This window comes from Aeromonas sobria (assembly GCF_050266975.1).
GTDB classification, from domain to species: Bacteria; Pseudomonadota; Gammaproteobacteria; order Enterobacterales; family Aeromonadaceae; genus Aeromonas; species Aeromonas sobria_B.
On sequence record NZ_JBKISU010000001.1, the window covers coordinates 1 to 227,418 of the forward strand.

At 62.2% G+C, this 227,418-nt stretch carries 195 protein-coding genes, 7 tRNA genes, 8 pseudogenes and 2 other annotated features (1 of these 212 only partly in view); of the genes and pseudogenes, 119 read left to right on the plus strand and 91 right to left on the minus strand.

The window, feature by feature from the left end; genetic code table 11:
* Positions 1-139 precede the first annotated feature (139 nt).
* Positions 140-232, minus strand: a pseudogene (locus ACLHZ1_RS00005) (hypothetical protein); the annotation flags it as partial.
* 80 nt (positions 233-312) lie between these two features.
* Between ACLHZ1_RS00005 and ACLHZ1_RS00010 the strand changes: the two are divergent.
* Entirely contained in the window at positions 313-2,721 is a 2,409-nt protein-coding gene (locus ACLHZ1_RS00010; protein WP_427260427.1) for a nitric-oxide reductase large subunit, read from the plus strand.
* Between the two features lie 416 nt (positions 2,722-3,137).
* Positions 3,138-3,299 (plus strand): annotated as a pseudogene (locus tag ACLHZ1_RS00015) (transposase); the annotation flags it as partial.
* Positions 3,300-3,526: 227 nt separating this feature from the next.
* Here ACLHZ1_RS00015 and ACLHZ1_RS00020 read toward each other — a convergent pair.
* The 19 genes and pseudogenes from ACLHZ1_RS00020 to ACLHZ1_RS00110 all read right to left on the minus strand — a co-directional run bounded on the left by ACLHZ1_RS00020 (position 3,527) and on the right by ACLHZ1_RS00110 (position 14,189).
* Positions 3,527-3,907: a type IV toxin-antitoxin system YeeU family antitoxin gene (locus tag ACLHZ1_RS00020; protein WP_427260428.1), complete on the minus strand. Its 381-nt coding sequence runs from the start codon at positions 3,905-3,907 to the stop codon at positions 3,527-3,529.
* Positions 3,908-3,909: 2 nt separating this feature from the next.
* Positions 3,910-4,224, minus strand: coding sequence for a hypothetical protein (locus ACLHZ1_RS00025; RefSeq protein ID WP_427260429.1), 315 nt, complete (start codon positions 4,222-4,224; stop codon positions 3,910-3,912).
* A gap of 49 nt (positions 4,225-4,273) precedes the next feature.
* Complete coding sequence (locus tag ACLHZ1_RS00030; RefSeq protein WP_427260430.1) at positions 4,274-4,669, minus strand: hypothetical protein; 396 nt, start codon at positions 4,667-4,669, stop codon at positions 4,274-4,276.
* A gap of 1 nt (position 4,670) precedes the next feature.
* Entirely contained in the window at positions 4,671-5,213 is a 543-nt protein-coding gene (locus ACLHZ1_RS00035) for a hypothetical protein (protein WP_427260431.1), read from the minus strand.
* A gap of 78 nt (positions 5,214-5,291) precedes the next feature.
* Positions 5,292-5,654 carry a hypothetical protein gene (locus ACLHZ1_RS00040; protein ID WP_427260432.1) on the minus strand — a complete coding sequence of 121 codons (363 nt, stop codon included), beginning with the start codon at positions 5,652-5,654 and terminating at the stop codon, positions 5,292-5,294.
* A gap of 215 nt (positions 5,655-5,869) precedes the next feature.
* Positions 5,870-6,379 (minus strand): hypothetical protein, encoded by a 510-nt coding sequence (locus ACLHZ1_RS00045; protein ID WP_427260433.1) that lies wholly within the window; start codon positions 6,377-6,379, stop codon positions 5,870-5,872.
* Between the two features lie 119 nt (positions 6,380-6,498).
* Positions 6,499-6,837: a hypothetical protein gene (locus ACLHZ1_RS00050; RefSeq protein WP_427260434.1), complete on the minus strand. Its 339-nt coding sequence runs from the start codon at positions 6,835-6,837 to the stop codon at positions 6,499-6,501.
* Between the two features lie 25 nt (positions 6,838-6,862).
* Positions 6,863-7,054 (minus strand): hypothetical protein, encoded by a 192-nt coding sequence (locus ACLHZ1_RS00055; protein ID WP_270809190.1) that lies wholly within the window; start codon positions 7,052-7,054, stop codon positions 6,863-6,865.
* Complete coding sequence (gene radC, locus ACLHZ1_RS00060) at positions 7,051-7,548, minus strand: RadC family protein (protein ID WP_427260435.1); 498 nt, start codon at positions 7,546-7,548, stop codon at positions 7,051-7,053. Before radC ends, ACLHZ1_RS00055 begins: the two co-directional genes overlap by 4 nt.
* 118 nt (positions 7,549-7,666) lie before the next feature.
* Positions 7,667-7,948, minus strand: coding sequence for a hypothetical protein (locus tag ACLHZ1_RS00065; protein WP_427260436.1), 282 nt, complete (start codon positions 7,946-7,948; stop codon positions 7,667-7,669).
* A gap of 9 nt (positions 7,949-7,957) precedes the next feature.
* Positions 7,958-8,383 carry a DUF2787 family protein gene (locus tag ACLHZ1_RS00070; RefSeq protein ID WP_427260437.1) on the minus strand — a complete coding sequence of 142 codons (426 nt, stop codon included), beginning with the start codon at positions 8,381-8,383 and terminating at the stop codon, positions 7,958-7,960.
* A 25-nt stretch (positions 8,384-8,408) separates the two neighbouring features.
* A complete protein-coding gene (locus ACLHZ1_RS00075) occupies positions 8,409-8,753 on the minus strand; it encodes a YkvA family protein (protein ID WP_060586614.1) in 345 nt (114 codons plus the stop codon).
* A 249-nt stretch (positions 8,754-9,002) separates the two neighbouring features.
* Entirely contained in the window at positions 9,003-9,338 is a 336-nt protein-coding gene (locus ACLHZ1_RS00080; RefSeq protein WP_193001956.1) for a hypothetical protein, read from the minus strand.
* Positions 9,339-9,403: 65 nt separating this feature from the next.
* Positions 9,404-10,180: a hypothetical protein gene (locus ACLHZ1_RS00085; protein WP_427260438.1), complete on the minus strand. Its 777-nt coding sequence runs from the start codon at positions 10,178-10,180 to the stop codon at positions 9,404-9,406.
* Between the two features lie 199 nt (positions 10,181-10,379).
* A complete protein-coding gene (locus tag ACLHZ1_RS00090; protein WP_427260439.1) occupies positions 10,380-10,817 on the minus strand; it encodes a hypothetical protein in 438 nt (145 codons plus the stop codon).
* Between the two features lie 25 nt (positions 10,818-10,842).
* Positions 10,843-11,391 (minus strand): recombinase family protein, encoded by a 549-nt coding sequence (locus ACLHZ1_RS00095; RefSeq protein ID WP_411595061.1) that lies wholly within the window; start codon positions 11,389-11,391, stop codon positions 10,843-10,845.
* A 331-nt stretch (positions 11,392-11,722) separates the two neighbouring features.
* Positions 11,723-12,672 (minus strand): annotated as a pseudogene (locus ACLHZ1_RS00100) (DUF932 domain-containing protein).
* Between the two features lie 236 nt (positions 12,673-12,908).
* Positions 12,909-12,985, minus strand: a tRNA-Arg gene (locus tag ACLHZ1_RS00105).
* Positions 12,986-13,034: 49 nt separating this feature from the next.
* The gene (locus tag ACLHZ1_RS00110) at positions 13,035-14,189 is read right to left on the minus strand and encodes a flagellar assembly protein FlgT (RefSeq protein WP_427260612.1); all 1,155 of its coding nucleotides are present in this window, start codon (positions 14,187-14,189) and stop codon (positions 13,035-13,037) included.
* A 163-nt stretch (positions 14,190-14,352) separates the two neighbouring features.
* Between ACLHZ1_RS00110 and ACLHZ1_RS00115 the strand changes: the two genes are divergently transcribed.
* Positions 14,353-14,973: a FlgO family outer membrane protein gene (locus ACLHZ1_RS00115; RefSeq protein ID WP_427260440.1), complete on the plus strand. Its 621-nt coding sequence runs from the start codon at positions 14,353-14,355 to the stop codon at positions 14,971-14,973.
* 41 nt (positions 14,974-15,014) lie between these two features.
* A complete protein-coding gene (locus ACLHZ1_RS00120) occupies positions 15,015-15,443 on the plus strand; it encodes an LPP20 family lipoprotein (protein ID WP_427260441.1) in 429 nt (142 codons plus the stop codon).
* Positions 15,444-15,551: 108 nt separating this feature from the next.
* On the opposite strand, the gene ACLHZ1_RS00125 is transcribed toward ACLHZ1_RS00120, so the two are convergent.
* A complete protein-coding gene (locus ACLHZ1_RS00125; protein ID WP_427260442.1) occupies positions 15,552-16,721 on the minus strand; it encodes a chorismate mutase in 1,170 nt (389 codons plus the stop codon).
* Positions 16,722-16,758: 37 nt separating this feature from the next.
* Positions 16,759-16,881: a sequence feature (Phe leader region), on the minus strand.
* Positions 16,882-17,132: 251 nt separating this feature from the next.
* Here ACLHZ1_RS00125 and ACLHZ1_RS00130 point away from each other — a divergent pair.
* The 19 genes and pseudogenes from ACLHZ1_RS00130 (at position 17,133) to galE (ending at position 33,579) form a co-directional block, all read left to right on the plus strand.
* Positions 17,133-17,978, plus strand: coding sequence for a hypothetical protein (locus ACLHZ1_RS00130; protein WP_427260443.1), 846 nt, complete (start codon positions 17,133-17,135; stop codon positions 17,976-17,978).
* 86 nt (positions 17,979-18,064) lie between these two features.
* The gene (locus ACLHZ1_RS00135; RefSeq protein ID WP_427260444.1) at positions 18,065-18,631 is read left to right on the plus strand and encodes a DUF3157 family protein; all 567 of its coding nucleotides are present in this window, start codon (positions 18,065-18,067) and stop codon (positions 18,629-18,631) included.
* Between the two features lie 188 nt (positions 18,632-18,819).
* Positions 18,820-18,906: pseudogene (locus ACLHZ1_RS00140) on the plus strand (autotransporter); the annotation flags it as partial.
* A 177-nt stretch (positions 18,907-19,083) separates the two neighbouring features.
* Positions 19,084-20,028 carry a YbgA family protein gene (locus ACLHZ1_RS00145; RefSeq protein ID WP_427260446.1) on the plus strand — a complete coding sequence of 315 codons (945 nt, stop codon included), beginning with the start codon at positions 19,084-19,086 and terminating at the stop codon, positions 20,026-20,028.
* A 200-nt stretch (positions 20,029-20,228) separates the two neighbouring features.
* Positions 20,229-21,116: a MerR family transcriptional regulator gene (locus tag ACLHZ1_RS00150; RefSeq protein ID WP_427260447.1), complete on the plus strand. Its 888-nt coding sequence runs from the start codon at positions 20,229-20,231 to the stop codon at positions 21,114-21,116.
* Positions 21,113-22,546 (plus strand): deoxyribodipyrimidine photo-lyase, encoded by a 1,434-nt coding sequence (gene phrB, locus ACLHZ1_RS00155; RefSeq protein WP_427260448.1) that lies wholly within the window; start codon positions 21,113-21,115, stop codon positions 22,544-22,546. Before ACLHZ1_RS00150 ends, phrB begins: the two co-directional genes overlap by 4 nt.
* A gap of 1 nt (position 22,547) precedes the next feature.
* A complete protein-coding gene (locus tag ACLHZ1_RS00160) occupies positions 22,548-22,976 on the plus strand; it encodes a nuclear transport factor 2 family protein (RefSeq protein ID WP_427260449.1) in 429 nt (142 codons plus the stop codon).
* Entirely contained in the window at positions 22,973-23,707 is a 735-nt protein-coding gene (locus tag ACLHZ1_RS00165; RefSeq protein WP_427260450.1) for an SDR family NAD(P)-dependent oxidoreductase, read from the plus strand. Before ACLHZ1_RS00160 ends, ACLHZ1_RS00165 begins: the two co-directional genes overlap by 4 nt.
* Positions 23,704-24,963 (plus strand): NAD(P)/FAD-dependent oxidoreductase, encoded by a 1,260-nt coding sequence (locus tag ACLHZ1_RS00170; RefSeq protein ID WP_427260451.1) that lies wholly within the window; start codon positions 23,704-23,706, stop codon positions 24,961-24,963. The genes ACLHZ1_RS00165 and ACLHZ1_RS00170 overlap by 4 nt, the downstream gene beginning before the upstream one ends.
* Positions 24,960-25,709, plus strand: a complete 750-nt coding sequence (locus tag ACLHZ1_RS00175; RefSeq protein ID WP_427260452.1) for a DUF1365 domain-containing protein — start codon at positions 24,960-24,962, stop codon at positions 25,707-25,709. The genes ACLHZ1_RS00170 and ACLHZ1_RS00175 overlap by 4 nt, the downstream gene beginning before the upstream one ends.
* 109 nt (positions 25,710-25,818) lie before the next feature.
* Positions 25,819-27,075: a class I SAM-dependent methyltransferase gene (locus ACLHZ1_RS00180; protein ID WP_427260453.1), complete on the plus strand. Its 1,257-nt coding sequence runs from the start codon at positions 25,819-25,821 to the stop codon at positions 27,073-27,075.
* 2 nt (positions 27,076-27,077) lie between these two features.
* Positions 27,078-27,557, plus strand: coding sequence for a DUF2878 domain-containing protein (locus ACLHZ1_RS00185; RefSeq protein ID WP_427260454.1), 480 nt, complete (start codon positions 27,078-27,080; stop codon positions 27,555-27,557).
* Positions 27,554-27,772, plus strand: a complete 219-nt coding sequence (locus ACLHZ1_RS00190) for a TIGR02450 family Trp-rich protein (protein ID WP_427260455.1) — start codon at positions 27,554-27,556, stop codon at positions 27,770-27,772. The genes ACLHZ1_RS00185 and ACLHZ1_RS00190 overlap by 4 nt, the downstream gene beginning before the upstream one ends.
* Positions 27,729-28,247, plus strand: coding sequence for a chalcone isomerase family protein (locus ACLHZ1_RS00195; protein WP_427260456.1), 519 nt, complete (start codon positions 27,729-27,731; stop codon positions 28,245-28,247). The genes ACLHZ1_RS00190 and ACLHZ1_RS00195 overlap by 44 nt, the downstream gene beginning before the upstream one ends.
* A gap of 121 nt (positions 28,248-28,368) precedes the next feature.
* Complete coding sequence (locus tag ACLHZ1_RS00200) at positions 28,369-28,926, plus strand: DUF3833 domain-containing protein (RefSeq protein ID WP_427260457.1); 558 nt, start codon at positions 28,369-28,371, stop codon at positions 28,924-28,926.
* Between the two features lie 114 nt (positions 28,927-29,040).
* Positions 29,041-29,508, plus strand: coding sequence for a Dps family protein (locus ACLHZ1_RS00205; protein ID WP_427260458.1), 468 nt, complete (start codon positions 29,041-29,043; stop codon positions 29,506-29,508).
* Between the two features lie 201 nt (positions 29,509-29,709).
* On the plus strand, positions 29,710-31,359 hold the full coding sequence (gene hcp, locus ACLHZ1_RS00210; RefSeq protein ID WP_427260460.1) for a hydroxylamine reductase: 1,650 nt from the start codon (positions 29,710-29,712) through the stop codon (positions 31,357-31,359).
* Between the two features lie 127 nt (positions 31,360-31,486).
* Complete coding sequence (locus ACLHZ1_RS00215) at positions 31,487-32,476, plus strand: FAD-binding oxidoreductase (protein WP_427260461.1); 990 nt, start codon at positions 31,487-31,489, stop codon at positions 32,474-32,476.
* 83 nt (positions 32,477-32,559) lie between these two features.
* Positions 32,560-33,579: a UDP-glucose 4-epimerase GalE gene (galE, locus tag ACLHZ1_RS00220; RefSeq protein WP_427260462.1), complete on the plus strand. Its 1,020-nt coding sequence runs from the start codon at positions 32,560-32,562 to the stop codon at positions 33,577-33,579.
* A 64-nt stretch (positions 33,580-33,643) separates the two neighbouring features.
* Here the strand turns inward: galE and ACLHZ1_RS00225 are convergent, their stop codons facing one another.
* Entirely contained in the window at positions 33,644-34,396 is a 753-nt protein-coding gene (locus ACLHZ1_RS00225) for a DsbA family protein (protein WP_427260463.1), read from the minus strand.
* A gap of 195 nt (positions 34,397-34,591) precedes the next feature.
* Here ACLHZ1_RS00225 and ACLHZ1_RS00230 point away from each other — a divergent pair.
* Positions 34,592-34,679: transfer RNA gene (locus ACLHZ1_RS00230), tRNA-Ser, on the plus strand.
* A gap of 257 nt (positions 34,680-34,936) precedes the next feature.
* On the opposite strand, the gene ACLHZ1_RS00235 is transcribed toward ACLHZ1_RS00230, so the two are convergent.
* Together ACLHZ1_RS00235 and ACLHZ1_RS00240 are read right to left on the minus strand one after the other, a co-directional pair.
* Entirely contained in the window at positions 34,937-35,230 is a 294-nt protein-coding gene (locus ACLHZ1_RS00235; RefSeq protein WP_427260464.1) for a transposase, read from the minus strand.
* A gap of 17 nt (positions 35,231-35,247) precedes the next feature.
* Positions 35,248-35,462: pseudogene (locus ACLHZ1_RS00240) on the minus strand (transposase); the annotation flags it as partial.
* A gap of 523 nt (positions 35,463-35,985) precedes the next feature.
* Here ACLHZ1_RS00240 and nosR point away from each other — a divergent pair.
* The 8 genes from nosR (at position 35,986) to ACLHZ1_RS00280 (ending at position 44,435) form a co-directional block, all read left to right on the plus strand.
* Positions 35,986-38,097 (plus strand): transcriptional regulator NosR, encoded by a 2,112-nt coding sequence (gene nosR, locus ACLHZ1_RS00245; protein WP_427260465.1) that lies wholly within the window; start codon positions 35,986-35,988, stop codon positions 38,095-38,097.
* A gap of 64 nt (positions 38,098-38,161) precedes the next feature.
* A complete protein-coding gene (gene nosZ / locus ACLHZ1_RS00250) occupies positions 38,162-40,069 on the plus strand; it encodes a TAT-dependent nitrous-oxide reductase (protein WP_427260466.1) in 1,908 nt (635 codons plus the stop codon).
* Positions 40,070-40,128: 59 nt separating this feature from the next.
* On the plus strand, positions 40,129-41,448 hold the full coding sequence (locus ACLHZ1_RS00255; RefSeq protein WP_427260467.1) for a nitrous oxide reductase family maturation protein NosD: 1,320 nt from the start codon (positions 40,129-40,131) through the stop codon (positions 41,446-41,448).
* Positions 41,445-42,371 (plus strand): ABC transporter ATP-binding protein, encoded by a 927-nt coding sequence (locus tag ACLHZ1_RS00260; protein WP_427260468.1) that lies wholly within the window; start codon positions 41,445-41,447, stop codon positions 42,369-42,371. The genes ACLHZ1_RS00255 and ACLHZ1_RS00260 overlap by 4 nt, the downstream gene beginning before the upstream one ends.
* Complete coding sequence (locus tag ACLHZ1_RS00265) at positions 42,368-43,198, plus strand: ABC transporter permease (protein ID WP_005324386.1); 831 nt, start codon at positions 42,368-42,370, stop codon at positions 43,196-43,198. The genes ACLHZ1_RS00260 and ACLHZ1_RS00265 overlap by 4 nt, the downstream gene beginning before the upstream one ends.
* A gap of 63 nt (positions 43,199-43,261) precedes the next feature.
* A complete protein-coding gene (locus ACLHZ1_RS00270) occupies positions 43,262-43,768 on the plus strand; it encodes a nitrous oxide reductase accessory protein NosL (RefSeq protein ID WP_427260470.1) in 507 nt (168 codons plus the stop codon).
* A 64-nt stretch (positions 43,769-43,832) separates the two neighbouring features.
* Positions 43,833-43,982, plus strand: coding sequence for a twin-arginine translocase TatA/TatE family subunit (gene tatA / locus ACLHZ1_RS00275; protein ID WP_427260471.1), 150 nt, complete (start codon positions 43,833-43,835; stop codon positions 43,980-43,982).
* Between the two features lie 135 nt (positions 43,983-44,117).
* The gene (locus tag ACLHZ1_RS00280) at positions 44,118-44,435 is read left to right on the plus strand and encodes a c-type cytochrome (protein WP_427260472.1); all 318 of its coding nucleotides are present in this window, start codon (positions 44,118-44,120) and stop codon (positions 44,433-44,435) included.
* Between the two features lie 497 nt (positions 44,436-44,932).
* Here the strand turns inward: ACLHZ1_RS00280 and araA are convergent, their stop codons facing one another.
* Genes araA through ACLHZ1_RS00295 form a run of 3 tightly spaced genes read right to left on the minus strand, consistent with a single transcriptional unit; the run spans position 44,933 to position 48,833 of the window.
* Complete coding sequence (gene araA, locus ACLHZ1_RS00285) at positions 44,933-46,432, minus strand: L-arabinose isomerase (RefSeq protein WP_427260473.1); 1,500 nt, start codon at positions 46,430-46,432, stop codon at positions 44,933-44,935.
* Between the two features lie 14 nt (positions 46,433-46,446).
* A complete protein-coding gene (locus ACLHZ1_RS00290; RefSeq protein ID WP_427260474.1) occupies positions 46,447-47,145 on the minus strand; it encodes an L-ribulose-5-phosphate 4-epimerase in 699 nt (232 codons plus the stop codon).
* Positions 47,142-48,833, minus strand: coding sequence for a ribulokinase (locus ACLHZ1_RS00295; protein ID WP_427260475.1), 1,692 nt, complete (start codon positions 48,831-48,833; stop codon positions 47,142-47,144). Before ACLHZ1_RS00295 ends, ACLHZ1_RS00290 begins: the two co-directional genes overlap by 4 nt.
* A 360-nt stretch (positions 48,834-49,193) precedes the next feature.
* On the opposite strand from ACLHZ1_RS00295, the gene ACLHZ1_RS00300 reads away from it, so the two are divergent.
* From ACLHZ1_RS00300 to ACLHZ1_RS00380, 17 genes and pseudogenes are all read left to right on the plus strand, one after another.
* Positions 49,194-50,177 carry an arabinose ABC transporter substrate-binding protein gene (locus tag ACLHZ1_RS00300; protein WP_427260476.1) on the plus strand — a complete coding sequence of 328 codons (984 nt, stop codon included), beginning with the start codon at positions 49,194-49,196 and terminating at the stop codon, positions 50,175-50,177.
* 66 nt (positions 50,178-50,243) lie between these two features.
* Positions 50,244-51,740, plus strand: coding sequence for an L-arabinose ABC transporter ATP-binding protein AraG (gene araG / locus ACLHZ1_RS00305; protein ID WP_427260477.1), 1,497 nt, complete (start codon positions 50,244-50,246; stop codon positions 51,738-51,740).
* A gap of 48 nt (positions 51,741-51,788) precedes the next feature.
* A complete protein-coding gene (gene araH / locus ACLHZ1_RS00310) occupies positions 51,789-52,790 on the plus strand; it encodes an L-arabinose ABC transporter permease AraH (RefSeq protein WP_427260478.1) in 1,002 nt (333 codons plus the stop codon).
* A 132-nt stretch (positions 52,791-52,922) separates the two neighbouring features.
* Positions 52,923-53,834, plus strand: coding sequence for an arabinose operon transcriptional regulator AraC (gene araC, locus ACLHZ1_RS00315; RefSeq protein WP_427260479.1), 912 nt, complete (start codon positions 52,923-52,925; stop codon positions 53,832-53,834).
* Between the two features lie 364 nt (positions 53,835-54,198).
* Positions 54,199-54,921, plus strand: a complete 723-nt coding sequence (locus ACLHZ1_RS00320) for a hypothetical protein (RefSeq protein WP_427260480.1) — start codon at positions 54,199-54,201, stop codon at positions 54,919-54,921.
* A 77-nt stretch (positions 54,922-54,998) separates the two neighbouring features.
* A complete protein-coding gene (locus tag ACLHZ1_RS00325) occupies positions 54,999-55,490 on the plus strand; it encodes a hypothetical protein (RefSeq protein ID WP_427260481.1) in 492 nt (163 codons plus the stop codon).
* A gap of 97 nt (positions 55,491-55,587) precedes the next feature.
* Positions 55,588-56,727 (plus strand): hypothetical protein, encoded by a 1,140-nt coding sequence (locus ACLHZ1_RS00330; protein ID WP_427260482.1) that lies wholly within the window; start codon positions 55,588-55,590, stop codon positions 56,725-56,727.
* A gap of 65 nt (positions 56,728-56,792) precedes the next feature.
* Complete coding sequence (locus ACLHZ1_RS00335; protein ID WP_427260483.1) at positions 56,793-58,265, plus strand: SrfA family protein; 1,473 nt, start codon at positions 56,793-56,795, stop codon at positions 58,263-58,265.
* A gap of 18 nt (positions 58,266-58,283) precedes the next feature.
* The gene (locus ACLHZ1_RS00340) at positions 58,284-61,352 is read left to right on the plus strand and encodes a virulence factor SrfB (protein WP_427260484.1); all 3,069 of its coding nucleotides are present in this window, start codon (positions 58,284-58,286) and stop codon (positions 61,350-61,352) included.
* On the plus strand, positions 61,349-64,063 hold the full coding sequence (locus ACLHZ1_RS00345; RefSeq protein ID WP_427260485.1) for a putative virulence factor: 2,715 nt from the start codon (positions 61,349-61,351) through the stop codon (positions 64,061-64,063). Before ACLHZ1_RS00340 ends, ACLHZ1_RS00345 begins: the two co-directional genes overlap by 4 nt.
* Complete coding sequence (locus ACLHZ1_RS00350; protein ID WP_427260486.1) at positions 64,057-65,136, plus strand: hypothetical protein; 1,080 nt, start codon at positions 64,057-64,059, stop codon at positions 65,134-65,136. The genes ACLHZ1_RS00345 and ACLHZ1_RS00350 overlap by 7 nt, the downstream gene beginning before the upstream one ends.
* Complete coding sequence (locus ACLHZ1_RS00355; protein WP_427260487.1) at positions 65,133-67,106, plus strand: vWA domain-containing protein; 1,974 nt, start codon at positions 65,133-65,135, stop codon at positions 67,104-67,106. Before ACLHZ1_RS00350 ends, ACLHZ1_RS00355 begins: the two co-directional genes overlap by 4 nt.
* Entirely contained in the window at positions 67,106-67,816 is a 711-nt protein-coding gene (locus tag ACLHZ1_RS00360; RefSeq protein ID WP_427260488.1) for an ABC transporter ATP-binding protein, read from the plus strand. Before ACLHZ1_RS00355 ends, ACLHZ1_RS00360 begins: the two co-directional genes overlap by 1 nt.
* A gap of 184 nt (positions 67,817-68,000) precedes the next feature.
* Positions 68,001-69,017, plus strand: a complete 1,017-nt coding sequence (locus tag ACLHZ1_RS00365; protein ID WP_427260489.1) for an ABC transporter permease — start codon at positions 68,001-68,003, stop codon at positions 69,015-69,017.
* The gene (locus ACLHZ1_RS00370) at positions 69,007-70,548 is read left to right on the plus strand and encodes a formylglycine-generating enzyme family protein (protein ID WP_427260490.1); all 1,542 of its coding nucleotides are present in this window, start codon (positions 69,007-69,009) and stop codon (positions 70,546-70,548) included. The genes ACLHZ1_RS00365 and ACLHZ1_RS00370 overlap by 11 nt, the downstream gene beginning before the upstream one ends.
* A gap of 45 nt (positions 70,549-70,593) precedes the next feature.
* Positions 70,594-70,857 (plus strand): annotated as a pseudogene (locus ACLHZ1_RS00375) (helix-turn-helix domain-containing protein); the annotation flags it as partial.
* A 270-nt stretch (positions 70,858-71,127) separates the two neighbouring features.
* A complete protein-coding gene (locus ACLHZ1_RS00380; protein ID WP_427260491.1) occupies positions 71,128-72,036 on the plus strand; it encodes a DMT family transporter in 909 nt (302 codons plus the stop codon).
* A gap of 135 nt (positions 72,037-72,171) precedes the next feature.
* Here the strand turns inward: ACLHZ1_RS00380 and ACLHZ1_RS00385 are convergent, their stop codons facing one another.
* From ACLHZ1_RS00385 to uxaC, 7 genes are all read right to left on the minus strand, one after another.
* The gene (locus ACLHZ1_RS00385) at positions 72,172-73,911 is read right to left on the minus strand and encodes an SWIM zinc finger family protein (protein ID WP_427260492.1); all 1,740 of its coding nucleotides are present in this window, start codon (positions 73,909-73,911) and stop codon (positions 72,172-72,174) included.
* Positions 73,912-74,563: 652 nt separating this feature from the next.
* A complete protein-coding gene (locus ACLHZ1_RS00390) occupies positions 74,564-75,184 on the minus strand; it encodes a bifunctional 4-hydroxy-2-oxoglutarate aldolase/2-dehydro-3-deoxy-phosphogluconate aldolase (RefSeq protein ID WP_408796409.1) in 621 nt (206 codons plus the stop codon).
* Positions 75,177-76,142 (minus strand): sugar kinase, encoded by a 966-nt coding sequence (locus tag ACLHZ1_RS00395; RefSeq protein ID WP_427260493.1) that lies wholly within the window; start codon positions 76,140-76,142, stop codon positions 75,177-75,179. The genes ACLHZ1_RS00390 and ACLHZ1_RS00395 overlap by 8 nt, the downstream gene beginning before the upstream one ends.
* Before the next feature lie 21 nt (positions 76,143-76,163).
* The gene (locus tag ACLHZ1_RS00400; protein WP_427260494.1) at positions 76,164-76,712 is read right to left on the minus strand and encodes a YgjV family protein; all 549 of its coding nucleotides are present in this window, start codon (positions 76,710-76,712) and stop codon (positions 76,164-76,166) included.
* Positions 76,709-78,196: a UxaA family hydrolase gene (locus ACLHZ1_RS00405; RefSeq protein ID WP_427260495.1), complete on the minus strand. Its 1,488-nt coding sequence runs from the start codon at positions 78,194-78,196 to the stop codon at positions 76,709-76,711. The genes ACLHZ1_RS00400 and ACLHZ1_RS00405 overlap by 4 nt, the downstream gene beginning before the upstream one ends.
* 9 nt (positions 78,197-78,205) lie before the next feature.
* Positions 78,206-79,669, minus strand: a complete 1,464-nt coding sequence (locus tag ACLHZ1_RS00410; protein ID WP_408796405.1) for a tagaturonate reductase — start codon at positions 79,667-79,669, stop codon at positions 78,206-78,208.
* A 132-nt stretch (positions 79,670-79,801) separates the two neighbouring features.
* On the minus strand, positions 79,802-81,214 hold the full coding sequence (gene uxaC, locus ACLHZ1_RS00415) for a glucuronate isomerase (protein ID WP_427260496.1): 1,413 nt from the start codon (positions 81,212-81,214) through the stop codon (positions 79,802-79,804).
* Positions 81,215-81,638: 424 nt separating this feature from the next.
* Here uxaC and ACLHZ1_RS00420 point away from each other — a divergent pair, with 424 nt between their 5' ends.
* The 4 genes from ACLHZ1_RS00420 (at position 81,639) to exuR (ending at position 85,405) form a co-directional block, all read left to right on the plus strand.
* A complete protein-coding gene (locus tag ACLHZ1_RS00420; protein ID WP_427260497.1) occupies positions 81,639-82,628 on the plus strand; it encodes a TRAP transporter substrate-binding protein in 990 nt (329 codons plus the stop codon).
* A gap of 45 nt (positions 82,629-82,673) precedes the next feature.
* Complete coding sequence (locus ACLHZ1_RS00425) at positions 82,674-83,195, plus strand: TRAP transporter small permease (RefSeq protein ID WP_408796402.1); 522 nt, start codon at positions 82,674-82,676, stop codon at positions 83,193-83,195.
* Positions 83,195-84,496: a TRAP transporter large permease gene (locus ACLHZ1_RS00430; RefSeq protein WP_427260498.1), complete on the plus strand. Its 1,302-nt coding sequence runs from the start codon at positions 83,195-83,197 to the stop codon at positions 84,494-84,496. The genes ACLHZ1_RS00425 and ACLHZ1_RS00430 overlap by 1 nt, the downstream gene beginning before the upstream one ends.
* A gap of 114 nt (positions 84,497-84,610) precedes the next feature.
* Complete coding sequence (exuR, locus tag ACLHZ1_RS00435) at positions 84,611-85,405, plus strand: transcriptional regulator ExuR (protein WP_408796400.1); 795 nt, start codon at positions 84,611-84,613, stop codon at positions 85,403-85,405.
* Between the two features lie 230 nt (positions 85,406-85,635).
* On the opposite strand, the gene ACLHZ1_RS00440 is transcribed toward exuR, so the two are convergent.
* Positions 85,636-86,892: an adenylosuccinate synthetase gene (locus ACLHZ1_RS00440; protein WP_427260499.1), complete on the minus strand. Its 1,257-nt coding sequence runs from the start codon at positions 86,890-86,892 to the stop codon at positions 85,636-85,638.
* Between the two features lie 149 nt (positions 86,893-87,041).
* Between ACLHZ1_RS00440 and ACLHZ1_RS00445 the strand changes: the two genes are divergently transcribed.
* Positions 87,042-87,989, plus strand: a complete 948-nt coding sequence (locus ACLHZ1_RS00445) for a LysR family transcriptional regulator (RefSeq protein WP_427260500.1) — start codon at positions 87,042-87,044, stop codon at positions 87,987-87,989.
* A gap of 80 nt (positions 87,990-88,069) precedes the next feature.
* On the opposite strand, the gene ACLHZ1_RS00450 is transcribed toward ACLHZ1_RS00445, so the two are convergent.
* Positions 88,070-89,278, minus strand: coding sequence for a TAXI family TRAP transporter solute-binding subunit (locus tag ACLHZ1_RS00450; protein WP_427260501.1), 1,209 nt, complete (start codon positions 89,276-89,278; stop codon positions 88,070-88,072).
* 45 nt (positions 89,279-89,323) lie between these two features.
* Positions 89,324-90,466 (minus strand): MalY/PatB family protein, encoded by a 1,143-nt coding sequence (locus tag ACLHZ1_RS00455; RefSeq protein ID WP_427260502.1) that lies wholly within the window; start codon positions 90,464-90,466, stop codon positions 89,324-89,326.
* Positions 90,467-90,710: 244 nt separating this feature from the next.
* Between ACLHZ1_RS00455 and ACLHZ1_RS00460 the strand changes: the two genes are divergently transcribed.
* Positions 90,711-91,883 (plus strand): MFS transporter, encoded by a 1,173-nt coding sequence (locus ACLHZ1_RS00460; protein WP_427260503.1) that lies wholly within the window; start codon positions 90,711-90,713, stop codon positions 91,881-91,883.
* 82 nt (positions 91,884-91,965) lie between these two features.
* On the opposite strand, the gene ACLHZ1_RS00465 is transcribed toward ACLHZ1_RS00460, so the two are convergent.
* Positions 91,966-92,844, minus strand: coding sequence for a LysR family transcriptional regulator (locus ACLHZ1_RS00465; protein ID WP_427260504.1), 879 nt, complete (start codon positions 92,842-92,844; stop codon positions 91,966-91,968).
* Positions 92,845-92,932: 88 nt separating this feature from the next.
* Complete coding sequence (locus ACLHZ1_RS00470; protein WP_427260505.1) at positions 92,933-93,688, minus strand: YciK family oxidoreductase; 756 nt, start codon at positions 93,686-93,688, stop codon at positions 92,933-92,935.
* Positions 93,689-93,915: 227 nt separating this feature from the next.
* On the opposite strand from ACLHZ1_RS00470, the gene sohB reads away from it, so the two are divergent.
* Entirely contained in the window at positions 93,916-94,923 is a 1,008-nt protein-coding gene (gene sohB, locus ACLHZ1_RS00475; RefSeq protein WP_427260506.1) for a protease SohB, read from the plus strand.
* A gap of 221 nt (positions 94,924-95,144) precedes the next feature.
* Here the strand turns inward: sohB and astB are convergent, their stop codons facing one another.
* Complete coding sequence (astB, locus tag ACLHZ1_RS00480; protein ID WP_427260507.1) at positions 95,145-96,482, minus strand: N-succinylarginine dihydrolase; 1,338 nt, start codon at positions 96,480-96,482, stop codon at positions 95,145-95,147.
* A gap of 362 nt (positions 96,483-96,844) precedes the next feature.
* Between astB and topA the strand changes: the two genes are divergently transcribed.
* A complete protein-coding gene (topA, locus tag ACLHZ1_RS00485; RefSeq protein WP_427260508.1) occupies positions 96,845-99,466 on the plus strand; it encodes a type I DNA topoisomerase in 2,622 nt (873 codons plus the stop codon).
* Between the two features lie 104 nt (positions 99,467-99,570).
* A complete protein-coding gene (locus ACLHZ1_RS00490; RefSeq protein WP_167335482.1) occupies positions 99,571-99,732 on the plus strand; it encodes a hypothetical protein in 162 nt (53 codons plus the stop codon).
* On the opposite strand, the gene ACLHZ1_RS00495 is transcribed toward ACLHZ1_RS00490, so the two are convergent.
* From ACLHZ1_RS00495 to ACLHZ1_RS00550, 12 genes are all read right to left on the minus strand, one after another.
* Entirely contained in the window at positions 99,729-100,079 is a 351-nt protein-coding gene (locus ACLHZ1_RS00495; RefSeq protein WP_427260509.1) for an MGMT family protein, read from the minus strand. The genes ACLHZ1_RS00490 and ACLHZ1_RS00495 overlap by 4 nt on opposite strands.
* 549 nt (positions 100,080-100,628) lie before the next feature.
* Positions 100,629-102,182 (minus strand): methyl-accepting chemotaxis protein, encoded by a 1,554-nt coding sequence (locus ACLHZ1_RS00500; protein WP_427260510.1) that lies wholly within the window; start codon positions 102,180-102,182, stop codon positions 100,629-100,631.
* A gap of 228 nt (positions 102,183-102,410) precedes the next feature.
* Positions 102,411-104,276, minus strand: a complete 1,866-nt coding sequence (locus tag ACLHZ1_RS00505) for a beta-N-acetylhexosaminidase (protein ID WP_427260511.1) — start codon at positions 104,274-104,276, stop codon at positions 102,411-102,413.
* On the minus strand, positions 104,261-105,151 hold the full coding sequence (locus ACLHZ1_RS00510) for a BadF/BadG/BcrA/BcrD ATPase family protein (protein WP_427260512.1): 891 nt from the start codon (positions 105,149-105,151) through the stop codon (positions 104,261-104,263). The genes ACLHZ1_RS00505 and ACLHZ1_RS00510 overlap by 16 nt, the downstream gene beginning before the upstream one ends.
* A complete protein-coding gene (locus tag ACLHZ1_RS00515) occupies positions 105,144-106,850 on the minus strand; it encodes a glycoside hydrolase family 9 protein (RefSeq protein ID WP_427260513.1) in 1,707 nt (568 codons plus the stop codon). The genes ACLHZ1_RS00510 and ACLHZ1_RS00515 overlap by 8 nt, the downstream gene beginning before the upstream one ends.
* 85 nt (positions 106,851-106,935) lie before the next feature.
* The gene (locus ACLHZ1_RS00520) at positions 106,936-107,928 is read right to left on the minus strand and encodes an ABC transporter ATP-binding protein (RefSeq protein ID WP_408772242.1); all 993 of its coding nucleotides are present in this window, start codon (positions 107,926-107,928) and stop codon (positions 106,936-106,938) included.
* A gap of 10 nt (positions 107,929-107,938) precedes the next feature.
* Positions 107,939-108,964, minus strand: coding sequence for an ABC transporter ATP-binding protein (locus tag ACLHZ1_RS00525; protein ID WP_408772241.1), 1,026 nt, complete (start codon positions 108,962-108,964; stop codon positions 107,939-107,941).
* Positions 108,961-109,875, minus strand: coding sequence for an ABC transporter permease (locus ACLHZ1_RS00530; protein ID WP_427260613.1), 915 nt, complete (start codon positions 109,873-109,875; stop codon positions 108,961-108,963). The genes ACLHZ1_RS00525 and ACLHZ1_RS00530 overlap by 4 nt, the downstream gene beginning before the upstream one ends.
* Positions 109,876-109,921: 46 nt before the next feature.
* Positions 109,922-110,905 (minus strand): ABC transporter permease, encoded by a 984-nt coding sequence (locus ACLHZ1_RS00535; RefSeq protein ID WP_041999795.1) that lies wholly within the window; start codon positions 110,903-110,905, stop codon positions 109,922-109,924.
* 116 nt (positions 110,906-111,021) lie between these two features.
* The gene (locus ACLHZ1_RS00540; protein ID WP_427260514.1) at positions 111,022-112,704 is read right to left on the minus strand and encodes an ABC transporter substrate-binding protein; all 1,683 of its coding nucleotides are present in this window, start codon (positions 112,702-112,704) and stop codon (positions 111,022-111,024) included.
* A 980-nt stretch (positions 112,705-113,684) separates the two neighbouring features.
* Positions 113,685-115,376 (minus strand): ABC transporter substrate-binding protein, encoded by a 1,692-nt coding sequence (locus tag ACLHZ1_RS00545; RefSeq protein ID WP_427260515.1) that lies wholly within the window; start codon positions 115,374-115,376, stop codon positions 113,685-113,687.
* 575 nt (positions 115,377-115,951) lie between these two features.
* Positions 115,952-119,389: an ATP-binding protein gene (locus ACLHZ1_RS00550; protein ID WP_427260516.1), complete on the minus strand. Its 3,438-nt coding sequence runs from the start codon at positions 119,387-119,389 to the stop codon at positions 115,952-115,954.
* Positions 119,390-119,641: 252 nt separating this feature from the next.
* Between ACLHZ1_RS00550 and ACLHZ1_RS00555 the strand changes: the two genes are divergently transcribed.
* Both ACLHZ1_RS00555 and ACLHZ1_RS00560 read left to right on the plus strand, forming a co-directional pair.
* A tRNA-Gly gene (locus tag ACLHZ1_RS00555) sits at positions 119,642-119,717 on the plus strand.
* Between the two features lie 58 nt (positions 119,718-119,775).
* A tRNA-Cys gene (locus ACLHZ1_RS00560) sits at positions 119,776-119,849 on the plus strand.
* Between the two features lie 174 nt (positions 119,850-120,023).
* Here ACLHZ1_RS00560 and ACLHZ1_RS00565 read toward each other — a convergent pair.
* Positions 120,024-120,308 (minus strand): hypothetical protein, encoded by a 285-nt coding sequence (locus tag ACLHZ1_RS00565; protein ID WP_427260517.1) that lies wholly within the window; start codon positions 120,306-120,308, stop codon positions 120,024-120,026.
* A 209-nt stretch (positions 120,309-120,517) separates the two neighbouring features.
* On the opposite strand from ACLHZ1_RS00565, the gene ACLHZ1_RS00570 reads away from it, so the two are divergent.
* The 7 genes from ACLHZ1_RS00570 to ACLHZ1_RS00600 all read left to right on the plus strand — a co-directional run bounded on the left by ACLHZ1_RS00570 (position 120,518) and on the right by ACLHZ1_RS00600 (position 125,463).
* Positions 120,518-120,718, plus strand: a complete 201-nt coding sequence (locus ACLHZ1_RS00570; RefSeq protein WP_408796379.1) for a YbfA family protein — start codon at positions 120,518-120,520, stop codon at positions 120,716-120,718.
* A 240-nt stretch (positions 120,719-120,958) separates the two neighbouring features.
* Positions 120,959-121,222, plus strand: coding sequence for a BufA1 family periplasmic bufferin-type metallophore (locus ACLHZ1_RS00575; RefSeq protein WP_408796483.1), 264 nt, complete (start codon positions 120,959-120,961; stop codon positions 121,220-121,222).
* 59 nt (positions 121,223-121,281) lie between these two features.
* The gene (locus ACLHZ1_RS00580) at positions 121,282-122,124 is read left to right on the plus strand and encodes a DUF692 domain-containing protein (RefSeq protein ID WP_427260518.1); all 843 of its coding nucleotides are present in this window, start codon (positions 121,282-121,284) and stop codon (positions 122,122-122,124) included.
* The gene (locus ACLHZ1_RS00585) at positions 122,117-122,980 is read left to right on the plus strand and encodes a DNA-binding domain-containing protein (protein WP_427260519.1); all 864 of its coding nucleotides are present in this window, start codon (positions 122,117-122,119) and stop codon (positions 122,978-122,980) included. Before ACLHZ1_RS00580 ends, ACLHZ1_RS00585 begins: the two co-directional genes overlap by 8 nt.
* Positions 122,977-123,426, plus strand: coding sequence for a DoxX family protein (locus ACLHZ1_RS00590; protein WP_408796376.1), 450 nt, complete (start codon positions 122,977-122,979; stop codon positions 123,424-123,426). The genes ACLHZ1_RS00585 and ACLHZ1_RS00590 overlap by 4 nt, the downstream gene beginning before the upstream one ends.
* 91 nt (positions 123,427-123,517) lie before the next feature.
* The gene (locus ACLHZ1_RS00595) at positions 123,518-123,979 is read left to right on the plus strand and encodes a GNAT family N-acetyltransferase (RefSeq protein WP_427260520.1); all 462 of its coding nucleotides are present in this window, start codon (positions 123,518-123,520) and stop codon (positions 123,977-123,979) included.
* Between the two features lie 188 nt (positions 123,980-124,167).
* Entirely contained in the window at positions 124,168-125,463 is a 1,296-nt protein-coding gene (locus ACLHZ1_RS00600) for a methyl-accepting chemotaxis protein (protein WP_427260521.1), read from the plus strand.
* Positions 125,464-125,655: 192 nt separating this feature from the next.
* Here ACLHZ1_RS00600 and mobA read toward each other — a convergent pair whose 3' ends face one another.
* Positions 125,656-126,288: a molybdenum cofactor guanylyltransferase MobA gene (gene mobA, locus ACLHZ1_RS00605; RefSeq protein WP_427260522.1), complete on the minus strand. Its 633-nt coding sequence runs from the start codon at positions 126,286-126,288 to the stop codon at positions 125,656-125,658.
* A gap of 258 nt (positions 126,289-126,546) precedes the next feature.
* Between mobA and ACLHZ1_RS00610 the strand changes: the two genes are divergently transcribed.
* From ACLHZ1_RS00610 to ACLHZ1_RS00625, 4 genes are all read left to right on the plus strand, one after another.
* Positions 126,547-128,262, plus strand: a complete 1,716-nt coding sequence (locus ACLHZ1_RS00610; RefSeq protein ID WP_427260523.1) for an NAD-dependent malic enzyme — start codon at positions 126,547-126,549, stop codon at positions 128,260-128,262.
* A gap of 301 nt (positions 128,263-128,563) precedes the next feature.
* Positions 128,564-129,802: a uracil-xanthine permease family protein gene (locus tag ACLHZ1_RS00615; RefSeq protein WP_427260524.1), complete on the plus strand. Its 1,239-nt coding sequence runs from the start codon at positions 128,564-128,566 to the stop codon at positions 129,800-129,802.
* Positions 129,803-130,339: 537 nt separating this feature from the next.
* On the plus strand, positions 130,340-131,080 hold the full coding sequence (locus ACLHZ1_RS00620) for a dienelactone hydrolase family protein (RefSeq protein ID WP_427260525.1): 741 nt from the start codon (positions 130,340-130,342) through the stop codon (positions 131,078-131,080).
* A gap of 102 nt (positions 131,081-131,182) precedes the next feature.
* Positions 131,183-131,752: a hypothetical protein gene (locus ACLHZ1_RS00625; protein ID WP_427260526.1), complete on the plus strand. Its 570-nt coding sequence runs from the start codon at positions 131,183-131,185 to the stop codon at positions 131,750-131,752.
* Positions 131,753-131,786: 34 nt separating this feature from the next.
* Here the strand turns inward: ACLHZ1_RS00625 and ACLHZ1_RS00630 are convergent, their stop codons facing one another.
* The gene (locus ACLHZ1_RS00630) at positions 131,787-132,833 is read right to left on the minus strand and encodes a beta-propeller fold lactonase family protein (RefSeq protein WP_427260527.1); all 1,047 of its coding nucleotides are present in this window, start codon (positions 132,831-132,833) and stop codon (positions 131,787-131,789) included.
* Between the two features lie 124 nt (positions 132,834-132,957).
* Positions 132,958-133,713: a helix-turn-helix transcriptional regulator gene (locus ACLHZ1_RS00635; protein WP_427260528.1), complete on the minus strand. Its 756-nt coding sequence runs from the start codon at positions 133,711-133,713 to the stop codon at positions 132,958-132,960.
* 652 nt (positions 133,714-134,365) lie between these two features.
* On the opposite strand from ACLHZ1_RS00635, the gene ACLHZ1_RS00640 reads away from it, so the two are divergent.
* The 5 genes from ACLHZ1_RS00640 (at position 134,366) to ACLHZ1_RS00660 (ending at position 137,071) form a co-directional block, all read left to right on the plus strand.
* Positions 134,366-135,466: a glycoside hydrolase family 3 N-terminal domain-containing protein gene (locus ACLHZ1_RS00640; protein WP_427260529.1), complete on the plus strand. Its 1,101-nt coding sequence runs from the start codon at positions 134,366-134,368 to the stop codon at positions 135,464-135,466.
* A 113-nt stretch (positions 135,467-135,579) separates the two neighbouring features.
* A complete protein-coding gene (locus ACLHZ1_RS00645) occupies positions 135,580-135,768 on the plus strand; it encodes a hypothetical protein (RefSeq protein WP_427260530.1) in 189 nt (62 codons plus the stop codon).
* Positions 135,765-136,253, plus strand: a complete 489-nt coding sequence (locus tag ACLHZ1_RS00650) for a hypothetical protein (protein ID WP_427260531.1) — start codon at positions 135,765-135,767, stop codon at positions 136,251-136,253. Before ACLHZ1_RS00645 ends, ACLHZ1_RS00650 begins: the two co-directional genes overlap by 4 nt.
* Before the next feature lie 26 nt (positions 136,254-136,279).
* Positions 136,280-136,414: a hypothetical protein gene (locus ACLHZ1_RS00655; RefSeq protein WP_427260532.1), complete on the plus strand. Its 135-nt coding sequence runs from the start codon at positions 136,280-136,282 to the stop codon at positions 136,412-136,414.
* Positions 136,415-136,540: 126 nt separating this feature from the next.
* The gene (locus ACLHZ1_RS00660; RefSeq protein WP_427260533.1) at positions 136,541-137,071 is read left to right on the plus strand and encodes a carbohydrate-binding protein; all 531 of its coding nucleotides are present in this window, start codon (positions 136,541-136,543) and stop codon (positions 137,069-137,071) included.
* Positions 137,072-137,246: 175 nt separating this feature from the next.
* On the opposite strand, the gene mscK is transcribed toward ACLHZ1_RS00660, so the two are convergent.
* The 7 genes from mscK to ACLHZ1_RS00695 all read right to left on the minus strand — a co-directional run bounded on the left by mscK (position 137,247) and on the right by ACLHZ1_RS00695 (position 146,864).
* Positions 137,247-140,549 (minus strand): mechanosensitive channel MscK, encoded by a 3,303-nt coding sequence (gene mscK / locus ACLHZ1_RS00665; protein WP_427260534.1) that lies wholly within the window; start codon positions 140,547-140,549, stop codon positions 137,247-137,249.
* A 142-nt stretch (positions 140,550-140,691) separates the two neighbouring features.
* Positions 140,692-142,104, minus strand: coding sequence for a pyruvate kinase PykF (gene pykF, locus ACLHZ1_RS00670; RefSeq protein WP_427260535.1), 1,413 nt, complete (start codon positions 142,102-142,104; stop codon positions 140,692-140,694).
* A 290-nt stretch (positions 142,105-142,394) separates the two neighbouring features.
* Entirely contained in the window at positions 142,395-143,600 is a 1,206-nt protein-coding gene (locus ACLHZ1_RS00675) for a transporter (protein WP_427260536.1), read from the minus strand.
* A gap of 69 nt (positions 143,601-143,669) precedes the next feature.
* A complete protein-coding gene (locus tag ACLHZ1_RS00680; protein WP_427260537.1) occupies positions 143,670-144,347 on the minus strand; it encodes a hypothetical protein in 678 nt (225 codons plus the stop codon).
* A gap of 7 nt (positions 144,348-144,354) precedes the next feature.
* Complete coding sequence (locus ACLHZ1_RS00685) at positions 144,355-145,032, minus strand: C39 family peptidase (RefSeq protein ID WP_427260538.1); 678 nt, start codon at positions 145,030-145,032, stop codon at positions 144,355-144,357.
* A gap of 54 nt (positions 145,033-145,086) precedes the next feature.
* Positions 145,087-146,190 (minus strand): hypothetical protein, encoded by a 1,104-nt coding sequence (locus ACLHZ1_RS00690; RefSeq protein ID WP_408797577.1) that lies wholly within the window; start codon positions 146,188-146,190, stop codon positions 145,087-145,089.
* 92 nt (positions 146,191-146,282) lie between these two features.
* The gene (locus ACLHZ1_RS00695) at positions 146,283-146,864 is read right to left on the minus strand and encodes a hypothetical protein (RefSeq protein WP_408797580.1); all 582 of its coding nucleotides are present in this window, start codon (positions 146,862-146,864) and stop codon (positions 146,283-146,285) included.
* Between the two features lie 366 nt (positions 146,865-147,230).
* Here ACLHZ1_RS00695 and ACLHZ1_RS00700 point away from each other — a divergent pair, with 366 nt between their 5' ends.
* Together ACLHZ1_RS00700 and ACLHZ1_RS00705 are read left to right on the plus strand one after the other, a co-directional pair.
* A complete protein-coding gene (locus tag ACLHZ1_RS00700) occupies positions 147,231-148,532 on the plus strand; it encodes a sigma 54-interacting transcriptional regulator (RefSeq protein ID WP_427260539.1) in 1,302 nt (433 codons plus the stop codon).
* Between the two features lie 77 nt (positions 148,533-148,609).
* Entirely contained in the window at positions 148,610-148,834 is a 225-nt protein-coding gene (locus ACLHZ1_RS00705) for a hypothetical protein (RefSeq protein WP_427260540.1), read from the plus strand.
* A 62-nt stretch (positions 148,835-148,896) separates the two neighbouring features.
* Here ACLHZ1_RS00705 and ggt read toward each other — a convergent pair whose 3' ends face one another.
* Positions 148,897-150,678, minus strand: a complete 1,782-nt coding sequence (gene ggt / locus ACLHZ1_RS00710; RefSeq protein WP_427260541.1) for a gamma-glutamyltransferase — start codon at positions 150,676-150,678, stop codon at positions 148,897-148,899.
* A 134-nt stretch (positions 150,679-150,812) separates the two neighbouring features.
* Here ggt and ACLHZ1_RS00715 point away from each other — a divergent pair, with 134 nt between their 5' ends.
* A complete protein-coding gene (locus tag ACLHZ1_RS00715; protein WP_408797587.1) occupies positions 150,813-151,409 on the plus strand; it encodes a GDSL-type esterase/lipase family protein in 597 nt (198 codons plus the stop codon).
* 68 nt (positions 151,410-151,477) lie between these two features.
* On the opposite strand, the gene rdgC is transcribed toward ACLHZ1_RS00715, so the two are convergent.
* Positions 151,478-152,389: a recombination-associated protein RdgC gene (gene rdgC, locus ACLHZ1_RS00720; protein WP_408797589.1), complete on the minus strand. Its 912-nt coding sequence runs from the start codon at positions 152,387-152,389 to the stop codon at positions 151,478-151,480.
* Positions 152,390-152,570: 181 nt separating this feature from the next.
* Between rdgC and ACLHZ1_RS00725 the strand changes: the two genes are divergently transcribed.
* The 3 genes from ACLHZ1_RS00725 to ACLHZ1_RS00735 all read left to right on the plus strand — a co-directional run bounded on the left by ACLHZ1_RS00725 (position 152,571) and on the right by ACLHZ1_RS00735 (position 158,070).
* Positions 152,571-152,999, plus strand: a complete 429-nt coding sequence (locus ACLHZ1_RS00725; RefSeq protein WP_408772181.1) for a GNAT family N-acetyltransferase — start codon at positions 152,571-152,573, stop codon at positions 152,997-152,999.
* A gap of 89 nt (positions 153,000-153,088) precedes the next feature.
* Positions 153,089-154,315, plus strand: a complete 1,227-nt coding sequence (locus ACLHZ1_RS00730; RefSeq protein WP_427260542.1) for an exonuclease SbcCD subunit D C-terminal domain-containing protein — start codon at positions 153,089-153,091, stop codon at positions 154,313-154,315.
* Positions 154,312-158,070 (plus strand): AAA family ATPase, encoded by a 3,759-nt coding sequence (locus ACLHZ1_RS00735; protein WP_427260543.1) that lies wholly within the window; start codon positions 154,312-154,314, stop codon positions 158,068-158,070. The genes ACLHZ1_RS00730 and ACLHZ1_RS00735 overlap by 4 nt, the downstream gene beginning before the upstream one ends.
* Positions 158,071-158,230: 160 nt before the next feature.
* On the opposite strand, the gene crr is transcribed toward ACLHZ1_RS00735, so the two are convergent.
* From crr to cysK, 4 genes are all read right to left on the minus strand, one after another.
* Complete coding sequence (gene crr, locus ACLHZ1_RS00740) at positions 158,231-158,740, minus strand: PTS glucose transporter subunit IIA (protein ID WP_041999928.1); 510 nt, start codon at positions 158,738-158,740, stop codon at positions 158,231-158,233.
* 43 nt (positions 158,741-158,783) lie between these two features.
* Positions 158,784-160,511, minus strand: coding sequence for a phosphoenolpyruvate-protein phosphotransferase PtsI (gene ptsI, locus ACLHZ1_RS00745; RefSeq protein ID WP_408797595.1), 1,728 nt, complete (start codon positions 160,509-160,511; stop codon positions 158,784-158,786).
* A 45-nt stretch (positions 160,512-160,556) separates the two neighbouring features.
* Positions 160,557-160,814, minus strand: coding sequence for an HPr family phosphocarrier protein (locus ACLHZ1_RS00750; protein WP_041999934.1), 258 nt, complete (start codon positions 160,812-160,814; stop codon positions 160,557-160,559).
* 440 nt (positions 160,815-161,254) lie between these two features.
* The gene (cysK, locus tag ACLHZ1_RS00755; protein WP_427260544.1) at positions 161,255-162,223 is read right to left on the minus strand and encodes a cysteine synthase A; all 969 of its coding nucleotides are present in this window, start codon (positions 162,221-162,223) and stop codon (positions 161,255-161,257) included.
* Between the two features lie 266 nt (positions 162,224-162,489).
* Here cysK and ACLHZ1_RS00760 point away from each other — a divergent pair, with 266 nt between their 5' ends.
* Positions 162,490-163,611: a beta-ketoacyl-ACP synthase III gene (locus ACLHZ1_RS00760; protein ID WP_427260545.1), complete on the plus strand. Its 1,122-nt coding sequence runs from the start codon at positions 162,490-162,492 to the stop codon at positions 163,609-163,611.
* A gap of 96 nt (positions 163,612-163,707) precedes the next feature.
* Here the strand turns inward: ACLHZ1_RS00760 and tsaA are convergent, their stop codons facing one another.
* Complete coding sequence (gene tsaA / locus ACLHZ1_RS00765) at positions 163,708-164,412, minus strand: tRNA (N6-threonylcarbamoyladenosine(37)-N6)-methyltransferase TrmO (protein ID WP_427260546.1); 705 nt, start codon at positions 164,410-164,412, stop codon at positions 163,708-163,710.
* Between the two features lie 175 nt (positions 164,413-164,587).
* On the opposite strand from tsaA, the gene ACLHZ1_RS00770 reads away from it, so the two are divergent.
* Positions 164,588-164,977 carry an MAPEG family protein gene (locus tag ACLHZ1_RS00770; RefSeq protein ID WP_427260547.1) on the plus strand — a complete coding sequence of 130 codons (390 nt, stop codon included), beginning with the start codon at positions 164,588-164,590 and terminating at the stop codon, positions 164,975-164,977.
* An 8-nt stretch (positions 164,978-164,985) separates the two neighbouring features.
* On the opposite strand, the gene ACLHZ1_RS00775 is transcribed toward ACLHZ1_RS00770, so the two are convergent.
* From ACLHZ1_RS00775 to cydD, 4 genes are all read right to left on the minus strand, one after another.
* The gene (locus ACLHZ1_RS00775) at positions 164,986-165,147 is read right to left on the minus strand and encodes a DUF488 family protein (RefSeq protein ID WP_427260548.1); all 162 of its coding nucleotides are present in this window, start codon (positions 165,145-165,147) and stop codon (positions 164,986-164,988) included.
* A gap of 95 nt (positions 165,148-165,242) precedes the next feature.
* Positions 165,243-165,614, minus strand: a complete 372-nt coding sequence (gene rcsF, locus ACLHZ1_RS00780; protein ID WP_427260549.1) for an Rcs stress response system protein RcsF — start codon at positions 165,612-165,614, stop codon at positions 165,243-165,245.
* Positions 165,615-165,724: 110 nt separating this feature from the next.
* Positions 165,725-167,455, minus strand: a complete 1,731-nt coding sequence (gene cydC, locus ACLHZ1_RS00785; RefSeq protein WP_427260550.1) for a heme ABC transporter ATP-binding protein/permease CydC — start codon at positions 167,453-167,455, stop codon at positions 165,725-165,727.
* Positions 167,448-169,217, minus strand: coding sequence for a heme ABC transporter permease/ATP-binding protein CydD (cydD, locus tag ACLHZ1_RS00790; protein ID WP_427260551.1), 1,770 nt, complete (start codon positions 169,215-169,217; stop codon positions 167,448-167,450). The genes cydC and cydD overlap by 8 nt, the downstream gene beginning before the upstream one ends.
* Before the next feature lie 201 nt (positions 169,218-169,418).
* Here cydD and ACLHZ1_RS00795 point away from each other — a divergent pair.
* Positions 169,419-169,492, plus strand: a tRNA-Gly gene (locus ACLHZ1_RS00795).
* A gap of 76 nt (positions 169,493-169,568) precedes the next feature.
* Positions 169,569-169,643, plus strand: a tRNA-Gly gene (locus ACLHZ1_RS00800).
* 144 nt (positions 169,644-169,787) lie between these two features.
* Here the strand turns inward: ACLHZ1_RS00800 and arcA are convergent.
* Positions 169,788-170,507 carry a two-component system response regulator ArcA gene (arcA, locus tag ACLHZ1_RS00805; RefSeq protein WP_041999962.1) on the minus strand — a complete coding sequence of 240 codons (720 nt, stop codon included), beginning with the start codon at positions 170,505-170,507 and terminating at the stop codon, positions 169,788-169,790.
* A 386-nt stretch (positions 170,508-170,893) separates the two neighbouring features.
* On the opposite strand from arcA, the gene ACLHZ1_RS00810 reads away from it, so the two are divergent.
* Together ACLHZ1_RS00810 and ACLHZ1_RS00815 are read left to right on the plus strand one after the other, a co-directional pair.
* Positions 170,894-171,295: a DUF3293 domain-containing protein gene (locus ACLHZ1_RS00810; protein ID WP_427260552.1), complete on the plus strand. Its 402-nt coding sequence runs from the start codon at positions 170,894-170,896 to the stop codon at positions 171,293-171,295.
* 135 nt (positions 171,296-171,430) lie between these two features.
* Positions 171,431-171,910, plus strand: a complete 480-nt coding sequence (locus ACLHZ1_RS00815; RefSeq protein ID WP_427260553.1) for a putative 4-hydroxy-4-methyl-2-oxoglutarate aldolase — start codon at positions 171,431-171,433, stop codon at positions 171,908-171,910.
* 3 nt (positions 171,911-171,913) lie between these two features.
* On the opposite strand, the gene ACLHZ1_RS00820 is transcribed toward ACLHZ1_RS00815, so the two are convergent.
* Entirely contained in the window at positions 171,914-172,393 is a 480-nt protein-coding gene (locus tag ACLHZ1_RS00820) for a hypothetical protein (RefSeq protein ID WP_427260554.1), read from the minus strand.
* Positions 172,394-172,549: 156 nt separating this feature from the next.
* Between ACLHZ1_RS00820 and ACLHZ1_RS00825 the strand changes: the two genes are divergently transcribed.
* On the plus strand, positions 172,550-172,945 hold the full coding sequence (locus ACLHZ1_RS00825; RefSeq protein WP_427260555.1) for an META domain-containing protein: 396 nt from the start codon (positions 172,550-172,552) through the stop codon (positions 172,943-172,945).
* A gap of 131 nt (positions 172,946-173,076) precedes the next feature.
* Here the strand turns inward: ACLHZ1_RS00825 and aceK are convergent, their stop codons facing one another.
* A complete protein-coding gene (gene aceK, locus ACLHZ1_RS00830) occupies positions 173,077-174,849 on the minus strand; it encodes a bifunctional isocitrate dehydrogenase kinase/phosphatase (protein WP_427260556.1) in 1,773 nt (590 codons plus the stop codon).
* Between the two features lie 156 nt (positions 174,850-175,005).
* Between aceK and ACLHZ1_RS00835 the strand changes: the two genes are divergently transcribed.
* The 7 genes from ACLHZ1_RS00835 to ACLHZ1_RS00865 all read left to right on the plus strand — a co-directional run bounded on the left by ACLHZ1_RS00835 (position 175,006) and on the right by ACLHZ1_RS00865 (position 183,626).
* Positions 175,006-175,701 carry a tRNA/rRNA methyltransferase gene (locus ACLHZ1_RS00835; protein ID WP_427260557.1) on the plus strand — a complete coding sequence of 232 codons (696 nt, stop codon included), beginning with the start codon at positions 175,006-175,008 and terminating at the stop codon, positions 175,699-175,701.
* Positions 175,702-175,777: 76 nt separating this feature from the next.
* Positions 175,778-175,911, plus strand: a sequence feature (Thr leader region).
* Positions 175,912-175,936: 25 nt separating this feature from the next.
* Complete coding sequence (thrA, locus tag ACLHZ1_RS00840) at positions 175,937-178,396, plus strand: bifunctional aspartate kinase/homoserine dehydrogenase I (RefSeq protein WP_427260558.1); 2,460 nt, start codon at positions 175,937-175,939, stop codon at positions 178,394-178,396.
* A gap of 13 nt (positions 178,397-178,409) precedes the next feature.
* Positions 178,410-179,390 (plus strand): homoserine kinase, encoded by a 981-nt coding sequence (thrB, locus tag ACLHZ1_RS00845; protein WP_427260614.1) that lies wholly within the window; start codon positions 178,410-178,412, stop codon positions 179,388-179,390.
* Complete coding sequence (gene thrC, locus ACLHZ1_RS00850) at positions 179,387-180,676, plus strand: threonine synthase (protein ID WP_427260559.1); 1,290 nt, start codon at positions 179,387-179,389, stop codon at positions 180,674-180,676. The genes thrB and thrC overlap by 4 nt, the downstream gene beginning before the upstream one ends.
* 267 nt (positions 180,677-180,943) lie before the next feature.
* A complete protein-coding gene (locus ACLHZ1_RS00855) occupies positions 180,944-181,345 on the plus strand; it encodes a YybH family protein (protein WP_427260560.1) in 402 nt (133 codons plus the stop codon).
* Positions 181,346-181,514: 169 nt separating this feature from the next.
* Positions 181,515-182,465 carry a transposase gene (locus ACLHZ1_RS00860; protein WP_427260561.1) on the plus strand — a complete coding sequence of 317 codons (951 nt, stop codon included), beginning with the start codon at positions 181,515-181,517 and terminating at the stop codon, positions 182,463-182,465.
* A gap of 210 nt (positions 182,466-182,675) precedes the next feature.
* Positions 182,676-183,626: a transposase gene (locus tag ACLHZ1_RS00865; RefSeq protein WP_427260562.1), complete on the plus strand. Its 951-nt coding sequence runs from the start codon at positions 182,676-182,678 to the stop codon at positions 183,624-183,626.
* A 907-nt stretch (positions 183,627-184,533) separates the two neighbouring features.
* Here the strand turns inward: ACLHZ1_RS00865 and ACLHZ1_RS00870 are convergent.
* Together ACLHZ1_RS00870 and ACLHZ1_RS00875 are read right to left on the minus strand one after the other, a co-directional pair.
* Positions 184,534-186,555, minus strand: coding sequence for a BCCT family transporter (locus ACLHZ1_RS00870; RefSeq protein WP_427260563.1), 2,022 nt, complete (start codon positions 186,553-186,555; stop codon positions 184,534-184,536).
* Between the two features lie 220 nt (positions 186,556-186,775).
* Complete coding sequence (locus ACLHZ1_RS00875) at positions 186,776-187,666, minus strand: LysR substrate-binding domain-containing protein (protein WP_427260564.1); 891 nt, start codon at positions 187,664-187,666, stop codon at positions 186,776-186,778.
* 103 nt (positions 187,667-187,769) lie between these two features.
* On the opposite strand from ACLHZ1_RS00875, the gene ACLHZ1_RS00880 reads away from it, so the two are divergent.
* On the plus strand, positions 187,770-188,750 hold the full coding sequence (locus ACLHZ1_RS00880; RefSeq protein ID WP_427260565.1) for a TDT family transporter: 981 nt from the start codon (positions 187,770-187,772) through the stop codon (positions 188,748-188,750).
* A gap of 202 nt (positions 188,751-188,952) precedes the next feature.
* Here ACLHZ1_RS00880 and ACLHZ1_RS00885 read toward each other — a convergent pair whose 3' ends face one another.
* Complete coding sequence (locus ACLHZ1_RS00885) at positions 188,953-191,049, minus strand: TonB-dependent siderophore receptor (RefSeq protein WP_427260566.1); 2,097 nt, start codon at positions 191,047-191,049, stop codon at positions 188,953-188,955.
* Between the two features lie 169 nt (positions 191,050-191,218).
* On the opposite strand from ACLHZ1_RS00885, the gene ACLHZ1_RS00890 reads away from it, so the two are divergent.
* The 5 genes from ACLHZ1_RS00890 (at position 191,219) to ACLHZ1_RS00910 (ending at position 195,840) form a co-directional block, all read left to right on the plus strand.
* The gene (locus ACLHZ1_RS00890) at positions 191,219-192,136 is read left to right on the plus strand and encodes a Fe(3+) dicitrate ABC transporter substrate-binding protein (protein WP_427260567.1); all 918 of its coding nucleotides are present in this window, start codon (positions 191,219-191,221) and stop codon (positions 192,134-192,136) included.
* Positions 192,136-193,107: an iron chelate uptake ABC transporter family permease subunit gene (locus tag ACLHZ1_RS00895; protein WP_427260568.1), complete on the plus strand. Its 972-nt coding sequence runs from the start codon at positions 192,136-192,138 to the stop codon at positions 193,105-193,107. The genes ACLHZ1_RS00890 and ACLHZ1_RS00895 overlap by 1 nt, the downstream gene beginning before the upstream one ends.
* On the plus strand, positions 193,104-194,066 hold the full coding sequence (locus tag ACLHZ1_RS00900) for an iron chelate uptake ABC transporter family permease subunit (protein ID WP_427260569.1): 963 nt from the start codon (positions 193,104-193,106) through the stop codon (positions 194,064-194,066). Before ACLHZ1_RS00895 ends, ACLHZ1_RS00900 begins: the two co-directional genes overlap by 4 nt.
* Positions 194,066-194,830: a Fe(3+) dicitrate ABC transporter ATP-binding protein FecE gene (gene fecE / locus ACLHZ1_RS00905; protein ID WP_427260570.1), complete on the plus strand. Its 765-nt coding sequence runs from the start codon at positions 194,066-194,068 to the stop codon at positions 194,828-194,830. The genes ACLHZ1_RS00900 and fecE overlap by 1 nt, the downstream gene beginning before the upstream one ends.
* A gap of 245 nt (positions 194,831-195,075) precedes the next feature.
* Positions 195,076-195,840 carry a hypothetical protein gene (locus tag ACLHZ1_RS00910; RefSeq protein WP_427260571.1) on the plus strand — a complete coding sequence of 255 codons (765 nt, stop codon included), beginning with the start codon at positions 195,076-195,078 and terminating at the stop codon, positions 195,838-195,840.
* A 10-nt stretch (positions 195,841-195,850) separates the two neighbouring features.
* Here the strand turns inward: ACLHZ1_RS00910 and ACLHZ1_RS00915 are convergent.
* A pseudogene (locus tag ACLHZ1_RS00915) lies at positions 195,851-196,050 on the minus strand (IS4 family transposase); the annotation flags it as partial.
* A gap of 207 nt (positions 196,051-196,257) precedes the next feature.
* Here ACLHZ1_RS00915 and ACLHZ1_RS00920 point away from each other — a divergent pair.
* A pseudogene (locus ACLHZ1_RS00920) lies at positions 196,258-196,641 on the plus strand (hypothetical protein); the annotation flags it as partial.
* Positions 196,642-196,961: 320 nt separating this feature from the next.
* Here the strand turns inward: ACLHZ1_RS00920 and ACLHZ1_RS00925 are convergent.
* Positions 196,962-197,963, minus strand: coding sequence for a DUF481 domain-containing protein (locus ACLHZ1_RS00925; protein ID WP_427260572.1), 1,002 nt, complete (start codon positions 197,961-197,963; stop codon positions 196,962-196,964).
* A gap of 8 nt (positions 197,964-197,971) precedes the next feature.
* Positions 197,972-198,883 carry a L,D-transpeptidase family protein gene (locus ACLHZ1_RS00930; RefSeq protein WP_427260615.1) on the minus strand — a complete coding sequence of 304 codons (912 nt, stop codon included), beginning with the start codon at positions 198,881-198,883 and terminating at the stop codon, positions 197,972-197,974.
* A gap of 279 nt (positions 198,884-199,162) precedes the next feature.
* Between ACLHZ1_RS00930 and ACLHZ1_RS00935 the strand changes: the two genes are divergently transcribed.
* Positions 199,163-199,252, plus strand: a tRNA-Ser gene (locus ACLHZ1_RS00935).
* Positions 199,253-199,391: 139 nt separating this feature from the next.
* Here the strand turns inward: ACLHZ1_RS00935 and ACLHZ1_RS00940 are convergent.
* On the minus strand, positions 199,392-199,916 hold the full coding sequence (locus ACLHZ1_RS00940; RefSeq protein ID WP_427260573.1) for a DUF2937 family protein: 525 nt from the start codon (positions 199,914-199,916) through the stop codon (positions 199,392-199,394).
* Positions 199,917-200,061: 145 nt separating this feature from the next.
* Here ACLHZ1_RS00940 and ACLHZ1_RS00945 point away from each other — a divergent pair, with 145 nt between their 5' ends.
* Positions 200,062-200,778, plus strand: coding sequence for a hypothetical protein (locus ACLHZ1_RS00945; protein ID WP_427260574.1), 717 nt, complete (start codon positions 200,062-200,064; stop codon positions 200,776-200,778).
* A 462-nt stretch (positions 200,779-201,240) separates the two neighbouring features.
* Positions 201,241-201,933 (plus strand): B3/B4 domain-containing protein, encoded by a 693-nt coding sequence (locus ACLHZ1_RS00950; protein WP_427260575.1) that lies wholly within the window; start codon positions 201,241-201,243, stop codon positions 201,931-201,933.
* Positions 201,934-202,073: 140 nt separating this feature from the next.
* Here the strand turns inward: ACLHZ1_RS00950 and ACLHZ1_RS00955 are convergent, their stop codons facing one another.
* The gene (locus ACLHZ1_RS00955; RefSeq protein ID WP_427260576.1) at positions 202,074-202,844 is read right to left on the minus strand and encodes an SDR family NAD(P)-dependent oxidoreductase; all 771 of its coding nucleotides are present in this window, start codon (positions 202,842-202,844) and stop codon (positions 202,074-202,076) included.
* A gap of 121 nt (positions 202,845-202,965) precedes the next feature.
* On the opposite strand from ACLHZ1_RS00955, the gene ACLHZ1_RS00960 reads away from it, so the two are divergent.
* On the plus strand, positions 202,966-203,880 hold the full coding sequence (locus ACLHZ1_RS00960) for a LysR substrate-binding domain-containing protein (protein ID WP_427260577.1): 915 nt from the start codon (positions 202,966-202,968) through the stop codon (positions 203,878-203,880).
* A gap of 81 nt (positions 203,881-203,961) precedes the next feature.
* Here ACLHZ1_RS00960 and ACLHZ1_RS00965 read toward each other — a convergent pair whose 3' ends face one another.
* The 5 genes from ACLHZ1_RS00965 to recN all read right to left on the minus strand — a co-directional run bounded on the left by ACLHZ1_RS00965 (position 203,962) and on the right by recN (position 211,844).
* Positions 203,962-205,374 carry an efflux transporter outer membrane subunit gene (locus tag ACLHZ1_RS00965; RefSeq protein ID WP_427260579.1) on the minus strand — a complete coding sequence of 471 codons (1,413 nt, stop codon included), beginning with the start codon at positions 205,372-205,374 and terminating at the stop codon, positions 203,962-203,964.
* 14 nt (positions 205,375-205,388) lie between these two features.
* Entirely contained in the window at positions 205,389-207,323 is a 1,935-nt protein-coding gene (locus ACLHZ1_RS00970; protein WP_427260616.1) for a MacB family efflux pump subunit, read from the minus strand.
* An 11-nt stretch (positions 207,324-207,334) separates the two neighbouring features.
* Positions 207,335-208,498, minus strand: coding sequence for an efflux RND transporter periplasmic adaptor subunit (locus tag ACLHZ1_RS00975; protein WP_427260617.1), 1,164 nt, complete (start codon positions 208,496-208,498; stop codon positions 207,335-207,337).
* A 144-nt stretch (positions 208,499-208,642) separates the two neighbouring features.
* Positions 208,643-209,539, minus strand: coding sequence for a DHHA2 domain-containing protein (locus ACLHZ1_RS00980; protein ID WP_427260580.1), 897 nt, complete (start codon positions 209,537-209,539; stop codon positions 208,643-208,645).
* 640 nt (positions 209,540-210,179) lie between these two features.
* Positions 210,180-211,844 carry a DNA repair protein RecN gene (gene recN, locus ACLHZ1_RS00985; RefSeq protein ID WP_427260581.1) on the minus strand — a complete coding sequence of 555 codons (1,665 nt, stop codon included), beginning with the start codon at positions 211,842-211,844 and terminating at the stop codon, positions 210,180-210,182.
* A gap of 278 nt (positions 211,845-212,122) precedes the next feature.
* On the opposite strand from recN, the gene ACLHZ1_RS00990 reads away from it, so the two are divergent.
* Positions 212,123-213,286 carry a diguanylate cyclase gene (locus ACLHZ1_RS00990; protein WP_427260582.1) on the plus strand — a complete coding sequence of 388 codons (1,164 nt, stop codon included), beginning with the start codon at positions 212,123-212,125 and terminating at the stop codon, positions 213,284-213,286.
* Between the two features lie 75 nt (positions 213,287-213,361).
* Here ACLHZ1_RS00990 and nadK read toward each other — a convergent pair whose 3' ends face one another.
* Positions 213,362-214,246, minus strand: coding sequence for an NAD(+) kinase (gene nadK / locus ACLHZ1_RS00995; RefSeq protein ID WP_427260583.1), 885 nt, complete (start codon positions 214,244-214,246; stop codon positions 213,362-213,364).
* Between the two features lie 264 nt (positions 214,247-214,510).
* Here nadK and grpE point away from each other — a divergent pair, with 264 nt between their 5' ends.
* The 11 genes from grpE to ACLHZ1_RS01050 form a co-directional block, all read left to right on the plus strand.
* Positions 214,511-215,086 carry a nucleotide exchange factor GrpE gene (gene grpE, locus ACLHZ1_RS01000; protein ID WP_427260584.1) on the plus strand — a complete coding sequence of 192 codons (576 nt, stop codon included), beginning with the start codon at positions 214,511-214,513 and terminating at the stop codon, positions 215,084-215,086.
* Positions 215,087-215,354: 268 nt separating this feature from the next.
* Positions 215,355-217,280, plus strand: coding sequence for a molecular chaperone DnaK (dnaK, locus tag ACLHZ1_RS01005; protein ID WP_427260585.1), 1,926 nt, complete (start codon positions 215,355-215,357; stop codon positions 217,278-217,280).
* A 269-nt stretch (positions 217,281-217,549) separates the two neighbouring features.
* The gene (dnaJ, locus tag ACLHZ1_RS01010; protein WP_427260586.1) at positions 217,550-218,689 is read left to right on the plus strand and encodes a molecular chaperone DnaJ; all 1,140 of its coding nucleotides are present in this window, start codon (positions 217,550-217,552) and stop codon (positions 218,687-218,689) included.
* 262 nt (positions 218,690-218,951) lie between these two features.
* Complete coding sequence (locus tag ACLHZ1_RS01015) at positions 218,952-220,442, plus strand: carbohydrate porin (protein ID WP_427260619.1); 1,491 nt, start codon at positions 218,952-218,954, stop codon at positions 220,440-220,442.
* Between the two features lie 112 nt (positions 220,443-220,554).
* Positions 220,555-221,511: an aminoimidazole riboside kinase gene (locus tag ACLHZ1_RS01020; protein ID WP_427260587.1), complete on the plus strand. Its 957-nt coding sequence runs from the start codon at positions 220,555-220,557 to the stop codon at positions 221,509-221,511.
* A gap of 83 nt (positions 221,512-221,594) precedes the next feature.
* Positions 221,595-222,959: a sucrose-specific PTS transporter subunit IIBC gene (locus ACLHZ1_RS01025; protein ID WP_427260588.1), complete on the plus strand. Its 1,365-nt coding sequence runs from the start codon at positions 221,595-221,597 to the stop codon at positions 222,957-222,959.
* On the plus strand, positions 222,959-224,374 hold the full coding sequence (locus ACLHZ1_RS01030) for a glycoside hydrolase family 32 protein (RefSeq protein ID WP_427260589.1): 1,416 nt from the start codon (positions 222,959-222,961) through the stop codon (positions 224,372-224,374). Before ACLHZ1_RS01025 ends, ACLHZ1_RS01030 begins: the two co-directional genes overlap by 1 nt.
* Before the next feature lie 27 nt (positions 224,375-224,401).
* Entirely contained in the window at positions 224,402-225,412 is a 1,011-nt protein-coding gene (locus ACLHZ1_RS01035; RefSeq protein ID WP_408797965.1) for a substrate-binding domain-containing protein, read from the plus strand.
* Between the two features lie 220 nt (positions 225,413-225,632).
* Positions 225,633-226,046 carry a YeeE/YedE family protein gene (locus ACLHZ1_RS01040; RefSeq protein WP_427260590.1) on the plus strand — a complete coding sequence of 138 codons (414 nt, stop codon included), beginning with the start codon at positions 225,633-225,635 and terminating at the stop codon, positions 226,044-226,046.
* A gap of 12 nt (positions 226,047-226,058) precedes the next feature.
* Positions 226,059-226,478, plus strand: a complete 420-nt coding sequence (locus tag ACLHZ1_RS01045) for a DUF6691 family protein (RefSeq protein ID WP_427260591.1) — start codon at positions 226,059-226,061, stop codon at positions 226,476-226,478.
* A 75-nt stretch (positions 226,479-226,553) separates the two neighbouring features.
* Positions 226,554-227,418, plus strand: partial view of a lipoate--protein ligase A gene (locus tag ACLHZ1_RS01050; protein WP_427260592.1) — the 5' portion only. It continues 152 nt past the right edge of the window; the window shows 865 of its 1,017 coding nt (coding positions 1-865); it begins with the start codon at positions 226,554-226,556; the stop codon falls past the right edge of the window.

Consider the following 227,418-nt stretch of genomic DNA (forward strand, 5'->3'; position numbering starts at 1 on the left):
GGGATATCAGCTATTACCTGATGGATTACTACAACTGGCGGCGTCCACATCAACATAATGATGGGATACCGCCAGCAGAGGCCGAAAATCGGCTTAACTGTGTGTCCGGATTTAGTTGACCACTACAATGGCTAACATTGAGTCGTCTACCGATCTCTCTATAACTTAAATGTTGGCTCAGATAGGCTTGAATCTGGTATCGTTGTCCTTCGATCAACTGCTTGTAGCTCATGGTAATACTCTAATTGTTTGGCGACGTTAGAATACCACCTATGGGCAGTTGATCTCTCGCCACCTACTCAACCATGAGTGGTGCACTTATTATCTGAATTTGCGGTTAAAAACTGGCCTAACTCTTGTATTGCTGCTAGAGTATTAGATAGCTATCTAATGCATTGTTACAATAATAATAGGAGTTTTAAATGGCTTGTTGGCGCTTTATTAGTAGTTTTTGGAGGGATTATGGCTGGATATCGTAAACTCTGGTGGGTATTAATCACCGTTTTAGCAATTACCTTTGGTGTGCTGGGTTATTTTGGTGCAGAAGTTTACCGCTCTGCTCCACCTATTCCGGCGAAAGTAGTTAACCAAGACGGTAAGGTATTAATGACCAATGAAAGTATTTTAGATGGTCAAACTGCCTGGCAATCTGTCGGGGGTATGCAGCTAGGCTCTATTTGGGGTCATGGTGCTTACCAAGCACCAGATTGGACTGCAGATTGGTTACATCGTGAATTACTGGCTTGGTTAGAGCTTGCCGCTCAAGATCAATATAACAAAGCTTATGACAGTTTAACGCCAGCTGAGCAAAATGGCTTACAGTTTGCGTTAAAAGAAGCTTATCGTACTAACACTTATGATAAAGCCACTGACACCCTAGTGCTGTCAAGTCGCCGTATACAGGCCATTGCAACAACTGCTGATCACTATATTAAATTATTTGGTAATGATCCGTCGTTAAGCGAAACCCGTGCTAACTATGCAATGAAAAACAACACCCTGCCTTCACTAGAGCGCAGAGAGCAAATGGTACAGTTTTTCTTCTGGACGGCTTGGGCTGCTTCAACTGAGCGTACTCCAGATGCAGCCACTTATACCAACAACTGGCCCCATGAGCCGTTAATTGATAATAAGCCTACAGCTGAAAATTTAATTTGGTCTTTAATTAGTATTATTTTATTAATTGCTGGTGTTGGAGCCTTAGTTTGGGCTTGGGCATTCTTACGCAAACACGATGACGAAGAGCCGGTGTCACCAAAGTTCGATCCTATAGCTAACCTTAAACTTACCCCCTCACAAAAATCGTTGGGCAAGTATATTGTAGTGGTAGTTGCACTATTTACCCTGCAAGTGTTCTTAGGTGGCTTTACTGCTCACTATACCATTGAAGGTGATGGTTTCTATGGTTTAAATACAACCGAATGGCTACCCTACAGCCTAGCCCGTACATGGCACTTACAAGCGGCTATGTTCTGGATTGCGACGGGCTTTTTAGCCGCAGGTTTATTTTTAGCACCTATTATTAATGGCGGTAAAGATCCTAAGTTCCAAAAGCTTGGCGTAGATATTTTATTCTGGGCCTTAGTGGTTTTAGTGGCAGGTTCATTCGCCGGTAACTACTTTGCCATTATGCAAATTATACCGCATGAATATAGCTTCTGGTTTGGCCATCAAGGTTATGAATACATTGATATTGGTCGCTTTTGGCAAATCATTAAATACATCGGCATTTTATTCTGGTTAGTGCTTATGCTACGCGCCATAGTGCCCGCCTTTAAAGCCCCAGGTGATAAAAACTTATTAGCTTTATTTGGTGCTTCGGTTATCTGTGTTGGTTTGTTCTATGGCGCCGGTTTATTCTACGGCGAACGGACTAACTTATCGGTAATGGAATACTGGCGCTGGTGGGTAGTTCATTTATGGGTAGAAGGCTTCTTTGAAGTGTTTGCTACTGTATCTTTAGCCTTTATTTTCCATAGTATGGGCTTAGTGTCACGCACTATGGCAACTAGTGCTAGCTTAGCCTCGGCATCCTTATTTATGCTAGGCGGTGTTCCTGGTACTTTCCACCACTTATATTTCTCGGGTACCACTACCCCGGTTATGGCCGTTGGGGCAACTTTTAGTGCCTTAGAAGTAGTGCCTTTAGTGGTATTAGGTTATGAAGCCTTTGAACAGTGGCGGATGAAAAACCGTGCGCCTTGGATGGCAGATTTAAAATGGCCATTAATGTTCTTTGTTGCCGTGTCATTTTGGAATTTGTTAGGCGCTGGCGTGTTTGGCTTTATGATTAACCCACCTATAGCGCTGTATTATATTCAAGGCTTAAACACCACGCCAACTCATGCTCATGCCGCATTATTTGGTGTTTATGGCTTCTTAGCCTTAGGCTTCTGTTTATTAATATTGCGCTACATTCGGCCACAGTTGCAGTTTGACGAAAAGCTAATGAAGACCGCATTCTGGTGGTTAAACGTGGGCTTAGTATTAATGCTATTCACTAGTTTATTACCAATAGGCTTTATCCAGTTTTATGCTAGTGCCACAGAAGGCTTATGGTATGCACGAAGTGAAGCCTTTATGCAAAGTGATTTACTGCATACACTACGTTGGATCCGCACTATAGGTGACGTGGTCTTTATCATAGGTGCCTTAGCGGTAAGCTGGCAAATTGTTAAAGGGGTGTTTGACACTAAAGCAGCTAAGCAAATTAGCAGCTAAGTTAAACAAACTAATAAAAAGCACTACAGCTTTGCTGTGGTGCTTTTTTCGCTTTAGTTCGAACTGAATTTAGTTGTTCTATGCTTAATCGTTATTCAGCGCTTAACCGATAATCTACCTATTAATGGTTGCATCGCTCCCCCCAAGATGGTCAATGTAAACCACAAATAGGTTTGATAAACTAAACAAAATAGTGATAGAGCTTGTTAAATATGAATATTGAATCTTATGCCGACTTAATCCGCGAAGCAAACGCTCAGACTGAGCCACAACGCTTAATGTTTGTGTTCGCCAAAGCAGAATTACCTAAAGGCTACACTGAAGAGCAACAGCAAAGGTTCCCCCGGTGTCAGAATAGTTGTCGCCTAATCTGAATAATCTAAATGTGAAGACCGGGGGCGGATAAAGAGTGTCGAATGGCTCGTTATTCAAGTGAGCGCAAGGCTGCTTTGCTCAAGAAGCTGCTGCCGCCCATCAATATGTCGGTGGCCGAGTTGGCTCGGCAGGAAAACATCAGCGAGGTCACTCTGTATAATTGGCGCAAACACGCCAAAGACGGAGGGTCTCCTGTGCCCGGGGTAGGCGAGGTGTTTGGTTAATAGGTTACTAAATGGGGGGGGGCAGCAGGATTGGCTGGCGGTGTTCAGGCCTCCAGGGGTTGTGGGGGTAGTCGTGCAACGGAATGTGGTAAAGGGTGACCAGCAGTGTTCCAATTTGATTTAGCCAGCAGTGAATCATAACCACTGTGTCAGTGTGGGCACCAGCAGATATGTGATCATGTCCTGAAGCGGTGCTTGGCGTCCTCTCATATTCCTATCGCAGGATAAATCGCGATATAGACATAGCCGTGGCTGCCGAGGGTATCGGCTTCACAGGTGAACCCACCATGCTGGAGGGTGATGCATTGTTGGCGTTGTGCATCCAGCGCTCCGGTTAGCAGCTTGGTTTCGAGAGCCTTGATAATGGTTGGGAAGGCGGCTTCCAGTTGGTCGATAGTCGCGTCTGCCCATTTGCCCACCAGCGATGCTCGGTCTGACAAAAAGTGCAGGCGGTGATGCTCCTGGATAAGGCGAGCCCCAAAGCGGGGTGTCACTGTATGGGGCAAGCCCCACTGCGCAAAAAATCGGGTGGGCTGGTCTGGTGCTTCAGGTTGTTGGCCATTGGTGTGGGTGGTTGTCGTGGTCATGATTAGCGATACTTCAGTTGAATGTCGATGATGGTGCCGGGCACGTTGTGGCGCTGGCGTAGCTTGGTCAGATGCTCTGGGAGGTCGGTCAGGCTTGCTAGCCTCCCTCGATAAAACCGGGTGAGATTGATGTAGTCGGGATGACTCACTGTGATGGTTACCTGATGCCCAGGCTGCCAGCGGCCAAACAGGCGGGCTTTCGCCTCTTTGATGGTGGTGATGCCGGGCGCTGGTAACGTCTGGCGGTTGCGCAGATGCAGTTTGTTCAGCTCGGGGGCATAGCGATGCACCTCGAGCCCGGTGATAAGGCGGGTCATGTGCGGTGACTCCAATGATGCCAAGGGTCAGCCTGTAAGGGCTGACCCTTTATGCTGTTCGTGGATGAGTGAGACTGTGTGGGGGGAGGCAACGAGCGCAGTCAGCCGTCTCATTGAGCACCGGTTTGCCATTGAGCCGGTCCAGCAGGTGCAGCGAGCCGTACTGGGCTATCAGACGGTCTATGGCCATCTGGGCGCAGGCCGTTCTGCTGGGCTTATTCTCAGGAATTGCGTAACGAGCGGTGAGCCAGCCGCCGAGTAGAGCAATGCGATAACCGCTCGGGATGTGGGTGAGCGAGGTGCTGATGCCCCTCCCGTGAATGAGGAAAGGCACGGCCTGCCCGCCAATGTCGATATCCATGCGTTGACCCTTGAGCTCGAAGGTGGTGAGCTCGCCGGTCTGCGGGTGTTTGCCAGGCACCTTGATGGAGATGTGTTTGGCCATTTCACACCTCCGGCTTGGTTTCAAAATGGTGGGTCACAACGCCTGCTTCCGGGTCGATGCTGATAAACGCCGGGGCTTGCGGATGGTACTGGTAGAGCCGCGCCAGCTCCGCCCGAAACGCCTCGACGTTTGGAGCAATCACATGGTTGGTATCCCCCTCGGCATAGGTAAAGGTCTCCAGCTTCTCGGTGTTAATCCAGATACCGAAGTACCACGCATCTTGGTCGGTGTCGTATTGCTGCCAGCCTTGGGCCAACAAAGTGCGGTCGTAGTAGTAGCGGTCAGCCTGATGGCTGCCCCGGTCGATGCGGCAACCTGTCACGGTGAGCTCGAGTTGGATACGCCCCGCTTTGTGGGCTTTCTTGACCCGATGCAGCAGCTTGAGGGCCTCGGCTCTGCTGCGGCCATTACCAAGCGGGGGCGGCTGTCTGGCACGCAATGCGAGGTGGGTCATTATCTTCGGCGCGGTGTTGTGGCTGAGCTGACCGATGGCAGTGGTTATCTGCCGAGCGGTCAGGGTGTTGTAATCACGCAGGTCGTGCATGGTTGGGTTCCTTCAAATGCAAAAAGCCCCTCGGTGTGAGGGGCTGTTAGAGGTCTTGTTTGTGATGGTGGCAGTGGCTCAGGTGTGGCTCCCCCAATCCGGTGCATCATTGCTGCCGTGGTTAACGTAGGCACCTACTATCACCCGTTGCCACTCGCCGACCGGTTGACCAGCGGTATTACAGGCGCAGCGAAAGCGAGCGAAGTTAATCTCACGTGGCAGGTGTTCACGCATATCCCGTGGACTGACAAAGAGCGTGGTCTTGTGCAGCACCGGGTTGGGCGCGACCAGTGGGCCGCCAATACGCCGTCCCTCCACATCGTGGGCATAGGCAAAGCCCGGCAGCGTCAACTGCTGACTGATGAGTTTGGCGAGCCCCGGATGGGCGCACATGGCCTCCGCCACGGCGGCCTGGCTAAAACTGTCGTTGAACTCAATCATTGGTGTTTCTCCCTTTCTGCTGGTGCACGGTAAGCCGCTGCCAACAGCGCAAACTGTTCAACCAGATAGCTGATACTGATGCCCAGTTCATCGCTGACCCCATCTCACCAGACGGTGATGCAGGTGTGCCATGTCATCAGAGATACGTTGGGCCAGGTGGGCCGTTGGACCCGGTGGTGAGCTTGTCATTGTCATCGTCAGGGTGATGGAGAGAATCATCGCATCTCTCCCCAAGGTGCTTGCTCCCACAGTGACAACCGGGTCAGTACGTCTTGTGCGAGAGCCTGCTGCAATTGCTGAATCACCTTCACTAGCCGGGGAGCCTGCTCGGGGCTCCCGCTCCATTCGCTCGACTGGTACAGGACGCAGCAGGTGAATTTGTAGAGGGCCACCAGCTCGCTATCGGTGAGTGGTGCCTGGTGGTAACGATGGGCAGGTTTAAGCGAACTCAGTTTGGTCGAGCCACGCTGGCGTGGTTCTTTGTGCTCTTGCTGACGCCCCAACTGATAGCGATGCCAGACCGCCCGCCGATTGGCGAGCATCATCAGCCGTACCAGCCGGTCAACCCGCCATGCCCAGGTGCTGGTGACATCCGCTGGCGGGAACCGCCAGAGGGAGCGCAGTAACTCAAGGGTGTAGTGCGGTGGCATCGGGGCATTGCAAAAGCGGTGCAACTGCACAGAAAAGTTGAGGTAATCCTTGCGGTCAATCATGAAGGCAGACATGGGGATGGTTCCTTGAAATGAACAAGGCCACCTGCAGTGAGGTGGCCCCGTGGGTTGTGTCGGGATATCCGGATCATGGTGTGGGCTCTAATGATCCGGGTGAGCGATAGGCCTGTATGTTATTGGTGCGCCTGTTCTGCACCGGGGAGAGCTGCATAGAACAAGATGGCGTAGAGCGTGGAATCAATGCCGTTGACAGCATCGTGGTGCGGGTAATAGGGCGGTGTGTCTCGGGAGCGCTCGAAGTAGTCGCCAAAGCAGCTGAGACACTCGCGTATCTCAACGGTAGAACCGTGCAACAAGGTGCTTTCAAACAGGTCTGAGTAAATCGGGTCATCACGGGCCTTGGCGACCGCCTTCTCCAACAACGCCAGCGCCTCCTCGTTGCTGGTGGCTGCCAAACCGTCGCGCAGCTTCTCGATGGTTGCCTCCAAGGTATAGGGATTAGGTAATCGCATCGAGCTTGTCTCTTCTGAGCACTGATTAGTGCCGCAACTGATGCAGCAGCGCATCAATGGCCTCTATGCAGTCGGCTTGGGTAAGTTGGTAGCCGCTCGGCAGGTGAGCCACGATAGCGGGCTCTGCCTGCATCTCGACGTTGTCTGCAAGCCAGCAGCGCAGCTCGATGAGGATGTCGAGGGCGGTGAGGTGTGATTTGCTTGGGGGCTGGTTCATAGTAGGCCTCGCTCAGCCAGCGAGACTACGCCCTCAGCGCCGACAATAAGGTGGTCAAGCAGGCGGACATCCACCAGGGCTAATGCCTCTTTGAGGGCCAGGGTAAAGACCCGGTCAGATTGGCTAGGTTCGGGGTTGCCGCTCGGGTGGTTATGGACCGCGATAATAGCGCCGCAATTCAACTGTAAGGCCCGCTTGACCACTTCCCGTGGGTAGATGCTGGCACTGTCCAGGGTGCCACGAAACAGCTCCTCAAACGCTAGTACGCGGTGCTGAGAGTCAAGGAACAGTGCGCCGAACACCTCGTGCTCTCTGTCTTGCAGCAAGGTCTGCAGGCGGTCGGCGGCGTCCGTGGTGCTGGTGATGGCGGAACCTTTGGCAAGGCGCTTGCGGGCAATCTGGTTGGCGATGCGCAGCAGGTCTTGCTCGGTCACAGGTTCGGTGACGACATAGGTGCCGGGGCATTCCCCGGCTTTCAATTTGTGGTAACGCATGAGTGTCTCCAGAAAAAGAAAGACCCCAGCAGAGCTAGGCATACCGGGGTCAAAGAGGTTGAGATGATGTTGGCTTACGTTGGGGGCTGTCGGTTGTGCAGTTGACGATGCTGGTGGCTCATGTCGTGGTAGCTGGCTCACTCGCCACCGGTATCAACGGTTCGGGGACCAGCAAGGCAAGTGGGATAGCCAGCACAATACTTAGCCGTTCTGCTAACTGGTAGGCAGGTCCGATGGTGTCGTAGTCAGCTATCCAGGTAGCCAGAGCAAGTCCGCTGGCTTCCACTGCCCGCAGGTAGACGCTGTAACCTTGTACGGTCAGGCCGCTGTCACGCACCACCTGCGTCTCCCCCTCCCGATTGATGGCCTCCAGCTCAACGGCTATCGGTTGTTTGGGCATCCGAGCTCCTCAGTCACCACTGACGGTGACAGTGAAATACCCCATTTGGACATAGGTGAGAAAATTACTCTGCCACAAGCTGAATAACTCATGTGCCTCGGCGCGTTGCATCGGACCCCAGCCTTGCAGATAGTGCTCATCATCCAGGAAGTTGAAGTCGAGTTCCTTGCAGAGCTCGGCATCCTGGCCCAGTCCCTGGTAGCTGAAGTCAGTGACGTAATCGAACAGCCAGCCATCAAGACCGCGTATCAGGCGCACCTCGACCGGGTGAGCCCCTCCTTGCTCAGGGCTATAGGTGGGACTGCGAAAGTTGAAGGTGAGCTGGGTCAGACGTTCCAGGTCAAGTGTCGTATTAGCGAGCGCCTGATGCAGCTGTGTCAGGAGCGTTGGGGTGACGGGCAGGGCAAAGCCGTCCCGGCAGAAGGGAATGGCCATATGTATCTCCAGAGGTAAGAGGATATCAGGCGTCGCCGAATAGCTCGGCCAGCTTGTGGGCAACGAGCTGGCGTACCTGCTCGTCGATAAAGGTGCTGACCGTGGCCAATGTGGCGCTTAGCACCGCCAAGTCATCGGTGAGTCCAAGTGGTAGCACGTCCGGTATGGCATCGATTGGGGAGACAAAGTAGAGCAAGGCACTATAGATGAGCAGCTTGGTCCAGACCGGCAAGTCTTCCTTTTTGCTGGTGTAGTAGAGTAACAAACAGACTTCGATAAGAGGTCGTCCGACGCGTTTGGCAAACGCCCTGAGCTTGCGCCAAAAACCATCATGGTCAAATGGTTTATCAGGGGTGATTGAAGGTGGCATAAAAACCTCCTTGGTGGATGCTTTGATGGCTAGATGTAAAGCCATGTAGATGGCTTTTTTAGGGCATGAAAAAGGAGGCAAATGCCTCCTCGCGAATTACGGTGGTTGCAGGGTGGGGCTTGCGGTGTGTATTTACCCCAGTTCCGAAATCACCGGTCGTATTGCCGAAATGGCTGACCGATTTCCCGAAATACACAGGCCTCAGTTCTCATTTGGTCGATATTGCAGTCCCCTGATACCCTTCAGTGATTATTTTTTGTAAAGTACGCTGATTGATTTATCAACAATATGCTTCACGATTTCATAATCGGGGTTATATGTCACAAGGTTGTGCGCGGCTATGCCGACCGCATAGGCTAGACCTGCTACCCCGGTAGCCCCACCAATAAATGTGGCTCCGGCAGCAGCTATCCGACCTCGGGTGTAGATCCGACACTTCATCCCCGCAGATTCAATACTCTTCTCAAGGATCCTTATCGTGCTCCCCATATTTCCGGAAACGTCCGTTATTTCAAAGGAGCGTCGTGAGTGGATAAGCTCACTTATTCTATCTGTACGAAATTCATTATATTGAACGATTTCCATGCAAATGTTACTCCTCTCTTCGTTTTATAAAATCTGACTTTCTGGTTGAAGTAGTGTTATGAGAACTAGGATTGTGCGTCAAATTGGTACAGCGCCTCCCCTTGATTGGTAAACAAGCGTAGCTCCAGAATGTTGCAATTCTGGGGAACAATAAATTTGGCTGTGCCACCAAAACGGAGTGTCAGTGGTAGTTTCTGATGTGGGGTGCTGCGGCAGTTGCCGCGATTGACGATTACATCCTGGATGGTGATGTTGTCGTGATGGGAAACAACCTGTAGCACTTTGGCGGGCATGTTGACCCAGATATCTTCAATGTGCCAACTGACATCAAATGCTGATGAAGGGAGTGCGGCTGCCGGTGCCGGATCTTCGCTTTCATCCCACATTAGACAACTAAATTCAGCTGCCTTGGTCGCTGGCAGGATGGAGGCGACATCCTGAGTCGGTAACGTGAGCAGCTGCTTGTCAGCTGTTTCGACTGCGATACTTTTTGCACTGCGCAATTTATCCCACATGTTATAAAAGTTCTGTTCTCCTACTCTGGACTCGGTCAGATATGGAGTATCAAAGCGCTTTCCATCGACGATAAGTGCAAATGCATTCTTGTCGTTGGGGTCATAGATGTGCTGTTCAGGGACATACTCTTTCCCTTGAATCGTCACCATCATGAAGACTTTTTTGGCGTCACCACAGCCAATGTACAGAGCGTTTTGTTCATCGACTGTCGCCATGTATTCAGTCACGCCTTGCCCCCATCCTTGGGTCCAGCGCCCTGGCTCACCCAGGGCCAGCACGGCGGTACTGGTCAGCATCAACACAAGCCACACCCATTGGTTTTTCATTGTCAGTTCTCCTTATGTGCCGTAGCCCAAGGTATTTTTCATAAATTTTCCCACTGCAATCATCGTCAGTACTGATAAATAACGCTTCATAAGGAATTCCATATGAAGCGGTAAAGTAATTAACGAGTACTGCTGGGCCGAAATATAATCTTCACCAGTTAATCGGTATTGATAAACAGGCGCTCGTTGAGCATGGGTATTACATATGCTGCCCATCACACTGAGTGAAATCGGCTGGCAGTACCTTGGCTACATTTGATGTCGGCAGTGCGAATGATTTTTGAGGGGTAGTATCTGCTATCACGGTGATGCTTCTGGCATTGCGCAGCTTCGCCCACAGGGGGCGAAATTTTTCTATATCCTCCTCATATTCAAAGCGGGTATTAAAAAGGTCAGCATTGTCAAAACGTTGCCCATCAATAATGATTGCTGCAAGCGGAATGTCACCGTATTTATCGGTAAAGGCCATGTTGATGCGGAGGTCAGAGCAGGTGATGTGAAAATCAGCTCGTTCATTTACATCAACGTAATATCGGGTTTTACCCAGGCTACTGTCAGTCTGCTGCCAGCGCGGTTGTATGGCTGCACAACCACAGCACAGCAATGTCATTGCTAATATCGTAATGGGTGTTTTCATTGTGTTCCCTTTTAAATGGTCGACTTTATCTTTCGGTTGCCCTGAGAATGCGTTGCACACTGGAGATACTGATCCCGGTTTGTCTCGCAATTTCTGCGCGAGGTAACCCGCGTTTGACCAGGCTCAGCACTTCCTCCCCTTTTGCCATTGCGGTTGGTTTCCGGCCTTTGTAGGCCCCACGCTGCTTGGCTAACTCAATCCCTTCCGCTTGCCGCTCCAACATCAGCTCTCGCTCGAACGTGGCGATAGCGCCAATCATGGTCAGCATCAACTTGCCGGTAGGGGTCGCGGTATCGATACCGAGATTCAAAATGCGCAGGGTTACCTGCTTGTGTTGCAGGTACTCTGATATCTCCAACAGATGGCGGGTATTGCGAGCCAAGCGGTCGAGCTTGGTGACGACTACCACATCACCCTCCTTCACATACGCCAGGAGCAGCGCGAGCTGGGGCCTATCATTGCTGGCACCGCTCACTGTCTCCTGGAATACTTGATTGCACTCGGTCAGCGCCTGAAGCTGGGTATCCAGGCTCTGACCTACGGTGCTGACACGTGCGTAACCTACCAGTGCCATGGTCTCCTCCCGGTCAATAGGGCAAGGTACACTGACTCCCTGGTTCAAAAGGCTCAAAGAGACCTTATTGACCTGAAAAGGGAGGGTTATTGTTTAAAAAGGTGCCGATTTCGTGAGTGTCACTAGGGCTTGCTCTATTGACTCCACACCAGTGTTTTGGCCAGCCAGCGAGCTATTTTGTGACTGACATATCACGCCGTGACGGCGTCATTGACCTTATTTGGCTTTTGCTTTCATGGTGACACCTTGTTGACGGCATAAATGGCTACGCCCAGATTGGCTTACGCCAGTCTGGGTGAGGTCGTTATGCGGTTGGAAGGGGGAAAAAGAATTACTGCAGCAGGGTAAGTGCTTGGTTCAAGGCTTGGGATTTGAGTTGGGCGCCTTGACCAAACCAGGCGGAATCGAGCCGATGGTCTTGGCTGCGAGCACGGCGGTGATGGTCCATGTATTCGGTGACCGCATTGACCAGCCCCCAGGCGGTATTGCGGGAGCTGGCAAGCTCTGAGCCCATGCCTGCACCCTGATAGAGCTCATGCAGGCGTTGCATCGGTCTGGTGAGAATGATGTTCTCATCATTCAGTGGTTGTGCCAGTAAGTCGCTGAAAAAGCGCAGCGCCTCTTCGGGGGCTACGGGTCGCTGTGCCAGAGCCTTGGCTTGCGCCTTGAACTCATCCCAATGGGAGAGTCCCAGCCCGAGCGACTCTTTGACGGCAGCGGCATCGAACTGAGTGGAGTGGGGCACCTTGATGGCGCCGGTCGAACCGCGCAGTGCCATCTGCAAGGTGTTATTGCACACCACTCTAAGTGAGGTGAACTGCGCCGTGGTGCAGAGCGTACCGTCGCAACTGGTCGCCAGCAGCAGATAGGACTTCACCAAGTCACCACCGGATAGCTTGAGGTTCTGACCGGTTTTGGCCAGAGCCCACAGCTTGCGGCCACCCTTGAGCGAACCTGCAGTCTCCAGCTCAAAGCCACCAGCCTCTACCAGGTCTTGATAGAAGTGCAGCACCTCATGGGGTGTACTACGTTGTAGCGCTGAGAGACGACAGATAAGGGAGCAAGGGTGTCGGAGCGATAAAGTACCTTGCTGTCGCTGTAGGGGCGAATATGCAGTGCATCGGAGGCCACGTTAAACATCACGTCGCTCTGCTCGATGGTCCAATCCATCCCCGCAGCTTTAAGCCAGATATTGAGGGATTGTTGCGGGGGCAAGACATTGCCAAGGCCATGCCAAGGGGTTTGGCCAGTGTAGGCCATGGTGTCGATCAGGTGAGCCATATCTCCTCCAGGAATAGTGAAATGCAGACACTCAGCCTGCTAACTCATGGAGGTGATGTAGGTTTGAAAATTTATTGAATAGGATTTATTTGCCATTTAATGCTCATTACTTTGAAGGGGTGTTACAGCATGATGGTGTTATGCAATGAACTGCATTGGAGGGGTACGGAGAGGGGTATGGGGCCAAAAACGACCAAGGGGTTGGCATCGTAATGATGCCAACCCCTTGTTTTATATGGTGCTCCCGACTGGAGTCGAACCAGTGGCCTGTCCCTTAGGAGGGGACCGCTCTATCCAGCTGAGCTACGGGAGCGAGTGGCGTGCATTATACAAAAAGAATCGCGCTTTTAAACTCTTGATTTCTATTCCAATAGGGCAAAATCGCCCACCTGGATGTTAAATGGCGAATATTTGTTCCGTGTCGCTATGATGGCGCCGTCGTCAAACAGCTGGACCACCTCGAACAGGCCGCTGGCGGGATTGCGCTGCATGCGGGCCTTGCCGTAGGGATCGGTGAAGTCGGCGCTGTGCTGGATGCGGAACTGATCCCCGAGCTTGACCCCGTTGCGCCGCCCCAGGTTGATGTGGGGGCCGCGCTCGCCCACGGCGACGATGCGGGCGGTGACCGGGGCGCAGCCGAGCTGGGCCTGGATGTCCTGCACCGCCTCCTTGAGCTGATAGTCCACCTCCTGGCCGTAGCTGGAGTGCCAGAACAGGCTGCTGTCGCTGCCGACCCGCTCCTGCTTGGCAAAGGTCCAGTCGGCCCGTCCCTCATACTCCTTGCGCCCCATCAGGGTGCCGTTGATGCCGTCAAACAGGTAGAGCTGCATGCGAAAGCTGCGGACGGGGTCTTGATACCAGCTGGTCAGCCGGTTGCCCTGGGGCTCGAGGGAGAGGTCGTCCAGGCTGCCGAGCACCAGGTACTGGCTGTCGGTGCGCAGGCTCAGGGCCTTGATCTCTTCGAGGGCGCTGCGATCCCCCTGTTGCAGGTGCAGGGGGTCGATGGCGAGGTTCTCGTCGAGCCATTGATGGGCCAGCACCCCCTGGGGCTGGGCGGCCAGCTTCTCGAACAGGCGGCGTGACAGGCTGGCCGGCAGATCGTCGAGGGCGCCATAGCTGGCCTGCTCGGGGTGACGCAGCCGCAGCCGTACCAGCGTCAAATCCTTGGCGTAGTGCTGGCTCTGGCAGATCTGGCGCTCGGCCTGGATATCGGCCTGCACCGTGATGTACATGCGGCCGTTGCGTACCTCTTCCCGCTTGAGCCGGTATTGGCGGATGTCACCGCCGGAGCGGATCTGGATCTGCTCGGATCTCAAGCTGCCGTTTTCCAGGCGCTGCACGCTGGAGACGGCGGCACCGCTGGCCAGCAGGGCCTGGCGCAGGGCATCCCGGGTGGCCTGCTCGCGGGCGTAGGCCTCGTCTCCCCCCAGGATGGCGGCGCTGCCCTGGGCTTCGATCAGTTCGGCCCGGGCGCTGGCGGCGGCCAGCAGCAGGGCGATGAGCAGCGATGTCTTGATGGGTGTCATAACATGAACCTTGCAGGGGCAGGGAGATCCCGTGCCGCCGCGAGTGCGGGTCAACAGATGGCAAGAATAAAGCAAGAGTCGTGCCTTATTCCCCACTCAAGCTTTGCCGGCCTCGTCCGATAACTGGTGAGACGCAGAGACAGGAACCTTATCCATGAACAAATTGATCACGGCATTGGCCCTCACCCTGGCCTTGTCTGCCTGTGGTTCCGACCCCATCAACCGCAAGGTGGGGGATCCCCGCCAGGCCGCGCCCGGCATGGAGTTGAACTGGCTGGTGGCCCGCCTGACGGATCAGCTGATGGAGCGCAAGTCCCTCTCCACCCTGACCGAGCCCATCGCCGTCGCCTCCTTCGTCGATCTCGACACCCTGAAAGACACCAACTGGATGGGCCAGCAGATCGAGGAGAGCTTCATCTACGAGCTCAACCGGCGCGGCGAGGTGGTGGTGGACTTCAAGACCACGGGCAGCATACAGGTGACCCCCCAGGGGGATTTCGTGATGAGCCGCAACTACAAGGATCTCTCCGCCAGGCTGCCCATCTCCCGGATCCTGACCGGCACCTTCAGCCGCAACAAGCAGGGGATCCTGGTCAACGCCCGCATCATAGACCTGCGCACCAGGATGGTGGAGACCACGGCCCAGAGCCTGATCCCCCAGCAATATCTGACGGGGGCCAATAATTCGTTCGGCCGGGCCTCGGTCAACCGTGGCTTGTTGCAGCGCGGCTCAGGGGGCACGCCCCAGGGCCATCTGGTCAATCTGGTCCCCTGAGCGCCCAGGCGCCCGTGACCCATCGAGAGGAAGCAAACAAGATGAAGACCCTGATTGGATGCCTGTTCGCCCTGCTGCTCACCGGCTGCAGCGGCAACCGCGTGGTGGAATATGGCAACAGTGCCAGCGAGCCGGACGGCTTTCCCGTGCTGAGGGCGGTGGGCTATGGGGTGATCGACATCCAGCCCGGCCCCTCCCGGGCGGAGAAGATGCTACAGGCCATCCGCGCCTCCAAGATGGATGCCTATCGGGAGCTGGCCGAGCAGCTCAACGGCCAGCAGGTGAGCGGTCGCAGCAGCTACAAGGATCTGACCCAGACCGCCAACACCCTGGATGTGTCTGTGGCCGGCATGGTGCGCGGCGCCAGGGTGGTGGCGAGCTATCCCCGTGGCAACACCTATGCCACCGAGCTCGAGCTCGATACCCGCAACCTCTATCACCTCAACCAGCTGATGGCGGGGCAGTTCTAGCCCCGGATGCAGCAACCCGATGCAGAAACGACAGCGGCGGCCCCAGGGCCGCCGCTGTTTTTGCGTCGATGGCTCGCGCCAGAGGCGGCAGGGGATTGCCGCCCGGGCTTAACCCAGGATGACGGGGGGCACGGCGGTGGGTTTGACATCCTCGCTCGGGTAGCAGCCCAGCACCTTGATGTAGCGGGTGATCTGGGTCAGCTCCACCAGGGCGGCCTGCATCTCGGCGCTCTGCAGGTTGGCGGAGACGTCCAGGTAGAACATCTCCTCCCAGGGATTGCCCTGCACCGGACGGGATTCCAGCTTGGTCATGTTGATGCTGTTGTTGCGCAGCACCAGCAGCGCCTCCACAAGGGAGCCCGGCTTTTGCGAGGTGGACATGATGAGGGTGGTCTTGGCCGGGATCTGGGGGGCCACGTCGATGGGCTTGCGCGCCACCACGATGAAGCGACTGTAGTTCTCCTTCTGGTTGGCGAGCTGCTCGGCCAGCACCGTCAGGCCGTACAGTTCGCCGCCGTCCGCGCTGCCGATGGCGGCCGCCTCGGGGCTGGCCAGCTCCTTGACCTTCATCATGGCGCTGGAGGAGGAGTCGCAGATCTCGTGGCGCGCCCCCTCCAGCTTGCTCAGGTAATGGGAGCACTGCTGGAACACCTGGGGATGGGCGTAGAAGGTCTTGATGCGGGACAGGTCGGTCGGCACCGCGGTCAGCACGCAGTGCTCAATCGGATAGGTCAGCTCGCCGACGATGGAGAGGCTGGTGTGCTGCATCACGTCATACACCTCGTTGATGGAGCCCGAGCTGGTGTTCTCGATGGGCAGCACCCCGAAGGCGGCACGTCCCGACTCGACCGAGTCGAGCACCTCGCGAAAATTCTGGCAGTTCACCTCGACCACCTGATCCTTGTAGCGGGCCAGATACTTGCGGGCGGCCAGGCTGGAGTAGGAGCCGCGCGGTCCCAGGTAGGCGACGCTGGTCATGGGCTCCTGCTGCTCCGGGTTGAGCAGCCCTTGCAGGTAGGCCTGCTGGGAGAGCACGGAGTCTTCGATGATGGTGTGATAGAGGCGGGTGACATACTGGGCATCCAGGCCCAGGGCACGCCCTTTCTGGATCAGGGCGACCAGCAGATCCTGCTCGCGCTGGTGGTCGCGGATGGGGCGCGGATTGGCCTGCTTGGCACGGGCGACCGCTATGCTCAGGGTCTTGCGCTTGGCCAGCAGGGCCAGCAGCTCCTGATCCAACTGGGTGATGTCCTGCCTGATGTCGTCGAGGGTTGCCATGTTACTTACCTGTCCAGATATGCCATTGATGATGTGCGTAAAAAAGCCTCCGCTAGGGAGGCTCGATTCGTCTTTAGTTTCCGGTTTATACGACGAGTGGGCCTTCCCTCAGTGGGGCCGGATAAACGAGAAACGAAAGAAGAATAGTGAAAGCATGGAATAACCCTGAAATGTCAATGCCCTAGCTTTAAGGGATTTGCCGTCCTGATGCAAGTAAAACTTGCCAGTCGGGGACGGGAGGAGGGCGCCGGCGGAGCGAGATTTCGCTGAAAATCTTGGGGGCAGCCGCCTGTTTTGGACCCATGACTGATAGTCATTCCCGATGAAAATTACGGCTTTATCATATCTCGTCTAAGCGCAGTTCAGGTTTGGTGTCGCAAGATGGGCCCTGACTTGACTGACGGGGGGTTCATGGATACCAAGATCGTTGTATTGAATCAGGGATATGATCAGACGTTTCAGGCCAGGGAGCAGCGCCTCATCGAGACTCTGGCCGGCCACGGCGAGCTGGTCGTCTCTTTCTCGGGCCGATTGGAATCCTGCTACGCCATGGATCTGTGCCGCGCCAGCGGGGTGCGTATCCGAGCCCTGACGTTGGACAATCCGTTGCTGAGCCGACGGGAGCTGGCCCGGGCCCGCCGCTATTGCAAGCACCACGGCATAGATCAGAGGGTCATCAAGAGTGACGAGATGCTGTTCTGCGACACCGGGCAACTGCCTCAGACGGTGCGGGATCCACTGCAACTGCTCGGCGAGGCCAGGGCGCTGCAGGCGGAGTGGGCCGCCCTGCCGCTGCTGATCCCGGCCCCCGTTGAGGAAATGCAGGCCTATCTTGGCCATTTTATTCAGTTGCCCGCCAACACCCTCTGGCCGTTCGCCGAGCAGGGCATGTCCCGCCGGGACTTCCGTTACGGCTTTCATCGCCGGGAGCTGGACCGCTGGGGCAAGACCAGCGGCGGCTACCTCAACCGCCGCTTCCAGGATATCAATGAGATGGAGGGTCGCCATGCGCAGATGATCGACATGGCGGAGCAGCTCCTGGCGGACATGGGCTTCGACGAGGCTCAGGTGTTCTTCCATGGGCTCGGTGGGGGTCATGGTGCCCTGGCCCGGATCCGCCTGCCGACGCACCTGCGTGCCCACGGCTTCGATTGCCAGCAGGAGATCTACCATACCCTCAAGAGGATGGCGTTCGAGCATGTGACCCTGGATCTCGCCCAGCCAGAACGCCATGACCTCCAGGGACGAGGGGCGTAGGCGGGCTCTGTGAGCGGCATCATAGGCAAGGAGGGGGCGACTGTTTATACTGGCGCCCCTCTTTGTCTTTGCCCAACAGGAATGCCATGAAAGCCCTTCCCCTGCTGCTGCTCCTCTCCCTCGGCCCCGTGCTGGCTCAGGCCGCCCCGCTCACCCAGGTGACCCTGGCCGACGGCCGTGTGGTGCAACTCAATGATGACTTCAGCTGGGAGTATCTGCTGGTCAAGCCGGCCAGTGCCGGCGCGGCGGTCGGCGTGCAGGAGGAGCGCGCCCCCCGGACGGTGGCTGCCCCGGTACTGACCGAACAGGCCCTGGCCAATCCCGCCTTGCTGAGCGAGGCCGCCCGCGACGGTGTCGTGGTCACCCTTGATCAGCTGACGGCGGGAGATCCCTATCGGCTGCGCTTCATGGTGCACAACACCGGCAGCCGCAACGTGGTGGGGGTGCGCGGTCATGTCAGCCTGTTCGACCTGCAGGGGGTTCAGCTCTCGCGCCAGGAGGCCCGCTTCTGGGTCGCCGAGAATCGCCTGCCCGAGACCTACCTGCGCAAGGGGGAGGCGCGTCCCTCCCTCGAGATTGAGATGGCGAAACCGGCCGGGCAGGGGGAGCGGCCCCTGGTGCGAGTCGAGATCGATGAAGTGGTGTTTCGCTAAGATCTGACAAAACCTCCTGCGGGAGGTTTTTTATTTATTGAAACGGCAGGTGACGGCAGACAGCAACAGTTGCTTACCTCTGACATGGTTTGGCAACCGCTTGTCCCTCGGCATTTTTAGGGGGGCTCGACACTATGGCTCCATCGCAACGAAGCGTCATCACAATGAAAAAAATCACGCTTTCCATCCTGACCCTGGCCGCCGACTACACCTATCGCCGCTGGGATCTGCAGCAAGGCTCCATCACCAGCCTGGGGGTGAAGTACCACTTCTGATCCCCGCACCCTTCCTCCATGCCCCCGCTCCCGCCCATGACGTCGTCATGGGCTTTTTTTATTTTCCGGTGATCCTGTTCTCGTTCCGGCGTCGTATCGGTTGGCAATAGTTATACAACTTCCATTTCTTTGTATAACTGCTATAACTGAGTCAATGCTTATACAAGGAGCGCCATCATGTACAAGATCAAGGTCGGTATCAGTGCCTGTCTGCTGGGTCAGGAAGTGCGGTTCGACGGGGGCCACAAACGCTCCAGTTTCTGCGAACGGGATCTTGGCGCTCACTTCGAGTATCACCCCGTCTGCCCCGAGATGGCCATTGGCCTCGGCGCCCCGCGCGCCGCCATCCGCCTGGTCAAGCGCCAGGGGGAGGTGCGGGCCGAGGCGAGCAACGGCAGCTTCGACGTCACCGACCAGCTCATTGCCTTCAGCGAGCAAAAAGCCCGTCAGCTCGATTTTCTCTCCGGCTACATCCTCTGCGCCAAATCCCCCAGCTGCGGCATGGAGCGGGTGCGCATCTATGGTGCCAACAATGAGGGGAGCGCCAAGGAGGGAATTGGTCTCTTTGCCAAGGCGCTGATGGAGGCCAACCCCCTGCTGCCGGTGGAAGAAGACGGCCGCCTGTGCGACCCCATACTGCGGGAGAACTTCGTGCTGAGGGTGTTCGCCTATCACGACTGGCAGCAACTCTGCGCCCGCGGGATCACCGCCGCCGCCCTCATCCGCTTTCATTCCCGCTACAAGTATCTGGTGCTCTCCCACGCCACCAGCCACTACCGGGCGCTGGGCAAGCTGCTGGGCAACCTCGGCAAGGCCAACCTGCAGGAGGTGGCGGGCGGCTATATCCAGGGCTTGATGGCGGCGCTGACCCTTCGCGCCAACCGCCGCAGCCACACCAATGTGCTGATGCATCTGCAGGGCTATTTCAAGCGGGTGCTGACCCCGGCCCAGAAGCAGGAGCTTGCCGACACCATAGACAAGTACCGCACCGGCGTCTTCCCGCTGCTGGTGCCCCTCACCCTGATCCGCCACTACCTGCGGGAATACCCCAATCCCTATCTCGCGGATCAGGTCTATCTCAATCCCCATCCCGATACGCTCAAGCTGCGTTACGGGCTTTGAGAATGGCCAGATCAGGTCTATCTCAACCCGCACCCCGATACGCTCAAGTTGCGTTACGGGCTTTGAGAATGGCGAGATCAGCTCTATCCAAAGCCGCACCCCGATACGCTCAAGCTGCGCTACGGGCTATGACCCCAGCTTGTCGCCCCGGCGCGTTGTCAGCGGCCGGGGCGCCCATACCCTGTTGAACGGAAGTAACCATGTCAGATTTACCACAAGATGATGCCGCCAAACCGGATGAGGGGATCTACCCCATCCGCGAGGTCTCCCGCCTCACCGGGGTCAATGCCGTCACCCTGCGCGCCTGGCAGCGCCGCTACGGCCTGGTGCAGCCCGCCCGCACCGACAAGGGGCACCGCCTCTACAGCGAGCAGGATATCCGCCAGATAGGCGAGATCCTGAGCTGGCTGGAGCGGGGGGTGAGCATAGGCCAGGTCAAGGGGCTATTGAGCGAGCCCCAGTCCCAGCCGGTGAACGATCACTGGCAGCAGACCCTGGAGCAATTGAGTCAGGCGCTGCTCGCCTTCAACCAGCGCAAGGCGGAGGCCGAGCTGAACGATCTGTTGGCGAGCTATCCGTTCGAGCTGGTACGCAGCCGGGTGCTGCAACCCCTGGTGGAGCGGCTGCTCGGCCTGTGGCGCGAGCGTCCCGATGGCGAGCTGCTGCAACAGGTGTGGCTGGGCTGGCTTCACACCCGCTTCGCCCGCCACCTCATCGAGCAGGAGAAGGGCGTCCCCGTCACCCTGGCGAGCTGGGGCCAGGTGGGCCCGCTCGATCTGGTCTGGGCCGCGTACGAGCTCATCGGTCAGGGCTATGAGGTACAACTGCTGGGGGCGGTGGAGCCCCGTCACGTCGCCCTGCTGGAAGGGCGCGCCGCCACCCCCTGGCGGGTGCTGCTGGGGGCTGGACTCGGCAAGCCGGATCTGGCCGCCGACTGGCCCGCCGGCACCCGCTTCTTTGGCGAGCTGGGGCGTCTCTACGATGCCGACTGGTTGAGCCAGCACGGCTGGCGGGCGACCCTGGCCGAGGCGATAGCAGACAAGCCTGCCACGCGCGGCTTGAGCGGGCGCGGGAGCAAGAAATCATGAGGCTGGTCTGGTTTCGCAACGATCTGCGTCTGGCGGACAACCCGGCCCTGCGCTCGTGCTGCGGGAACGCCGGGGCCGGTGACGAGCCGGTGGCGGCCCTCTTTGTCATCTCCCCGGCCCAGTGGCGGGCGCACAAGCTGGCCCCCATTCGCCAGCGTTTCATCCTGGCCCAGGTGGATGCGCTGGGGCGCGAGCTGGCGGCCCTCGGCATAGTGCTGCATCTGCTGCGGGTCGAGACCTTTGCCGAGACTCCGGCGGCATTGGCGGATCTGACGCGCCAGCTTGGCGTCACCCAGCTCTATGCCAATCAGGCCATCGAGATAGACGAGCTGCGCCGCGATGGCGCCGTCACCACCGCGCTGGCACGGCAGGGGGTGAGTTGTCACTGGTTCAACGGCTGCTGCGTGCTGCCGCCCGGGAGGGTGCTGACCGGATCGGGGGAGATGTTCAAGGTGTTCACCCCCTTCAGTCGCGCCTGGCTCAAGGCGCTGGATGAGGATGGCTTCGTCATCCACCGGGCTCCGGCGCCGCGGGGCGACCCCCTGCCCTGGCAGCCACTGGCCGAGAGGGCCTTTGCCGATGAGGCGCTCGGGGAGACGACCCCGGATCCCCGCTGGCCCGTGGGGGAGGCCGAGGCCCTGCGGCGGCTGCACGCCTTCCTGGATCAGGGGGTGCTGGACTACGGCGAGACCCGGGATTTTCCGGCGCAGGCAGGCACGTCCGTGCTCTCCCCCTATCTGGCGGCGGGCATCATCAGCGCCCGCCAGTGCGTGGCGGCCCTGCAGCAGCGGCTAGGCTGCCGCCCCCAGTCCAAGGCGCAGCCCGGTTTCGTCTGGCTCAATGAGCTCATCTGGCGCGAGTTCTACCGCCACCTGCTGGTGCGGGTGCCGAGCCTCTCCATGAATCGCCCCTTCAAGCCCGAGACCGCGGCCCTGCCCTGGAGCTGGGATCCGGATGCCTTCGCCGCCTGGTGCGAGGGGCGCACCGGCTACCCCGTGGTAGACGCCGCCATGCGCTGCCTCAACGCCACCGGCTGGATGCACAACCGGCTGCGGATGATAGTGGCGAGCTTCCTCACCAAGGATCTGCATATCCACTGGCGGCTCGGGGAGGATTACTTCATGAGCCGGCTCATCGATGGCGATCTGGCGGCCAACAATGGCGGCTGGCAGTGGGCGGCGGGCACAGGCGCCGATGCGGCCCCCTACTTTCGGGTGTTCAATCCGACCACTCAGGGGCAACGATTTGATCCACAAGGGGACTTTATCCGTACTTGGGTGAAAGAACTGGCCGATGTTCCCCCTGCCTATATACATCAACCCCATGATTGGTTGAGACTCAAAGGGGAAAGAAACTACCCGACCCCCATGGTGGATCACGCCCTCGCACGGGTGAAGGCCATCGAGATGTTTCGAAACCTGGAGAAATAGGATGAAGGATCCGCTGGCCCGCTTTATCGCCCTCTATCAGCAACTGGACAGGCAGCAGCTGCATCGCCTGCCCGATGTCTATGCCCAGAGGGTGGTCTTCATTGATCCGGCCCACCGCATCGAGGGACTGGCGGCGCTCACCGACTATTTTGCCGCCCTCTATCAGCGCCTCGCCTATTGCCGCTTCGAGGTAACGGGTCAGCAGCAGCAGGGGCTGGGGGCCTGGCTCGGCTGGACCATGACCTTCTCCCACCCCAGGCTGCGAGGCGGCGAGCCCATCAGGGTGGAAGGGGCCACCCGCCTCGAGTTCGACCAAGAGGGCAAGGTGTGCCTGCACCGGGACTACTTCGATCTGGGCGCCATGCTCTACGAGCAGTTGCCGCTGCTCGGCCCCCTGGTGCGCACCATCAAGGGGAGGCTGGGATCATGAGCGGACGGGTACTGATCACCGGGGCCAGCTCCGGTATCGGCCGCCAGCTGGCGCTGGACTACCGACGCGCCGGCTGGCAGGTGTGGGGCTGTGGCCGGGATGAGGGGCGCTTGCAGGCATTGGCGGATGCGGGGATCACCCCATTGCAGTTCGATGCAAGGGACAGCGTCGCCATGGCCGAGGTCGCCGCCGGCCTGCCCGCCCTGGATCTGGTGATCCTCAACGCCGGCAATTGCGAATACATGGATGTGGCAGAGGGGTTCGACGGCGCCCTCTTTGCCCGGGTGATCGAGACCAACCTCATTGCCACCGGCCACGCCCTGGCCGCCTTCTTGCCACGGCTGGCGGCAGGGTCTCGGCTCGCCATCGTCAGCTCGTCGGTGAGCTGGCTGCCGCTGCCAAGGGCCGAGGCCTATGGCGCTTCCAAGGCGGCCCTCGACTATCTGGCCGATACCCTGCGTCTGGATCTCGCGACCCGGGGCATAGGGGTGAGCCTTGTTCGCCCGGGCTTTGTCCGCACGCCGCTCACCGCGAAGAACGATTTTCCCATGCCCTGTCTGGTGACGGTGGAGGAGGCCTCTCGCGCCATCATGGCCGGGCTGGCCGCCGGTCGCCACCAGGTCCATTTTCCCCGTCGCTTCATCTGGCTGCTGCGCCTGCTAGGCGCCTTGCCGACCGGGCTCTGGTTGCGCCTCGGTCGTACCCTCACCTCGAAAGGATCCCCTTCATGAAGAAAAAGATTGCCATCATAGGTTCCGGGATCTCGGGTCTCAGCGCCGGTTTTCTGCTCCACAAGCTGCACGACGTCACCCTGTTCGAAGCGGCCCCTATCCTGGGGGGCCACACCGCCACCGTCGATGTGACTCAGGCCGGTCGCAGCTATGCCATCGACACAGGTTTCATTGTCTTCAACGATCGCACCTATCCCAATTTCCTCACGTTGCTCAAACGCATCGGGGTGGCGCGCCAGCCCACCGAGATGAGCTTCTCGGTCAAGAGCCCGGCGGGGCTGGAGTACAACGGCCACAACCTGGACACCCTGTTTGCCCAGCGCAGCAACCTGCTGAGCCCGCGCTTTTACCGCTTTGTCGCCGAGATACTGCGCTTCAACCGGGAGGCCCGCGCCTGGCTGGCGGACAAGACCCGCCCGGAAAACGGCAGCGAACCGACCCTGGGGGATTTCCTGCAACGGGGACGGTTCAGCGACTACTTCGCCCGCCACTATATCCTGCCCATGGGGGCGGCCATCTGGTCCTCCACCCTGGCGGACATGCGTGCCTTTCCCCTGGGTTTCTTCCTGCGATTCTTTGCCAACCACGGCCTGCTCGAGGTGGCCAATCGTCCCCAGTGGTACGTGATCCCGGGGGGCTCGCGAGAGTACATAGCGCCGCTCACGGCAGGCTGGCAGACGCGGATCCGCCTCGCCAGCCCTGTGCTGGGGGTGCGGCGCACGGCCGAAGGGGTGCAGGTCCAGAGCCGCCACGGGGAGGAGTCCTTTGACGAGGTGATCTTCGCCTGTCACAGCGATCAGGCTCTGGCCCTGCTGGTGGATGCAAGCGAGCGGGAGCAGGCCATTCTCGGCGCCATGGCCTATCAGGCCAACGACGTCTGGCTCCACACCGATGTCAGCTGTTTGCCCACTCGCCGCAAGGCCTGGGCCAGCTGGAACTATCTGCTCGGGGAGGACGACGAGGCGCGCCCCCTGGTGAGCTACAACATGAACATCCTGCAGGGGATAAGCTCGCCCCAGCCCTTCTGCGTCAGCCTCAACCCCCAGGGCCGGGTGGACGAGAGCAAGGTGCTGCGCCGTTTCGTCTATCATCATCCGGTCTTCAATCAGGCCTCCATCGCCGCCCAGCAGCGCCGGGCCGAGATCTGCGGCCGCCAGCACACCCACTTCTGCGGCGCTTACTGGTACAACGGCTTTCACGAGGACGGGGTGCGCAGCGCCCTGGACGTGGCCGCGCGCTTCGGAGCCCGCCTATGACGGCCGCCGGCGACGACACCATCAGCGCCATCTGGCGGGGCTCGGTGCGCCATCGCCGCTTCGCCCCCAGGCCCCATGCCTTCTCCTACAGCCTCTTCATGCTGGGGCTGGATCTGGACGAGCTGCCGGGGCTCAGCCAGGGGCGCTGGTTCGGCGTGGAGCAGGCCGGGCTGCTCTCCTTTCGCCGCCGCGACTATCTGGGGGGCGGTGAGGGCAGCCTCAAGCAGGCGGTGTGGGACAAGGTGAGCGCCCTTGGTGGCAGTGCCGAGCCGGACGGTCGGGTGCTGCTGCTCGGCAACGTGCGCTGCCTGGGCTTCTACTTCAGCCCGGTCAACTTCTACTTCTGCGATCGGGCGGGGGAGACCCGTTACCTGCTGGCGGAGGTGTCGAACACCCCCTGGAACGAGCGCCATTACTACCTGCTGGATCTGGCGGCCCTGGCACCCCATGACAAGGACTTTCACGTCTCTCCCTTCATGGGGCTGGCCATGCGCTACCACTGGCGCATCAGGGCGCCGGCGCAGGAGACGCTGATCCATATCGAGAGCCACCCCGTATCCGGTGAGGCCAAGCTGTTCGACGCCACCCTGGCCCTGCGCCGGGCGCCTTTGTGCCGCAGCGGGCTCGCGGCCCTGCTGGTGCGCTGGCCCTGGATGACCCTCAAGGTGCTGCTCGGCATCTACTGGCAGGCCCTGCGACTCTTTGTCAAACGCACCCCGATCTTCAACCACCCGGAGAGCCGCTGATGAAGCCGACCTTCTCGCGTATTACAGCTTTCAGTCGTTGTCCGCAGCCTAGGATGCGGGTTCGTATCAAACGAACCTCTTTTATATTCACCCACTCGGAGAGCCGCTAATGGAACTTGCTCAATCAACCCTCTCTGCCTCTTTCATCGACAAGGGGGCCAGGCAACTGCTGCTCAGTCTGCTGGGACGCCTCGAACACGGCCAGCTGCTGCTGCACGACGGCAGCGAGCGCCACGGCTTCGGGGTGGCGGGCACAGATCTCCATGCCGAGGTGATGGTGCAGGATCCTGCCTTCTATCGCCGCCTGTTGCTGGGGGGCAGCATCGCCGCTGGGGAAACCTGGGTGGAGGGACTCTGGACCAGCCCGGATCCGGTGGCCCTGGTGCGGCTGCTGGCCCGCAACCTGACGCTGCTCGACACCCTGGAGCGGCGGCTCGGCTGGCTCAGCTTCCCCTTCAACAAGGTGCGCCACTTGCTCAATCGAAACACCCTGACCGGATCGCGATCCAACATCGCCGCCCACTATGATCTCGGCAATACCCTCTATCAGGGCTTCCTCGACAGCCACATGCAGTATTCGAGCGCCATCTACCCGAGCGCCGAGGCCACCCTTGAGCAGGGGCAGCAGGCCAAGCTGCGCACCATCTGCGAGCGGCTCGAACTGGGGCCGGAGGATCACCTGCTGGAGATAGGTACCGGCTGGGGCGGCCTCGCCGTCTATGCCGCCCGCCATTACGGCTGCCGGGTGACCACCACCACCATCTCCCAGGCCCAGCATGATTACGCAAAGGAGTGGATTGCCCGGGAGGGACTGGAGGATCGCATTACCTTGCTGCTGGAGGATTACCGCAAGCTGGAGGGATGCTTCGACAAGCTGGTCTCCATCGAGATGATTGAGGCGGTGGGGCACGCCTTCCTGCCGGATTACTTTCGCCAGCTGTCGCGCCTGCTCAAGCCCGGTGGCCGCCTGCTGATCCAGGCCATCACCATCGCCGATCAGCGCCACGCCCAGTATCTGCGCGGGGTGGACTTCATCCAGCGCTACATCTTCCCTGGCGGCTGCCTGCCCAGCGTCTCCCAGATGGCGGGATTGCTGGCGCGCGAAACCGACATGCAGCTGGTGCGGCTGCACGATCACGGTCACCACTACGCCCGCACCCTGGCCCACTGGTGCGAGCGTTTCCTGGCGCTGGCCCCCGAGCTGCCAAGGCTCGGCTACAGCCAGGACTTCATCCGGCTGTGGCACTTCTATTTCGCCTACTGCGAGGGGGGATTCTGGGAGCGGGCCATCAGCCTGGTGCAGCTGGAGGCGGCCAAGCCGGGGCCGCTCGGCTGGTCCGGCGACCTGCCAGTGAGCGGTCACTGACCATGTGGCAGTGGGCCCATCTGCTGGGGTTCAACCTCTACTGGTTGCTGGCGGTGAAATGGCAGCAACCGGGCCCGCTGCTGCTGATGCTGTTGCTTCATTTCCTCTTCTCTCCTCGTCGCCGGCAAGATTGGCGGCTCATTCCCGTTGCCCTGGCAGGTTGTCTGCTGGATGTGATCCTCTGGCGGCTGGGCCTGTTCCAGTTTCCGGCCGGCTTCCCCCTCTGGCTGGGGCTGCTCTGGCTCGGCTTTGCCCTGACCCTCTCCCATGGCATGGGTTGGCTGCGGCGCCTGGCTCGCTGGCAGCAGGCGCTGCTTGGCATGGTGGGGGGAGCGAGCTCCTATGTGGCGGGGGCGGCGATGGGGGCCGTACACTTACCCTGGGGCATCTGGATCAGCACGGCGCTGCTGGCGGTGATCTGGATGGGGTGGTTGCCCGTACTGGTGTGGGCAACGGTGACGCTGGAGGGTGACGCGACATGAACACCTTTTCGACCGACGCCTTGTTGTTTTCCAAATGGACCAAGGAGAGCCAGTACGAGCTGGCCGACCGCTTCTACCTGGTGGTGGCCTGCCAGCGGGATGCGAGAGGTCAACTGGCGAGCGTGGTGATGCAGGACATCAATACCCTGCAAGAACAGGAGCTGGACTGGCATGAACTCGAAGATCCCACTCGTTGGCACATGGGTTGGCATTAGCCTGCTCTGCTGGAGCACCTTGAGTTGGGCTGCCCCCTGGCAGCAGCTGCGCCCCGTCGGACAGGGGGAGATGCACTGGCTCTGGTTCAAGCTCTATGATGCCACCCTCTACAGCCAGGATGGCCGCTATGGGCCGCGCCGTTATCCCCAGGCCCTCTCCCTCACCTATGTCAGGGACATAGACAGGCAGGATATCCTGGATGCTACCGCCCAGGAGTGGCAGCGGTTGGCACCAGGGAACAGCCAGGCCCAGGCCCGCTGGCTGGCGGCGCTGTCCGGTGTGCTGCCCGACGTGAAGGCGGGGGACAGGCTCACTTTTTACGTCGATGAGCAGGGGCAGGGAGAGCTCTGGCTGCGAGACAGGTCCCTTGGCCGCATCGCGGAGCCCGGTTTTTCCGCCGCCTTTCTCGCCATCTGGCTGGCGGACAACAGCCGGGATCCCGCGCTGACCCGGCGTCTGCGTGGCCAGCCTTGAGCCCTCGGCGATCGCCGTGGCCATCCCGTCGTATTGACCGAGTGATGACGACCATGGACAGCCGTCTGCGCTGGCATTCAGCCGAGGCGGCGCTTCCCCTTATTGCAATCCGGAGTCTGACATGACCTTATCTAGCGGCCGCTGGCGTGGCCTGATGCTCTCCCTGATGTTGCTTCTCGGCGGTTGTGGCACCAGCCTGGATGCCTACCGTGGCCAGGGGCCGAACTGGGATCTCGCCCGCTTCTTCGACGGCAAGCTGGTGGCCCATGGCCTGGTGACGGACCGTAGCGGCGAAGTGACCAGTCGCTTTCGGGTCGAGATGCAGGGGCGCTGGCGAGCGGGCAAGGGGGAGCTGTTCGAGCAGTTCTATTTCGATGACGGCCGTCAGCAGACCCGCACCTGGTTTTTGAGCAAGGGGGCGGATGGGCACTGGCGCGGCACCGCCTCGGACGTGGTGGGGGAGGCGGTGGGCAAGACGGCAGGTTTCGCCCTGAACTGGCGCTATCGGCTCGATCTGGCCCTGCCGGACGGGGAGGTGGTGCGGGTGAGCTTCGATGACTGGATGTACCTGCTGGATCAAGATCGCCTGATCAACCGGGCCGAGATCAGCAAGTTCGGCATCTACCTGGGTGAGGTGCTCCTCTATATCGAGCGCACCGACCCCCTCGCCGCACCTTGAGGCCATCGGCCCCTGATTGATAGTCCATCGCTATCAATGACTCAGCTAGCAACTATTACCTTTTGAGTCTCGTGCGCGCTAAGCTGAGCCTGTTTTCCAATCTGGAGGTGCATGATGAAGAACCCGATAGGCCTAGACGCCGCCCAATCTCAAGCCCTGGCAACCGAGCTGAATCAACTGTTGGCCAGCTACCAGATCCTCTACATGAATGTCCGCGGCTTCCACTGGAACATCCGCGGCAGCCACTTCTTCGAGCTGCATCTGAAGTTCGAGGAGATCTACAACGACCTGTTGCTGAAGGTCGATGCCCTGGCCGAGCGTATCCTGACCCTGGATAGCGTGCCCCTGCACAGCTTCAGCGACTACCTGAAGGTCTCCGCCATCGCGGAGAGCAAGGGCCTGCACGACGGTCCCGGCTGCATCGGCTCCCTGCTGGAGGGCTTCCGTGAGCTGCTCGGCGCCCAGCGCCGCATCCTGAAACTGGCCAGCGAGGCGGGGGACGAAGGCACGGCCTCCCAGCTCTCGGACTACATCCAGCAGCAGGAGAAACTGGTCTGGATGCTGCGGGCCTATCTGGATTGAGTGCTCAGTTGCCCATACCCTGAATGGCTTCCTTTTCCTGTCTGATTATCCACCCATTTGCCGCCCCTTCGGGCGGCTTTTTTCTTTTGATCTGCATCAATGAAATGTTAATTGGTAAATTGAATGCCTATTAAGTTTTAAACCGGAGGAATAGAATCGCCACAAAACAGACAACTGAAATGTCCAATTAGGAGAGACATGATGTTTTGTGTGCAATGTGAACAGACAATTCGTACCCCCGCAGGCAATGGCTGCGCCTATGCACAAGGCATGTGTGGCAAGACGGCTGAGACCTCGGATCTGCAGGATGTGCTGATTTATACGCTGCAAGGCCTCAGTGCCTGGGCGTTGGTGGCCCGCGAGCACGGCATGGTCGATGACGAGATCGACGCCTTCGTGCCCAAGGCCTTCTTCGCCACCCTCACCAACGTCAACTTCGACTCGGCCCGCATCGTCGACTACGTCAACCAGGCGCTGGTCTATCGCCAGCAACTGGCCGACCGTCTGGCCGCGCTGGCGGTGCAGCTTGCCGAGCTGCCCGCCGCCGCCCGCTTCGAGCCGGGTGTCGATCTGCTGGCCCAGCTGGCCCAGGCGCCCCAGACCGCGGTCAATCGCGGCAAGAACGAAGTCAACGAAGACATCATGGGGCTGCGCCTGCTCTGCCTCTACGGCCTCAAGGGCGCCGCCGCCTACATGGAGCACGCCCGGGTACTGGACCAACAAGACAGCGCCGTGGCGGCCGAATTCCACCGCATCATGAGCTGGCTCGGCACGGATCCCAGCGATCTGGATCCCCTGTTCAAGTGCGCCATGGACATAGGTCTGCTCAACTTCCGCATCATGGAGATGCTGGATCTCGGTGAAACCACGGCCTTTGGCCACCCGGAACCGACCCAGGTGCGCGTCACCCCGGTGCCGGGCAAGTGCATCCTGGTCTCCGGCCACGACATGGTGGATCTCAAGCTGATCCTGGAACAGACCGCAGGCACCGGCATCAATGTCTACACCCATGGCGAGATGCTGCCGGCCATGGCCTACCCCTTCTTCAAGCAGTACCCGCACCTGGTGGGCAACTACGGCTCCGCCTGGCAGAACCAGCAGAAGGAGTTTGCGAACTTCCCGGGCGCCGTGGTGATGACCTCCAACTGCATCATCGACCCGAACGTGGGCAACTACAGCGATCGCATCTTCACCCGCTCCATCGTCGGCTGGCCCGGCGTGACCCACCTGGAAGGGGAGGATTTCTCCGCCGTGGTGGCCAAGGCCCAGGCGCTGGAAGGGTTCAAGCACGTTGAGCTCGAGCACTTCATCACCATCGGCTTTGCCCGCAACGCCCTGATGCAAGCCGCCCCCGCGGTGATCGACAAGGTCAAGGCCGGGGAGATCAGCCACTTCTTCCTGGTGGGGGGCTGTGACGGCGACCGCGCCGAGCGCGCCTACTACACCGAGTTTGCCAAGGCGATCCCGCAAGACAGCCTGCTGCTCACCCTGGGCTGTGGCAAATACAAGTTCAACAAACTCGATTTCGGCGATATTGGCGGCATCCCGCGCCTGCTGGACGTGGGCCAGTGCAACGACGCCTACTCCGCCATCCAGTTGGCATTGGCACTTTCCGAGGCGTTCGAGTGCGGCGTCAACGATCTGCCGCTGACCCTGGTGCTCTCCTGGTTCGAGCAAAAAGCCATCGTCATCCTGCTCACCCTGCTGGCGCTCGGGGTCAAAGACATCCGCACCGGCCCGACCGCCCCGGCCTTCCTCACCCCGGCCCTGCTCAAGGTACTGGAGGAGCAGTTTGGTCTCAAGGGAACCACCACCGCCGAAGCCGATCTCGCCGAGATCCTGGCGGCTTGATCGGCACGGGCTGCCGCTATAGCCAGTCTTACACGCTCAGCAAGTTGTAAGCGTTTGGCGAGCCTGATGGCTCGCCTTTTTTCCATGACACAGTTTCACGACCCCTTTCTAAAAGAGGAGCCTTGCGATGACCTCTCTCACCCTGCGCTGCATCGGCCGCCTTGCAGAAACCCATGATGTGACCAGCTGGCAGTTTGTCGCCACCGAGGGCACGCTGCCCCCCGTGCTGGCCGGTCAGTGCGTCACCCTGCACACCGAGATAGACGGCCAGACCCTGTGCCGCGCCTACACCCTCTCCTCCAGCCCGCAGGACGCGTGCTGGCAGGTGACCATCAAGGATGTAGGAAGGGTCTCCCACCATCTGCACCAGAGCCTGCAGCCGGGGGACGAGATCCGGGCCGAGGGCCCCTTCGGCGACTTCAACCTGACGGCGCTGCCCTGCGAGCGGCCGCTGCTGCTCAGCGCCGGCTCCGGCATCACCCCCATGTGGGCCATGCTGCGGGACGAATTGGCCAGGCGGCCGGACGCGGATATCCGCTTTATCCATAGCGCCCGCTCTCCCGAGGACGTGATCTTCGCGGATGAATTGGCCGCCCTGGCCGAGGCTCATCCAGGGGTGCGCCACGCGCTGGTGCTGGAGCAAGCCCCCGAGACTCACCCCTGGGTCGGTCGGCTCAGTCCGGACATGCTCAAAGAGCTGGCGCCCGACTTGCTCAGCCGCCACGTCTATCTGTGCGGGCCCGCCCCCTACATGGCGGCGGTCTGCGCCATGCTGGTTGAGCTGGGGCTGCCGGCGGCGCAGCTGCATCAGGAGTCGTTCGGTCTGCCCGAGGCGGCACCGGTTGTCACCGCTGGCGACCATTTCTGGCTGACCCTGAAGAAGAGCGGCAAGAAGGTGAAGATATTGCCGGGGCAGACCCTGCTGGCGGCGCTGGAAGGGGCGGGGGAGACCATGATGGCCGCCTGCCGCGCCGGGGTTTGTGGCAGTTGTCGCTGCACCACACAAGGGGATATCGAGCGTCAGAGCGTGATGACCCTGAGCCCCCAGGATCTGGAGAGCGGGGTGGCGCTGGCCTGCTCCTGCACCGCCAGGGGGGATGTCAGCCTCGACTACTGAGGGCGCCATTGGCAGCTCACTCTTTTCCCGTTGTTGCTGGGCGAGTACACTTTGCTCAGTTTCACCAGAACACGGGATAAAAAATGACAATACTGGTCACGGGTGGCGCCGGTTACATCGGCTCTCACACCCTGGTTGAGCTGTTAAACGAAGGGGAGCAGGTGGTGGTGCTGGACAACCTCTCCAACGCCTCCCCCGAGTCCCTCAAACGGGTCGAGCGGATCACCGGCAAGGCGGTCACCTTCGTCGAGGGCGACATCCTGGACAGGGCGTGCCTGCAACGGCTGTTCGCCGCCCACAAGATTGGCTCCGTGATCCACTTCGCCGGCCTCAAGGCGGTGGGGGAGTCCAGCCAGATCCCGCTCACCTACTACCAGAACAACGTGACCGGCACCCTGGTGTTGTGCGAGGAGATGGCCAGGGCCGGGGTGTTCCGCCTGGTGTTCAGCTCCTCGGCCACCGTCTATGGGGATCCCGCCTCTGTGCCCCTGCGGGAAGATTTTCCCACTGGCGCCACCAACCCTTATGGCCGCTCCAAGCTGATGGTCGAAGAGATACTGCGGGATCTGGCCAAGTCAGATCCCCGCTGGGCCATCGTGCTGCTGCGCTACTTCAACCCGGTCGGCGCCCACGAGAGTGGCCTCATCGGCGAAGATCCCAACGGCATTCCCAACAACCTGCTGCCCTATATCAGCCAGGTCGGCGTCGGCAAGCTCAAGGAGCTGGGGGTCTTTGGCAACGACTACCCGACCCCGGACGGCACTGGGGTGCGCGACTACATCCACGTGGTGGATCTCGCCATCGGCCATCTCAAGGCGCTGGCCCGCATCGAGCACGACACCGGGGTCTTCACCTACAACCTGGGCACAGGCCAGGGTTACTCCGTGCTGGAGATGGTCAAGGCGTTCGAGGCGGCCAGCGGTCGCCCCATTCCCTATCAGATCAAGCCTCGTCGCCCCGGCGACATCGCCGAGTGCTGGGCCGAGCCTACCCTGGCCCGGGACGAGCTGGGCTGGCAGGCCGAGCGCGGTCTGGAGCAGATGATGATCGACACCTGGCGCTGGCAGAGGGAAAACCCGAACGGCTACCCGGCGCTATCCTGAGTCCGTCCCTGAAAAAAAGCCCCGGCAGCGATGCCGGGGCTTTTTCATGTGGGCCAGGGGGGGCTTACTGGATGGCCCTGCCGGCGCGCACGTCCTCGATGGCGCCGGTCAGGCTGGCCATGTCGCGGGGGGCCCCACGCAGGATCTGGTCGCCAATGATGAAGGCCGGGGTACCTGAGATACCCATGGCCTCGGCCAGCGCCCGGTTGGTGCCCAGGGCCTTGTCGATGCTGGCATCCTTGAACCTGGCCTCGGCCTTGCTCCAGTTCACACCGGCGCCCTCGGCAATCTGCTTGATCTGGGCTTCGTCGGCCAGGGGACCCTGGTGGGCGTAGAGGGCATCATGAAACGCCTGATACTTCTCCGGCTGGCTCAGCTGCACCGCCAGGGCGGCGCGGGCGGCATAGGCGGAGCTCTGGCTCAGGATGGGAAACTGCTTGTAGATGTAGCGAATGTCCTTGTCAGCGGCCAGCAGCTGCTGAATGAGGGGGTGGGCCCGCTTGCAGTAACCGCAGTTGTAGTCGAAGAACTCGACCAGGGTCAGCTTGCCCTTGGGATTGCCCGCCTCGGGATCCTTGGCGGCGAAGAGCTCCTTGCCATGGGCCTTGATCATCGCCTTGTCGTTCTCGGCCTGCTGGCCCTCCTGCTTGGCGCGCAGGGCATTGGACATCTCGACCAGGATCTCCGGGTTCTTGACCAGATAGTCACGCACTATCTGCTCGACGTCGGACTTGGTGAGCTCGCTGGCCTGGGCGGGGGTCACGAACAGGGCGGCGCCGGCCAGGGCGCAGAACAGGGCATGCTTGATCGTCTTCATTTCATCTTTCCGACAGGGTGACAGTGCCGCTTATAGTGATTTACTCATGAGTCAAGTCAAGCCATCCGCTTGAAAAAGCGCACTTTATAGCCTTTTTGTCTGACATGTGCGCCAGATAGCCCAATAAAGCAGCAAACAGTCGGTCGGGGGATTTACAAGGCAGGGGGGCATGGGTAATATGCGTCGCACTGCTGCGGAGGGGTGGCAGAGCGGCTGAATGCACCGGTCTTGAAAACCGGCGATGGGCGACCATCCGTGGGTTCAAATCCCACCTCCTCCGCCATCTATATAGCCCAACTGATTGATTCGGTTGGGCTTTTTTGTATCTGCAATTTCTGGTATGCCACCAGGTATGCCATTTGCTGTCGGTTGCGATGCACCTCGATAGTGCTTCTTTGGACAGGTTATCGTTATTTCCCCTTCAATTTATTCAACGCAAGAGAGGGCCGTTGGCCCTCTCTTGCTATTTTTTTCGGTCACCTAAGAGCCGCTAACAAAACAGCTTAACAAAGCGTAGGTATAGAACGGCACAAGCTAGCGTCAACAAGGCATATCTAGCTGTCGTTTGAAAGGAATACGTAGCTTGCCAACGCCTGCCAGCCAGCCATGAGTTCGCTCTACGATCCAGCGATGGCAACCCAATCGTTCATTGCAATCGATCCCTCGCCGGGCAATGTGCACTTTGATACCACATTGCCGCAGATAATCACGGCAACGCCGACAGTCATATCCCTTGTCTGCGTGTAGCTTGTTATGCCAGGCATCCTGGCCGTTCCCTTTTGCCTTGTGACGCAGGGGTTGTGTTCGATTGGGGCTCAAATGTTGTCGAGTCATGGCCGTTGACTGTGGTGATCTCGCTCATCGATGACGCGGCGTAGTTCGGCCTTGAGGTGTCGGATTTCGGCTTGCTGGCTGGAGTCATGCTGTCGCGTTTGATCCAAGCGTAAATAGTGCGGCTGAAAACAGCGAGCCGCTTGGCGACCTCTGCTACTGGGTAATGGTGCTCAGTCACTTGTTTGACGGCGACCAGTCTGAATGCTTCCGTGTCAGGTGGCTGCTTGCTCATAACACCTCCTGAATGACCTCAGTTTGAGGCTCTTGAGGTGCCTAGGACAGTAGGGGCGATTCATTGAATGCTTCCGTGTAACGTTGCTGCTTGTTCATAACACCTCCTGAATGACCTCAGTTTGAGGCTCTTGAGGTGCCTAGGAAAGTAGGGGCGATTCATTGAATGCTTCCGTGTCAGGTGGCTGCTTGCTCATAACATCTCCTGAAGAACCTCGGTGTGAGGCTCTTGGGAGGCGAGGAAAGGAGGGGTTATTCAGTTGCCGATCTAGGGATGGATCGGACGTAAGTGTGATGGCGATTTAAAATGGGTAATTCATTTGACTATTTAGGTTGACCTGCACTAACCATGAGATTTAAATGGTCATCATTAGTTGCCACCCTGCACTCGGCGGAGCGATTAGGGATGCAATCCCAGGTGGTGTTCTACTCATATTATTGCGGGAAGCAGGCATATGAAGTCGATGATGCGGTCAGAACCTTATCCATTGTGCTTGTCACACCGTTTCTGGGGATTGCTGTCGATGGCCTTGCTGCTGAGCCTCTTCAGCACGGGCCTGCTAGCGAAAACCTATCCCGTTGAGCAGACTCGCATCGAGCAGTTTTTTCCGGGCGTCGTTATCTCCAAGGCCGCCGGTCCCTATCAGGTGCGCACCCTGAGCAAAGAGGGCAAACCGATAGGCTATGCCTTCCAGACCATCGATGTCGTGAATGTTCCCGCCTACTCGGGCAAGCCCATCAACATGCAGATATTGCTCGACCCCAAGGGGGTGATCGTCGATGCCTATGTGCTCGAGCACCATGAACCCATCCTGCTGATTGGTATTCCGGAAGCGAAGCTGCATGATTTTAATGCCAGATACGCAGGCGTCGGTGTGAATCAACGGGTGGTGGTCGGCCACTCTAGCGATCCGGATGCGGTCACGATTGATGCCATCACCGGGGCGACGGTCACCGCCATGGTAGTCAACGAAATCGTCATGCACGCTGCGCACAAGGTGGCGCTGTCACTGGGTCTGGTCGAAGAGAAGATCGGTGCGAAACCCAAGCCTGCCATGGTGCGCACCGATCGCTATGAGCCCGGAAACTGGGCGACGCTCACCGGCAACGGTGCCATCCGCCGGTTGCATCTGACCCGTGGTCAGGTCGATGCGGCGTTCAAAGGGACCGAGGCGCAAGACGTCGGCACTGCCACGGCCGAGCAGGTTGACGATACCTTCATCGATCTCTACGTCGCGCACCTGAATCCCCCCTCCATAGGTCGCAATCTGCTGGGGGACAAACAGTTCCAGATGCTGATGCAGACGCTCCAACCCGGCGAGCAGGCCGTCGCCGTGCTGGGCAGGGGGGAATACTCCTTCAAGGGGTCGGGTTATGTGCGTGGCGGCATCTTCGACCGGGTGCAACTGCGCCAGTTTGGCGACACCATCAGTTTCCGTGACTCGGATTTCCAGCGCCTCGACGATGTCTATGCGGAGGGGATGCCTGAGTTTGACGAGATGGCGATCTTTACCATCCGTGCCCATGCGGCATTTGATCCCGGCTCGCCCTGGAGCCTGGAATTGCTGGTGCGCCGCCAGACCGGGCCGGTCAAGGGGGTCTTCAGCAGTTTTGAGCTTGCTTACCAGTTGCCCGAATCCTATCTGACACGCCCCTTGCCGAGTGCCGAGGAGCTGGCCGCGGCCGAAGAGGCCGCGCGACCGCTGTGGGTGAAGATCTGGTACCAGAAGAGCGTGCAGATCGGCATCATCGGGCTTGCGCTGCTGCTGCTCACCACCATCCTGTTCTTCCAGGACAGGTTCACCCGGCGGCCCCATTTTCTGCACTGGCTGCGCCGTGGATACCTGTTGTTCACCGTGACCTACATCGGCTGGTATGCGCTGGGACAGCTCTCGGTGGTCAATGTGCTGACCTTTGTCCATGCGCTGTTCCAGGATTTTCGCTGGGAGCTGTTCCTCACCGATCCCGTCCTCTTCATCCTCTGGACCTTCACCGCCGCCACCATTCTGCTCTGGGGCCGTGGCGTGTTCTGTGGCTGGCTCTGCCCGTTTGGCGCGTTGCAGGAGCTGATCAATGAGGCGGCGCGAAAACTGAAGGTCCGCCAGTTCGAACTTCCCTTTGCGGTGCACGAACGGCTTTGGGCCATCAAGTACATCATCCTGCTGGTACTTTTCGGCATCTCGCTGGAGTCGATGCAGATGGCCGAACAGGCCGCCGAAGTGGAACCCTTCAAGACGGCCATCATCCTCGGGTTCGATCGTCAATGGTGGTTCGTGTTGTACGCCGCGCTCCTGCTGGTGATCAACCTCTTCACCCGCAAGGTCTACTGTCGTTACATCTGCCCGCTGGGGGCTGCGCTGGCGATCCCCACCAAGCTGCGCCAGTTCGACTGGCTCAAGCGGCGCAAGGAGTGCGGCAGCCCCTGCCAGCTCTGTGCCAAGGAATGCGAGATCCAGGCCATCCACCCGGATGGGCGGATCAACGCCAACGAATGCCACTATTGCCTCGATTGTCAGATGACTTATCACAATGAGCGCAAGTGCCTGCCGTTAGTGATGAAAAACAAGCAGGCCAAACGTGGCGGCCAAGGACAGGTTGGTATTGAACGGATACCTGTCACCTCAATTGAAACCTGAACAATCAATAACCCTCGTGAGGCGAGTCCGTTCGCCCCGTCAAAAACGATAAAGGAGTCGGTTTATGAGTGATAAGTATCCTGAGAATGCCGAGCAGGCGTTGAATCAAGGCGGCCTCAGTCGTCGCAGCTTCTTCAAGGGGGCAGGCGCCCTGACGGGGGCCGCGCTGGCCACCACGGCCTTTGGTGGCGCGGTGATGAGCCGGGAGAGCTGGGCCGCGGCCGTTTCCGAGGCCAAGCAGAACATTCATGTCGCGCCAGGGGATCTGGATGACTACTACGGCTTCTGGAGTGGTGGTCATCAGGGCGAGGTGCGGGTCCTGGGCATCCCCTCCATGCGTGAATTGATGCGTATTCCAGTGTTCAACGTCGATTCCGCCACCGGCTGGGGGCTGACCAATGAAAGCCGCCACATCATGGGCGAAAGCGTCAAGTTCCTGAACGGTGATTGTCACCATCCCCACATCTCCATGACCGACGGCAAATACGACGGCAAGTACCTGTTCATCAACGACAAGGCCAATAGCCGGGTGGCCCGCATCCGGCTGGACATCATGAAGTGCGACAAGATGCTGACGGTGCCCAACGTTCAGGCCATTCACGGTCTGCGCCTGCAGAAGGTGCCGTACACCAAGTACGTGTTTGCCAACGCCGAGTTCGTCATTCCCCATCCCAACGACGGCACCACCTTCGATCTGCAGGATAAAAACAGCTACACCCTGTTCAACGTCATCGATGCGGAGAAGATGGAGATGGCCTTCCAGGTGATTGTCGATGGCAACCTGGATAACACCGATGCGGACTACACCGGCACCTATGCGGCGTCTACCTGCTACAACTCGGAGAAGGCCTACGATCTGGGCGGCATGATGCGCAACGAGCGTGACTGGGTGGTGGTATTCAACATCCCGCGTATCGAGGCGGCCATCAAGGCCGGCAAGTTCGTGACGCTGGGTGACGCCAAGGTGCCGGTGGTTGACGGGCGGGAAGGCTCCGAACTGACTCGCTACATCCCGGTGCCAAAGAATCCCCACGGTTGCAACACCTCGTCCGACGGCAAGTACTTCATCGCCAACGGCAAGTTGTCACCGACCGTGAGCATGATCGAAATCGCCAAGCTCGACGATCTGTTCGCGGGCAAGCTCAAGGATCCGCGCGAGGTGATCGCGGCCGAGCCTGAGCTGGGTCTGGGTCCGTTGCACACCACCTTCGATGGTCGCGGCAATGCCTATACCACGCTGTTCATCGACAGCCAGGTGGTGAAATGGAACATGGCCGACGCGGTGCGTGCCTATCAGGGCGAGAAGGTCGACTACATCAGACAGAAACTCGATGTGCAGTATCAACCCGGCCACCTGCATGCGTCCCTGACGGAAACCAGCGAAGCCGATGGCAAATGGTTGGTGGCGCTGTGCAAGTTCTCCAAGGATCGTTTCCTGCCTACCGGCCCGCTCCACCCGGAAAACGATCAGCTGATCGACATCTCCGGTGAGGAGATGAAGCTGGTGCATGATGGTCCCACTTTCGCCGAGCCCCACGACTGCATCCTGGCCCGCCGGGATCAGATCAAGACCCGCAAGCTGTGGGATCGCAAGGATCCTTTCTTCGCACCCACCGTAGCGATGGCGGCAAAAGACGGCGTCAAGCTGGAGACCGATAACAAGGTGATCCGTGATGGCAACAAGGTGCGGGTCTACATGACCTCGATGGCCCCGGCCTATGGGATCACCGAGTTCAAGGTCAAGCAGGGGGATGAAGTCACCGTGGTGATTACCAACATCGATCAGATCGAGGATGTCAGCCACGGTTTCGTCATGGTCAACCATGGCGCCAGCATGGAGATCAGCCCGCAGCAGACGTCCTCCATCACCTTCACCGCCGATAAGCCGGGCCTGCATTGGTACTATTGCAGTTGGTTCTGTCATGCACTCCACATGGAAATGGTTGGTCGCATGCTGGTCGAGCCAGCCTAACCATAGTGTCGGGTGGTGCCGATGGCATCGACACCACCCGAATATCCAGGATCCAGGACATGAACCCTCTATCGGTATTACCGGCCTTGCCAAGGCAGGCCCGGAGCACTGTTGCGCTGTTGGTGCTGGGGTGTTGCTGCATTGGTGCGGCCTTTGCGGCACCTCAAGCCATTCGTTCCCTGCCCTTGCAACCCGATGGAGAGGCGCGTTGGCGTCTGCCTGCCGGAGAGTATCGGGGGCAGTTCCGTATTGACGAATCCCTGGTGCTCCGTTGCGAGGCGGGGGCGGTGCTCAATGCTGAAGGGGAGGGCAATGCCCTCACCATCGCGGCGCCGAACGTGACGGTGCAGGGCTGCACTCTGACCAACTGGGGTAGCAACCTCACCAAGCTCAATGCCGCTGTCTTCATCCAGCGGGAAGCCAGTCACGCCAAGGTGCAGGCCAATCGGATGCAAGGGCCGGCCAGCGGGATCTGGGTGGATGGCACGAGCAACGTCAGCCTGCTGGATAACGTGATCGAGGGAGAGCTGCGACTGCGTTCGCAGGATCGTGGCAATGGCATTCATCTCTATGCCGTGCACGGGGCGCGGGTCATCGGTAATCGGGTACGCCACGCCCGTGACGGCATCTATATCGACACCTCCAACGGCAACAGCCTCGAAGGCAATCAGCTGGAAGATCTGCGCTACGGCATTCATTACATGTTTTCCAACGACAACCGGGTGATCGGCAACCTGACCCGCCGCACCCGCACCGGTTATGCGCTCATGCAGAGTCGCAAGTTGACTGTGATCGGCAACCGTTCCGAGCAGGATCAAAACTACGGGATCTTGATGAACTACATCACCTACTCCACCCTCAGGGACAATCTGGTCACTGAGGTTCGTGACGGGGGCGCGGGCGAAGGCATGATCTCCGGTTCCGAGGGCAAGGCGTTGTTCATCTACAACTCGCTCTTCAACCGCATCGAGCACAACCGTTTCGAGCGCAGTGCGCTGGGGATCCATCTCACTGCGGGTTCGGAAGACAACCTCATCAGCGACAACGCCTTTATTAACAATCGGCAACAGGTCAAATATGTCGCCTCCCGGCGGCAGGAGTGGTCGGTGGCGGGCCGCGGCAACTACTGGAGCGATTATCTGGGCTGGGACCGTAACAACGACGGGTTGGGAGAGGTGGCCTACGAACCGAACGACAACGTGGACAGGCTGCTCTGGCGCTATCCACAGGTCCGACTGCTGATGAACAGCCCCGGCATCGAGGTGTTGCGCTGGGCCCAGCGCGCCTTCCCCATCATCAAATCTCCCGGCGTGCAGGATAGCTACCCGCTGATGCAGCCTCCCGCCATCGCCCCTCATCCACAGGAGAACCCTTCATGAACGCGGTCGACATTCAGGGCGTACACCAGCGCATCGGTGGCATGACCATATTGCAGGACGTGAACCTGAGCCTGCAGGAAGGTGAGGTGCTGGGGCTGTTCGGCCATAACGGTGCGGGCAAGACTACCAGCATGAAGCTGATCCTCGGCCTGTTGAGCCCGAGTGAAGGGCGGGTGCAGGTACTCGGCGGCCGGCCACAGGATCTCAACGTGCGCCGTCAGCTCGGTTATCTGCCGGAAAACGTAACCTTTTATCCACAGCTCACGGGGCGGGAGACCCTCACCCATTTTGCCCGTCTGCGGGGCGCGCCCTCCCAGCAGGTGGTGGCGTTGCTGGACCAGGTCGGGCTCAGCCATGCGGCGGCGCGCCGGGTGAAGACTTACTCCAAGGGGATGCGCCAGCGGCTCGGTCTGGCCCAGGCACTGCTTGGCGAGCCGCGTCTGCTGTTGCTCGATGAACCCACGGTGGGGCTGGATCCCATCGCCACCCAAGAGCTCTATCAGCTGATCGATCGCCTGCGCCAGGGGGGCACCAGCATCATCCTCTGCTCCCACGCGCTTGCCGGGGTGGAGGCCCACCTCAATCGCGTCGCCATTCTGGCCGGTGGCCGCTTGCAAGCCGTGGGTGATCTCGCCCAGTTGCGCGCCGACACTGGCTTGCCGGTGCGGATGCGCATCCACGGATTGGAGGATGGCAACCATTGGATGGACCGCTGGCGGGAGGCGGGCCACCAGACTCGCTTGCTCGATGCACAGAGCGTGGAAGTGGTGGTGCACAACGGCCACAAGCTGGCGTTGCTGCGCGAGTTATTGGGGGAATGCGAGCCCGGTGACATAGAGGTGCATCAACCTTCGCTGGAAGATCTCTATTGCCACTACATGGCGCGAGCCGATCAGGCGAACCGGAAGGAGGTACGGCCATGAATCAGGTCTGGAACATTGCCCGCAAGGAGTTCAGCGATGGTCTGCGCAACCGCTGGCTACTGGCCATCAGCCTGCTGTTTGCGGTGCTGGCGGTCGGCATTGCCTGGCTCGGCGCTGCCGCCTCCGGCCAGCTGGGATTTACCTCCATTCCCGCCACCATCGCCAGTCTGGCGAGCCTTGCGACCTTCCTGATGCCCCTCATCGCCTTGCTGCTGGCCTATGACGCCATTGTTGGCGAGGAGGAGAGTGGCACTCTGATGCTGCTGCTGACCTACCCCCTCGGCCACGGCCAAATCCTGATGGGCAAGTTTGTCGGTCACGGCCTGATCCTGGCACTGGCGACCCTGCTCGGTTTTGGCTGCGCCGCCCTGGCCATTGCCGTACTGGTGGAGGATATCTCCCTCTCCACCCTGGTCTGGGCGTTCGGCCGTTTCATGGTGTCATCCACCCTGCTGGGCTGGGTCTTCCTCGCCATGGCCTATGTACTGAGCAGCAAGGTCAGCGAGAAGTCCCGTGCCGCCGGGTTGGCGCTGGGTGTCTGGTTCCTGTTCGTGCTGGTGTTTGATCTGCTGTTGCTGGCACTGCTGGTGCTGAGCGAGGGCCATTTCAGCGCCACCCTCCTGCCCTGGCTGCTATTGCTCAATCCGGCCGATATCTATCGGCTGATCAACCTCTCCGGCTTCGAAGGGGAGAGTGGCGGCTTGGGGGTGCTCTCCCTCGGGAGCGAATTGCCCTTTTCTACCGACATGCTTGGGTTCTGCCTGTTGTTGTGGGTCGGCGTGTCGCTGTGGCTGGCTTATGCCGTGTTTCGTCGTCGCTCGGTCTGAGCCGGGTATAACAAGGATAGTAATATGCTGAATTCAAATAGTTTTTGTCTTAAAGGCAGCCTGATGGCCCTGCTGCTGGCGCTGGCCGGTTGCAACGATGTCGGCTCGAACCCGCACGTTTATGATCCCGTCGCCTTTCACTCCGGCGACGAGTGTCACATCTGCGGCATGGCGATCACCGGCTTTCCCGGCCCCAAGGGCGAGGCGGTGGCTAAACAGGGTGCGATGAAATTCTGCTCTACGGCCGAGATGTTTGGCTGGTGGCTGCAACCGGAGAACCGGGAACAAGATGTCACCCTGTATGTGCATGACATGGCACGCTCGACCTGGGAAAAACCGGATGATGATGCCCTCATCGATGCCCGACAGGCCTTCTATGTCGTCGGCGCCAACCTGAAGGGGGCCATGGGGGCTGCACTGGCCTCATTCGCCCGCGAGGAGGATGCCGAAAGGTTTGCAACCAGCCAGGGCGGCAGGCTGGTGCGGTTCGAGCAGATAGATCTTGCCTTGCTGCAACCAGGCCCCCAGCCCCATCCGGTTGAACCGCACGGCAGCCCGGCGACCCATTGATAGGTTGGCACCGACCACATTTATTCATCCCTTATCACTCATTACATCGCAGGAGGATGCTCCCATGATGGGGATCAGCGTTTGGAAGCTCTTGATTATTCTCGCCATTGTCATCGTGTTGTTTGGCACCGGACGCCTGGGTGGCATCGGTTCTGATCTGGGCAAGGCCGTGCGGGGATTTCGTAACATGCTGGGCGATAAAGAGAGCCAGTAAGAAAACATCATCCGGTTGCACCCAATCTCCGCAGCCCTTGGTCGCGTCGGCCGCCAGCATGACGGAGTGCGGGATGCGAGTGGCCGGATACCAAGCGGGGCATTGCTGCCTCCATCAACATAAGGAAATACCAATATGAAAAGAAACGTGTTTTCACTGCTTGCCCTGGGGGCTGCTGTTTGTCTGCAACCGGCCATGGCAACTGACGGCGAGACGTTATTCAAGAGCAAGCCTTGCGTGGGTTGCCACATGGTGGATGCCAAGCTGGTCGGCCCCTCACTCAAGGAGGTCGCCGCCAAGTATGCCGGACAGGCAGACGCGGCCACCCTGTTGGCTGGCCGCATCAAGAATGGTACCCAGGGTGTCTGGGGGGCCGTGCCCATGCCGGCCAACGCCGTCACGGAAGAGGAGGCCCAGACCTTGGCCGAATGGGTGCTCAGCCATAAAAAATAACAAGCCGCTTGGACTCGCGCTGAAGCCTGGTGTGAATGCTGGGGTGATTGGCGATACCTCAGTTGAATGCTGATGATGGTATCGGGCACGTTGTGGTGCCGGTGTCGTTTGGCCAGTTGTTCCGGGAGTTCAGTCAGGTTGGCCAACCGACCCCTGAATCGCCCCGACTTGCCTAGACAGATCACAGCCTGCATAGCCCAACTGATTGACTCGCTTTGACTTTTCGTCTCTGCGGTTTGTGATGCGCCACCTGCCATGCCAGCGATGACCCATCCCGTTCAGCTCCCTGGTGGCCGATAGCCGGCGACTGTGGTGGGGGCTGCGCCATGGCATTCATCCGATCCTCCTGCGAAAGCATCAATGACACAGGGACTGGCGAAGCAGTCCCTGTGTCAGCTTGATGGGGGTGACCCGGGCCTGCGCTCAGGTTACCCCATGGGGGATAGCGCGGCTCGGCAATGCCGGCCGTTGAAACCGCCAGCACCCTTGCCGGGCAATCAGCGGCACAGCTTGTAATACACCTCGTTCCAGCGCAGGGTCTCCTTGAGCGCGGGGATGCGGGTGTGCTCGTCAATCACCACGCACTCTATGCCCAGGATGTCGGCGAAGGTGCGCAGTTGCTCGATATCTACCGCCTGGGTGAACACCGAGTGGTGGGCGGCGCCCGCCAGGATCCAGGCCTCGGCGCTGGTCTGCAGGTCGGGCATGGGTTGCCACAGGGCGCTGGCCACCGGGAGTTTCGGCATGGATTCTGGCAAGTCCACCACTTCCAGCTTATTGACCACCAGCCGGAAGCGATTGCCCATGTCGATGAGGCTGGCGTTGACCGCCTTGCCCGCCGGGGCCGCGAACAGCAGGCGGGCCGGATCGGCCTTCTTGCCAATCCCCAGGTGCTGGGCGTCCAGCACGGGTTTGCCTGCGGCGATGGAGGGGCAGACTTCCAGCATGTGGGCTCCCAGCACCAGGTTGTTGCCCGCCTCCAGGTGGTAGGTGTAGTCCTCCATGAAGGAGGCGCCGCCCGGCAGGCCTGCCCCCATCACCTTGAGGGTGCGCAGCAGAGCCGCCGTCTTCCAGTCCCCTTCGGCCCCAAAGCCAAAACCTTGCTGCATCAGGCGCTGGCAGGCTAGCCCCGGCAGCTGGTGCAGGCCGTGGAGATCCTCGAAGGTGGTAGTAAAGGCGCCAAAGCCGCCGTCGGTGAGGAATTTCTTCATCCCCAGCTCCTGGCGCGCCGCCTCATAGAGGGAGGCGCGAAGCGGCCCGCCCGCCTGCACCGCCTCGGTCAGGGTGTAGGTCTGCTCATATTCGGCCAGCAGCGCCTCGATGTCGCTGTCAGGCACGGCGTCGATCACCTTCACCAGATCCCCGACCGGGTGGTAGTTCACCTGATAGCCGAACTGGATCTGGGCCTCTATCTTGTCGCCCTCGGTGACCGCCACGTTGCGCATGTTGTCGCCAAAGCGGGCGATCTTGAGGTGGCGGCTGTCGTGGATGGCGGCGGCGATGCGCATCCAGTTGCCGATCTTCTGCCTGGCTTCCTCATCCTGCCAGTGGCCCACCACCACTGTGCGGGGTAGCCGCAGCCGGGCTCCCATGAAGCCGAACTCGCGCCCGCCGTGGGCGGTCTGGTTCAGGTTCATGAAGTCCATGTCGATCTCGCTCCACGGGAGATCCCGGTTGAACTGGGTGTGAAATTGCAGCAGGGGTTTTTGCAGCTGACTCAGGGCCGGGATCCACATCTTGGCGGGGGAGAAGGTGTGCATCCACACCATGAGCCCCACGCAGCGCTCGTCGTGGTTGGCATCCCGGGCCACCGCGCTTATCTCATCGAGGGTGGTGCCTGTGGGCTTGAGCACTATCTTGAGGGGCAGATTCGCCCCCTCGTTGAGCTGGCTGGCGATGGTGTGGGCGTGATCGGCCACCTGCTTCAAGGTGGTGGCGCCATACAGGTGCTGGCTGCCGACCAGGAACCACACTTCCAGCTGTTTCATCAATTCCATGAGTTTGTCCTCTTTTAGGCTTTTGTCTGGCCGTAATAGGCGTGTTTGCCATGCTTGCGCTGGTAGTGCTTCTCCAGCAGGTAATCGGGCAGGGGGCTGGCTGCGGGGTTGATCTGGCCGGTGAGCCAGGCCATGCGGGCCACCTCTTCCAGCACCACGGCGTTGTGCACCGCATCATCCGCATCCTTGCCCCAGCTGAAGGGGCCGTGGTTGGCCACCAGCACCCCCGGCATGGTGAGGATGGGGGTCTGCTTGAGAGTTTCGACGATGAGATGACCGGTCAGCCCCTCGTAGTCCTCCTCCACTTCTCCCGGGGTGAGCAGGCGGGAGCAAGGGATCTCGCCGTGGAAGTAGTCGGCCTGGGTGGTGCCGAAAATGGGGATGGCGCGCCCCGCCTGGGCCCAGGCGGTGGCATGGGTGGAGTGGGTATGCACCACGCCGCCAAGCTCGGGATAGGCGCGATAGAGCACCAGGTGGGTGGCGGTGTCGGAGGAGGGACGAAGGTCCCCCTCTACCTGCTTGCCCGCCAGATCCAGCACCACCATGTCCTCGACCCGCATCCGCTCGTAGCTGACGCCGCTCGGTTTTATCACCACCAGACCTTGTTCCCGGTCTATGCCGCTCACGTTGCCCCAGGTGAAGGTCACCAGACCATGGCGCGGCAGATCCAGGTTGGCGGCGAGCACCTGCTCCTTGAGGGTGTTGAGGCTCATGCCGGTACCCCCCGGTTGTAGAGGGGCTCGGCGGCGGCGCCCCAGGCGAGGTAGCGCTGGTAGAGGCGTTCATACTCGGCGACCCGCTCGGGGTGTGGCTGATGGGTGCGCTCCACGGCGCTCGCCATATGGCGCTGGGCCTCGGCCACATCGGGATGGATCCCGGCCGCCACGGCGGCGAAGATGGCCGCCCCCAGGGCGCAGCACTGATCCGAGGCCACCACCTGGATGGGCCTGTTCATCACGTCGGCGCAGGTCTGCATCACGGTCGTTGATTTGCGGGCGATGCCGCCCAGCGCAATCACCTGCTCCACCGGCACCTGCTGGCTCGTCATGCACTCCATGATGCTGCGGGCCCCGAAGGCGGTGGAGGCGACCAGGGCGCCGAACAAGTCGGGCGCATCGGTGCCGAGGTTGATCCCCGTGAGGGTGCCCTGCAGGCGCTGGTTGGCATAAGGGGTGCGCCGACCGTTGAACCAGTCGAGCACCACAGGCAGGTGGGCGAGATCGCGCTGCTGCTCCCAGGCGGTGGCGAGGCTTGGCAGCAGCTCCCGCTTGTGGGCTTCGATGGCGGTGCGCAGCTCCGGATACTGGGCGGCGAGGCTGTCCAGGGGCCAGCCGAGCTGGCGCTGATACCAGGCATAGATGTCGCCGAACGCCGATTGTCCCGCCTCCAGCCCCACCATCCCCGGCACCACGCTGCCGTCCACCTGGCCGCAGATCCCGGCAATGGCACGCTCGCCTATGGTGGCCTCGTCCGCGATCAGGATGTCGCAGGTGGAGGTGCCTATCACCTTGACCAGGGCATTGTTGCCGGCCCCGGCCCCCACCGCCCCCATGTGGCAATCGAAGGCGCCCCCCGCTATCACCACCTCGCAGGAGAGGTGCAGGCGTTCGGCCCACTCCGGGGTCAGGGTGCCGACCGGGAGATCGGCGGTCCAGCTGTCGGTAAAGAGGGGGAAGTCGAGATCTTCGGTCAGCAGCGGATCCAGGGCGTTGAGAAAATCGGTGGATGGCAGGCCGCCCCAGCTCGGGTGCCAGAGGGACTTGTGGCCGGCGGCGCAGCGCCCGCGCTTGAGGGTGCCCGGGGCCTGGGTGCCGCTCAGTATGGCGGGCACCCAGTCACACAGCTCGACCCAGTTGCAGGCGGCGGCGCGCACCGCGGCATCGGCTCGGGAGACGTGCAGTATCTTGGCCCAGAACCACTCCGAGGAGTAGACACCGCCTATGTAGCGGCTGTAGTCGGGGAACTGGCCGCCGTGGCACAGGGCCGTGATGGCCTCTGCCTCCTCGATGGCACTGTGATCCTTCCACAGCACGAACATGGCGTTGGGGTTGTCGGCAAATTCCGGGCGCAGGGCCAGCACTCGCCCTTCCTCATCGATGGGGGCCGGGGTGGAGCCTGTGCTGTCCACCCCGATGCCGCGCACGGCGGTTCGCTGGGTTGGGGTGAGCTGACTCACCACAGCCACCACTGCCTGCTCCATGGATTCGATGTAGTCGAGGGGGTGGTGGCGGAACTGGTTGTTGACCGGCTGGCAGTAGTGGCCGGCCTGCCAGCGGGGGTAATAGACGACATGGGTCGCCAGCTCGGCGCCGTCCTGGCAGCGCACGGCGAGTGCCCTGACCGAGTCGCTGCCGAAATCGAGTCCGATGACTATGGGGTCGGATCTGAGGTGCTCAGACATAAGTGCTCCTGACCATCAATGAGGGGTGACTGAGGGGAACCATAGGAGATGGGCGGGAGGGGCGGTTAGCCATTGGCTGCTGGAAATATGGACTTTAACGCTGTCAGTGCGAGAGGGTGACGGCTCTCGAAAATTCAACATGTAACAGAATTGCTAATTATATAGACGAAATGGCTGCAATCTCATGGCGTGATCCTGCTCTCCATTTTTCCATGTGAAAACGATTACAACTTGGTTCGCTCAACCAGCAACAACAATAACATCCTGTTTAAGCATGTTTTTATATGGCTGTGACTTGATTGACTCGACGAACAGCTCTGCGTGGATACATGGATTGATAGCACCGTTGGAGACACTCGCATGAACAAAATCGTTAAAGGCATGATCGCAATGGGGTTTGCCCTTGGTATGGCAAATTCTGCTTTGGCGGCCGAGGCGCTCAAGCTCGGCTACCTGGTCAAGCAGCCCGAAGAGCCCTGGTTCCAGACCGAGTGGAACTTCGCCGACAAGGCGGGCAAGGATCTGGGCTTCGAGGTGATCAAGATAGCCGTGCCCGATGGGGAGAAGACCCTCAATGCCATCGACAGCCTGGCGGCCAATGGCGCCAAGGGCTTCGTCATCTGCACCCCCGATCCCAAGCTTGGGTCCGCCATCATGGCCAAGGCCAACAGCATGGGTCTGAAGGTGATCACAGTGGATGACCAGTTCGTCAATGCCAAGGGCCAGCCCATGGAGCAGGTGCCCCTGGTGATGATGGCCGCCACCAAGATTGGCGAGCGTCAGGGCCAGGAGCTCTACCAGGAGATGCAAAAACGCCAGTGGGACGTGAAAACGACAGCCGTGCTCGCCATCACCGCCGACGAGCTCGATACCGCCCGTCGCCGGGTCGAGGGCTCCCTGGGCGCGCTCAAGGCAGCCGGCTTCCCCGAAGGCCAGATCTATCGCTCCCCCACCAAGGCCAACGACATTCCGGGGGCGCTGGACGCCGCCAACTCCATGCTGGTGCAACACCCCGAGGTCAAAAACTGGCTCATTGTCGGCATGAATGACAACACTGTGCTCGGCGGCGTGCGCGCCACCGAAGGGCAGGGCTTCAAGGCCGAGAACGTCATCGGCATCGGCATCAACGGGGTGGATGCGGTGAACGAGCTCTCCAAGTCCAGCGCCACCGGCTTCCTCGGCTCCCTGCTGCCAAGCCCGGACGTGCACGGCTACAAGAGCATCCAGATGCTCCATGACTGGGTCGTCAACGGCGCCGAGCCTGCCAAGTTCACCGAGGTGACCGACGTGGTGCTCATCACCCGCGACAACTTCAAGGCCGAGCTGCAGAAGAAAGGGCTGTGATCGCCAACCCCTGATACCCATGCCGGCATGGCGGAGTGCGCCGTGCCGGCTGGCTGGAGTCATCTCATGAATCAAGTTCCATATCTGGAGTTTTGCGGCATCAGCAAGGAGTTCCCCGGTGTCAAGGCGCTGCAGAACGTCTCCTTCTCCTGCCAGCAGGGCTCGGTGCACGCGCTGATGGGGGAGAACGGCGCGGGCAAATCCACCCTGCTCAAGATCCTGAGCGGCTTTCAGGCGCCCACCCGCGGGGTGGTGAAGCTGGCCGGTCAGGAGAAGGTGTTTCAAGACACGGTCGACGCCCTGGAGAGCGGGATCGCCATCATCTATCAGGAGCTGCATCTGGTGCCCGAGATGAGCGTGGCCGAGAACATCTACCTCGGTCAGCTGCCGACCCGGCGCGGCGTCATCGATCGGGAGAAGCTCTACCAGGATGCGGCGAAACAGCTGGCGCGCCTCGGCATGGATGTGTCGCCTGAGACGCCGCTCAAGTACCTGTCCCTGGGTCAATGGCAGATGGTGGAGATCGCCAAGGCCCTGACCCGGGATGCCAGCGTCATCGCCTTCGACGAGCCGACCAGCAGCCTGTCGTCGCGCGAGATAGATCAGCTGTTTCGGGTCATTCGCCAGTTGCGGGACGAAGGCAAGGTCATTCTCTACGTCTCCCATCGGATGGACGAGATCTTCGCCCTGTGCGATGCCATCACCGTCTTCAAGGATGGCCAGTTCGTGCGCACCTTCGCCTCCATGGCCGAGGTGGACCGGGACCTGCTGGTCAAGACCATGGTGGGTCGGGAGCTGACCGACATCTATGGCTACAGCCCGAGGGCACTCGGCGAGGTGGGCCTCAAGGTAGAGAGCCTGATGGGACGCGGCCTCAAGGCGCCGGTGTCGCTCGAGGTCAGGCGCGGGGAGATCCTCGGCATCTTCGGGCTGGTGGGGGCCGGGCGCAGCGAGCTGATGAAGCTTATCTTCGGCGCCGAGCAGCCCCGAGGCGGTGAGATTGCTGTGTTTGGCAAATCTGTGGTCATTCAGAGCCCCATCGACGCCATTCGCAGCGGCATCATGCTCTGCACCGAAGACCGCAAGGCCCTCGGCATCATCCCCATCCACTCGGTGCAGGAGAACATCAACATCAGCGCCCGCCGCCACAAGGCGTGGGGGGGGTTCTGGATAAACCAGCAGTGGGAGGACGAAAACGCGAGGCTCAGGATCCGAGACATGGGGGTCAAGACCCCGTCTCCCCATCAGGCCATCATGAACCTCTCCGGCGGCAACCAGCAGAAGGCCATTCTGGGGCGCTGGCTCTCCGAAGACATGAAGGTGATCCTGCTCGACGAGCCGACCCGGGGCATAGACGTCGGGGCGAAGAACGAGATTTACAACGTGATTTACGATCTGGCCAAGGTGGGCATCGCCGTGGTGGTGGTCTCAAGCGAGCTGCCGGAGGTGCTGGGCATCGCGGATCGGATCCTGGTCATGCGGGAGGGGGAGATCGCGGGCGAGCTTTCCCACGACGAGGCCGACGAGGTCAAGGCGCTCAATCTGGCCATGCCGGCCCGTTGACCCGCTGACTGCAACGAGATAGCACCCGGAATTTTCAGGAGAATAACCATGACAACAACTACCTCAGTCGGTCAGGCCGCCAGCGCCGCCACGGCGAGCGGCACCCGCCTGCAACTGGCCCGCATCTGGGATCAATACGGCATGCTGGTGATCTTCGCCATCCTGTTCCTGCTGGCCTGCGTGCTGGTGCCCAACTTCGCCAGCCTGATCAACATGCGGGGCCTGGGTCTGGCCGTCTCCATGTCGGGCATGGTGGCCTGCGGCATGCTGTTCTGCCTCGCCTCAGGCGAGTTCGACATGTCGGTGGGCTCCGTAGTGGCCTGCTCCGGCGTCGCCTGCGCCGTGGGCATCAACGCTACCGAGAGCATCACGGTCGGCATCCTGGCCGGCATGTCGGTGGGGGTGCTGTTTGGCCTCATCAACGGCATAGTGGTGGCCAAATTCAAGATCAACGCCCTCATCACCACCCTCGCCACCATGCAGATGGCGCGCGGGGTGGGCTACATCATCTCCGACGGCAAGGCGGTCGGCATAGTGGAGGAGGGCTTCTTCGAGCTCGGCAACTCAGCCCTGCTCGGCATCCCGACCCCCATCTGGCTGACGGCGGTCTGCTTCGTGCTGTTTGGCCTGCTGCTCAACAAGACCACCTTCGGTCGCAACACCCTGGCCATGGGGGGCAACGAGGAGGCGGCGCGTCTGGCCGGGGTCAACGTGGTGCGCACCAAGATCATCATCTTCACCATGACGGGGCTGATCGCTTCCCTCGCGGGCATCATACTGGCGTCCCGCATGACCTCGGGCCAGCCCATGACCTCCATCGGCTTCGAGCTGGTGGTCATCTCCGCCTGCGTGCTGGGTGGGGTCTCCATGAAGGGAGGCATCGGCAAGATCTCCTACATCATCGCCGGGGTGCTGATCCTGGGGCTGATGGAGAACGCCATGAACCTGCTCAACATCTCCCCCTTCGCCCAGTACGTGGTGCGCGGCCTCATCCTGCTCGCCGCCGTCTTGTTCGACCGCTACAAGCAGGTGCGCAAGGCGCGCGTCTGAGCGATTGTTCCCTCAGGCACCCGATCGGCCCGCGCTGGTCTGGTGCCTTCTTCGAGCAAGCTGTGAGCCAGTTCAATAAATTCACATCAGGCCACTTGCGAAAATAGGTTGTTTCCACGCCGGATCTCTACAATGGCCCAAGCCGACTTTTTTACCCAAGCGCTGTTTTCCGCCATGTCCTCGATGCAAAAAGAGAAGTCGAAACAACTCAATCCCCTGTTGCCGGGTTACGCCTTCGACGTCTTTCTGGTCTCGGGCATGACCCCCATAGAGCAGGGGAGCGCGCTGGATTTCACCATAGACCGGCCCCAGGGCATGAAGGGCTTCATCGTCAATCTGACCATCAAGGGCAAGGGGCAGATCTTTCAGGGGGACAAGGCCTTCACCGTGGAGCCCGGCGACCTGCTGCTGTTCCCGCCCGCGGCCGTGCATTATTACGGCCGGGCGCCGTATGCCCGGGAATGGTATCACCGCTGGGTCTATTTCCGGCCGCGGGCCTATTGGGCCGATTGGCTCAAGTGGCCCCAGGTGACGGAGCAGGTGGGACGACTGCAACTGGCGGACGGCCAGCTGCTCGCCGAATTTGATGCCCTCTTCCTCGACATCGAGGAGACCCACCAGCAGCTGCGCCCCATGTCGGAGCAGCTCGCCATGAACCTGCTGGAGCGGCTGCTCATCCGCTGCTACGAGGCCTCCTCCCAGGACGACTATCCCGCCATCGATCACAGGGTTCACCAGGCGTGCCAGATCCTGAGCGAGTCCCTCTCGGCCGAGATCTCGGTGGAGGCGCTGGCGGAGCAGGTGTTCTTGTCCCCCTCACGCCTCGCCCACCTGTTCCGCGAGCAGGTGGGGGTGAGCATAGTGCGCTGGCGCGAGGATCAGCGCATCATGCGGGCCAAGCTGCTGCTGCAGACCACCCCCATGTCGGTGGCCACCATAGGCCAGCAGGTGGGCTATGACGATCAGCTCTACTTCTCGCGGGTGTTCCGAAAGCGGGTCGGGGTCAGCCCCACCGAGTATCGCAAATGCGCCACGCCGCTCTGATAGCCGGGACCCGCGAGCGGGGGAAGCCCCAACAGGGGTGAGTGCCGGCAATGTTTCCTGCCACCAGGAGGATCCCGACGACGGGGCGTGCCCGTCAACATGGCGATCTGATGGCGCCAGTCGCAGCCAAATATCGGCCCGGCGCAGAGTCCGGATCTCGCCGACCCCGACCCGGTTTAGTCGTATTTAAATAGGAATTTGAGAGTGCTCAGGTCTTTCGTTTATCAAAATTGAATCGAGATGTTTTGGAAAGCAGACCTCTGTAGTATAAAGTGCCTATAGAGTCTGGTGCCAAACGGAGTTAGCGCTGATTGTTAGCGGCATCGAATGAATTTTTTTTGTACAATTCAGGGATTTTTTGAACATGAAATTCACACTTAAACGCGCAAGTATTTGTTTGGTGGTTTCCACCAGCCTTTTCCTATCTGGTTGTGCCAGCACTGGTAGCTCGATGGCAGGAAGCCAAACGGCAACAGATCCAAGACTAACACATGGTCAAGAGGCTGAATTTTTTAGTACATCTGGATTTCAGGCGTGTGCTGCTGCCGCAGGCCTTGGCGTTGCAGCGTGTATGTTGTTGAAGTCAGAAGAAAAAACTCAGTGCGCTATAAAAGCGGGCATCGCGGCATGTGGTGTGGCTATGGGAGCTAACTACTATTTTGATAGTCGTCGTGCCGAATATGCCAACACCACAGAACGCTTGCAGGCGATGAACAACGATATCCAAAAAGACACTGAGATCGTGGTTTCCCGCACTAATACGGCGAGACAGGTAATTGCTGATAATAGTAATACGTTGACAAAGATTTCTCAGGATAAAGACAAAGCGGGTTTTGACAAGGCGATAGCACAGCACCAGCTCGGCAAAGTCGATGCTGATTTGGCTCAGCTCAAGAAAGAGTTATCCAATATGCGCAAGAAGGCTGCCGAATACCAGCAAGTTGCTAAAAGTGAGCAGAGTGAGGCAACAGAGACAGAGTTGGCGATGGTTAATACCAAAGTGCTTGAGCTGAACAAGCAGATTGCCGTATTGGAAAAAGAGGTTAATAGCCTCTATGACCAGCGCAGCGCCATCACTGTTGGTTGATTATCAACCACCGCATCATTACCGTTAAGAGAATCGTCAATATCCCGGTTTTATCGGGGTATTGGCAGGAAAACGTCATGAAGTTTAGAACCGTCTATCTGAGTTGCTTGCTGGTATTAACTGGTTGTGTCACCACTCCTGCTGATTGTGATCCTGCTAACCGTAGCGCTAGTCTACTTACCAAAATGAGTTGTGATTCCTCTGGAGGATATCGCCAAAAGGTAAACGATCAAGAGCAACAGCTGCAACGAAATCAGGAACTCAATGCACTGTCGCATCAGATATTGACCGACATGGAAACCCGTAAGCAGCGTTCAAACACGACTCTGGCACAAGAGCAGGCTGATCAGCAGGCACTGAAAGCCTCATTGAGCCAATTGGTTTCCCAGTTGAAACTTAAAGGGAGTAACCAAGCCGGTTTACAGCAGCAGATCGCAGAGCTGGCACAAGCCGAACAGCAGTTCACTCCTTCCTCAAATGATAATGCTGCTCAAGTTGCAGCTAAACAAGAAGAAGCCGAAATCCTCGAAGCTAAGGTTAAAGAACTAAATCAGAGCCTGGGTTACTAGACCTGAATTATTCAACCTGGATTACTGAATTAATATGGCTTGGCGGGCTAGTGATTGCTAGCACTCTCTAGCTGCCTCCTGGAAATGACGTCTCTTTATGCAGCGAATTATATCGGGTATCCCGATTGACGAACAAACGCTCGAGAATTATGAGCAGAGCCTTGCTGTGCTTCGTCGTTATTTTCCTCCCCTCATTACCAGCCTGTTTGCGACGGCGCGTCGTAACCGTGATGGTAATCTGGAGTGGTGGAGCGAGCGTGAAGGGCAACCCATACCTCTGAATGCGCTCCCTGCAACAGAACAAACCATGCTGCTGGAGAAATGTCAGTTTCGCCAAGAGGCGATCCGTCAACTGGCAGAGGAGCTGGTTCGTCGTGGTGAGTCAGCTCTTGCCGAGCGATTGCATACCTTGCTAAAGCAGACGCCACAATTAGCATACTACGGCATCAATGGCGAGCCGGTGTTGGTTCACTGGGGGATCCCGCGGCAACCTGCTGAGCCAATTCGGCTAGAAGAGCCCGCCCCGAGGCGTAGCAAGGGTCGTTGGGTTACCGTCAGGCATCTTGGCTATCTGGCTGCGATGTTATTGGCACTGCTACTAGGGTGCCTGCTGCTGCGTTGCTGGCCCACATTATTCCCATCACATCTCCCATCTGGCAGTGAGCTGCTGACCGAGTTGACCAAGGAACAGCCCAGCGTCAGCTTGGCCAAGCAACATGATTTTGGCCGTATTCGGGTCAACCTCAATTGGACCAACTCTAGCCCAGACAGCGCTATTGATCTGGATGTCGCTGCTTTTGTGCGACTGAAAAATCAGAAAAAAACCGGGGTTGAAGCGCTCAGTCGCCTGTTTGGTGATTATGACAACGTGCCTTATGTGGCGTTGGAGAGAGATGATCGCAGTGGGGACAACAGTCATGGGGAGTGGCTGCTTATTAACGGCGCTCATTGGCAGCAGCTCGATGAGGTACTGATTTATGCCTTCATTTATAGCGGTGCTTCCAATTGGCAAAGTACTCAGGCCACCATCATCATCCACATTCCCGGTCAGCCATCCATTACGACTCGCCTGACCGAAGGAGGTGAAGATAGGCCAGTTAGTGTCATCGCCAGGTTAATCAATGTTGATGGCACCATCAAAGTTGAACGGATAAACCAGTATTTTGACGGTCGAGAGAGCATCGATCAGGCGTTCGGGTGGGGGCTTGAATGGCACCCAGTTAAGGGCAAAGGTTGAGCTGCCCTGCTGCAACGCAGGTTCGATCTCGCAACAGCATAATTAGACTTTGTGAGGGTTTACAGATGCAGGGTTCCATTCAGGGTCCATTACTGCGCAGTGGTCAGAATTCCGCGTTTAAGGCGCTCGGTGAGACCGGATTCCCTGTCTACCGTATGGCCTCCCAATTACGAGAGACCATTCGTCGCCTGGATACGGGCCACGATCTTGCGCGTCATTTGGCTATCCCGCAAAACGATCAGGGGGGAGATAGAACAGACTGGTACAGTAGTTTTGCGGGAGATGTGATCCCTTGGAACAGTGCCACTGAGTCTGAGCGAGCAGCGGCTTACTCGCAGTTTGAGTCCTTCAAGCTAGCGGTGCTGGCACTGAGCGAGCGGCTGCTTACCACTGATGACAAGTACAATGGCGGCGACAAACGGGTCTTTGCGAGTCTACTCAAACAAGTGATCCATTTTCCGGATCAGGATTTTGTTTATCTGGTGGATGGGGTGTTAGTGCTCACCTTCTGGGGATTTGTGCACGATAGTGGAGAACAGCACGACCCCATGCACTGGCTAAGGCCCGTAAGCTCGAACTTAGCCATGCCAGGAACGGCCGTTAGTCCCCCCATCCCTGCGCATGAGATTGCGCCAGCCACAGGCTCTGCGCAGACTATGCCCGTGTATGCCCAGCCGGTTACACCGACGATCCAGACGGGGAGCAGATGGTGTCGCTGGCGTTGGCTGCTCTGGCCGCTGTTGCTGCTAGCGCTGTTGGTGTTATTGCTGTTTGGCCTACGGGCTTGTGCTCCCAGTATCTCGCTGCCAGTCGTATCATCGACGAGTTTGCCGAAACTCGGGGAGAGAAGGGCAGCTGTTCCCTCCGCAGGGCAGGCGGTGCCAGTGGTGAATGGTGCTGGGGGGAGCACTGATATGGAGGCTGCTGTGCCTGGCCGGGCATCAGGGCAGGATAAATCTGCGGCTAGCTCCGCTTTAGCGTCAGGCGATCCGGTCACGCTGCCTCCTGCCGCCTTGGCTGACAGTGAGGCTCCCACGCCAGCAGATCCCCCGAAAACACCGATACCAGTCGAGTCAGCCGTTGACCTCACGCCGCCAACGAGTCCGCCCACTGCTGGCGAAGTGACGAGCAAAGGCCCCCCGCAAGATCCGGCACCCCAAGGTAAGGAGCTGACAATACCACCGGCCATTGCCAATGGGCCAGCCCAGTTTTTAGACGGTGACTGGAAAGTTAATGGGGGTATTCAGGACACCCAGACCGGTAAGCCTTTGCAATTGCAATACAGCTTCAAAGACGGTAATGGCCAAGTCAGCTTGCGTCAGTCCAATGGAGTTGTGTGTCAGGGGGCGGCAAGCGGTGTGATGAAGGACGGTCAATTGAGTATTAACAATCTGGGGCAGGCAGAGTGCGCTGATGGATCCAGCTATATGATCCCGCAAATAGAATGTCAGCCAGGAACGGACAATGGTACCGACTGCATGGGCCGCAATGATGGTGAACAGCAGTTCCCCATCAAGATGCGCCAGACAAATCCCTAAGGGCAGGAAGAGATAATCATGTTGCCAGAAATAAAACCATTTGATCGTCAGGTCACCCTGGTGGGTGATTCAGGGATCCAGTTTATGGATTTCGGTCTAACGCTAGGTCGCGAGCAGGCTGGCGAGTTTGTGGAGCTGGCCAGCGGCGTGCTCACTCGTTTGCTGTACAACGAAGAGAAGGATTTCCATTTCTTCCAGCCAGGGCCCGACGCCATCGAAAAAGCACGCGCCAAGTACGACATCGCACTTAAGAGCAGCCTCGAGTTGCTGGACGGAGTCTGGCTGCCGTTGCCACTGTTTCGGTTTAATTCTCCCCATTTCTACAACGAGGGGCCGATCAACTGGGCACGTTTTCGGCTGGTAAAACTGCAAGAGCTGGACTTAGATGGCCATACCCATCGCCTGACTCTGGCTTTTGATACCCGGATCATGGCTAAGTTGCACGGCGCAGCCGATTTAGGGCCAAATCAGGAAGATGTTAGTGCGGGGGCCACCTTCCAACTTGCCACCTCGACCTATGCCCTTGGTTGGTATCTGACCCAGCCTTGGCTAAAAGAGTGGCTGCTTGAAGTCTTTAATGATGCAAGCCAAGGGCGAGACAGAGAAGAGCGGGAAAGCGAGATACAGCAACAATACCCAGTTGCACATTACCTTAATCTGCTCTCCTTGCTGGCCAAGCCGGTTGCCGATCAGCAAAGCAAGGAGCTGCCACGGGTCGAGATCCCACAATTTCGGATCATCGCTAACGGCGAGACCAATGCCATCAAGCCGATCCCGGTGGATCTGGTTCTCGATGTGGGTAACTCTCGTACTTGCGGTATTTTGATTGAGGATCATGGTCAGTCCGGGTCTGGCCTGATGCACAACTATGTTCTGCAACTACGGGATCTGAACGCCCCTGAGCAGGTTTACAACCAGCCCTTCGAGAGTCGCATCGAATTTTCACAAGCCTTCTTTGGCAAGGATCAGTGCTCGGTACGTAGTGGTCGCCATGATGCGTTTCAATGGCCGACCATCGCCCGGATTGGTAACGAGGCTGGTCGCTTGGCCAGCCGCCGTCGTGGCAGTGAAGGTTCGACCGGTCTGTCTAGCCCGAAGCGCTACCTGTGGGATGAAAAATTCTATGGTCAGGGCTGGCGCTTCAACTCTGCCTATCAGCAGCACGATACCCATTCGCTGGCAACGGCGGCCCCTTTTGCGAACCTTATCAATGAAAAAGGGGAAGCGCTGCACACCATAGAGGATGAGATGGATCGCATCCCGGTGTTTACGCCACGTTACTCGCGCAGTGCTCTGATGACTTTTATGCTGGCAGAGGTATTGACCCAGGCGTTGGCCCAGGTCAACAGCCCGGCGCAGCGCACTCGCCAGGGGCATGCCGGCATTCCACGTCAGTTGCGAAATATCATTCTCACTGTGCCGCCCGGTATGCCGATGGCCGAGCGCTGCATTCTTGATGAACGGATGCATCAGGCCGTGGGTTTGGTGTGGAAGGCGCTGCGCTGGCATCAGGGGGAACAAGACCCTTATCGTCGTCAGGATGATGGGCATGTGCAGGATAACATCCAAGTGCCGCTTCCCCGTGTCCGAGTGGAGTGGGATGAAGCTTCCTGTGCCCAGTTGGTCTACCTCTATACCGAGATAAACCAGAACTTTGCCGGTCATCCTGAGGAGTTTTTTGCCGCGTTGGGCCGTCCCGACAGAAAGAACCGTGAGAGTATTACCCTAGCCTCCATCGATATTGGGGGCGGTACCACGGATCTGGTGATCACCGATTATGCTCTCGATCGCAGCGGGCAACAGGGAGCAGGTGTGAATGCCCATATTGTTCCACAGCAGCGCTTTCGCGACAGTTTCAAGATAGCGGGGGACGATGTATTGCTCGATGTTATCCAACTGTTGGTATTGCCTGCGCTGGAGACCGCGTTCAAACAGAGCGGTGTTGGTTCGGTTGATACCCTCATGTCACAGCTTTGTGGAGCCAACAACGTGAGCGCGGCGGAAGCAGTGCTGCGCCAGCAGCTCAACTTACAGGTATTTGTCCCGATAGCCCTTGATTTGCTGGGCCGCTATGAACTGTACGATCCGCAGGGCCTTGGTGCGAAAGTGAGCGAGAGCCTGCGTTATGGTGATTTGGTGCCAGGCAATAACATCAGTGAGGCAGTCGAGGCGTTTGTGCAGCGGGAGGTACAAAAAGCGGGGGGGGGCAGTGATTTCAAGCTGCGCGAGGTACCCATCACCTTCAATTTGGCGCAAGTACATCAGGCACTGCTGTCTGGTCGTTTCAACATCTGCAAGGTGTTGACCGCGCTGTGCGAGGTGATGGCCAACTACCATTGCGACATGCTGCTGTTAACTGGGCGCCCCTCCTTGTTACCAGGCATTCAGGCCTTTATTCGGATGTGTTTGCCATTACCGCCGGGACGCATTTTGCCGCTGCATGGTTACCATACTGGCACTTGGTATCCGTTCCACAAGAATGGCCAAATCGATGATCCGAAGAGTACTGCCTCGGTGGGAGCCATGATCACCTTGCTGTGTGCCAACCACAGTATTCCTAACTTTCATTTCCGCACTGCGGCACTCAAGCCGTACTCCACCATTCGCCATATGGGGATCATCGATCTTCAAAATATCATCCGCGATCACGATGTGACCTACCGTGACATTCAATCGCACGAGGGGCAGATCCGGTTGCCTAAGGTTGGCAGTGAAGAGACGGATACCCCGGTCTGGATCATGCGTGGTGATTTGCGCCTAGGCTATCGCCAGCTCGATGCTGAACGCTGGACAGCTTCCCCCTTCTATACCTTGCGTTTCAGTGATGAAGGGCGAGCCAAATATACCCAGGCTAAGTCTTCGGATGGCAGCTCGCCCTATCTTGAGGTCAAGCTGACCATCGGCAAGGATAACCGGGCCAGGGCATTGGGGCTTATCAGTGACAAGCTGATAGTCAGCGAGGTGGGAAGTAATACTGATAGAACATTTAATAAGCGGGATCTCGAGCTGGAGCTCAACACCATGCCAGATGCCGGACTCATAGATAGCAGACACTGGTTAGATAGCGGGAGCGTAAAACAACAATGAAGCCTCAACAGGAGACCTTAAGTCAGGGCTGGGCGACTATCGAGCGCAGCGCCCAGGATGCACTTGGCTGGGTTGATGTAGTGCGCCATGACTCCCACCGGCTCGATAATGAGGCGGACAAGCTAAACCTAAGTTTGCATCGGGCACGCAATGTGGCCAGCAGCCTCAAGCGGGTGGCGGGTACCCCCATGACGGTGGGTTTTTTCGGCATTTCCCAAGCGGGTAAATCTTATCTGATATCAGCTTTGGCCGCCGGCGGTAATGGCGCGCTGGAGGGGTACTATGGGGAGCGTCAGGTTGACTTCATCAAGGAGGTTAACCCTGTGGGTGGTGGAAAAGAGGCCACTGGTCTGGTCACGAGGTTTACCCGTGCCAAGACCGCTGCCCCGGCGAATTACCCGGTGCCCTTGCAGCTGTTTAGCGAGATCGACTTGGCCAAGATCCTGGCCAACACCTGGTTCAACGATTTCAACCACGAACTGCTGAGCTATCAGCTCGATGAAGCTGGTATCGATGCGCGGCTGCGGCCGTTTGAAAATCGCCCCATCAACCCAGTGACCAACAACGGCGTCAGCCGTGATGATGTGGTGGCCCTGTGGGACTATTTGAACGGCAGTTTTAGGAAGTCGGTGGAAAAGCTCGAACATGGCTACTGGCCGCGGGTATTGCAGCTGGCCCCCACTTTGACGCCCGTCGAGCGGGCCGAGTTATTCTCCCTGTTGTGGGGCGAGCAAGCCGAGCTGACCGAGATCTATCGCAACCTGGCGACCAGCCTTGCAAGACTAGGTCACGCCAAGACCGTCTACGCGCCTCTTGATTGCCTGTTGAATCAAGGTAACGGCAGCGTGAGCATCATGAACGTGGACAGCCTTGGCTTGTTGGGATCCGCCGAGGACAGGACAGTCGAGATCTGCTTTTTGGGGGCTGACGGTCGGTACACGCCCGCCTCGATTGCCCAGGCCCAACTGGCCGCTCTTACCACTGAGTTGATCTTCCCAATGGTCGAGGGGTCTGCGGATAGCTTGGTGGAGCAGGTAGATCTGCTCGATTTCCCCGGCTACCGGGGGCGTCTCGCGATTAGCAAACTGGAGGAGGCAGCCAGCGCAGGCGGTAGTCCGATTTCTCAGCTGTTGCTGCGTGGCAAGGTCGCGTATCTGTTCGAGCGTTATACCGACAATCAGGAGATGAATGCCTTGGTGGTTTGTGCCAGCGCCGCCAAGCAGAGTGACGTGACCAGTGTCGGTCCCGTACTGACGCGCTGGGTAGAAAAGACCCAGGGCAAGAGTGCCAGTGAGCGGCAGAGTCGTAAGCCGGGTCTGTTTTGGGCGTTGACCATGTTTGATATGCGGATCAATAGCGGGCTTAATCTGACATCTGCTCAGCTCAAGGAAGGGTGGGATGGCCTGATGCAGCAAACTCTGCTGGAACGTTTTGGCCAATATGAGTGGATCCAGGAGTGGGCGCCGGGGCGCGCATTTAACAACTGTTTCTTGGTACGTAAACCCGGCATGCCGGTCCCTTTCTTGAGCATGGACGGTGGGAGAGAAGTGGCTGTTGCACCTCAATACTCGGATGTCTTGCAACAGATGGCGACCTCTTTTGTGACAGGAAAAGGTGTGGCGCAACATTTGGCTGATCCCGAAGCTGCATGGGCGGCCATGTTGTCGCTCAACGATGGCGGTATGGCTCGGCTTGGACAAGCGTTGAGGGGGGTGGCGCATCTTGATTTCAAGCTTGATCGACTTCAGCAGCAGCTGAACGCCAAGCGCAAAGAGCTGGCGGAGCAACTGCTGGGACGTTGGTATGAGCAAGATGGTGACGGGCAACTGGCGAAAAAGCGGGAGATAGGCAAGAAGCTCTGGACAGGGCTTGGCGCCCGTTTTAACTCCCTCGGTGAGCTGATTGGCCAATTGGAGCTGCCCGCTGCAGAGCTGAGCAATATTTACCTCAGTATTCGTGAGAATGTCCTCAAGGATGAGGGGCTAGAAGCAACCGCTATCTCGCCCTATGGCAGTAGCCCTGACAGCCCATTTGGGCAAATGCCCTTTGGTGCAAGTCCTTTTGATAGCAGCCCATTTGCGAGCAGTCCTTTCGATCAGGCTGATGTCGCCGTGGTGAATACAGCCGTCAAGGCTGAAGAGCGGGTTGGCCAGGATGACGGTTTCGCCCGTGAGGCATTCAAGGCATGGGTCGCACATTTGCGTGATCTGCCTACCCAGAAAACCCTGCTGGCTCAGTTCGGTATCGAGACCGAATTGATCGACTTGCTTACCGAAGAGTTGATCACGGCGGCTAACCGTCTGGATCTGGAGGGAATGTTGAAACGAACCCTGGCTGGGCAGGAGCAAGCAGGGGTGCGGCGAGAACAACAGCTTGCACGGCAAGTGATGAAGGCTCAGTTCACATTGCGCGATTTCGTGGCTTGGTTTGGTTTTTTGGCCATGCCACCAGAGAAGGTGCCAAACAGCTTTGCGGGCGCTAAGGGCAAGCTGTTTGCCCGTGGTTCAGAAATAGGCCAGAACGAGTTGCCTTGCCTGCCTGCCACACCGCTCAACCCCGCCATGGCGTATTTGGGGGATTGGCTCTCTTCCCTGGTGCTGATCACCCAAGATAACGCGGGCCATAGTGCCACACGGGATATTTCTCACGATCAGAATCAGCGTCTGGGCCAGATCATCCATCAATTACAGCAAGAGTCAGCACCATGCTAGCCAAAATAATTGCTACCGACCCCGCTATTCCAGGTGAAGCTCAACTACTGATCCGGCTGCGGGGCGTCTCCGAGCTGGTAGAGGGGCTCGAATTTTCTCTTCTCAATAATCAGCAGAACTATTTGCAAGAGGGGGGGCAATGGAGTCCAGCCCCCCACTTGTTCAGTATCCACGGCGGTTATCCGCTACAAAGCGGCAGCGGTTTTCGGGTGGGTGCCGCGATTGTGGACCCCTTGCTGGTCAACGCCAGTCCAATTCAGATCAACGTTAAGCTGGCTTCTGGTGAAATCCGTCATACCACCTTGCAAGTGGCTCGCGAGGCGGTATTCCCCTCCAGCGCCCGAGGAGAGGTGGGGGAATATGGTGGCAGCAGTATCATTAACTCACCCGTGGTTGATGCTCCTCCGGTGCCAGATCTAGCTTCAGTTGAGGTGCCGGTTGAGATTGAGCTGCCGGCCTTCAGTGCGGAACCCGAGGTCGAACCAGAGCCTGTGCCGGTGACTGCGTCCTTACCGGCGGCCGCCACGGCTGCATCTAAATCGAAGGTCATGCTGATCCTTGGTGGGGTCGCGCTGTTGCTGCTAATTGGCGCCCTGATCTTCTGGTTTAACCGCTCGGCAGATGCTCCATCCGCCGTTGCACCGGTGACTGACTCTATGGCTGAAACGGCCGTCGAACCGGTGGTGGCAGAGGCGGTGGTTAATGAAGCCAGCGGCGAGGCAACGGAGGATGGTTGCAGTGCCGTTAACTTGGCGACTAAGAGCGAATTGGAGTTTGTGCAGGCTTGTATTGCACAGCAGCCGCCAACCGATACCTTATTGGCGGTGATCCAAAGTGCTAAGTCAGCCCAAAAGTGTGGAGTAGCGCAGCGCCTTTATGCCAACCGTGCGCAGGGGGGGGATAGCAAGGTGGCCTTGGCCTATGCCCGTGAATATGATCCCAAATTTCACCAGCCGAACGACTGCTTTAAAGAGGCGGACAATGCTACAGCCGCTTATTGGTATGACACCGTACTTCAGGTTGAGCCCAACAATGGTGAAGCCAAACAGCGCTATGAGGAGTTAAGCAAGTGATAGCAGCAACCAGATCATTGCGCGGTGCGGCAGCATTCCTGCTGCTGTTGGGTGGCTCAGGTGCGGCGGCGACCGAGACGACATCGGAGCATCGCCCATTGTTGCAGGAGGGGAAAAAGAGCCTATATCAACGAGTATTGACCACCCCCGGTTGCGACCTGGTGGCCGAGGCGGGTCAGACGTCTGGGGTGCTGCAACCAGCCTTCAGCAGCTTCTATGTCTATGAGCAGGTCAATGCCAAGGGTGACAGCTGGGTAAAGGTCGGCCCCGACAGCTATGGCCAGAGCATCGGTTGGTTGCCCCAGTCTTGTACTGTGGATTGGAAGATGCAGCTGACTCTAGCTTTTACCAATCCGGCTAACCGGGATCGTCTGCTCTTTTTCAAGGAGCGAGAGCAACTCAACCAGATCCTGGAGGCCGCGGATCCTGTCGCCAAGGTTGCACCGCTGCGCGCAGCGCTGAAGAAGCAGGGCAACGCAGACGGGGTGCTGGCGCAAGAACCCGAGTACTTTGTTGATCTGCAGCAACAGTTCTATTTGTTACCCATCCTCAGTGGTGAGGAGGTCATGACCGAGGATGGTTTCTACACCCGTTTGCTCAATGTAGCCTCGGTCAGCAAAGCCAATGCGGCCACTGTTGAACCCAGTGCCAAGGTGAACCAGCTCAAGGAGTTCAATGCCGCCGTAGTGTTCGTGGTGGATTCCACCATCTCGATGGGGCCTTATATCGAGCGTACCCGCGAGGCCGTGCGCAAGGTTTATGAGCGGATCAACAAGGAAAATTTGGGCCAGCAGGTGAAGTTTGGCATGATCTCCTTTCGCTCCAACGCCAAGGCGGTGCCGGGTCTGGAATACACCACCCGCATGTATGCCGATCCTAATGAAATCAGAGACGGTGCCGATTTTTTGAAAAAAGTGGCCGATCTCAAGCAGGCTAGCGTGTCGAGCAAGCTGTTCAATGAGGATGCGTATGCAGGGGTGATGCAGGCGATAGATCAGATCGACTGGAGCCACTTTGGGGCCCGTTATGTGGTGCTGATCACCGATGCAGGGGCGATAGAAGGGGATAACAAACTCTCTACGACAGGATTGGATGCCAAGCAGATCCGCTTGGAAGCGGCCAACCCAGGGGTGGCGATATATACCCTGCACCTGAAAACGGCGGCGGGTAAGAAAGATCACGCCAAGGCTGCGAGCCAATATCAGGAGTTATCGACTTACAGTGGTACCAATACTTCGCTTTACTATCCGGTCAATGCCGGCGATGTACACGAGTTTGGTGACAAGGTTGATGCGTTGGCGACCGCCATCACCGATCAGGTAAAAGCATCCTACTTTGGAGAACCAGCCATCGGCAGCGCCAGCAACGCCAAGGAGGAGGATGCACTCACTCCCGCGCAAAAATTGCTGCAAGATACTGCGCTGATCGGTCATGCCATGCAACTTTCCTACCTCGGCAAGAGGAGTGGAACGCAGGCGCCCTTGGTATTTGAGGCCTGGATCAGCGACCGGGACCTGATCAAGCAGAATATCCCGACTACCGAGGTCAGGGTGTTGCTCACCAAGGGCCAGCTTAGTGACCTTAGCGACGTGGTGAAACAGATTTTGGATGCGGCCAATGAAGGCATGATCTCACCGGCCAAGATGTTCGAGCGTTTGCGCTCGGTTGCTGCGACCATGGGCGCCGATCCCAACCAGCTCAAGCAGTTGGATAACACCAGCATCACGGATCTGGGGGTGATGGGGGAATACCTTGCCGATCTGCCTTATCGCAGTGATGTGCTTAATCTGGATGAGGAAACTTGGAAAAGTTGGGATGGGTTGGCACAGGAGAAGTTTATTCGCACCCTGGCGACCAAATTGCGCCATTACCAGCGTTACAACGCTGATGTCAGCCGCTGGGTGGCACTGGCCAAGGATAGCGATCCCCGTGATCACGTCTACCCGGTTCCTCTGGAAATGATGCCCTGATGCTTTGTATCGAAGCGATGAGCATAGTGCGGGGCAGCGGTGAACAGGCCCATCGGGTCTGTTTGCCTGAGCTGAACTTGCCTCTGGGGCAGGTGGTCGCCGTGACGGGGGAAAGTGGCTGCGGCAAGAGCACCCTGCTTGAGGTTATTGGGCTGTTACTGGCTCCCAGCCGCGTGGGCCGATTTGAGATGGACTTTACTGACGCGACCCCAACCGTGGTCAATATTGCCCCTTTGCTGACGGCCAACGATCAAGCGGCGTTAGCCGCTATCCGTGCAGCCAGAATAGGCTTTATGCTGCAGAGCGGCGGTTTGCTGCCCTTTTTGACGGTGAGAGACAATATTCGCTTGCCCTGCCAACTGCTGGGTATGGCCGAAGATGAGCGGTTACTCACACGGGCCGTCCAGACCCTCAAGTTGGCTGAATTGCTGCACAAAAGACCGTCCCAACTCTCTATCGGAGAGCGCCAGCGGGTTGCTTTTGTGCGGGCGGTGGCGCATCGGCCCAAGCTGCTGTTGGCCGATGAGCCTACAGCGTCGCTTGATCCCCACACAGCGAGGTTGCTCTTTGCGCTCTTTATCGAGTTAGTTCAAGAGTGGGGCATAGCGGCGTTGGTGGCTTCTCATGACTGGGGGTTGGTCAAGACCTTTGGTTTGCCCTGTCTCAAGGCTAATTTGACGCGGGGAGAAACTCATTTTGTGCTCTCCTAAACGTGGCCTACTGCTGCGCTTGGCCATGCAGGATCTTTGGCATGATCGCTCGGTATCGTTTTGTATTATCTCCTCGTTGGTAGCTGTCATTGCCCCTTTACTCCTTATGTTTGGGTTGCGTTATGGGGTGGTTAGCCAGTTGCAGCAAGAGCTCGCGCGAGATCCACGCAATCTGGAGATCCGCATGGTGAGCAGTGGCCACTATTCAGCAGAATGGATCGCCGCTTTGCGGCAAAAATCGGAGGTAGGTTTTGCTATCGGACAAACCCGATCCCTCAATACCCAAGCCGATTTGCTGAAAGATATGAGCCATTTCATTGAAAATGCGGAGGTGATCCCGACCGATATTGGTGACCCGCTGCTCGGTGCATTGCAACTTGGGGCGGAGGATGAGGTGATTCTCAGTGCCGAGGCGGCGCGCCGCTTGGCAGTCCGTGTGGGTGACACGATCCGCTTGCGCATCATGCGCCAGCTAGATACTCGGCGTGAATGGGGGGAACGCACCATGACGGTGGGTGCGATTCTGGCACCCACTTATTTCAACCGTCCTGCCTTGTTCGTGCAACAGTCCTTGCTGTTAGCGCTGGAATCATTTCGTGATGGTTATCGTATCCCTATGCTGGGGAGCAGCACAGGTCAGCTGTTAACGGGTAAACCCCCTATGTTTGCCCGCGCTCGCCTTTATGCCAGCAGCATTGACCAAGTGGCGACGCTTGATCTGTGGCTCAAGCAGCAACGTATCGAGACCGTGAGTCGGCTAGCCGATATTGAGAACATAAAGAGCATCAATCGAGTACTTAGCCTCATCTTCAACGTCATCGCTGGCACCGCACTAATTGGTTGTATTGCCTCCTTGGTCGGCGCCTTCCTCGCGAACGTGGATCGTAAACGCAAGCACATTGCGGTTTTACGTTTACTGGGATTTACCAGCCCGGCGGTGGGCCTCTACATCATCTTTCAGGGTGTGATCCTGACGTTGCTTGCCTATGGGGGCGGTATCTTGCTCTATCTGAGCGGCAGTGCACTGTTTAATCGGACGTTGGCTAGCAGCCAGAGTACCGAACAGATGATCTGCCGGATCACCCCATTTCACAGCTTATTGGCCCTGATCCTGGCCCTGACGGTAGCCATTCTGGTGGCCATTATTGGCGCGCGACGAGCCATTGCTATTCAACCTGCGGAGAGTTTACGTGAGCTCTAATAAGATCTTATCCCGGCTCATCATCATGGGATGTGCTCTGTCCAGTGTCAGTGTATTTGCCGAGCCATGGCCAGAGAAAAATTACAATCCGAAACCCGATACACAGGATGTGATCCTGCCGATGCCGTGTGAGGGGGCCATGGTCTTTCGGCGCGTGCAGGTCCCTGTCAGCGGCCCGCTTGAGGATTTGCCAATCCAGGTAGGCCAAGACGGCGGTGACTGGGGCTTTGTCGAACACACTCATCCGGCGTTTATTGCAGGTAGTTTCACTCAGTCGGCTAAGGATCAGGGTCGCTATTACCTAATGGCCAAATATGAGCTGACTCAGCTTCAATATCAGTCACTTACCTCAGCGACCTGCCCCACACCATCGAAAAAGCTGAGCTTGCCGGTGAGTGCCATCAGCTGGTTCGATGCAGTAGCCGCCACTGATAAATACAATCTCTGGTTGCGACAGCATGCTGCTGACCAGATCCCCAAAGAAGATGGTAAAGCCGGGTTTGTACGCCTGCCGACCGAAATCGAGTGGGAATTTGCCGCGCGCGGCGGGCTCAAGGTCAACAGTGCCGAGTTTCGTGACCTTCACTATCCCATGAATGATCTCAAAGAACATGAATGGTTTGCCGGAGCCCAGTCAGCCAATGGTCGTTTGCAGTTGGTGGGACTATTGGCCCCCAACCCACTCGGCTTGCACGATATGTTGGGTAATGTGGACGAGATGATGTTTGAACCTTTCTACCTCAACAAGCTCGATCGTCAACACGGTCAAGCTGGTGGTTATGTGGTACGAGGTGGAAATTATCTCACCGAGCAGGCCGCCTTGCGCAGTGCGGCCCGCAAAGAGGTGAGTTACTACGACGATGACCGTCACTTTACCAGCAAGAGTTCAGGGCTACGGCTGGTGCTGGTTTCTCCCACCATGACCTCGACCCAGCGAGTCAAAAGTATCGAGAGTAGTTGGCGGCAACTGGGATCAAACAAACTGGAAGGGGAGACCGGTGACAAGAAGGACGCGGTCAGCGAGTTGGGCACGCTAGCCTCCGGGGTTGACGATGAGGCGCTCAAGCAGAAACTGAAAAACCTGGAAGGTCAGCTTAGGGCTAGCAACCAAAGACAGCAGGAAGAGCGTGCCCAGTCGATTCGCGCCAGCCTTAACCTGGGGGCCTTTCTTTGCACCAAGCTACAAGATGATGGCAAGTTCTTGGATTTTCTCAGCTCTAACTATGAGCTGCTCTGCAGCGATAAAGCCGATAAAAACTGCGTAGCTCGCAAGACCAAGCTGGATGAGCAAAAAGAGCGACTCAGCCAACTTACGGGCTATTACGCCAGTGGTTTGGTCGAGTCTGCGTCTATATATGGTGAGAGCCCAATTAAAGAGCAAGTGTCAGTCTTTAATCAAATGCTGACAATTAACAAAAAGCTGAATGGACTTAGGCCATTTCTTGCGACGCATTGGACAAACCAACAGAGTTATCTACAAAATGGAAAAATTGATACAGCAACTTGGTTGGAAAGCTGCAAGAAACGGTAATAATTCATTTAAAAAATAGTGGCTGTCATATCGCACTAAATGTTGGTGGAGGCGCTGGCGGAGCAGGTGTTCTTGTCCCCCTCGCGCCTCGCCCACCTGTTTCGCGAGCAGGTGGGGGTGAGCATAGTGCGCTGGCGCGAGGATCAGCGCATCATGCGGGCCAAGCTGCTGCTGCAGACCACGCCGCTGTCGGTCGCCACCATAGGCCAGCAGGTGGGCTATGACGATCAGCTCTACTTCTCGCGGGTGTTCCGAAAGCGGGTCGGGGTCAGCCCCACCGAGTATCGCAAATGCGCCACGCCGCTCTGATAGCCGGGACCCGCGCCAACAGGGGTGAGTGCCGGCAATGTTTCCTGCCACCAGGAGGGTTCCGACGACGGGACGTGCCCGTCAACATGGCGATCTGATGGCGCCAGTCGCAGCCAAATATCGGCCCGGCGCAGAGCCCGGATCTCGCCGACCCAGGCACTGTGCCGCGCCCGGTTCGGCCGGGCAGGGGGCGGGGGGCGAAATCGGCGCAGACAATGGGGGCGCCTTTCCCTTATGCTCTGGCCTTTGCCCTGACCCCGTGATGTCCCGATGAACCGCGCCCCCCTGTTGCTGATGATACTGGTCACCCTGTTGGCCGCCGCCGGCTGGCTCTTCTCGAAAGAGGCTATTGGCGAACTCCCTCCCGCCGCCTTTATCGGCAGCCGCTTCCTGCTGGCCGCCCTGCTCTTGTTGCCGCTCGCCTGGCTGCGCGAACCGCCCCCCAGCCGTTCGCAGCTGCTGCGGGCCGCCGGCTGTGGCACCCTGCTCGGGGCCAGCCTGCTGTGCTGGGTCACCGCCATCAGCCAGAGCGATGCCCTGGGCAGTGGCGCCTTCATCATGAGCGTGGCCACCCTGATGGCGCCGCTCGCCGCCTGGGCCGCCTTCAAGGCCAGACCCGGTCGCCACTACTGGCTCACCCTGCCCGTTGCCATCGCTGGCCTGCTGCTGCTCTCCAGCAGCACCCACTGGGGTGAGACTCACCCCGGCCAAACAGCCGTGTCCCTCTCCCTGTTCTGGTTTCTGGCGGCCGCCGCCACCCTGGGGGTGCAGCTCGCGGTGCACCGCCACTTCGCCCAGTCCATCCCTCCCACCTGGCTCACCTGCATCCAGCTGGCGGTGACCGGGCTGCTCGGCGCCCTGCTCTCCCTGTCGACCGAGCAGTGGCCCGCCAGCGGGATCAGCCACGGTATCTGGGGCTGGTTTGCCGCCAGCGTGCTCATCGCCACCACCCTGCGCTACTGGCTGCTCACCCACGCCTTGAGCAAGATGACCACGGCCCACGCCGCCCTGCTGATGCTGCTCGAACCGGCCTGGACCCTGATCTTAAGCACCCTCTTCTACGGCGAGCCCCTGGGCCCCGCCAAGCTGGCCGGCGCCGGCCTGGTGCTGGGCGCCCTGGTGCTCTACCAGCTCCCCCTGCTGCTGCGAAGCCGCAAATTCAAAGCGTCCAACGGATAAGAGGCCGCCCCCAGCCAGAACGGGTGGTTATCGGCAAAAGAACGGGCCTGCACTCGCAGGCCCGTTTTTATGGCTGGATACCCATCCCTTGGCGCTTGTAGATAACGGCCAGAGAAGCATGGGGATCAGCGCAGCTCAGAGGCGGCAGGAAAAATGCTGGTTCACCAGCTGGATAAAGTTGCGCTTGCGTTTGTGTTCGGTCGCCAGTGCCCTGAGCTGCTGATCAAAGTGCTCCTGCCGCGCCTTGTCATCCCCCAGCGACTGCTCCAGCTTGCGCAGCACCGCCACCGCTTGCTCATAGCCATGGTGCTGACCCGTCGCCACATAGCAGGCGGCAACCCGAAAGCGATAACTCATGGCCAGCACAGGCTCTGCCGGCGCTATCCTGTCGGCCAGGGTGAGCAGCAGTTCGGGGCTGATCCTGTGGAGCGCCACCCAGTCGCAGGCATCCTGCACCCTGTCCAGTGCCAGATAGAAGCGCACCAGTGCATCCTGATGGGAGGATAAATTGAAGGGCTGCCTGACGGCGGCCAACGCCTTGAGGCGCTGTTCGACCCAGGGCAACAGGGTCTCATCCTGCCAGGCCAGCTGCTGCTGCAACTGGCGCAGATGCATGAATCCTTCAATATTGGGGAATCGTTCGAAACGGGCCCTGGCCAGGCGCCATGCTCGCCCCTTCTCGCCGAGAGCCACACATAGCGCAATCTCGGCCTCATCGCAGGCATCCTGCTCATGGGGCGATACCGCCCCCTTGCGCGCCTTGGTGAGCCAATACTCTCCCTCCAGCGGCTCCTGATGCTCGCAACAGAGCATGCAGAGCTTGAGCCAGTCCCAGGTACAGCCCGCCATGCTGGCCAGCAGCTTAAGTTCGTGGCGCCAGTCACCGCAGGCTCTGGCCGCCTCCAGCAGAGGGTGGGCGTAGCGCAGCAGCTCCCAGTTACCTTCCTGGTCCTGGTCCTGCTCCCCCTGGGTCAGCGCTCGCTCAAGCCCCTGCTCGCACAGCGCCAGAAAGGCCGGACTTTGAGGGAGGTCACCAAAGGCCTCCTCTTCCGGGAACACATCCATGGGTTGCTCGACAAGATGGGTGAAGAGCCAGTTGACCTTGTCGTGCTCGGACCAGGGCAGCAGGGCAAAGAGCGCGGGGAGGCGCTCGCAGATATCAGCCTCCAGTTCGAAGCGATCACCATTGGAGTCATCTATCTGCAGCAGCACAGTGTTGAGGCGCTTGAGGGCATATTGGGTCAGCTGCCACTGCTGCTCAAGCGGCAGGGCATCGACCCCCTCCCAGATCGCTTCAAACTGCTCGGTGGCCTCGGCGAAATAGTCGCTCACCTCCCGCCATTCCCACATATCCTGTCTGGGCAACGCCTTGTTGATCAAGGTTTTCAGCTTGGCGGGGGAGAGCGCCTGCTCACTCAGATCCACTTTCCTCAGCCAGTGTTGCCAGCGTTTGGGGTTGCGACCGAGCTCATCGAGCAGCACCTCTAGCAGGGCCGGTTGCTCTTGCCGGTCGAAATAGGCACGCAGCCGCGCCCGCTCATCGGGCACCTGCGAAAGCGCCCCCTCCTCGCCGTCAAGACCGGCCAGCTGCCTGTTGAAGGCCAGAGCGGTGGCGACCCCGTGTTTGCAGATCGTCTGATAATCGGCGGCCGGGCAGTTGCAGTGGCTCACCAGCTCGCGCCCAATTGCCAGCCTCACCCGATAGAGGTGACCGCCCTGCACCCGGGCGCTGATGGTCTTGCCATCCTGACTGAGCTGTTGCACCCGCCCTTGACTGAGCAATTGCACCCCTTTGGCAAAGCTGGCCTCGCCGCTCTGCGCCTTGAGCGCGGCAACATCGATCAGTTCATCGGCGTGGTTGGAACTGTGAGTCAAGGGGCTCTCCTTCTTTGACGGGGGCAAGTTTGCCTATGATGCATCAACTCAGGTCACGGGCACAGGCAATGTGATCGCCCCTCCTGCTCCTTGCTTTCGGGAACCTCTGATCACGCTTTGTTCATCAGGCCTAGAAGGGAGAGAGATAAAAGTTGAGCCTGGGTGATCAGGCTCAATCAGGATAGTTAGGGCCCCTGACCTGGGGCCGTACCAGGCACTGCGCAAGGGCGCGAGCTGGTGGTTGACCAGCAATGGCTGGCCAATCATTGGGCGGTCTGCTCCCTATCCGATAAGCGTGCCCCCGGCAAACGGGCAGAGGTCGCCACCGATCTCGCGCCCCGAGAGGGTGCCACCGCCACCTAAGCCCAGCCTTGCGACTCGATAAAGGCGAGCCAGCGAGCGCGCGCCTCTGCAACGCTTGCCAACTCGCTCAAACACCTCTCGCAGGGGGCGGGCGGTGCCATCGGCCAAGGCCTGCCACAGCACTGGCATCATGTTTCATCACTGGGCGGGATTGGTTGCATGGCGCGTGAGACGCAGACAAAACAGGGGCTTAGCTTGCCACAGTGGCCTGGTTGGGGCCAATTGCGGTCGCTTTCATGCTTGGGGCTTTGTGAACAAGCCCCCGGGAGGGGGCTTGTCTCGGGCTGACTCAGAGGGCGGCTACCGCCTCTCGCACCAGCTGGGCCAGCTCGTCCCATCGGCCTTCGTTGACCAGCTTGGCCGGCACCATCCAGGTGCCGCCGCAGGCGATCACCGAATCCAGGGCCAGATAGTCTGGCAGGTTGGCCGGGGTGATGCCGCCGGTGGGCATGAAACGCACCGGGTAGACGGCGCCGAGGGCCTTGAGCATGGGGATGCCGCCGGACTGCTCGGCCGGGAAGAACTTGAGCTGGCGCAGCCCCATCTCCATGGCCTGTTCGACCAGGCTGGGGTTGTTGACCCCCGGGATGATGGCCACGCCCTTGTCCAGGCAATACTGCACCGTGCTGGGGTTGAAGCCCGGACTGACGATGAAATCCGCCCCGGCGTCGACGGCCGCATCCACCTGCTCGCGGGTGAGCACGGTACCGGCGCCGATCAGCAGGTCTGGATAGGCCGCCCGCATCTGGCGGATGGCCTCGGCGGCGGCCGGGGTGCGGAAGGTGACTTCGGCGGCGGGCAGGCCGTTCTCCACCAGCACCCGGGCGAGGGGGGCGGCGAGGCTGGCATCTTGCAGCGCGATGACGGGGATCACCTTGAGGGCTTCGAGGCGGGGGATGAGATCAGACATGGGAGGGCTCCTTGGCCGTTGGCATATGGGACTGGGGGATGATGGCCCCCGGGCATTGAATGACGGCGGCGGCGAGGCGATGACCGGCCCGGGCCGCCTCGACGGGGTCGCCCCCTTGCAGGCGGGCGGCCAGATAACCGGCGCTGAACGAATCGCCCGCGGCCGTGGTGTCGACCACCAGGGCGGGGTCGAGCCGCGTCGCCGCCACCTCTATCTGTTGCTGCGCCGTGACGACGAGGCAGGGCTCGGCGCCGCGCTTGATGACGATCTCGGCCACTCCCCGGGCCTGGGTGCGCGCAATGCATTGCGCCAGTGACTCGTCGCCCCAGAGCGCGATTTCGTCATCCTGGGTGAGCAGGGCGATGTCGGTCTGGGCCAGGATGGCGGCGTAGGCCGCCCTGGCCTCTTCCCTGTCGGCCCAGAGGCGGGGGCGATAGTTGTTGTCAAACACCAGCCGGGCGCCCCGGGTGCGGGCGGCGGCGAGGCCATCGAGCAGCCGCTGGCGTGATGGGGGGGGCAGGATGGCCAGGCTGATGCCGCTCAGGTAGATAAGCTCGCACTGGCCGAGCGCGGCGAGAATGTCCTCGGACGCTGCTTGTTCCAGCCAGTAGCGGGCGGCGGCGTCACTGCGCCAGTAGGTGAAGGAGCGTTCGCCGTTGGCGGCCGTGTCGATGAGGTAGAGCCCCGGCGCCTTGTCAGGCAGGCGCTGCACCCAGTCTGTCTGGATCCCCTCCGCTTGCCAGGCGGTCAGCATCTCGCTGCTGAGTCCATCCTGGCCCAGGGCGGTGACGTAGCGTACCGCCAGTTCGCCGGTCTCGTTCTCCTGCCGCCTGCCCAGGCGGGCGAGGTAGAGGGCCGTGTTGAGGGTATCCCCGCCAAAGCCCTGGGCGAGCAGGCCTTGCCCGGCCTGGCGCAGCTCCACCATACATTCGCCGATCACGGCTATCTGTCGGATCATGGTCGCGACTCCTGCAAAAAGTTAACGGGCGTTCGCCAGCGGGTGGCGCCACATGCGGTACATGGTGTGGCAGTTGACGAACAGAAACGTGGTCTCGATCAGGCTGCCACCGATGGAGCCGATCAGTATGTTGTGGCTGGTCCAGCACAGGCCGCCGGCCAGCATGGAGAGCCGCAGCCCTATGCCCTGGGCCCGAAACAGTCCCCAGGTGCCTATGGTGGTGCCTATGATGGGCAGCCACTGCACCGGGCTGTGGATCCCTGGGATGCCGAGCCCCCACACCAGCAGCAGGAAGAACAGCATCACCCAGGGGCTGCGGGTGCGCCCCGAGGCGATGGTACGGCCACAACTGAGCCCGGCACTGAGGGCCGCCGTGTTCGCCCCCATGAGCAGGAAGTGGAGGGCGATGGCCCCCTGATAGAGGCACAGTCTCAGCCGAAAGCGCCTGTCGTCCCGTTGCAGGAAGGCGCTCACCCCGACCAGCATGGCGGCAAGGCCGATGCCTTGCGCCAGGGGTTGCTGCTGGAACAGGGTCCAGACCGGGGTCAGCCAGCCGAGGTCGCCGCTCACAGGGTGACTCCGCTCTTGAAGATGGCCAGCTCCCGAAAGTCGTTGCGCTCGTTGCAGGTCGGCTTGCCGTTGGCGATGTCGACGATGAGGTCGACGAACTGCTCGAGCAGGCGGCTCATGGGGGTACCCTCGATCAGGGAGCCTGCGTTGAAATCGATCCAGTGGGGCTTGCGCCTGGCCAGATCGCTGTTGGTGGCGAGCTTGACCGTGGGGGCTGGGCCGCCGTAGGGAGTGCCACGGCCTGTGCTGAACAGCACCATGTGGCAGCCGGCGCCGGTCAGGGCGCTGGTGGCCACGGCGTCGTTGCCGGGGGCGCTCAGCAGGTTCAGGCCGGGACGTTGCAGGCGGGCGCCGTAGGGCAGCACGTCCACCACCTGGCTCTGACCCGCCTTCTGGGTGCAGCCGAGGGATTTCTCCTCCAGGGTCGAGATGCCGCCCGCCTTGTTGCCGGGGGAGGGGTTCTCGTAGATGGGTTGCTGGTGGTCGATGAAGTACTGCTTGAACTCATTGACCATGCTGACCGTCTTGTGGAAGGTCTGCTCATCCTGGCAGCGGGACATCAGGAGGCGCTCGGCGCCGAACATCTCGGGCACCTCGGTCAGCACAGAGGTGCCGCCGTGCTGGATCACATAGTCGGAGAAGCAGCCGAGCAGCGGGTTGGCCGTGATGCCGGACAGGCCATCGGATCCGCCGCACTCCAGGCCGAACTTGAGCTCTCCCAGGCGTCCCGGCTGGCGCTGATCTTCCTTCATGCGGGCGAGCAGCTCGGTGAGCAGACCCACTCCATGCTCCACCTCGTCGTCCTGCTGCTGGCACACCATGAAGCGCACCCGAGACTCATCGATGTCGCCCAGCGTCTCCCTGAAGGCGGCGATCTGGTTGTTCTCGCACCCCAGCCCCACCACCAGTACCCCACCCGCATTGGGATGATGGGCCAGGTTTTGCAGCAGGGTACGGGTGTTGAGGTGATCCTGGCCGAGCTGGGAGCAGCCGTACTGGTGGCTGAACAGATGGACACCATCGATGGCTTGGAGATCGGCGTCTCGCTCGAGGCGTTGCTTCATCTGCTTGGCCAGGGCGTTGACGCAGCCGACGGTGGGCAGGATCCACAGCTCGTTGCGAATGCCGACCTGGCCGTTGTGACGGCGGTAGATCTGGATCTCCCTGTCCGGCAGCGCCGTGCTCACCTCGACCAGCTCTGGCTGATAGCTGTACTCGTCCAGATCGCTGAGGTTGGTGGCCAGGTTGTGGTGGTGGATATGCTCCCCCGGGGCGATGGCGGCGGTGGCGTGGCCGATGGGCAGGCCGTACTTGATGATCTGCTCTCCCGGGGCGAGGGGGAGCAGCGCGATTTTATGGCCGCGGGCCAGGGGCAACCCCAGGGTGAATGTGGCACCTTGATGCTCGATGACCTCGCCGGCGGCGAGGTCGCGCAGGCTGACCAAGACATTGTCAGCGGGATGGATACGGATGACGGCTTGCATGATGACTCCTCAGCAGCAGGCGGCCAGCGCCGCGCGCAGCCCCTGCTCACGAATGGCGGTCAGGCAGTGATCTATGCGTTCGACCAGGCCCGGGATGTCGCACAGGGACTGACCCCAGTGATCGCTGTTGGCGAGGATCTCGCGCACCAGCTCGCCCTGGGCCAGCTCGCCGCGCTCGACTGCCGGCCAGAGGCGGGCGTACGCATCGAGCCAGGGCTGATCGTCTTGCAGGGGATAGGGGTGTCCCTCACGCTCGCCGCGATAAAACGCCAGCAGGGCGGCCAGTGCGAAGCTCAGGCGCGGCGGCAAGCCCCCTTGTTGTTGCTGGTAGCGCAGCAGCTGCGGCAGCAAACGGGTACGGAACTTGGTCATGCCGTTGAGGGCGATGGCGAGCAGCTGATGCTTGATGAAGGGGTTGCGAAAACGGCTCTGTACGTCATGGGCGAAGGAGAGCAGTTCCTCCTTGGGCAAGTCCAGGGTAGGCACTATCTCGTCGCTCATGATGCGCAGCACGAACTCACCGACCTGTTCATCGGCCATGGCTTCCCCCACCGTATCCAGCCCCGCCAGGAAGGCGACCGGTACCAGGGCGGTGTGGGCGCCGTTGAGGATGGCGACCTTGCGCTCCTTGTAGGGCTTGATGTCGGAGACGATGCGGATGTTGAGGGCCTGATCGGCGGGCATCTGGTCGAGGCAGAGGGCTTGCTCGAGCCAGGCCGGCCCCTGGATAACCAGCAGGTAGAAGTGCTCGGCGGTGACCACGAACTGATCCTGATAACCAAACTGTGCCTGCAGCTCGGCGTGTTCATCCCGGGGGAAGCCGGTGACGATGCGATCGACCAGGGTGGAGCAGAAGGTGTTGTGCTCGTGCAGCCAGGTCTGGAAGGCGGCGGGCAGCTGCCACTTTGCGGCGTAGCGCAGCACCAGCTCGCGCAGGGCCTCGCCGTTGTAGTCGATGAGCTCGCAGGGCAGCAGCACCCAGCCCTTGTCGGCGGCGCCGTCAAAATGGGTGAAGCGCTCGAACAAGAGGCGGGTCAGCTTGGCCGGGAAGCTCACCGGCGGCGCGTCGTCGAACTGGTCGCCCTCATGGTAACTGATGCCCGCTTCCGTGGTGTTGGAGAAGAGGAAGCGGATATCGGGGTTGCGGGCCAGGGCCAGCACCTCGTCGAACTGGCGATAGCAGTTGAGCTCGCGGTTGACGCTGCGCACCAGGCGCTGGGTGCTGACCGCCTCGCCCGAGGCATCCAGGCCGCGAATGACGGTGGTGTAGAGGCCATCCTGGGTGCTGAGGCTGGGGGGGAAATCGCTGTCGATGGGACGCACTATCACCACGCCGGCATCGAGGCGGGTGTGTTCGTTGAGCAGGTCCAGCTGCCAGTCGATGAAGGCGCGCAGGAAGTTTCCTTCGCCAAACTGGATCACGCGGTCCGGATACTGGGCCCCCGGGAAGGCATCACGATTCAGGCGTTGCATCTTGTTTTCGTTCCTCATGGGGGAGCGGCCCCTGTTACTGGTATGCGTTGGGTGAGATGAGTACGGCGCGGTTTGACTCAAATGGACGCCGTTGGCGGCGAGGGTGCGTTGCCCCCGCCGTCCGTTGAACCCTCAGTTCAGTTCGATGGCAAAGTAGTCCCGGGCGTTGTTGAAGCAGATGTTTTCCACCATGGCGCCGAGCAGGGCCAGATCGGCCGGTGCCTCTCCCTCTGCGACCCAGCGCCCCACCATGCGGCACAGGATGCGGCGGAAATATTCGTGGCGGGTGTAGGAGAGGAAGCTGCGGCTGTCGGTCAGCATGCCGACGAAGCGGCTGAGCAGGCCGAGCTGGGCGAGCTGGGTCAGCTGACGCTCCATGCCATCCTTCTGATCGTTGAACCACCAGCCTGAGCCGAACTGCATCTTGCCGGGGATGTTGCCCCCCTGGAAGTTGCCAATCATGGTGCCCAGCACCTCGTTGTCCCTGGGGTTCAGGCAGTAGAGGATGGTCTTGGGCAGCGCATCCTGACTGTCCTGGGCATCGAGCAGCCTGGAGAGCGCCCGGGCCATGGGGGCGTCATTGATGGAGTCAAAGCCGGTGTCCGGTCCCAGGGTCAGCAGGCGGCGGCTGTTGTTGTTGCGCAGTGCCCCTATGTGGTACTGCTGCACCCAGTCCCGCCGCTTGTACTCCCCGGCCAGATAGATAAGCACGGCGCTCTTGAAGGCGGCTACTTCATCGGGCGCCAGGGTCTCGCCCCCCAGACGGCGAGCCAGCATGGCGTCGAGTTCCTGCTCGCTGGCCTGGCCAAACAACACCTCGTCCAGGGCGTGGTCCGCTATCTTGCAACCGTGGGCGGCGAAGTGATCCAGCCGGATCGCCAGGGCATGGGTGAGATCGGCAAAGCGGCGGATCTCGACATCGCTCACTTCCCCCAGCCGGGCCAGATAGTCGGCAAACCCCTCGGCCTCTATGTTGAAGGCCTTGTCCGGCCGCCAGCTCGGCAGCACCTTGATGTCGAAGCCGCTGTCCGCGGCGATGGCGGCGTGGTGGCGCAGATCATCGACGGGATCATCCGTGGTGCCCGCCATCTTGACCTTCATCTGCCGCATGATGCCGCGGGCCGAGAACTCGGGGCGGGCCAGCTTGTCGTTGCAAAAATCCCATATCTCCCGGGCCGTGTCCGGGCCCAGCAGAGTGCCGGTCAGACCGAAGGGGCGTTTTAGCTCGAGATGGGTCCAGTGATAGAGGGGGTTGCCTAGGGTCTGGGGCACGGTGCGCGCCCAGGCCTCGAACTTGGCGTAGTCGTCGGCATCTCCGGTGCAGAACCGCTCGTCCACCCCGTTGGATCGCATGGCTCGCCACTTGTAGTGGTCACCCTTGAGCCAGATCTCGTACAGGTTGGCGAAGCCGTGGTCCTGGGCGATGAGCTCGGGGGGCAGGTGGCAGTGGTAGTCGAAGATGGGCTGCCCGGCGGCGAAGCCGTGATAAAGCTGGCGAGAGAATTCGGTGTCCAGCAGAAAGTCATCTGTCATGAAGGCGGTCATTCGGCTTGCTCCGTACGAGAGATCTCGGTGAGTAGGCTAGTTGTTGGACCAATTATTCGCCTTGCCAGACATCTCGTCCAGTCACTTTGAGCCAAAAATCCCAGCCAGGTCACAAAATCCCCCCGATTGGACTGAAATGGCCTCTTATGGCGCTGTTCTGGCGGCAGCATGGCGCCAAGGCTCTCACATGTGGGATGATTTGGAGCCGTTAGGCGCCTGTCAGCCCATTGCAATGGCATAAAATGTGACCCGAGTTGGGTTTATGACTGCCGGTCTGTGGGGGTATTCGTTTTTTGTGATGGCTCTCAACATTCATAGATGTTCTACCAATTACAGTTGGCACCTCGAAGATGTAGGACATTAAGACTGACTCCTCACGGAAGAGGTCTAGCAGATAACAACACACACTTGAGGTCCCGCTCCAATGAAGATGAAAACCCTCACCGCCGCCATCCTGATGGCCGCCCCGCTGGCCCTGGCCGCCTTCTCTTCCCACGCCATGGACAGGGTCACCCTGAAGCTGGCCCATAACCTGGATACCAACCACGTGGTCCACCAGGCCCTGGCCGAGATGGCCAAGGAGATCAGTACCGCCTCCGACGGCAAGATGAAGCTGCGTATCTACCCGGGTGGCCAGATGGGCGGTCCGCGCGAGACCCTGGAGCTGCTGCAAAATGGCGCCCTGGACATGACCAAGGCCAGCGCCAGCGAAATGGAGCCCTTCTCACCGGCCTTCTCCATCTTCAGCCTGCCTTATCTGTTCAAGGATCAGGCCCACTTCAACAAGGTGATCTATGGCCCGGTCGGCCACGCCATGATGGCGGAGACCCGTGACAAGGGCTTCGCCTCCATCGCCGCCTATGTGGCCGGAACCCGCAGCTTCTATGCCAACAAGCCTATCCAGACCCCGGCCGACATGAAGGGCATGAAGATCCGGGTGGTCGCCACCCCGACCACCATCAAGCTGATCGAACTGCTGGGCGCCGCCCCCGCCCCCATCCCGTTTGGCGAGGTCTATACCGCGCTCCAGCAAGGGGTGATTGACGGCGCCGAGAACAACGAACCCTCCTATGTGCAGACCCGTCACGTGGAGGTGGCCAAGTTCTATGCCGAGGATCAGCACACCGCCGTGCCCGACTTCCTGGTGATCTCCACCAGGGTGTGGGACAAGCTCTCGGACGAACAGAGACAGATCCTGGAGACGGCGGCCAAGCACTCCGAGACCCATCAGCAGGCGCTGTGGGACAAGGAAGTGGCGGCATCGCGCAAGCAGGCCGCCGAGGCGGGCGCCACCTTCATCCAGGTCGACAAGGAGGCCTTCCGCACCGCACTGGCCCCCCTGTATGAGGATTTCCGCAAGGATCCGGTGCGTGGCGCCTGGCTCGGCAAGATCGAGAACGAAGCAGCCCAGTAATCATGAGGAGAGGGCGGCCCGCGCCGCCCTCTCGGGAGAAGTGCAATGCGTCTTGAAAAGTTCAAGCGACCGATAGACAGGTTGCTCGCCGGGTTCACCGTCACCGTGATGTCCATGCTGGTGGTCTGCGTGGTGTGGCAGGTGTTCAGCCGTTATGTGCTGTCGCAACCCAGCACAATGACGGATGAGATAGCCCGCTTCAGCATGATCTGGGTGGGGCTGCTCGGCGCCGCCTATGCGACCGGCAAGCGCCGCCACCTCAGCATCGACCTGTTTGTTTCCAACCTCAAGGGCAGCCGAAAGCTCATCAACCAGCTATTCGTGGATCTCTGCGTGCTGCTGTTTGCCGGCAGCGCCATGGTGTGGGGCGGGCTGACCCTGGTGGCCAAGGTCTACAGCACGGGCCAGGTGTCCCCCGCCATGCAACTGCCCATGGCCTATGTCTATGTGGTGCTGCCGCTGAGCGGCCTCATCATCTGCTACTACTGCGTGCTCTACATACTGGAGACCCTGCTCGACAGCCTGGCTCCCACCCCCGATCTTGCCCCCTCAGAGGAGAACATCTGATGGATTGGACCATAGCTCTGGTCATGTTTGGCTCCTTCTTCGTGCTGGTGTTCGCGGGGGTGCCCATCTCGTTCTCCATCGGTCTGGCGACCCTGGCCTCCGGCCTGATGATGCTGCCCCTGGAGACCATACTGGCGGTGATCGGCCAGAAGATGGCGACCGGCCTCGACAGCTTCTCCCTGCTGGCGATCCCCTTTTTCATCCTGGCGGGGACTCTGATGAACTGCGGCGGCATCGCCCAGCGGCTCATCAACTTCTCCCAGGTGCTGGTGGGGCGCATGCCTGGCTCCCTCGGCCACGTCAACGTCATGGCCAACATGCTGTTTGGTTCCATCTCCGGCTCGGCGGTGGCCGCCGCCGCGGCGGTGGGGGGCACCATGGCGCCCATGCAGAAGAAGGCGGGTTATGATCCGGCTTATTCTGCCGCCATCAACGTGACCTCCTGCATCTCGGGTCTGCTGATCCCTCCCTCCAACGTGCTGATCATCTATGCCCTGACCGCAGGCGGCATCTCGGTGGCGACCCTGTTCATGGCGGGCTATGTACCCGGCATCCTGATGGGGATCAGCATCATGGCGGTCGGCACCATCATCGCCAAACGCCGCGGCTACCCCGTCGCCGAGCGTCCCTCCTTCGCCGTGGTGATGCGCGCCTTCTGGGATGCCATCCCCAGCCTGCTGCTGGTGGTCGTGGTGATGGGCGGCATACTCGGCGGCATCTTCACCGCCACCGAGGCCTCCGCCATCGCCGTGGTTTACACCTTCGTGCTCTCCGTGGTCATCTACCGCGAGGTCAAGCTCAAAGAGCTGCCGGCCATCATGCTCGATTCCGTCATCACCACCGCCATCGTGCTGCTGCTGATCGGCATCTCGGTGGGCATGTCCTGGGCCATGACCAATGCCGACATTCCCTATACCATCAGCGACGCCCTGATGAATGTCTCCGATAACCCCCTGGTTATCCTGCTCATCATCAACGTCATCCTGCTGATCGTCGGCGTCTTCATGGACATGACGCCGGCCGTGCTCATCTTCACCCCCATCTTCCTGCCGATCGTCACCGAGCTTGGGATGGATCCGGTGCATTTCGGCATCATGATGGTGTTCAACCTCTGCATCGGTCTCTGTACGCCGCCGGTCGGCAGCGCCCTGTTCGTGGGTTGCTCCGTCTCCGGGGTCAAGCTGCAGTCCCTCATCAGGCCCATGCTGCCCTTCTTCTTCGTGCTGTTGCTGAGCTTGCTGGCGGTGACCTATATACCGTCCCTGAGCCTGTTCCTGCCGGGGCTGTTCGGCATGCATTGAGGATCAAGACGCACGAGTGAGCCGCTGGCTCACTCGTGCATTTTGGGTTAAATTGGTATAACAAGTTTTCGCTGCCGGGCACATGCCCGGCACTTGCTGCAAAGAGGCCAGGGTGTGAGTGACATTAATGTGGATGTCTTCGAGTCGAAACGGCTCTATCAGAAAGTCGCCGCCGAGCTGAAACAACGGATTGCGAGTCAGCGTTACAAGGTTGGCGAACGGCTGCCGGCGGAGCGACTCATCGCCGAGGAGATGGAGGTGAGCCGCACCGTGGTGCGCGAGGCCATCATCATGCTGGAGGTCGAAGGGCTGGTGGCGGTGCAGAAGGGCTCGGGCATCCATGTGATCGCCCAGGAGAGCCAGAGCGCCGAGCCAGCGCCGACCCTGGATGATGCCCTGCTGACCGCGGGTCCGTTCGAGTTGCTTCAGGCCCGCCAGCTGCTGGAGAGCAACATCGCCGAGTTTGCCGCGACCCAGGTGACCAAGCAGGACATCATGGAGCTGCTCAAGATCCAGGCCCTGGCCCGCAAGGAGGACAGGGCCCGGGATTCGGAGTGGGACAAGCAGTTTCATATCCAGGTCGCCAAGGCGACCCAGAATTCGGTGTTGGTGATCCTGACCGAGCAGCTCTGGCTTCACCGCGAGCGCAACCCCTATTGGCGCAAGCTGCATGAACATATCGACGACAAGGCGATCGCCAGCTGGTGCGACGACCACGACCAGATCCTCAAAGCCTTGATACGAAAGGATCCCCAGGCCGCCAAGCTGGCCATGTGGCAACATCTGGAGAACACCAAGCACATGTTGTTCCAGGCCACCACCTTTGACGATGAGATGAATGACGATCGTTATCTTTTCTCCGAGAATCCCGTGGTGCATCTGGTGATGAACGAGGCGGTCAACGAGTAGATCCCGGCACAGTGGTCGTCCACGCCCCCCCCGTCAGCCTGCTGACGGGGGTTTTTCATGTGTGCAGGCAAGGGGCTGAGTGTCATGGGTCGCCTCGTCCTGCCTCGGGCGCGGGGAAGGGCACAGGAGGGCTGGACGACACAGGGGCGGCGCCAGACACAAAAAACACCGGCGCCCTGGGGCGCCGGTGTCTGCTGCGGGTCGCGCTGGCCGCATGGCGGCCGATGGACTTAGCGCAGTATCATCTGCTCGCGGCCCGGGCCGACGGAGACCATGGGCACGGGGACGCCCATCAGCTCCTCGATGCGCAGCACGTAGCGCTGGGCGGCCAGGGGCAGCTCTTCGAACTTGCGGCAGCCGGAGATGTCTTCGCTCCAGGCTTCCATGGATTCGTAGACGGCCTTGAGACCGGCGGTCTGCGGCCAGATCGGGTTTTCGGTGTGGGCACCCTCGTAGGCGACGCAGATCTTCAGATCCGGCATGCCGGAGAGGCAGTCCAGCTTGGTCAGGGCCACTTCGTTGGCGGCCTGGATCTCCAGACCCTGCTTGGTGGCGACCGCATCGAAGTAGCCGATGTCACGGGGACGGCCGGTGGTGGCGCCGAACTCGTTGGCGAACTTGCGGAACTCTTCCTGGTTCTCCATGGCGGTGATCAGGGTGCCGGTACCGACCGAGGTGCTGAACGCCTTGGCCACGGCGATCACGCGCTCGGGGCGCAGGGCGGGCAGGCCGCCACCGATCCCGGCGTAGGCACCGGAGACGTGGGAGGAGGTCACCCAGGGGTATTCGCCGTAGATGAGGTCACGGCCGGCGCCCAGCTGGGCTTCGAACAGCAGGGTCTCGCCCTTGGCCTGGATGGCCTTGAGGGGCTCGCTGACGTTGCAGATGGCATCGCGCCACGGCTCGGACACTTCCAGCAGCCAGTCGGCCATCTCCTGGGCACTCTGGCTGAACTCGAAGCTGGGGTAGAGGGCCTTGAGCTGGGGCAGTTTCCAGTCGAGGAAGAACTGGATGCGCTCCACCAGCACGTCCGGCTGTTTCAGCCAGCCGACCAGGATCGCCTTTTTCATGACCCGATCACCGTAAGCCGGTGCAATGCCCTGGCGGGTGGAGCCATAGGCGCCATCACCCAGACGCACTTCTTCAAGGGTATCTTCCAGGGCGTGGATCGGCAGGCAGAAGGTGGCACGATCGGAGATGGCGAGTTTCGGAGTGACGCCGGCGGCCTTCACTTCGGCCAGCTCGCGGGTCAGTGGCTCCGGGCTGATCACCATGCCGGGGCCGAGCACGACCAGGCAATCCGGGTTGAAGACGCCGCTCGGCAGCTGATGCAGCTTGAAGGTGCCCAGGTCGTTGACGACGGTGTGGCCGGCGTTGTTGCCGCCCTGAAAACGGATGCTGGCGGCGGATTGACCTGCCAGATAATCGACGATGCGGCCCTTGCCCTCATCACCCCAGTTAGCACCTACGACTACGATAGACGACATGTGACTTTCTCCTAAGACGTTAGGCATCCATCCTAGGAGGCCGATGCGGATTAGAAAAATTAATTATCTTTATTGTTCTGATAACAAAACCATATAATTGCGGCGATATTATCGACGGCCGCACCCCGTGGCCCGCTTCGGAGTGCTTCATGCTGGATATTCACTGGCTCAACACCTTCGTCACCCTGGCCCGCCTGCAGCACTTCGGTCAGACCGCCACCGAATTGCACATGACCCAGCCCAACGTCAGCCTGCACCTCAAGAACCTGGAGCAGGCGACCCGGGTCAAGCTGGTGGAGCGCAGCCCGTTTCGGCTGACCCAGGCCGGGGAGCGCTTGCTGCAAAGCGCCGAGCGCGCCCTCAACGAGCTGCAACTGTGCCAGGCCGATCTCAATGCCCTCGGCCAGTTCAGTCAGGGCAAGCTCGCCATCGCCGCCAGTGACATCATCTCCCGGCTGCTGCTGATCCAGCCGTTCCAGCGCTTCAAGCAGGCCTTCCCCGGCATCGATCTCACCCTGTTCAACACCACCTCGGATCAGGCGGCCGAGCTGGTGAAGGGGGGCAAGGCGGATCTCGGCTTCGTGATGGCGCAAAAGCGCAGCGAGCCGCTGTTTTACACCGAGTTGCAACAGGTGACCTGGTGCGCCCTGGGGCAGGGGCTCAGCCGCTGGCAGGCGCGGGCCAGGGCAGGGGAGAGCGACCCCCTCGACGAGCCCACCCTGATCCTGCTGGGTCATGACACCCGCACCCGGGCGCTGATCGACCCCTCCTTGCCCCTGCTCGGGTTGCCGAGCTGCCGCATCATGGAGGTGGGCAGCGTGGACGCCCAGCTCGACTGGGCCGAGGCGGGATTCGGGGTGGCCATAGTGCCGGACTTCTCCCTCCACCCCAGGCTCAAGCTGACGGCGCCGGTCACCGAGCTCCATGACTTTCCCGGCACCAGCCTGGGGTACGTGGTGCGCCAGAACCAGGTACTGTCCCGGGCCATCAAGCAGCTGTTGCACTGGGTGGAGGAGGAGATCCAGCGCCCCCATCCCTATCTTGGCCCCGCGCCGGCTGGGGAGCGCAAGGAGAGCGGGGAGATCGGGCCCGAGTAGGGGCGCCAAAGGCGCAGTCCAAGCAACACAAGGGCCACCGCGAGGTGGCCCTTGTTTTGTCTGTCTGTATGAACAAAAGGTCAGGGCGTGGCCAGGGGACCGGTGGCGGCCGCGCCAGAGGGAGCCTGAGCTGGCGCCGTCTCCCCCTCGGGGGCGGCGGAACCGGTGGCGGCCGCGCCAGAGGGCGCTTGAGCTGGCGCCGTCTCCCCCTCGGGGGCGGCAGCGGAGCCGGTGGCACCCGCCCCCGAGACGGCCTGGGTGGGGAGCGCCTGAGAGGGAGCGCTGCCGGGTTGCAGGGACGCCGGCATCAGGGCGGGCGCATCCGGGAGCGGATCAGGCGCCGGTGCCCCGGGATCCTGTTGCATGGCGGCATGGGACGGCGCCGGGCTTGGCGCCGTCATGGCCTCCGGGGTGAGGGTGATGAGGGCCGGATGCAGGCGGGTAAACTGCTTGAGGTGCTCATCCATCACCCGGCGCAGGCGATGGACTGTCTCGGCCGGCAGGGTATCCAGGGTCACCAGATCCGCACGCACCCCCAGGGTGGGGATCGCCAGGGCCTGGCCCGGGTAGAGGTTGGCCGGGATGCGACCCCGTTCGTAATAGGTCGATCCCTCGATGAGCCCGGTTATCCTGGCATCCTCGATGGGGAGCAGACGGGCCTTGCAGCGCCCGATCAGATCCGAAATCACCTGATTGGGCTGACCCGCGACCACGAAGGCGGCGTCCAGGCTGCCATCACACAGGCCTTGCAGCCGATCGGCACCCAACCCGGCGGTGGGGGCAAAATCCCCGGCCTGCCAGCCCATGGCCTCAATGAGCGCCATGATGGTCACCCTGTCACCGCCGCTGACGCTGCCGAGATCGACCCGCTTGCCCGGCAGCTCCCCCAGGCTGCCGATGCGGCTCTGTTCGCCGACCAGCAGGGCCACCGATTCGTGATGGAGCCGATAGAGGGAGCGCAGCGCCCTGTTGGGGCCCTGGCTCGCGAAGGGCCCCGTGCCATGGACGGCGTGGTGGAGCACGTCGGATTGCACCAGGGCGAGCTGGCTCTTGCCATCTTGCAGGTCTTGCAAGTTGGCGAGGGAGCCCTTGGTGCTCTGCACGCTGCAGCGCAGGCCCTCGGGCCCGCTCTGTTCGTTGAGCAGGCGGCAGAGGGCGCCACCGACCGGGTAGTAGACGCCGGTGAGCGCCCCCGTGCTGATGGTGAGGTAGTCGCTGGCGTGGGCGCTCGCCCCCCAGCAGAGCAGGGCAAACAGGGGGGCGAGCAGGGCAGGTATTCGTGGGCGCATAGGAAACCAGTCAGTGAGCAGGGGGATGGGCCGGGCCCATCCGGTTTAGTTGAGCCGGGCCAGGATGGCCCGCTCCATGCGGGCCAGGGCCTCGCTCAGACGCGCCCGGGTGCAACCGAAGTTGAGGCGCACGAACTGGGCATCCCCGAACTGGGCCCCCGGGGAGAGGCCGACGCCGGCCTGCTCGAAGAAGGCGATGGGGTCATCCAGTCCCAGGCTCGCGACATCGATCCAGGCGAGATAGGTGGCCTGGTTGCGCGCCAGCGTGACCCCGGGCCAGCGGGCGACGGCCGCCTCGATCAGGGCCAGGTTGCCGCGCAGGTAGTCGAGCTGCGCCGCCAGCCAGGCATCGCCCCCCTCGTAGGCCGCCTCGGCCGCCACATAGCCCAGCAGGTTGACGTCGGCGCTGATGCCGCGCATGGCCTGTTGCAGCTTGAGGCGCAGCCTGGGATTGGCCACCACGGCGAAGGAGCAGCACAGGCCGGCGATGTTGAAGGTCTTGCTCGGCGCCATCATGACGGCAGAGCGCTCGGCGGCTGCCGGGCTCAGGGCGCCGTAGGGGATGTGGCGGGCGCCTTGGTCCAGTAGCAGATCGCAGTGGATCTCGTCGGAGCAGATCACCAGGTTGTGGCGCTCGGCGATGGCGTCGATGGCCTCCAGCTCCTCCCGGGTGAAGATGGTGCCACCCGGGTTGTGGGGGTTGCACAGCAGCAGCAGATCCGCCGAGGGGGCCTGGCGCTCCAGCTCCTCGATGTCCAGGACCCAGCGGGCATCCTGCTCCACCATGGGCACGGTGAGCAGGGGCCTGTCATTGAAGCCCGGCGCCTGCAGGAAGGGGTAGTAGACCGGCTTGGGGGTGATGATGCCGCGGCCATGCTGGCTCCAGGCCTTGCAGGCGAGGTTCAGGCCGGGCACCACCCCGGGCAGGAACAGCAGCCACTCCGGCTGGATGGTCCAGCCATAGCGCTGCTGCATGCGGGTGATGATGAGTTCGATGAGACGGGGGGAGGGGCGTGAGTAACCAAAGACGCCGTGGGCGACCCGCTCGGTCAGGGCCTCGATGACGGCCGGGGGGGAAACGAAGTCGGTGTCGGCCACCCACATGGGCAGGACGTCCTGCTCCTTGTACTTGTCCCACTTCAGGCTCATGGTGCCGCTGCGATCAATTTCCCTGTCAAAATCAAACATGTTCAGTCCTTTTACTGGCCAGACAAGCCGGGTGCCGCGCGCGGGTGTCTGCTGCCCGTCCCTCGGGCAAGGGCGCTCGGCTGGCCATCTTGGTGGGTGCTGCCATCATGGGCAGTCTGGGCCTTCAATGTACGGTGTCGGCGGAGCCGTCGCAAGCCTTGAGCTGGTTCTGGGTGGTGTCATAAGATGACCATGGTCCCGGCGCCTCCTGGCGCCCCCCTTCCTCCAGTCTGGTGATAATCCTATGAAATCCCTCACCGCCGTCAGCAAGCGTCCGGATCCCGTCTCACTCTCCTTCCTGGCGGTCACCTTCATGACCGGGGTGGCGGTGGCCCTGCAGGTGCCCACCTTGAGCCTGTTTCTGGCCGAGGAGGTGCAGGTGCGCCCCTTCCTGGTCGGCCTCTTCTATACCGTCAATGCCCTGGTGGGGATCCTCATCAGCCAGTGGCTGGGTCACAGATCCGACAGCCGTGGCGACCGCAAACGCCTGATCCTGCGCTGCTGCGCCGCCGGCATAGTGCTCTCCCTGCTGTTCGCCTGGAACCGCAACTACTGGCTGCTGGTGAGCCTTGGGGTCTTGCTGGCGAGCCTGGCGGCCACCGCCAGCCCCCAGCTGTTCGCCCTGGCCCGGGAGCATGCCGACAGCCAGCAGAAGCGGGCCGACATGTTCAGCTCAGTGATGCGGGCCCAGTTCTCCCTGGCCTGGGTGGTGGGGCCGCCCCTGGCCTTTGCCTTGGCCATCGGCTACGGCTTCGAGGCCATGTACCTGGCGTCCGCCTTCGCCTATCTCCTCTGCGCCCTGGTGGTGTGGCGCTGGTTGCCCTCCCTGCCGCTGCCGGCCAGGGACGAGAGCCAACCCAGGGTCAGCAGCTGGCGGGACCCTTCCGTGCGGGGGCTCTTCATCGCCTCCACCCTGATGTGGACCTGCAACAGCATGTACCTCATCAACATGCCGCTCTATGTCACCCGGGAGCTGGGACTGAATGAGACCCTTGCCGGGGTGCTGATGGGCACGGCGGCGGCGCTCGAGATCCCCTTCATGCTGCTGGCGGGCTACTACACCCACCGCTTTGGCAAGCGGCCCATGATGCTGCTGGCGGTGCTGGCCGGGATAGGTTTCTACGCCGGGCTGGTGACCCTGGCGAGCCAGCAGGCCCTGATCGCGCTGCAACTGCTCAATGCCATCTTCATCGGCATCATCGCCGGCATCGGCATGTCCTATTTCCAGGATCTGATGCCGGGGCGCGCCGGGGTCGCTACCACCCTGTTCGCCAACAGCATTCGCACCGGCTCCATCCTGGCGGGAGCCATCGCCGGCATCGTCGCCGAGCTGTGGAGCTTTCACGGCGTCTTCCTGGTGGCCCTGACCCTGGCCATGCTGGCCCTGGCCGCCTGCTGGCGGGTGTCGAACGTCTGAGACGCCTCTTGGGCCATAGGCAAAGACCCGCCTGGTGCGGGTCTCTTGTCATGGATAAAGGAGAGGGTGCGTGGGAAGGAGCCTAGTCCCGGCCCTGGTATTCGTCTCGCAGGCAGCGCAGCAGCAACTCGCTGGCCGGGCCCAGGGCGTCCGGGCTCTGGGTGAGCAGATAGGTATAGAGGTGGCGCTCGCTGCCCCCCTCCAGGGTCAGGGGCACCAGGCTGCCGTCGGCCAGGGCCGTGCTGGCCAGGTGGCGCGGCAGCCAGCCGTAGCCAAGCCCCTGTTGCAGCAGGGCGATCACCTCCTGGTAGTGGGTCACCTTCCAGCCGGTGTCCTCGGCATCGTGCCAGTCCACCGAGCGGTGGATGGGGGGGTGCAGGCCAATCTGGTTATGGGAGGTCAACAGCTCCAGGGAGAGGGGGACCTGGGCACTCGCCAGGGGGTGGCTCGGGGCGCACAGGGGCAGCAGGCTCACTTCGTCCAGGGGCAGGCCGGTACGATCCCCGGGCAGGTGCTCCGAGATCATCAGATCCCCGGGTTGCAGCGCGTTGAAGTGGCAGTGGATCCGCTCATGAAGATTGATGCGGCAGCCCCGGCTGCGGGGGTGGAAGCGGGCCAGGGCGCGATAGAGCCGTGTCCTGGGTTGCAGCGCCGAGACATAGAGGTTGATCTGGGGTTCCCACTGGCGCTCCAGGTTGTCGGCCAGGTTCTCGAGTTCCTCCACCTGCTGGCTGAGCTGACGGGCGCGCTTGAGGAAGGCCTCCCCGGCCGGGGTCAGCACCGCCTTGCGGCCACGGACCTCCAGCAGTGCCACCCCCAGACTCTGCTGCAGCTTGGCCACCGCATGGTTGAGGGAGGACTGGCTCTTGTTCAGGGCCTCGGCCGCCTGGGCATAACCGCCGCAGTCGACCACCGCCTGAAAGATACGCCACTGCTCGAAGGTACTCTTGGGACGAAACATGACTCACCTGCTGGCTTGGCACCGGGCTCGCGTGAATGGACTCCAATAACTCTAACGGTCCTGGCCGCCGCGAGCCGCTTTTATATGATTACCTGGGTTGGGCGACGAAGGTCTGGCCCGTCTTGCCCCGGCTGTCCGGTCCCATCAGGTAGAGATAGAGCGGCATGAGGTCTGCCGGTGTCTTCAGGGCCATGGGGTCTTCGGCCGGGAAGGCGCTGGCGCGCATCTTGGTGCGGGTGCCGCCCGGATTGATGCTGTTGACCCGCACCCCGGTATTGTCCAGCTCGTCGGCCAGCACCTCCATCATGCCCTCCACCGCGAACTTGGAGATGGCGTAGCTGCCCCAGTAGGCGCGCCCCTTGCGGCCCACGCTCGACGAGGTGTAGAGGATGGCGGCCTCGCCATGGGCCTTGGCGGTCTGGCGGATGAGGGGCAAGAGCGCCTGGGTCAGCAGGAATTCGGACTTGACGTTGACCTGCATCACCTCGTCCCACTCCTTCTCCTTGATGTGCTCGAACGGCGACAGGGAGCCCAGCAGGCCGGCGTTGAACAGCACGCCGTCGAGGCGGCCGAACTGCTCGGCGAAGGTCTCGGCCATGCCGCGATAGTGGCTGGCGGTGGCCCCTTTCAGATCGACCGGCACGATGGCGGGCAGGGGGTGGCCGGCGGCCTCGATCTGGTCGTAGACGGCCTCCAGCTTGGCCACGGTGCGACCCAGCAGTATGACGGTGGCGCCGTGGGCGGCGAAGGTGAGCGCCGCCTCACGGCCTATGCCATCACCCGCCCCCGTCACCAGAATGACTTTGTTGCTGAGCAAGGTGGCGGGGGCCTGATAATCGAGCATGACGACTCCTGTGAATTTCATGGAATTGGCCAGGGCCCTGCCCCGGCGTGTTGGGGCAAGTGTACTGAGGCCCTCGACCGTTTGACCAGCACGGCCAGATAAAAATGTGAAGGAAACGAGGCGCTTGCCGTTTTTCGGGCCAGTGCGGGCGCCGATGAGAGAGGCTTTGCGCCCCCGAAACAAACTCCCTAGAATGGGAAAAATTTTCACTCTCAACGGAGTCTTCAGTGGCATTTTTGAGCGAATACGGCCTGTTTCTGGCCAAGACCCTCACCCTGGTGCTCGCCCTCGGCGCCCTGATCCTGATGCTGGTCAGCAGCCGTCATCCCAAGTCCCGCAAGGGGGAACTGGTGATAAGCGATCTCTCCGCCGAGCTGGAGCAGACCCGCACCCGGCTGCGGGAGTCCCTGGCCGGCAAGCAGGAGCGCAAGCAGCTGGAGAAGCAGCAGAAGGAGCGCAACAAGCAGCGCAGCAAGCAGGGGGATGAGCGGCGTCGCCTGTTCGTCATGGACTTTCATGGCAGCATGGATGCCAGGGAGGTGGCCTCCCTGCGCGAGGAGGTGAGCGCGGTGATCGGGGTGGCCCAGCCGGGGGACGAGGTGCTGCTGCGGCTCGAGTCCGGCGGCGGCGTGGTCCATGGCTATGGCCTGGCGGCGTCCCAGTTGCAGCGCTTGCGGGATCGCCAGATCACCCTGACGGTGGCCATCGACAAGGTGGCGGCGAGCGGCGGCTACATGATGGCCTGCGTGGCGGATCGCATCCTGGCCGCCCCCTTCGCCATCGTCGGCTCCATCGGGGTGATCGCCCAGCTGCCGAACTTCAACAAGTTGCTCAAGAAGCACGATATCGAGTTCGAGATGCACACGGCGGGCCAGTACAAGCGCACCATCACCATGTTCGGTGAGAATGACGAATCGGGCCGGGAGAAGTTTCGCGAGGAGCTGGGGGCCATCCACGAGCAGTTCAAGGGGTTCGTGGCCGCCCATCGCCCGGCCCTGGAGATCGACAAGGTCACCACGGGGGAGCACTGGCTCGCCGGTCAGGCCAAGGAGCTGGGGCTGGTGGACGAGCTCTGCACCAGCGATGACTATCTGCTGCGCCGCGCCGAGGAGCGCCGGGTGGTGGGGTTGTGCTTCCAAAAGCCCAAGTCGCTGACCCAGAAGCTGGGCCAGCAGGGGGCCCAGGGGCTTGTACAGGGGCTGGAGCGGCTCTGGCAGCAGAGCCCCTGGCGCTGAGCTCTTGTCTTGCCGTCGACATCGACATGAAAGAGCCGGGCAGGAGCCCGGCTCTTCGTTTATGTCTTTGTTGCGGCTTAGAACCTGTCTACGAGCTGTCGCGAGAGGTCGTCAGCAAGGTAAAGAGCAGCGCAGGAATCGGAGCGTATAGGCATACGTGAGGATTCCGAGCAGCACATGAGCCTTGATCACGGCCTCGCAGTAAGGTCGTGACCAGGTTCTCAGCGCTGGAAGGGATAGACGGATCCCAGCTTCAGGATCTGGGTCAGCTCGTCCAGGGCGGTGCGGGACTCCTGCACCAGGGCCGGATCCCGCAGGTCGTCCAGGGCCAGGCTGTCGCGATAGTGTTTGTCGACCCAGGCGTCGAGGCGGGCGAACTGGCCGTCATTGATGAGGCAGGCCGGGTTGACCGCCGCCAATTCGCTGTCGTTCATGGCGACCCGCAGCCGCAGGCAGGCGGGGCCGCCGCCGTTCCTCATGCTCTGCTTCACATCCATGTAGTGCACGCCCTTGATGGGGGTACCCAGGGTCACCAGCCTGGCCAGGTAGGCCGACACCGCCGGGTTGTCACGGCACTCGGTGGGGGCGATGATGGCCATCTCGCCGGAGGGCAGGGTCAGGATCTGGGTGTTGAACAGGTAGGATTTCACCGCATCTTGCACCGACACCTCGCTGGTCGGCACCTCGATGAAGTGCAGCTCCCCCTCGCCAAACCTGGCGCGTACCTCTGCCAGGGCGGAGGCGGTGTTGAGGAAGGCCTGCTGGTGGAAGAAGAGCACGTTCTGGTTGCCTACCGCTATCACGTCGTTGTGGAACACCCCCTGATCGATCACCTCGGGGTTCTGCTGGATGAAGACGGCGGTCTCATCCCCCAGGCCATGGAGACGGGCGATGGCCTGGCTCGCTTCCAGGGTCTGGCGGGCCGGGTAGCGTTTGGGGGCGGGCTGGGAGACATCGAAGGCGCTACGGCCATAGACGAACAGCTCGACTCCGGCCTCGCCATAGGCGCGGCACAGCCGGGTGTGGTTGGCGGCACCTTCGTCACCGAAGTGATCGTTGTCCGGCAGATGGCTGTGGTGACAGAAGTGGCGATCCCCCGGGAAGACGGCGCGCAGGATGCGGCCGGTCACCTCGGGTTCGAGGGAGCGGTGGAACTTGTTGGTCAGGTTGGCCGGGGTGAAGTGGATGCGGCCATCCTGGGTATCGGCACTCGGGGAGACGGTGGCGGCGTTGGCGGTCCACATGCTGGAGGCGGAGTAGCAGGCGGCCAGCACGGCGGGGGCCTGCCTGGCGGCCTGCTCCAGTACCCTGGCGTCCGATCCGGTGAAGCCCAGGCGGCGCAGGGTGGCGAGATCCGGCCGCTCCTGGGGCGCCAGCACCCCCTGGGTCATGCCCAGATCCGTCAGCGCCTTCATCTTGCGCAGCCCCTGCTTGGCCGCCTCCTTCGGATTGGACGCGGCCGATGCATTGCTTTGGGACGCCACGTTGCCATAGGAGAGGCCGGCATAGTTGTGAGTGGGGCCGACCAGGCCGTCGAAGTTAACCTCGAAGTGCTTCATCAGAGTACATCCTTTCGATTTTTATAGGGGTTGCGGTTCCTTCCGCGCACAAAGCTGCGGGATGTGGCCATTATAAAGAGATTTTGTCTTTTGTAACAAGCTGATAACGAAAGTGCTTTGTTATGTTGCGAGGGCGGTTTGTTATGTCGTTTCGGATATAAAAAACGGGGCTGAGCGGCATAAAAATGAAAAAGCGGTTGCGTCCATCCCCTGTGCTTCGCATTAATAAATAAAGAAGCGATGCGGTTGGGAACCACAAGCAAACTTGTCGCCAAGATTGCTTTTTGGCGTCAAATCTCTTATACAGCCCCACAAAACCGCACACCAACCCCGACGGGTGCAACGAGGATACAAGTTACAGCATGGGCAAATCACTGGTCATCGTAGAGTCTCCGGCCAAGGCCAAGACCATCAATAAATACCTGGGTAAAGACTACGTGGTGAAATCCAGCGTCGGTCATATCCGCGACCTGCCGACCAGCGGCAGTGCCAGCAGCGAACCCAAGAAACCCGTCATTCGCGGCATCAAGCTCAGCGAATCCGAGAAGGCAGCCAAGGATCGCAATGCCCTGTTTGCCCGCATGGGCATCAACCCCACCAATGGCTGGCAGGCCAACTACCAGATTTTGCCCGGCAAGGAGAAGGTGGTCAGCGAGTTGCAGAGTCTCGCCGAGAAGGCCGACACCATCTATCTCGCAACCGACTTGGACAGAGAAGGAGAGGCAATCGCCTGGCACCTGCGGGAGATCATCGGCGGTGACGACAGCCGCTACAAGCGGGTGGTGTTCAACGAGATCACCAAGAGCGCCATTCAGGAGGCCTTCTCCCAGCCCTCCGAGCTGAACATGCACCGCGTCAATGCCCAGCAGGCCCGTCGTTTCCTCGACCGGGTGGTGGGCTACATGGTCTCTCCGCTGCTCTGGAAGAAGCTGGCCCGCGGCCTCTCCGCCGGCCGGGTGCAATCCGTGGCCGTGCGCCTCATCGTCGACAAGGAGCGCGAGATCAAGGCGTTCGTGCCGGTCGAGTTCTGGGATCTGCATGCCGACCTGATGACGGCGGGGGACGAGTCCCTGCGCATGGAGGTGCTCAGCCGCAACGGTGCCGAGTTCAAGCCGGTCACCAAGGCGGAGACGGATGCCGCCCTGGCGGCCCTTGACGGGGTCGACTATCGGGTCATCAGCCGGGAAGACAAGCCGACCGGCTCCAAGCCGTCCGCACCCTTCATCACCTCCACCCTGCAGCAGGCGGCCTCCACCCGGCTGGGCTTCGGGGTGAAGAAGACCATGATGATGGCCCAGCGCCTGTACGAGGCGGGCTACATCACCTACATGCGTACCGACTCCACCAACCTCAGCAAGGAGGCGGTCGAGGCGGTGCGTGACTACATCGCCAGTCAGTACGGCGCCCCCTATCTGCCAAGCGAGCCGAATCTGTATGGCTCCAAGGCGGGGGCCCAGGAGGCGCACGAGGCGATCCGTCCCTCCAACGTCACCCTGACCACCGCCGACCTGGAAGGGATGGAGCAGGATGCCCTGCGGCTCTATGACCTCATCTGGCGCCAGTTTGTCGCCTGCCAGATGACCCCGGCCCAGTACGATGCCACCACCCTCACCGTCAAGGCGGGAGAGTTCGAGCTCAAGGCCCGCGGCCGCATCCTGCGCTTCGCCGGTTGGACCAAGGCGCTGCCCCCCATGGGGCGCAAGGGCGACGACAGCCAGCTGCCGGCGGTGAACGTCGGCGAGACCCTCACGCTGATCAAGCTGGATCCCCGTCAGCACTTCACCAAGCCCCCCGCCCGCTTCACCGAGGCGGCCCTGGTGCGCGAGCTGGAAAAGCGCGGCATCGGCCGCCCGTCCACCTACGCCTCCATCATCTCCACCATCGTCGATCGCGGCTATGTGCGAGTGGAGAGCCGCCGCTTCTTCGCCGAGAAGATGGGGGAGATAGTGACCGACCGCCTGGTGGAAAACTTCGTCGAGCTGATGAACTACGAGTTCACCGCCAAGATGGAGGACAAGCTCGATGAGGTGGCGCAGGGGGAACAGGAGTGGAAGGCGGTGCTCGATGCCTTCTTCGCCGAGTTCACCGCCGAGCTGGCCCAGGCCGACAAGCCGGCGGAAGAGGGGGGCATGCGCGCCAACCAGATGGTGCTGACCGGCATCGACTGCCCGGATTGCGGCCGCAAGATGGGGATCCGCACCGCCACCACAGGAGTCTTCCTCGGCTGCTCCGGCTATGCCCTGCCGCCGAAGGAGCGCTGCAAGAAGACCATCAACCTGGTGTCGGCCGATGAGTTCGTCTCCGCCATCGACGGGGAAGAGGCGGAAACCGAGGCGCTGCGCGCCAAGCATCGCTGCGGCATCTGCGGCACCGCCATGGACGCCTACATCATCGACGAGACCCGCAAGCTCCACGTCTGCGGCCGCAACCCGGACTGCGAGGGTCACGAGATAGAGCAGGGCCAGTTCAAGCTCAAGGGCTACGAAGGTCCCAGTATCGAATGCGACCGCTGCGGAGCCGAGATGCAGCTCAAGAACGGCCGCTTCGGCAAGTACATGGGCTGCACCAACGAGAGCTGCAAAAACACCCGCAAGATCCTGAAAAATGGCGACATCGCGCCGCCGAAGGAAGATCCCGTGCCCCTGCCCGAGCTCAAGTGCACCCAGTCCGATGCTCACTTCGTGTTGAGGGACGGCGCCGCCGGTCTCTTCCTCGCCGCCAGCAACTTCCCCAAATCCCGGGAGACCCGTGCTCCCCTGGTGGAGGAGCTCAAGCGCTTCAAGGAGCGGCTCTCGCCCAAGCACCAGTACCTGGCCGACGCCCCGGCGTCAGATCCTGACGGAAACGCCGCCATCGTTCGCTTCAGTCGCAAGACCAAGGAGCAGTACGTGATGACGGAGGTGAACGGCAAGGCCACAGGCTGGACGGCCCATTACGACAATGGCAAGTGGCAGGAGAGCCTGGCCAAGGCCAAGAAGGCGTGAAGCTGATGTGACAACAGGGCCCTGCAAATGCAGGGCCTTTTTCATGGCCGGAGGATATACTGCAAACGCTGCAAGGTAGCGGCAGGCAAGACAAGGAGTCGATTATGGATATCAGCGAGATCCGGCCTGGCATGAGTTGCCAGACCCGGGAGGGCCTCGCCTATGTGCTGGAGGTCGACAGACAGAACCAGCTGGTGTTGCTCCAGCGCGAAGCGGAAACCATCCCGGTGCAGGTGCGCAGCGACGAGATCCTCTCCCTCGGCTAGAAGGGAAGCAGAAACAGCAGCTCGGCCAGGTCGGGCTGCCACTGCCACTCCTGCATCCTGACCCGTCCCTTGATCACCGGCACCCCCTCCTGTTGCAGGCGCCCCGTCTGCTCATCAAACCCTTTTGACCCCTTGGGCAGAGAGATCTTGCCCCCGGCCCCCAGCACCCTGTGCCAGGGCAGCACCTTGTCTGTCTCGCGCAGCACCTTGCCCACCAGGCGGGCCCGGCCCGGCAGGCCGGCGAGATCCGCCACCTGGCCATAGCTGACCACCTTGCCCTCTGGTATCAGCGCCAGGATGGCTTCGATCCTGGCCTGCTTGTTCTGCCCGGCTTGGGTTCCCTGCATGCTTGTTGCTATCTCGTCACGACAAAGGCGCCATTGTGGCGCCTTTGTCGCGGGGTGGGCAAGTGTGACAAAGGCACACTGATTGGTGGCGCCTTTGTCGTGGGCTGGGCAAGTGTGACAAAGGCACACTGATTGGTGGCGCCTTTGTCGTGGGCTGGACAAGTGTGACAAAGGCACACTGATTGGTGGCGCCTTTGTCGCGGGCTGGGCAAGTGTGACAAAGGCACACTTATTGGCGGCGCCTTTGTCGCGGGCTGGGCAAGTGTGACAAAGGCACACTTATTGGCGGCGCCTTTGTCGCGGGGCGGGCAAGTTCGAAAAAGGCACACTGATTGGTGGCGCCTTTGTCGCGGGGCGGGCAAGTGTGACAAAGGCACCTTGTTGGCGGCGCCTTTGTCGCGGGCTGGACAAGTGTGACAAAGGCACACTGATTGGTGACGCCTTTGTCACGGGGTGAACAAGTGTGACAAAGGCACCATATTGGTGGGGCCTTTACCGCGGGGTGGGTAAGTGTGGCATGGCGGTGCCTTGGCTGCGGAGTAGGCAGATTCAGCCGAAGGTCTGGCTCAGCCCCTTGAGCTGGCTGGCCTGGTTGAACAGGGCCTGGCTCACGGTATCGACCTCGCGCATCTTGTGGCTGTTGTGCTGCGAGTGGGCAGAGATGGCCTGGATGTTGCGGCCCATCTCCTCCACCCCGGCCTGCTGCTGTTCGGCGGCGGCGGCAATCTGGGCGCCGTAGGCGCTGACCTGATCCATCTGGGCGAGCACCTGCTGCAGGCTGCAGGAGCCCTGGCGGGTCAGCTCGGCGCAGCTCTGGGTCTGGTGCAGGTTGCTCTGCATCATGGTCTGCCACTGGCTCAGGGTCTGCTGGATCTGGCCTATGCTGCCCTGGATCTGCTCGGTCGCCTTGTGGGTGCGGGTGGAGAGGGTGCGCACCTCGTCGGCCACCACGGCGAAGCCGCGGCCCTGCTCGCCGGCCCGGGCCGCCTCGATGGCGGCGTTGAGGGCCAGCAGGTTGGTCTGATCGGCGATCCCCTGGATCTCGCTCATCAGGGTGCCGATGCGCGCCGACTCCTCGGCCAGGCTGACCGCGGTCTGATAGGCCTGCTCGGCCTGGCCGGTGAGGGCGGTGATCTGGCGTTCGGTCTGGGTCAGCTGATCATCGGTCTGCAGGCAGCGGCTGCGCACCTCGTCCACCTGACCATGGGACTCCTGGATGTTGCGGGCTATCTCCTGGGCCGTGGTGGCCATCTGGGTCATGGCCGTCGCCATCTGCTGGGTCTGGGCATCCTGTTCGCCGATGGCGGTGCAGGCCTGGTTCGAGGCGAGCTTGAGCTCGCCGGCCAGCCGTTGCAGGGGATCGGTGGCGTCACTGACCCGGCCAAGCACAGTGGTGAGCCGCGCCTCGCCCATCTTGAGGTGAAAATCGGCGATGGCCGCCGCCCCGCTGCCCGAGTAGACCTGGCGGGTCAGGCTGTCGTAGTCCTGGTGCAGCCGCTGCAGGTAGTGGCGGGTACCGATGAGCTCGTCCCGGTAGAGCAGGCCAAGCAGCAGCAGAGGCAGGGGTATCAGCAGGGCGGCCATGGCCCCGGCCAGCTGCCAGCCGAGGGCCAGCAGGGCGCCGAGCCCCGCCACGGCGAGCCAGGGGCGCAGGGTGGTGAAGGCGGGAAGGGCCGATCCCTGGCCCTGCTCGGCCTGGCGCAGGGTCCGGTAGATGGCACTGGCCCGCTGGATCAGCGCCGGGGTGGGCTTGCAGCGCACCGACTGGTAGCCGCTGATCTTGCCGTCCCGGTAGAGGGGAGTGACATAGGCATCGACCCAGTAGTAGCGGCCATCCTTGCAGCGGTTCTTGACCACGCCGCGCCACGGCTTGCCATCCTTGAGCTGTCGCCACAGATCGGCGAAGGCGGCCTTGGGCATGTCAGGGTGGCGCACCAGGTTGTGATGCTGTCCGACGAGCTCGTCGCGCCCATACCCGGCCACCGCGCAGAAATGGCGATTGGCGTAGGTGATCACCCCGCTCAGATCCGTGATGGAGACGAGCTGGACCGAGGCGGGGAAGAGCACCTCCTGGTCATGGTGGGGGATCTGCGGGTGAGACATGGGTGAACTCCTTTCATGTGGGGCGAACGCTGTCACGGATATCGGCTTCGATTGGAATATGTTAACGATTGTTTGCATGCGGTGTGACACCGGGCTGGATAACGTGTATCCAGATGGCACGTTAAAGGCCGCGCGGAGTGTATGTCTTTTGCTGCGAATAAGTAAACAGGAGGTAGGGGACAGGATAAAAAAAGGCGGCCGCGCAGACCGCCAAAGAGAGTGACAACATTACCTTTGTGGCGTTCGGTAGCGCACCTGCTGCTGGTCGAGGATCGCCAGCTGACCGGGCAGGCGGGCGCAGAAGTGCCCCCAGTCCTTGTCACCTGGCAGGCTCCAGGCGACTTCCGCCGTGGCCAGCATGCGTGGGAACAGCATATAGTCGAGACGGTCACGGGTGTGTACCAGCTCGGACCACAGGGGGCTCAGCACCCCCAGGATGTTATCGTTGGCATGGAAATCGGCCGGAGCGGGATCGCAGGAGTAGACCTGCTCCAGGTTGGGGGTGCCGGCCCAGTAGAGTCCCGGCTCCTCTATGTTCTCGCTGCACGCCAGATCCAGGTAGAGATACTGGGCGGCGGCCATCAGCACGGGGTAGCCCGCCGCCGCGGCATCCAGCCCCGCCTGGAAGCTGGTCCAGGCACAGATGATGGCCTCCCGGCTCACCTTGTCCCCCTGCAATATCTCCTCCCAGCCCACCATACGGCGCCCCTTGGCGGCCAGATAGCCCTGGCAGTGGCGCAGCAGGTGCCCCTGCAACTCGCGAATGTCCTGGTAACCCTGCTGCACCATCAGCTGCTGGCAGGCGGGGCTGTCGGTCCAGACGCCGTGGGGCACCTCGTCTCCCCCCATGTGGATCAAGGGGCTCGGGAACAGCGCGCACACCTCGTCCATCACGCGCTCGAGGAAGTGATAGGTGCCGGGCAGCGCCGGGTTGAGCACGTTGTCGTCGAAATACTGCACCGACAGGTAGCGGGAGTGATCCGCCGGCTCGATGAGCAGCTCGGGCAGCGCCTTGATGGCGGCGTGGCAGTGGCCGGGGATGTCGATCTCCGGGATCACCTCTATGCCGAGGCTGGCGGCGTATGCCACCAGTTCGCGGGCCTCGGCCTGGCTGTAGCAGCCGCCGTAGCGCGCGGCGCCGCCGCTGAGCTGGGGACCTATGGCCAGGCCATGGCCCCGCCAGGCGCCCACCTCGGTCAGGGTCGGGAAGGCCTTGATCTCCAGGCGCCAGCCCTCGTCATCGGTCAGGTGCCAGTGGAAGCGGTTGAACTTGTAGAGGCTCATCTGCCTGAGCAGGCGCTTGAGGCTCGCCATCGGCTGGAAGTGGCGACCGCAGTCCAGGTGAATGACCCGCAGGCCAAAGCGGGGGGCATCCTCGACCTCGATGCAGGGCAGGCTCTCCCCGTGCTGCAGATACCACTGGGCCAGGCTCACCAGGCCGTGGCGCCAGCCGGCGATATCCCCGGCCGCTATCTCTATGCCCTGGGGCCGGATCAGCAGCCGGTAGCCTTCGGCGGGCAGCTCGGCCTGCACCAGGCTTATCTCGGCGTCATGGTCCTGCTCCAGGGCAAGGGAGGTCAGATCGTTGAAGTGGCCAAGCAGGGCACTGAGGTTGCCCGGCCCCCTGACGTGGGCCCGCTCGGCGAGGCGAAAGTTGCCCTCGAGGCGCACCAGACGCCGGGGCAGCGGCACTATGCCGTGCTCGGGCTCCACCTCGGCCAGCTCCTTGCCGGCGGGGGCGGGGGAGTCCAGTCCCAGCTCCTGGCCCGCTATGGTGACCGGGATGATCTGGGCTCCCTCCCTGGATTCGGGCAGGCTGAGGAAGAAGCCCTGGGGCAGATCGGTGAGGCGCTTGAACGCCGTCTTGCGACAGCAGAGAGCAAGCTCCCTGCTCCCCGGGTGGGGCGCTATCACCTTGTAGCTGCCGCTCTGGTGGATGAGCTCTCCCCCCTCCAGGCTGCTGGCATCGATGTGACGGCCGAGGCAGAAGTGGATCTGCCACGGTTCGCTTGGCACCCGATCCAGGGTCAACAGGATCCAGACATCCTCCTCATCGCGGCGCTGGACGGCAAGGGTGATCAAGGGTGTAGACATGGCAGTTCCTTCTGTTTCGCAAAGAGGATGGCGCCCTCCAGGGCGTCCGCCTGCGGGGTGACAAGGGGAAGATGGTACAGGCGCGGCCGCAGCCGCTCCCCGATGCCACCGAGCAGCGCGACCCGACTGGCGCCTTGTGCCAGCATGCCGCGGATCAGGGTGTCGAGCTGGGCTTGGGTCTGGGCCAGCAGCTCGAGGGCGAGGGGATCCTGGTCCTTTGCCGCCTCGAACACCCAGGGGGCGAAGCGGCCGTAATCGGCCGGGATCGCCCGGGCCGCCCAGCGCACCACCTCGGCCTGATCCCGCTTGAAGTGATCCAGCAGGCGCACCGCCAGCAGGCTGGGGGGCAGGATGCCGTCGTGGCAGAGCAGGGACTGCTGGATGGCTCGCAGCCCCAACCAGGCGCCGCTGCCCAGATCCGAGATGGGGAAGCTGCGCCCGGAACAGGTGCGGATGCGGCCCCCCTGGAACAGGAGCCCGACCGAGCCGGTACCGGCGATGAGGATGGCCCCCTCGCCGCCGCCGAAGGCCCCCAGGCAGGCACCAAACGCATCGGAGGTGAGCCGGGTCTCGGCGAAGGGCAGGGGCTGGGCCAGGAAGTCGCGATAACAGGTCTCCAGCTCGGCGGAGGCGATGGCGAGGCCGGCGCTCATCCGGCCCATGGCGGACGCCGGCAGCCCGGCCGCCGCCATGGCGGCGTGCACCGCCGCCAGTACCTGGCACTGGGCCACGTCGATGCCCAGCTCCAGATTGGAGCCACTGGCGCGCCCCTCGCCGAGCAGTGCGCCGCTGCGATCCCGGATGCGGGCCCGGGTATGGGTGCCGCCGCCATCGATGCCGACCCAGTAGGCGATGGCCTGATCCCGGTCATCCATGGTGGGCCCCTTGCCAGCTGATGGCCAGGGCAAACCAGGCGCCATGGGGGATCCACTGCTCTCCCCAGCGCCAGTTCTGATCCAGCCGGTCCTGATACTCTACCGGGATGAAGGCGACATCGGCCTCATCCTCGAATCCAGAGGTGATGCCGTTGCAGATGCCGCCAGGGGCATTGGGATAACCTGCGGTGTAGGCGGGGTTCTTGATGCCGTGGCCCATCAGCATGCAGGCGTCGAAGGGGTTGCGCCCCAGGATCCAGTCCAGCTGATGCTGGCCGTGGGCCAGCAGGGGGGCGGCGAGATCCGGCAGCCGTTGTGCGGCGGCGAAGGCGGCGGCGGCCAGGGAGGCGAGCCGGGCGTTCTCCCCCTGCCACCAGTAGCCGGACTCGTTGTGGTGGGGCATAAAGAAGCTCACCCGAGGGGCCTCATCCACTGCCTTCACATACTGGCGGGCGAGGGCGAAGGGGTTGTGGGGACGGGCGGTCAGGGCCAGCTCGGCCAGCAGGGCCTGGCGCACGACGCGTTCGACCCCGGCGATGCGGTCGGAGTCCGTCTCCACAGACAGGTATTCGAGCAGGGCCAGCACCGGCAGGCCGGCCTCGGCGGCGTGGTAGTAGGGGCGCGAGCCGTCGTCGTCGGCGGCCCAGTAGTGGCCGAGCTCCCCATGGGGACGCTGGCGGGCGCAGAGCCGTCCGGCCCAGTGGCGCGCCTCGGCGAGCCACTCGGGGCCCAGCGTTTTGGTCAGCTCCACCGCCGCCAGCAGGGCGCAGTAGTCGTCGATGATGTTCTCTACCCCGTCGTCCAGGTAGGCAAGATTGTGCTCGCGCAGGTGCAGGTAGCCGCGTCTGGCCGCCTTGGCGTAATGGTTTGTGTCGAAATCACCGCAGCTGGCCCCTCGGGCGGCCCGGGCCAGGGCGGCGATGGCCATGCCGCCCCCCTGACGAAAGCCCGCCTGCCAGCTGGCGGACTTGATCCCCTGCTGGGTGGCGTAGGCGCACAGCGCCCGCTGCGCGGGGTCCTTGCTCCACTTGTCGAACAGGGTCATGTAGAAGAAGCCGGACTCATCTTGCATGCGGCAGAGAAAATCGGCGCCATGGAGCCCCTCATCCTCGAGACGCTTGCACAGATTCAGGCTGTCGATGTCGCGTCCCCCGGCCAGCAGCGCCCGGCTCTTGAGCAGGCTCCACACCACCAGCGGGGTCTGCTGGGGATTGAGGTAGTTGGCGTAGGAGAGGTGGCTCAGGTATTTGCTGACGTCGCCGCTGGCGTCATACCAGCCGCCGTGCACGTCACGGCGCTGCTCGCAGCCAAACAGGGGGGCAGCCCTGTCCGCCTTGTCATACTGGCCGCTGCAACGCTGACCCTTGAAGTAATGGATCACGTCGGACAGGCAGCGCTGGACCAGCAGCCGTTCACCGAGGCGAAAGCGCGCCGAGCGCACTATGCCATGGGCGGTGATCACCTCGAGCCGGTAGTCCCCCTCCTGGCGCACGGAGTCAAAATCGATGCACCAGAAGGCGCGGTCCCGCCAGCCGGGCACCCTGATCTCCTCTCTCAGCGGCGCCTCGAACAGGGCGGGGCCTCCGGTCAGGGGCAGCAGCCGGGCCAGCCCCTCCTGCACCTGGCCGGGCCGGGTCTGCAGCAGGGCTATCTTGGGGCCCGAGCACTCGTAACCCACCTGATTGACAAGCAGTTCCATCGATACCTCTATCGTCGGGGAAATGGGGGGATCGCCAGGCGATCACCCGGGAGATTGGCGCGGGCGGCCGGGCCGCCCGCCGCCCTCATTCGTGCAGGTAGCAGCGCACGAAGTGGTTGTCGGCAAGCCGGGTGACCGGCGGCATGGCTTCCTTGCAGCGGGCCATGGCCTGGAGGCAGCGCCCGGCGAAGGGGCAGCCGAGGGATTCCGGGGTCCAGAGCGGGATCTCCCCCTTGCGCCCCCCCTCCAGCTCGGCGTGGATGCTCTTCTCGGGGTCGGGCACCGCCGAGATGAGCAGCTGGGTGTAGGGATGCTGGGGGTGGTGCAGTATCTCGTCCACCTCGCCCCACTCCACCATATGGCCCACGTACATCACCGCCAGATCTTCGGCCACGTAGCGGGCGGTGGCGATGTCGTGGGTGATGTAGAGCATGGAGACGCCGAGCTCGTTCTTCATCTGCTCCATCAGGTTGAGAATGCCGATGCGAATGGAGACGTCGAGCATGGAGGTGGGCTCGTCCGCCAGCACCACCTCTGCCTCCACCGCCAGGTTGCGGGCGATATTGACCCGCTGGCGCTGGCCGCCGGAGAGCTGGTGCGGGTACTTGGCGGCCGTGGCCTTGGCCGGGGTCAGCCCCACCTTTTCAAGCAGGCCATAAACCATGTCCGGCAGATCCCGCTTATCCAGCACCTTGCTGTGCAGCAGCAGGGGGCGGGCGATGTGGTGATAGATGGTGTGGGTCGGGTTGAGCGAACCGAACGGGTCCTGCCACACCATCTGCACGCTCTGGCGGTAGTCCAGCAGGGCCGTGCCCTTGTTGAACTCCTCCAGATCCCGGCCGCGATAGAGGATGCGGCCGCTGGAGAGCTTGTACATCTTGGCGATGATCTTGGCGATGGTGCTCTTGCCCGAGCCCGACTCTCCCACCACCGCCAGGGCGCGGCCCCGGTGCAGGTTGAAGGTGATGTCGGACAGCGCCCGCATCTTGCCGCTCTTGATGGCGTTTGAGTTGACCGCGAAGTCCTTGTAGAGGTGCTGGACCTCGATGATGGGAGCCTGGGTATCGGCGATGTGCATGGAAGACTCCTTAACAGCCAGCGGCCTTGGCGAAGATGAGAGGGTCGGATGCCTGCTCGTCGCCGAGGCCATCGGCATAGAGGTGGCAGGCGGTCTGCTGGCCGGGACGGATCTCGGCCAGGGCGGTGTACTCCTGGCGGCAACGGTCGTGCACCTTGGCGCAGCGGGCCTGGAAGCGGCAGCCTACCGGCACTTCCAGCAGGTTGAGCGGGGTGCCCGGTATTCCCTCCAGCACGGTTTTCGGGCCGTGCAGGGGCGGGAAGGAGTTGCCAAGACCCCGGGTGTAGGGGTGCAGGGGCGCGGTCAGGATCGCCTTGGACGGCGCCACCTCCACCAGCTCCCCCGCGTACATGATGCCGATGCGATCGCAGAACTCGACCATGAGCGACAAGTCATGGGTGATGAAGAGGATGGAGAAGTTGAACTTCTCTTTCAGGGCATAGACCTTCTGCAATATCTCCCGCTGCACCACCACGTCCAGCGCCGTGGTGGGCTCGTCCATGATGAGCAGCTCGGGGTTGAGGGCCATGGCGATGGCGATCACCAGCCGCTGGCGCATGCCGCCGGAGAACTGGTGCGGGTAATCCTTGAGCCGGCTCGGGTGGATGTCGACGATGGCGAGCAGCTCCTGGGCGCGCTTGATCGCCTCATAGCGGGTCAGCCCCGGGTTGTGGGCTTGCAGCACGTCGCAGAACTGCTCCTCCATGCGCAGCACCGGGTTGAGCGCATTCATGGCGGACTGGAACACCACGCTCGCCTGGCGCCAGCGGTAGCTGCGCAGCCGCTCGTCGTCGAAGCCGAGGATGTTCTCCCCCTTGAACAGGATCTCGCCACCGCTGATGTAGGCGGGCGGCTTGTGCAGCCGAGCCACCGAGAAGGCGACCGTGGACTTGCCGCAGCCGGACTCGCCGGCGAGGCCGAATACTTCGCCGGGGGCGATGTCAAAGCTGACCGAATTGACGGCGCGCACGTCGCCGTTCTCGGTGATGTAGTCGACGCAGAGCTTGCGTACCGACAGCAGGGGTGGCTGCTTCATGCTGTCTTCTCCTGAACTGTGATGACGGGGGCCGGGGCGGCGAGCTGTTTCCAGCGGCGAAGACCCTTGTGGGAACGGAGCTGCGGGTTGGCGATTTCGTCGATGGCGAAGTTGAGCATGGCCAGGCCTGCCCCCAGGGTGGCGATGGCGAAGCAGGGGGCCAGAATTTCCCACCAGGCGCCCACCAGGATGGCGCTGGAGGTCTGGGCGTTGTAGAGCATGATGCCCCAGCTCACCACTGTGGGATCCCCCAGCCCCAGGAACTCCAGGGTCGCCTCGGTGACGATGGCGTAGATGATGGAGCCGATGAAGCTCACCCCTATGATGGAGATGAGGTTGGGCAGTATCTCCACCAGAATGATGCGCCAGGCCGGCTCCCCCAGCACCTCGGCGGCGATGACGAACTCTTTTTCCCTAAGGGCCAGGGTCTGGGCGCGGATGACCCGGGCGCCATAGGCCCAGGAGGTCAGCCCTATGATGAGGGCGATCACCAGGGGGGAGGCTTCGCCGATGAAGCTGGCCAGCACCAGCAACAGAGGGAGCCCGGGGATCACCAGCATGACGTTCATCAGGAAGGTGAGGCACTCGTCGATGAGGCCGCCGAAGTAGCCGGCGGTGATGCCGATGCTGATGGCCAGGACGCAGACCAGCAGGCCGGCCCCGAAGCCCACCATGAGGGAGATGCGGGCGCCGTTGGTGAACTGGGCCCAGATGTCGTGGCCCATGCGGGTGCTGCCCATCACGTATTCGGCACTGGGGGGCTGGTGGGGGCGGGCGACCCGCTTGGTGGGCTCGTTGCTGGCGAGCAGGGGGGCAAACAGCGCCATCAGCACGAAGGAGACGACGATGGCGAGGCCGAAGGCGGCCTTCTTGTTGCCCAGCAGGATCTTGAGAATGGTGGGCATATGCATCTTGTTGCCCGGTAACAGAATCTTGAGGATGGTAGGCATACGCATCTTATTTACCTCCGGTACGCAGACGGGGATCCAGGAAGACGTAGAGCATGTCGGCCAGGAAATTGAAACTGAGCATGGTGATGGTCATGATGAGCAGCTGCCCCTGGATGAGCGGGTAGTCGCGCGCCAGTATGCCCTGATAGAGGGTCAGGCCGAGGCCGGGGTAGTTGAAGATCACCTCGGTGATGAGGGAGCCGCCGATGACGAAGCCGAGCGCCATGGAGAGGGCGGTGACGCTGGGCAGGATGGCGTTGCGGGCGCCGTAGTTGAAGATGACCCTGTTGCTGGAGAGCCCCTTGGCCTTGGCCATGGTGATGTAATCCTCGCCGAGCAGGTTGATCATGTTGTTGCGCATGGTGATGAGGAAGCCGCCAATCTGGACGATGGCCAGGGTGCCCACCGGCATGATGGCGTGCAGCATGATGCTCTTGATGTGCTCCCAGCCGTAATCTGCGGTGATCTCCGGGCTGTAGGCGTAGCCGATGGGCAACCACTCCAGACTCACCCCGAACAGGAAGAGGGCGAGCAGGGAGACCACCACGGGGGGGATGGCCTGCATCACCAGGGTGAGGGGAGAGAGGATGCTGTCCATGCGACCGCCCCGGTACCAGGCGGCGAAGATGCCGACGATGGAGCCGAGCGAGAAGCTGATGATGGTGGAGGTGCCCACCAGGAACAGGGTCCAGCCGATGGCGCGACCGAGTACGTCGGCCACCTGCTGCGGGTAGTAACGCACCGAGGTGCCGAGGTCCCAGGTGAAGACACTCTTCACGTAGGTGAGAAATTGAGCGCCAATCGGGCCATCCACAAAGCCGAAGGTGGCCTTGAGTGCCTCGAGGGCGGCGGGTTCCATCATGGCGCCGGCCCGGGCAAACATGACGGAGACGGGGTCGCCCGGCATGGCTCTGGGTAGCAGGAAGTTAATGGTGGCGGCCACCAGGAAGGCGACCAGATAGAAGGAGAAGCGTCTTAGTATAAATCCCATGATGATACCTTTTACTGCAAGCCTGCCCCGCGCCGGGCATGGCTACCCCAACCCCGGCAGATCCGGGCAATGGGTGGGCGACGGGGAAGAAGGCCCCCCGCAGGGGGCCGAGGTGGTTAGCTGTTCGGCTTGAGGGAGAGCACGTGCAGCAGACGCTCAGGGGTGTCCGGGTGGACCTGGGGCTTGGCGACCGGGTTGTCGGCGCTGAACCAGCCATTGAAGCGCTTGGTGCTGTACTCATACCAGGTCGGGTTGTTGAACACCGGGATGATGGTCTGGTTGGCACCTACCCTTTCCTGGATGGCGAACATGATCTCCTTCTGCTTGGCCCCATCGGCGGTCTGGGTGAAGTCGTCGATCAGCTTGTCGAGCTCGGGATCCTGGTAGCGGTTGGCCGCGAAGCGGTTGCCACGCTCGCCCATGTTGCGCGAGTGGAAGGCGGTCTCGAAATACTTGTGCGGGTTGGCGCCGGCAAAGTAGCCCTGCAGGGCCACATCGAAGTCACCGGTGACCAGGGCTTCGGTCCAGACGGTGGCTTCCGGGGTGGAGGTCTTGGCGTTCAGACCCAGGGCCTGCAGCCCTTCCACGCCGATCTGGACTGTGTTGACCCAGTCGGTCCAGCCGTTGGGTACCAGCACCTTGAACTCGATCTTCTTGCAGCTCGGGGTATCGAGGAACTTGTCGCCGTCACAGTCCTTGTAGCCGGCCTGCTTGAGCAGTGCCTTGGCACCCTCGATGTCGAACTTGCTGAACTTGCCGTACTGCTTCTCGACCGCCGGGTTGTCCCAGGAGGCGAACGCCTTGCCCAGACCTGACGGATAGTCGTTGACCGTGGGGTAGCCGTAGCCGGCGATGTCCACCATGGACTGACGGTCCATGGCCATGGAGAAGGCGCGGCGGAAGTTCACGTCGTTGAAGGCTTCCTTGTTGCCCGGATCCTTGCTCTGGAAGTTGACGTTGAAGGCCACCGTGCCGGAGGCGGGGAACCAGTACTTGTTGTTCTTGGGATCGTTGCCGACGTAGAGACGCTCGATGTCCGGCACGAAGGAGCCGAACCAGTCCACATCCCCCTTCATGACGGCGGCCAGCACCTGGTCATTGGTGGCCATCTGCGGCATGCGGATGCAGTCGATGGCCAGGTTGGCGTTGTCCCAGTAGTGGGGGTTGCGGCACTGGGTGTAGAGCTGGGCGGAGAAGTTGTCCACTTCGGTGAAGGGACCTGTGCCGACCGGCTTGTCGTTGGTGAAGGCGACCGGGTCTTTCACCGCTTTCCACTGATGCTCGGGGACTATGGGCACCAGCACCAGGTCATTGACCACGTTGGTGTTTACTTCGGCCAGATCGAACCTGATCTTGTGCTCACCCAGCTTCTCGATGCCCTTGATCTGGGTCCAGATGGAGCGTTCGTCCAGGGCCTTGTTGGCCTTGACCAGGTTGAAGGAGTAGATGACGTCATCGGCGGTGAAGGCTTCACCATCGGACCACTTGACCCCGTCGCGCAGGTCGAAGGTGACCGACTTCAGGTCATCGGCGAACGCATAGTGGGTGGCCAGACGGAACACCGGCTTGCCACCCTGCATGTCGTTGAAGATCACCAGGGGCTCATAGATGAAGTGACGGGTGGTGTGCAGCAGGCCCGCCTGCAGGAAGGGGTTGAAGTTCTTGACCCAGGCGGTCTCCTGTTGGGCGACCAGGGTCAATACAGTCTTGTCGGCGGCCATGGCGCTGCTGGTGGCACCAGCGATCATCAGGGTTCCCAGCATGACTGAGGTGGCTATTTTGGATACTTTGGCAAGCATATTTTTTCCTTTCTTATTGGTCTTCCATGTTTTGGAATGGAGCACCGGATCCCATGCTTGGATACCGGCCCTCGATGTTGGTCAGGTTTTTCACCCTTGTCGTTATCTCATCCAACGCCCCTAGCAAAGCAGAGTTAACAGAAGAACAACAAGTGCTGATTTCGTCGATTTCGTAAAAACTGCACCCCCTTCGTCATTCTCGTTAAAATGGCTTTTAAATCCTTTTAAATTATAGAGTTATATTTATTCACGCCAAGCATCAAGTGACGCAGAAAACCCGACGTCTGCCGATAGTGTGAAGCTGATCGTCCCTCTTTTTTCTGCTCTTTGCCGCCCTTTTTTTGGCACAAAAAACAAGAGCCAAAAGACCCTCTGACTCCGTGCGCCTGTTCACACAATGGACCCGGCTGTGCCGAAGGGGCAGATTGGCGACGGGGAGGGCTGGGGGACAAGATGAGGGCTTGAACTTGAACTTGAACTTGGAGGCGGGTGCCCGGAGCTGGATGCCAAGCCTGGCTGCCCCGGGCTTGGACGCCAGGGGCTCAGGCTCGGCTTCAGGCCCGGGTTCGGCTGCCAGGGGGTCAGGCTTAGGCCCGGCTTCAGCTTCGGCCTTGGCCTCAGGCCAGGCCTCCGCTCTTGCCAGTGCGGCGGCGATGGCGACCGCTTGCCGCCCAGCCCAGCCCAGCCCAGCCCAGCCCACAGCCCAGCCCTGTCCCGGCCTGGTGGCGCCTGGCGGCTGGCGGCTGGCGCCACCAAGGTGTCATGGACAAGGCAAGTATCGCGGCAAGGGAGCTGCCATGGGCAGGGAGAGTGTGGCGAGCAAGGGCGGGGGCGCCATGGGCGAGCGGGCGCCACCACGACGCCGGGGCAAGGGGCCATGGCAGTGCCATGAGAGCGAGGGGGCACGGGCGTATCCGGGATGGCGGCGGGCGCCATGAAAGCGGGCCCCGTTGGGGGCCCGTGTGCAGGGTGGTGTGGCCTCAGGCGTTGGGCTTGAGGGCGAGCACGTGGAGCAGGCGCTCCGGGGTATTGCTGTGGACCTGGGGCTTGGCGACCGGGTTGTCGGCGCTGAACCAGCCATGGAAGCGCTTGGTATTGTACTCATACCAGGTGGGGTTGTTGTAGACGGGGATGATGGTCTGGTTGGCCCCGACCCGCTCCTGGATCTCGTTCATGATGGCCTTCTGCCTGGCGAGATCCGCGGTCTGGCTGAAGCCGTCAATCAGCTTGTCGAGGGCGGGATCCTGGTAGCGGGGCGCCGCGAAGCGGTTGCCGCGCTCACCCATGTTGCGGGAGTGGAAGGCGGTCTCGAAGTAGTTCTGGGGGTTGGCGCCGGTCAGGTAACCCTGCAGGGCCACATCGAAGTCGCCCGTGACCAGGTTGTCGGTCCAGACGGCGGCTTCCGGGGTGGCCGTCTTGGCATCTATCCCCAGGGCCTTGAGTCCTTCCACCCCGATCTGGACTGTGTTGACCCAGTCGGTCCAGCCGTTGGGCACGATGATCTTGAACGCAATTTTCTTGCAGCTCGGGGTATCGAGGAAGCTGTCGCCGTCGCAATCCTTGTAGCCAGCCTGCTTGAGCAGCGCCTGGGCGGCGGCCATGTCGAACTTGTTGAACTTGCCGTACTTCTGCTCCACCTCCGGGTTGTTCCAGCTGTCGAACAGCTTGCCAAGGCCAGAGGGGTATTCGTTGATGGTGGGGTAGCCGTAACCGGCGATGTCCACCATGGATTGTCTGTCCATGGCCATGGAGAAGGCGCGGCGGAAGTGTATGTCGTTGAAGGCTTCGTGGTTGCCCGGATCCTTGCTCTGGAAGTTGACGTTGAAGGCCACCGTACCGGAGGCGGGGAACCAGTATTTGTTGTGCTTGGGATCGTTGCCGACATAGAGACGCTCGATGTCCGGCACGAAGGAGCCGAACCAGTCCACATCCCCCTTCATGACGGCGGCCAGCACCTGGTCGTTGGTGGCCATCTGCGGCATGCGGATGCAGTCGATGGCCAGGTTGGCGTTGTCCCAGTAGTGGGGATTGCGGCACTGGGTATAGAGCTGGGCGGAGAAGTTGTCCACCTGGGTGAAGGGGCCTGTGCCGACCGGCTGGTCGTTGGTGAAGGCGACCGGGTCTTTCACCGTTTTCCATTGATGCTCCGGCACCAGGGGCACCAGGGCTATCTGGTTGACCACCCCGGTATTGACCCGGGCCAGATCGAATTTGACCTTGTACTGGTCCAGCTTCTCGACCCCGGTGATCTGGGTCCAGATGGCCCGCTCGTCCAGGGCCTTGTGGGCCTTGACCAGGTTGAAGGAGAAGATCACGTCGTCCGCGTCGAAGCCTTCGCCATCGGACCATTTGACCCCCTGGCGCAGATCGAAGGTGACCGAGGTGAGATCCTTGCTGAATTCATACTGGGTGGCGAGGCGAAACTCGGGTCGGCCGCCCTGCAGCTCGTTGAAGATGACCAGCGGCTCGTAGATGAACTCCTTGGTGGTATGCAGCAGGCCGGCCTGGAGGAAGGGGTTGAAGTTCTTGACCCAGGCGGTCTCCTGCTGGGCGACCAGGGTCAGCACCGTCTTGTGGTCTGTGTTGCCGTCGGCGGCATGGCCCTGGGGGGAGGCGAGCATCAGGCTCCCCAGCAGGCAGGCGGTGGCGACCCGGGATAGGTTGGCAAGCATTTAGTGTTTCCTTGTTATGTGGACGTCCCTGTGAGGGGATGCCAAGGGGGCACCCGACCTCAGCCTGGGGTCTGTATGACCCCCCCTTTAGCTAAGCAGGTTTAACAAGAAGGAAACATTCAATCGTCACGTCGATATCGTAAAAATCGCTACTTCGACGTCAATGCCGTCAAATGACAAATTTAAATGATTAATTTCAATGGTTTGTATTAATTGTTTTCGCGTAAAAAGCGCCATAAAGGCACGCCATCTTGACGATGATGTGACGAATATCCGTACGATTTTTCCTCGTTCACGGGATCTTCGTTCTGTCTGGGAACAAACCCTGCGAGTCCTTGTTTTCTGGCAAGCCGTGATGGCGTGAGGGGGCTATCGCCCCTCTATCCTCCCTGGCGGCGGGCGCTGACGACGGCGGGCCAGCCGGTGCGGTGGCCAGGCTGGGGGCCGCCAAGGGGGAGGTCATGGCGAAGGGAGGGCGGGGAGGGCAAGCGCGCCGGGCCCAGGGGTCGGATGGCGGGAGCCCTGGCAGGGGGGAGGGCGCTGGGCGGTGTGGCAAGGCCCGCCCCGGCTCGGGATCACCCCTTGCGGTTGGCGAGCTGGCGCAGCCGCTGGGCGCTCTGGCTCAGGCTCTGCTGCTGGGTCTCGCCGAGTGGGCACTGTTTGAGTACGTACTCGGCGGTGGCGACCACCGTCTTCCAGCGGGGGGCCTTGGGCAGGGTGTCCAGGCTCAGGTACTTGTCCAGGGTGCGGGTCTGGGGGCTGGATCTGTCCATGTAGACGCGCCACAGCTTGCTCTTCTCGGCCAGCACTATCTTGCCCTTGCCCGTGCTCTGCTGCCAGGCATCGAGGGCGAGGCGCATGGTGTCGACCAGGGCATGGCGCAGGGGATCCTCATCCTGCTGGCGGATCAGGTTGTCGGCCAGGGAGCGGAATTCGCCCCCGAGCCGGCTCAGCTCACCGAGCAGGTGGTCGTCCTCTATGATGGCCTGGCGCGACAGGCTCTTGAGGGCGTTCTCCAGGGCGGTGATCCTGTATTCATCCGGCGCTATCTGATTGCAGATGAGGGCGTAGGCGTGGCGGTCGTTGAGGCGGATGGGCAGGGCCCGCACCAGGGTCGATTCGCTCTGGCCTGCCACGCAGAACCCCAGGCTCTGTTCGGTGCGGCTCGCCATGTCCGGCCACTGCTCATTCAGGGGCTGGTTGAGCCACTCGTCCAGAGGCAGCCCCTCCATGGCCTCGGGCTCCTGGCCCAGGCGGGTGGCCAGGGCGCGGCTGGCAAACAGCACCACCCCCTGCTCGTCGATGAAGGCCATGGCATCGCCCCCCTCGCCGATGAGGGCGAGCAGCCGCTGCTGATCCTGGCGCAGGCTCTCCTGCAGGCTCAGCCTGTGCTCTATCTCCTGCTTGAGCAGGCGGTTCTCCACCAGGGTGGCCCGCCCCTGCCTCGCCTCGAGCAGGGCCCGTACCCGGGCGAACAGCTCCTCCTTGCAGAAGGGTTTGACCAGATAGTCGTTGGCGCCGGCATTGAACCCCTCCTCTATCTCCTTGGGTTGATTGAGGGCGGTGAGCAGCAGCACGGGCAGCTGATCCTTGGGGCTCTGCTGGCGCAGGCGCCGGCAGACATCGAACCCCGACAGGGTGGGCATCATGACGTCGAGCAGCACCAGATCCACCGGCTCGCTCGCCAGCTTGGCCAGGGCGTCGTGGCCGTCGCTGCTCGGCAGTATGCGATAGCCGCAGGGCTGCAAGAGGTGGCGCAGTATGTGCAAATTGATGGGTTCATCATCCACCACCAGCAGCAGGGGGGCCCCGGGAGGGGGGAGAGGCAGATCTTCGCTCTCCCATTCGGGCAGGCTCAGGGGCATGTGGCGCACCAGGGCCAGCTCCTTGGGGCGAGGCTCGCCGGGGGCGGGCAGGGCATCCTGATGGGAAAGGGGCAGGCAGACGCTGAAGGTGGAGCCGACGCTGGGCTCGCTCTGCACCGTCAGCCTGCCCCCCATCAGCTCGACCAGCTGGCGGGTGATGGAGAGGCCGAGGCCGGCCCCCTGCTTGCCTGCCTCGTGGCTCATCTGCACCAGGGGCTCGAAGATGTGCTCCAGGTTGTCCGGCGCTATGCCGATGCCGGTGTCCGTCACCTTGAGCCAGAGTCCCTGTTCATCCTGGCTGGCGCTCAGCACCACCTTGCCCTGGGGAGTGTACTTGATGGCGTTGCCCACCAGGTTGTAGAGCACCTGTTCGAGCCGCTGCTCGTCCGCCAGCACGGGGGGCAGCTCGTCCGGGGTGATGTCCACCAGGGTCAGCGGCTTGGCCTGCACCAGGTGCTGGCAGAGATCCAGCACCAGCCGCACCACCCCCTTGGGGTTGACCGGCCGGGAGTGGATCTCCAGCTGGCCGTAGCGCATCTGATGGTAATCGAGCAGATCGTCCACCAGGCGCGCCAGGCCATCGGCACTCTTGATGATGAGGCCCAGCTGTTGCTGCTGGCCGTCGCTCAGCTGCCGGCGGCTCGCCAGCATGGCTTCCGCCATCCCCTTGATGCCATGGATGGGGGTGCGCAGCTCGTGGGAGGTGTTGGCCAGCAGCTCATCCTTGAGCTTGTCCGCCTGTTGCAGGCTGAGGTTCTGCTTGTGGGTCAGCTTCACCTGCTGTTGCAGCTCCAGGGTCTGGCGCTCGATCAGCTCTATCTTCTCCTTCACCGAGCGCTGCATGTGGCGAAATGCCTGGGCGAGGCGGTCGATGTCATCCTCGGTACGGGGGATGGCGATGGGGTGATCCAGGGCGCCATCGGCCACCTGCTCGGCCGCGGCGGTGAGGGAGCGCAGGGGGGCCGTGATGGAGTTGGAGAGCCAGCGGGAGAAGAGGATCAGGAGCACCAGGGAGCTCAGGCCCAGCAGCAGGGAGAGGGTCTCCAGCTTGCGAATGGGATCATAGGCCTCCCGGGTCGAGATCTCGGCGATGAAGGCCCACTCGGTGTCGAATACCTTGACCTGGGTGTAGGCCGCCAGTACCTGGTCCCGTTGGTAAGATTCGAACAGGCCCACCCCCTGCTCGCCGGAGAGCGCCTTGAGGATCAGCGGGGTCTCGGGGGGACGAAAATCCGGGGAGAAGCTCTTCTCCACGCTGAAATCCGGCGCCAGCCAGGCATCGGCGCGCATCCGCTTGTCCGGGCCGATCAGGATGGTCTCACCCGTCTCCCCCAACCCCTCCCGCTCCCCCATGATCTCGTTGAGCTTGTCCGGGCGCAGCTCGAAGATCACCACGCCGCGCACATAGTCATATTGCATCACAGGGGTGGCGAGGTAGGCGACCACTTCGCCGGTCAGTTCGTTGCGGCCGAAGTCGGTGAACTCGAAGATCTGCTGGGGCGCCTCGCCGCTGTCGAGGCGGCGCTTGATGCGGGTGAAGGTGTGGCCAAGGCCGCTGCCCTGGTAGGGGCCCGACAGCAGGTTGGTGGCGAAGTTGGCGCGCTTGGTGACCGAGTAGACCACATCGCCGTTGATGTCGATGAGGAAGATGTCGCTGTAGTTGGACTTGCGCACCATGTCGGCATAGCCGCGGTGAAAACGCTGGTGGACCCGGCCATACATCTCGTCCGCCAGTATGAGGGCGCTGATGGCGGGCTCGATGTCGGCGCTCTGGCTGTCGGGCTTGCGCAGCTGATCCCAGGACCCCGTGATGTAGCGCTGCTGGGCGCGCTGGCGGGCGGCCTGGGGCGTGGTGCCGAGTTTTTCGAAGGCGCCGGTGAAGCCGTAGAAGCGGCCTATGCTGTTACCGGCAAAGTCTTGCTGGGAGAAGGCGAGGATCTGGGCCTTGAGGTTGGCGAAGTAGTCTTCCAACTGGCTCTTCTTGATGTTGCGCACCGACACCAGATGATTGGAGGTCTGGGCGGTGAGGTCTTTGCCATGGGTATGGAGAAAGAAGAGGGCGACCACCAGGAAGGGCACCATGCCCAGCATGAAAAACGCCAGCATCAGCTGTGTCTTGAGTCCGCGCGCCTTGAAAATCCATTTCATCGTCAACACATCATTCAATTGAGAAGCCAGTTAGTAACCTCGGCAGTCTCGGGCCAAAGAGTAGTCATTTCAATGGCTTTATCCAAATTTCGCCTGCGGGGTCACAGGGGGCGCACTTTTTTTACGCAAAGCGAATAAAGCCTGAGCAAACGGTGGGGGAGAGGGGAAAAAGCCGCAAAAAAGGGTTGTGCTGCCTCTCGGGGTACGTATAATGCGCCTCGTTGTCAGGCAAGACCGGGCAGCGAAGTTCAGGCGGGAATAGCTCAGTTGGTAGAGCACGACCTTGCCAAGGTCGGGGTCGCGAGTTCGAGTCTCGTTTCCCGCTCCAAATTGTCTCATCGACACCAAGGATGAGATGTCAAATCAAGGGTTGCCCTTGACCGTGTGGCGCGTTAGCAAAGCGGTTATGCAGCGGATTGCAAATCCGTTTAGTCCGGTTCGACTCCGGAACGTGCCTCCATATTCCTTCTCGTTTTATCCCCGCTTCCCAGTACGACATTCTCTCTTCTCTGTCTCTGTCGCATCGGCCAGGCATCTCCCTCGTTCTATCCGTGCTTTCAAGCATGAAAACGCCCTGTTTTCTGCCGTTATCTTTGTCGCATCGGCCAGAGATCGCCTTCGACCGTCTCCTTCGCTATCCCTGATCCAGCAAGAATTCACACCCGAGCGTCCGCCATTTGCCGGCCAGATAGCGTTGCAGTGATTCCGCCTCCTGCTGCGGCATGGACGACGCTGGCATCCTTCTCTCCTCCAGCTCGGCCATCTGCTGCCTGAGCAGGCCGCATTGCCACAGGCTGACGCTGGGTACGCCCTTGTCAGCGAAGGTTATCCTGTCATCGAGATTGCCACGCCACTGCTGCCATTCGCCATGGGCCAGGAGGGCGAGCAGCGCCAGGATCATCAGCTTGCCAACCTTCATCCTTCATGCCTCCCTGCCGTGCCTGTGCTAACTCTGGTCAAGGGAGCCGACCTTGACAAGTCCTGTTGTATTTTCGTTAAAAAACGTAATTTACACTCATCTTTAGCCTTTGCTGCGAAGCGTTGACCATGAAAGGGAAAATGGTGTAGTAATCCAACAACGATTGGCGTAAACTTTGTTCAGTGGTCTTACCAGTGAGGCGTTCCATCATGTTTCATCCCTTCTCCCTGATACACATCCTCGTGCGTCGTACCCTGGTGCTCCTGATCGGTGCGCTGGCGTTGCCCGTCATGCTGTTTCGCCGCGATCGGGCCCGTTTTTACAGCTATCTGCACCGGGTCTGGTGCAAGACCAGCACCAAACCCGTCTGGCTGAAGATGAGCGAGCGGGGCGAGCGCATCTTCTACTGACCCAGGCGGAAGACGCCGAGACGCAAACGGCAAAGAGCAGAAAGGCAGCATGGGCTGCCTTTTTTTATTTCTTTTTTTGTGTTTTAAAACAGCATTTTAGGGTGATTTCCTTGCAGGAAAAGTGGGGGGCAGGCCCTTTATGGGGGGCCAGGCTGAAAGCGTTGTGGCCTGGGGCCGGTTCTATAGAGTGATCCGCGCCGCGGTTCATTCAACCCGTCGACCTCTCTATTGATAAGGAAGCTGAACATGAAGATATCGATCGCTCACGCCTGTGCCATGACAGGCCTGCTGGCCCTGGGCAGCCAGTTCATCGCCGCGCCCGTCCAGGCGGCCGAGGAGAAAGAGAAGTGCTACGGCGTCGTCAAGGCGGGCCAGAATGATTGCGCGACCAAGAGCAGCTCCTGCGCCGGTACCGCCAAGACGGATGCCGCGGGTGACGCCTTCGTGGTCATGCCCAAGGGGCTGTGCGAAAAACTGGTCGGTGGCAGCCTGCAGCCGAAGTGAGCACTCATGGGGTGGCGCCGTCATGACGCCACTCCAGGGGTCAGATGAGGAGAGAAACCATGCACAGCGCCATCGGCATCGGTCTGCGCCCGCCCCATTATGACGTCATGCTGGCGACCCGGCCCGCCATCGGCTGGCTCGAGGTCCACAGCGAGAACTATTTCGAGCCCCACAGTCGCGCCTTCGCCGTCTTGTCGGCCCTGGCCGAACACTACCCCGTCAGCCTGCACGGCATCGGCATGTCGCTGGGATCCAGCGATCCCCTCGACCCTGACCATCTGGCCCGGCTGCGCGCCCTGGTGGCCTGCCTCAAGCCGGCGAGGGTCTCGGAGCACCTGAGCTGGGGCAGCGTGGACGGCCGTTACTTCAATGATCTGCTGCCCATGCCCTACACCCGGGCGGCCCTGGCCAGGATGAGCGACAAGGTAAAGCGGGTGCAGGATCTGCTGGGCTGCGAGCTGCTGATCGAGAATCCCTCCTCCTACCTGCAATTTGAGGGGGAGATGCCGGAGTGGGAATTTCTGGCCCGGCTGCAGCAAGAAAGTGGCTGCGGCCTCTTGCTCGACCTCAACAACCTCCATGTCAGTGCCTTCAATCAGGGCTTCTCCTGCACCGACTACCTGGCCGCCATCGAACTGGCGACGGTCAAGGAGATCCACCTGGCCGGCTTTACCGACAAGGCGCTCCCCGAGGGGCACCTCTATATCGACACCCACAGCTGCCCCGTGGCCGAGCCCGTCTGGGCCCTGTACCGCAGCCTCTGTGCCAGGGGCCCTCGGCCGACCCTGATCGAATGGGACAGCGAGATCCCGGCCCTGCCCGTGCTTATCGCCGAGGCGGACAAGGCCAGCCTCATCCTGGAGGCGGCCCTGGCCGAGGGGAAGGAGCTGAGCCATGTCTGACGCCATGGCCCATGATCCTGACTTGCTCGGCCTGCAGCGGGCGTTTGCCGCCAGCCAGCTGGGGATCTCCGATGAGGTCGCCGCCCGGGTGAGGCCGGGCCGCTTCACGGCCGAGGCCCTGCTGCAGCTTTATCGCAACAACTTCATCCTCAGTCTCACCGAGGTGCTGGCCGCGACCTATGGCGCGACCCGGGCCATGGTCGGCGAGGCATTCTTCGATGCCGCCGCCCGCGGCTTCATCCTGGCCTCTCCCCTTGAGGAGGGGAACGTCATGGGTTATGGCGCCGGGTTTGCAGACTGGCTGCGCGGATTGCCGACCACGGCGCACCTGCCCTGGTTGCCCGAGCTGGCGCTGTTCGAGTGGCAACTCGAGCGCACCGCCCTGCTGCCGCCCGAGACGCGCCGTTGGCCGGGGCAGGCGTTGGCGGCCCTGGCCCCGGAGGCCTGGGGGCGGGTACGGCTGCTGCTGGCCGACAACCTGACCCTGCTCCATTGCCGCGCCGATGTGGTCGGGCTGTGGCGCATGGCGCTGGCGCAAGGGGAGCTCCCCGCTGATCCCAACGCCCCCTGCTGGCTCGCCCTGCAAAAACAGCCGGACTTCAGCGTCCTCCCCCTGCCCCTGGCAGAGGGGCACTATCGGCTGCTGCATGCCTGCCAGTTGGGGGCGACGCTGGCCTCCCTCGACGCTGAGCCCGAGCTGGCAACCCTGCTGCCAGCCCTGGTGAGGCGGGGCTGGTTGGTGGGGTTTTCACAAGATGAGGATGATCCCGTCGCAGCGCCATCTGCCGCCATGCCATTGGCCGGGAGAGGGCCCGGCGATGCCGGGTTCGCCGATACACAAGGAGAGAGTCGATGAGAGCATTGATCGCACGGGGCCAGCAATGGGCCGAACGTTGGCAAGGGGCCCTGGCGGGGGCGGTACTGCTGCTGGCCAGGCTCTGGGTCGCCGCCGTCTTCCTGAGAGCCGGCTGGCTCAAGTTCACGGCCTGGGATTCCACCCTCTATCTGTTCGAGTTCGAATATCAGGTGCCCCTGCTGCCCTGGTTGTGGGCGGCCTATCTGGGCACGGCGACCGAGCTGCTGCTGCCCCTCTTCCTGCTGACGGGCCTCTTCACCCGGCCCGCCGCCCTGCTGCTGTTCGGCTTCAACGCCATGGCGGTCATCTCCTACCCCACCCTGTGGCCGGGGGGGTTTTACGATCATCAGCTGTGGGGCTGGATGCTGCTGACCCTGGTTGTGTGGGGCGCAGGCCCCCTGGCGCTGGACAGCTGGCGCCTTGCCAGGGGCCGCGGCGGTCATTAGGCTGGGCGCCAAATGAGGGGCGTAAGCGCCCCTCTTGTTCATCATGGTGACGGGAGCGAGGGCCCCCGTCATGCACCCAAGGAGAGAGAGGATGGTTCGCGAGGCCCTGGCCGCCGATATTCCCGCCCTGGTGCGTCTTCGCATGGCGCTGTTTGGTGAACTGGGGGAGCTCGATGATCCGCGGGCGAGCGATGCGCTGTGGCAGGCGACCCAATCCTATTTCAGCGCGGCACAGGCGGATGGCAGCGCCCGCTCCTGGCTGGTGGAGATCGATGGAGAAGCGGTGGCGTGCGCCACCCTGGCCCTCTTCGTGCGACCACCCTATCCCGGCAACCTGGCGGGGCGCGAGGGGTATCTGCTCAACCTCTACACCCGGCCAGCCTGGCGCAAGCGGGGCATGGCGTGGGCCCTGCTCGATGCCATGGTGACCCATGCCCGGGAACAGCGGCTGGGCAAGCTGTGGCTCCATGCCAGCGACCAGGGGCGATTGTTATACGAACAATTTGGTTTTGCGGGCAATCCAGCCTGCCTGGAGTGCTCCCTAGCCCCCTGATGCCCGGCGCCGGTTTTTCACACTGATCCCGACGGGAGTTTGCCTCGTACTGGAGCCCTTGGCGACGCAGTCGCTTTTCTATACACTGCGCGCCCGCCCCTTCACAGAGCTCTGACCACTGAGCCTGGGCCGCCCAGGATCACTGGGGGCCGGGTGCCACTCCGGATCGTCAACGAGGTAGAAGCGTCATGTTCAATCACAAACTCAAGGGACAGCTGCAGGCTTGTCAGACCCGGCTCGACGAGGCGCAGAGCATGGTCGAGGGGATCCAGGCAGGCGCCGCTGTCATCCTCTTCAGCCCGGACGGGGTGATCCTGGAGGTCAGCGAGCGCTTCCTGGCGCTGATGGGATATGGCGCCAGCGAACTGCCGGGGCGCCACCACAGCCTGCTCTGCCCAAGGGGGATGGACAAGTCTGGCGACTATCAGCAGTTCTGGAGCCGTCTGCGCCAGGGGCAGCCCCAGTCTGGCACCTTCGAGCGGGTCAACCAGAAGGGGGAGACCCGCTGGCTCGAGGCGAGCTATTTCCCGGTGAAGCAGCAGGGCAGGGTGACCCGGGTGGTCATGATTGCCCGCGACGTGACGGCGCGCCATCAGCGGCTGCAACGGCTGGAGGCGCTGGCCCAGGCGCTGGACCGCTCCCAGGCGATCATCGAGTTCACCCCGGACGGCGAGATCCTCGATGCCAATGCCAACTTCCTCGGCGCCATGGGCTATCGATTGAGCGAGCTGGTGGGCAAGCATCACAGGATCTTCTGCGACGAGGCTTTCTGGCGCGAACAGCCCCACTTCTGGGAGGAGCTGGCCCGGGGCCAGTTCAAGTCCGGCCTCTTCATGCGCTATAACAGCCGGGGGGAGGCCATCTGGCTGGAGGCCACCTATAACCCGATCCGGGACGAGCACGGCAAGGTGGTCAGGGTCATCAAGTTCGCCAGCGACATCACGGCCCGCATTCATCAGAGCCATGCCACCCGGGAAGCGGCCCGACTCGCCCACAGCACGGCCCAGGAGACCTTGCACAGTGCGGAGGAGGGGGCCGGGCTGCTGCGCGCCGTGGTCGACACCTCCTCTCTCATCGCCAGCCAGGTGGATGAGGCCACCGCCCTCATCGCTCAGCTCAACGAGCAGTCCAGGAGCATAGAGGCCATCGTCTCGACCATCAGCGCCATCGCCGATCAGACCAATCTGCTGGCCCTCAACGCCGCCATCGAGGCGGCCCGGGCCGGGGAGCAGGGACGGGGCTTTGCGGTGGTCGCCGACGAGGTACGCCAGCTGGCGGCCCGCACCAGCCTCTCCACCGGGGAGATAGCCAAGGTGGTGCAGAAGAACCGGGAGCTGACCGCCAGGGTGACCGAGGACATGGCCGGGGTGGCGGGCAGCGCCGAGCTCGGCAAGCAGCAGATAGCCGGCGTGGACAGGTTGATGACAGAGATCCACCAGGAGGCGAGCCGGGTCTCCCAGACGGTTTCCGCCCTCTCCATCTGAGTACGGGGCCGCGCCCGGCTTTGCCGCTCTGGACCTGTTCGAGCGAGTGCCCCCGGGTTATGTCACCCGGGACAGCGATGAGCGCTATCTGGGACAGGCTTTTGACAACCTGCTCGCCTTCGCCGCCGGGGCCCCGATCAACATGGTGACCCCTTCATGCGGCTGGGAGGCGCGGGCTGAGGCATGACGGCGTCAGGGGGCCGTCTGATGCGCCGTCGTGGGCGGCAGGCGCGCCTCGTAGTCGGCCAGTTCGAGGGGACTGTTGAGGTTGATAAAGGCATCCGGCTGATCGGCAAAGGGCACCACCGCCATCTGGTGGCGGGCGAACCAGGCCCCGGTCTTGCGCTCCCCTGACGCCAGGGCCAGTTGCAGGGAGGGGAGCAGGGCGCGATGGAGCAGGGCGACCACGGGCTGGAGGCGCTCGCCATCGTGGGCCACCACCAGCTCGGTATCCGGGCCGATGGCGGCGCGAAAGCGGGCCACCAGATCCCGGGGCAGGGCCGGGCCGTCACAGGGCACGAACAGCACCCAGTCGTGGCGGGCGGCGCCAAGACCGGCCTCCATGCCCGCGAGGGGCCCCTGAAAATCGGCCCGCCGATCGGCGATGACGGGGGCCAGGACGCGATAACGCTCCTCGCTGCGATTGGCATTGATCAGCACCTCGTCCACCTGGGGGCACAGACGCTCGAGCACGTGGGCGATCAGCGGCTTGCCCGCCAGGGGCACCCAGCCCTTGTCGTCCCCCCCCATGCGGCTGGCGCGGCCACCGGCCAGGATCACGGCACTCACGGGAAAGGGGGGGCGGGTCGGGGTCTTGATCTTCATGGCGCTCCATGGGGTCGATGGGGTGGCATGCCGCGTTCAGGGGATCGGGAGGCGGCGGCATGGAAAGTTTGCCGATCTTGCGCCAAGGGCCCCGCCGGGGCAAGCCCATCCCGGCCAGGTTCCGGCAGGAGAGGGGGCTTTGGCCGCAGGGTATGGCCGAGCTCACAAAATCGAACGGCCAAACGTCATATGATCCCTTCCCTATGGGTCTTGCACTCCTGCCAACTGGCAACTTCATGTAAATCAAAGAGAATGACTATGGCTACTGGACAATATCTGCTCTGGAAAGATGCAGAAGGCAACGCCTTTCGCCCCGTGTCCCTCACCGGCACAGACTTGCTCAACAACCGCTACCTCAACAAGAGCACGGCCTTCACCGAACAGGAGCGGGCCGACTTTGACCTAGATGGCCTGCTGCCGCCCCAGGTACAGACCTTCGAGGCCCAGCTGGAGCGGGTCTATCAGGGATTTCAGAGCGCCTGCAGCGACATCGAGAAATATCAGTACCTGCGGGCGCTGCAAGACAGGAACGAGACCCTGTTCTACGCCCTGCTCTCCCTTCATGTGGAGGAGATGACCCCCATCATCTATACCCCCACCGTGGGCAAGGCGTGCCAGGAGTTCAGCCACCGCTTCCAGAAGGCGCGCGGCCTCTACATCACGCCCCAGAATGTCGAGGAGATGGGGGCCCAGGCGCGCCACTTCGACAGCAAGGCGATCCGCATCATCGTCGTCACCGACAGCCAGGGCATTCTTGGCATCGGCGATCAGGGGGTGGGGGGCATGGGCATTCCCATCGGCAAACTCTCCCTCTATACCCTGGCCGCCGGCATCCACCCCGCCTGCTGCCTGCCCATCGCGCTGGACGTGGGCACCGACAACCAGGCGCTGCTGGACGATCCCATGTACCTGGGGCAGCCCCACAAACGTATCCGCGGCAAGGAGTATGACGACTTCATCGACAAGTTCGTGGCCGGGGTCCGCCGCCATTTCCCCAATGCGGTGCTGCAGTGGGAAGACTTCAGCAAGTCCAACGCCTTCAACAACCTGGCCCGCTACCAGCAGGCGCTGCCCTCCTTCAATGACGACATTCAGGGCACGGGGGCCGTGGTGCTGGCGGGGATCATCGGCACGGTCAAGGCCAAGGGGGAGACCCTGGGGGAGCAGACCTACCTGGTCTATGGCGCCGGTGCCGGCGGGGTCGGGGTGGCGGATCAGATCTGCGCCGGTCTCATCCGCGAGGGGCTTGAGCCCCAGGCGGCGCGGGATCGCATCTACATCCTCGATAGCCAGGGGCTGGTGTGCGACAACCGGGAGGGGCTGGACGAATACAAGCGCCGCTACGCCAAGCCGGGAGTGCTGCTGGCGCAGTGGGACACCGAGACGGCGGGGCGCGCCAGCCTCACGGACGTGCTGCGTCAGGTGCCGGTAACCGTGCTGCTCGGCACCAGCGGGGTGGGGGGCGCCTTTCGGGAGGAGCACATCCAGCTGATGCTGAGCCACTGTGAGCGCCCCATGGTGTTCCCCCTCTCCAACCCGACCGCCAACTGCGAGGCCCTGCCGGCGGATATCTATCGCTGGAGCCAGGGCCGGGCCGTGGTCGCCACCGGTAGTCCCTTCGCGGATGTGGAGTACGAGGGGGAGCGCTATCGGGTCGGTCAGGGCAACAACGTCTTCATCTTCCCCGGGGTCGGGCTGGCGGCCATCGTCGGTCAGGTCAGGGAGATAGGGGCCGACATGTTCACCACGGCGGCCTTCGCCCTGGCGGAGTGCGTTAGCCAGGATGATCTCGCCCGTGGCACCGTCTTCCCGCCGATCCGCGCCCTGAGGGCCATCTCGGTGCGGGTCGCCACCGCCGTGCTCAAGGACATAGTGCGCCGGGATCCGGGTCATCCCCTGATCGGCCAGGATCTGGAGCAGCACATCCTCAGCCATATGTGGGAGCCGACCTATCTGCCCTATCGCCGGGTCTAGGCCGGGGCGTGGTGATCAGCAGGCGGCCCTCGGGCCGCCTCGTTCGTCTCTGGCTCACGAAATAGACAAATAAAACATTATCTCCTGGGCAAACGATTGGCATTTTCGAGAAAGGTGCGTAAAATCGCGTCCTCGATGCTTGTAGCAACGAATCCCGCCTAAAAGGTTAGTTTCCTGCCCTCCCCAAGCAGTAAAAGGTCACAATTGGCGCTTTTTTGTGTCATTGCCGCCTTGAAAATATGTTGTGATGATTGAAAAGTGTGACATTTAGCTGTCAGTCATCAAAATCGTAAGGACGCTCATGTTTTCCTTAGTCAAGCAAAGTGTCGCCGGGCTGCAAATCCTGTTTGTCGCCTTCGGTGCCATGGTGCTGGTGCCCCTGCTCACCGGTCTGAACCCCGCCATGGCACTGCTCGGCGCCGGTGTCGGCACCCTGTTGTTCCAGCTCTGCACCCGCCGCCAGGTCCCGATCTTCCTCGGCTCCAGCTTCGCCTTCATCGCCCCCATCATCTATGCCACCCAGACCTGGGGACTGCCCTCCACCATGTTTGGCCTGTTTGCCGCCGGTTTCATGTACTTCATCCTGGCCGCCATCATACGGGTGCGCGGCATCGGCCTGGTGCACAAGCTGCTGCCCCCTGTGGTCATAGGCCCCGTCATCATGGTGATCGGCCTGTCGGTGGCCCAGGTGGCCTGCAACATGGCCATGGGCCGCGCCGGCAGTGAACAGGTGGTGGACCCGACCACGGCCCTGACTCTGGCGGGGATCTCCCTGACGGTGACCCTGATCGCCGCCGTGTTCTGCAAGGGCTGGATCAAGCTCATCCCCATCCTCTCCGGCGTGGTGGCCGGTTATGTGGCCGCCGTGCTGATGGGGCAGGTGAGCTTCGAGGGGATGGCCAATGCCCCCTGGCTGGCGCTGCCCCACTTCGAGACCCCGGAGATCAACTGGGCCGCGGCGCTCTTCATGCTGCCGGTGGCCATCGCCCCCTGCATCGAGCACATCGGCGGCGTGCTGGCCATCGGCGGCGTGACCGGGCAGGACTACACCAAGAACCCGGGCCTGCACCGCACCCTGGCCGGTGACGGCATCGGTGTCTGCTTCGCCGGCTTCATCGGTGGCCCCCCCGTCACCACCTATGCCGAAGTGACCGGGGCCGTGATGATCACCCGCAACTTCAACCCGGTCACCATGACCTGGGCCGCGGTGTTCGCCATCATCCTGGCCTTCTTTGGCAAGTTCAACGCCCTGCTCACCTCCATCCCCATGCCGGTGATGGGCGGCATCATGCTGCTGCTGTTCGGATCCATCGCTGCCATCGGTCTCAAGACCCTGGTGGAGTCCAAGGTGGACCTGGGCCTTGCCCGCAACATCGCCATCGTCGCCGTGACTCTGACCGTGGGCGTCGGCGCCCTGGAGATGAAGATTGGTGACTTCGCCCTGGCCGGGGTCGGCCTGGCCTCGGTGGCCGCGATCCTGCTCAACCTTATCCTGCCCCAGCACTCCGAAGAAGGGGTGATGGAGAGCGCCAAGGACTAAGGGACGATTCGTCAACTACGGCGATGACAAGAGGCCACCTTGGGTGGCCTCTCTCTTTCCTGCTCAGCTTCATCTTGCCCCAGCACTCCGAAGAGGGGGTGATGGAGAGCGCCAAGGACTAAGAGACGATTCGTCAACTATGGCAATGACAGGAGGCCACCCTAGGGTGGCCTCTCTCTTTCCTGCTCAGCTTCATCTTGCCCCAGCACTCCGAAGAAGGGGTCATGGCGTCGGCCAAGGACTAAGAGACGATTCGTCAACTACGGCGATGACAGGAGGCCACCCCAGGGTGGCCTCTCTCTTTCCTGCTCAGCTTCATCTTGCCCCAGCACTTCGAAAAGGGTGTCATGGCGTCGGCCAAGGACTAAGAGACGATTCGTCAACTACGGCGATGACAGTAGGCCACCCCAGGGTGGCCTACTGCTGTTGCTCCCCTGGCTATCCTCGGCAGATGCCAGCCCCCGCCAGCGCCCCGGGCCACGGCCGGGATGCTGGCGACTACACTCAGGGGCGTCGTTCACACTCAAGGAGAGGAAGATGAAGACGAGATGGATCCTGGCCCTGCTTGGGCTCATATGGGGGACAGCAGCCCAGGCCGGTGCGGTACGCTACCAGGTCGATGGTCAGCCCTTCGAGGGCTATTACCTGGCCGCCGCCGACAAGCAGGCTCCCCTGGTGGTGGTGGTTCACGACTGGGACGGGTTGACGGAGTACGAGGTGAAGCGGGCCGAGATGCTGGTGGCGCTCGGCTACAGCGTGTTCGCGGTGGACTTGTTCGGCGCCGGAGTCAGGCCGACCGAGGTGGAGGAGCGAAGGCGGCTCACCGGGGCCCTCTATCAGGACAGGGCCAAGATGCGCAGGCTGTTGCAGGAGGGGCTCGCCGAGGCGGGCAGGCAGGGGGGGCGGCTCGACAATGCGGTGGCGATCGGCTACTGCTTTGGTGGTGCCGCCGTGCTGGAACTGGCCCGCAGCGGCGCCAGTCTCAAGGGGATAGTCAGCGTCCATGGCGGCCTGACCACGCCCCCCGACCAGAATTACCAGCAGGCCAAGGGGCGGCTGCTGATCCAGCATGGCAGTGCCGACGAGGCCGTCTCCCTCACCGATCTGGCTACCCTGATCGGCGAACTGGAGGCGGCAGGGGTCAACCATGAGGCGACCAGTTACAGCGGCGCCCCCCACGCCTTCAGCGTGCTGGGTGGCGCCAACTACCGTGCCGACGCCGATGCCAAATCCTGGCTGCGCTTCACCGAGTTTCTCGGCGAGGTGACCAAGGGATAGAGGGTGAATGGTCACTGACAAGGGGCCGGATTGCCCCCGACCCATGCAGACATGGGAGAGGGATCTGGCCATCCCGCAAGCGAGATGGAAAGGAGTCATGAAATGCGTCAATGGATCCAGATGTTAACCGTGCTGCTGCTCGTTGGTTGCGCCGCCAAGGGGGATACCCCGGCCGAGCAGCGCAGCAGCATTTTGCAGATGCGTCAGCAGACGCTCTCTACCTTGTATGGGCAGGATCCCAACATCAGACAGGAAGTGACGAGATCCCGCGGCTATGCCGTTTTTACCAATGTGAACAACAACCTGCTGTTGCTCAGCGCGGGCAGTGGTTACGGCGTGCTCCGTGACAACCGCACCGGTCGTGACACCTATATGAAGATGGCCACGGCGGGGATGGGGATTGGCATGGGGATCAAGAAATTCCAGGCGTTGATCATCTTCAACGATGTCGCCGCTCTGGATCGCTTCATCACGACCGGTTTCGATGCCAGCGCCCAGGCGGATTTGGCCGCCAAGTCGGCGGACGATGGCAAGGTCGTGCTCAGCGAGGCCGCCAACGCCGACTTCCAGAAGGTGAAGATGTATCAGCTCACCGAGCAGGGGGTGGCGGTGCAGGCCACCATGCAGGGCTATAAATACTGGCCGGATGATGAGCTCAACGAGGCCCGATAACCCCTGAGCGGGTCCTCTCCACGCGCGGCGCTTATCAAGGCGCCGCGTCCACTTCTGCGACCAGGGGCCCCTGGCCGCCCTTGCCAAGATCCAGCACCCTGACCCACATGGCCCCTTCTCCCACAGGATGGCGCGCGAGCAGCGTGAGCCGGCCGCTATCGGGGTCGATACGGTGCAGCGCCACCTCATGAGACTGCTGCCCGGTGGCGATGAGCCAGCGGCCGCCGTGGTCGATGACAAAGCCGCGGGGACAGGATTCGGTCGGGAAGTGGCCGAGGGACGCCAGGGCGCCATCCACCTCGTCGACCCCGAACAGGGTGAGCAGGCTGCTGGTCCGCTCGCTGGTATAGAGAAAGCGGCCATCTGGCGTGAGATGAAGGTCCGCTCCCCAGCGTTTCCCCTCATAGCCTGCCGGCAGCAGGTCCAGGCTCTGCCGCGCCCTGATCCGCCCGTCCGCCTCCCTGTGGTAGCGGTTGAGGGTGCCATCGAGTTCGTTCAGGCAGTAGAGATCGCCGTTGTTCGGGTGCAGCGCCAGATGGCGCGGCCCTGCGCCGGGGGCGGTGTGGATGTCGCCCTGGGGGTGGGGAGCCAGGCGAGCGTCATCGTCCAGGGTAAAACGGCGGATGACGTCCTCCTTGAGGCAGGCGACCAGCAGCTCCTGTACACCGTCTTTCCCCACCAGCCAGGTCACCGAGTGGGCGGCCATCAGGCAGTCGAGACGCTGGTGGGGAGCCTGCACCCGGCCCGCCTCATCCACGGGGGACAGGCTGACATGGTCGAAGGCGTAGGAGGCGGCAAAGAAGAGGCGACCAGTCCCATCCGTGCAGGTATGGGAGGCGCTGCCCTCGAGGGGGGCCGAGAAGGGCTCCCCCAGCCGGCCATCGGCGGCGATGGGGTAGCTCAGCACCCGAAAGTCGGGCCGCACCCCGGCATAGAGCCAGCGCCGATCAGGGCTGATGACCAGGGGCTGTACCTGGCCCCCGGTCTGCACCCGCTGCAACGGCGCCAGCTCATCCTCGGTCAGCGCAAAGACATGGATCAACCCGCTAAGCGGATTGGCGACATAGACGACTTGTTGCATGCTGTTCTCCTTGACGCCGAGCCCTGTCCTGCTGGTGAGCAGGCCGTCTATTTCTCCAGGCTGAGCAGATAGTTGCGCAGGTTGACGCCGCGACTGGCCAGCCCCGACTTTGTTGCCGCACGCGCTATTTCTCCAGACTGAGCAGGTAGTTGCGCAGGTTGACGCCGCGATTGGCCAATCCCAGCTTGATGCGCACGCTGTTGCGGTGATTCTCCACCGTCTTGCGCGCCACATTGAGGGCGCTGGCGATCTCCTGGCTGGACATGCCGCTGCGGATAAATTCGGCCACCTGCAGTTCCGAGGGGGTCAGCACCGCCAGCAGGCGCTGGTTTCCCTCCTCCTGCAGGCTGTTCTCCATGCTGGTGCGGATGAGCTCCAGACACATCTTGAGGGCCGGGTCCTGGATCTGGGCGAGTTTTTGCTCGACCTCGGGCAGGTGGCGGGCGATCAGTTGCTGACGCTGCTCACCGGACGCCGCCGGGTTGTCGCCGAGTGCGGCCAGGGAGTGGCCCAGCTCGTTGATGAGGCGGTGATCCTGCTCGATGGCGGAGGCATCCTGACCCTCGCTCGGCTTGATCTGCAGGCACCAGATGCGGGCGCCGTCCAAGTCATCGTGGGGGAACAGCTCGAAGGCGAGGTTGAGGATCTCGAAACGCAGGGGCGGCAGGTTGGCCAGGATCCGCTGGCGGATGGCCCTCAGATGATCGGGCCCGACCAGAAACACCAGATCGTCGAGGCGGCAGAGGGTCAGGGTATCCACCGGATAGCTCGATGCCACCACCCGCTCCTGCTCATCGAAGCTGATGAAATAGATGTCATTGCGCGCCAACAGTCGATGGCAGAGCCCCTGCTCGCCCATGGGGGTCAGCTTGTTACTCATGTCCTGTCCAGTCCTGCCTCTCTCATCTCGTCCGTGCCTCCCGATCCGCCCCGGTTTTTGCGCCTTTCTTACTCATGAAATACCCAGGCGGCCAGGTTTTTTCTGATTGGGAATTAACAATAATTGAACATTTTGTGAGGGGGATCCCGGAAATAGCCCGAGCTTTAGTGAGGTATGTCTCATTAAAGGCTATAAAACACCTAGATAATACCTATCAACCACTCAATGGATATAGGGAGAATACCATGTTGGCAACGCGCTCACACTGTTTACTGGCGGGACTGATCGCCACTCTGCTGCTGGGCACCCCCGCCCACGGCGCCGATATCACCACCACCCTCGGGCCGAACGGTGAACAGCCGACCCCCTATACCCAGGTAACACTCACCCCGGCCCAGCAGGAAAAGGTGAGGGCCCAGGACTACACGGCCGCCATCCTGATGCACACCACCTCGGACTGGTCGAGTGCCCTCATCAAGGGGGCCAAGGACAAGTTTGCGGAGTTGAACGTCAAGGTGGTGGCGGTCACCGATGCCGAGTTCAATGCCAACAAGCAGAAGACGGACGTGGAAACCGTGATGGCCATGGCCCCCGACATCATTCTCACCCTGGTGGTCGATCCCGTCTCCGGCGCCGCCGCCATGCGGCGGCGGTGCGTGGCCTGCATCAGGGCGGCATCTGTGGCAGCGGCAAGCACTTCCCGGGTCACGGGGATACCCATGGCGATACCCACAGGGAGATCCCCAGGGTCGACAAGTCCCTGGACGAGCTGCGCGAGCAGGGTCTGCGCCCCTTCCAGGCCGCCATCGATGCCGGGGTGGATCTCATCATGACCAGCCACATCCTCTACCCCCAGATCGACGGCGACCACCCGGCGACCCTCTCCCGAGTCATCTTGCAGGATCTGCTGCGCGCCGAGATGGGCTTTGACGGCATCATCATCTCAGACAGCATGAACATGGGGGCCATCGTCCATCACTACTCCCCCGCCACGGCGGCGGTGCAGGCGCTCAAGGCGGGCATCACCATGATCATGCTCTCCGAGGAGCATTACGATCACAGCGACGCCTACCTCGACAAGCAGCTCGCCATGATCCACGGCATCATGGCCGCAGTGGCGGCAGGGGATCTGGACGAGGCGGTGATCGATGCCGCCCTGGCCCGCATCGTCGCCTTCAAGCTCGCCAAGCTGGTGCCCATGGCGCGCTATCAGCCCATCGACATGGCCAGCAACCAGCAGGTGGCCAACGGCTGCGCCGGGGCGGCCCTCACCTGGCTGCGTCAGGTGCCCGAGCTGGGGGAGGCGCCCCTGTATGTGCTCAACGCCACCCCGGCGGCCAGCTATCACAATCTCACCAACCCCAGGGGCATAGGCCCCAATCAGAAGGAACCCGCCTTCGATCACTTCCTCGCCGCCCTGAGCCGGGGCACCCGGCTGGTGCGCGCCGTGACGGCCGATCGGCTGGAGAATGTGGAGGATGGCTGGCTGCTGGTGGTGACGGAACATCACCCCCTGCCTGGGGAGGATTTTGCCCAGGAGGAGGCCCAGGCCATGGTGCGCCGGCTCAGCCGCGAGGTGGAGAAACTGATCGTCGTGGCCCTGCGCAGTCCGTACGACCTGCTCGGCTACCCGGATGTGCGCTATTACCTGTGCAGCCACTCGGCCCGTCCCGAGAGTGCCCGCGCCGCCGCCGAGGTGTTGCTCGGCACGTTGGCGACCCAGCAGGGGAGGGCGGTGAGCCTGGTCAGTTAAGGTTTGGTTTTGCCCGCCGTCCCCGATGGCGGGTGCTCTCCTGGGTGTCTGTGGTTGGGAGCTTGTGTGGGCGTTTGCCCAGTGATGAATGGACTAATACGAGGATTCAGGCTTTGCAAACCACCATGAAAATAGTGTCGGCAACCGTGTTGCTGGCATTGGCTGCCCCCGCCCTGGCGGCGAAGGGCGGCACCCAGGACTGCCTGGATGCGCTGCGCGACTTCGAATCCGACATCAACCCGGCGCTGGCCGATTTCTATCTGCAAAACCAGGGCAACCCCGTTACACCTATGCCCAGGTGACGGCGCCGGGTCGCCTGGTGCGGGACTGCTCCACAGGCACCTTGCTCTTCGAACCCACCACCATCAGCGGTTTCTTCGACAAGCTGGGGATAGGCAGCCTCTACAACCCCGCCACCCCGACCGATGGGGCCATGTTCAGGACCATGCAGTACAACTCCCTGAACGCCTGGGGCTTCATCGGCTATCAGCTGGGGGAGGCGGTGCTGATCGATACCGGCTACTACAGCCCGAAACAGGTGACGGTGGATGGCAAGGAGTACGACGGCTTCTACATGTTCGTGCCCGATTCCACCTGGGCCGGTTGCAAGACCGAGGCCCTGGCCGAGATCGAGGGCTCGGGTGGCAACAAGGTCTATGTGACGGACGTGAACCGCTGGCAGGGCACCTTAGTCGGCAAGCATGGCGTCAACAGCCTCGCGGATCTGCGCCTGCCCGAGAAGCAGGAGCTGGTGATGCGCGATGCCTGCACTTCAACTATCAGGTGATCAGCAAGCTGCTCAAGGACGCCAACATGACCTGGGCCCAGGCCCTGGCCAAGAGCTGGCCCGATACCGATGACAACGGTCAGCCTATCCAGGTGCAGGCCACCCTATCCGGCATCTTGGCGGCGGCGCACCTGCGCGGCGCCTGGGGGGGAGGTCCCTGATCTGAACTGGGGCTGGAACATGACCCTGGTGGTCAATCGCTTCGATCCGGCCAAGACGGTCATCACCACCCCGAGCAATCAGCCGGTGCCCTTCTCCGGCACAAGCTGACCCAGGAGGGGAGCGATGTGGTCATCACCCTGGTGGAGCCCTACGCCAAGGGCGATGCCAAGAAGATAGTGTTGAAGAACACGGCGCTGAACAGCATCACGGCGGCCAACTTTGCCGGTTTCAGCGGCAATTACAGCGAGGCCGCCATCGACATTCCCGTCTTCTTCGACATCAGCGTGGACATAGGAACGGGTGGTACCATCTCACCGGCACCGGCGAACGGCATCCTGCAAGGGAAAGGCGGCACCCACTTCACCGTTACCCTGCTGCCCGATAGCGGTTACAAGGTGAAGTCCCTCATCGTCGATGGGGTGGCGCAGGCCGTGACTGGCAGCTACACCTTCAGCAGCCTCAATGGGGCTCATAGCCTGTCGGTCAGCTTCGAACCTGGCAGCAGCACTTGCCCGGCGAGCTGGGCCACCGGCTCCGTCTATACCACGGGCAATCGGGTGACCTACAACGGCAACCTCTATGAGGCCAAGTGGTGGAGCAGCGGCAACGTGCCGAGCACCGGGGATCCCTGGAAGCTGATCGGCCCCTGCAGCTGAGGAGGCCGCACACAGAGACAGACCAGACAGGCCCCTTCGCGGGCCTGTTTTCTTGTGATCGCCGTTTGCGGCTTCCCGTTCGCAACTGGCGCCGGCAGCGGGCAAAAGCGACAGGCCCTGAAGCGGGCCTGTCTGGTAGCAAGGGGGTCGCCCCTCAGGGGGTGGGCAGGGGCGATCAGGCCGGCTTGCCCTCCTCGGGCGCAGGGAGGGAAGGGTGGGACGCTATCTTTTGCTCCTGTCCCTGCATGTTCTTGATGTAGACATCCATCTGGTTGAAGGCGATCTCGATGCCATGCTCCTTGAACAACCTGTCTATGGTGCGGTTGAGCTCGTCGATGGCGGGGTTGCGATCCCCCAGCTCGCTGACGAAGAAGCGCAGCTCGTGGTCCAGGGTGCTGGCGCCGAAGGTGAGGAAGTAGACCAGGGGCTCGGGCTCCTTGAGTACCCGGCTGTTGGACTGGGCGGCCTGCATCAGCAGCTTGCGGGTCAGATCGAGATCCGAGCCATAGGCCACCCCGACCCGAGCGATGACCCGGGTGACGGTATCGGACAGGGACCAGTTGATCAGCCGCTCCGTCATCAGTTGCTGGTTCGGGATGATCACCTCCTTGCGGTCGAAGTCGGTGAGGGTGGTGGAGCGGATCCGGATCTTGTTGACCGTCCCCGAGATGGTGCCAATGGTGACCGTATCCCCGATCCGTACCGGCCGCTCGAACAGTATGATGATGCCGGAGATGAAGTTGGAGACGATCTGCTGCATGCCAAAACCGATGCCGACCGAGAGGCCGGCAGCCAGCCATTGCAGCTTCTCCCACTGGACCCCCAGCATGGCCAGGGTGGTGAGGGTACCCACCCCTATCAGGGTGTAGTTGAGCATGGTGGTGATGGCGTAGGCCGAGCCCTGGGCGAGGCGCATCTTGGAGAGCACCAGCACCTCCAGCAGACCGGGCAGGTTGCGGGCCAGCGACAAGGCGCCACCGAGGATCAGCAGACCCGTGATGACATCGCTCAGGCTGATGGGGTAGAGCACGGCGTTGGCACCTGTCCCCTCGCTCTTGTGCCAGAGCACCACGCTGTCGAGGTAGGTGAACACCGCAATCAGATCGGACCAGAGCCAGTAGAAGGCGACGCCGAAGATGGCGAGCAGCACGATGCGGGTCAGCCGCAGGGATTGCTGGCTCACCTCTTCCAGCGCCATGGGCTGCTCTTCGATGGATTCGCTCCCTTCCGCATCCTCCTGGGCCTTGTGCTCACGGCGCGCCACGGCACGGCGCCAGGCGAGGCGACGGGCCGCCAGCTCCAGGCCGCGCAGGGCGCTGCGATAGACCAGGCTCCACAGCAGCAGCAGATAGAAGGACTCGATGAGCCGGCCGGTGAGCTTGAGCGCCGTGTAGTAGTAGCCAAACAGCACCAGACCGATGAGGGCGATGGGGGTCAGCACTAGCAGCAGGGTGAACAGGGAGGACATCATGCCCAGGCCGCTCTTGAGCCTGGCGCGCAGCAAGGGGTAGAGCAGCCAGGCGGTGAGTCCCAGCAGGATCAGGGTCATGGTCTGGCCGAGCACATCGTTGCCCAGGGTGGAGGGCTCGATCACCGCCTTGGTGGAGAGCATGATGAGGGGCATCAGGGTGAACCAGAGCGAGCGCAGATGCTTGTGCTTGCTGATCAGCTCCTCCCTGGGCAGACGGAAATGGAGCTCGCCCATGCCCCCCGGCCGCATGACGGCGAGGTAGACGCTGAACACCAGGTAACCCAGGGCCAGGTTGAGGGTGATCTGCATGGTCAGGTTGACGCTGAGCAGGCCGTTGTAGGCGAGCAGCAAGCCGGCGGCGCAGATGAAGAGCGCCCCCGGCAGGGAGAGCAGGGTCGTCATCAACAGTGCCTTGGGGGTGTGCCACTGGCTGTCTTGACGAAAACGCCCCAGCTCCTTGTTGATGCGTTGCAGGCGCTGCTTGATGGCTTGGCGCTTCCACAGCAGCAGCAGCCCCAAGATGATCAGGGGCAAGGCGAGCAGGCTGATGGCGAGCAGCACCTTGAGCCAGGCCTTGGGAGTCAGGGTCCAGTCCCCTATCTGCTTGGCGACCTGGCTCGGCCAGGAGAGGAACCACTTGCCGTCGATGGCCTTGTTGCTGCTGACCCAGAAGATGTGCTGTTGCAGGGTCAGCTCGATGGAGGCATAGATGCGGGCCAGCTGCTGCTGGGTCAGCTGCAGGCTGATGGCATTGGTGAGCTGGGCGTCGAGCTGGCGATTGAGCTGATCGAGCAGGGAGATCCGGGTATCGAGCAGATGGGAGAGGTTGTCCCTGTCCTCCTCGCTGACGGCGAGGCCGCTGCTGTCGATCAGCTTGTCGAGGAACTGGTTCTTCTGGAACAGCTGATCCCGCTGCTGGCTCAGTTCGAACTGGGCCAGATGGAGGTCGGCTATCTGCTCCTCCAGGTTCTTGACCGCGCTGGTGGGGGCCGTCTCCAGCTGCTGGTAGAGCTGATAGAGGATCCGTGACAGCAGCAGGTTGCCCTTGAGCATCTGCACCTGTTCGTTGAGGTTGCGTTCGGTCTGGGTGCCGCGCTCCAGCCAGCTTTTGGCCTGCAGATTCTTCTGCATCAGGGAGTTGAGGTTGCTGGTGGCCGAGACCAGCTGCTGGCTGAGCTGGTGGTTGAGCTCCTGCTCCCGCTGGACCAGGGGGTTGTCCTGATTGGCGACCAGCTCCCCCGTCTGCTCGGCGGTCTTCTCGGTATTGCCGAGTCGCTTGGCACTGATCTCCTTTTGCAGCAACTGCAGCTTCTGCTCTTCCAGGGCGAGGTGGGCATTGTGATAGTCCCGCTGCTTGATGGCGAGATCCTGCATGCTGGTGCGGTTGTCCAGCTCCTTTTGCAGGTAGGCGAGTTGCAGGTCGAGCAGGGCCTGCTCGGCCGTCAGCTTGCTGCGCTCGGCGCTGCTCACCCCGTCGCCGGCATTGAGGCGGTTGCGCAGCTCCTGGCTGCGCTGATACGCCTTGCTCATGGTGCTTTGCGCCCGCTCCGGCAGGGTCTGCAGATTGGTGATCTGGCTGGCGATGGCTCCCAGTGACTCCTGAGCATTCTGCATGTTGGCCATCACCTCGGGCTGACGGCTCTCCAGCTCGTCCAGGCTCATGGCGGCATATTCGGTTGCTATCTGTTCGGCGCTCTTGCCCTGGGTCAGTGCGTCGAGGCGAGTCGATATCTCCTTGAGATCGGCGGGCAGGGTCTTGAGTCGCTGACTCTGGACCTTGGCCTTGGTGTTTTCCTTGTCGATGCTGTCGAGCAGGGCGAGGGTCTCGCTCAAGAAGGCCTTGTCCGCCTGCTGGGCCGCGGTCAGGTTATCGGACTTTGACAGGGCATCGAGTTGACGCTGGACGCCGTCTTGGCGGGGCAGATCCTGGGCCAGGACCTGGCCTGCCGCCAGCATGACGAGCAGAGACAGCAGGGTGGCGACTCGTTTGAACGTGAATGAGGACATAGAGGTTCCGCTGATGACCTTGAGAGCGGGTCAGACCCGCACTGATAATTGCGCGAGATTCTAGCACTCACCTCGCTCGTGAAGCAGAGGGGGCAATAAAAAAAACGGCGCCCGAAGGCGCCGTTTTCATCTGTCCTGTCGCTTACAGCACGTGGACGGAGGCGGTGTTGGTGGTACCGCTCGGTACCAGGGCACCGGAGACCATGACGACCACGTCACCCTTGAGGCCCATGCCGCTTTCCAGCGCCGCTTCCTTGCCGATGCGATAGAAATCGTCGGTGGAGGCGATGTTGTCAACCACATGAGTCGCCACACCCTTGGTCAGTACCAACTGGGCTGCGGTCTTCTTGTTGGTGGTGATGGCCAGGATCCAGGCTTTCGGGAAGTACTTGCGAATGGCCTTGGCGGATTTGCCGCCTTCGGTCGCCACCACGATCAGCGGGGCATCCAGCTTCTGGGAGGTTTCCACCGCGCCTTTGCACACGGCTTCGGTGATGCGCAACTTGTTGCTGTCGTTGGCAGCAGACAGGTTGGAGGGCATGACACCATCGGTACGCTCGCAGATGGTGGCCATGATGGTCACTGCTTCCAGCGGGTACTTGCCCTTGGCGGACTCACCGGACAGCATGACGGCATCGGTACCGTCCAGGATGGCGTTGGCCACGTCGCCTGCTTCGGCGCGGGTCGGACGCGGGTTCTTGATCATGGAATCCAGCATCTGGGTCGCGGTGATCACCACCTTGCGTGCCTTGTTGCACTTCTCGATGATCATCTTCTGGGCGAAGATCACCTCTTCCACCGGGATCTCCACACCCATGTCGCCACGGGCAACCATGATGCCGTCGGACACGGCCAGGATCTCGTCGAAGTTGTCCAGGCCTTCCTGGTTTTCGATCTTGGAGATGATCTGGATGCTCTCGCCACCGTGGGCCTTCAGATGCTCACGGATTTCCAGCACGTCTTCCTGCTTGCGGATGAAGGAAGCAGCAACGAAATCAACACCTTGCTCACAGCCGAAGATGAGGTCGCGCTTGTCTTTCTCGGCCAGGGCCGGCAGCTTGATGGAGACGCCCGGCAGGTTGACGCCCTTGTTCTCACCCAGGTCGCCGTTGTTGAGCACCTTGCAGATGACTTCACGTTCGGTGATCTCGATAACGTCCATGCCGATCAGGCCATCGTCAACCAGGATGCGGTTGCCGACGCGCAGGTCGCTCGCGAAGCCGGCGTAGGTCACGGCGACCTTGTCCTGATTGCCAATCACGGTCTGATCAATGGTGAAGGTGAATGTCTGGCCAGCGACCAGAGAGACATCGTTGCCACCTTCCAGCTTCATGGTACGGATTTCCGGACCCTTGGTGTCGAGCAGGATAGCGGCTTGCTTGCCAGTCTCGGCCATGACTTCACGCAGGTTGTTGATACGACCACCGTGCTCGGCGTAATCACCGTGAGAGAAGTTCAGGCGCATGACGTTCATGCCGGCATCCAGCATCTTGGCCAGCATTTCTTTGGATTCGGTCTTGGGACCTATGGTGCAGACGATTTTGGTCTTTTTCATGTCAGTCTTCATGGTTAAGGAGTTTCCGCCGAGCAATATACACCAGTTTTTGAATACTTTTTATGATCCAGAAACAACGTTTTGGCCAGATAACGTTTTCTTTTTGGGGATAACGTTTGCGCGAGGGCTACTTTTTAAGGCCTAAAATAATTGGCTTGGATGCGTTGGAGTCATGCTTTGTCGAGCTGGGGCCGGGAGGTGAGGACAGGGCTATGTTGTAAAATGACAAGCTGAACCGGTCTGCAAACAGTGGGGAAATATCCCCACTGTGCAGCCTCTGTGCTTATCGCTCAGAAGCGATAGGGGAAGCGGATCCCTATGCTGTAGTCAGGTGCATCCGTGGTGAGCCCTGCCGACCAGTTGACCGCCATGGAGAGCTTGTCTGTCATGGCCCAGGTCGCCCCCATGCCGAAGCTGGCAGCATTGGCATCGGAGCCCGTCACCTTCTCCATGGGGAAGCCCTCGGCGCCCTGCTCAGATTCCAGCGTGATGCGCTGGTTGATGTTGAACGACAGGCTGAAGCGTTCGTTGAGGGCGAACGCAACCCCCAATCCATATTCGTACCAGTCACCAAGCTGTATGCTGCCCGGCTGATTGCCCGGTTGGAAGGAGATGTCGTTGAAGTCTCTTTTGAGGCTATGCCCATAGTTCAGATTGGCAAACAGGATGGCGGGGTCCAGGGTCTTGACCAGAGAGAAGCCGGTCGAGAGTTGCCACAGGCCGTTGCCGGTGGCCAGTTCCTTGGGGGTGATGAGATTGCCCGATTCTGAGGTATCGACGCCTATGCCGTAAGGGTCTCGGCCGGTCGGGGCCTTCACGCGCAGGTTCCAGACCAGGTCGGGCCAGCTCTCATTTTCTGCCAGCACCCGGTAGTAGATGGCCAGACTCAAGTCTCCCAGGCCGCCATCGGTGACGCTCTGCTCCTCGAAGTCACGGCTGGAGTTCTCCTTGCCCGTGCTCTGGTAGTTGGTACTGCGCAGCATGTAGGGAACTGCCAGCTCCATCTGCCAGCGATCATTGAGGGTGTAGCGGGTGACCAGGTCGGCAACCCATTGATCCGAACGAACCCGATCAAGATTGATCTCGCCGAGGAAGATGGCATCGAGGGCAAGGAAACCACGCAGGGCGAGATCCTTGCGATTGTAATGCTGATAGGAGAGGCCGAAGTCGAGTACCCAAGCCCGATCGAACACATTATGCTGCTCGATCATCAAGTCTTCCGTGCTGCGCCCGGCCTCCGGGGTGCGGCGTGTCGCATCCGCCTGGGCGGCTGTCGCCCCAGCCGCACCCGCGACGGCCCCTGTGGTGGCTGCCGCGCCATTTGAGCTGGCTTTGACGGCCTCCAGGCGAGCCTGTATCTGATGGAGAGCCTGGTTTTGTTGGATAAGTTGTTGTCGCAGCAGATCGAGTTGTTGTTGCAGCGCTTGTTCTTCCGCACTGGCCGCCAAGCAGCTGAGCGGAGCCAGTGTCAATAACACAATGGCGTGTTTCTTCATTGGATCCATCCTTGTTGATTTTTGTCTTTGTGTTAGCGCCGTCCAATGATGTCAAGTCAGCAAGAAACGTTAGCGGGAGAGCCAGATGCGGGTCTGGTTAAGTGCTCGCAAGCCATCTCCTCTTACTCGGTTGAGTTGCAACAATCCCCGGCTGAAGTTGTCTCCTCGCAGACTCTGTTCCAGTAGGACGTGTCCATCGGCCGAGTTTAGTTGCAGTCCGGCATAATTGCCTGAAATCCGATAACTGGCGGTGCCGAGAGCCCCTTGGCTCTCATAATGGCCAGCAGCCACGCTCTGACCCACACTGGGTTGTGCGCTCATAGCTATGCCGGTCTGGTTGACTGCGCTGTTGCCACTGCCTTGAAGTTGAAGCACCTGCACCAGACCAGAACCATTGATGTTGCTGGCGGCGGGGGCTTGATCCTGAGTCTGGCTCTTGAACGTGGAGCCGGGATCATTCTTGATGCGGATGTCCAGCTTGGGGCTGTTTTGAATCACGCTCAGGGTCAGGTTCATGGCTGCGGTCTGTTGTGCCTGGGCCGTGGTCAGGGTCGAGATGAACTCGATGCCGAAATAGCGGATCCCTTGTGAGTTGACATAGCGGCCACGCAGGTTGGCAAGGTCGCTGTCCTCCAGTTGGGGAGCAAAGCTCTCCGAGAGGTGAGCCAGGGGATCCGGTAGAGCCAGAGCCGGACCAGACAAGCCCGTCAACAGGCTGGCGAGCCAAACAGAATGTAGGTTGTTCATATCGGCCTCACATAAGCTCCTTGTGTTGGAAACCAAACTCCAACAAGGAGGTTTCATTGATTGGCGCGAACAGGCCATCTTTCCCTCGCACCGAGAGCGGGGGAGCCGGGTTGGCCAGTGGGGCATCCGGACGGTATCCGGAGCCGATCACTGCCAGCAAGATCCCGTTCCAACTCTCTTTGAATTCGTTGAACGAGATGATGCGATTACCAAGGGCTGGATCGGCCAGATAGACGCGATCTTGTTTATCGATGGCACGCAGCACGGCGAAGTGCTGATAGCCACGAATATTGAGGAGGACTATGGTAGGGACTCTCACTTGGCGCAGTCTCTCATCGTCAAGTCGATAGCCTCTGACCCGCATGCCCAGCATTTGCAGATACTGCTTCATGTCGAGCATGGAAAAACCGTAACGTTGTACCAAGGCCGGATCGGCCATGGCCATCATGCCATCCATGACCCAGCGCTCATTGGTCACCTGGCCATAGGAGTAGCGCAGTATGGTCGCCACGGCGGCGGCCCCACAGCTGAAATCGGTATATTGGCGCTCAATATTGGCAAAGCGCCGCTCCATGATGCTCTGAACTGGCTTGTTAAGACCGCCAAGTGCCGGCAGATGATCGCCGATGGGCAGGTTGGCAGCCCAGGCTCCATGGCAGAACAGCAATAGCAGTAGCCAGCGCATCTTCTCCTCCTTGAGCAGATAAAAGAGGGGGCCTAAGCCCCCTGTATAGACAGACTACTTGGCAAAGCCTGCGGCCAGCGACAGGTTGTTCGCTTGCAGGTTGTTGGTGCCAGAGGCCACGTTCACCCCAATGTTGCCCACGGCGCCGTTGAAGGCTCCGCCATTGATTTTGGCGTGGTTGAAGGTTTCACGACTGGTGTAGGTATTGACCACGGGGATGTAGCCAACAGCTGCACCTGCGAGCGCCACGTTACCAGCCTCCTTGAATTTGAACTTGGAGTCATGGCTGCCATCGTTATCCTGGTTGTCATAGTCGATATGACCCCAGAGCTGATTGCCATCGGGATGGTCGCCGCCAGTCCAGATTTCCGGATAGACGTTATTGGACTGCTCGCTGGTTCCGCTGTAGGTACCACCCGCCACGAAGCCCATGGCTACTTTGTTGTAACCCACGGTTTTGGTCGAGCTCAGGCTCTCGTTGGTGGTGAGGTTTTTGGAAACACTCTGGCTGTTGGCGACGGTCGCGACCGCCATGTTGCCGGTCGAGACGGAGGCCGCCATGTTGTTGGCCTGAACGTTACCCGAACCGGATGCCACGTTGGCGCCAATGTTGCCTGCCGCATTTTGGAAGGAAGCATCACCGATACCGGCCTTGTTCTGATGACCCTTGTTGGTGGTCCAGTTGTGGCTGGCGCTCTGATCGGAGAAGATTTCCGCATCCGATGAGCCACCGGCAGCCCCGTTCTGACCCGGGAAACCACGACCCATCATGAACTCGGCATCCACCTCGTCATAGGCTGCGATCGAGGCGCTGTTGCCTTGTACGTTGGAATCACCCGCCGCCACGTTGGCGCCGACGTTACCGGAGACCCCATCAAAGGATCCGTCGATCCGGCTGGTGTTATCGGTCCGGAAGTTGGAGGTGCCAATCATGGAGCTGGATTGCTGGTTGTCCACCACGGCCATCCCCAGTTTGTTGACATTGATATAACCGCCCACGTTGACCCGGCCGTCATATTCCACATCCACCTCGACCTTGACCTTCTTGGTCAGGGTGGCACCGGTTTCATCTCTGTCGCCTCTGTCATAGGCGAGTGCTGTGCCTGACATGGCCATGACGACCGCGGCGGCTAATGAGCTGTAAATAAGTCCACGCATAATGAGTCTCTCCATTGAGCTTGCCATAGAGGCTTTACCTTCGACTCCTTTTATCCCTGGAGTGTCAGGGTGGGCCTCCTATCCCTGCGGCATCAAGGCGATGCCGTTACTGCGCCTGCCAGGGGCAGGGAAACCATGTTGACTGCCTGATTTCCCTGTCCCGTGACCTGGTTCACCTGAATGACGCCTTTGCTCCCTGCGAGGGCGCTGTCATCCAGATAGATGCTGGTTGTCGTGTTCGCCGGTACCTTGCCGCCGGGCAACTTGGCAACACTGGTACTGAGGTTGATATCGGTGACCGTGCCTATGCCGGTGTCGTCGCCCAGAGACAGCGCGAAGGCATTGACCTGCTGGTTGGCTTCACCAGCGCCTTGGTTGATGCCGATGAGGCCTTTGCTGTTGGTCAATGCAGAGTCGAAGATGGCAACGTGCTGGCTGCCATTGAGGGCCGAGATGGCTTGAGTTTGTTGACTAAACTGGATGACAGCAGGACCGGAGATGGCGATAGCCGCGAGGTTCCCCTGCTGGTTGTTGCTGCCAGACACCATGTTTACCCCCATGCTGCCCCGAATATTACTCAGGGCCTGCTGGCCTAAATTGACCTGATTTTCCGCCTGGGGCTGTGTCGTGAATAGCAACAAAGTATAAGCAGCCAATGCAATATGTATTTTCACGCTCTCTCTCCATGCCAAGGGGGGCGAAAGATATAGAGCAAGGGCTGTGCCAATCATTAACTTATTGTTTTTTATGAAAAATGAAAGTGACTTTTCTGTTATTTAGTCTCATGGGTGAGATGGTGATTATTTTTGTTTTTATAACGCCATGTTTATTAATGTATTTATATTTTCTCAGGATTAGATCTGGCGTCTCATTGGTGTTGTGTCATTAGTCTATATCTGGGATGGGTTATAGTTATCCCGTCATTAGCTCATGAATACGGTGCCGTTTGATATCGATTTTGTTTCATTCTCTGTCGCTTGCCGATGACAAGGAGTCGTTGGTCTGCGGCGTAATCGGCACGGACGACAGGAGAGCTCAACATGCCGGAAGAAGCATTGCTGGTCATCAATCCATGTGCAGACCTGCCGCCTCTGCTTGCGCGGGGAGAGTGGCGTTTATCTCAGGCGCGCACCTTGGTGGTGGCAGAAGAGAAGCTGCGCCATGGGGATTACCCTCTGGTGCTGGTGGTGATAGATCCCGTTCAAAATGACGCCCTGCGCGCGCTCATCGCCCTGCACCCCAATCGGCTTTGGATAGGGTTGGTCGAGCGAGATCAGCTGGCCAATGAGGCGTTGCGCAACCTGCTTGCCGCCTGCTTCCATGATTTCCATACCTTCCCTCTCGATGCCGATCGTCTCTGCCATAGCCTGGGGCATGCCCTGGGGATGGCGCGCCTGATCGGGGATCACCGCTGTGCCTTGTCTGGCAAGATGCGGCTCATTCAGGGACAAAGCGAGCCCATCGTCCAGCTCAGGGCACAGATGATGCGACTGCAGCATTGTCGTCTCCCCGTGCTGGTGACGGGGCCCAGCGGTACCGGCAAGGAGTTGGTGGCCCGGGAGCTGCACTACGGCACCTTCGGGGAGGAAGCGCCCTTCGTGGCCGTCAACTGTGGGGCCATGCCGCACCAGCTGATCCAGTCAGAATTGTTTGGTCATGTGAAAGGTGCCTTTACCGGGGCCCAGACCCACAAGATCGGCAAGATCGAAGCGGCCGATGGCGGCACCCTGTTTCTCGATGAAATTGGCGAGTTGCCGCTGGAAGACCAGGTCACCCTGCTGCGCTTCCTGCAGGAGCAGTGCATCGAGATGGTTGGCAGCCATACGTCGCGCAGCGTGGATGTCAGGGTGGTGGCCGCGACCAATATCGACGTGGAGCAGGCGGTTGCACAGGGGCGTTTTCGCGAGGATCTCTACTACCGGCTCAATGTGGTACGGCTGCGCACCCCGGCCCTGCGAGACAGGCGGGATGATGTGCAACTGCTGGCCAACGAGATCCTGGCCGAAGTGCGGGGCAGCAGACCCCTGACCTTTTCCCACCAGGCACGTCAGGCCATGCAGGCCTATGGCTGGCCCGGCAATGTGCGCGAGCTGCGCAATCGGGTGCAGCGGGCCGCTGTCATGTGTGCGGGGCCCTGCATCGAGGCTGAGGATCTGGAGTTGTCCAACTCGGCATCCCTGTTGTTTGACGGCTCGCTCAAGGCGGTGCGCGAGGCTGCGGAGCGCCAGGCCCTGCTGCAGACCCTGGCCCGTTTTCCCGATCGGCTGGAAGAGGTGGCCCGTCAGCTCGCCATTTCCAGGGCGACCCTCTATCGCCTGCTGGACAAGCACGACCTGCACTAGCGGCACTGGATGGGCAGAGGGAGGATGGGCGCTGTCACATCGCCGTCATGGGTGAGGGGGAGAATAGGCCATCGAGAGTGAGACAACCCACAGTGCTGGAGCGCCCCATGGCCTGGTATCTTGCAACCCTGTTCTCCCTGCTGCTGACCCTGCCCTGGTGGCCGCTGCCCAGCTGGCCCGTGGCCCCCGCCCAGACATCCCAGACCCAGGCGGCACGACTGGAGCGGATAGAGCGCCAGCAGTGGCAACAGGCCAGCGCAACGGGGCAGGCTCAACTGACCGTGAGCCTGCCCCGTTTCTGATCATCCTCTTCGGTTTCACCGCTTCCCCCGCCATGAGAGGATCCATGGCGGGGGAGCCGGGATCACTCCCCCTTGGCGATGCCTTCCCGGCGCGGATCGGCGGCGCCAAACCAGCCCTGGGCATTGCGCTCGACTCCCTGCAGCCCCGAGGTCTGTTCGTTCAACACCACCTCGTGCCCCCTGGCTTTCAAGGCATCGACCACGAAGGCAGGGGTGCGCCCCTGCTCCAGTTCGGTGGGGCCGTTGCGGCTGCCGAAGTTGGGCAGGTTGATGGCCTCTTGCAGGTTCAGGCCCCAATCCTGGGTGCCGAGCAGGGCCTTGCCCACATAGTTGATGATGGCCGAGCCCCCCGGGGATCCCAGGCTCATCTCGAGCTCGCCACTTGCCTTGTCAAACACCAGCAGGGGGGACATGGAGGAGCGTGGCCGCTTGCCCGGCTCCACCCGGTTTGCCACCGGCAAGCCGGCGGCATCCACCGAGGTGAAGGAGAAGTCGGTCAACTCGTTGTTGAGCAGGTAGCCGTTGACCATCAGCCGTGAACCGAAGCCATCCTCGATGGAGCTGGTCATGGAGACCGCCATGCCCTGGCGGTCGACGATGGAGACATGGCTGGTGGAGGGCAGCTCGGGGGTGGCGTCCTTGCCACGGGCGATGGCCATGGGAGGTGTGCCAGGTTTGGCGGTGCCCATGGAGGTCTGCCCGATGAGGCGTGCCCGCTGCGCCAGGTAGCCTTTATCCAGCATGCCGGCCACCGGCACGCTGACGAAGTCCATGTCCGCCACATACTGGTTGCGATCGGCGAAGGCGAGCCGTGCCGCCTCGCTGTAGAGGTGGATGGCCTCCGGACTGGCGCTGAGCCTGCCATCGGCGCCCCGCACGGGTTTGAGGGCCGCCATGTCGCGGCTCTCCAGCATGCCGAAGATCTGGCCGAGGGCCAGGGTGCCGGAGGAGGGGGTCGGGAAGCCGCACACCTCGCTCTGGCGATAGTCAAAGCAGAGGCCATCGCGCAACTTGGCGCTGTAACCGGCCAGATCCGTCGCCGCCAGCACCCCGGGATTGACCGGGTGGGCGCGCACCTTGGTGACCATGGCCTCGGCCAGGGGGCCGCGGTAGAAGGCGTCGGCCCCCTCGCTTGCCAGGGTACGCAGCACCCTGGCCAGGGCCGGGTTGGTGAGTAGGGTGCCCGCCGCCTTGGGGGTGCCATCCGCCTGGTAGAAGTAGGCGCGGGCGTCCGGGTCCTTGGCGAGATAGGGCTCCTTGGCCAGCAGGGTGGCGAGGCGGGGGCTTATCACGAACCCTTGCTCCGCCAGAGTGATGGCGGGTGCGAACAGACTGGCCCAGGGCAGCTTGCCATAGCGCTGATGAGCCAGGGCCAGGGCGCGCACCGTGCCGGGGACCCCCACGGAGCGCCCGCCCACCACACCGTCGTAGAAGGCCATCGGCTTGCCATCTCGCATGAACAGCTGATCTGTCGCGGCGGCGGGCGCCGTCTCCCGGCCATCCACGGCCGCCACCCGTTTGCCATCCCATACCAGCATGAGGGAGCCACCGCCGATGCCGGAAGATTGCGGCTCCACCAGGGTCAGCACCAGCTGCACCGCGATGGCGGCATCCACCGCGGAGCCGCCCGCCTTGATCACCTGATAGCCGGCATCCACCGCCAGCGGGTTGGCGGCGGCCACCATGAAGGCACTGCCTTGCCAGCCCTGCTTGTCGGTCCAGCCACTGGCGGCCTCGGGGGCGATCAGGGTCTGGGGCGGCGGGGCATAATGGAAGGCATCCCGAGGGGCGCAGCCGGCGAGCAGGCCGAAGGCAACCAGCAGGCTGAGGGGTTTGAGGGACATGACACTCTCCTTGTCTGTTTTCTCTACGGGGATAACGAATGTGGCACAGTTGAAACCTGATTGAAAGATTGCCTTTATACTCAAATGCTTACAAAACTATCAATGACGGCATGGCCCGTGGGGGGAGGAAGAGGATGAGAAGTGGCGTGATAGGGGCACTCTGCCTGCTGCTGGTCGCCTGTGGCGAACCAGGGTTCAGACCCCTGGCGGCGGGGGAGACCATACTGGCCTTCGGTGACAGCCTGACCGAGGGGCGCGGCGCCCCTCCGGCCCAGAGCTACCCCAGGGTACTGGCGAGCCTGAGCGGCCACCCCGTCATCAATGGCGGGGTATCGGGGGAGCTGAGCCAGGCGGGCAGGGCCCGCCTGCCCGGGCTGCTGGCCCAGCACAGACCCGCCCTGGTCATCTTGCTGGAAGGGGGCAACGATATCTTGCGCGGCACGGGGGAGGCGGCCCTCAAGGCCAATCTTGCCGCCATGATAGCGGCGGCGCAGGGCAGCGGTGCCCAGGTGTTGCTGGTGGCCGTGCCCCGCAAGTCCCTGTTTGCCGATGGCGCCCCCCTCTACGAGGAGCTGGCACAAGAGTACGGACTGGTGCTGGACAACGACAGCATCGGGGAGCTGCTGCGCAGCCCGGCGCTCAAGTCCGATGCGGTGCACCTCAATGGCGAGGGGTACCGCGCCCTGGCCGAGCGGTTGCATCGCCTGCTGCAGGCCCGCGGCGCGCTCTGAGGTGCAGGCTCGTCGCCCGGGATCAAAAAAAACCGCCGAGGCGGTTTTTTTGACAGGCAGGGGGCGACTCAGAGGCTCTGCTCTTCCCCACCCAGGGCGGCAAACAGCGCCGGGATGAACTGGGCCAGCTCGGCGGTCACCAGGGCGAAGTCGGCGTCCAGACGGGCGGCGGGATCCTCGCTGGTGACGTCGTCGTTCTGCTCGCGCAGCTCTTCGCTGAACTTGAGGCGCTTGATGGAGAGGTCATCCCCCAGCACGAAGCTCAGGGTCTCGCCCCAGTTCAGGGCCAGCTTGGTCACCAGCTTGTCGTTGGCCAGGTGATTCTTGATCTCGTCGCTCATCAGATCCTGCTGCTTGCAGCGGATGATGCCGCCGTGCTCCATGGCGCTGCGCAGCTCGGCCTCGTCCTCCAGGGTGAAGGCTGCGGGCAGGTTGCCCTCGTTGAGCCATTCGGTCATGGTGATCTCGGGCGGGTTCTTGAGGGCCACCGGCACCACGGGCAGTGAGCCTATGCTCTTGCGCAGCAGGGCCAGCAGATCGTCCGCCTTCTTGGCGGAGCCTGCGTCCACCACCAGCAGGTTGTCGGCGGGGTTGATCCAGGCGAAGGTCTGGCTGGTGCGGCTGAAGGCGCGGGGCAGCAGGGTGTGCATGATCTCCTCCTTCAGCGCCTCCTTCTCCTTCTTCTTGAGGGCGCGGCCCTGCTCGAATTCGATCGCTTCCACCTTCTCCGCCAGCATCTCCTTGACCACTGTGCCCGGCAGCATCTTCTCTTCCTTGCGGGCGCAGATGAGGATGTGACCCGCCGCGCTGTGGGTCAGGGTCGAACCGAATTTGCCCAGCGGCTTGACCCACCCGAACCGGGAGATGTCCTGACTGCCGCACGGGGTGAAGGCGCAGGCCTCGAGCTGGGGCTCCAGCTGGTCGACGGTCAGGTCGAAGGGGCGGGTAAAGCGATAAATCTGCAGGTTCTTAAACCACATGGCGTCCTCGGTCGTAAAAATTGTCCGGCGGGCATTGTACTGCAAAGCGGCGCTTTGTGATCGACCAATCACTCCCGGGAAAAAAATCGGATGCGGCTCACAGGCCATGAGGGATCGACGCAGAAGCGGGGAAAAAGTCTCCTAGACTGCCAGCAGGCGAGTCAGGGATAAGGATGAAAGTATGCTCAGAGCGAGTCGGGCAGAGGATATGGATGGCATCGTCGAGATCTGGTTGTTGGCGTCATTGCAGTCCCATGATTTCGTCGATGCCTCGGTCTGGTGGAAGGCTCAGGAGGAGCTGCGCACCCGTTACCTCGAGCAGGCCAGGATCTGGGTCCATGAGGAGGGTGGCGAGCTGCAAGGCTTCATCGCCCTGGTCGACGACTACCTGGCCGCCCTGTTCGTGCGTCCCGAGCGTCAGGGCCAGGGGGTAGGCCATGCCCTGCTCCAGGCGGCCAAAGGGGAGGCCCGCAGCCTCCATGCCAGGGTCTTCACCGAGAATGAACCTGCGGTACGCTTCTATCGTCAGCACGGCTTCATCATAGATGGCGAGACGCAGGATCCCCTGACCGGCCACGGCCAGTACCGGATGCACTGGTTCGGCGCCTGAATCCCTCCCGCCCTTGCTTGAAAGGCGCGGGCTCAGGCACCATGTTGACGACATTCGCCCATGGCACCCCGCGACCGAGTCCCGATCCAATGAAAATCCTCCATACCGCCGACTGGCATCTGGGCCACCAACTTCATGGCCACGATCGCCGCTTCGAACACGATGCCTTCCTCGACTGGTTGACCGACATCATCAAGGCGCGCCAGATAGACGCCCTGCTGGTAGCAGGGGATCTGTTCGATACCGCCAATCCCCCCGCCAGCGCCTGGCAGCAGCTCTACCGTTTTCTGGCGCGGCTGCGCGCCGAGCATCCCGCCCTGGACATGGTGCTCATCGGCGGCAACCACGACTCCCCCTCCAAGCTGGATGCCCCCCACGAGCTGCTGCGCGCCTTCGACCTGCATCTGGTGGGCAGCATCAGCCGCGATGACGAGGGGCGCCTCGAGACCGACCGTCTGCTGGTGCCGCTGCGGGGCAAGGATGGCGAGGTGGCTGCCTGGTGCGCCGCCGTGCCGTTTTTGCGCAGCAGCGACCTGCGCCCGGAAGGGCTCGAGGAGGGACAGGATCGGCTGATCGAAGGGGTGCGCCAGGTGTATGAGGCGGTGCTGGCCGAGGGACGTGCGCGCTGCGAGCCCGGCCAGGCCCTGATCGCCATGGGTCACGCCTACCTGGCTGCGGGCCAGCTCTCCGAGCTCTCCGAGCGACGGGTGCTCGGCGGCAACCAGCATGCCCTGCCTGACGAGCTGTTTGCCGCCGCCGACTACACGGCGCTGGGCCACCTGCACCTGGCCCAGAGCCCGACCGAGGGGGTGCACTACAGCGGCTCGCCGCTGCCCCTGTCCCTGGCCGAGGCGAACTACAACCATCAGGTGCTGGAGGTGACGTTTGAGGGGGGCAAGCAGGCCAGGCTTGAGCGGATCCTGGTGCCCCGCGCGGTGGAGATGATCCGCCTGCCCCAGAGCGGCCTCGACGAGGCGCTGGCCACCATCGAGTCGCTCGAACTGCCAGACCGCCCCCAGGAGGCCCAGCCCTTCCTCGAGGTGCGGCTGCGCTTGCCCAAACCCGAGGCGCGCATCCGCGAGCGCATCCTGGCGGCCATGGCGGGCAAACCGGTGCGCCTGGCCCGCATCACCACCAGCTATCAGGGCTCGGGCCAGGGGCTGGCCGATGGCCGCGCGCGGCGCAGGCTGGATGAACTTCCCCCCACCGAGGTGTTCCGGCTCTGCTATCAGCGCCAGTTCGAGGGGGAGCCGGAGGCCGCGTTGCTGGCCTCGTTTGAAGAGATCCTGGAGCAGGTGAAGGAGGCCAACTCATGAAAATCTTGTCGCTGTCAGGGGAGAATCTGGCCAGCCTGACCGGCCCCTTTGCTATCGATTTTGCCAAGGGGGCGCTGGGGGCGGCCGGCCTGTTTGCCATCACCGGCAATACCGGCGCCGGCAAGAGCACCCTGCTCGACGCCATCTGTCTGGCGCTCTATGACAGGATGCCGCGTTTGATAGGAATGCGTCAGAATGTCGAAAAAATTGGTCGAGCGGATGAAGACGAAAAAGAAAAATTAACAGCAAATGATGTTAGAAACATCCTCAGTCGCGGCCACGCCAGCGGCTGTGCCGAGGTGCAGTTTCGCGGCTGCGATGGCCGCGTCTATCTGGCCCGCTGGGCGGTGCGCCGCGCCCGCAATCGCGCCGAGGGGCGCTTTCAGCCCCAGGAGCGCAGCCTGACCGACGTTGAGTCCGGCCAGGTGTTCAGTGGCAGCAAGCGGGAGCTGCAAGAGCGCATCGACGAGCTGGTGGGGCTCTCCTGGGAGCAGTTTCGCCGCGCCGTCATCCTGCCCCAAGGGGAGTTTGCCGCCTTCCTCAAGTCGAGCGCCGACGAGCGGTCCGCCCTGCTGGAGCGCATGACCGGCACCGAGCTCTACTCCGCCATCTCCATCCAGACCCATGAGCGCGTCCGAGCGGAGCAGCAGGCACTCTCTGCCCTCCAGCAGCGCCTCGGCGATGTGGCGCTGATGGACGAGGCGACCCGTGAGCAGTGGGCGGCCCAGCAGATAAGCCTCGCCACCCGCCTCAAGCAGGAGCAGCAGCAGCGTCAGCTGTTGCAGGCACTGCGGGATCTCAACGAACGGATTGCCGCCCAGCAGCAGGCCTGCCGGGAGGGGGAGGCGGCGCTGGCCGCCGCCGAGGCCGCCCATGACGAAGCCGCCCCCGAGCGGGAGGCGTTCGCCCGCGCCGAGCAGGCCCAGGTGGCCCGCGCCGACCACGATGAGCTGGCCCGCCTCACCCTGGCGCTGCAGCAGCAAGATCAGCTGATAGGCCAGCTGGGCCCCGAGCTCGAGCAGGGGGAGCAGGCCCGGCAGCGGGCCGAGCTGACCGAGCAGCAGCGGCTGGCGGACAAGATAGCCGCCGAGCGCGAGTGGGGGGCCCTGCAACCCGAACTCAAACGGGCCCAGGAACTCGATACCCGGCTCGAGGAGAAGAGCCAGCAGCGGCAGGAGATCCAGCAGCAAGGGGCGCAGGCCCGCACGGCGCAACTGACGCTGCAACAGGCATGGCGGCAGCAGGCAGACAAGGTGGCGGCACTGACGGCGCGCCGCCAGCAGTGGGCACTCTGGCTCGAGCAGCACAAGGCTCTGGCCCCGCTGGCGCGTCAGTGGCAGCCCTTGCTGGCGGCCATGCAGGACTGGGCGGCAGACAGGGAGCTGTTGCAACGGGTGCTGCAAAGCCGCGAGCACAAGGGCCAGGCCCTGCGGGATCTCACCAGCCAGCTGGCCCAGGGGCGGCAGGAGCGCGACGCCTTGCAACAGGCCCGCGTCCGCCTGCAACAGCGGCATGACGAGCTGCAAGCCCAGGAGTGGGACACCGAGGTCGCCAGGGCGCAGGAGCAGCGCCAGACCAGGACGGAGCAGCTCGCTCGCCTGGGTCAACTCCTTGAGCTGGCCCAGGCGGGCCGCAACCACGGCGAGCAGCAGGCGCGGTTGCAGCAGGAGATGACGCAGCTTGCCCAGCACCTTGCCCGGCTCACCGAGCAGCATGAGGCGCTGGTCCCGGCGCTCGAGCGCCTTGGACTTCAGCGGAGCGAGGCGCGCCATGCCCTGGAGCAGGCCCGGGCCGTGGCCAGCCTGGCGCAGTATCGCCACGAGCTTCAGGAGGGGAGTCCGTGCCCGCTCTGCGGCGCCGAGGCGCATCCCTACACCCGGCATCAACCCCAGGTGGCCGGCATCCTGACTCAGCTGGCCGAGCGGGTCAGCCAGCTGGATCTGGAGTGGGAGCGGCTCTCTCATCAACACATTCAAGGGGAGGGGGAGCGGGCCGAACTGGGGCGCCAGCTGGCCGTTCGCCAGCAGCATCTTCCCGAACTGGAGGCCAGATCCGAGCAGCTGAGCCTGCGCTGGTCGCAGCTGGGGGGGGAGAGCCTGCTGGATCAGGGGCTGCTCCTGTGCCAGACGCCGGCACAGTGGAGCGGCCTGCTGGCACAGCTGGTGGCGCAAGGGGAGGCGCTGGAGCAGGCGCTGGCTGTCGGCGCACGGCAACTGCAGCAGGCCCAGCAGGGGCAGCAGGCCTTGGTGGCGCTGCGGGCCCAGCTGAGCGAGTTGGCCGCCCGTCAGCAGCAGTTCGAGCAGCAGTGGCAGGAGGCCGAGCGCCAGCAGATAGCCTGGGAGGGCGAGCTCAAGGCGCTGGCCGAACAGGAGGCGACCCTGCGCCAGCGCCTGGCACAGGGGGAGGCTCGCCTCGATGAGCAGATGGGGGCAGAGTCCCGGCACCAGTGGCTCGGCAGCCGGCAGTGGCAGGAGTGGCAGCAGATCTGCGAAGACTATCTGCGCGGGCAGAGTGAGTGGGAGCTGCTTGGCAACGAGCTTGCCAGCCTGACGCCCGCCTTGAGCGCCCAGGAGGCGCGGGTGCAGAGCCAGAGCGCGCAGCTGCAACGACTCGAGCAGGAGTACAAGGAGGCCGAGCAGCAGCGCCAGGGGCTGCTGGCCAGCCGGGAGGCCTGCCTGGGAGGACGCACCGTCGCCCAGGTCGAACAGGAGTGGCAGCAGCGGCTGCAGCTGGCCGCCAGCCAGCACGAGGAGGCGGTGGCTGCCCTGGCCACGGCGAGGGAGCGTCACAGCGAGCTAAAGGCCCGTTTGACTCATCTTGAGCAGGAGCGGGAGAGGAGCCGCCAGGGGCGGCGCGAGGCGCTGGCGCGCTGGGCGGCGCACGTCACGGCGCTCGGGATAGCCGAGTACGATCTGCGTCGCCTGCTGGCCATCACGCCCGAAGCACTCAGGGCTCGCCGCACCGCCCTGCAGGCGCTGGACGATGCCCTGGCCGAGGCCCGCACCCGGCTGACCGAACGCCAGCGGGCGCAGGCCCAGGAGGAGGCCAAGCTGGCGCACTATCGGGTGCATCATGAGGCGCAGGCTGCCCTCACGGCCGAGGCCCTCGCCGAGGAACTGGCGGGCTGCGAGGCCCGCTGCCGCGAGCTCGACGAGCAGCTGTTCCAGTGCAAGAGCACCCTGGCTCAGGCCGAGGCGGCGGCGCAGAAGGCGGGCAGCCTGCAGGTGGCGCTGGTCGCCCAGCAAGGGGTGGCGGATCACTGGCAGCGGCTCAGTGATCTCATCGGCTCGGCCAGCGGCGCCAAGCTGCGCACCTTCGCCCAGAGTCTCACCCTGGAACGTCTATTGTTGGAGGCCAATGCCCAGCTCGGCGAGCTGTCGCCGCGCTATCGACTGGAGCGGGTGCCCGGCACCGATCTGGCGCTGCAGGTGGTGGATCTGGACATGGGGGACGAGGTGCGCTCGGTGGACTCTCTCTCTGGTGGCGAGAGCTTCCTGGTGTCGCTGGCGCTGGCGCTGGCCCTCTCCAGCCTCTCGTCGCGCCAGACCCAGGTGGAGTCGCTCTTTATCGACGAGGGCTTCGGTACCCTGGATCCCGACAGCCTGGATCTGGCGCTTGCGAGCCTCGACTCCCTGCAGGCGGCCGGCCGCCAGATCGGTGTCATCTCCCACGTCCAGACCCTGGTGGAGCGCATCGGCGTGCAGGTGAGGGTGGAGGCCTTAGGCGGCGGCGAGAGCCGTGTGGTCATGCCCTGAACGAATGCGTCGCCCATGGCAGGAGGCCCCGATGATCGGGGCCTTTTTGTTGAGTACAAGGGAGGGCGTGCGGTGGACAAGCATGGGCTGCCTATAAAAAAACCGAAGCGCCAGGCTTCGGTTTTTTTATTGCGGTCACTGACGCAGGGCCAGGGGCGCCTTATTTCTTGATGCGGATCACCGGGGTTTCACCCACGGTCACGGCGCCGGTCATCTTGATCAGCTCCTTGATCTCATCCATGTTGGAGATGACAACCGGGGTCAGGGTAGACTTGGCTTTCTCTTCCAGCAGGGCCAGATCGAACTCGATGATGGTGTCGCCTTTCTTGACCTGTTGGCCTTCCTGAGCGATACGGGTGAAGCCCTCGCCTTTCAGTTCGACGGTGTCGATACCGAAGTGAACGAACAGCTCGATGCCAGTGTCAGATTCCAGCGAGAATGCGTGGTTGGTCTCGAAGATCTTGCCGATGGTGCCGTCGCACGGAGCGACCATCTTGTTGCCAGCCGGCTTGATGGCGATGCCATCACCCACGATCTTCTCGGCGAATACCACGTCAGGCACATCTTCGATGGGGACGATTTCGCCAGACAGGGGGGCAAAGATTTCGATGCCGCCGGTGTCAGAGCTGTCATCGGAAACTAGCTTCTTCAGTTTATCGAACAGACCCATAGTAAAAGCTCCTAAAGATGATTGTCGCTGTTTGCAGCCGATCTTAGCAGACTGCTTTCTGCTTTATAAAGTTATCTACACAGGCTTCGATTTCGGCGGCGGTGGCATAGCTCAATGCTTGCTCGGCCATGGCCTTCACATCTTCGAAGTTGGTGTTGCGAATGAGTTTCTTGATGCGCGGCACAGAGATGGCGCTCATGGAGAATTCATCCAGACCCATGCCCAGCAGCAACAGGGTGGCGCGTTCGTCACCTGCCAGTTCACCACACATGCCGGTCCACTTGCCTTCGGCATGGGACGCATCGATCACCATCTTGATCAGGGTCAGGACGGAGGGTGACAGCGGGTTGTACATGGCGGAAATCATCTCGTTACCACGGTCGACCGCCAGGGTGTACTGGGTCAGGTCATTGGTACCGATACTGAAGAAATCCACTTCCTTGGCCAGATGATGAGCCATCACGGCAGCGGCCGGGGTCTCGATCATGATACCCACTTCGATGGATTCATCAAAGGCTTTACCTTCGGCGCGCAGTTCAGCCTTGAGCTGCTCCACCGTGGCCTTGAGGCTGCGGAACTCTTCGACGGAGATGATCATCGGGAACATGATGCGCAGCTTGCCGAAGGCGGAGGCACGCAGGATGGCCTTCAGCTGGGCGTGCATGATGTCTTCGCGATCGAAGAAAATACGCACGGCACGCCAGCCCAGGAAGGGGTTCATCTCTTTCGGGAAGTTCATGTAGGGCAGTTCTTTGTCGCCACCGATGTCCATGGTGCGGACGATGATCGGTTGATCCGGCATGGCTTCTGCCACTTCTTTGTAGGCCTTGAACTGCTCGTCTTCGGTCGGCAGCGCATCGCGGTCCATGAACAGGAACTCGGTACGGTACAGACCCACGCCTTCGGCGCCATTGCGGATGGCACCCTCGGTATCCTTGACGGTACCTATGTTGGCGCACACTTCGACCTGATGGCCATCGAGGGTGATGGCGGGCAGATCCTTGAGCTTGGCCAGCTCGTCTTTCTCGGCCTGGAACTGGGCCTGGTGTTCCTTGAACTTGGCCAGCTGTTCGGGGCTCGGATTGATGACGACCTGGTTGTTGATCGCATCGAGCAACAGCAGGTCGCCATTGTTGACGCGGCGAGTGATGTCGTTGGTGCCCACGATGGCCGGCAGCTCCAGGGAGCGGGCCATGATGGAGGTGTGAGAGGTACGGCCACCGATGTCGGTGACGAAACCCAGCACGTATTTCAGGTTGATCTGAGCGGTCTCGGACGGAGTCAGGTCGTTGGCGACCAGGATGACTTCTTCGTCGATGGTGCTCAGGTTGACCACTGCGATGCCCAGCGCGTTCTTCACCAGACGGGTGCCGATATCACGAAAATCGGTGGCGCGCTCCCGCAGATAGGGATCATCCAGGTCGGCCATCATCTTGGCGTATTGCTCGATGACCTCATAGATGGCCTTGTCAGCGGAGGCCTTGTTGTCCTTGATGAAGGATCTGATATCCCCTTCCAGCTCCTCATCTTCGAGCAGCATGATGTGGCCTTCGAAGATGGCCTCTTTTTCCTCACCGAAGGTGCGACCGGCCATCTCTTTGATGGCTTCCAGCTGGGCGGCTGACTTGGTGCGCGCTTCGAGGAAGCGGTTGATCTCGGCGTCAATCTGTTCGGCAGGAATCTTGCCCTGATTGATAACGATTTCATCTTCTTTCAGAAGAAGCGCCTTACCGAATGCGATACCGGGGGACGCAAGAATGCCAGATATCATAATCCTTCCTATTAAAACGACTGTGGGGGAGGAGTTAAAGCCGGATTACTCCAGCTCGTCCATCAGGGCAACCAGTTTGTCAACGGCTTGCTTGGCATCCGGGCCATCGGCCTGGATGGTGACGTTGGTGCCCTTGGTCAGGCCCAGGGTCTGCAGCTTGAACAGGCTCTTGGCGCTGGCGGACTTGCCACCGGAGACCACAGTGATCTCGCTTTGGAATTCTTTGGCTTCTTTTACGAATTGCGCTGCTGGACGGGTGTGCAGGCCGTTTTCAGCAGTGATAACAACAGACTTCTCGTACATGGTTCACCCCATATTATTGATATTTTATGGTCAACAGGCCGCCTTGACGCCGCGCTATTCGACCGTTTAAGTATGCATATGTTGTAAAGTAACGAAATCAGACCCGCAAGAGCTTAATCCAGGTCAACTTTCTGTTCAGTATTTGCAGTCTCTGCCAGGTTTCCCGAAACAAAGTGTCGCAAGCCGCGCTGTATCTGGCTCTTCGTTATTTTATAACGAAAAATAACACTTTGTTACTTTGTGATACCTGACCCGCAAAAGGTGCGTTACGCCGCACAGGATATGAGATTTATCACAGAATGTCTGCTTTTTTTGTGGCAGCACTCCTTGTTATTTTACCCCAAAAAATAAGGGGGTCGACTGGCACTGTTTGGCGACAAGTTTAGCGTAAAAAAAACGGCGCCCACCCGGGGCGCCACTTTTATGGAAACCAAGATCACTTACTGTTGCAGTTCCTGCTCGCTGAATACGCCGACGAACAGGGCGCTGGAGAGGTAGCGTTCGGCGGCGCTCGGCAGCACGACGACGATGGTCTTGCCGGCGAATTCCGGCAACTCGGCCAGGCGATTGGCGGCCACCACGGCGGCGCCGGAGCTGATACCGGCCAGGATGCCTTCCTCTTCCATCAGGCGGCGAGCCATCTCGATGGCCTCATCGCTGCTCACCTGCTCGACGCGGTCCAGCAGGCTCAAATCCAGGTTGCCCGGGATGAAGCCGGCGCCTATGCCCTGGATCTTGTGGGGACCGGGCTTGATCTCTTCACCCGCCAGCTTCTGGCTGATGACGGGGGATTCGCTGGGCTCGACCGCCACCGAGACGATGGCCTTGCCTTTGGTCTGCTTGATGTAGCGGGAGACCCCGGTGATGGTGCCGCCGGTGCCGACCCCCGCTACGAACACATCCACCTCGCCGTCGGTGGCGTCCCAGATCTCGGGGCCCGTGGTCTGTTCATGGATCTCGGGGTTGGCGGGGTTTTCGAACTGTTGCAGCAGCACGTACCTGCCCGGCTCGGATTCGAGGATCTCGTTGGCCTTGGCGATGGCACCCTTCATGCCCAGCGGCCCTTCGGTCAGCACCAGGTTGGCACCCAGGGCCTTGAGCAGCTTGCGACGCTCCAGGCTCATGGTGGCCGGCATGGTCAGGGTGATGGGATAGCCACGGGCGGCCGCCACGAAGGCCAGGGCAATGCCGGTGTTACCACTGGTAGGCTCGATGATCTCCTTGCCCTGGGTCAGGACGCCGCGTTTCTCGGCATCCCAGATCAGGTTGGCGCCGATGCGGCACTTGACGCTGAAGCTGGGGTTGCGGCTCTCGATCTTGGCCAGCACGCGGCCCTTGGTAACACGGTTGAGACGAACCAGCGGGGTCTGACCTATGGTCTGGCTGTTGTCCTCAAAAATCTTGCTCATGGTGCTATCCCTGTTTGTTACGGCGATGAAACAAGATTACTCTGAGATTCCTGAATGAGAAGTGACGTTTTGTTATAACAATATGTTATTACAAGATATAGGGTTTATACCCTCTCATCTGAATTAATCGCCGACCCATGCCGGGTACCCGGTTATAACGACCCCTTGGGCCACGGCGGCGCTGGGGCGGGCCTGCGACTCGCCTGTCGCCGTCCCGTCCGCCTCGACCCCGATAAGCCGGGAACCAACCCGGCACAGGAGCAAAGATGACCCAGATAGTGATCAGCGGCAGCGGCCTCTATACCCCGCCTTTTGCCGTCAGCAACCAGGAGCTGGTCGATGCCTTCAACCAGTATGTGGATCTCTACAACGAGGAAAACGCCTCCGCCATCGATGCCGGTCAGCTCGCGGCCAGGCAGCACTCCAGCAGCGACTTCATCGAGAAGGCGTCCGGCATCAAGAGCCGCTATCTGATGAGCAAGGAGGGGGTGCTGGATCCGGACATCATGCAGCCGCTGCTGGCGGAGCGCCCCGACGATCAGCCCAGCATCATGGTGGAGATGGCGGTCGCCGCCGCCGAGCAGGCGCTGCTCGCGGCCGGGCGCAGGCCCGAGGAGATCGACCTGGTCATGGTTGCGGCCTCCAACATGCCCCGTCCCTACCCGGCGCTCGCCATCGAACTGCAGCACTATCTGGGGTCGGCCGGCATGGCGTTTGACATGAACGTGGCCTGCTCTTCGGCCACCTTCGGCATCAAGACGGCGGCGGATCTGCTGGCGGCGGGCACGGCGAAACTGGCGCTGGTGGTCAACCCCGAGATCTGCTCGGGCCACCTCAATTTTCGTGACAGGGACAGCCACTTCATCTTCGGCGATGCCTGCACCGCCGTGCTGCTGGAGCGCGCGGAGGATTGCAGGGTGGCCAAGCCCTGGCATCTGGTGGCCAGCAAGCTGACCACCCAATACTCCAACAACATCCGCAACAACTTCGGCTTCCTCAACCGGCTCAGCCCACGCACCCGCTTTGCCGATGACAAGCTGTTTCGCCAGCAGGGGCGCAAGGTGTTCAAGGAGGTGTTGCCCCTGGTGTGCGATCAGATAGCCGAGCAGCTGGCCGCCCAGGGCTGGGCAGTCGATGGCCTGAGCCGGCTCTGGCTGCATCAGGCCAACCTCACCATGAACCAGTTCATCGCCCGCAAGCTGCTGGGCCACGACGCCAGCCAGGAGGAGGCCCCGGTGATCCTGGACCGTTACGGCAACACCAGCTCGGCCGGCTCCATCATCGCCTTCCATCTGCATCAGCAGGATCTGCCGAGCGGTGCCCGCGGCGTGCTCTGCTCGTTCGGGGCCGGTTATTCCATCGGCAGCCTGCTGCTCGAGCGGGGGTGAGGGGACGTCTCGCCGTCGGGATGACGTCAAAAAAGGGCTCTTTATGAGCCCTTCTCTATGGGGTGTTGTGGGATAAGCCTGACCCGGCGCAGAGGATCAGGCGGGCTCTATGGCCAGCACCTCGCACTCGGGCTCCCGAATGCGAAAGCGCACATTGAGCTCGAACAGGCGAACCCCGTAGACCTTGTCGTCCGGCTTGCCCTGCTTGTAGGCGGGGCGAGGATCCTGGGCCAGCACCTCGCTCACCAGCTGGCGCAGCTCGGGGTGGGCCTGGCGCCAGGGTTGCAGCTGCTGCTCCGCCTCTGGGCTGAAACGCACGGTAAGCGGCGGGGTGGGGGCCTCGGGGGCGAAGCCACCCCGGGCATGGGGCAGACTGTCTGCGTAGGGGATGTAGGGTTTGATGTCGACGATGGGGGTGCCGTCCAGCAGATCAACGGCCCCCAGATCCAGCCACAACTTGCCACGCTCGCGGCCTACCCCGAGCAGCTCCACCACCGACAGCCCCAGCGGGTTGGGGCGAAAGGTGGAGCGGGTGGCGAACACGCCGACCCGCTCGTTGCCACCCAGGCGCGGCGGGCGCACCGTGGGGTGCCAGCCCTGACCCATGGTCTGGTGAAACACGAAGCTGAGCCAGAGATGGGAGAATTGCTCTATGCCCCGCAGCACGTCGGGCTGATCGTAGGGGGGCAGCAACTCGAGCCGGGCGCGGCTGGCGGTGACCAGGCCGGGCTGGCGAGGGATGGCAAACTTCTCCTTGTAGGGGGAGTGGATCACCCCCAGGGTATCGATGTCGAATTTCACGCGGCGCGGCCCAAGCAAAATAGAGAGGGTAGAAAATCGGGGGCAATCTAGCACAGTTCCCTGCAAAAGGCATGACCGGGCCGAAGCGGGCGCCATCGCCAGGGGAGAGCGGCGCGGCTTTAGTGCTGCCACTGTGCTGCCACTGATTGTCCCCGCCCATCTTGGAGGAACCCCTATGATAGTCGCCCCCTATGCCGCCCTGCTGGCCTGCCTGTTTGTCTATCTGAGCCTGAGGGTGGTGCGCTTGCGTCGCCAGCTTCAGGTGGCGGTGGGGGACCGGCAGGAGCCGCGGCTCACCCGCGCCATCCGCGCCCATGGCAACTTCGCCGAATATGTGCCCCTGTGCCTGCTGCTCATCCTCTTTCTCGACGGCCTGGGCGGCCCCGTCCTTCTGGTGCACGGGCTGTCGCTGCTTCTGCTGTGTGGCCGCAGCCTGCATGCCTATGGCATCAGTCAGCCCAAAGAGGAGTTCAGGTTCCGGATCCTGGGCATGGTGCTCACCTTCACCAGCATGCTGGGGGCGGCCCTGGGGATCTTGCTGCTGACCCTGATCGATCTCTGGTAGGCCCGGCATCAGGCCAGGCTGGCCCCCAGTGCGACGAGCAACTGGCGCAGCACGGCGCGGTGGCAGTGGGCCTCCTGCTCGCAGTAGCAGCCGATGGCGAAATCCGTATGGTGGAATGGGGCCGCAAGCAGGGCCAGGCTCTGCCTCGCCTGGGGGCGGCTTGCCTCCACCCCGCTCCCGGCCGTGGGGGTGGGTCAACCGGGGGCGACAGGGCTGATCCGGGGAGAGGAAGAAACAGAAACCCCGGCCAGGCCGGGGTCGGGACTTACTTCTGTTCGGCGACCTTGAGGGCCTGACCGTAGCAGATGACCTGCTTGAGGCAGCCAGGGACATCGCTGTACTCGGCGCACTTGTCGATGGTGATGCCGTTGCCTCCCATGTCGGCCGCCCGGCGCCGGGCCAGGGTGCGCGCCTCCCCGGCATTGGGGATCGGCTGGTTGGCATCGCTCTGGCAGGATTCCCCTTCCACTGTGCCGAGGTAGAGGTAGTTGAGCTCGGCCAGATCGGCCTGATCGTAGATGGTCACGCGGCCCGGCTTGAAGTACTCATCGAAGTTCTCCTTGTCCAGGTTGCTGTTGAAGGCGAAGTTGGCACAGCCGGAGGCGAGCAGGGGCATCATCAGGATCAGGCGTTTCATATGGGCATCTTGTTGATCAGTGAGGGCGACATTATAGGGGCCAGTCGCCACCGGCGACCAGCCCCTATTTTATCTGACGGCCCGGGGAGCCGGACCATGGTGGATGGCGATCAGGCCGGGGCCAGCCGCCGATGCAGGCTCTGGTAGTAGTCGTCCGCCAGCAGGACCTGGTGAGGGGCGCACAGCCGGATCTGGCCCTCCTCCATCAGGGCTATCCTGTCCATCTGCGCCAGACCCGTCAGGCGGTGGGAGATGAGCAATATGGTCCGATCGGCGCCCAGTTTCATCAGCAGTGCCATGATGTCGCGCTCGGTGCGGCTGTCGAGGCCTTCGGTGGGTTCGTCCAGCAGCCAGAGCGGGGCATCGTGCAGCAGGGCGCGGGCGATGCCGATCCGGCGGCGCTCCCCACCGGAGAGGGGACGACCACCATCCCCGAGCCAGGCATCCAGACCGGCCTCATCCTTGAGCAGGGTATCGAGGCCGACCTGTTGCAGCACCTCGGTCAGCCGGGCATCGCTGGCCTCGGGCGCCGCCAGGGTGAGGTTGTCTCGCAGGGTGGCGGCAAACAGATGCACCCGCTGGCTCACCACGGAGAGGGAGGCGCGCAGGGCCTCCTCGCTATAGTCGGTGAGCGGGATCCCGGCCAGCCGGATCTGGCCGGACTGGGGCGTCCACTCCCGGGTCAGCAGCCCCATCAGGGTGGATTTGCCGCAACCTGTCTGGCCCAGCAGCGCCAGCTTCTCGCCGGCCTGCAAGGTGAGAGAGCAGACTCGCAGCACGGGCTGGGAATTGCCCGGGTAGGCGAAGTGGAGTTCGCTCAGCTGCAAGGCCCCCCCTTCGGCGCGCCGGGTGTGCGGCCCCCAGACGGGGGGACGGGCATCTTGCAGTATCTCGTTGAGGCGGCGGGCCGAGGCCAGGCTGGTGGAGAGGTGCTGGAAGGCGCCGGCCAGGGGCAGCAGGGCCTCGAAGCTTGCCAGGGTCGCGAACACCATGAGGGCCGTCTTGGGATCCGGCACCGCGCCCCCCACCCCATGGCCGGCGAGCCAGAGGATCAGGGTCAGGGTCCAGCCGCTGAGCAGCTGCACGCTGGCATTGGCCAGGCCGCTCACCCGTGCCATGCGGGCCTGGGCGCGGATCAGGGCCTGCTCGGCCTCTTGCAGCTCGGCGAGGGACTGGGGGGCGGCGGCGAACATCTGCAGTTCGGCCTGACCGTCCAGGTAATCCACCAACCGGGTGCGCAGCCGCGCCTTGCCGGCGATGAGGGCCTGGCCTGGGCTGCGGCCGGCGAAGAAGAACACCAGGGGCAGGGCCAGCATGCCAAACAGCAGGATGGCGCCGAGGATCAGGGCGAGGCGGCCGTCAAAAAACGACAGGAAGAAGACCAGGCCGGCGCAGCTTAGCAGGGCCGCCCCTATGGGGGTGAGCAGGCGCAGGTAGACGTGGTCCATGGCGTCGATGTCGGCCACCAGTCGGTTGAGCAGATCCGCCTGGCGAAAACCGGCCAGGGCGCCGGTGGAGAGCGGGGAGAGCTTTTGCCAGAACCAGACCCGCAGCCGGGTCAGCACCCTGAAGGTGGCGTCATGGCTGACCACTCGTTCCCCCCAGCGACCCGCGGTACGGACGATGGAGAAAAAACGCACCCCACCGGCCGGGGTCATGTAATTGAAGGTGTCGCGGCTGGCGACCGCCATGCCGGCCACGGCGGCGGCGGAGAGGAACCAGCCGGAGAGGGAGAGCAGTCCCATGCCGGCCACCAGGGTGACCAGGGCGAGCAGCAAGCCCAGGGAGAGGCTCAGCCAGTGCTGGCGATAAAGACGCAGAAACGGCAGTAAATCAGTCATCGAGAGATCCCCCGGCGCGTTGGGACAAGAGCTGGGCGAAGGGGCCCTGCCCCTCGCTCAGGGTGCGATAGTGACCCTGTTCGACCAGGTTGCCATCGGCCAGCACCAGGATCTGATCCATGGTGCTGAGCTGATCGAGTCTGTGGGTGATCATCAACAGGGTCTGATCCGCCATCGCCTGCTCCAGGCTCGCCATGATGGCCCGCTCCGAGAGCCTGTCCAGGCTAGCTGTGGGCTCATCCAGCACCATCAGCTGGGTGGATTTGAGCAGGGTACGGGCCAGGGCCAGGCGCTGGGCCTGACCGACGGAGAGACCACCGGCCTGATCGCCGAGGGGGTAGTCGAGTCCCTTCTCCCTGGCAAACTCCCAGGCCTGGGCCCCCTTGAGGGCCTCTTCCAGCTCGCTGTCGCTGGCCGTCGGTCTGGCCAGCAACAGGTTGTCGCGCAAGGAGGCATGAAACAGCTGTGGATTCTGGGAGAGCCAGCCCAGGCTCAGACGCCATTGGCTCATGTCCAGGCTGGCCAGCTCCTGGCCATCGACCTTGAGCTCGCCGCGATAGGGGGCGAAACCGAGCAGGGCGTTGACCAGGGAGCTCTTGCCCGCCCCGCTGACCCCGACCAGGGCGGTGCGCGAGCCGGGCGCCAGGGTGAAATCGAGGGGACCGGCCAGCACCTTGCCCTCGGCACTCAGTACCTCCAGGCCCCGGGCCTCGACCCGGATCGGGCGGGTGGCCGCAAAGGGCTGGCTGCCGCTGGCGGGTTCGGCGACTTCGGCCTCCAGGAATTCGAGCAGCTGTTCGGCGGCGCCGATGGCCTGGGCCTTGGCGTGATAGTGGGCGCCCAGCTCTCGCAGCGGGGCATAGAACTCGGGGGCGAGAAACAGCACGAACAGGCCGGTAAACAGGGTGACCTTGACGCCGTAGCTGCCAAAGTTGAGGTGATCGATATAGGAGAAGCCGAAGTAGACCGCCACCAGTGCCACCGACAGGGCGGCGAAGAACTCCAGCACCGCCGTACTGAGGAAGGCCAGACGCAGTACCTCCATGGTACGCACCCGAAAATCCTCCGATGCCTCTTCAATCTCTTTGCCTTCGGCCTGGGTGCGCATGAAGAGTTGCAGGGTGCGCAGCCCCTTGAGGCGATCGAGGAAGTGGCCGGAGAGGCGGGCCAGGGCATGGAAGTTGCGCCGGTTGGCATCGGCCGCGCCCACTCCCACCAGGATCATGAACAGCGGGATCAGGGGGGCGGTACCGAGCAGTATGATGCCGGCGGCCCAGTTGACCGGGAAGACGGCCACCAGGATCAGCACGGGGATGAAGACGGCGATGGCCATCTGCGGCAGGTAGCGTGAGAAGAACTCCTGCATGTTCTCTATCTGCTCCAGCAGCAGGCTGGCCCAGCTTCCCGCCGGTCGGCGCTGGATGTAGGCGGGGCCAAGGCGGCTCAACCGGGTCAGTACCAGATCCCTGATGGTCTGGCGCACGGCGGCGCCAGCCTTGAAGCTGGTCACCTCCCGGCCATAGGCGAGCAGCGCCTTGCCCAGGGTGACCAGCAGCAAAGCGATGAACAGGGGGATCTGTTGCTCGGGTCGGGTACCCGCCATGATGAAGCCGTGCAGCAGGGTGGCCAGCAGCCAGGCCTGAGCGACCATCAGGCTCCCTTGACCCAGCCCGCACACAATGGAGAGACCGATCCAGCGGCGGCCGTGACTCGACTGCTTGCGCAACCAGCCATAAAGACGTGTTTGGGTTTTCTTATCCATTACCAGCTTCCTCGCTTCGAGTGGCGCAAGACTATCCTCGGCCCCTGGCCTTGGCAACCTTGTCGATCTCTGGAGATGACGCCAGCTGCTGGAAAAAGCAACGACCTGCTCATTCGTTGGTCGAACAGCTTGATTTACTGTAAAAAAGGGGAAATGTGCCATTGCGCTTGGCGACAAAATGCATATAGTAGAGGCCCTGACGCGGGTGTAGTTCAATGGTAGAACGGTAGCTTCCCAAGCTGCATACGTGGGTTCGATTCCCATCACCCGCTCCATATTCAAGGCATGTGGAGCCCAGAGCTTCCAAGCCGTGGTGACATCGACTGATGCACCCATCATCTCTGATGCCAGGCGGGCATCGTATAATGGCTATTACCTCAGCCTTCCAAGCTGATGATGCGGGTTCGATTCCCGCTGCCCGCTCCAGCTTTCATGCAAAAGCCCACTCCTGCGAGTGGGCTTTTTGTTACCTGGCTGCCGGGCCTGAGCCGCGACCGGTGATCCGTCTTGCCTCGCGCCTGGGCAGCAAAAAGGCGCCGGGGGGCGCCTCTTCCTTATCCGTCTGCTCGCTTATTCCTGCTCGAGCTCGCCGCAGAAGCGATAGCCTTCGCCATGGATGGTGGCGATGATCTCGGGGGTATCCCCCACGCTCTCGAAGTGCTTGCGGATGCGGCGTATGGTCACGTCCACGGTTCTGTCATGGGGCTTGAGCTCACGCCCTGTCATCTTCTTGAGCAGCTCGGCACGGGTCTGGATCTGGCCCGGGTTTTCGCAGAAGTGCAACATGGCGCGAAACTCGGAGCGGGGCAGCTTGAACATGTCGCCGGTCGGGCTGACCAGGGCCCGGCTGTTGATGTCCAGCGCCCAGCCGTTGAACAGGTAGCGTTCGACCTGCTTCTTGTCTTCGCCACCGGGCAGCACATTCATGGTGCGGCTCAGCAGATTGCGGGCCCGTATGGTCAGCTCGCGGGGGTTGAACGGCTTGGTAATATAGTCGTCAGCACCAATTTCCAGCCCCAGGATCTTGTCCACCTCATTATCCCGACCGGTCAGGAACATCAGGGCAATGTTGTCATCCTCGCGCAATTCGCGCGCCAGCAGCAGGCCATTCTTGCCCGGCAGGTTGATGTCCATGATCACCAGATTGATGGTATGGCTGGTCAGGGCCTGGTGCATCTCGTCGCCATTGTTGGCTTCCAGCACGACGTAGCCTTCGGCTTCGAAGATGCTTTTGAGGGTATTGCGGGTAACCAGCTCGTCTTCGACGATCAGAATATGTGGTGTTTGCATGAGTTTTCCCAGATTCTTATCAGTTAATTAGCTAAATTTTAACACTTTTGGCGTTACCCGAGCCGTCTAGGACGGAGCCTGAAAATTTATTACGTCATCCTGGGTATGAGCTTAGGATCGGGTAATCACGAATTTGGTATCAATGCTGGCCAACATCCCTGCGCCATCTGAAGGCTCTCAACCCTGGCGGGAGAGAGAAGCCGGAAAGGTAGTCCATTACGTAAAGTGGCCGCATTTTATCAGTTAACAGGCGCATAACAACAGTCTTTGCTGTCAGATAGCAACTTTTTAACTCTGGTTTGATATAGGTCAAACCCTGACCTGGCAGCATAATAGTGGGGCTGGACCCGCTTTTCGCCACTTATTTATGTAATGAAATGTAACATATGATTGACATGATTTTGTGGGAAAACTACAGAAATATCTGCTTTATCGCCCCGTTTCCCGCCCCGACCTGGCCCGGTTACACCATTCTGACCGCCTGCAACCCCGCCAGTCGGGCGGTGGGGGAGAGACGCAATGAGCGGCGCACCCGGGCCCTGCTGCGTGCCGTCGCCGGGTGGGAGCATCGCTTTCCGATCCTGGCCGGTGACCCCGAGATGCACTGGCAGGAGTGGTCACTGGCCCTGACATGCTCCGCCGAGGAGGGGCATGCCCTGGCGGCGCGTTTCGGCCAAAATGCCCTCTATCGGGTTGAACAGGGTCAACTCTGGTTGAAACCCGTCTTGCTGGGAGGGCCCGTCGTCTGTCTGGGGGAGATAACCTCATTCTGGCGGCAGGGGGCGTGACAGCGCCAAGGGGGATGGATGGCGGGACTCTGTGCGAGCAGGAGTTTGCTGCGAAAGAAGGACTCGTTCAAGGTTGTCCATCCCCGCGCTTGATGGAACAATGAGCAACATCATATCCAAGGAGAGGAGTGAATCATGCTGGACCTGCTGCCGGATCTTTGCGATGAGCATGGCGATGCCTTGCAAGTGGCTGATCCCCTGTTTCAACACTTTGGCGCCAACGCCATCTTCTATGGGGAGGCGGTGACCCTCTCCTGCTTCGAGGACAACAGCCTGGTGCGTGAGCTGGTGGCCAGGCCCGGCCATGGCCGCGTCATGGTCATCGATGGCGGTGGTTCGGTGCGGCGCGCCTTGCTCGGGGATCAGCTCGCCATCAAGGCGGTCGAATCCGGTTGGGCCGGGTGCATCATTCATGGCGCCGTGCGGGATGTGGGCACCCTCAACACACTGGCGCTCGGCATCAAGGCGCTGGCGGCCTGTCCGGTCAAAACCGAGAAACGCGGCATGGGAACGGAAGGGGCCGTCCTGCATTTTGCCGGGGTCACCATATCGCCTGGGGATTTCGTCTATGCCGATCTCAATGGCGTCGTGGTCAGTGCCAGCCGCCTCATCTGATAATCAGAAATGAAAACCCATGCCGATGCTCAGCGACTGCTCGGCCGTGAGGGGGCTGATGCCATAGTTGGCGGTCAGCGCCAGGTAGGGGAGCTGCAGGCGGCTGCTGAGTTCGAGCTGGGTGGTGGCGCTGCCCAGTTCGCGCTGACTGAGCTGGCTGCCGACATGGATCTGCGGATTGAGCTGGTAACGTAATCCTGAGGCCAGGTTGAAGCCGGCCTTGCGGGTATCGCCCGAGCCGGCCGGCCCCCCTTCCATGAAGAGGGTGACATCATCCATGATGTTGTACTGGTAACCCGTGTTGATAAGCCAGGTATCGAAGGGGTCTGCTCTGCCATCTCCTCTTGGGTCTTGCAGTATGCCCGAATAGCTCCTCAGATAGACTTCCCCCTCACCGGGATCCTGGTCGAACCAATCCCAGTCGGCGGCGATGCAGTTGAGGCTACAGGCAGATAACAGCAGACAGATGAGTGAGTTAGCCATTCATTCCCCCTCCATGGGTCCCGAACAGGATCACAAGCATGGCACATGCCAGCATGCTGTAAAGGGACTCATTCAAAATTGAAGGGGTTTGCTTTGCGCGTTCAGCATGGTAAACAGAGCCGTCCATCTTATTGCACACAACCGAGAGGGGATCCCATGAACAAGAATCTGATGCTGCTGGCCGCCCTGGCCCTGGGAGGCTGCGCCATGACATCCGGCTCCAACACGGCACAACTGCAGGCACACCCTTGGCAGCTGCAAGGGGCCGATGGCGATGGCTTTACCCTGCAGGTAGCCGAGGGCAAGGTCGCCGGCAAGGGCGGGTGCAACCGCTACTTTGGCGGGATCACCCAGCTCGACGAGCAGACCCTGACTCTGACGGGCATGGGGGCAACCCGCATGATGTGCCCGGGGGATCTGATGGTCAAGGAGGGGGATTATTTTCAGAAGCTGAGTCAGGTTGCCAGCTATCAGGTCAGCGCCAATCAGCTGGTGCTCAAGGATGCGAACCAGGCGACCCTGCTCACCTTCGAGGCCAAACCGGCCCAGTGACACGCCATGGCGGGTCAGAGTCTGTCGCGTCCGCCACCCGACCTGACGCCTTCATGACTCTGGGCTGACAGGGCTGGCTTTGGTCAGAGCAAAAGAGAGGGGCGCCGCGGCGCCCCTCTGCAGTTTCGGGCTCAGGGCTTGGCCGCCTGCGCCCTGAATGGATCTTCCGTTGGCTCTGCCTCTCCTTGCTGGTAGCGAAAGCGCTTCTTGCGCCGATAGGGGTAGACATCCTCGAACATCCCCTCCTTGATATTGCTCTGCAGCATCTTCCAGTAGTTGGCATCGAACAGCTCCTTGTGCAGCGCCATCATGATGCTTCTCACCTGGGGCTTTTGCAGCAGGAAGGTAGCGAACTCTTCGGGGAAGATGTCGTTGGGGGCCACCGAGTACCAGGGCTCGGCGCTGAGTTCATCTTCCGGGTAGCGTGGCGGCGGGATCTGGCGAAAGTTGCACTCCGTCATGTAGCAGATCTCGTCATAGTCGTAGAAGACCACCCGGCCGTGACGGGTCACCCCGAAATTTTTGAACAGCATGTCGCCGGGGAAGATGTTGGCCGCCGCCAGCTGGCGGATGGCGTTGCCGTACTCCTCAAGTGCCAGCCGGGTTTGCTGCTCGTCCGCCTGATCCAGATAGAGGTTGAGCGGGATCATCTTGCGCTCAGTGTAGAGGTGCTTGATCACCAGCTTGTCGGCGGTGAGGGTCAGCGCCGAGGGGGCAACCCGTTGCAGCTCGTCCAGCAGCTCGGGGGAGATCCTCTCCAGGGGAAACTCGAAGTTGGTGAACTCCTGGGTGTCGGCCATGCGGCCGACCCTGTCGTGCTGTTTGACCAGGCGGTACTTCGCCTTGACCTGCTCGTGACTCACATCCTTGGGCGGGGTGAACTCGTCCTTGATCACCTTGAATACCACGTCGTAGGAGGGGAGGGTGAACACGCTCATCACCATCCCCTTGATACCGGGGGCGATGACGAAGCTATCCCGGCTCATGGCCAGATGCTGGCGGTAATGGCGATAGAACTCCGTCTTGCCGTGCTTCTGGCAGCCGATGGCGTTGTAGAGTTCATAGTCCGGCTTGTGGGGCAGGATCTGGCGCAAAAAGGCGACGACAAGCGCAGGCTCCGGGGCATAGACCATGAAGTAGGCGCGGGCGAAGCCGAATACGATGGAGGCGAGCTCGGGCTCGAAGATGACGGTATCCACATAGATGCTCTGCCCCGTGCTCAGCAGCGGCAGAATGAAGGGAAACACCCGATCCCCGGCCCTGACGAGCCCCACCAGATAGGCCCCCTTGTTGCGATAGAACACCTCGCGCAGCAGCTCCAGGGTGAAGGGGCCCTCACGCATCTGTGCCGGGCCATGGTCGTGGAGATGGCGGCAGATGTAACCCAGGTCGCGCTCCTTGTCCTCAAAGGGCAGGGTGAAGGGGTAATCGGCAAATAGCTGACGCAGGGTCTGGGGCACGTCTGCCTGGCTGCTGGGATAAATGCGCAGATGGGCCGACAGGTCAGGGTGTTCGCCGCGGCTGTGAAACGGGTGTATGTAGAGATTCTCGTCGCGGATGTTGCGATGGCGGAAAATGCGCCGGTAGACGGAGTTGAAGAAGGACTCCGCCACCTCGAAATTGGCGCAGCCCGGCAGCAGATCGCTGAAGGCGTTCTTGACCTGCTTGAGCAGTGCCTGGGTGGCGAGCTGCTCTCCCATCATGGTGCGGATCAGCGCCGTGGTGGCCCCCACATGATGGTCATACAGCCTGATCCGCTCGCGCCCCGCGAGCTGGACGCCGAGCCAGTCACCGTTCTCGAAGCGGCTCTTGCTGCCCTGGGTTATCTCGAGAAACCGGCTGTAAAATGACTCGAACCGCTGCAGTATGGTCTCCGCCACCGCCTGTTCCAATGTTGTTTCCATTGCCACCTTCCTTGTGGTTGTTCGGCCCCATCTGCCCCTGATTTCACCGACGTTCACGGCCACTATGGCAACATTAAAACGTCTGTTCAAGTGGCATTTTTCGGGGATAAGCGGTAGATTTCGCCCCTTTGCAGCCCTGTCCGCGAGGAAGTACCCATGAAGCTCTATTTTGTCCTGATGGCGCCCGCCCGCCCACAGAATGTCGGGGCGGCCGCCCGCGCCATGAAGACCATGGGCTTTGACGCCATGCGGGTCGTGGCGAGCCGTGTCCATCAGGTGGAGGAGGCGAGCTGGGTCGCCCACGGCGCCCAGGAGATCCTGGTCAATGCCGAGGCGTTCGATACCTTGGCAGAGGCCCTGGCGGACATGGACCTGGTGATCGCCACCACGGCGCGCCAGCGCGGCCGCTACCAGCACTACCTCACCCCGGGGGAGGTGCGCGATCAGATCCGCGCCAAGCCCTCCCTTGAGAGGGTCGCCATCCTGTTTGGCTGCGAGGAGTCGGGCCTCTCCAACGAGCAGCTCGCCCAGGCCGACTTGCTCAGTTACCTGCCCCTCAAGGTGAGTTATCCCTCTTTGAATCTGGGACAGGCGATCATGCTGTATGCCTACGAACTGAGTCCCCTGCTCGATGAACCCGAAGCGGTAGCAGAAAATATTGATAGCAGTGGCCAGGTTCGGGTGCTAAAGAGCAAAACAGCAGAAATACTTGGTGAGCTAGGTGTTTCTCAGGATGAAAAACTGCATCAATGGGTGATGGACCGGGTGCCCATGCTGCCGCAACGGGATTTGAATATGCTGCATCTGCTCTGCAAAGACCTTGTTCGCCGCTTCGAACGCAAGGAGCAATGAGGTTTAGGTTGACAGCCCAAGGCCCGGCGGGGTATTGCTAAAAGCCAGCTTCGTTCAAGAGTGTTCGTCATGCCGCTATTCAGCAACATCATCACCACCACCATTATTACCGGTACCACCACAGGTGGGACTGGGGCCGGTTGATGCGCTGACGAACAAGCACAGAAATCAGAAAAAGGCCCGTACCCACCCAGTACGGGCCTTTTTGTTGCGCAATTTACAGGGAGAGAAAGCAATGAGAGTGTTGAAGTTTGGCGGGTCGTCACTGGCCGATGCAGATCGTTTCTTGCGGGTAGCCGATATCGCGGTCAATACCCATGGTCAGTCCCAGGTGGCCCTGGTGCTGTCGGCCCCGGCCAAGGTGACCAATCACCTGGTTGCCCTGGTGGAGCAGACCAGCCGCGGCATGGATGCCAGCAATACCCTGTTTGAGATCAACGGTATCTTCTCCCGCCTGCTGGCCGGGTTGAAGGCGGCCTATCCGGCGCTGGATGACAAGGCGTTGCAGGCTCGCCTCACTGCCGAGCTGGATCGGGTGGAGCGACTGATGCAGGGCATTCGTCTGCTGGGTCAGTGCCCGGACAATGTCCAGGCCCACATCCTGAGCCGGGGAGAGAACCTCTCCATCGCCTTCATGCACGAGCTGTTGCGGGTGCGTGGCCTCGAGCTGGATCTCATCGTGCCTGAGCAGTTGCTGGTGACCGACGGCGGCTACCTCGAAGCCCATGTGGACATCGAAGCCTCCCGGGTGCGCTTCGCCGCCAAGGGATTGCGTAGCGATTGCCTCTACCTGATGCCGGGCTTCACCGGCGGCAGCGACAAGGGCGAAACCGTGCTGCTGGGCCGCAACGGCTCCGATTACTCCGCCGCCGTGCTGGCTGCCTGCGTGGACGCCGAATGCTGCGAGATCTGGACCGACGTGGAAGGCTGCTACAACTGCGATCCGCGCCTGGTGCCGGATGCCTACCTGCTCAAAACCCTCTCCTATAAAGAGGCGATGGAGCTATCCTATTTCGGTGCCAAGGTGCTGCACCCGAAAACCATCGCCCCCGTGGCCCAGTTCCACATTCCCTGCCTCATCAAGAACAGCTTCAATCCCCAGGGGCCGGGTACCCTCATCGGCGCCGAGCAGGGGGATGACGATCTGAAGGTGAAGGCCATCTCGGACTTGTCCGGCATGTGCATGGTCAACGTCTCCGGCCCCGGCATGAAGGGCATGGTGGGCATGGCCGGTCGCATCTTCTCCGCCGTCTCCCGCGCCGGGGTCAGCATAGTGCTGATCACCCAGTCGTCCTCCGAGTACAGCGTCAGCTTCTGTATCCACAGCTATGACTGCGACAAGACCCGTAAGGTGCTGGAGCGCGAGTTCGAGCTGGAATTCAAGAACCAGCTGCTGGACCCGCTCGAGATCATGCAGGATCTCGCCATCATCTCCCTCATCGGCGACGGCATGCGCACGGCCAAGGGGATGGCGGCCCGCTTCTTTACCTCCCTGGCCCAGGCTTCCATCAATATCGTCGCCATCGCGCAAGGCTCGAGCGAGCGTTCCATCTCCGCGGTCGTGCGCTCGGGCAAGGTGGCGGAAGCCATCAAGGCGTGCCACCAGAACTTCTTTGGCAGCCAGCAGTTCATCGATCTCTTCGTGGTCGGCATCGGCGGCGTCGGTGCGGCCCTGGTGGATCAGATCGCCCGCCAGCAGCCGGTGCTGGCCGAGCAGGGCACCGGCCTGCGGGTGGTCGGCATCGCCAACAGCCGCCAGATGGTCGCCAACAAGGATGGCCTGAGCCTCGCCAACTGGCGTGAGCAACTGGTGGAGGCCCGCGACAGCTTCAGCCTGGAGGCGGTCAAGAAGCTGGTGGAAGAGAGCCACCTCATCAACCCGGTGATCGTCGATTGCACCTCCAGCGAGGCCGTCGCCGTCCAGTATGCGGACTTCCTGGCCGCCGGTTTCCACGTGGTCACCCCGAACAAGAAGGCCAATACCGGGTCGCTGGATTACTACAAGGCGCTGCGCCGCACCGCCCGCCAGACCCGTCGCAAGTTCCTGTACGAAACCAACGTCGGTGCCGGCCTGCCGGTCATCGAGAACCTGCAGAACCTTATCAAGGCCGGTGACAAGTTGCGCGCCTTCGACGGCGTCCTGTCCGGGTCGCTCTCCTTTATCTTCGGCAAGCTGGACGAGGGGATGGCGTTCTCCGAGGCGACCAATATTGCCCGTGGCAACGGCTTCACCGAGCCGGATCCCCGCGACGATCTCAACGGCATGGACGTGGCCCGCAAGCTCTTGATCCTGGCCCGCGAGGCCGGCATGGCGCTGGAACTGTCCGACGTGGAAGTGGAGCAGGCGTTGCCGCCGGGCTTTGACGTCAGCGGCGATGTGGAAGCCTTCATGGCCCGCCTGCCCGAGGCCGACGGCTGGTTCCGCGATCAGTTCGCGGCGGCGCAGCGTGAAGGCAAGGTACTGCGCTATGTGGGCTCCATCGAGGGCGGCAAGTGCAAGGTCGCCATCAAGGCGGTCGGCGCCGACGAGCCCCTGTTCAAGGTGAAAGACGGGGAGAACGCGCTCGCCTTCTTCTCCACCTATTACCAGCCCATCCCCCTGGTGCTGCGCGGCTATGGCGCAGGGACCGAAGTGACTGCCGCCGGTGTCTTCGCCGACGTGCTGCGCACCCAGAACTGGAAGCAGGAGCTGTAACATGAGTTCAGCGATGAACCCGAATGTAGAAGTGGGCGGCAGCGTGGTGGCCTATGCCCCGGCCTCCAGCGCCAACCTGAGCGTGGGCTTCGATGTACTGGGGGCGGCGCTCGCCCCCGTGGATGGCTCCCTGCTGGGGGATCGCGTCCAGGTCAGATCGGCAGAGGTGCCCTTCGCCCTCTCTTGTGTGGGCCGTTACGCCCACAAGTTGCCGGATGACCCGAAAAAGAACATCCTCCATGACTGCTGGCTTGCCTATGGCGAGGCGCTGGAGAAGCGCGGCCTCACACTCAAGCCGCTGGAAATGGTGCTGGAGAAGAACCTGCCGGTGGGCTCGGGCCTGGGGTCGAGTGCCTGCAGCGTGGTGGCGGCGCTGGAAGGGCTCAACGCCTTTCACGGCGCCCCCCTCAATGAACACGATATGCTGCTCTTGATGGGGGAGATGGAGGGCAGGATCTCCGGCTCCGTCCACTACGACAACGTGGCCCCCTGTTATCTGGGCGGCATGCAGCTGGTGCTGGAGGAGGGAGGCGTCATCAGCCAGGGCATCCCGGTATTTGACGAGTGGTACTGGGTGGTCTGCTACCCGGGCACAGTGGTCTCCACCGCCGCCGCCCGCGCTATCCTGCCGGCGCAATATCGCCGCCAGGATTGCCTCACCTATGGTCGCCGGCTGGCCGCCTTTGTGCATGCCAGCTACAGCCGCCAGGAAGGGCTGGCCGCCAGCGTCCTGAAAGACGTGATTGCCGAGCCTTATCGCGCGGCGCTCATCGAAGGTTTCAACGAGGTGCGGGCCCAGGGGGCCCAGAACGGGGCCCTGGCCACCGGCATCTCGGGGTCCGGTCCCACCGTGTTCGTGGTGATGAAGGATCTGGCCCAGGCCGAGCGGATGAAAGAGTGGATGGAAGCGCACTTCGTGCGCAATGAAGATGGATTTGCCCGGGTCTGCAAACTGGACATGGCCGGGGCACGGGTAACAGGAAGCGAGCTATGAATCTTTACAACATCAAGGACAAGCGTGAACAGGTGAGCTTCGCGCAGGCGGTGCGTCAGGGGCTGGGCCGCGAGCAGGGTCTGTTTTTCCCCGAACAGCTCGAGCCGCTGGCGGACGTGGATGCCCTGCTGGAGCTGCCGCTGGCCGAGCGCTCGGCGCGCATCCTGAGCCACCTGCTGGGTGACGAAGTACCTGCTGCCAAGGTGAGCGAGCTTATCGACGCCGCCTTTACCTTCCCGGCACCTCTGGTGAAATTGAAAGATGGCACCTATGCCCTGGAGCTGTTCCACGGCCCGACCCTGGCGTTCAAGGACTTCGGCGGCCGCTTTATGGCCCAGTGCCTGGCTGCGTTCAGGACCGTATCTGCCGAAAAGAATGACAAGATCACCATACTCACCGCTACCTCCGGCGACACAGGCGCCGCCGTGGCTCACGCCTTCTATGGCCTGGAGGGGATAGAAGTGGTGATCCTCTACCCGAAAGGCAAGATAAGCCCGCTGCAGGAGGCGCTGTTCTGCACCCTCGGCGGCAACATCCGCACCCTCGCCATCGACGGCGACTTCGATGCCTGCCAGGCGCTGGTCAAGGATGCCTTCGACGATGAGGCGTTGAAACAGGCGATTGGCCTGAACTCCGCCAACTCCATCAATATCAGCCGATTGCTCGCGCAAGTTTGCTACTACTTCGAGGCGCTGGCCCAGCTGCCGCAATCCGAGCGCCATAAGGCGGTCATCAGCGTGCCGTCCGGCAACTTTGGCAACCTCACCGCGGGTCTCATCGCCAAGGCGCTGGGGCTGCCGGTGAAGCGCTTTATCGCCGCCACCAACGCCAACGATACCGTGCCGCGCTACCTGAAAACTGGTCAGTGGGAGCCACACCAGACAGTGGCAACCCTGTCCAACGCCATGGACGTGAGCCGCCCCAACAACTGGCCGCGGGTGGAAGAGCTTTGCCGCCGCAACGGCTGGGCGCTGGAAACCTTGGGCTCAGGGATGCGTGACGATGCCCAGACTCGGGATGCGTTGCAGCGCCTGCACCAGCTCGATTACCTGTGCGAGCCCCACGGCGCCATCGCCTGGGATCTGCTGAACGAGCAGCTTAGGCAAGACGAAGTAGGGGTCTTCCTCTGCACCGCTCATCCCGCCAAGTTCAAGGAGTCGGTGGACGAGATCCTGGGGCTGGATGTGCCTTTGCCAGCACCGCTTGCCAAGCATGCCGCGTTGCCGCTCCTGTCCCACGAACTGCCCGCAGACTTTGGCCGCCTCAAGGCCTTCCTGCTCGGTTAAGCCGCCATGAGACGCTGACGATCCCCCGCTTTTATCACGAGAGCGGGGGATTTTTTATTTCCGGCATAGGGCGGGTAACCACCCCGCCAGCCACCGAGGAGCAAAGATGCATCAACATCCCCTGCGCACATTGATCGAGACCGGCGACGCCGCCATCTCCCGGCGCGACTTCAGATTCTAAATTGAGATTCTAAATTGGGACACCCACCTTTTATTCAAACCTAAATTGGGACACCCACCTTTTTGTCCTGAAACAAGGAGCACGGCATGAGCCAACATCCCCTTCGCACATTGATCGAGACCTGTGACGCCGCCATCTCCCGGCGCGACTTCGACGCCCTGATGGCCTTCTACGCCGAGGACGCCGCCCTGGTGGTCAACCCCGGCATGGTGGCGCGCGGCATTCCCGCCATCCGCCGTGCCTTCACCGCCATCTCCGATTACTTTGACGGTCAGCTTGAGGTCACCCAGGGGGCCATGGAAGTGATCGAGGGGGCCGACAATGCCCTGGTGATCATGGAGACCCGGCTGCGCTACCCGGACGGGCAAGGCGGACTGGTGGACGAGACTCGCCGTGCCACCTATGTGTTTCGCAAGGAGCGAGACGGGCAGTGGCGCTGCACCATAGATAACTCCTACGGCACAACGCTGCTGGCGGCTGTCCCATAACCCAGTTCCAAACCCAGGCGGCTCAAAGCCGCCTTACCGAGCCGGATCCTTGGCCTGCCCGCACCCTGCAACCGGTCCACGATTTTTATTTTTTAATTGGCACACCCACATTTTTGACAGCGATGTAACTCTGTACTTGGCTTGAAAGGCCATAGTCGAGGGGTGAGTCATGACCATTGCCCGTTCACGTCAGATCAGTTTGCAGGATACGCCTTACTACCATGTGGTCAGCCGTTGTGTGCGGCGGGCTTTCTTGTGTGGTGCAGATGCCCACTCCGGCCAGAGCTACGAGCATCGTCGTCAGTGGGTGGTCGACAAGCTGGGCCAGCTGTCACGCCTGTTTGCCATCGGCATCAACGCCTATGCAGTGATGAGCAATCACTATCACCTGGTGCTCAAAGTGGAGGCTGATATTGCTGCCAGCTGGAGCGAGCGAGAGGTGGTCGAGCGTTGGGCTGCACTGTTCCAATTGCCGCTGCTGGTACGGCGCTGGTATCAGGGAGAATCCCTGATAGAGCCTGAGCTGGTTGTCGTACAACACTTGATACCACTATGGCGAGAACGGCTGCACTCCATCAGCTGGTTTGTGCGGTTACTCAATGAAAATCTGGCTCGCCAGGCCAATCGGGAAGATGGCTGCAAGGGGCATTTCTGGGAGGGGCGTTTCAAGAGCCAGGCCCTGCTTACAGAGTCTGCCGTGCTGGCCTGCATGGCCTACGTTGACCTCAATCCGATACGGGCCGCGATTGCCGACAGACCCGAAGAGAGCGATTACACCAGCATCAAACAGCGTCTTGATGAGCCCTCCACCAGCGACATTCTACCTCCGCTATTGCTGCCATTTGCCAGCCAGGGCAAACCGGATGGCCTGCCCTATGCCTTCATTGACTATCTGAGGCTGGTGGACTGGACAGGACGAGCCATCAGAACCGACAAATGGGGCCAGATTCCTGCTCACCTTGCCCCTATTCTGCAACGGTTGGGTTTGGATGAGGTTCGTTGGCTGAAGCAGGTGATGTTGTTTCGGCGACAAGGCCTCAGAGTGATGGGTGACAGGGAGAATTGCCTGCTATTCGCCCGGCACTGTGGTCAGCGACGATGCCATCAGCCATCCCTTTGAATCGTTAATCCCCCCAGTTTCATACCCCATCCCGATATGTTGTTCTATGCCAGGCTGAGCCGCGCCTGAACAAGAGGTTGGTGATGCCACAATGGCCTGCCGGTTCTGGCCTCTCACCCCGCCATCCATCAGTTTAATTGGGACACCCACATTTTTGACAGCGATGTAACTCTGTACTTGGCTTGAAAGGCCATAGTCGAGGGGTGAGCCATGACCATTGCCCGTTCACGTCAGATCAGTTTGCAGGATACGCCTTATTACCATGTGGTCAGCCGTTGTGTGCGGCGGGCTTTCTTGTGTGGGGAAGATGCTCACTCCGGCCAGAGCTACGAGCATCGTCGTCAGTGGGTGGTCGACAAGCTGGGCCAGCTGTCACGCCTGTTTGCCATCGGCATCAACGCCTATGCAGTGATGAGCAATCACTATCACCTGGTGCTCAAAGTGGAGGCTGATATCGCTGCCAGCTGGAGCGAGCGGGAGGTGGCCGAGCGTTGGGCTGCACTGTTCCAGTGGCCGCTGCTGGTACGGCGCTGGTATCAGGGAGAATCCCTGATAGAGCCTGAGCGGGTTGTCGTACAACACTTGATAACACTATGGCGAGAACGGCTGCACTCCATCAGCTGGTTTGTGCGGTTGCTCAATGAAAATCTGGCTCGCCAGGCCAATCGGGAAGATGGCTGCAAGGGGCATTTCTGGGAGGGGCGTTTCAAGAGCCAGGCCCTGCTTACAGAGTCTGCCGTGCTGGCCTGCATGGCCTACGTTGACCTCAATCCGATACGGGCCGCGATTGCCGACAGACCCGAAGAGAGCGATTACACCAGCATCAAACAGCGTCTTGATGAGCCCTCCACCAGCGACATTCTACCTCCGCTATTGCTGCCATTTGCCAGCCAGGGCAAACCGGATGGCCTGCCCTATGCCTTCATTGACTATCTGAGGCTGGTGGACTGGACAGGACGAGCCATCAGAACCGACAAACGGGGCCAGATTCCTGCTCACCTTGCCCCTATTCTGCAACGGTTGGGTTTGGATGAGGTTCGTTGGCTGAAGCAGGTGATGTTGTTTCGGCGACAAGGCCTCAGAGTGATGGGTGACAGGGAGAATTGCCTGCTATTCGCCCGGCACTGTGGTCAGCGACGATGCCATCAGCCATCCCTTTGAATCGTTAATCCCCCTAGTTTCATACCCCATCCCGACATGTTGTTCTATGCCAAGCTGAGCCGCACCTGAACAAGAGGCTGGTTATGCCACAATGGCCTGCCGGTTCTGACCTCTCACCCCGTCATCCATCAGCACGACCATAGCCAGCTCAGTTAGGCTTTTCTCAAAAAGGTGGGTGTCCCAAATTTACTACCGTCAGTCAAACCTGACTGGCATTGTTTTTATTGGCTTTTCACAGCGTATTGCGGTGGCCTTGGCCCAGCCCCGCTCTCTTGGCTACGGCAACATACATGGCCCGTCAGCTTCTCCTGAGTTGCAGCCAGCCCCAGCCGGGGTGATCGACCCACAGGGTCATGTGGATGCGACCGAAAGGTGAAAAAGTCGGGAGTGCCCGATTTCCAAATTTATCCCGGATTTTTGTGTCTTTGCCGACAGTTCTGGTTAGGGCTTGCTGAAAAAGGTGGGTGTCCCAAATTTACCCGACAGCTGGGATAGCCCCGCGCTCTTGGTTACGGCAGCATACATGGCCCGTCAGCTTCTCCTGGGTTGCAGTCAGCCCCAGCCGGGGTGATCGACCCACAGGGTCATGCGGATGCGACAGAAAGGTCAGAAAGTCGGGAGTTCCAGATTTCTCCCAGATCTTTGCCGACAGTCTGGTTAGGGCCTGCTGAAAAGGTGGGTGTCCCAGAAAACCCGTCCCAGAAAACCCCAGAAAACCCGAAAACCCAGCGCACCTATTGTCGCTTTGGGTAGGGAGAGGGGCTGCCCTGTGGGGCGGTGCAACTAGCCAGATGGCTGCCAATAACAATCCCCCGTGACGGGGGATTAGGGTTCGGGCCTGGCGCCTGCTCAGCGAACTCGTCGGGCCCAAGACGCTGCCCGTTTGCCCGCCAGCGTCAGCGGGCCATCAGGCCCCGGTTTCGGGCGGGGTATGTTCGGGGGCGCCGCTCAGCAGATCCTGCCCCTGATCCTGGCTCAGCATCAGATAGCGTTCGTACTGGCGCAAGACGTCGGCGCTCAGCTCGTCCCGGGTCAGGTACTGGACGTCGTAACCGGCGCGGCCGTCGGCGAAGAAGGTAATGGGCTCGAAGATACGAGCCTCGGGGTCGTGGTTGTGGGCCGCCTCCAACGGGTTGAAGGCGGGAGCGGGGCGGGCCTCGATGCGAACCCCGTAGCAGAAGTCGCGCCGTCCCTCCTGGGGCACCAGCAGGTGGCACTGCTGCGCATCCTGCTCGACCCGGCTGGCGAGGCCGCGGGCCTCGAACTCCCGGCACAGGGCGGTGAGGGCGGGCAGGGCGATGTCGCGCAGGAAGTTGCTGGCCTCCCCTTCGGTGGAGGGGCGCAGCAGGTGATCCATGCGGGTGCGCCACTGCTTGCCGTTCCAGAAATCGGTGGCCGGGGAGAGGCGCCTGGCCGAGTGCTCCTTGTCGGCGATGAGGCCGCGCACCAGGCCGAGGCAGAGCAGCACCATGATGAGGGCGAATGGCAGGGCGGCGATGAGGGTCATGGATTGCAGCGCCGCCAGGCCCCCGGTGCTCATCAGGGTACCCGCGGTGACACCGAGCAGCAGGGCCCAGAACAGGCGCTGCCAGATGGGGGAGTGCGCCTTGCCCTGGGTGGCGATGTTGTCGATGACGAAGGCCCCCGAGTCGGCGGAGGTGACGAAGAAGACGCTGATGAGGATGACCGCCAGCGCCGAGGTGATGTCGGCCCCTGGCAAGAGGTCAAAGAAGTTGAACAGCAGGGTATCGACGCTGCCGACCGAGTCGATCAGAACCTGGCCTCCCGCCTGCTGGCTGGCCCAGATGGCGGCGTTGCCAAACACCGTCATCCAGAGCAGGTTGAAGGCGGTGGGCACGAACAAGACGCCCAGGATGAACTCGCGCAGGGTGCGCCCGCGGGAGATGCGGGCGATGAAGAGGCCGACGAAGGGGGACCAGGAGATCCACCAGGCCCAGTAGAGCAGGGTCCAGTTGCCAAACCAGCCCGCCTGGCGGGTCTCGCTGTAGGTGAAGGTGCGGAAGGTGAGCTGGCTTAAAGAAGAGACATAGTTGCCAATGTTCTCGGACAAGGCCCCCAGCAGGTACTGGGTGGGGCCGGCCACCAGCACGAACAGCAGCAGCACGATGGCGAGGAAGAGGTTGAGCTCGGAGAGGCGCTTGACCCCCTTGTCGAGGCCGGTGACCGCAGAGATGCCGGCCAGGGTGATGACGGCGCCGATGAGGCCAAAGCGGAACAGCTCCCCCGAGGTGTCCATCCCGGTGAGCCGGGTGATCCCCGCCGACAGTTGCAAGACACCGTAACCGAGCGTGGTGGCGATGCCGAAGATGGTGCCCACCAGGGCGAACACGTCCACCGCGTGGCCGAGGGGCCCGTGGATCTTCTCCTTGAAGATGGGATAGAGGCCCGAGCGTATGGTCAGCGGCAGGTTGTAGCGAAAGCCGAAATAGGCCAGTACCAGGCCGACGATGGCGTAGATGGCCCAGGCGTGAAAGCCCCAGTGGAAGAAGGTGGTGACCATGGCCTCGCGGGCGGCCGCCGGGGTCAGGGGCGCCGCCTGGGGCGGGGAGACGAAGTGGGTCATGGGCTCGCCCACCCCGAAGTACATCAGCCCTATGCCCATGCCGGCGGCAAACAACATGGCGAGCCAGGAGGTGAAGCTGAACTCCGGCCTGGCATCGTCCGGCCCGAGCCGTATGCTGCCGTAGCTGCTGAAGGCCAGCACCAGCAGCAGGATCAGGAACATGCCGACCACCAGCACATAGAACCAGCTGAAGTGCTGGGCTATCCAGCTCTGGCCGTTGCCGAAGAAGCGGGCGGCCGCCTCCGGTGCCAGAGAGCAGACGGCCAGCAGCGCAAGGATGAACAGCAGGCCGGGGATGAAGATGGGCAGTGACAGTGTGCATCTGGGGGGACGGGGTGCGGTCATGGGACACCTTTGGGTAGTGGGACTCAAGACACTATAGGGCCATTTTTTACTCAAGAGACAGTGAAAGAGAGCCATTCCGGGCAGTTTTTGGCCCGCCTCCCCGCTCCGCCTCTCGAGCTCACAGGCTTATCGGGGAGGCAGTGGGCCGTCCCTCTTCACATCTCAAGTTCATCAGGACTGAGGGTGCCACCCCTCTGCGCCGCCGCTGGGGTTGCCCGACTCAGGGGACGGGCAGGGACTGGGCGCGGCAGAAGGCGAGGAAGCGGCGCAGGGCCGCGGAGTGGAACTTCTGCTTGTGCCAGGCGAGGGAGAGCTGGCGGGGGAAGGTCTGGCTCGGGGTGAGCGCCACCAGGCGGCCACCGTGCAGGCGATCGGAGACCGCGAGGCGGGAGATGAAGGAGATGCCGAGCCCCTTCTCCACCGCCAGCATCACCGCCTCCAGGGTGTTGAGCTCGAGTCCCGCCTGCCAGCGGGGCAGGTGGGGCTGGAGCTGCTGCTCGAACTGCTCGCGGCTGCCGGATTGTGCCTCGCGCAGTACCCAGGTTTCGCCTGCGAGCCGGGCGAGGGGTAGCTCCCGCTGCCCGGCCAGGGGGTGGTGGGGCGGGGCTACTATCAGCATCTCGTCTTCGAGCCAGGGCTCGCTCACCAGATCCGGGTGGTGGTTCTCCCCCTCGATGAGGGCCAGATCCAGCTCGAAGTGGGCCAGGGCGTGGCACAAGAGGTGGGTGTTGGCGATGGTGACCCTGGGGGCGGCCCCCAGGGCCTGGGCACTCCCCGCCAGCAGGGTGGGCAGCAGGTAGTTGCCTATGGTCTGGCTGGCCCCCAGCCGCAGCTGGCCGCTCGGCTCGGCGTCGGGGCGAAACAGCTGCTCTATCTCCTGCATCCGGGTCAGCAGCTCCTCGGCGGCCGGTTGCAGCAGGCGCCCCTCGCCGTTGAGCTGGAGCCTGGGGTGCACCCGATCGAACAGCGGGGTGGCGAGCTGGCGCTCCAGCTCCTGCAGCGACTGGGAGACGGCCCCCTTGCTGAGACAGAGCTCGCTGGCCGCGCCCCCCAGGTTGCCGTGGCGGGCGATGGTGGCGAACACCTTGAGCTGTTGCAGGGTGAGCTTCATGTTGTTTGATTTCCCTAAACGCTTAGTTCAATTCATTTAGATATCGTAAACGATAGACCCTCTTTATCCTATGGCCATCGTCATCAACAAGAGGGTACCCGTCATGATCGCACGCACCCGTCGCTCCCTGGCCGCCGCCCCGACCCCCATGGCCGGTCTGGCACTCGGGATCGCCAGCCTCGGCTGGTGTTGGGAGAATGCCGGTCAGTTCGATGGCCGCCTGCAACTGCTGGGGGCCGCCATCGCCGCCGTGCTGCTGCTCGTCCTCACCTTCAAGTTCCTGCTGCACCCGCGCCTGCTGTGGCAGGATCTCGCCCATCCCGTGGTGGGCAGCGTGGTGCCCACCTATGCCATGGGGACCATGGTGGTCTCCAAGGCGGTGGGATTGCTGGCCCCGACCCTGGGCCAGGGGCTCTGGCTGTTCGCGGTGGCCATTCATCTGGTGTTCCTCGCCACCTTCGTCTGGCACAGGGCCAAGGCGTTCGAGATCCATCACATGGTGCCGAGCTGGTTCGTGCCGCCGGTGGGGATCATAGTGGCGGACGTTGCCTACCCCGGTGGCCCCTTCGCCGCCCTGGCCAACGGCCTGCTCTGGTTCGGCATGGCCTGCTACGGCCTGATGCTGCCGCTGATGCTCTATCGTCTCATCTTCAGCCACGAGGTGCCGGATGCCGCCAAGCCCACCATCGCCATCCTGGCGGCCCCTGCCAGCCTGTCGCTGGCCGGTTACCTCACCGTGAGCCAGGATCCCTCCCTGCTGCTGGTGGCGGTGCTGCTGGGGATCGCCGTGCTGATGACCGGTATCATCTACCTGGCTTTCATCAAGCTGCTGCGCCTGCCGTTCTCGCCGGGCTACGCCGCCTTCACCTTCCCCCTGGTGGTCGGCGCCACCGCCCTGTTCAAGGTGAGCCAGCTGCTGTCGCAGTGGCCAGAGGCGGCCCATTATGCCGAGCAGCTCCATCAGCTGGCCTATCTGGAGCTGGTGGTGGCGACCCTGGTGGTGGGGTACGTGGCGCTGCGCTACCTGATGTTCTTCCTGCCCCTGGGTCAGTTCGACATCCTGGGTCAAGCCGTGCGCCGCTAAGGTCGCCGCCGGTCTCGACCAAGAACAGACCCCGCCTGGCGGGGTCGGTTGCATGCGGGGTCTGCCTGGTTTCGCCTCCTGCCCCCGCAACCCCGCCATCTCCCCATGGCCGCCTCTATGACCAGCACTCGTTCTCAAGGGCCTGTAAAGCAACATCCCCCGGAGTCGGGGGATGTGTCAGCATGGCATGCCAAATCCTGGTCTAAAACTCCCGGCTGACGCTCAGGTAGGCGCGGCGTCCTTCCCCGGGGAAATGACCGGTGCGCTCGATAAAGCCGCTCACCGCATACTCCTTGTCAAACAGGTTCTTGAGGTTGAGTTGCAGCTCCCAGTCCTGCCAGCGGGTCTGCCAGGAGGCGTCGAAGACAGTGTAGGGCTTGACGGTCTGGCCGCTCTGGTTGAGCTGATCGCTGACATAATCCATCCCCAGGGCCACGGCCGAGTCGAGGCGGGGCAGATCGTAGCGGGTCCAGGCACCGAGCTGGTGGGCGGGGGCATTGGCGAAGCGATCCCCTACCTGACTGCTCAGGCCGTCGTAGGACTGCTTGATCCGGGTGTCGTTGTAGGCGTAGGAGAGGTTCGCCACCCAGTTGTCCGTGAGATCCCCCAGCAGATCCACTTCGAGCCCCTGGCTGCGCACCTTGCCGAAGGCCACCTTGCGATCCGTATCGTTCGGATCGGTCTGCAACAGGTTCCGCTTGACTATCCGGTAACTGGCCAGGTTGAGGTTGATGGCGTCATCGAACCAGTAGGTGCGCACCCCGGCTTCCCACAGCTCGCTCTCTTCCGGGCTGAAGGGGCCGCCGACGCTGCCGGTCTGGCTGGCGGCATCCTGGGGCACGAAGCCGGTGGACCAGAGCAGATAGGGCTTGATCTGCTCGCTCAGCTGATAGGTGGTGCCGAGGCGGTAGGAGGCGCCGCTGCCCCGGTAGCTTTCCACCTCCTGGTTGAGGTTGTTGGTGGTCCTGTCCCGGAAGCCATCGAGGCGGCTGCCCGCCAGCAGGTTCCAATCCGGGGTGATGGCCCACTGATCCTGAACAAAGACGCCGTAGCGCTCGGAGAGGGTATCCGAGTCGGTGACCAGGCTCTGCTTGTAGTCGCTGGCACTGCTGGTGCCATAGACGGGATCGGTCAGGCTGATCCCGGTGACGCCGTCCGCCTTGCGCGCCCGGTAATAGAGGTAGTCCGCCTTGAGGCGAAAATAGTCGGCCCCCGCCAGCAGGGTGTGATCCCCGAGTCGGGCCGTCAGGTTGCCGGCCAGGGTACCCGCCTTGTTGTTGCGCACCTGGTCGCGAAATTCCCGTGCGCTCCAGTCCGCCACGCCATCGCCATTGGTATCAGAGAGGCCGGAGGGTTCGTGATAGGCCTGGGCCTCGCGGTTCTCGTAGTAACGCAGGGCCAGATCGCCGCTCAGCCAGTCGTTGAAGTCATGGTTCAGGCGGGCCAGATAGACCCTGGCATCGAGGCGTTGATAGTCCGAGGCCTCGTTGGCGTTCCAGTCGATGTCCGCCAGGAAGTTGCCATCCTGATCCGTCGGCACCCCCCGCAGACGGGCCCCGCCGAGCACCTGCTGGATGTCGGTAAATTGCAGCAGCAGCCGGCTGCTGTCACCTATCTCCCAACCATAGCCAAGGTCCAGGATGCGGTTGCGGGTATCCGTGTTGTCGCGGCTCGGGTTCTCGTGATCCTGATAGAGCCCGGCCCGGTAGCTGTGGCTGCCATCGTCTGACAGGGCGCCATAGAGGTCGATGGCCGCACCGGCAAAGTCCTGATTGCCCGCCGTGACCTTGACCCGGTTCTTGTGGTGGGCGTCGGGTTTCTTGGTCACATAGTTGATGAGGCCGCCGGGTTCACCGCTGCCAAACAGGGCGCCTGCGGGCCCCTTGAGTACCTGTACCTCCTCGATGTTGGCGAGCTGGGGCACCGCAAAGCCGTTGAAGGGATCCCCCCGCAGACCGTCATAGCGGATCTCGTCCTGGCGAAACCCCCGGAAGGTGACCCCGGAGTAGGAGTACTGGCTGACCCCGCTGATGGAGCGGTAGAGATCGGTCACCTGGCGAGCCGCCTGATCCTCGATGAGGGCGGCGGGCAGCAGCTGGATGGACTGGGGAGTCTCGTCGAGCGGGGTCTCGGTACCCGTGGCCAGGCTGCTTCCTCCGACCCGGTAGAGGGATTGGGCGCGGCCCGTGACCGTGATGGTCTCATCGGGGATGGGATCGGCGGCCATGGCGGGCAGCGCCAGGCTGCTGCCGGCGGCCAACAGCAGGCAGAGGGCCTGTTGACGTGGGGGCTGGATCATCAGTGTGTCTGACTCTGATGTGAATTGTTATTGGACGACAGATCCTAAATGAAAACCATTATCGGCTCAATCGATTCAGCTTGTGTTGAATAACAGCAATTCTCGTTTTCATTGGGCGGCGCTTTTTGCTACCGTGCGGGTCCAAAATGGTCACGAGACGGAGAGAGGTATGGGGTGGTACAGGCGGGCAGGCGCCCTGCTGATATTGATGGCCGGGCTCTGGTCGGGGCAAGGCGCCTGGGCCGCGACACACTGGCCCGTCACTGTAGTGGGGCAAGATGGTCCCCTGACCCTGAGCCGGGCTCCGGCGCGCATCGTCGCCCTCGAGTTCTCCTTTGTCGATGCCCTGGCCCAGGTCGGCATCAGCCCGGTGGGCATCGCCGATGACATGGATGCCGACCGCTTGCTGCCCGCCCTGCGCGAGCGGCTGGCGCCCTGGCAGTCGGTGGGCACCCGGGCTCAGCCCAGCCTGGAGGTGATCGCCGCCCTCAAGCCGGACCTCATCATCGCCGACTGGGAGCGTCACGGTGCCATCGCCGCCACCCTGCGTCAGATTGCCCCGACCCTGATGCTCTCCTCCCGGCGCGAAACCTATGAACAGAGCCTGGTGGCGGCCCAGACCATCGCCACCCTGGTGGGTCAGGGGGAGGCGATGACGACGCGCATCGCCCAGCACGGTGAGCGGATGGCCCGCCAGGGTGCCCGCCTGAGCACGCTGGCCGGCCGGGTGCAGTTTGCGGTGGCGCGGGAGAACGGCCTCTATCTCCATGCGCCCGATTCGTTTGCCGCCGGGGTGATCCGCGCCCTCGGCCTGACGGTGCCCGAGGTGGCGGCGCGAGACAAGGAGGCCTCTCGCCAGATAGGCCTTGAGCAACTGCTCGCCCTCAATCCCGACTATCTGATCCTCGGCACCTATGCCTCCCCCAACGTGGTGGATGGTTGGCAGCGGGAACCCCTCTGGTCGCTGCTGACGGCGGCTCGCGAGGGTCATCTGCTCAAGGTGGATGGCAATCGCTGGGCCCGCAGCCGGGGTCTGCTGGCGGCCGAGTCCATGGCCGAGGATCTGGTGCACGGACTGCTCCCCTGATGCGGCTGCTCGGTATGCTGTGCCTGCTGTTGATCATCTGCTGGACCAGCCTGTTTGCCTTCTCTTCGTTCCCCATTACCCCCGAGGCGGCCCTGGCGGGCGTCTGGGGCCCGGATCGGGATCAGATAAGCCAGGTGCTGGTGCATGATCTGCGTCTGCCACGCCTCTTGCTGGCACTGCTGGTGGGGGCGGCCCTGGCGGTGGCCGGGGCCCTGATGCAGGGGATCACCCAGAACCCGCTGGCTTCCCCCGGCCTGTTTGGCGTCACGGCCGGCGCCGGGTTTGCCATGGCGCTGGTCTCGACGCTGCCGGCCTGGCTCGGCCTTGTCCCGGGCGGGTTGGCTGCCGTGCTTGGCGGCGGCCTTGGCTGGCTGCTGGTGATGCTGGTGGGAGGCGGCTGGCAGCCGGGGCGGGACAAGGGGCAACTGGTGCTGGCCGGGGTGGCGGTGACGGCGCTGTGCGGCGCCGGTACCAAGACCCTGGTGATGCTGGCCGAGGATCAGGCGGTGGCCGTGCTCGGCTGGCTGGCGGGCAGTCTGGCCCAGGCGGACTGGGACAAGGTGGCCCTGCTGTGGCCTCTGACCTTGCCCCTGCTGCTGCTCGCCCTGCTGCTGGCCCCCGCCCTCAACCTGCTGGGGGTGGGGGAGGAGAGGGCCATCAGCCTGGGGCTGCGGCTGGGCTGGCTGCGGCTTTGGGGCAGTCTGCTGGTGCTGATGCTGGTGGGGATCACCGTCTTCGCCTGCGGCGCCCTCGGCTTCGTCGGCCTGCTGGTGCCGCACATGGCCCGTGCCCTGGTGGGGATGGACATGCGCCGGGTGCTGCCCCTCTGCCTGCTGCTGGGGGGCGCCCTGGTGGCGACCGCCGACCTGCTGGGTCGGGCCCTGGTCTTCCCCAGCGAGACCCCGGTCGGGGTCGTGCTGGCCCTCCTGGGCGCGCCCTATTTCCTCTATCTGGTGCGGGGACGCCGATGAACCGTCTGCTGATGTTTCCCCTGCTGTTGTCACTGCTGGTCGCCGGGGCGCTGGTCAGCCTCGCCCTGGGGGCCGTCCCCCTGAGTCCGGCCGAGGTATGGCAGGGGCTGTGGGGCGGGGCCGATCACTTCACCATTCAGGAGTACCGCCTGCCCCGCCTGCTGCTGGCGCTGCTGGTAGGCAGCATGTCGGCGGTGGCCGGGGTCATGGTACAGGGGGTGATCCGCAACCCCCTGGCCTCTCCCGATGTGCTGGGGATCAGCCATGGCGCCGGGTTGGCGGCCGTCGTGCTGTTGACCCTGCTGCCCGGCCTCTCGCTCTGGCTGCTGCCCTGGATCGCCCTGGCTGGAGGCTTGCTGGCAGCCCTGCTGCTCTGGCTGGTGTGTGCCCATCGCACCGCGCCGGTGAAGTTGGCGCTGTGCGGGGTGGCACTGTCGGCCCTCTATGCCAGCATCACGGATTTTCTGCTGCTCACCCGCCCGGTGGAGATCAATGCGGCCCTGCTCTGGCTGACCGGCAGTCTGTGGGGACGGGGCTGGCCCCAGTTGTTCGGGCTCCTGCCCTGGTTGAGCCTGCTGCCGCTGGTGCTCTGGCTCTGTCAGCGGCTCAACCTGGCCGGACTGGGGGAAGAGCAGGCCACGACCCTGGGGGAGCGAGTGGGCCGGGTGCGGCTGCTGGCCTTGCTGGTGGCGGTATGCTGGAGTGCCGCCACCGTGGCCATCTGCGGCCCCATCGCCTTTATCGGTCTGGTCTCCCCCCATCTGGCACGGGCCCTGGTGGGGGGCTGCCATCAGCGGCTGCTGCCCATGGCCATGCTGGTGGGGGCGTTGCTGTTGCTGCTGGCGGACTTGGCTGGGCGCATCCTGGCGCCGCCGCTGGAGCTGCCCGCGGGCATCATGACGGCCCTGCTGGGGGCCCCCTATTTTCTCTACCTGCTTTTCAAGATGAGGGCTGCATAGTGCTGGCTGTGGAACAACTGGTGGTGGGTTATGGCGGCGAGCCCGTGGTGCGCGGCATCGATCTGGTGCTGCCGTCGGGACGGATCACCGCCCTGATCGGTCCCAATGGTTGTGGCAAGAGCACCCTGCTCAAGGCGCTGGCCCGTATCCTTCATCCCAGTGCCGGTCGGGTGCTGTGGCGGGATAGCCCCATCGCCAGCGTGCCCGCTCGCCAGCTGGCGCGGGAGCTGGCCCTGTTGCCCCAGGTGCAGCAGGTGCCTGAGGGGGTGAGCGTGAGGGAGCTGGTCGGCTATGGCCGCGCGCCCTACACGGGGTTTTGGGGGCGGCTGGGGGCCGAGGACAGGGCCCAGGTTGCGGCGGCCCTGGCCGCCACCGGCATCGAGGCCCTGGCCGAGCGGCCGGTGAGCGAGCTGTCCGGCGGTCAGCGCCAGCGAGCCTGGCTCGCCATGGCCCTGGCTCAGGACACGGATCACCTGCTGCTCGACGAGCCCACCACCTATCTGGATCTCAACCATCAGGTGGAGCTGATGGGGCTGCTTGGCGATCTCCGGGCCAGGGGCAAGACCCTGGTGGCCGTGTTGCACGACCTGGATCAGGCGTGCCGCTATGCCGACTGGCTGGTGGTGATGGCGGCAGGACGAGTGGTGGCGCAGGGCACGCCGGGGGAGGTGATGACCCCGGCCCTGCTGGCCCGGGTATTTGGCCTGGATGCAGAAATACACCCGGACCCGATTGCCGGCACCCCCAAAGTGATCGTGCGCTGACCGGCCGAAGCGGTCAAGGGATGACGTCATCACTCCCCTGGCCCCAGTGATGAGCGCCCGCGGTTGTTTTTGTTGTATGAAGATGACTTGTTAAGAGGTATTTTCAGCCATGGAGATAGAAAGGGCTGGGGACTCATCGCTTCTTCAGACTCGGCTGAGTGCCATGTCATCTGAACCGGCAATCGCCGCGGATCAGGCTGCGCCAGCCGTTTCCTGTCAAGACTCGTTGCTCATCAGGAAAATCCATGCTGCCGGTATCCAGGATCTGCCTCTCGTCACTGCTGTGGTTGCTCTTCGCCTCCCAGGCCTGGGGGGAACCCACGAAGACGATTACCCTGGTGAGCTCGATAGATACCAAGGAGTCCATGTACGGACGCTGGCTCGAGCTTATCTACCAGGATGCCTTTGCCCGCCTGGGTTACGACTTCAGCTATGTCGGTTATCCGGGCGGCCGGGCCCCCCAGATGGCCGAGAGGGGGGAGGTCGATGGCGAGATCCACCGCTCCGCCGAGTATCAACGGCAGACCCGCACCCTGCTACAAGTCCCCGAATCTCACTTCACGCTCTCCTATGAGGCGTACGCCGTGACTCCGGGTATCCATCTGAGGGGATGGGATAGCCTGAGGGGGACCGATTATCGGGTGGAATATCGCCGTGGGGCCAAGCTGGCACAGGCCGCGCTGAGCAAGGTGGTCGCGCCAGAGAAGCTGTCGGATATTGGCACGGTAGAGCAGGGAATGGGCAAGCTGCTGATCGGCCGCAGCGATATCTATATCGAGCAAACCATCGTCGCCCAGCAAGCCCTGGCGGAGCAGGGAGGCAGGCCGGGGGCGAGCGCCAGCGTCTATGTGGCAGGCATCATGGACACGGCCGAGTCATTTGTTTATCTCCATCGCAGACACAGAGCGCTGCTGGCCCCCCTGGCCGATGTGATTCGACACATGAAGCAGGAGGGGACCATAGCGCGCTATCAACAACAAGCGTTGCAAACCGCGCCCTCCAGGCCGTAATGCCAGTCAGTCAAGGCGGACTGGCATTGTTTTTATTGGATTGTTTCACACCGTGCTGCTGTGGCCTTGGTCTCACGCCGCGGGGGTCACCTCGCTCCCTGCGTGCCGGCAGCACAAATTGCCCCGCCAGCTGCTCCGCCACCCTTTCGGAATATTCCCCGGTGATACATACGGCATGGAACCCAGTTCATGGATGAGGCACTCCGACGCCTGGGTCACCCCACCAGGTTGTTCACAGCCAGCTGCCGGGTGATGGCTTGCTTAAAAAGGTGGGTGTCCCACATTTGTACCCACATTTCGTATCCCAAATTTCGTCACGGGGCGGGACGACTATAGTAGGGCAGGTAGCGAGGGCGCCTCGTTTGGCCCGATCTATGCGGAAAAACAACAATGGAACCAAGGGTAGGGAGTTGTCATATGAAGCGTATTGTCATCCTGATGAGCGTCTGTTTGATGGGGGTGGGCATGGCCCATGGCGCCACACCGACGGCGCAACAGCAGTGCGAGGCCCAGGCGGCCGACAAGAAGCTGGCGGGAGCGGCCAGGAGCAGCTTTGTCCAAAAATGCGTGAAGGATAGGGCGGCGGGTGGCACCGCCAAGGCGAGCCAGTGCGAGCAGGCGGCCGCCGCCAAGAAGCTGGCGGGAGCGGCCAAAACCAGCTTTATCCAAAAATGCGTGAAGGATGGGGTGGCGGGGGGCACTGGCAAGGCGAGCCAGTGCGAGCAGGCGGCCGCCGCCAAGAAGCTGGCGGGAGCGGCCAAAAACAGCTTTATCCAGAAGTGTGTGAAGGATGGGACGGCGGGGGGCACTGGCAAGGCGAGCCAGTGCGAGCAGGCGGCCAGTGCCAAGAAGCTGGCGGGGGCGGCTAAAAGCAGCTTTATCCAGAAGTGCGTCAAGGGCGGCTGAGCACAACGTCTGGGGCCGCGCGCCGCATCGACCATGGGGGGCCTTGGCCCCCTTGCTTATCTTGCTGATGACTGGCCCCCGGATGAGGGGCTGTGTCCCTAGCCTCGGGCCTGCTTTTGGATGGTTGATGGCTGACCCCGGATGGGGGGCTGTCTCCCTAGCCGCTGGCCTGATTGTGATGGTTGATGGCTGGCTCCGGGTGAGGGGCCGCCTTCCTAGAAGCTGGCCCCCAGGCTGATGTACTGGCGCCACTCCTTGTCATCGACCGTGACGCGCCCTTGCGGGCCATTGAACCAGGCGTCGTCCCAGTCGAGCTCGCTGGACCAGGAGAGGCGCACGTTGTCATTGAAGTAGTAGCGCATGCCTATGCTGCCGTTGATGCTCTGGTTGAGGGTAAACAGCGGCGTGTCCTGATCCAGGTACTTGAGATAGGTCCCCTTGCTAAACAGCTCGATCCGCTCGTGCCAGATGGGCTGGCGATAGTCCCAGCCGAGGTTGGCGAAGGGGTAGGAGGCATGCAGCTTGCCAAACAGTTCCATGATGGCGTCGTTGTCATCGTTCCAATAGGCGTGACGCACCCCGCCAAGGGCGATGAGTTCGAGGCGGCGCTTCTTGTCGTTCCAGAAGCGGTAGCCCGGCCCGGTACCCAGGTCGAGGGAGAGGTAGTTGGTGTCGACCAGGTCATACTCGTAATCCAGCGAGCTGCGCCAGAACCAGCTCTGATCGAAGAAAATATCGACGATGGGTTTGAGCTGGTAGTCGTGGTTGTCCGTCTTGCCATCCTTGGTCTCGTAGTTGTACTCCCCCTCCAGGGTGTAACGCCAATCCATGTTGGCGACCTCCAGGTTCCCCTTGAGGTTGACGTCGTTGCTTCTGCTGGTGTTGCTCTTGAGCTTGATGTTGACGTCACCGTTGCCCGCCATGTGCCAGACGCGCTCGGCATTCCCGAGGGGATTGAAGTCGAACCCTCCCTTGGCGGTGGGCCTGGGCTGGTAGGGCTTGTCGAGCCGCCAGCGCATGATGGCGCTGCGCGCTATGGTGAGGGGCTGGCCATAGGGCAGCTTGATGCGCACCATCTTGTCGGTCATCTCCTCGACCTTGCCGCTCAGGCGATCGCCGTTGTGCATCCAGAGGATGTCGGCGGCAGCGAGCGGGCCGGCCCCCAGCAGGAGGCAGAGGAGCAGCAGGGGCCGCAGCCGGATCAGGGAGTGCATCATGGCCAGGCTCAGCCACCCACCAGCAGCGGCATGCCGCTCTTGCGCTCCAGCGCCAGGCTGGCCTGACCCGCATCCACCTCGGGGGCGTCGATAAAGCCCTTGACCGCCGGGCTCAGCACAAGGGGGGCGCCTTGCTCCAGCTCTTGCTCGGTGCGAGACAGGGGGGAGTGCACCTCCAGCCAGCGGCTGCCGTCGGGCTCGATGGCACTCTTGACCGGCTGGTTGATGACGCGAACCTGAGTGCCGACCGGCACCATGGCAAACAGGGACTCGATGTCATCGGGGCGCAGCCGGATGCAGCCGGCACTGACCCTCAGCCCCACGCCGAACTCCTTGTTGGTGCCGTGGATGAGGTAGTCCTTGTTGCCATAGCCCAGACGCATGGCGAACTTGCCAAGGGGGTTGTCCGGGCCCGGGGGCACCACGGCGGGCAGGTCTATGCCCTTTTGCTCCAGCCAGGACTTGCGCACCATGGGGCCTGGGGTCCAGGTGGGGTTCGGGTTCTTGGCGATGACGGTGGTGGTCATCTCGGGGGTTTCGCGGCCGATGTCGCCTATGCCGATGGGCAGCACCACCACCTCCGCCTTGCCCTTGGGGAAGTAATAGAGCCGCAGCTCCGGCAGGTTGATGACGATCCCCTCCCGCGGCACGTCCGGCAGCAGCATCTGGGTCGGCAGGGTCAGCCGGGTGCCCGGCTTGGGCAGATAGGGATCGACCCCGGGATTGGCCTCCAGCAGAGCGAGGAAGCCTGTCTGGGTGTGCGCCCCGATCAATTCCAGGTGATCCCCCTGTTGCACTATGTAGTCTTCGGGGGCGCCGATGAGGCGGCTGTTGGCCTCGGGCAGGGGGTAACGGGTGGCGAGGGCAGAGCCTGCCCAGCAGGCGGTCAGGAGCGGCAGCAGAATACGCAAGTTGAGCATCATGAGTCCAAGTCGTCGAAATGGGTCCCTCTGGGAGGGGAAAATGAGGGCGAAATTGTCAACCAATCGGGCCGTGAAAGCCAGCCCGGCAGTCGAACCGGGGAGGGCGGCGTCCCTGCCGGGCAAGGTGGGAGCCAGTCAGGTCAAGCCTCTCCCCTGGTGGGGAGGAGGGCGCGGCCCAGGGCGTTGTCCCAGGTGGCGCATTTCTATCCAGTTGGTTGATCTTCAAAGAGATTGAGATTGATCTTCGCGCCGGGAGTGAGTCAGAATAGCCGCCACGGAGAGATGCCGGAGTGGCCGAACGGGATTGACTCGAAATCAATTGTGGCAGCAATGCCACCCAGGGTTCGAATCCCTGTCTCTCCGCCACATACCAAGCCCGACCTATTGATTAGGTCGGGCTTTTTATTTGCGCGCCATGCTATGTGACGCTGGCTGGCATGGGATCCGGCGACATGCGTTGAACGGCATCTGCAGGGATGCCCTGGGTCCGGGCGGCGCCATGACGTCAGCGCAGTTCCCCACGCCGGCGCGGCGCCGGTCGAAATGGCCAGGCCAGCAAGGCCCAGAACAGATCCCCGAGCAGGGCGCCGAGTACGCCGCCCAGCAGACCGCAGACGATGGCCTCCTGCTTGAGGGGAACCACATAGCCATAGTGGGCCAGGGTGTCACTGACCAGTTCGCGACTGGCTCCGCCGAGCAGGTGCAGCGTCTGGCGATACCAGGGGGCGGTGGCCAGGGCCTGCTCCTGCCTGAGCATGCGCTGCTGTTCGATCAGCTGGCGAATGCTGCCGGCGTCGCCGCGCACCACAGGGTCCTGGCTCTCCTGATAATGGTGGAGCAAGGCACCGAGATCGCCGGCGAAGTGACGCTCGGCGTTGGCCTGGAAGGGAGAGAGGCTGAGCTCGGCCTGCTGCAGGCGGGCATCGATCCGCTGGAAATAGAGTTCGAGCAGGCCGGGCAGCTGTACGCCGGCCAGCAGGCCGAGGGCGAACAGCACCATTCTCAGATAGCTGCGCATGACGGGATCCATGTCAGAAGAGGGCGGGGCATACTAGATCGAAAAGGGAGCCCGCGCCAAGGCAGCGTGTAACATCTGGAAACAGTTGGTGGGTTGTTTTTCCAGGGGCGCGCACTAACATTTGCCCCTTCGTACCCAGATGAGAGAAGAATCGAGCATGAACAGACAGGCTGGACTGTATGTGGCCCCGCTGTTGGGCGCCCTGGTCGCATTGAGTTGGTGGCTGCTCCCTGGGCACGGCCTCTGGGCGCGTTGGGACATGGGGATCTTCCGGGGCTTCAACGTCCTGCTCGCCGAGCCTGGCCCGTGGCGGCTGATCATGGCCATCACCAACCACCGTCTGTTCGATCTGGTCTCCCTCTCCTGCATGGTGGGGATGTTGCTGACGCTGTTTCTGCGCAGTGACGGCCAGGGGCGCGCCCGCTGGGTGGCCATGGGTCTGCTGATGGTGGTGACGGCCCTGCTGCTTAATCGCATCGGCCACCTCATCCCGCTCGAGCGTCCGAGTCCGACCCTGAGCATGCCGGGGGCGCTGCGTCTGACCACCCTGATCGATTTTCCGACCAAGGACGCTTCTAGTGACAGCTTTCCCGGCGATCATGGCCTGATGCTGATGATCTTCGCCGCCTTTATGTTGCGCTTCGCACCACGCTGGATGGGGTGGGCTGCCTGCGCCATGGTCGTGCTGTTTACCCTGCCGCGCATCATGGTGGGGGCGCACTGGTTCACCGATATCTACATGGGGTCGCTCTCCATCAGCCTCATCATGCTGCCCTGGTTGCTACTCACACCGCTCTGCGAGCGGATACTGGCCTGGTTGACCCCACAGGTGGATCGCCTGTTTGGGCGCTGGTGGCGCCAGGCAGCCAGATAGGCAAGGCGGGGTCACCCACACAACCGCTCCGTTAAGCGCCCAGTACAGGGCAGGAGAGTCCGGAACACCGCATGGGTTCCGGATTTTTTTCATCTCTATCCCGCAGGGCTCATACCAGGACATCGATGCACCGGCTCGGCTGACTCGGGCGCCAAACCGGCTGGTGGGGTTGTCTGCGGTCACCTGGTCTGCGCCTTGGGAACGGGGTGGGCTTTAGTAAAATTAATGGCACATCTACTTTAATCATTTGAGCTAATGCGCTTGCCGGACAAGAATGCGAGCACACCGGCACTGTCCCAGCCTCGCCATATTACTGATTACCATGGGAAATCACCGCCCTGAACCCAGGTGCCCCGACCGGCCGCTCAGGCCGCGATGGCGGGGGATCCGGTGCCAGCTTCCCCGCGACGGTTGGTTGAGGGGGGAGAGTCCGAGCAACCCAACCCCATCACAGGAGAGCGTATGTCCCCCGTTTTACCGCGTATTGACCCGAGGATCGCCGAGATAGCCCCAGGCTTTCGTGCCATCAGCATCACGGTGGCGGCGGGCCCGCTCCTTTATCCCGACGTGGCCAGGGCGCGGCTAGCCCGGGCCTGCGAGTCTCTCCTCGCCAGTCGCCCCGAGTGGGGGGAGACGCACTTCACGGCCTGGGCTGAGGTGTTTCGGCGCTTTGGTGCCAAGGCGCAGCGCACCCCCAACTCAGCGCAGGCGCTCTACCAGCGCGTCCAACGTGGCGGCAGCTTGCCGACCATAGACCCGGTCGTGGATCTCTATAACGCCACCAGCCTGATGTATGGGGTGCCGATCGGTGGGGAAAACTATGGCGCCTATGTGGGGATGCCGCACCTGACCATCGCCGATGGCAGTGAGCGGTTCGATACGGTCAAGGAGGGCATCATCATCCAGGAATCCCCCGCGCCGGGGGAGGTCATCTGGCGCGATGAGCAGGGGGTGACCTGTCGCCGCTGGAACTGGCGTCAGGGGGTGAGGACGCGCCTCGATGCAACGGCGCAGCAGATGTGGTTCATCCTGGAGAGCCTGCCGCCCATGCCCCTTGAGGCCTTGCAGGCGGCGGCGAATGATCTGGTGGAGGGGCTCTTGCAGATGATGCCCGATGCCAGGATAGCGCAACATCTGATCGACACCCGGGCATAGCCGGTGGCGGTCACCCGTCGGATCAGGGTCTGAGCACGCCACGTCTTCGCCAAGGTAATGAGTCCCGAGCCCAGGCCTATGGGGCCTGGCCTGGGACCCATGCAGACTGATGCGCTATCTCTCGGCAGCCGCGCCGCCCATTAACGCAACCCGGCGATGGTGAAGCCACCGTCGACCAGCAGGCTCTGCCCTGTGACAAACCGGGCTTCGTCGCTGCACAACCAGGCGACCACGTCTCCCACCTCGTCCGCTTTCCCGATGCGCCCTGCCGGTGTCAGGTGCACGAAGGGTTTGAGGGTCTCCTCATTGGCGCCCATTCGTTGCGCCATCGGGGTGTCAATGATGCCGGGATTGACGTTATTGATGCGGATGTTGTGCGGGCCAGCCTCCAGCGCAAGGGCGCGGATCATGGCATCCAGCCCGCCCTTGCTGGCGGAATACGCCGCCGAGCCCATACTCGCGCCGTGAGTCAGCCAGGAGGAGGTATTGACGATCGCGCCACCGTGGCCGGCGCTCATTGCCGCCAACTCATGTTTCACCGACAGCCAGACACCCTTCAGGTTGATGGCGATCACGCGGTCAAATTCTGCCTCGCTCATCTCGCTGATGGGGGCAAACCCTTCCACCCCCGCATTGTTGAAGGCCGCATCCAGCCGCCCAAACTGGGCCAGTGTCGTGGCTATCAACGCCTGTACCTGATCGCCGTTCGAGACGTCCGTGGGCACCGCAAGCGCCTCGCCCCCCTGTTCGCGGATCAGACGAACCGTGTCCAGCAGCGCGGACTCTCGTCGTCCGGCGACCACCACGCTGGCGCCGTCCCGGGTAAACGCCAGCGCCGCCGCCCGACCAATACCGCTCCCCCCACCCGTGACCAGCGCGACACGACCTTGCAGACGTAATGATTGAGACATGTTTGTACCTCGTCAAATGAGCATGTTGAACCGAGGCCAGACTATAAGTCGATTTATTGCTGTTAATAAGTAGGGTTATATCCCATGATTTGCTGGCTTATATTCATCAATAGAGGGCAGCATGCGCACGAGTGAGTTTGGCGAACTGACGGCATTTGTGGCCGTCGCAGAGGAGAAGAGTTTTCGCAAGGCGGCTGCCCGCTTGAATCTCACGGCATCCACACTCAGCCACGCCTTGCGGGCGCTGGAGGAGCGGCTCGGCGTGAGACTGCTGAACCGCACCACGCGCACAGTGTCACCGACCCAAGCGGGTCTGGCCCTGCTGGCGGAGATAGCCCCGGCGTTCAACACCATTGCCAATGCCGTCGAGAGCGTGAATGCGTTCAGGGAGAGTCCGCGGGGGAGGGTACGGATCAACATGCCCAGGATCGCCGCCGACCTGGTATTCCTGCCGCAGCTGCCGGCATTTTTTGGTCGGTACCCGGATGTCCGGCTGGAGCTGACCACCCATGATGGCTTCGTGGATATCGTCGGGGAAGGCTTCGACGCGGGCGTGCGGATCCGGGACGACATCCAGCAGGATATGAGCGCGGTGCGTCTGACCGCGGATTTCCATGTCGCTGTGTACGGTTCCCCGGCGTACTTCGAGCAGCGCGCCATCCCTCAGACCCCTGCCGACTTGCAACACCATGACTGCATCGGTCTTCGGGAGATCAGCGGGGGATCCCTATATCGCTGGGAGTTCGAGAAAGAGGGCAGACGCCTGGCGGTGCCGGTAAGCGGCCCTCTGACGGTCGACAGCATCGGCATGATGACCCGCATCGCACTGGACGGCATAGGGTTAGTCTACACGGCGCAAAGCCCCGAGCATGATGAGCTGGTTGCCACGGGCAGATTGATCCGGGTCCTGGCCGACTGGTCGATCAGCTACCCCGGCTTCTTTCTCTACTATCCCGGCCACAGGCAGTTGCCTGCGGCGCTGCGGGCCGTGATTGACGTCTTTCGTCTGCAGGGCGAGCATGGGCACGCTCGGTGAGTCATCGCCCTGCCTGGGCATAGGCAGTGCGGCATGTGGCATAGACGGGAGGATGCCATCGACGGGGCTCCCACCTTGGCCCTAGGGGCGGCTGGCGGGCTCAGGAGATGAGGGCGCCTCCCCTGCCGGGTCATCGCGCCCCCCCAGGGCCAGATAGAGGCTCGCCATGGTGTTGAGCTGGCTCTGCTGCTGGGCGAGCAGGGCCAGCTCGGCATCCCAGCGGCGGTTCTGCTCGTCCAGCCACTCCTGTACCGGGCTGTTGCCCGCCTCGTAGCGCACCCGGGCCAGGCGATCCGCCTCGATGGCGTAACCTTGCTGCAGGGCGAGGCTGCTGAGCTGGGCCTCGCCATAGCGGCGGGCGGCCAGGGCGTTTTCCACCTCGAACAGGGCATCGAACAGCCGCTGGCGAAACTCGGCCTGGGCTATCTGGTAGTCGTTCTCGCTGCTGGCGACGGCGATCCGGTTGTTGTTGTACTCGAGGAAGGGGAGCGTGAGGGCGGCGCCCAGGCTGCCCACCGGGTTTTCCAGCACCTGGGCCAACCTGTCCGAGGCGGTGCTGGCGCTGCCGGTCAGGGTCAGGGCCGGGTAGAAGCTGGTGCGCACCTCATCCCCCCTGGCCAGGGTCTTGCGCAGGCGCAGTTCGGCGGCCTTCAGGTCCGGGCGCCGGGCCAGCAGATCCGCCGGGACGCCGACGGCGATGGCCGGGATCGGGGTCAGGGGCAGGCCCTTTGGTTCGAACGGCACTGGCCCGCGGTTGCGACCGAGCAGCTGCAGCAGGGCATTGCCCGCCGCGACCCTCTGGCTGCGCAGGCTGGCCTGGGCCGCCTGCTTGCCGGCGAGCTGTGCGCTGGCCTGCACGAGATCCAGGCGCGGCACGGCGCCCGCCTCATACCTGACGCGGGTCAGACGCAGGGTCTCGGAGAGATTGGCGAGCTGGCGCTCCCCCAGCTCAATGGCGCTGCCAAGGTAGCCGAGCTGCCAGTATTGCTGCAGGGTCTGGCGGATCAGGCTCTGGCGGGTGGCGGCGAGATCCTCGGCGCTGGCGGCCGCCTCCCAGCTTGCCTGATCCCGCACCGCCGCCAGCTTGCCCCACAAGTCCAGCTCATAGCTGACGGTCAGGGTGGGGCCCATGCTGTGGCTGCTGACCCCGCTCTTGAGGTTCTTGTTGCCGCTGGCATCCAGGCTGGCATTGACCCCTGGGGTCAGGTTGGTGTCGGCCTGATCGGCGGCGAGACGGGCTCCCTTGAGCCTGAGTCCCGCCACGTGGAGATCCGTGTTGGCGGCGAGCACCGCCTCGACCAGGGCGTCGAGGGCCGGGTCGTGAAAGCCTCGCCACCAGGGGCCGGACGACGGGGCCTCGGCCAGGGCATCTTGCTGTTGCCACTGGGCGGGCAGGGCGTAATCCCCCCTGTGATAGGGGCTTGGCTGGGCGCAGGCCCCGAGGAGCAGGGCGAGGCCGAGCCAGGGCAGTCTGAGTCTTTTCATGTTCACCATTGCGGATCTCATCATCACTCCCTGGCCAGGGCGACCACGGGGTCGAGGCGGGCGGCGTTGCGGGCGGGCAGGTAACCAAACAGGATGCCGATCAGGGTGGAGCAGGCAAACGCCATCAGGATGGAGAAGAGGGAGAACTGCATCTGCATCGCATCGACCAGGGAGGAGAACAGCAGGCCGATGAGGAGGGCGAGCCCGACCCCGAGCACGCCCCCCAGCAGGCTGACCATCACGGCTTCAATCAGAAACTGCTGCAAGATGTCGGACTGGCGGGCGCCGACCGCGATGCGGATCCCAATCTCCCGGGTGCGCTCCACCACCGAGACCAGCATGATGTTCATGACCCCGACGCCGCCGACGATGAGGGAGATGACCGCGATGGCGGAGACCAGCAGGGTCAGGGTGGCGGTGGTCTTCTCCACCGACTGCAATATCTTGTCGCTGCTGAAGGTGAAGAAATCCTTGCTGCCGTGGCGCTGGCGCAGCAGGGCGATGACCTCTCGCTCCGCCAGGGCCGGCTGGACGCCATCGCGCACCCTCAGGGTGATCTGGTTGAAGTGGTTCTGGGAGATGAGGCGGCTCATCACGGCGCGGTAGGGCAGCCAGACACTCACCGACTGGCTCGGCTGGCGAAAGCCGGTCTCCTCCTTGATGAGGCCGATGATCCGCACCGGCAGGGTGCCGATGAGCAGCACCTTGCCGATGGGATCCTCGTCGCCGAGCAGCCCCTTGATGCTGTCGGCATCGACCACGGCCAGGGAGGCCCGATCCAGGTTGTCCCGCTCGCTGAACAGGCGACCGCCGACCAGGGTCATCCCCTTGACCCGGAAGAAGTCGCTGCTCACCCCGTTCACCGTGCCGCTCTTGGTCTGGTTGCGATAGCGCAGCTGCGCCGAGGTGGAGAGCTGGGGACTGGCCCCCTCCAGGTAGGGCTGACCCTGGAGGGCGCGCAGATCCCCCTCGTTCAGGGTGCGGATGCTGGCGGCCTTCTCGTCGCCCCAGCCCTTGCCGGGGAAGATGTCGATGGTGTTGGTCCCCATGGCATTGATCTGGCCTATCACCTTGGCGCGGGCCCCCTGGCCCAGCGCCACCACGCTCACCACGGCGGCGATGCCGATGATGATGCCGAGCATGGTGAGGAAGGTGCGCATGCGATGGGCCAGCATGGCGTGCAGCGCCATGCGCGCGGCCTCGCGGTAACGATCCAGCCCCTGGCTGCCCTTGGGGATGGCGGCAGGGGTTGGTGGCGGGGGCAGGGAGGCGGGGCTGCCGCTGTCGCTCTGCACCCGGCCATCCTTGAGGGTGATGATGCGGTCGGCATGGTCCGCCACCGCCATGTCGTGGGTCACCAGTATGATGGTGTGACCCAGGCCATGGAGCTCCTTCAAGATGGCCATCACCTCCTTGCCGCTCTGGCTGTCGAGGGCGCCGGTCGGCTCGTCGGCCAGGATCACCTCGCCGCCATTGGCCAGGGCCCGGGCGATGCTGACCCTCTGCTGCTGGCCGCCGGAGAGCTGACCCGGGGTGTGGTGGCTGCGATCACTCAGGCCCAGCCGGGTGAGCAGGGCCCGGGAGCGGGCATGGCGATCCGCCTTGGCCATGCCGGCATAGACGGCGGGGATCTCCACGTTGGCGGCGGCATCCAGGTGCGGCAGCAGGTGATAGCGCTGGAAGATGAAGCCGAAGTGGTGGCAGCGCAGCCTGGCCAGGGCCAGGGCGTCCAGGCTTGCCGTCTCCTGGCCGCGAAAGCGGTAGTGCCCGTCGCTCGGCCTGTCCAGGCAGCCCAGCAGGTTCATCAGGGTGGACTTGCCCGAGCCCGAGGCGCCGACGATGGCCACCATCTCCCCGGCCTGGATGGTGAGGTTCAGGGGGTGCAGCACAGTCACCTCCTGCTCCCCGCTCAGGTAGCGGCGGCTGACCCCCTCGAGCGCGATGAGGGGGGCGTCGATGGAAGCCTTGCTCATGACATCTCGTCCTCGTTAGTCTCATTCGGGGCGCCATTGGTCACCGGGGCCTGGCCTATCACCACCCGGTCACCCTCCTCGAGCCCGGCCAGCACCTCGACCTTGATCTCGTCCTGGAGCCCGGTCTTGATGGTGAGGGTCTGGGGGACGTCGCCAGTGAGCCGTTGCACCTGGTATTCCCCCGGCCCCAGCCGTTTGCCGAGGGCGGTTCTGGGGATGGTGAGGACCCCCTGGCGCCGGTCGCGCACTATGGTGACCTGAGTGGTCATGGCGACCCGCAGGGCATGGTCGGGGTTGGCCACGTCAAACAGGGCATAGTAGTAGACGGCAACATTGGTGCCGCTGGTGCTGGTGGTCTGATCGTTGATGTTGGTGGGGGCCAGCTCCATGGTGCGCAGCCTGGCCTGGTAGCGGGTGTCGGGATCCCCTATCAGGGTGAAATAGACCGGCATGCCGGCATGGACCTTGCTGACATCGGCCTCGGAGATCTGGGCCTTGACCGTCATGGTGTCCAGGTTCGCGAGCTTGAGCAGGGTGGGCACCGTCTGGGTGGCGGCCAGGGTCTGACCCTGACGGGTGACGATGGCGATGACGGTGCCATCCATGGGGGCCAGGATCTTGGTGTAGCCGAGCTGGGTGCGGGCACGCTCGACCTTGATGGTGGCGCTGTCGATGTTGGCCTGGGCATTTTGCACCTCGGCCCGGGTCACCGCGAGCTGGGCCTCGGCGCTCTCCAGATCGGCTCTCGAGCTCGCCTGCTGGCCGAACATCTGCTGCTGGCGGCGCCAGGCGAGTTCGAACTGCTTGAGCTGGGCCAGCTTGATCTTGAGCTGGGCCTGGCTGCTGGCGAGTTCGGCCTGGGCCGTCTTGAGGTCGTTCTGGGCGATGAGGGGATCTATCTCGGCCAGCAGCTCTCCCTGTTTGACCCGTTGGCCATTTTCCACCAGCAGGCGGGTCACCTGGCCCGAGACCTGGGCGCCCACATCGACCTGTTCCACCGCCTCCAGCACGCCGCTGGCGAGCACCGCATCCTCGATGTCCTCGCGGGTCACGGGGGCGCTGAGCTGGGGGGAGGGGGCCTTGGCCGGCCAGAGCAGCCAGACAGTCAGGGCCAGCAGCAGGGCGGCGAGCAGCCAGCGCAGCCTGGGAGTAAGGGGCATCTTCATGATTTCGCTGACATCCACACAAGAGGAAGAGACAAAAGGAAACATCCTGCAGTAAAAGGCGGCCAAAAGACAGCCGCCAAGGTGTCACAACGTTTGTCGCCCCGGCCCGCTCGCGGCGCCTCGGCCGGGGCGTCCGGGTCACTCCCTGGTCAGCTGGGCGCCGAGCCAGGGCAGACCCTGCTTCTTGCGACTCACCACGCCGGCCAGGGTCACGGGCTGGCACGGCAGGCGGGGATCCGGGCGATCCGGGTGGCAGCAGGCCGAGATCCGGCTCTCCCTCGCGCCAAGGTCCGTCACCATCAGCACATAGGCATCCAGGTTCTCCTCCCGAACCCGCCGCGCCATCTCGGCCTCGAGGGCCGCCAGCAGGGGCGTTATCTGCCCCAGGCTGGCCACCTCAATCTGGCTCATCACCAGGTTGCGCCCCGCCAGCTGGTAGCCCTTCTCGTCCTGGCGCAGCAGCTGGGCGGCGTCCAGTCCACCGAGATCCGTCTTGGCCGCCAGCAACTGCTGGCCAAATTCGGCCAGGTCGAGCCCGGCCAGGGGGGCGAGCCGCTGGCAGGCGGCCTCGTCCTGGGCCGTGGTGGTGGGGGAGCGCAGGCAGAGGGTGTCGCTCAGGATGGCGCCAAGCAGCAGGCGGGCCTGGGAGCGGGTCGGCTCACCGATGAGATCCAGCACTATGGTGGCCGAGCTGCCCACCGCGCGGATCCAGGCATCGAGGGGTGCCTCGGTGCGCAGGGAACCCAGCCTGTGGTGATCCACCAGGCCGATGACGTTGGCCCTGGCCAGCCCCTCTGGCCCCTGCTCTAGCTCGCTGAAATCCACCAGCCAGACATCCAGCCCGCTGACCTCCCGCGCCAGGAGATCGGGGGGCGCCACGCCGGCACTGGCGAGAATGAAGCGGGTCTCGGTGCGCAGCTCCCCCAGGCGCCAGGGGATGGCGGGACGGCCCTGGCCATTGAGCCAGTCCGCCAGCACCAGGGCGCAGCAGATGCTGTCGCTGTCTGGGTTGCGATGACCGAATACGTGGATCATGAAGGCCTCCGGATGAGATGGGCTGGGCACGGGACGCAGGGGCATCAGCATAACAGCCGAGGCAAACGATGGGGACTCATTATTGCAAAGAGCCGGGGCCGGGAACATGGGGCCTGAGGGATGCAAGGCGCCAAGGGTTGGGGTCACGGGGACGTATGACAAGGGGCCAGAGAGATGCAAGGAGCCAAGGGCTGGGGGCACGTGGACGAGTGACAAGGGACCAGAGGGATGCAAGGCGCCAAGGGGTGGGGTCACGGGGACGGGTGACAAGGGGCCTGAGGGATGCAAGGCGCCAAGGATTGGGGGTACGTGGACGGGTGGCAAGGGGGCCAGAGGACATGGATCGGCGCGGAGTCGAGGACATATCGAATGGGAACAACAGGGGCTGGGCTGGGACATCTTTGGCTGCCTGCTGCCTGGCTCCGTGTCCGGTTGCGGCATCGCATAAGCATTGGCCGCCATGGGCCGGGTTTGTCATCCCGTCGGCTAGGGCGGCTTATCCGACTCTTTGCTTCACACCCGGTTGCGGCGGCGTATGGGGGCTGGTCTGCACAGTGGCGGCTTGTCTCTATTGCGGCTCCCGTTGGGGCACCGTTCAGCACAGTGGCCGCTTGTTTCACCGCCAGCCCCAGGGCCCGTCTCAGGCCTGCAACAGCTCACGGGCGTTGGCCAGGGTGTTGTCGGTGATCTGATCACCGCCGAGCAAGCGAGCGAGTTCGTTGAGACGGGCCCTGTTGTCAAGTGCGCTCATGCGGGTCTCTGTTGTCTTGCCATCCGTGTGCTTGCTCACCACCAGGTGCTGGTGGCCATTGCCCGCAACCTGGGGCAGGTGGGTGACCACCATCACCTGGGTCGATTCGCCGAGCTGGCGCAGCAGGCGGCCCACCACGGCGGCGGTGGGGCCGCTGATCCCCACGTCCACCTCGTCGAAGATCAGGGTGGGGGTGGCGACCTTGCGGGCGCTGATCACGACGATGGCCAGGCTGATGCGAGACAGCTCGCCGCCGGAGGCGACCTTGCCCAGCGGCTGCATGGGCTGGCCCGGGTTGGTGGTGACCATGAACTCCACCCGATCGATGCCGAGGGGGGAGAGGCTGGCATTGGCATCCGGCTTGATCTCGATGGCGAAGCGGCCATCGGCCATGGAGAGCTCCTGCATGCTGGCGGTGACCTGGGTGGCCAGTTCGGCGCCGTAGCGTTGCCGGCTCTGGCTCAGGGCCTCGGCGGCCTGGAGGAAGGCGGTGCGGGCCTCGGCCAGCTCGCTCTCCATCCCCTCGAGGCGCTCCTCATCGGAGTGGAGACGGGCGAGATCGCTGGCCAGATCCTGATGGAACTGGGCCAGTTCGGCGGGTTTGACATGGTGCTTGCGGGCCAGATTGATGGCACGGGAGAGCCGTGCTTCCAGCTCGTTGAAGCGCTCGGGATCCAGCTCCAGCCGATCCAGGTAGCTGCGCAGCTCGCTGTGGCTCTCCTGCACCCCTATCAGGGATTCGTTCAGCATCTCCAGCACGGGGGCGAGGCGGGCATCCATGGCGACCAGCCCCTCCGCCCTGTCCACCGCCACCTGGAGCAGGCCGGCGATGGTGGTCTCTTCGTTGTCATGGAGCAGGTCGAGGCAGAAGCCGCACTCCTGCATCAGTTCGGTGCCGTTGGCCAGGCGCTGATGCTCCTCTTCGATGGCCTCGAATTCCCCGGGTTGCAGCGCAAACTCGTCAAGCTCCTGCACCTGATATTCGATGAGCTGGCGGCGGGCCTCTCGCTGTTGCTGCTCGGCCTTGAGGCGATTGAGCTCGTTTTGCAGCTGGCGCCACTGCTGATAGTGCTGGCGCACGTCCGCCAGCAGCAGATGATGGCCGGCATAACCGTCGAGCAGGGCGAGCTGGTAGTCGGGCTTGAGCAACAGCTGGTGGGCGTGCTGGCCGTGGACGTTGACCAGCAGCTGCCCCAGGCTGCGCAACTGGGTCAGGGGGACGGGGACGCCGTTGACATAGCTGCGGGATCGCCCTTCCGCCGAGACCACGCGTCGCACTATGCACTCGCCCTCGCTCTCGAGCTCATTGCCGGCGAGCCAGGCGCGGGCCAGGGGGTTGCCGTCGAGCAGGAAGCGGGCGCTCACCTCCGTCTTGTCGCTGCCGGGGCGCACCATGGCGGCCTCGGCCCGCTCGCCGAGGCACAGCCCCAGGGCGTCGATGGCGATGGACTTGCCCGCCCCCGTCTCCCCCGTGATGCAGGTCATGCCCGGTTGCAGATCGAGCTCGAGAAACTTGACGATGGCGAAGTTGTTGACGGTCAGCTGGGTCAGCATGGTCTCATCCTGTATGGGTCAACATTACTGTGTATGTATCCAGTATATACTGGTCTTATATACAGTAAAGTGTGCGTGGCGGGATTTTTTCCAGATGGGGGGCGGTGAACCTGGATAGGGGTCGCGAAGGAAGGGCCAGGCTCGGGATCGCTCGCCTCCTGCGGGGCTTGTCGAGGAGGGGCCTTGTGGAGTCGGGATGGCTGAGACACACTCGAGACAGGTATGGCTCAGGATGAGCCGGGGCAGGCCCTCCCGCCTTTCACCAAGGATGCGTCAAGATGATCCACACCCCGACCCTGCTGTTGATCTCCCTGGCAATCAATCTGATGTCGGCGCTGCTCATGCTATTCATCCACTCCCTCAAGCCCGGTCGGCGCAATTTCCTGCTCTGGTCCCTGTCGGCCTTTCTCTTCTCCCTCTCCATCTTGCTGCTCAGTCTGGGGGTATTGGCCGGTCACCCGGCCCTGGGCATGCGGGTCGGGGGTCTTGCCTCCCTCATGAGCATATTGCTGTTGCTGGCCGGTTTTTATGCCCTCTATGGTCTGTCCTGGCGCCCCCGAGCCCTGTGGACAGGGGTTGCCCTGCTGCTGCTTGCCTATCTGGGACTGTCTAGCCTGGCCGACGTGCGGCTGGTGTTGGCGCTGATGGAATCCGTTGTCTATCTGTGGTGCGCCTGTCTGATCTTCTCCCTCAGCCAGCATCAGAAGCGGGTGCTCTACACGGTTTCTGTCATCTACCTGCTTCATTTCGCGATCCTGCTGAGCCAGGGGGTGTTGCTGCTTGCCCAGACGCAGGGGGGAGGGACGGGGGAGGGGCACTGGCTGCTGGACGGCATCTTCTTCATGCACATGGTGCTGACCATAGGCTCGGTATTGCTGCTGCCCCTGGTGGCCTATGTGGAGACGGAGCAGGCGCTGCTGGCTCTCTCGGAGCGGGATCCCCTCACCGGGGTGCTCAACCGGCGCGGCCTGTTCAGGCTGGGGGAGCGGGGGGCGCCGGGGCAGATGCGCTGCGTGGTGGTGCTCGACATCGATCACTTCAAGCGGGTCAATGACAGCTATGGTCATGGCTGCGGTGACGAGGTGATCCGCTATGTGGCCAGGGTGCTGGTGGCCGAGGTGCGCAAGGACGATCTGGTGGGGCGCATTGGGGGCGAGGAGTTCGCCATCGTCATGGAAGGAGTGAGCAACCAGATGGCGCACTCCATCTGTGATCGGATCCGCCGCCAGATAGAGACGGGCTCCCGCCAGGGCGCCTGCCCGCCGTGCGAGGGGGTGACGGTCAGCGTGGGGGGGATCTGCGCCCGGGGTGAACCCGGGCTGGCGCAGTTGCTGACCCGGGCCGACGAGGCCATGTACCGGGTGAAGGCGACGGGGCGAAATGGCGTCCATTTCCAGGCCGACCCCGAGCCGCTGCGGCTGGTCGAAGGGGGCGATGCCTAGCCGCAGCGGCTCGGCTTGTCGCCGGCTCAGGTTCGAGGTGCTGCGGCTGAAGCGTGGCCCGCCTGGGGGCCAAGGCTAGAACAGCTTGCTGCCCCAGCCGAGCTTGTTGCGCAGCACGTGGAAGTAGCTGTAATCCAGCGGATGCACCAGGTGCAGCTTGTGCTGGCTCTTCTTGATGAGGATCTCGTCCCCCGGGTGTACCGCCAGGGTCACCTGACCGTCGCAGCTCACCTGCATGGCGTCGTCCTGGTTGTCGGGGGAGACCAGCAGCCGCACCTCGCTGTCGGCATCCAGCACGATGGGACGGCTGCTCAGGGTGTGGGGGAACATGGGCACCAGGGTGATGGCGTTGAGCTTGGGGGTGAGGATGGCGCCCCCCGCCGACAGGGAGTAGGCGGTGGATCCGGTGGGGGTGGCCACTATGATGCCGTCCGCGCGCTGGCTGTACATGAAGCTGCCATCGATATAGACCTCGAACTCGATCATGTGGGCTATCTTGCCCGGGTGCAGCACCGCCTCGTTCACCGCCAGGTTGCTCGCCTTGCGTTCGCCGTGGCGATAGACGGCCGCCTCCAGCAAGAATCTGTGTTCGCTCTTGAAGTGGCCGGAGAGCACCTGCTCCAGGGGCACCAGGTAATCCTGGGGCGAGAGATCGGTGAGAAAACCGAGGTTGCCCCGGTTCACCCCGATCACCGCCACATCGAATCGTGACAGCACCCGGGCCGCCCCCAGCATGTTGCCGTCCCCGCCGACGACGATGGCCAAGTCCGCCTGCTCGCCGAGCTGCACCAGATCCATCACGTTTTCATCCAGGATGCCGAGGGTGTGGGCGACCCGGCTCTCCACCAGCACCCGGAAGCCCCGGGTGGTCAGGTAGTGGTGCAAGCCGGTCAGAGTCTGGTTGGCCCCTTCGTGATGGGGTTTGCCAATCAGGGCGACGGTTTTGAACGGAGAATCCATGGCTTATCGGGTCTGGGTGAGTATTGGGGGGAGTATACCGCGCTTTGCCGGGGATTTGTCTGTCTCCATGGCAGTTGGCGCAATCGGCTCTGAAGCGCGGCAAAATGGCCGGTTGGCGGGATCCATTGCCCACGACATGGGCTTTTCCCCTTGAAAGCCGGGGCTGCGTCCCCATAATAGCGCCAACACAGGGGCTGCTGAGGCGTCATCTTCTACCCGTATCTCAGCCACCCCTCACAAGCAACCCTGAACATTGGAGATGTCATGAACCACGAAGAGCAAAAGGTTGAAGCGATGGAGCAAGTGGAAGTCCAGCCAGTCGAGCCGACCGATGTAGACAGTGAAGTGACAGCCGAGCAGGTGCGTATCGCCGAGCTGGAGGCGCAGCTGGAAGCCGCCCTGCTGGCGTCTCAGGAAGAGCGCGAGCGTGCCGTGCGTGCCGTCGCCGAGATGGAAAACCTGCGTCGCCGCGCCGCTCAGGACGTGGAGAAGGCCCACAAGTTCGCCCTGGAGAAGTTCGCCGCCGAACTGCTGCCGGTGCTGGACAACCTGGAGCGCGCCATCGAACTGGCTGACAAGGAGAGCGAGGCCCTCAAGCCCATGATCGAAGGGGTGGAGCTGACCCTCAAATCCATGCAGAGCGGTGTCGCCAAGTTTGGCCTGGTGGCGCTGGATCCCCAGAACCAGCCGTTCGACCCCAACGCCCATCAGGCCATGAGCATGGTGCCGAGCGCCGATGTGGCCCCGAACACCGTCATCGCCGTGATGCAGAAAGGCTACGAGCTCAACGGTCGGGTGATCCGTCCGGCCATGGTGATGGTCTCCAAGGCCCCGGCCTGAGCCCCGTCACTGTGCTGAGCCCGCCGCTCGGCGGGCTTTTTGTTGGCCGCCGTGGCGCTTTTTCGGGCTGGCATGCAACAAAATCCCGCGTTTTTTGTATGGTGCCCTTGAAGCCATCGGGCCCGGCCCCATATAGGTGACAAGGCACGGTGGCAGTAAAAATTTACTGTCGGGAGCTTGAAAGCGACTCGCGAAGCCCCCACCTAGCCGTTAACGCATTAAGGCGAGCGATTCGCCTGTTTAATCTAAGTATTTGGAGATTCGTCAAATGGGTAAAATCATCGGTATTGACCTGGGTACTACCAACTCCTGCGTCGCCATTCTGGATGGCGACACTGCTCGCGTGATCGAGAACGCAGAGGGCGACCGTACTACTCCGTCCATCATTGCCTATGCCGATGATGGCGAGATCCTGGTTGGTCAGCCTGCCAAGCGTCAGGCCATCACCAACCCGAAGAACACCCTGTTCGCCATCAAGCGTCTGATCGGCCGCCGCTTCGAAGATGAAGAAGTACAGCGTGACCTGAAAATCATGCCGTATGCTATCGCCAAGGCCGACAACGGCGACGCCTGGGTAGAAGTCAAAGGCAAGAAGATGGCTCCGCCGCAGATCTCTGCCGAAGTGCTGAAGAAAATGAAGAAGACCGCCGAGGATTACCTGGGCGAGCCGGTGACCGAAGCGGTCATCACAGTGCCGGCCTACTTCAACGACGCCCAGCGTCAGGCTACCAAGGATGCCGGTCGCATCGCCGGTCTGGACGTCAAGCGCATCATCAACGAGCCGACCGCGGCTGCGTTTGCCTACGGCGTCAACAAGGTCAAGGGCGAGCGCAAGGTTGCCGTCTATGACCTGGGTGGCGGTACCTTCGACATCTCCATCATCGAGATCGATGAAGTGGAAGGGGAAACCACCTTCGAAGTGCTGGCCACCAACGGCAACACCCACCTGGGTGGTGAAGACTTCGACAACCGCGTCATCAACTACCTGGTAGACGAGTTCAAGCGCGAGCAGGGTATCGATCTGCGCAACGACCAGCTGGCGCTGCAGCGTCTGAAAGATGCCGCCGAGAAGGCCAAGATTGAGCTCTCTTCCGCCCAGCAGACCGACGTCAACCTGCCGTACATCACCGCAGATGCCACAGGTCCCAAGCACATGAACATCAAGGTGACCCGCGCCAAGCTGGAATCCCTGGTGGAAGACATGGTGAAAGACTCCCTGGAGCCGGTTCGTGTCGCCCTGAAAGACTCCGGTCTGGCGGTGGGCGAGATCGACGACGTCATCCTGGTTGGTGGTCAGACCCGTATGCCGCTGGTTCAGAAGACCGTGGCCGAGTTCTTTGGCAAAGAGCCGCGCAAAGACGTCAACCCGGACGAAGCCGTGGCCATGGGCGCCGCCATCCAGGGCGCCGTACTGTCCGGTGACAAGACAGACGTATTGCTGCTGGACGTGACCCCGCTCTCCTTGGGTATCGAAACCATGGGCAGCGTGATGACCGCGCTCATCGAGAAGAACACCACCATCCCGACCAAGAAGTCCCAGGTGTTCTCCACCGCCGAAGACAACCAGTCTGCCGTGACCATTCACGTGCTGCAGGGTGAGCGCAAGCGCGCCAGCGACAACAAGTCCCTGGGCCAGTTCAACCTGGAAGGCATCCGTCCGGCACCGCGTGGTCTGCCGCAGATCGAAGTGACCTTCGACATTGATGCCAACGGCATCCTGCACGTCTCCGCCAAAGACAAGGAGACCAACAAGGAGCAGAAGATCACCATCCAGGCCTCTTCCGGTCTGTCTGATGAGGAGATCGAACGCATGGTACGCGAGGCCGAAGCCAACGCGGCCGAGGACAAGAAGTTCGAAGAGCTGGTGCATGCCCGCAACCAGGCCGACGGTCTGGTCCACTCGGTGCGCAAGCAGGTGACCGAAGCCGGTGACGCCCTGCCAAGCGATGACAAGACCAAGATCGAGACTGCTCTGTCCGAGCTGGAAGCCGCCATCAAGGGCGACGACAAGGCCGCCATCGAAGCCAAGCAACAGGCGCTGATGGAAGCCTCCCAGAAGCTGATGGAAATTGCCCAGCAGCAGGCTCAGGCGCAAGGCGCCGGTGCCGAGGCCGGTCAGTCCTCCTCTTCTGCCAAGGCGGACGACGACGTGGTCGATGCCGAGTTCGAAGAAGTGAAAGACGACAAGAAATAAGCCCGACCCGGATGGGCGAGGTTCGCCTCGCCCATTGGCTCAGAATCTGTTTACGGTCTGTCGCGAGAGGCCGTCAGCAAGGTAAAGAGCAGCGCAGGAACCGGAGTGTATGTAAATACATGAGCACTCTTGGTTACAAACAAGCGAGCTGCACATGAGCCTTGATCACGGCTTCGTAGTAAGAGTGTGAGCAGATTCGTCAATGAATTCACGGGCGTTGGGCAACCAACGCCCGTCTGCATAACTGCTGACAACGCAATAGGATAAGTATGTCGAAGCGCGATTTCTATGAAGTGCTCGGGGTGGCCAAGGGTGCCGACGAGCGCGAGATCAAGAAGGCGTACAAGCGTCTGGCGATGAAGTATCACCCGGATCGCAACCAGGGTGATGCCGCCTCCGAAGAGAAGTTCAAAGAGGTCAAGGAAGCCTACGAGGTCCTGACCGACGAGAACCTGCGCGCCCGCTACGACCAGTACGGCCATGCCGGGGTGGATCAGAGCCAGGGTGGCGGTCACGGCGGCTTCGGCGGTGGCGCCGACTTCGGTGACATCTTCGGGGACGTGTTTGGCGACATCTTCGGTGGCAGCCGTGGCGGCGGTCGTCGCGGCCCGGCCCGGGGCTCCGACCTGCGCTACACCATGGAGCTGACCCTAGAAGAGGCGGTGCGCGGCGTCTCCAAGGAGATCAAGGTGCCGACCCTGGTCCACTGCGAGGTATGCAACGGCTCCGGTGCCCACACCGGCAGCAGCGCCCAGACCTGCCCGACCTGCCATGGCGCCGGTCAGGTGCAGATGCGTCAGGGCTTCTTCGCGGTGCAGCAGGCGTGCCCCCACTGTCACGGTCGCGGCAAGATCATCAAGGATCCGTGCCGCAAGTGCCATGGCGAGGGTCGCTACCAGAAGACCAAGACACTGTCGGTCAAGATCCCGGCCGGTGTCGACACCGGGGATCGCATCCGTCTCTCCGGCGAAGGGGAAGCGGGGGAGGCCGGCGCACCGGCTGGCGATCTGTATGTGCAGGTGCACGTCAAGGAGCACGAGATCTTCGTGCGTGATGGCAACAACCTCTACTGCGAGGTGCCCATCAGCTTCACCGCAGCCGCCTTGGGCGGCGAAATTGAAGTGCCGACCCTGGATGGCCGGGTCAAGCTCAAGGTCACATCCGAGACCCAGACCGGCAAGATGTTCCGCATGCGGGGCAAGGGCGTCAAGTCCGTGCGCTCCGGCCAGGTGGGGGATCTGATGTGCAAGGTGGTGGTCGAGACCCCGGTCAAGCTGACCGAGTCCCAGAAGGAGCTGCTGCGCCAGCTGGACGAGTCCTTCAGCGGCGCCGCCGCCAAGACCCACAAGCCGAAATCGGAAGGCTTCTTCGAAGGGGTGAAACGCTTCTTCGACGATCTGACCAGCTGATTTTTGCGACCCAGATAAAAGAGCCGGCCTGAGTGCCGGCTCTTTTTTTGCCTGTCGTTCGGCCCGAGCTCGCCCTATTGAGTGGATCCCGATGAGGGATCCGCCTCACAACTTCCACCAACTCTTCCCGTGCAAATGCTACCTCGCTCACAGACTGGCTGAAACGGTTTAGCCGTCATATTGAATCAGCTAAAGCGGTTTAGCTATGCTCTCTTCGCGATAACAACAGAGCCCGGCAGGGCAGGGACCAGAGATGAGGAAGATGACCATGTTCAAGAGCAAGTTGGCGCTGGCGGTGGCACTGGGATTGGGAATGAGCAGCCCGCTGTGGGCGGCCGAGGGCGGTATCGAAGCCAGGCTGGCGGCGCTGGAGGCGCGGGTGCAGGCGGCCGAAGCGAGAGCCGAGGCTGCGGAGAGCCGTGCCAGTCAAGCCGAGATAAAGGCGAGTGCGGCCAGTGAGGAGGCCCAAGTCGCCAACACCCGTAGCGAGAAGGTGGACAAGCAGACCGCCGGTGCCCAGGGCTTCGAGTTTCACGGTTATGCCCGCTCCGGGCTCCTGGTCAACGGCAACGGCAATGGCGGCCGTGGCGGCCCCTACATCACCCCGGCCGGATCCGTGGGCGGCGCCGTGGGTCGCCTTGGCAACGAAGACGACACCTACATGGAAGCCAACCTCCTCAAGACCCAGACCTTTGAGGACGGCAGCTGGGCCCGCTACAAGCTGATGCTGGCGGACGGGGTGGAGACCAGCAACGACTGGACCGCCAGCGATTCGAGCCTCAACACCCGTCAGGTGTTTGCCGAGATCGGCGATCTGGCGAGCTTCAGCGGCCCCTTCCAGCACTCTGTGCTCTGGGCGGGCAAGCGCTTCGATCGGGACAACTTCGACATCCACTGGCTCGACTCGGACGTGGTCTTCCTGGCCGGTACCGGCGGCGGCGTCTACGACGTGCAGCTGGCCGACGGCTGGAAGGCGAACTTCTCCCTCTATGGCCGCGATTACGGCGACATCAGCGCGAGTGATCTGTCCGACATAGAGAGCTACATCCTCACCATGAACAACCGCTTCGGCAACTGGCAGTGGATGGTCAATGGCCTCTCGGCCAAGGACAACGAGGCGCGCATCAACGACGACGGCGCGGGTAGCGAGGCGGCGGACAAGGGGGCCCACACCCTGCTGGCCTACCATGCCGACAGCTTCTTTGGCATCAATCCCGGCTTCTCCAAGGCGGCCGTGCTCTATGGTCATGGCCTGGGGGCCGAGCTCAAGGGCTTGGGTTCCGACAGCGAGCTGCTGCCGGACGCCGACGCGGTGCGGGTTGCCGTGTTTGGTGCCACGGATATCACTCCCCGCTGGCGTGTCGCCCCGGCCCTGCTGGCCGAGCAGAGCCAGGATCGCTACGTGAAGGGGGACGAGTACCAGTGGCTGACCCTCAACACCCGGGTCGCCCAGGTGCTGAGCCAGAATGTCGAGTTGGTCTACGAGGCCACCTGGCAATACATGGACTTGGATCCCAAGGGCTACAAGGGTCGCCAGGCGGTGAGCGGCGATTTTGCCAAGCTCACCTTCGCGCCTACCTTCAAGGCCCAGACCGTCGGCTTCTTCGAGCGGCCAGAGCTTCGGGTGTTCGCCACCTGGATGGACTGGTCCTCCGAGCTCGACAATTACGCCAGCACAGATGCCATGGGCCAGAGCGACTTCACCGCCGGTGGCGAGTGGAACTTCGGCATTCAGATGGAAACCTGGTTCTAGTTCGTTATCCCGATCACAAAAATGGCAGCCGGTGCCGGGATCTGTTGGTTAGCTAAATCGGTTTAGCAGATAATGTCGACCAAGAGGTCGGGGCCCGGCTCTGGCAAATCCTGTGCAGCAGTGGAGTAGCAAGGTGACGAATCGTGTGTGGGTAATGGGGGATGCGGTGGTGGACTTGATCCCGGAAGGGGAGGCGCACTACCTCAAGTGTCCGGGCGGCGCGCCGGCCAACGTGGCGGTCGGCGTTGCCCGCCTCGGCGGCGAGTCGGCCTTTATTGGCCGGGTCGGCGGCGATCCCTTCGGCCGCTTCATGGCCGACACCCTGGCGGCGGAGGGCGTCGACATTCGCCACCTGACTCTGGATCCGGCCCATCGCACCAGCACAGTGCTGGTGGAGCTCGATGAAGCAGGGGAGCGCAGCTTCACCTTCATGGTGCGCCCCAGTGCCGATCAGTTCCTGCGCCCCGCCGATCTGCCGGTCTTCCAGGCCGGTCAGTGGCTGCTGACCTGCTCCATCGCGCTCGCCAACGAGCCGGTGCGCGCCAGTTGCCTGCAGGCCATGGCGACCATACGGGCGGTCGGGGGACGGGTCTGCTTCGACCCCAACCTGAGGCCCGAGGTGTGGGGCAACCCGGCCGAGATGCTGCCAGTGGTGCGCGAGGCCATGGCCCTCGCGGACGTGGTCAAGCTCTCGGTGGAGGAGCTGCAACTGCTGAGCGGCGAGGAGGATCTGGCGGCGGGGCTCGCCACTATAGCGGGGCCGGCACTGGTGCTGGTGACCCGAGGGGCGGCCGGTGTGGTGGCCCGCCTCGGCGGTGAGCGGCTGGAGTGGGTGGGGCCCAAAGTGACCCCGCTCGACACCACGGGGGCGGGGGATGCCTTCGTCGCCGGGCTGCTGGCGGCGCTGGCCGGGCGCTCGTCGCTACCGAGTCTCGCCGAGCTGCCCGCCATCCTGGCTCAGGCTCACGGCTGCGGGGCGCTCGCCACCACCGCCAAGGGTGCCATGACGGCGTTGCCGACCCGCACCGAACTGGATGCCTTTTTGCAATCGGGCGCAAGCGGCTGTTGATCCGCGGCTAGCCGCTCACATCGACAGACCCTACTCTCATGTGACAAGGGCCCGCCAGCGTGGTGGGCCATAAGAGGAAGAATATGAATATCAGTGCGATAGCCAAGGATCTGGTGCCCCTGCTCGGGGGCAGTGAGAACATCGTCAGCGCCGCCCACTGCGCCACCCGGCTGCGGCTGGTGCTGGCGGACGACAGCAAGGTGAACAAGGCCGCCATCGACAAGCTGGACGGAGTCAAGGGGTGCTTCAGCAACGCCGGTCAAATTCAGGTCATTTTCGGCACCGGTCTGGTCAACAAGGTCTATGCCGAGTTTGTCACCCTGACCGGGACCGGCACCGCCAGCAAGGCAGAACTGACCGACATGGCGACGGCCAAGCTCAATGTGGCCCAGCGTCTGGCGCGGACCCTCTCCAACATCTTCGTGCCCATCATTCCGGCCATCGTCGCCTCCGGCCTGCTGATGGGGCTGCTCGGCATGGTGCGCACCTACGGCTGGGTCAACGCCGACAGCGCGCTCTTTGTGATGCTCGACATGTTCAGCTCGGCGGCCTTCATCATACTGCCCATCCTCATCGGCTTTACGGCGGCGCGGGAATTTGGCGGCAACCCCTATCTGGGGGCGACCCTCGGCGGCATTCTGACCCATCCGGCCCTGACCAACGCCTGGGGCGTGGCGGGTGGCTTCAAGACCATGGACTTCTTCGGGCTGGACGTGGCGATGATCGGCTATCAGGGCACCGTCTTCCCGGTGCTGTTGGCGGTCTGGTTCATGTCCCACCTGGAGAAGCAGCTGAGAAGGCGCATCCCGGATGCCCTGGATCTCATCCTCACCCCCTTCCTGACCGTCATCATCACCGGCTTCGTGGCGCTGCTCTTTATCGGCCCTGCCGGGCGCGTGCTGGGGGATGGCATCTCGTTCGGTCTGAGCGCGCTTTATGAGCAGGCGGGCTGGCTGGCGGGTCTGGTGTTCGGCGGCACTTATTCCCTTATCGTCATCACCGGCATTCACCACAGCTTCCACGCCATCGAGGCGGGCCTGCTCACCAACCCGTCCATCGGCGTCAACTTCCTGCTGCCCATCTGGGCCATGGCCAACGTGGCCCAGGGCGGTGCTTGCCTCGCGGTCTACTTCAAGACCCGGGATGTGAAGATCAAGGCCATCACCGTGCCGGCGGCCATGTCCTGCCTGCTCGGCATCACCGAGGCCGCCATCTTCGGGGTCAACCTGCGCTACATCAAACCCTTCCTGGCCGGTCTGTTCGGCGGTGCCTGCGGCGGCGCCTACGTGGTGGCGGCCAAGGTCGGCATGACGGCGGTAGGCCTGACCGGCATCCCGGGCATGGCCATAGTCCAGCCGCTGAGCCTCATTCACTACGTCATCGGTCTGGTGATCGCCTTTGGCGCCGCCTTCGCCGCCTCCTACCTGCTGAAGTACAAGGTGGAGTGATGAAGGAAAGCCATCTCCTCAACCAGGTTGTCCGGTCCCTGCTGGCCGGACAGCTCAAGGCGGCGGCCGATCCCCATCGGCCCCGCTGGCACCTGGCAGCCCCGGTGGGGCTGCTCAACGATCCCAACGGCTTCATCGAGCACGACGGGCGCTACCACCTCTTCTACCAGTGGAACCCGTTCGGTTGCGAGCACCGCAACAAGGGCTGGGGGCATGTCACCTCCACCGATCTGCTGCACTGGCAGCACGAGCCGGTGGCGCTATTGGCCACCGAAGCCTATGAGAGCCACGGCTGCTATTCGGGCTCGGCGGTGAGCGACGAGCAGGGGCGTCTGACCCTGGTCTACACCGGCAACGTCAAATACCCGGACGGCGGCCGCACCGCCTACCAGTGTCTGGCCCGTGCCGACGGTGCGGGGGGCTTCGACAAGCTGGGCCCCGTGCTGGACCTGTCCCAAGGCTACAGCGGCCATGTGCGCGACCCCAAGGTGTGGCACGACGGTCGGCACTGGCTCATGGTGCTGGGGGCCCGTACCCTGGACGATCGGGGCGAAGTGCTGCTCTATCGCGGCGACACCCTGGATGCCTGGACGCTGGTGGGCCCCATCGCCGGCAGTGGGCGCGGTGGGCTGGGTGAGTTTGGCTATATGTGGGAGTGCCCGGACCTCTTCCCCCTAGGGGATCGTCATGTGCTGATCAGCTGCCCCCAGGGCATCGCATCCCAGGGAGAGGATTATCGCAATCTCTATCAGTGCGGCTGGCTGGCGGGGGACTTCGACGGCGAGCGCTTCGAGCACGGGGCCTTCCACGAGCTGGACAGGGGGTTCGAGTTCTATGCGCCGCAAACCACCTTAGACAGCCAGGGGCGGCGCCTGCTGTTCGGCTGGCTGGGGCTGCCGGAGGAGAACGAGATGAGCCAGCCCACCATCCCCTATGGCTGGCTGCACCAGATGAGCTGCCCGCGGGAGCTGTTCTGGCAGGATGAGTGGCTCTGTCAGCGGCCGGTGGCGGAGATTGGCGCCTTGAAAGGGGAGCAGACCCGCTTCGAGGGGACGCCCAGCGAGTTTGCGGGGATGGCCATCGACTCGGCCTGGCTCGACTTGGATCTGTGCGGGGAGGGGAGCCTCGGGTTTGGCGCCGTGGTCGAGCTGTGCTGGCAGCCGGGGCGTCTTGTCCTGCGTCGCCAGAACTGGCAGAGCGGGGAGTGGGAAGAGCGAAGCTCCCCCTGGCTTGGGGGCAAGATCACCATCTTGTGTGACAGCTCCAGCCTGGAGTGCTTCGTCGATGGCGGGCGCCAGACCCTGTCTACCCGCTACTTCCCCGGCGAAAACCCAGTACTTTCCACGCGTTGTGGTGGTGATGGCAGCAAAATTTGCCTCGATCACTGGCCGCTGGCGACCTGCCTAGTACAATAGCCCGGTCTCAGTGTGCCGGGAGGTCAGGTGGAGAAGAAGAAACGGATCACGATTGCCCAGATAGCCACGCTCGCGGGGGTCTCCAAGGCCACCGCCAGCCTGGTGCTCAACGGCAAGAGTGCGGAATACCGCATCGCCGATGATACCCGCAAGCGGATCCAGGCGGTGGCGGACGAGTGCCACTATCAGCCCAGCATCCATGCCCGCTCCCTGCGGGAGGTGCGCAGCTACACCTGGGGGCTGGTGATCCCAGACCTCACCAACTTCGGCTTCGCCAGCATCGCCCGTGCCCTGGAGGCCCGCTGCCGGGAGGCGGGGATCCAGCTGCTCATCGCCTGCTCCGAGGATGACCCCACCCTGGAGCAGCGGGTGGTGGACAACCTCATCAGCCGTCAGGTGGACGGCCTCATCGTCGCCTCCAGCGGCCACAGCGACGACATCTATGCCCGCATCCACGACCGTCTGCCGGTGGTGCAGCTCGACCGCCACATCGGCGAATCGCGCCTGCCCATGGTGATCTCGGACGCCTGCAAGGCCACCGCCGAGCTGGTGCAGGACATGGCCCGCGAGTGTGGCGAGGAGATCTACTACTTCGGCGGCCTGCTGGATCTCTCCCCCAGCCGCCACCGGTTGGCGGGTTACGAGCTGGGGCTGCACAGAGCCGGGCTGGAGGCGCCGGACGGCCAGGTGCGTCACCGCGATTACCAGCCAAGCTCCGGTTATCAGTTGATGGCCGAGCTGGTGGCGGAGCTCGGGGCGCCGCCGAAGGGGCTGTTCACCGCCTCTTTCACCCTGCTGGAGGGGGTGCTGCGCTACCTCAACGAGGCGGGACTGATGGAGACGGGCATGCGCCTGTGTACCTTCGACGATCACGATCTGCTTGACTGCATCCCCATGCGCATCGATTCCGTGGCCCAGGATTGTCCGGCCCTGGCCCGGGCCGCCTTCGAGCTGATGCAGCAGCTGATTGCGGGTAATCCCCCTGCCCAGACCGCCCAGGTCATTTCCCCCAGGGTGCGCTGGCGCAGTCGCCGTTAGCGCCCCTGGCGGTCTCATCATGCCTCTCTCCTGCACTCCCTGGCCGCGTCGTCAGACGGGTTAATCGAGTAAAATTAGATATTGCTAATTTAATGTGACGCCCTAGAATAGGGCTCTATATAAGTAATTGCTAATTAACATGCGATGCATTCCTGCGCCACAGTGCGGTCAGAGGGAAGCGGGATCCGCTTCGTGCTCGCGTCCATGATGAGGTGTTGCCATGATAGAAAGCCACTGGTGGTTCTCCCTGGGGGGAGGCATGTTGATCGGCCTGTCGGCCCTGCTGTTGATGCTGTTCACGGGGCGAATCGCCGGGATAAGCGGCATCTTCGCCGCCGCCCTGCAGAGCCGGCTGGGCTGGCGCTGGTTGTTTCTGCTGGGACTGATGTTTGGCGGTCCCATGGCCTTCGCCCTGGGGCTCGCTCGCCTGCCTGACTTCGCTGCCTTGCCGGGATGGCCCACAGTGCTGCTGGCCGGTCTGCTGGTGGGGATAGGCACCCGCCTTGGCAATGGCTGCACCAGTGGCCATGGCATCTGCGGCATGGGACGGCTGTCGCTGCGCTCCCTGGTCGCCACCCTTGTCTTCATGACGACCGGTGTGCTCACCGTGTTCGTCACCCTGCATCTGCTCTGAGGAGGCGTCAGAATGGGACTCTTTATCGCGCTCTTGTCCGGCCTGTTGTTTGGTGTGGGCCTAGGGATCTCCGGTATGGTGGATCCGGCCCGGGTACTGGGGTTTCTCGATGTGGCCGGGAACTGGGATCCCAGCCTGGCCTTCGTGATGGGGGGCGCCCTGCTGGTGTTCGCCCCCGGTTATGCCCTCCTGATCAAGCCGCGCAGCCAGAGTCTGTGTGGTGATCCCCTGCCCGCGCCTCCCGCCCCCCGTATCGACCGGCGTCTGGTGGGCGGCGCCGCGCTGTTCGGGGTAGGTTGGGGCCTGCTCGGCATCTGCCCCGGCCCCGGATTGGCCCTGCTGGGTACGGGTCAGCCCCTCATCGCCCTGTTCGTGCTGGCCATGGCCGTCGGCTTGCTCGGGGTGGATAGACTGCTGCCCGCCCGACCCTGATGGGCGGCGTTAAGGCACGCGACGAGGGCGCCATGCTGCTATCATGGCCCCTCGTTTGACTGACAGGATACCGCCATGCCTTCCCTTCGCCTGCTCGTCTCCGACTCCCAGGATCCCCTGTTCAACCTGGCGGTGGAGGAGTGTATCTTCCGCCAGATGGACCCGGCCCAGCGGGTGCTGTTTCTGTGGCGCAACGCCAATACGGTGGTGATTGGTCGGGCCCAGAACCCGTGGAAGGAGTGCAACACCCGCCGTATGGAAGAGGACGGGGTGACCCTGGCGCGGCGCAGCAGCGGGGGCGGGGCCGTGTTTCACGATCTCGGCAACAGCTGCTTCACCTTCATGGCGGGCAAGCCCGGGTATGACAAGAGCGTCTCCACCGCCATCGTGCTCGATGCCCTCAAGCGGCTCGGCGTGAGTGCCTTTGCTTCCGGACGCAACGATCTGCTGGTGGCCACCCCGGACGGGGAGCGCAAGGTGTCGGGCTCGGCCTACCGGGAGACCCTGGATCGCGGTTTCCATCACGGCACCCTGCTGCTCGATGCAGACCTCGGTCGACTCGCCCACTACCTCAATCCCGACCCCAAGAAGCTGGCCGCCAAGGGGATCAGCTCGGTGCGCAGCCGGGTCGCGAACCTTGGCGAGCTGCTGCCGGGGATCGACCATCAAGGGGTGAATGACGCCCTCATGGAGGCCTACTTCCACTACTACGGTGAGCGAGCAGCGCCCGAGCATATCTCCCCCGAGCAGATGCCGGACCTGCCCGGCTTTGCCGAGACCTTCGCCCGCCAGCGCAGCTGGGAGTGGAATTTTGGCCATGCGCCTGCGTTCAGCCATCAGCTGGACGAGCGCTTCGGCTGGGGCGGGGTGGAGCTGCATTTCGATGTGGAGAAGGGGGTGATAGGTCGGGCGCAGATCTTCAGCGACAGCCTGGATCCGG

Excerpts from the sequence above, each read along its gene's own strand:
- ACLHZ1_RS00160 (WP_427260449.1), top strand. The coding sequence starts at position 22,548 with ATGAAGGATCCGCTGGCCCGCTTTATCGCCCTCTATCAGCAACTGGAC.
- cydC (WP_427260550.1), bottom strand. The coding sequence starts at position 167,455 with ATGACTGATTTACTGCCGTTTCTGCGTCTTTATCGCCAGCACTGGCTG.
- ACLHZ1_RS00675 (WP_427260536.1), bottom strand. The coding sequence starts at position 143,600 with ATGAAGAAACACGCCATTGTGTTATTGACACTGGCTCCGCTCAGCTGC.
- ACLHZ1_RS00725 (WP_408772181.1), top strand. The coding sequence starts at position 152,571 with ATGCTCAGAGCGAGTCGGGCAGAGGATATGGATGGCATCGTCGAGATC.
- ACLHZ1_RS00225 (WP_427260463.1), bottom strand. The coding sequence starts at position 34,396 with ATGAAGACGATCAAGCATGCCCTGTTCTGCGCCCTGGCCGGCGCCGCC.
- arcA (WP_041999962.1), bottom strand. The coding sequence starts at position 170,507 with ATGCAAACACCACATATTCTGATCGTCGAAGACGAGCTGGTTACCCGC.
- ACLHZ1_RS00330 (WP_427260482.1), top strand. The coding sequence starts at position 55,588 with ATGCAGCGAATTATATCGGGTATCCCGATTGACGAACAAACGCTCGAG.
- ACLHZ1_RS00945 (WP_427260574.1), top strand. The coding sequence starts at position 200,062 with ATGAACAGACAGGCTGGACTGTATGTGGCCCCGCTGTTGGGCGCCCTG.
- ACLHZ1_RS00580 (WP_427260518.1), top strand. The coding sequence starts at position 121,282 with ATGCACAGCGCCATCGGCATCGGTCTGCGCCCGCCCCATTATGACGTC.
- ACLHZ1_RS00020 (WP_427260428.1), bottom strand. The coding sequence starts at position 3,907 with ATGACCACGACAACCACCCACACCAATGGCCAACAACCTGAAGCACCA.
- ACLHZ1_RS00860 (WP_427260561.1), top strand. The coding sequence starts at position 181,515 with ATGACCATTGCCCGTTCACGTCAGATCAGTTTGCAGGATACGCCTTAC.
- crr (WP_041999928.1), bottom strand. The coding sequence starts at position 158,740 with ATGGGTCTGTTCGATAAACTGAAGAAGCTAGTTTCCGATGACAGCTCT.
- ACLHZ1_RS00680 (WP_427260537.1), bottom strand. The coding sequence starts at position 144,347 with ATGAACAACCTACATTCTGTTTGGCTCGCCAGCCTGTTGACGGGCTTG.
- ACLHZ1_RS00955 (WP_427260576.1), bottom strand. The coding sequence starts at position 202,844 with ATGTCTCAATCATTACGTCTGCAAGGTCGTGTCGCGCTGGTCACGGGT.
- ACLHZ1_RS00360 (WP_427260488.1), top strand. The coding sequence starts at position 67,106 with ATGCTTTGTATCGAAGCGATGAGCATAGTGCGGGGCAGCGGTGAACAG.
- ACLHZ1_RS00085 (WP_427260438.1), bottom strand. The coding sequence starts at position 10,180 with ATGAAAAACCAATGGGTGTGGCTTGTGTTGATGCTGACCAGTACCGCC.
- ACLHZ1_RS00990 (WP_427260582.1), top strand. The coding sequence starts at position 212,123 with ATGATCCACACCCCGACCCTGCTGTTGATCTCCCTGGCAATCAATCTG.
- ACLHZ1_RS00495 (WP_427260509.1), bottom strand. The coding sequence starts at position 100,079 with ATGCAGGGAACCCAAGCCGGGCAGAACAAGCAGGCCAGGATCGAAGCC.
- thrB (WP_427260614.1), top strand. The coding sequence starts at position 178,410 with ATGAACCCGAATGTAGAAGTGGGCGGCAGCGTGGTGGCCTATGCCCCG.
- ACLHZ1_RS00120 (WP_427260441.1), top strand. The coding sequence starts at position 15,015 with ATGAAGACCCTGATTGGATGCCTGTTCGCCCTGCTGCTCACCGGCTGC.
- ACLHZ1_RS00735 (WP_427260543.1), top strand. The coding sequence starts at position 154,312 with ATGAAAATCTTGTCGCTGTCAGGGGAGAATCTGGCCAGCCTGACCGGC.
- ACLHZ1_RS00690 (WP_408797577.1), bottom strand. The coding sequence starts at position 146,190 with ATGCGTGGACTTATTTACAGCTCATTAGCCGCCGCGGTCGTCATGGCC.
- ACLHZ1_RS00455 (WP_427260502.1), bottom strand. The coding sequence starts at position 90,466 with ATGTTTGATTTTGACAGGGAAATTGATCGCAGCGGCACCATGAGCCTG.
- ACLHZ1_RS00525 (WP_408772241.1), bottom strand. The coding sequence starts at position 108,964 with ATGAAGCAGCCACCCCTGCTGTCGGTACGCAAGCTCTGCGTCGACTAC.
- thrC (WP_427260559.1), top strand. The coding sequence starts at position 179,387 with ATGAATCTTTACAACATCAAGGACAAGCGTGAACAGGTGAGCTTCGCG.
- ACLHZ1_RS00460 (WP_427260503.1), top strand. The coding sequence starts at position 90,711 with ATGAAATCCCTCACCGCCGTCAGCAAGCGTCCGGATCCCGTCTCACTC.
- ACLHZ1_RS00050 (WP_427260434.1), bottom strand. The coding sequence starts at position 6,837 with ATGCGATTACCTAATCCCTATACCTTGGAGGCAACCATCGAGAAGCTG.
- ACLHZ1_RS00565 (WP_427260517.1), bottom strand. The coding sequence starts at position 120,308 with ATGAAGGTTGGCAAGCTGATGATCCTGGCGCTGCTCGCCCTCCTGGCC.
- ACLHZ1_RS00395 (WP_427260493.1), bottom strand. The coding sequence starts at position 76,142 with ATGATCCGACAGATAGCCGTGATCGGCGAATGTATGGTGGAGCTGCGC.
- ACLHZ1_RS00900 (WP_427260569.1), top strand. The coding sequence starts at position 193,104 with ATGAACCGTCTGCTGATGTTTCCCCTGCTGTTGTCACTGCTGGTCGCC.
- nosZ (WP_427260466.1), top strand. The coding sequence starts at position 38,162 with ATGAGTGATAAGTATCCTGAGAATGCCGAGCAGGCGTTGAATCAAGGC.
- ptsI (WP_408797595.1), bottom strand. The coding sequence starts at position 160,511 with ATGATATCTGGCATTCTTGCGTCCCCCGGTATCGCATTCGGTAAGGCG.
- ACLHZ1_RS01040 (WP_427260590.1), top strand. The coding sequence starts at position 225,633 with ATGATAGAAAGCCACTGGTGGTTCTCCCTGGGGGGAGGCATGTTGATC.
- ACLHZ1_RS00875 (WP_427260564.1), bottom strand. The coding sequence starts at position 187,666 with ATGAAGCTCACCCTGCAACAGCTCAAGGTGTTCGCCACCATCGCCCGC.
- nosR (WP_427260465.1), top strand. The coding sequence starts at position 35,986 with ATGGCCTTGCTGCTGAGCCTCTTCAGCACGGGCCTGCTAGCGAAAACC.
- ACLHZ1_RS00930 (WP_427260615.1), bottom strand. The coding sequence starts at position 198,883 with ATGCTCAACTTGCGTATTCTGCTGCCGCTCCTGACCGCCTGCTGGGCA.
- ACLHZ1_RS00630 (WP_427260527.1), bottom strand. The coding sequence starts at position 132,833 with ATGCAACAAGTCGTCTATGTCGCCAATCCGCTTAGCGGGTTGATCCAT.
- ACLHZ1_RS00420 (WP_427260497.1), top strand. The coding sequence starts at position 81,639 with ATGAAGATGAAAACCCTCACCGCCGCCATCCTGATGGCCGCCCCGCTG.
- ACLHZ1_RS00055 (WP_270809190.1), bottom strand. The coding sequence starts at position 7,054 with ATGAACCAGCCCCCAAGCAAATCACACCTCACCGCCCTCGACATCCTC.
- uxaC (WP_427260496.1), bottom strand. The coding sequence starts at position 81,214 with ATGACCGCCTTCATGACAGATGACTTTCTGCTGGACACCGAATTCTCT.
- ACLHZ1_RS00825 (WP_427260555.1), top strand. The coding sequence starts at position 172,550 with ATGAACAAGAATCTGATGCTGCTGGCCGCCCTGGCCCTGGGAGGCTGC.
- ACLHZ1_RS00335 (WP_427260483.1), top strand. The coding sequence starts at position 56,793 with ATGCAGGGTTCCATTCAGGGTCCATTACTGCGCAGTGGTCAGAATTCC.
- ACLHZ1_RS00820 (WP_427260554.1), bottom strand. The coding sequence starts at position 172,393 with ATGGCTAACTCACTCATCTGTCTGCTGTTATCTGCCTGTAGCCTCAAC.
- ACLHZ1_RS00090 (WP_427260439.1), bottom strand. The coding sequence starts at position 10,817 with ATGAAAACACCCATTACGATATTAGCAATGACATTGCTGTGCTGTGGT.
- radC (WP_427260435.1), bottom strand. The coding sequence starts at position 7,548 with ATGCGTTACCACAAATTGAAAGCCGGGGAATGCCCCGGCACCTATGTC.
- ACLHZ1_RS00810 (WP_427260552.1), top strand. The coding sequence starts at position 170,894 with ATGATTGACATGATTTTGTGGGAAAACTACAGAAATATCTGCTTTATC.
- aceK (WP_427260556.1), bottom strand. The coding sequence starts at position 174,849 with ATGGAAACAACATTGGAACAGGCGGTGGCGGAGACCATACTGCAGCGG.
- dnaK (WP_427260585.1), top strand. The coding sequence starts at position 215,355 with ATGGGTAAAATCATCGGTATTGACCTGGGTACTACCAACTCCTGCGTC.
- ACLHZ1_RS00200 (WP_427260457.1), top strand. The coding sequence starts at position 28,369 with ATGACCTTATCTAGCGGCCGCTGGCGTGGCCTGATGCTCTCCCTGATG.
- ACLHZ1_RS01030 (WP_427260589.1), top strand. The coding sequence starts at position 222,959 with ATGAAGGAAAGCCATCTCCTCAACCAGGTTGTCCGGTCCCTGCTGGCC.
- ACLHZ1_RS00390 (WP_408796409.1), bottom strand. The coding sequence starts at position 75,184 with ATGTCTGATCTCATCCCCCGCCTCGAAGCCCTCAAGGTGATCCCCGTC.
- ACLHZ1_RS00835 (WP_427260557.1), top strand. The coding sequence starts at position 175,006 with ATGAAGCTCTATTTTGTCCTGATGGCGCCCGCCCGCCCACAGAATGTC.
- ACLHZ1_RS00405 (WP_427260495.1), bottom strand. The coding sequence starts at position 78,196 with ATGCAAGCCGTCATCCGTATCCATCCCGCTGACAATGTCTTGGTCAGC.
- ACLHZ1_RS00610 (WP_427260523.1), top strand. The coding sequence starts at position 126,547 with ATGGCTACTGGACAATATCTGCTCTGGAAAGATGCAGAAGGCAACGCC.
- ggt (WP_427260541.1), bottom strand. The coding sequence starts at position 150,678 with ATGTCCCTCAAACCCCTCAGCCTGCTGGTTGCCTTCGGCCTGCTCGCC.
- ACLHZ1_RS00350 (WP_427260486.1), top strand. The coding sequence starts at position 64,057 with ATGCTAGCCAAAATAATTGCTACCGACCCCGCTATTCCAGGTGAAGCT.
- ACLHZ1_RS00510 (WP_427260512.1), bottom strand. The coding sequence starts at position 105,151 with ATGGATGACCGGGATCAGGCCATCGCCTACTGGGTCGGCATCGATGGC.
- ACLHZ1_RS00215 (WP_427260461.1), top strand. The coding sequence starts at position 31,487 with ATGACCTCTCTCACCCTGCGCTGCATCGGCCGCCTTGCAGAAACCCAT.
- ACLHZ1_RS00030 (WP_427260430.1), bottom strand. The coding sequence starts at position 4,669 with ATGGCCAAACACATCTCCATCAAGGTGCCTGGCAAACACCCGCAGACC.
- ACLHZ1_RS00760 (WP_427260545.1), top strand. The coding sequence starts at position 162,490 with ATGACCCAGATAGTGATCAGCGGCAGCGGCCTCTATACCCCGCCTTTT.
- ACLHZ1_RS00505 (WP_427260511.1), bottom strand. The coding sequence starts at position 104,276 with ATGTCTACACCCTTGATCACCCTTGCCGTCCAGCGCCGCGATGAGGAG.
- ACLHZ1_RS00115 (WP_427260440.1), top strand. The coding sequence starts at position 14,353 with ATGAACAAATTGATCACGGCATTGGCCCTCACCCTGGCCTTGTCTGCC.
- ACLHZ1_RS00470 (WP_427260505.1), bottom strand. The coding sequence starts at position 93,688 with ATGCTCGATTATCAGGCCCCCGCCACCTTGCTCAGCAACAAAGTCATT.
- ACLHZ1_RS00025 (WP_427260429.1), bottom strand. The coding sequence starts at position 4,224 with ATGACCCGCCTTATCACCGGGCTCGAGGTGCATCGCTATGCCCCCGAG.
- ACLHZ1_RS00855 (WP_427260560.1), top strand. The coding sequence starts at position 180,944 with ATGAGCCAACATCCCCTTCGCACATTGATCGAGACCTGTGACGCCGCC.
- ACLHZ1_RS00290 (WP_427260474.1), bottom strand. The coding sequence starts at position 47,145 with ATGAGCCTCAACACCCTCAAGGAGCAGGTGCTCGCCGCCAACCTGGAT.
- ACLHZ1_RS00685 (WP_427260538.1), bottom strand. The coding sequence starts at position 145,032 with ATGCGCTGGCTACTGCTATTGCTGTTCTGCCATGGAGCCTGGGCTGCC.
- ACLHZ1_RS00260 (WP_427260468.1), top strand. The coding sequence starts at position 41,445 with ATGAACGCGGTCGACATTCAGGGCGTACACCAGCGCATCGGTGGCATG.
- ACLHZ1_RS00185 (WP_427260454.1), top strand. The coding sequence starts at position 27,078 with ATGTGGCAGTGGGCCCATCTGCTGGGGTTCAACCTCTACTGGTTGCTG.
- ACLHZ1_RS00035 (WP_427260431.1), bottom strand. The coding sequence starts at position 5,213 with ATGCACGACCTGCGTGATTACAACACCCTGACCGCTCGGCAGATAACC.
- ACLHZ1_RS00150 (WP_427260447.1), top strand. The coding sequence starts at position 20,229 with ATGTCAGATTTACCACAAGATGATGCCGCCAAACCGGATGAGGGGATC.
- ACLHZ1_RS00075 (WP_060586614.1), bottom strand. The coding sequence starts at position 8,753 with ATGCCACCTTCAATCACCCCTGATAAACCATTTGACCATGATGGTTTT.
- ACLHZ1_RS00975 (WP_427260617.1), bottom strand. The coding sequence starts at position 208,498 with ATGCCCCTTACTCCCAGGCTGCGCTGGCTGCTCGCCGCCCTGCTGCTG.
- recN (WP_427260581.1), bottom strand. The coding sequence starts at position 211,844 with ATGCTGACCCAGCTGACCGTCAACAACTTCGCCATCGTCAAGTTTCTC.
- araH (WP_427260478.1), top strand. The coding sequence starts at position 51,789 with ATGACAACAACTACCTCAGTCGGTCAGGCCGCCAGCGCCGCCACGGCG.
- ACLHZ1_RS00865 (WP_427260562.1), top strand. The coding sequence starts at position 182,676 with ATGACCATTGCCCGTTCACGTCAGATCAGTTTGCAGGATACGCCTTAT.
- ACLHZ1_RS00500 (WP_427260510.1), bottom strand. The coding sequence starts at position 102,182 with ATGTCTCACCCGCAGATCCCCCACCATGACCAGGAGGTGCTCTTCCCC.
- ACLHZ1_RS00425 (WP_408796402.1), top strand. The coding sequence starts at position 82,674 with ATGCGTCTTGAAAAGTTCAAGCGACCGATAGACAGGTTGCTCGCCGGG.
- ACLHZ1_RS00625 (WP_427260526.1), top strand. The coding sequence starts at position 131,183 with ATGCGTCAATGGATCCAGATGTTAACCGTGCTGCTGCTCGTTGGTTGC.
- mscK (WP_427260534.1), bottom strand. The coding sequence starts at position 140,549 with ATGTCCTCATTCACGTTCAAACGAGTCGCCACCCTGCTGTCTCTGCTC.
- ACLHZ1_RS00530 (WP_427260613.1), bottom strand. The coding sequence starts at position 109,875 with ATGCATATGCCCACCATTCTCAAGATCCTGCTGGGCAACAAGAAGGCC.
- ACLHZ1_RS00095 (WP_411595061.1), bottom strand. The coding sequence starts at position 11,391 with ATGGCACTGGTAGGTTACGCACGTGTCAGCACCGTAGGTCAGAGCCTG.
- ACLHZ1_RS00535 (WP_041999795.1), bottom strand. The coding sequence starts at position 110,905 with ATGGGATTTATACTAAGACGCTTCTCCTTCTATCTGGTCGCCTTCCTG.
- ACLHZ1_RS00880 (WP_427260565.1), top strand. The coding sequence starts at position 187,770 with ATGATCGCACGCACCCGTCGCTCCCTGGCCGCCGCCCCGACCCCCATG.
- ACLHZ1_RS00295 (WP_427260475.1), bottom strand. The coding sequence starts at position 48,833 with ATGTCTGAGCACCTCAGATCCGACCCCATAGTCATCGGACTCGATTTC.
- grpE (WP_427260584.1), top strand. The coding sequence starts at position 214,511 with ATGAACCACGAAGAGCAAAAGGTTGAAGCGATGGAGCAAGTGGAAGTC.
- dnaJ (WP_427260586.1), top strand. The coding sequence starts at position 217,550 with ATGTCGAAGCGCGATTTCTATGAAGTGCTCGGGGTGGCCAAGGGTGCC.
- ACLHZ1_RS00540 (WP_427260514.1), bottom strand. The coding sequence starts at position 112,704 with ATGCTTGCCAAAGTATCCAAAATAGCCACCTCAGTCATGCTGGGAACC.
- ACLHZ1_RS00730 (WP_427260542.1), top strand. The coding sequence starts at position 153,089 with ATGAAAATCCTCCATACCGCCGACTGGCATCTGGGCCACCAACTTCAT.
- tatA (WP_427260471.1), top strand. The coding sequence starts at position 43,833 with ATGATGGGGATCAGCGTTTGGAAGCTCTTGATTATTCTCGCCATTGTC.
- mobA (WP_427260522.1), bottom strand. The coding sequence starts at position 126,288 with ATGAAGATCAAGACCCCGACCCGCCCCCCCTTTCCCGTGAGTGCCGTG.
- ACLHZ1_RS00340 (WP_427260484.1), top strand. The coding sequence starts at position 58,284 with ATGTTGCCAGAAATAAAACCATTTGATCGTCAGGTCACCCTGGTGGGT.
- ACLHZ1_RS00450 (WP_427260501.1), bottom strand. The coding sequence starts at position 89,278 with ATGCGCCCACGAATACCTGCCCTGCTCGCCCCCCTGTTTGCCCTGCTC.
- ACLHZ1_RS00440 (WP_427260499.1), bottom strand. The coding sequence starts at position 86,892 with ATGTCGTCTATCGTAGTCGTAGGTGCTAACTGGGGTGATGAGGGCAAG.
- topA (WP_427260508.1), top strand. The coding sequence starts at position 96,845 with ATGGGCAAATCACTGGTCATCGTAGAGTCTCCGGCCAAGGCCAAGACC.
- ACLHZ1_RS01015 (WP_427260619.1), top strand. The coding sequence starts at position 218,952 with ATGACCATGTTCAAGAGCAAGTTGGCGCTGGCGGTGGCACTGGGATTG.
- ACLHZ1_RS00165 (WP_427260450.1), top strand. The coding sequence starts at position 22,973 with ATGAGCGGACGGGTACTGATCACCGGGGCCAGCTCCGGTATCGGCCGC.
- ACLHZ1_RS00615 (WP_427260524.1), top strand. The coding sequence starts at position 128,564 with ATGTTTTCCTTAGTCAAGCAAAGTGTCGCCGGGCTGCAAATCCTGTTT.
- ACLHZ1_RS00545 (WP_427260515.1), bottom strand. The coding sequence starts at position 115,376 with ATGCTTGCCAACCTATCCCGGGTCGCCACCGCCTGCCTGCTGGGGAGC.
- ACLHZ1_RS01045 (WP_427260591.1), top strand. The coding sequence starts at position 226,059 with ATGGGACTCTTTATCGCGCTCTTGTCCGGCCTGTTGTTTGGTGTGGGC.
- ACLHZ1_RS00300 (WP_427260476.1), top strand. The coding sequence starts at position 49,194 with ATGAACAAAATCGTTAAAGGCATGATCGCAATGGGGTTTGCCCTTGGT.
- ACLHZ1_RS00265 (WP_005324386.1), top strand. The coding sequence starts at position 42,368 with ATGAATCAGGTCTGGAACATTGCCCGCAAGGAGTTCAGCGATGGTCTG.
- ACLHZ1_RS00325 (WP_427260481.1), top strand. The coding sequence starts at position 54,999 with ATGAAGTTTAGAACCGTCTATCTGAGTTGCTTGCTGGTATTAACTGGT.
- ACLHZ1_RS00065 (WP_427260436.1), bottom strand. The coding sequence starts at position 7,948 with ATGCCCAAACAACCGATAGCCGTTGAGCTGGAGGCCATCAATCGGGAG.
- rcsF (WP_427260549.1), bottom strand. The coding sequence starts at position 165,614 with ATGAAACGCCTGATCCTGATGATGCCCCTGCTCGCCTCCGGCTGTGCC.
- ACLHZ1_RS00550 (WP_427260516.1), bottom strand. The coding sequence starts at position 119,389 with ATGAAATGGATTTTCAAGGCGCGCGGACTCAAGACACAGCTGATGCTG.
- ACLHZ1_RS00950 (WP_427260575.1), top strand. The coding sequence starts at position 201,241 with ATGTCCCCCGTTTTACCGCGTATTGACCCGAGGATCGCCGAGATAGCC.
- ACLHZ1_RS00280 (WP_427260472.1), top strand. The coding sequence starts at position 44,118 with ATGAAAAGAAACGTGTTTTCACTGCTTGCCCTGGGGGCTGCTGTTTGT.
- ACLHZ1_RS00965 (WP_427260579.1), bottom strand. The coding sequence starts at position 205,374 with ATGGTGAACATGAAAAGACTCAGACTGCCCTGGCTCGGCCTCGCCCTG.
- ACLHZ1_RS00320 (WP_427260480.1), top strand. The coding sequence starts at position 54,199 with ATGAAATTCACACTTAAACGCGCAAGTATTTGTTTGGTGGTTTCCACC.
- ACLHZ1_RS00700 (WP_427260539.1), top strand. The coding sequence starts at position 147,231 with ATGCCGGAAGAAGCATTGCTGGTCATCAATCCATGTGCAGACCTGCCG.
- ACLHZ1_RS00520 (WP_408772242.1), bottom strand. The coding sequence starts at position 107,928 with ATGCACATCGCCGATACCCAGGCTCCCATCATCGAGGTCCAGCACCTC.
- ACLHZ1_RS00980 (WP_427260580.1), bottom strand. The coding sequence starts at position 209,539 with ATGATCCACGTATTCGGTCATCGCAACCCAGACAGCGACAGCATCTGC.
- ACLHZ1_RS00585 (WP_427260519.1), top strand. The coding sequence starts at position 122,117 with ATGTCTGACGCCATGGCCCATGATCCTGACTTGCTCGGCCTGCAGCGG.
- ACLHZ1_RS00205 (WP_427260458.1), top strand. The coding sequence starts at position 29,041 with ATGAAGAACCCGATAGGCCTAGACGCCGCCCAATCTCAAGCCCTGGCA.
- ACLHZ1_RS00895 (WP_427260568.1), top strand. The coding sequence starts at position 192,136 with ATGCGGCTGCTCGGTATGCTGTGCCTGCTGTTGATCATCTGCTGGACC.
- ACLHZ1_RS00125 (WP_427260442.1), bottom strand. The coding sequence starts at position 16,721 with ATGGCAACCCTCGACGACATCAGGCAGGACATCACCCAGTTGGATCAG.
- ACLHZ1_RS00465 (WP_427260504.1), bottom strand. The coding sequence starts at position 92,844 with ATGTTTCGTCCCAAGAGTACCTTCGAGCAGTGGCGTATCTTTCAGGCG.
- ACLHZ1_RS00595 (WP_427260520.1), top strand. The coding sequence starts at position 123,518 with ATGGTTCGCGAGGCCCTGGCCGCCGATATTCCCGCCCTGGTGCGTCTT.
- galE (WP_427260462.1), top strand. The coding sequence starts at position 32,560 with ATGACAATACTGGTCACGGGTGGCGCCGGTTACATCGGCTCTCACACC.
- ACLHZ1_RS00170 (WP_427260451.1), top strand. The coding sequence starts at position 23,704 with ATGAAGAAAAAGATTGCCATCATAGGTTCCGGGATCTCGGGTCTCAGC.
- ACLHZ1_RS00365 (WP_427260489.1), top strand. The coding sequence starts at position 68,001 with ATGGTGAGCAGTGGCCACTATTCAGCAGAATGGATCGCCGCTTTGCGG.
- ACLHZ1_RS00445 (WP_427260500.1), top strand. The coding sequence starts at position 87,042 with ATGCTGGATATTCACTGGCTCAACACCTTCGTCACCCTGGCCCGCCTG.
- ACLHZ1_RS00180 (WP_427260453.1), top strand. The coding sequence starts at position 25,819 with ATGGAACTTGCTCAATCAACCCTCTCTGCCTCTTTCATCGACAAGGGG.
- astB (WP_427260507.1), bottom strand. The coding sequence starts at position 96,482 with ATGAAGCACTTCGAGGTTAACTTCGACGGCCTGGTCGGCCCCACTCAC.
- ACLHZ1_RS00070 (WP_427260437.1), bottom strand. The coding sequence starts at position 8,383 with ATGGCCATTCCCTTCTGCCGGGACGGCTTTGCCCTGCCCGTCACCCCA.
- araC (WP_427260479.1), top strand. The coding sequence starts at position 52,923 with ATGGCCCAAGCCGACTTTTTTACCCAAGCGCTGTTTTCCGCCATGTCC.
- ACLHZ1_RS00080 (WP_193001956.1), bottom strand. The coding sequence starts at position 9,338 with ATGGAAATCGTTCAATATAATGAATTTCGTACAGATAGAATAAGTGAG.
- ACLHZ1_RS00195 (WP_427260456.1), top strand. The coding sequence starts at position 27,729 with ATGAACTCGAAGATCCCACTCGTTGGCACATGGGTTGGCATTAGCCTG.
- nadK (WP_427260583.1), bottom strand. The coding sequence starts at position 214,246 with ATGGATTCTCCGTTCAAAACCGTCGCCCTGATTGGCAAACCCCATCAC.
- ACLHZ1_RS00175 (WP_427260452.1), top strand. The coding sequence starts at position 24,960 with ATGACGGCCGCCGGCGACGACACCATCAGCGCCATCTGGCGGGGCTCG.
- ACLHZ1_RS00040 (WP_427260432.1), bottom strand. The coding sequence starts at position 5,654 with ATGATTGAGTTCAACGACAGTTTTAGCCAGGCCGCCGTGGCGGAGGCC.
- ACLHZ1_RS00045 (WP_427260433.1), bottom strand. The coding sequence starts at position 6,379 with ATGTCTGCCTTCATGATTGACCGCAAGGATTACCTCAACTTTTCTGTG.
- ACLHZ1_RS00655 (WP_427260532.1), top strand. The coding sequence starts at position 136,280 with ATGACCTGGGCCCAGGCCCTGGCCAAGAGCTGGCCCGATACCGATGAC.
- ACLHZ1_RS00490 (WP_167335482.1), top strand. The coding sequence starts at position 99,571 with ATGGATATCAGCGAGATCCGGCCTGGCATGAGTTGCCAGACCCGGGAG.
- ACLHZ1_RS00135 (WP_427260444.1), top strand. The coding sequence starts at position 18,065 with ATGAAAGCCCTTCCCCTGCTGCTGCTCCTCTCCCTCGGCCCCGTGCTG.
- ACLHZ1_RS00410 (WP_408796405.1), bottom strand. The coding sequence starts at position 79,669 with ATGCAACGCCTGAATCGTGATGCCTTCCCGGGGGCCCAGTATCCGGAC.
- ACLHZ1_RS00815 (WP_427260553.1), top strand. The coding sequence starts at position 171,431 with ATGCTGGACCTGCTGCCGGATCTTTGCGATGAGCATGGCGATGCCTTG.
- ACLHZ1_RS00270 (WP_427260470.1), top strand. The coding sequence starts at position 43,262 with ATGGCCCTGCTGCTGGCGCTGGCCGGTTGCAACGATGTCGGCTCGAAC.
- ACLHZ1_RS00430 (WP_427260498.1), top strand. The coding sequence starts at position 83,195 with ATGGATTGGACCATAGCTCTGGTCATGTTTGGCTCCTTCTTCGTGCTG.
- phrB (WP_427260448.1), top strand. The coding sequence starts at position 21,113 with ATGAGGCTGGTCTGGTTTCGCAACGATCTGCGTCTGGCGGACAACCCG.
- ACLHZ1_RS00130 (WP_427260443.1), top strand. The coding sequence starts at position 17,133 with ATGGATACCAAGATCGTTGTATTGAATCAGGGATATGATCAGACGTTT.
- ACLHZ1_RS00145 (WP_427260446.1), top strand. The coding sequence starts at position 19,084 with ATGTACAAGATCAAGGTCGGTATCAGTGCCTGTCTGCTGGGTCAGGAA.
- ACLHZ1_RS00715 (WP_408797587.1), top strand. The coding sequence starts at position 150,813 with ATGAGAAGTGGCGTGATAGGGGCACTCTGCCTGCTGCTGGTCGCCTGT.
- pykF (WP_427260535.1), bottom strand. The coding sequence starts at position 142,104 with ATGAAAAAGACCAAAATCGTCTGCACCATAGGTCCCAAGACCGAATCC.
- ACLHZ1_RS00255 (WP_427260467.1), top strand. The coding sequence starts at position 40,129 with ATGAACCCTCTATCGGTATTACCGGCCTTGCCAAGGCAGGCCCGGAGC.
- ACLHZ1_RS00890 (WP_427260567.1), top strand. The coding sequence starts at position 191,219 with ATGGGGTGGTACAGGCGGGCAGGCGCCCTGCTGATATTGATGGCCGGG.
- thrA (WP_427260558.1), top strand. The coding sequence starts at position 175,937 with ATGAGAGTGTTGAAGTTTGGCGGGTCGTCACTGGCCGATGCAGATCGT.
- ACLHZ1_RS00515 (WP_427260513.1), bottom strand. The coding sequence starts at position 106,850 with ATGGAACTGCTTGTCAATCAGGTGGGTTACGAGTGCTCGGGCCCCAAG.
- ACLHZ1_RS00635 (WP_427260528.1), bottom strand. The coding sequence starts at position 133,713 with ATGAGTAACAAGCTGACCCCCATGGGCGAGCAGGGGCTCTGCCATCGA.
- hcp (WP_427260460.1), top strand. The coding sequence starts at position 29,710 with ATGTTTTGTGTGCAATGTGAACAGACAATTCGTACCCCCGCAGGCAAT.
- ACLHZ1_RS00190 (WP_427260455.1), top strand. The coding sequence starts at position 27,554 with ATGAACACCTTTTCGACCGACGCCTTGTTGTTTTCCAAATGGACCAAG.
- rdgC (WP_408797589.1), bottom strand. The coding sequence starts at position 152,389 with ATGTGGTTTAAGAACCTGCAGATTTATCGCTTTACCCGCCCCTTCGAC.
- araG (WP_427260477.1), top strand. The coding sequence starts at position 50,244 with ATGAATCAAGTTCCATATCTGGAGTTTTGCGGCATCAGCAAGGAGTTC.
- ACLHZ1_RS00620 (WP_427260525.1), top strand. The coding sequence starts at position 130,340 with ATGAAGACGAGATGGATCCTGGCCCTGCTTGGGCTCATATGGGGGACA.
- araA (WP_427260473.1), bottom strand. The coding sequence starts at position 46,432 with ATGGAATTGATGAAACAGCTGGAAGTGTGGTTCCTGGTCGGCAGCCAG.
- ACLHZ1_RS00345 (WP_427260485.1), top strand. The coding sequence starts at position 61,349 with ATGAAGCCTCAACAGGAGACCTTAAGTCAGGGCTGGGCGACTATCGAG.
- ACLHZ1_RS01025 (WP_427260588.1), top strand. The coding sequence starts at position 221,595 with ATGAATATCAGTGCGATAGCCAAGGATCTGGTGCCCCTGCTCGGGGGC.
- ACLHZ1_RS00770 (WP_427260547.1), top strand. The coding sequence starts at position 164,588 with ATGATAGTCGCCCCCTATGCCGCCCTGCTGGCCTGCCTGTTTGTCTAT.
- ACLHZ1_RS00590 (WP_408796376.1), top strand. The coding sequence starts at position 122,977 with ATGAGAGCATTGATCGCACGGGGCCAGCAATGGGCCGAACGTTGGCAA.
- ACLHZ1_RS00600 (WP_427260521.1), top strand. The coding sequence starts at position 124,168 with ATGTTCAATCACAAACTCAAGGGACAGCTGCAGGCTTGTCAGACCCGG.
- ACLHZ1_RS00960 (WP_427260577.1), top strand. The coding sequence starts at position 202,966 with ATGCGCACGAGTGAGTTTGGCGAACTGACGGCATTTGTGGCCGTCGCA.
- ACLHZ1_RS00380 (WP_427260491.1), top strand. The coding sequence starts at position 71,128 with ATGAACCGCGCCCCCCTGTTGCTGATGATACTGGTCACCCTGTTGGCC.
- ACLHZ1_RS00940 (WP_427260573.1), bottom strand. The coding sequence starts at position 199,916 with ATGGATCCCGTCATGCGCAGCTATCTGAGAATGGTGCTGTTCGCCCTC.
- ACLHZ1_RS00750 (WP_041999934.1), bottom strand. The coding sequence starts at position 160,814 with ATGTACGAGAAGTCTGTTGTTATCACTGCTGAAAACGGCCTGCACACC.
- ACLHZ1_RS00235 (WP_427260464.1), bottom strand. The coding sequence starts at position 35,230 with ATGACTCGACAACATTTGAGCCCCAATCGAACACAACCCCTGCGTCAC.
- ACLHZ1_RS00570 (WP_408796379.1), top strand. The coding sequence starts at position 120,518 with ATGTTTCATCCCTTCTCCCTGATACACATCCTCGTGCGTCGTACCCTG.
- ACLHZ1_RS00925 (WP_427260572.1), bottom strand. The coding sequence starts at position 197,963 with ATGATGCACTCCCTGATCCGGCTGCGGCCCCTGCTGCTCCTCTGCCTC.
- ACLHZ1_RS00910 (WP_427260571.1), top strand. The coding sequence starts at position 195,076 with ATGCTGCCGGTATCCAGGATCTGCCTCTCGTCACTGCTGTGGTTGCTC.
- cysK (WP_427260544.1), bottom strand. The coding sequence starts at position 162,223 with ATGAGCAAGATTTTTGAGGACAACAGCCAGACCATAGGTCAGACCCCG.
- ACLHZ1_RS00870 (WP_427260563.1), bottom strand. The coding sequence starts at position 186,555 with ATGACCGCACCCCGTCCCCCCAGATGCACACTGTCACTGCCCATCTTC.
- ACLHZ1_RS00885 (WP_427260566.1), bottom strand. The coding sequence starts at position 191,049 with ATGATCCAGCCCCCACGTCAACAGGCCCTCTGCCTGCTGTTGGCCGCC.
- cydD (WP_427260551.1), bottom strand. The coding sequence starts at position 169,217 with ATGGATAAGAAAACCCAAACACGTCTTTATGGCTGGTTGCGCAAGCAG.